Annotated in this window: 216 protein-coding genes and 2 pseudogenes (2 of these 218 only partly in view); 82 read left to right on the top strand and 136 right to left on the bottom strand. The window is 45.1% G+C overall.

The annotated features are described in order from the left end of the window. The 25 genes from MY523_RS03330 to MY523_RS03210 all read right to left on the bottom strand — a co-directional run. On the bottom strand, window positions 1–1,489 hold the 5' portion of the coding sequence (locus MY523_RS03330) for a hypothetical protein (protein ID WP_250657388.1). Its footprint begins 176 nt before the window's first position; only the first 1,489 of its 1,665 coding nucleotides appear in the window; it begins with the start codon at window positions 1,487–1,489; its stop codon lies beyond the left edge, outside the window. Window positions 1,490–1,773: 284 nt separating this feature from the next. Beyond that, entirely contained in the window at window positions 1,774–3,984 is a 2,211-nt protein-coding gene (locus tag MY523_RS03325; protein WP_250657387.1) for a secretin GspD/PilQ domain-containing protein, read from the bottom strand. A 115-nt stretch (window positions 3,985–4,099) separates the two neighbouring features. Further along, window positions 4,100–4,603, bottom strand: coding sequence for a hypothetical protein (locus tag MY523_RS03320; RefSeq protein WP_250657386.1), 504 nt, complete (start codon window positions 4,601–4,603; stop codon window positions 4,100–4,102). 12 nt (window positions 4,604–4,615) lie between these two features. After that, window positions 4,616–5,197 carry a hypothetical protein gene (locus MY523_RS03315; RefSeq protein ID WP_250657385.1) on the bottom strand — a complete coding sequence of 194 codons (582 nt, stop codon included), beginning with the start codon at window positions 5,195–5,197 and terminating at the stop codon, window positions 4,616–4,618. Then, the gene (locus tag MY523_RS03310; protein WP_250657384.1) at window positions 5,197–6,303 is read right to left on the bottom strand and encodes a hypothetical protein; all 1,107 of its coding nucleotides are present in this window, start codon (window positions 6,301–6,303) and stop codon (window positions 5,197–5,199) included. Before MY523_RS03310 ends, MY523_RS03315 begins: the two co-directional genes overlap by 1 nt. Continuing rightward, the gene (locus tag MY523_RS03305) at window positions 6,251–7,321 is read right to left on the bottom strand and encodes a hypothetical protein (RefSeq protein ID WP_250657383.1); all 1,071 of its coding nucleotides are present in this window, start codon (window positions 7,319–7,321) and stop codon (window positions 6,251–6,253) included. The genes MY523_RS03310 and MY523_RS03305 overlap by 53 nt, the downstream gene beginning before the upstream one ends. After that, on the bottom strand, window positions 7,311–8,015 hold the full coding sequence (locus MY523_RS03300; protein WP_250657382.1) for a prepilin-type N-terminal cleavage/methylation domain-containing protein: 705 nt from the start codon (window positions 8,013–8,015) through the stop codon (window positions 7,311–7,313). The genes MY523_RS03305 and MY523_RS03300 overlap by 11 nt, the downstream gene beginning before the upstream one ends. Next, complete coding sequence (locus MY523_RS03295; RefSeq protein WP_250657381.1) at window positions 7,996–8,424, bottom strand: PulJ/GspJ family protein; 429 nt, start codon at window positions 8,422–8,424, stop codon at window positions 7,996–7,998. Before MY523_RS03295 ends, MY523_RS03300 begins: the two co-directional genes overlap by 20 nt. Continuing rightward, window positions 8,421–8,825, bottom strand: a complete 405-nt coding sequence (locus MY523_RS03290; protein ID WP_250657380.1) for a type II secretion system protein — start codon at window positions 8,823–8,825, stop codon at window positions 8,421–8,423. The genes MY523_RS03295 and MY523_RS03290 overlap by 4 nt, the downstream gene beginning before the upstream one ends. Before the next feature lies 1 nt (window position 8,826). Further along, window positions 8,827–9,300, bottom strand: coding sequence for a type II secretion system major pseudopilin GspG (gspG, locus tag MY523_RS03285; RefSeq protein WP_250657379.1), 474 nt, complete (start codon window positions 9,298–9,300; stop codon window positions 8,827–8,829). A 47-nt stretch (window positions 9,301–9,347) separates the two neighbouring features. After that, window positions 9,348–10,553, bottom strand: coding sequence for a type II secretion system F family protein (locus MY523_RS03280; RefSeq protein ID WP_250657378.1), 1,206 nt, complete (start codon window positions 10,551–10,553; stop codon window positions 9,348–9,350). After that, a complete protein-coding gene (locus MY523_RS03275) occupies window positions 10,550–12,268 on the bottom strand; it encodes a GspE/PulE family protein (protein ID WP_250657377.1) in 1,719 nt (572 codons plus the stop codon). Before MY523_RS03275 ends, MY523_RS03280 begins: the two co-directional genes overlap by 4 nt. A gap of 3 nt (window positions 12,269–12,271) precedes the next feature. Continuing rightward, window positions 12,272–12,883 carry an adenylyl-sulfate kinase gene (gene cysC, locus MY523_RS03270; protein WP_250657376.1) on the bottom strand — a complete coding sequence of 204 codons (612 nt, stop codon included), beginning with the start codon at window positions 12,881–12,883 and terminating at the stop codon, window positions 12,272–12,274. Beyond that, a complete protein-coding gene (gene rfbD / locus MY523_RS03265) occupies window positions 12,883–13,803 on the bottom strand; it encodes a dTDP-4-dehydrorhamnose reductase (RefSeq protein ID WP_250657375.1) in 921 nt (306 codons plus the stop codon). Before rfbD ends, cysC begins: the two co-directional genes overlap by 1 nt. Before the next feature lie 5 nt (window positions 13,804–13,808). Then, a complete protein-coding gene (locus tag MY523_RS03260; RefSeq protein WP_250657374.1) occupies window positions 13,809–14,117 on the bottom strand; it encodes a nucleotidyltransferase domain-containing protein in 309 nt (102 codons plus the stop codon). Continuing rightward, a complete protein-coding gene (locus MY523_RS03255; protein WP_250657373.1) occupies window positions 14,102–14,518 on the bottom strand; it encodes a nucleotidyltransferase substrate binding protein in 417 nt (138 codons plus the stop codon). The genes MY523_RS03260 and MY523_RS03255 overlap by 16 nt, the downstream gene beginning before the upstream one ends. A gap of 30 nt (window positions 14,519–14,548) precedes the next feature. Further along, complete coding sequence (rfbC, locus tag MY523_RS03250) at window positions 14,549–15,088, bottom strand: dTDP-4-dehydrorhamnose 3,5-epimerase (RefSeq protein WP_250657372.1); 540 nt, start codon at window positions 15,086–15,088, stop codon at window positions 14,549–14,551. Between the two features lies 1 nt (window position 15,089). Then, window positions 15,090–15,962: a glucose-1-phosphate thymidylyltransferase RfbA gene (gene rfbA, locus MY523_RS03245; RefSeq protein ID WP_250657371.1), complete on the bottom strand. Its 873-nt coding sequence runs from the start codon at window positions 15,960–15,962 to the stop codon at window positions 15,090–15,092. 20 nt (window positions 15,963–15,982) lie between these two features. Next, window positions 15,983–16,264, bottom strand: coding sequence for a type II toxin-antitoxin system RelE/ParE family toxin (locus tag MY523_RS03240; protein WP_250657370.1), 282 nt, complete (start codon window positions 16,262–16,264; stop codon window positions 15,983–15,985). Beyond that, window positions 16,261–16,488, bottom strand: a complete 228-nt coding sequence (locus tag MY523_RS03235; protein WP_250657369.1) for an addiction module protein — start codon at window positions 16,486–16,488, stop codon at window positions 16,261–16,263. Before MY523_RS03235 ends, MY523_RS03240 begins: the two co-directional genes overlap by 4 nt. Before the next feature lie 66 nt (window positions 16,489–16,554). Beyond that, window positions 16,555–17,631: a dTDP-glucose 4,6-dehydratase gene (gene rfbB, locus MY523_RS03230; protein ID WP_250657368.1), complete on the bottom strand. Its 1,077-nt coding sequence runs from the start codon at window positions 17,629–17,631 to the stop codon at window positions 16,555–16,557. A 268-nt stretch (window positions 17,632–17,899) separates the two neighbouring features. Beyond that, entirely contained in the window at window positions 17,900–18,925 is a 1,026-nt protein-coding gene (locus MY523_RS03225) for an NAD-dependent epimerase/dehydratase family protein (protein WP_250657367.1), read from the bottom strand. Between the two features lie 55 nt (window positions 18,926–18,980). After that, entirely contained in the window at window positions 18,981–19,391 is a 411-nt protein-coding gene (hepT, locus tag MY523_RS03220) for a type VII toxin-antitoxin system HepT family RNase toxin (RefSeq protein ID WP_250657366.1), read from the bottom strand. Next, window positions 19,384–19,821 carry a type VII toxin-antitoxin system MntA family adenylyltransferase antitoxin gene (gene mntA, locus MY523_RS03215; RefSeq protein WP_250657365.1) on the bottom strand — a complete coding sequence of 146 codons (438 nt, stop codon included), beginning with the start codon at window positions 19,819–19,821 and terminating at the stop codon, window positions 19,384–19,386. The genes hepT and mntA overlap by 8 nt, the downstream gene beginning before the upstream one ends. 73 nt (window positions 19,822–19,894) lie before the next feature. Then, window positions 19,895–21,295 carry an MBL fold metallo-hydrolase RNA specificity domain-containing protein gene (locus tag MY523_RS03210; RefSeq protein ID WP_250657364.1) on the bottom strand — a complete coding sequence of 467 codons (1,401 nt, stop codon included), beginning with the start codon at window positions 21,293–21,295 and terminating at the stop codon, window positions 19,895–19,897. A 415-nt stretch (window positions 21,296–21,710) separates the two neighbouring features. On the opposite strand from MY523_RS03210, the gene MY523_RS21905 reads away from it, so the two are divergent. Continuing rightward, the gene (locus tag MY523_RS21905; protein ID WP_338021718.1) at window positions 21,711–22,031 is read left to right on the top strand and encodes a ComEA family DNA-binding protein; all 321 of its coding nucleotides are present in this window, start codon (window positions 21,711–21,713) and stop codon (window positions 22,029–22,031) included. Between the two features lie 101 nt (window positions 22,032–22,132). Here the strand turns inward: MY523_RS21905 and MY523_RS03200 are convergent, their stop codons facing one another. Beyond that, window positions 22,133–23,488, bottom strand: coding sequence for an MBL fold metallo-hydrolase RNA specificity domain-containing protein (locus tag MY523_RS03200; RefSeq protein ID WP_250657363.1), 1,356 nt, complete (start codon window positions 23,486–23,488; stop codon window positions 22,133–22,135). A gap of 148 nt (window positions 23,489–23,636) precedes the next feature. Between MY523_RS03200 and MY523_RS03195 the strand changes: the two genes are divergently transcribed. Together MY523_RS03195 and MY523_RS03190 are read left to right on the top strand one after the other, a co-directional pair. After that, on the top strand, window positions 23,637–25,166 hold the full coding sequence (locus tag MY523_RS03195; RefSeq protein ID WP_250657362.1) for a thymidine phosphorylase family protein: 1,530 nt from the start codon (window positions 23,637–23,639) through the stop codon (window positions 25,164–25,166). Next, window positions 25,163–26,053 carry a ribose-phosphate pyrophosphokinase gene (locus MY523_RS03190; RefSeq protein WP_250657361.1) on the top strand — a complete coding sequence of 297 codons (891 nt, stop codon included), beginning with the start codon at window positions 25,163–25,165 and terminating at the stop codon, window positions 26,051–26,053. The genes MY523_RS03195 and MY523_RS03190 overlap by 4 nt, the downstream gene beginning before the upstream one ends. 39 nt (window positions 26,054–26,092) lie before the next feature. Here the strand turns inward: MY523_RS03190 and MY523_RS03185 are convergent, their stop codons facing one another. Next, window positions 26,093–26,263, bottom strand: a complete 171-nt coding sequence (locus tag MY523_RS03185) for a hypothetical protein (RefSeq protein WP_250657360.1) — start codon at window positions 26,261–26,263, stop codon at window positions 26,093–26,095. Between the two features lie 308 nt (window positions 26,264–26,571). On the opposite strand from MY523_RS03185, the gene MY523_RS03180 reads away from it, so the two are divergent. Then, a protein-coding gene (locus tag MY523_RS03180; protein ID WP_250655574.1) for an IS3 family transposase occupies window positions 26,572–27,740 on the top strand; the annotation gives its coding sequence in 2 pieces (ribosomal slippage) (window positions 26,572–26,833 and window positions 26,833–27,740; 1,170 coding nt in all). 149 nt (window positions 27,741–27,889) lie between these two features. Here the strand turns inward: MY523_RS03180 and MY523_RS03175 are convergent. From MY523_RS03175 to MY523_RS03095, 17 genes are all read right to left on the bottom strand, one after another. Continuing rightward, on the bottom strand, window positions 27,890–28,636 hold the full coding sequence (locus MY523_RS03175) for a class I SAM-dependent methyltransferase (RefSeq protein WP_250657359.1): 747 nt from the start codon (window positions 28,634–28,636) through the stop codon (window positions 27,890–27,892). Window positions 28,637–28,677: 41 nt separating this feature from the next. Beyond that, window positions 28,678–29,802: a glycosyltransferase gene (locus MY523_RS03170; RefSeq protein ID WP_250657358.1), complete on the bottom strand. Its 1,125-nt coding sequence runs from the start codon at window positions 29,800–29,802 to the stop codon at window positions 28,678–28,680. An 81-nt stretch (window positions 29,803–29,883) separates the two neighbouring features. Beyond that, on the bottom strand, window positions 29,884–30,582 hold the full coding sequence (locus MY523_RS03165) for a hypothetical protein (RefSeq protein WP_250657357.1): 699 nt from the start codon (window positions 30,580–30,582) through the stop codon (window positions 29,884–29,886). Window positions 30,583–30,588: 6 nt separating this feature from the next. Further along, a complete protein-coding gene (locus tag MY523_RS03160) occupies window positions 30,589–32,100 on the bottom strand; it encodes a capsular polysaccharide export protein, LipB/KpsS family (RefSeq protein WP_250657356.1) in 1,512 nt (503 codons plus the stop codon). A 37-nt stretch (window positions 32,101–32,137) separates the two neighbouring features. Next, window positions 32,138–33,676: a lipopolysaccharide biosynthesis protein gene (locus MY523_RS03155; protein WP_250657355.1), complete on the bottom strand. Its 1,539-nt coding sequence runs from the start codon at window positions 33,674–33,676 to the stop codon at window positions 32,138–32,140. Between the two features lie 8 nt (window positions 33,677–33,684). Beyond that, window positions 33,685–35,013 (bottom strand): hypothetical protein, encoded by a 1,329-nt coding sequence (locus tag MY523_RS03150; RefSeq protein WP_250657354.1) that lies wholly within the window; start codon window positions 35,011–35,013, stop codon window positions 33,685–33,687. 41 nt (window positions 35,014–35,054) lie between these two features. Further along, on the bottom strand, window positions 35,055–35,954 hold the full coding sequence (locus MY523_RS03145; RefSeq protein WP_250657353.1) for a class I SAM-dependent methyltransferase: 900 nt from the start codon (window positions 35,952–35,954) through the stop codon (window positions 35,055–35,057). An 11-nt stretch (window positions 35,955–35,965) separates the two neighbouring features. Continuing rightward, window positions 35,966–36,919: an NAD(P)-dependent oxidoreductase gene (locus MY523_RS03140; RefSeq protein WP_250657352.1), complete on the bottom strand. Its 954-nt coding sequence runs from the start codon at window positions 36,917–36,919 to the stop codon at window positions 35,966–35,968. Beyond that, a complete protein-coding gene (locus tag MY523_RS03135; RefSeq protein WP_250657351.1) occupies window positions 36,916–37,599 on the bottom strand; it encodes an acylneuraminate cytidylyltransferase family protein in 684 nt (227 codons plus the stop codon). Before MY523_RS03135 ends, MY523_RS03140 begins: the two co-directional genes overlap by 4 nt. 16 nt (window positions 37,600–37,615) lie before the next feature. After that, window positions 37,616–38,770, bottom strand: coding sequence for a UDP-N-acetylglucosamine 2-epimerase (neuC, locus tag MY523_RS03130; RefSeq protein ID WP_250657350.1), 1,155 nt, complete (start codon window positions 38,768–38,770; stop codon window positions 37,616–37,618). Next, window positions 38,763–39,761 carry an N-acetylneuraminate synthase family protein gene (locus tag MY523_RS03125; RefSeq protein WP_250657349.1) on the bottom strand — a complete coding sequence of 333 codons (999 nt, stop codon included), beginning with the start codon at window positions 39,759–39,761 and terminating at the stop codon, window positions 38,763–38,765. The genes neuC and MY523_RS03125 overlap by 8 nt, the downstream gene beginning before the upstream one ends. A 49-nt stretch (window positions 39,762–39,810) precedes the next feature. Beyond that, window positions 39,811–40,920 carry a glycosyltransferase gene (locus MY523_RS03120; RefSeq protein WP_250657348.1) on the bottom strand — a complete coding sequence of 370 codons (1,110 nt, stop codon included), beginning with the start codon at window positions 40,918–40,920 and terminating at the stop codon, window positions 39,811–39,813. A 122-nt stretch (window positions 40,921–41,042) separates the two neighbouring features. Beyond that, the gene (gene asnB, locus MY523_RS03115; protein ID WP_250657347.1) at window positions 41,043–42,893 is read right to left on the bottom strand and encodes an asparagine synthase (glutamine-hydrolyzing); all 1,851 of its coding nucleotides are present in this window, start codon (window positions 42,891–42,893) and stop codon (window positions 41,043–41,045) included. Window positions 42,894–42,957: 64 nt separating this feature from the next. Next, on the bottom strand, window positions 42,958–44,139 hold the full coding sequence (locus MY523_RS03110; protein WP_250657346.1) for a glycosyltransferase family 4 protein: 1,182 nt from the start codon (window positions 44,137–44,139) through the stop codon (window positions 42,958–42,960). Continuing rightward, entirely contained in the window at window positions 44,136–45,038 is a 903-nt protein-coding gene (locus tag MY523_RS03105) for a glycosyltransferase family 2 protein (RefSeq protein WP_250657345.1), read from the bottom strand. The genes MY523_RS03110 and MY523_RS03105 overlap by 4 nt, the downstream gene beginning before the upstream one ends. Before the next feature lies 1 nt (window position 45,039). Next, on the bottom strand, window positions 45,040–46,965 hold the full coding sequence (locus MY523_RS03100; RefSeq protein ID WP_250657344.1) for a hypothetical protein: 1,926 nt from the start codon (window positions 46,963–46,965) through the stop codon (window positions 45,040–45,042). Between the two features lie 88 nt (window positions 46,966–47,053). Next, window positions 47,054–47,509, bottom strand: a complete 456-nt coding sequence (locus MY523_RS03095; RefSeq protein WP_275975288.1) for a pilin — start codon at window positions 47,507–47,509, stop codon at window positions 47,054–47,056. Between the two features lie 335 nt (window positions 47,510–47,844). On the opposite strand from MY523_RS03095, the gene pilB reads away from it, so the two are divergent. The 9 genes from pilB to tsaA all read left to right on the top strand — a co-directional run bounded on the left by pilB (window position 47,845) and on the right by tsaA (window position 54,837). Continuing rightward, entirely contained in the window at window positions 47,845–49,554 is a 1,710-nt protein-coding gene (gene pilB / locus MY523_RS03085) for a type IV-A pilus assembly ATPase PilB (protein ID WP_250657343.1), read from the top strand. Between the two features lie 2 nt (window positions 49,555–49,556). After that, window positions 49,557–50,777: a type II secretion system F family protein gene (locus tag MY523_RS03080; protein ID WP_250657342.1), complete on the top strand. Its 1,221-nt coding sequence runs from the start codon at window positions 49,557–49,559 to the stop codon at window positions 50,775–50,777. 75 nt (window positions 50,778–50,852) lie between these two features. Then, on the top strand, window positions 50,853–51,722 hold the full coding sequence (locus MY523_RS03075; protein ID WP_250657341.1) for a prepilin peptidase: 870 nt from the start codon (window positions 50,853–50,855) through the stop codon (window positions 51,720–51,722). A gap of 8 nt (window positions 51,723–51,730) precedes the next feature. After that, window positions 51,731–52,345, top strand: coding sequence for a dephospho-CoA kinase (coaE, locus tag MY523_RS03070; protein ID WP_250657340.1), 615 nt, complete (start codon window positions 51,731–51,733; stop codon window positions 52,343–52,345). Then, on the top strand, window positions 52,320–52,535 hold the full coding sequence (gene yacG, locus MY523_RS03065; protein ID WP_250657339.1) for a DNA gyrase inhibitor YacG: 216 nt from the start codon (window positions 52,320–52,322) through the stop codon (window positions 52,533–52,535). The genes coaE and yacG overlap by 26 nt, the downstream gene beginning before the upstream one ends. Window positions 52,536–52,586: 51 nt before the next feature. After that, entirely contained in the window at window positions 52,587–53,027 is a 441-nt protein-coding gene (locus tag MY523_RS03060; RefSeq protein WP_250657338.1) for an HIT family protein, read from the top strand. A gap of 25 nt (window positions 53,028–53,052) precedes the next feature. Further along, entirely contained in the window at window positions 53,053–53,415 is a 363-nt protein-coding gene (locus MY523_RS03055) for a CidA/LrgA family protein (protein WP_250657337.1), read from the top strand. Beyond that, window positions 53,408–54,127, top strand: coding sequence for an LrgB family protein (locus MY523_RS03050; protein ID WP_250657336.1), 720 nt, complete (start codon window positions 53,408–53,410; stop codon window positions 54,125–54,127). The genes MY523_RS03055 and MY523_RS03050 overlap by 8 nt, the downstream gene beginning before the upstream one ends. Further along, on the top strand, window positions 54,124–54,837 hold the full coding sequence (gene tsaA, locus MY523_RS03045) for a tRNA (N6-threonylcarbamoyladenosine(37)-N6)-methyltransferase TrmO (RefSeq protein ID WP_250657335.1): 714 nt from the start codon (window positions 54,124–54,126) through the stop codon (window positions 54,835–54,837). Before MY523_RS03050 ends, tsaA begins: the two co-directional genes overlap by 4 nt. 28 nt (window positions 54,838–54,865) lie before the next feature. On the opposite strand, the gene MY523_RS03040 is transcribed toward tsaA, so the two are convergent. Beyond that, on the bottom strand, window positions 54,866–55,324 hold the full coding sequence (locus MY523_RS03040; protein ID WP_250657334.1) for a PilZ domain-containing protein: 459 nt from the start codon (window positions 55,322–55,324) through the stop codon (window positions 54,866–54,868). Between the two features lie 277 nt (window positions 55,325–55,601). On the opposite strand from MY523_RS03040, the gene MY523_RS03035 reads away from it, so the two are divergent. Then, entirely contained in the window at window positions 55,602–55,853 is a 252-nt protein-coding gene (locus MY523_RS03035; protein WP_250657333.1) for a YkgJ family cysteine cluster protein, read from the top strand. Here the strand turns inward: MY523_RS03035 and MY523_RS03030 are convergent, their stop codons facing one another. Beyond that, window positions 55,854–58,199: a response regulator gene (locus tag MY523_RS03030; RefSeq protein ID WP_250657332.1), complete on the bottom strand. Its 2,346-nt coding sequence runs from the start codon at window positions 58,197–58,199 to the stop codon at window positions 55,854–55,856. It lies immediately after the preceding gene. A 97-nt stretch (window positions 58,200–58,296) separates the two neighbouring features. Continuing rightward, entirely contained in the window at window positions 58,297–58,488 is a 192-nt protein-coding gene (locus tag MY523_RS03025; protein ID WP_250657331.1) for a YgaP family membrane protein, read from the bottom strand. 168 nt (window positions 58,489–58,656) lie between these two features. On the opposite strand from MY523_RS03025, the gene MY523_RS03020 reads away from it, so the two are divergent. The 4 genes from MY523_RS03020 to MY523_RS03005 all read left to right on the top strand — a co-directional run bounded on the left by MY523_RS03020 (window position 58,657) and on the right by MY523_RS03005 (window position 63,451). Further along, window positions 58,657–58,998 carry an ArsR/SmtB family transcription factor gene (locus tag MY523_RS03020; protein ID WP_250657330.1) on the top strand — a complete coding sequence of 114 codons (342 nt, stop codon included), beginning with the start codon at window positions 58,657–58,659 and terminating at the stop codon, window positions 58,996–58,998. A gap of 13 nt (window positions 58,999–59,011) precedes the next feature. Further along, a complete protein-coding gene (locus tag MY523_RS03015; protein WP_250657329.1) occupies window positions 59,012–60,040 on the top strand; it encodes a DUF3187 family protein in 1,029 nt (342 codons plus the stop codon). Between the two features lie 125 nt (window positions 60,041–60,165). Next, window positions 60,166–60,735 (top strand): YfaZ family outer membrane protein, encoded by a 570-nt coding sequence (locus MY523_RS03010; RefSeq protein WP_250657328.1) that lies wholly within the window; start codon window positions 60,166–60,168, stop codon window positions 60,733–60,735. Between the two features lie 220 nt (window positions 60,736–60,955). Beyond that, window positions 60,956–63,451, top strand: a complete 2,496-nt coding sequence (locus tag MY523_RS03005; protein WP_250657327.1) for a hypothetical protein — start codon at window positions 60,956–60,958, stop codon at window positions 63,449–63,451. Between the two features lie 57 nt (window positions 63,452–63,508). Here the strand turns inward: MY523_RS03005 and MY523_RS03000 are convergent, their stop codons facing one another. Next, window positions 63,509–63,799, bottom strand: a complete 291-nt coding sequence (locus tag MY523_RS03000; RefSeq protein WP_250657326.1) for a DUF1145 domain-containing protein — start codon at window positions 63,797–63,799, stop codon at window positions 63,509–63,511. Between the two features lie 104 nt (window positions 63,800–63,903). On the opposite strand from MY523_RS03000, the gene MY523_RS02995 reads away from it, so the two are divergent. Together MY523_RS02995 and MY523_RS02990 are read left to right on the top strand one after the other, a co-directional pair. Beyond that, the gene (locus MY523_RS02995; protein WP_250657325.1) at window positions 63,904–64,722 is read left to right on the top strand and encodes a glucosaminidase domain-containing protein; all 819 of its coding nucleotides are present in this window, start codon (window positions 63,904–63,906) and stop codon (window positions 64,720–64,722) included. A gap of 38 nt (window positions 64,723–64,760) precedes the next feature. Beyond that, window positions 64,761–65,162: a YkvA family protein gene (locus MY523_RS02990; RefSeq protein WP_250657324.1), complete on the top strand. Its 402-nt coding sequence runs from the start codon at window positions 64,761–64,763 to the stop codon at window positions 65,160–65,162. Window positions 65,163–65,212: 50 nt separating this feature from the next. Here the strand turns inward: MY523_RS02990 and MY523_RS02985 are convergent, their stop codons facing one another. The 3 genes from MY523_RS02985 to MY523_RS02975 all read right to left on the bottom strand — a co-directional run bounded on the left by MY523_RS02985 (window position 65,213) and on the right by MY523_RS02975 (window position 71,412). After that, complete coding sequence (locus MY523_RS02985) at window positions 65,213–67,999, bottom strand: LuxR C-terminal-related transcriptional regulator (RefSeq protein WP_250657323.1); 2,787 nt, start codon at window positions 67,997–67,999, stop codon at window positions 65,213–65,215. 147 nt (window positions 68,000–68,146) lie between these two features. Next, entirely contained in the window at window positions 68,147–69,511 is a 1,365-nt protein-coding gene (locus tag MY523_RS02980; protein ID WP_250657322.1) for a DUF1329 domain-containing protein, read from the bottom strand. Window positions 69,512–69,549: 38 nt separating this feature from the next. Then, window positions 69,550–71,412 carry a DUF1302 domain-containing protein gene (locus MY523_RS02975; RefSeq protein ID WP_250657321.1) on the bottom strand — a complete coding sequence of 621 codons (1,863 nt, stop codon included), beginning with the start codon at window positions 71,410–71,412 and terminating at the stop codon, window positions 69,550–69,552. Window positions 71,413–71,782: 370 nt separating this feature from the next. Here MY523_RS02975 and MY523_RS02970 point away from each other — a divergent pair, with 370 nt between their 5' ends. Further along, on the top strand, window positions 71,783–72,967 hold the full coding sequence (locus MY523_RS02970) for a thiolase family protein (RefSeq protein WP_250657320.1): 1,185 nt from the start codon (window positions 71,783–71,785) through the stop codon (window positions 72,965–72,967). Window positions 72,968–73,488: 521 nt separating this feature from the next. Here the strand turns inward: MY523_RS02970 and MY523_RS02965 are convergent. Both MY523_RS02965 and zapE read right to left on the bottom strand, forming a co-directional pair. Continuing rightward, complete coding sequence (locus MY523_RS02965; RefSeq protein WP_250657319.1) at window positions 73,489–74,514, bottom strand: IS110 family RNA-guided transposase; 1,026 nt, start codon at window positions 74,512–74,514, stop codon at window positions 73,489–73,491. Between the two features lie 140 nt (window positions 74,515–74,654). Beyond that, on the bottom strand, window positions 74,655–75,764 hold the full coding sequence (gene zapE, locus MY523_RS02960) for a cell division protein ZapE (RefSeq protein WP_250658764.1): 1,110 nt from the start codon (window positions 75,762–75,764) through the stop codon (window positions 74,655–74,657). Window positions 75,765–76,028: 264 nt separating this feature from the next. Between zapE and MY523_RS02955 the strand changes: the two genes are divergently transcribed. After that, window positions 76,029–76,505 (top strand): Z-ring associated ZapG family protein, encoded by a 477-nt coding sequence (locus tag MY523_RS02955; RefSeq protein ID WP_250657318.1) that lies wholly within the window; start codon window positions 76,029–76,031, stop codon window positions 76,503–76,505. Window positions 76,506–76,660: 155 nt separating this feature from the next. Here MY523_RS02955 and MY523_RS02950 read toward each other — a convergent pair whose 3' ends face one another. Continuing rightward, complete coding sequence (locus MY523_RS02950) at window positions 76,661–77,422, bottom strand: Nif3-like dinuclear metal center hexameric protein (protein ID WP_256470516.1); 762 nt, start codon at window positions 77,420–77,422, stop codon at window positions 76,661–76,663. A gap of 217 nt (window positions 77,423–77,639) precedes the next feature. On the opposite strand from MY523_RS02950, the gene MY523_RS02945 reads away from it, so the two are divergent. Then, window positions 77,640–78,704, top strand: a complete 1,065-nt coding sequence (locus tag MY523_RS02945; RefSeq protein WP_250657317.1) for a S1C family serine protease — start codon at window positions 77,640–77,642, stop codon at window positions 78,702–78,704. A 7-nt stretch (window positions 78,705–78,711) separates the two neighbouring features. Here MY523_RS02945 and hisD read toward each other — a convergent pair whose 3' ends face one another. The 9 genes from hisD to MY523_RS02900 all read right to left on the bottom strand — a co-directional run bounded on the left by hisD (window position 78,712) and on the right by MY523_RS02900 (window position 85,774). Continuing rightward, window positions 78,712–80,037 carry a histidinol dehydrogenase gene (gene hisD / locus MY523_RS02940; RefSeq protein WP_250657316.1) on the bottom strand — a complete coding sequence of 442 codons (1,326 nt, stop codon included), beginning with the start codon at window positions 80,035–80,037 and terminating at the stop codon, window positions 78,712–78,714. Between the two features lie 110 nt (window positions 80,038–80,147). Next, window positions 80,148–80,777 (bottom strand): ATP phosphoribosyltransferase, encoded by a 630-nt coding sequence (hisG, locus tag MY523_RS02935; protein ID WP_250657315.1) that lies wholly within the window; start codon window positions 80,775–80,777, stop codon window positions 80,148–80,150. A gap of 36 nt (window positions 80,778–80,813) precedes the next feature. After that, on the bottom strand, window positions 80,814–82,076 hold the full coding sequence (murA, locus tag MY523_RS02930; protein ID WP_250657314.1) for a UDP-N-acetylglucosamine 1-carboxyvinyltransferase: 1,263 nt from the start codon (window positions 82,074–82,076) through the stop codon (window positions 80,814–80,816). A gap of 61 nt (window positions 82,077–82,137) precedes the next feature. Further along, window positions 82,138–82,377 carry a BolA family protein gene (locus MY523_RS02925; protein WP_250657313.1) on the bottom strand — a complete coding sequence of 80 codons (240 nt, stop codon included), beginning with the start codon at window positions 82,375–82,377 and terminating at the stop codon, window positions 82,138–82,140. 173 nt (window positions 82,378–82,550) lie between these two features. Next, the gene (locus MY523_RS02920) at window positions 82,551–82,862 is read right to left on the bottom strand and encodes an STAS domain-containing protein (RefSeq protein WP_250657312.1); all 312 of its coding nucleotides are present in this window, start codon (window positions 82,860–82,862) and stop codon (window positions 82,551–82,553) included. Window positions 82,863–82,960: 98 nt separating this feature from the next. After that, the gene (locus MY523_RS02915) at window positions 82,961–83,617 is read right to left on the bottom strand and encodes an MlaC/ttg2D family ABC transporter substrate-binding protein (RefSeq protein ID WP_250657311.1); all 657 of its coding nucleotides are present in this window, start codon (window positions 83,615–83,617) and stop codon (window positions 82,961–82,963) included. A 65-nt stretch (window positions 83,618–83,682) separates the two neighbouring features. After that, entirely contained in the window at window positions 83,683–84,132 is a 450-nt protein-coding gene (gene mlaD / locus MY523_RS02910; RefSeq protein ID WP_250657310.1) for an outer membrane lipid asymmetry maintenance protein MlaD, read from the bottom strand. 87 nt (window positions 84,133–84,219) lie between these two features. After that, the gene (gene mlaE, locus MY523_RS02905; RefSeq protein WP_250657309.1) at window positions 84,220–85,002 is read right to left on the bottom strand and encodes a lipid asymmetry maintenance ABC transporter permease subunit MlaE; all 783 of its coding nucleotides are present in this window, start codon (window positions 85,000–85,002) and stop codon (window positions 84,220–84,222) included. Further along, window positions 84,983–85,774 (bottom strand): ATP-binding cassette domain-containing protein, encoded by a 792-nt coding sequence (locus MY523_RS02900; protein WP_250658762.1) that lies wholly within the window; start codon window positions 85,772–85,774, stop codon window positions 84,983–84,985. The genes mlaE and MY523_RS02900 overlap by 20 nt, the downstream gene beginning before the upstream one ends. A 317-nt stretch (window positions 85,775–86,091) precedes the next feature. Between MY523_RS02900 and MY523_RS02895 the strand changes: the two genes are divergently transcribed. From MY523_RS02895 to yjgA, 12 genes are all read left to right on the top strand, one after another. Beyond that, window positions 86,092–87,045 (top strand): calcium/sodium antiporter, encoded by a 954-nt coding sequence (locus MY523_RS02895; protein ID WP_250657308.1) that lies wholly within the window; start codon window positions 86,092–86,094, stop codon window positions 87,043–87,045. 125 nt (window positions 87,046–87,170) lie between these two features. Then, entirely contained in the window at window positions 87,171–88,145 is a 975-nt protein-coding gene (locus tag MY523_RS02890; RefSeq protein WP_250657307.1) for a KpsF/GutQ family sugar-phosphate isomerase, read from the top strand. Window positions 88,146–88,208: 63 nt separating this feature from the next. Further along, window positions 88,209–88,772, top strand: coding sequence for an LPS export ABC transporter periplasmic protein LptC (gene lptC, locus MY523_RS02885; protein WP_250657306.1), 564 nt, complete (start codon window positions 88,209–88,211; stop codon window positions 88,770–88,772). After that, window positions 88,762–89,316, top strand: coding sequence for a lipopolysaccharide transport periplasmic protein LptA (lptA, locus tag MY523_RS02880; RefSeq protein ID WP_250657305.1), 555 nt, complete (start codon window positions 88,762–88,764; stop codon window positions 89,314–89,316). Before lptC ends, lptA begins: the two co-directional genes overlap by 11 nt. Next, a complete protein-coding gene (gene lptB / locus MY523_RS02875; RefSeq protein ID WP_250657304.1) occupies window positions 89,316–90,041 on the top strand; it encodes an LPS export ABC transporter ATP-binding protein in 726 nt (241 codons plus the stop codon). Before lptA ends, lptB begins: the two co-directional genes overlap by 1 nt. Window positions 90,042–90,261: 220 nt before the next feature. After that, the gene (locus MY523_RS02870; RefSeq protein ID WP_250657303.1) at window positions 90,262–91,791 is read left to right on the top strand and encodes an RNA polymerase factor sigma-54; all 1,530 of its coding nucleotides are present in this window, start codon (window positions 90,262–90,264) and stop codon (window positions 91,789–91,791) included. Window positions 91,792–92,100: 309 nt separating this feature from the next. Beyond that, complete coding sequence (hpf, locus tag MY523_RS02865) at window positions 92,101–92,409, top strand: ribosome hibernation promoting factor (protein ID WP_250657302.1); 309 nt, start codon at window positions 92,101–92,103, stop codon at window positions 92,407–92,409. Window positions 92,410–92,442: 33 nt separating this feature from the next. Continuing rightward, a complete protein-coding gene (gene ptsN / locus MY523_RS02860; protein ID WP_250657301.1) occupies window positions 92,443–92,907 on the top strand; it encodes a PTS IIA-like nitrogen regulatory protein PtsN in 465 nt (154 codons plus the stop codon). 86 nt (window positions 92,908–92,993) lie between these two features. Next, on the top strand, window positions 92,994–93,872 hold the full coding sequence (rapZ, locus tag MY523_RS02855; RefSeq protein ID WP_250657300.1) for an RNase adapter RapZ: 879 nt from the start codon (window positions 92,994–92,996) through the stop codon (window positions 93,870–93,872). 124 nt (window positions 93,873–93,996) lie between these two features. Further along, window positions 93,997–94,266: an HPr family phosphocarrier protein gene (locus MY523_RS02850; protein WP_250657299.1), complete on the top strand. Its 270-nt coding sequence runs from the start codon at window positions 93,997–93,999 to the stop codon at window positions 94,264–94,266. A 184-nt stretch (window positions 94,267–94,450) separates the two neighbouring features. Then, complete coding sequence (gene mgtE / locus MY523_RS02845; protein WP_250657298.1) at window positions 94,451–95,812, top strand: magnesium transporter; 1,362 nt, start codon at window positions 94,451–94,453, stop codon at window positions 95,810–95,812. A gap of 36 nt (window positions 95,813–95,848) precedes the next feature. Next, the gene (yjgA, locus tag MY523_RS02840; RefSeq protein ID WP_250657297.1) at window positions 95,849–96,382 is read left to right on the top strand and encodes a ribosome biogenesis factor YjgA; all 534 of its coding nucleotides are present in this window, start codon (window positions 95,849–95,851) and stop codon (window positions 96,380–96,382) included. A gap of 66 nt (window positions 96,383–96,448) precedes the next feature. Here yjgA and MY523_RS02835 read toward each other — a convergent pair whose 3' ends face one another. From MY523_RS02835 to MY523_RS02805, 7 genes are all read right to left on the bottom strand, one after another. Then, window positions 96,449–97,315, bottom strand: coding sequence for a carbon-nitrogen hydrolase family protein (locus MY523_RS02835; RefSeq protein ID WP_250657296.1), 867 nt, complete (start codon window positions 97,313–97,315; stop codon window positions 96,449–96,451). A 4-nt stretch (window positions 97,316–97,319) separates the two neighbouring features. Beyond that, complete coding sequence (locus MY523_RS02830) at window positions 97,320–101,189, bottom strand: YhdP family protein (protein ID WP_250657295.1); 3,870 nt, start codon at window positions 101,187–101,189, stop codon at window positions 97,320–97,322. 105 nt (window positions 101,190–101,294) lie between these two features. After that, the gene (rng, locus tag MY523_RS02825; RefSeq protein ID WP_250657294.1) at window positions 101,295–102,779 is read right to left on the bottom strand and encodes a ribonuclease G; all 1,485 of its coding nucleotides are present in this window, start codon (window positions 102,777–102,779) and stop codon (window positions 101,295–101,297) included. 43 nt (window positions 102,780–102,822) lie between these two features. Next, the gene (locus MY523_RS02820) at window positions 102,823–103,452 is read right to left on the bottom strand and encodes a Maf family protein (protein WP_250657293.1); all 630 of its coding nucleotides are present in this window, start codon (window positions 103,450–103,452) and stop codon (window positions 102,823–102,825) included. A gap of 12 nt (window positions 103,453–103,464) precedes the next feature. Next, the gene (mreD, locus tag MY523_RS02815) at window positions 103,465–103,944 is read right to left on the bottom strand and encodes a rod shape-determining protein MreD (protein WP_250657292.1); all 480 of its coding nucleotides are present in this window, start codon (window positions 103,942–103,944) and stop codon (window positions 103,465–103,467) included. Continuing rightward, entirely contained in the window at window positions 103,944–104,828 is an 885-nt protein-coding gene (gene mreC / locus MY523_RS02810) for a rod shape-determining protein MreC (RefSeq protein ID WP_256470549.1), read from the bottom strand. The genes mreD and mreC overlap by 1 nt, the downstream gene beginning before the upstream one ends. Before the next feature lie 145 nt (window positions 104,829–104,973). Further along, window positions 104,974–106,011 (bottom strand): rod shape-determining protein, encoded by a 1,038-nt coding sequence (locus tag MY523_RS02805; RefSeq protein WP_250657290.1) that lies wholly within the window; start codon window positions 106,009–106,011, stop codon window positions 104,974–104,976. Window positions 106,012–106,395: 384 nt separating this feature from the next. On the opposite strand from MY523_RS02805, the gene gatC reads away from it, so the two are divergent. From gatC to gatB, 3 genes are all read left to right on the top strand, one after another. Next, a complete protein-coding gene (gatC, locus tag MY523_RS02800) occupies window positions 106,396–106,683 on the top strand; it encodes an Asp-tRNA(Asn)/Glu-tRNA(Gln) amidotransferase subunit GatC (RefSeq protein WP_250657289.1) in 288 nt (95 codons plus the stop codon). Window positions 106,684–106,797: 114 nt separating this feature from the next. After that, window positions 106,798–108,252 carry an Asp-tRNA(Asn)/Glu-tRNA(Gln) amidotransferase subunit GatA gene (gene gatA / locus MY523_RS02795; RefSeq protein WP_250657288.1) on the top strand — a complete coding sequence of 485 codons (1,455 nt, stop codon included), beginning with the start codon at window positions 106,798–106,800 and terminating at the stop codon, window positions 108,250–108,252. A gap of 114 nt (window positions 108,253–108,366) precedes the next feature. Next, window positions 108,367–109,815, top strand: a complete 1,449-nt coding sequence (gatB, locus tag MY523_RS02790) for an Asp-tRNA(Asn)/Glu-tRNA(Gln) amidotransferase subunit GatB (protein WP_250657287.1) — start codon at window positions 108,367–108,369, stop codon at window positions 109,813–109,815. 176 nt (window positions 109,816–109,991) lie between these two features. Here the strand turns inward: gatB and pdxJ are convergent, their stop codons facing one another. The 13 genes from pdxJ to rpoE form a co-directional block, all read right to left on the bottom strand. After that, window positions 109,992–110,741 (bottom strand): pyridoxine 5'-phosphate synthase, encoded by a 750-nt coding sequence (gene pdxJ, locus MY523_RS02785; RefSeq protein ID WP_250657286.1) that lies wholly within the window; start codon window positions 110,739–110,741, stop codon window positions 109,992–109,994. Next, window positions 110,722–111,510 carry a DNA repair protein RecO gene (recO, locus tag MY523_RS02780; RefSeq protein WP_250657285.1) on the bottom strand — a complete coding sequence of 263 codons (789 nt, stop codon included), beginning with the start codon at window positions 111,508–111,510 and terminating at the stop codon, window positions 110,722–110,724. Before recO ends, pdxJ begins: the two co-directional genes overlap by 20 nt. A gap of 86 nt (window positions 111,511–111,596) precedes the next feature. After that, the gene (gene era / locus MY523_RS02775; protein WP_250657284.1) at window positions 111,597–112,523 is read right to left on the bottom strand and encodes a GTPase Era; all 927 of its coding nucleotides are present in this window, start codon (window positions 112,521–112,523) and stop codon (window positions 111,597–111,599) included. 39 nt (window positions 112,524–112,562) lie between these two features. Then, complete coding sequence (rnc, locus tag MY523_RS02770; protein WP_250657283.1) at window positions 112,563–113,243, bottom strand: ribonuclease III; 681 nt, start codon at window positions 113,241–113,243, stop codon at window positions 112,563–112,565. Next, complete coding sequence (locus MY523_RS02765; protein ID WP_250657282.1) at window positions 113,240–113,764, bottom strand: DUF4845 domain-containing protein; 525 nt, start codon at window positions 113,762–113,764, stop codon at window positions 113,240–113,242. Before MY523_RS02765 ends, rnc begins: the two co-directional genes overlap by 4 nt. Window positions 113,765–113,813: 49 nt before the next feature. Beyond that, window positions 113,814–114,623 carry a signal peptidase I gene (gene lepB, locus MY523_RS02760; RefSeq protein WP_250657281.1) on the bottom strand — a complete coding sequence of 270 codons (810 nt, stop codon included), beginning with the start codon at window positions 114,621–114,623 and terminating at the stop codon, window positions 113,814–113,816. A 94-nt stretch (window positions 114,624–114,717) separates the two neighbouring features. Further along, entirely contained in the window at window positions 114,718–116,517 is a 1,800-nt protein-coding gene (gene lepA, locus MY523_RS02755) for a translation elongation factor 4 (protein WP_250657280.1), read from the bottom strand. A gap of 288 nt (window positions 116,518–116,805) precedes the next feature. Then, window positions 116,806–119,553 carry a bifunctional diguanylate cyclase/phosphodiesterase gene (locus MY523_RS21835; RefSeq protein ID WP_275975286.1) on the bottom strand — a complete coding sequence of 916 codons (2,748 nt, stop codon included), beginning with the start codon at window positions 119,551–119,553 and terminating at the stop codon, window positions 116,806–116,808. A 172-nt stretch (window positions 119,554–119,725) separates the two neighbouring features. Continuing rightward, window positions 119,726–121,129 carry a DegQ family serine endoprotease gene (locus MY523_RS02735; protein ID WP_250657279.1) on the bottom strand — a complete coding sequence of 468 codons (1,404 nt, stop codon included), beginning with the start codon at window positions 121,127–121,129 and terminating at the stop codon, window positions 119,726–119,728. Window positions 121,130–121,336: 207 nt separating this feature from the next. After that, window positions 121,337–121,810: a SoxR reducing system RseC family protein gene (locus tag MY523_RS02730; protein WP_250657278.1), complete on the bottom strand. Its 474-nt coding sequence runs from the start codon at window positions 121,808–121,810 to the stop codon at window positions 121,337–121,339. Between the two features lie 126 nt (window positions 121,811–121,936). Further along, entirely contained in the window at window positions 121,937–122,992 is a 1,056-nt protein-coding gene (locus MY523_RS02725) for a MucB/RseB C-terminal domain-containing protein (RefSeq protein WP_250657277.1), read from the bottom strand. Window positions 122,993–123,012: 20 nt separating this feature from the next. Next, window positions 123,013–123,702, bottom strand: coding sequence for a sigma-E factor negative regulatory protein (locus MY523_RS22020; protein WP_250657276.1), 690 nt, complete (start codon window positions 123,700–123,702; stop codon window positions 123,013–123,015). 165 nt (window positions 123,703–123,867) lie between these two features. Next, window positions 123,868–124,518, bottom strand: coding sequence for an RNA polymerase sigma factor RpoE (gene rpoE, locus MY523_RS02715; RefSeq protein ID WP_370301512.1), 651 nt, complete (start codon window positions 124,516–124,518; stop codon window positions 123,868–123,870). 349 nt (window positions 124,519–124,867) lie between these two features. On the opposite strand from rpoE, the gene nadB reads away from it, so the two are divergent. The 5 genes from nadB (at window position 124,868) to MY523_RS02690 (ending at window position 129,552) form a co-directional block, all read left to right on the top strand. Beyond that, window positions 124,868–126,499, top strand: a complete 1,632-nt coding sequence (gene nadB, locus MY523_RS02710; protein ID WP_250657275.1) for an L-aspartate oxidase — start codon at window positions 124,868–124,870, stop codon at window positions 126,497–126,499. Between the two features lie 182 nt (window positions 126,500–126,681). After that, window positions 126,682–126,936: an FAD assembly factor SdhE gene (locus tag MY523_RS02705; RefSeq protein ID WP_250657274.1), complete on the top strand. Its 255-nt coding sequence runs from the start codon at window positions 126,682–126,684 to the stop codon at window positions 126,934–126,936. 67 nt (window positions 126,937–127,003) lie between these two features. Continuing rightward, window positions 127,004–127,405 (top strand): hypothetical protein, encoded by a 402-nt coding sequence (locus MY523_RS02700; RefSeq protein ID WP_250657273.1) that lies wholly within the window; start codon window positions 127,004–127,006, stop codon window positions 127,403–127,405. An 84-nt stretch (window positions 127,406–127,489) separates the two neighbouring features. Beyond that, window positions 127,490–128,524: a CAF17-like 4Fe-4S cluster assembly/insertion protein YgfZ gene (ygfZ, locus tag MY523_RS02695; RefSeq protein WP_250657272.1), complete on the top strand. Its 1,035-nt coding sequence runs from the start codon at window positions 127,490–127,492 to the stop codon at window positions 128,522–128,524. A gap of 191 nt (window positions 128,525–128,715) precedes the next feature. After that, a complete protein-coding gene (locus MY523_RS02690) occupies window positions 128,716–129,552 on the top strand; it encodes an HDOD domain-containing protein (protein WP_250657271.1) in 837 nt (278 codons plus the stop codon). A 76-nt stretch (window positions 129,553–129,628) separates the two neighbouring features. On the opposite strand, the gene ung is transcribed toward MY523_RS02690, so the two are convergent. The 3 genes from ung to prfB form a co-directional block, all read right to left on the bottom strand. After that, window positions 129,629–130,342: a uracil-DNA glycosylase gene (ung, locus tag MY523_RS02685; RefSeq protein ID WP_256470515.1), complete on the bottom strand. Its 714-nt coding sequence runs from the start codon at window positions 130,340–130,342 to the stop codon at window positions 129,629–129,631. A gap of 39 nt (window positions 130,343–130,381) precedes the next feature. Beyond that, on the bottom strand, window positions 130,382–131,899 hold the full coding sequence (gene lysS / locus MY523_RS02680; RefSeq protein ID WP_370301320.1) for a lysine--tRNA ligase: 1,518 nt from the start codon (window positions 131,897–131,899) through the stop codon (window positions 130,382–130,384). A gap of 4 nt (window positions 131,900–131,903) precedes the next feature. Then, window positions 131,904–133,002, bottom strand: a protein-coding gene (gene prfB, locus MY523_RS02675; RefSeq protein ID WP_250657270.1) for a peptide chain release factor 2 whose coding sequence is annotated in 2 segments (ribosomal slippage) — window positions 131,904–132,926 and window positions 132,928–133,002 — 1,098 coding nt in all. Because the reading frame shifts where the segments join, the coding sequence is not laid out codon by codon here. 236 nt (window positions 133,003–133,238) lie between these two features. On the opposite strand from prfB, the gene MY523_RS02670 reads away from it, so the two are divergent. Next, window positions 133,239–133,643: an acyl-CoA thioesterase gene (locus tag MY523_RS02670; RefSeq protein ID WP_250657269.1), complete on the top strand. Its 405-nt coding sequence runs from the start codon at window positions 133,239–133,241 to the stop codon at window positions 133,641–133,643. A 165-nt stretch (window positions 133,644–133,808) separates the two neighbouring features. Here MY523_RS02670 and recJ read toward each other — a convergent pair whose 3' ends face one another. The 10 genes from recJ to ffh all read right to left on the bottom strand — a co-directional run bounded on the left by recJ (window position 133,809) and on the right by ffh (window position 144,767). Beyond that, window positions 133,809–135,560 carry a single-stranded-DNA-specific exonuclease RecJ gene (recJ, locus tag MY523_RS02665; RefSeq protein WP_250657268.1) on the bottom strand — a complete coding sequence of 584 codons (1,752 nt, stop codon included), beginning with the start codon at window positions 135,558–135,560 and terminating at the stop codon, window positions 133,809–133,811. Between the two features lie 109 nt (window positions 135,561–135,669). Continuing rightward, window positions 135,670–137,085 (bottom strand): threonine synthase, encoded by a 1,416-nt coding sequence (thrC, locus tag MY523_RS02660; protein WP_250657267.1) that lies wholly within the window; start codon window positions 137,083–137,085, stop codon window positions 135,670–135,672. Between the two features lie 68 nt (window positions 137,086–137,153). Beyond that, the gene (locus MY523_RS02655; RefSeq protein ID WP_250657266.1) at window positions 137,154–138,452 is read right to left on the bottom strand and encodes a homoserine dehydrogenase; all 1,299 of its coding nucleotides are present in this window, start codon (window positions 138,450–138,452) and stop codon (window positions 137,154–137,156) included. 117 nt (window positions 138,453–138,569) lie between these two features. Then, window positions 138,570–139,757, bottom strand: coding sequence for an alanine transaminase (gene alaC / locus MY523_RS02650; protein WP_250657265.1), 1,188 nt, complete (start codon window positions 139,755–139,757; stop codon window positions 138,570–138,572). Window positions 139,758–140,248: 491 nt separating this feature from the next. After that, on the bottom strand, window positions 140,249–140,980 hold the full coding sequence (locus MY523_RS02645) for a DsbC family protein (RefSeq protein WP_250657264.1): 732 nt from the start codon (window positions 140,978–140,980) through the stop codon (window positions 140,249–140,251). 266 nt (window positions 140,981–141,246) lie between these two features. Next, entirely contained in the window at window positions 141,247–141,603 is a 357-nt protein-coding gene (gene rplS, locus MY523_RS02640) for a 50S ribosomal protein L19 (RefSeq protein ID WP_250657263.1), read from the bottom strand. Between the two features lie 38 nt (window positions 141,604–141,641). Beyond that, on the bottom strand, window positions 141,642–142,388 hold the full coding sequence (gene trmD, locus MY523_RS02635) for a tRNA (guanosine(37)-N1)-methyltransferase TrmD (protein ID WP_256470514.1): 747 nt from the start codon (window positions 142,386–142,388) through the stop codon (window positions 141,642–141,644). A gap of 3 nt (window positions 142,389–142,391) precedes the next feature. Continuing rightward, entirely contained in the window at window positions 142,392–142,919 is a 528-nt protein-coding gene (gene rimM / locus MY523_RS02630) for a ribosome maturation factor RimM (RefSeq protein WP_250657262.1), read from the bottom strand. Window positions 142,920–142,981: 62 nt separating this feature from the next. Next, window positions 142,982–143,230 carry a 30S ribosomal protein S16 gene (gene rpsP / locus MY523_RS02625; protein WP_250657261.1) on the bottom strand — a complete coding sequence of 83 codons (249 nt, stop codon included), beginning with the start codon at window positions 143,228–143,230 and terminating at the stop codon, window positions 142,982–142,984. 157 nt (window positions 143,231–143,387) lie between these two features. Further along, window positions 143,388–144,767: a signal recognition particle protein gene (gene ffh, locus MY523_RS02620; RefSeq protein WP_250657260.1), complete on the bottom strand. Its 1,380-nt coding sequence runs from the start codon at window positions 144,765–144,767 to the stop codon at window positions 143,388–143,390. Window positions 144,768–144,958: 191 nt separating this feature from the next. On the opposite strand from ffh, the gene MY523_RS02615 reads away from it, so the two are divergent. The 4 genes from MY523_RS02615 to MY523_RS02600 all read left to right on the top strand — a co-directional run bounded on the left by MY523_RS02615 (window position 144,959) and on the right by MY523_RS02600 (window position 150,520). Continuing rightward, entirely contained in the window at window positions 144,959–145,753 is a 795-nt protein-coding gene (locus MY523_RS02615) for a cytochrome C assembly family protein (RefSeq protein WP_250657259.1), read from the top strand. A gap of 72 nt (window positions 145,754–145,825) precedes the next feature. Beyond that, window positions 145,826–147,085 carry an HlyC/CorC family transporter gene (locus MY523_RS02610; RefSeq protein ID WP_250657258.1) on the top strand — a complete coding sequence of 420 codons (1,260 nt, stop codon included), beginning with the start codon at window positions 145,826–145,828 and terminating at the stop codon, window positions 147,083–147,085. 271 nt (window positions 147,086–147,356) lie between these two features. After that, entirely contained in the window at window positions 147,357–149,591 is a 2,235-nt protein-coding gene (locus MY523_RS02605) for a DUF1631 domain-containing protein (RefSeq protein WP_250657257.1), read from the top strand. A gap of 68 nt (window positions 149,592–149,659) precedes the next feature. After that, window positions 149,660–150,520: a TonB family protein gene (locus MY523_RS02600; protein ID WP_250657256.1), complete on the top strand. Its 861-nt coding sequence runs from the start codon at window positions 149,660–149,662 to the stop codon at window positions 150,518–150,520. An 82-nt stretch (window positions 150,521–150,602) separates the two neighbouring features. Here MY523_RS02600 and grxD read toward each other — a convergent pair whose 3' ends face one another. Both grxD and MY523_RS02590 read right to left on the bottom strand, forming a co-directional pair. Next, window positions 150,603–150,932, bottom strand: coding sequence for a Grx4 family monothiol glutaredoxin (gene grxD, locus MY523_RS02595; RefSeq protein WP_250657255.1), 330 nt, complete (start codon window positions 150,930–150,932; stop codon window positions 150,603–150,605). Window positions 150,933–151,054: 122 nt separating this feature from the next. Next, on the bottom strand, window positions 151,055–152,602 hold the full coding sequence (locus MY523_RS02590; protein WP_250657254.1) for a hydantoinase B/oxoprolinase family protein: 1,548 nt from the start codon (window positions 152,600–152,602) through the stop codon (window positions 151,055–151,057). 264 nt (window positions 152,603–152,866) lie between these two features. On the opposite strand from MY523_RS02590, the gene MY523_RS02585 reads away from it, so the two are divergent. From MY523_RS02585 to MY523_RS02575, 3 genes are read left to right on the top strand one after another with little or no spacing between them, the layout of a single operon-like run. Next, complete coding sequence (locus MY523_RS02585; protein WP_250657253.1) at window positions 152,867–154,063, top strand: aspartate aminotransferase family protein; 1,197 nt, start codon at window positions 152,867–152,869, stop codon at window positions 154,061–154,063. 27 nt (window positions 154,064–154,090) lie between these two features. After that, on the top strand, window positions 154,091–154,999 hold the full coding sequence (gene argF, locus MY523_RS02580; protein ID WP_250657252.1) for an ornithine carbamoyltransferase: 909 nt from the start codon (window positions 154,091–154,093) through the stop codon (window positions 154,997–154,999). A 59-nt stretch (window positions 155,000–155,058) separates the two neighbouring features. Next, window positions 155,059–156,129 (top strand): ABC transporter ATP-binding protein, encoded by a 1,071-nt coding sequence (locus MY523_RS02575; protein ID WP_250657251.1) that lies wholly within the window; start codon window positions 155,059–155,061, stop codon window positions 156,127–156,129. A 46-nt stretch (window positions 156,130–156,175) separates the two neighbouring features. Here the strand turns inward: MY523_RS02575 and glpK are convergent, their stop codons facing one another. Continuing rightward, on the bottom strand, window positions 156,176–157,651 hold the full coding sequence (gene glpK, locus MY523_RS02570; protein WP_250657250.1) for a glycerol kinase GlpK: 1,476 nt from the start codon (window positions 157,649–157,651) through the stop codon (window positions 156,176–156,178). Window positions 157,652–157,820: 169 nt separating this feature from the next. On the opposite strand from glpK, the gene MY523_RS02565 reads away from it, so the two are divergent. Together MY523_RS02565 and glpD are read left to right on the top strand one after the other, a co-directional pair. Further along, a complete protein-coding gene (locus MY523_RS02565; protein ID WP_250657249.1) occupies window positions 157,821–158,582 on the top strand; it encodes a DeoR/GlpR family transcriptional regulator in 762 nt (253 codons plus the stop codon). Window positions 158,583–158,789: 207 nt separating this feature from the next. Beyond that, on the top strand, window positions 158,790–160,319 hold the full coding sequence (glpD, locus tag MY523_RS02560) for a glycerol-3-phosphate dehydrogenase (protein WP_250657248.1): 1,530 nt from the start codon (window positions 158,790–158,792) through the stop codon (window positions 160,317–160,319). Window positions 160,320–160,388: 69 nt separating this feature from the next. On the opposite strand, the gene MY523_RS02555 is transcribed toward glpD, so the two are convergent. The 4 genes from MY523_RS02555 to MY523_RS02540 form a co-directional block, all read right to left on the bottom strand. Further along, window positions 160,389–161,987, bottom strand: coding sequence for an ATP-binding protein (locus MY523_RS02555; RefSeq protein ID WP_250657247.1), 1,599 nt, complete (start codon window positions 161,985–161,987; stop codon window positions 160,389–160,391). A gap of 165 nt (window positions 161,988–162,152) precedes the next feature. Continuing rightward, window positions 162,153–162,902, bottom strand: coding sequence for a response regulator (locus tag MY523_RS02550; protein ID WP_250657246.1), 750 nt, complete (start codon window positions 162,900–162,902; stop codon window positions 162,153–162,155). A gap of 280 nt (window positions 162,903–163,182) precedes the next feature. Then, the gene (locus tag MY523_RS02545; RefSeq protein WP_250657245.1) at window positions 163,183–163,650 is read right to left on the bottom strand and encodes an FKBP-type peptidyl-prolyl cis-trans isomerase; all 468 of its coding nucleotides are present in this window, start codon (window positions 163,648–163,650) and stop codon (window positions 163,183–163,185) included. 157 nt (window positions 163,651–163,807) lie between these two features. Next, window positions 163,808–165,985, bottom strand: coding sequence for an acetyl-CoA hydrolase/transferase C-terminal domain-containing protein (locus tag MY523_RS02540; protein WP_250657244.1), 2,178 nt, complete (start codon window positions 165,983–165,985; stop codon window positions 163,808–163,810). A gap of 104 nt (window positions 165,986–166,089) precedes the next feature. Here MY523_RS02540 and MY523_RS02535 point away from each other — a divergent pair, with 104 nt between their 5' ends. Next, window positions 166,090–166,257 (top strand): hypothetical protein, encoded by a 168-nt coding sequence (locus tag MY523_RS02535; RefSeq protein ID WP_250657243.1) that lies wholly within the window; start codon window positions 166,090–166,092, stop codon window positions 166,255–166,257. A 28-nt stretch (window positions 166,258–166,285) separates the two neighbouring features. On the opposite strand, the gene MY523_RS02530 is transcribed toward MY523_RS02535, so the two are convergent. After that, window positions 166,286–166,645, bottom strand: a complete 360-nt coding sequence (locus MY523_RS02530) for a hypothetical protein (RefSeq protein WP_250657242.1) — start codon at window positions 166,643–166,645, stop codon at window positions 166,286–166,288. Window positions 166,646–166,844: 199 nt separating this feature from the next. Continuing rightward, on the bottom strand, window positions 166,845–167,981 hold the full coding sequence (locus MY523_RS02525; protein WP_250657241.1) for an alpha/beta fold hydrolase: 1,137 nt from the start codon (window positions 167,979–167,981) through the stop codon (window positions 166,845–166,847). A gap of 267 nt (window positions 167,982–168,248) precedes the next feature. Here MY523_RS02525 and MY523_RS02520 point away from each other — a divergent pair, with 267 nt between their 5' ends. Together MY523_RS02520 and MY523_RS02515 are read left to right on the top strand one after the other, a co-directional pair. Further along, the gene (locus MY523_RS02520) at window positions 168,249–168,452 is read left to right on the top strand and encodes a hypothetical protein (protein ID WP_250657240.1); all 204 of its coding nucleotides are present in this window, start codon (window positions 168,249–168,251) and stop codon (window positions 168,450–168,452) included. Window positions 168,453–168,616: 164 nt separating this feature from the next. Next, window positions 168,617–169,849, top strand: coding sequence for a GGDEF domain-containing protein (locus tag MY523_RS02515; protein WP_250657239.1), 1,233 nt, complete (start codon window positions 168,617–168,619; stop codon window positions 169,847–169,849). A gap of 135 nt (window positions 169,850–169,984) precedes the next feature. On the opposite strand, the gene MY523_RS02510 is transcribed toward MY523_RS02515, so the two are convergent. Both MY523_RS02510 and MY523_RS02505 read right to left on the bottom strand, forming a co-directional pair. Continuing rightward, window positions 169,985–170,569, bottom strand: a complete 585-nt coding sequence (locus tag MY523_RS02510) for a YceI family protein (protein WP_250657238.1) — start codon at window positions 170,567–170,569, stop codon at window positions 169,985–169,987. 66 nt (window positions 170,570–170,635) lie between these two features. Further along, the gene (locus tag MY523_RS02505; RefSeq protein ID WP_250657237.1) at window positions 170,636–171,208 is read right to left on the bottom strand and encodes a cytochrome b; all 573 of its coding nucleotides are present in this window, start codon (window positions 171,206–171,208) and stop codon (window positions 170,636–170,638) included. Between the two features lie 522 nt (window positions 171,209–171,730). On the opposite strand from MY523_RS02505, the gene MY523_RS02500 reads away from it, so the two are divergent. Continuing rightward, on the top strand, window positions 171,731–172,996 hold the full coding sequence (locus tag MY523_RS02500; protein ID WP_250657236.1) for an EAL domain-containing protein: 1,266 nt from the start codon (window positions 171,731–171,733) through the stop codon (window positions 172,994–172,996). An 82-nt stretch (window positions 172,997–173,078) separates the two neighbouring features. On the opposite strand, the gene MY523_RS02495 is transcribed toward MY523_RS02500, so the two are convergent. Further along, window positions 173,079–175,130, bottom strand: coding sequence for an immunoglobulin domain-containing protein (locus tag MY523_RS02495; RefSeq protein WP_250657235.1), 2,052 nt, complete (start codon window positions 175,128–175,130; stop codon window positions 173,079–173,081). Window positions 175,131–175,411: 281 nt separating this feature from the next. Here MY523_RS02495 and MY523_RS02490 point away from each other — a divergent pair, with 281 nt between their 5' ends. Beyond that, window positions 175,412–176,530 carry a DUF547 domain-containing protein gene (locus MY523_RS02490; RefSeq protein ID WP_250657234.1) on the top strand — a complete coding sequence of 373 codons (1,119 nt, stop codon included), beginning with the start codon at window positions 175,412–175,414 and terminating at the stop codon, window positions 176,528–176,530. 356 nt (window positions 176,531–176,886) lie between these two features. Continuing rightward, complete coding sequence (locus tag MY523_RS02485; protein WP_250657233.1) at window positions 176,887–178,017, top strand: DUF2156 domain-containing protein; 1,131 nt, start codon at window positions 176,887–176,889, stop codon at window positions 178,015–178,017. On the opposite strand, the gene MY523_RS02480 is transcribed toward MY523_RS02485, so the two are convergent. The 3 genes from MY523_RS02480 to MY523_RS02470 form a co-directional block, all read right to left on the bottom strand. Then, window positions 178,014–178,556, bottom strand: coding sequence for a SprT-like domain-containing protein (locus tag MY523_RS02480; protein ID WP_250657232.1), 543 nt, complete (start codon window positions 178,554–178,556; stop codon window positions 178,014–178,016). The genes MY523_RS02485 and MY523_RS02480 overlap by 4 nt on opposite strands. Before the next feature lies 1 nt (window position 178,557). Beyond that, a complete protein-coding gene (locus MY523_RS02475) occupies window positions 178,558–179,742 on the bottom strand; it encodes an aminotransferase-like domain-containing protein (protein WP_250657231.1) in 1,185 nt (394 codons plus the stop codon). 325 nt (window positions 179,743–180,067) lie between these two features. Then, complete coding sequence (locus tag MY523_RS02470; RefSeq protein ID WP_250657230.1) at window positions 180,068–181,765, bottom strand: AMP-binding protein; 1,698 nt, start codon at window positions 181,763–181,765, stop codon at window positions 180,068–180,070. A gap of 288 nt (window positions 181,766–182,053) precedes the next feature. Between MY523_RS02470 and MY523_RS02465 the strand changes: the two genes are divergently transcribed. Next, complete coding sequence (locus tag MY523_RS02465) at window positions 182,054–183,079, top strand: class I fructose-bisphosphate aldolase (protein ID WP_250657229.1); 1,026 nt, start codon at window positions 182,054–182,056, stop codon at window positions 183,077–183,079. Window positions 183,080–183,177: 98 nt separating this feature from the next. Then, on the top strand, window positions 183,178–183,699 hold the full coding sequence (locus MY523_RS02460; RefSeq protein ID WP_250657228.1) for an NUDIX hydrolase: 522 nt from the start codon (window positions 183,178–183,180) through the stop codon (window positions 183,697–183,699). Here the strand turns inward: MY523_RS02460 and MY523_RS02455 are convergent. Beyond that, window positions 183,680–184,090 carry a 3-phosphoshikimate 1-carboxyvinyltransferase gene (locus tag MY523_RS02455; RefSeq protein ID WP_250657227.1) on the bottom strand — a complete coding sequence of 137 codons (411 nt, stop codon included), beginning with the start codon at window positions 184,088–184,090 and terminating at the stop codon, window positions 183,680–183,682. The two genes, MY523_RS02460 and MY523_RS02455, sit on opposite strands and share 20 nt — an antisense overlap. Window positions 184,091–184,506: 416 nt before the next feature. Here MY523_RS02455 and MY523_RS02450 point away from each other — a divergent pair, with 416 nt between their 5' ends. The 6 genes from MY523_RS02450 to MY523_RS02425 all read left to right on the top strand — a co-directional run bounded on the left by MY523_RS02450 (window position 184,507) and on the right by MY523_RS02425 (window position 190,959). Continuing rightward, window positions 184,507–184,716, top strand: coding sequence for a hypothetical protein (locus MY523_RS02450; protein WP_250657226.1), 210 nt, complete (start codon window positions 184,507–184,509; stop codon window positions 184,714–184,716). Between the two features lie 216 nt (window positions 184,717–184,932). Further along, window positions 184,933–185,595, top strand: coding sequence for a TetR/AcrR family transcriptional regulator (locus tag MY523_RS02445; RefSeq protein WP_250657225.1), 663 nt, complete (start codon window positions 184,933–184,935; stop codon window positions 185,593–185,595). Between the two features lie 246 nt (window positions 185,596–185,841). After that, entirely contained in the window at window positions 185,842–186,099 is a 258-nt protein-coding gene (locus MY523_RS02440) for a hypothetical protein (RefSeq protein ID WP_250657224.1), read from the top strand. A 39-nt stretch (window positions 186,100–186,138) separates the two neighbouring features. Continuing rightward, window positions 186,139–186,993: an MBL fold metallo-hydrolase gene (locus tag MY523_RS02435; protein ID WP_250657223.1), complete on the top strand. Its 855-nt coding sequence runs from the start codon at window positions 186,139–186,141 to the stop codon at window positions 186,991–186,993. 58 nt (window positions 186,994–187,051) lie between these two features. Further along, entirely contained in the window at window positions 187,052–187,879 is an 828-nt protein-coding gene (locus tag MY523_RS02430; RefSeq protein ID WP_250657222.1) for an SDR family oxidoreductase, read from the top strand. A gap of 287 nt (window positions 187,880–188,166) precedes the next feature. Next, window positions 188,167–190,959, top strand: coding sequence for a CHASE domain-containing protein (locus tag MY523_RS02425; protein ID WP_250657221.1), 2,793 nt, complete (start codon window positions 188,167–188,169; stop codon window positions 190,957–190,959). Between the two features lie 17 nt (window positions 190,960–190,976). Here MY523_RS02425 and MY523_RS02420 read toward each other — a convergent pair whose 3' ends face one another. From MY523_RS02420 to MY523_RS02410, 3 genes are all read right to left on the bottom strand, one after another. Then, a complete protein-coding gene (locus MY523_RS02420; RefSeq protein ID WP_250657220.1) occupies window positions 190,977–191,429 on the bottom strand; it encodes an SRPBCC family protein in 453 nt (150 codons plus the stop codon). Between the two features lie 104 nt (window positions 191,430–191,533). Next, a complete protein-coding gene (locus MY523_RS02415) occupies window positions 191,534–192,436 on the bottom strand; it encodes an alpha/beta hydrolase (RefSeq protein ID WP_250657219.1) in 903 nt (300 codons plus the stop codon). Window positions 192,437–192,651: 215 nt separating this feature from the next. Then, window positions 192,652–193,482: a M90 family metallopeptidase gene (locus tag MY523_RS02410; protein WP_256470513.1), complete on the bottom strand. Its 831-nt coding sequence runs from the start codon at window positions 193,480–193,482 to the stop codon at window positions 192,652–192,654. 145 nt (window positions 193,483–193,627) lie between these two features. Here MY523_RS02410 and MY523_RS02405 point away from each other — a divergent pair, with 145 nt between their 5' ends. From MY523_RS02405 to MY523_RS02390, 4 genes are all read left to right on the top strand, one after another. After that, window positions 193,628–194,137 carry a sn-glycerol-3-phosphate transporter gene (locus tag MY523_RS02405; protein WP_250657217.1) on the top strand — a complete coding sequence of 170 codons (510 nt, stop codon included), beginning with the start codon at window positions 193,628–193,630 and terminating at the stop codon, window positions 194,135–194,137. Window positions 194,138–194,187: 50 nt separating this feature from the next. Beyond that, on the top strand, window positions 194,188–196,620 hold the full coding sequence (locus tag MY523_RS02400; RefSeq protein WP_250657216.1) for a DNA polymerase II: 2,433 nt from the start codon (window positions 194,188–194,190) through the stop codon (window positions 196,618–196,620). Between the two features lie 153 nt (window positions 196,621–196,773). Continuing rightward, window positions 196,774–199,071: a LemA family protein gene (locus MY523_RS02395; RefSeq protein WP_250657215.1), complete on the top strand. Its 2,298-nt coding sequence runs from the start codon at window positions 196,774–196,776 to the stop codon at window positions 199,069–199,071. Window positions 199,072–199,291: 220 nt separating this feature from the next. Further along, a complete protein-coding gene (locus tag MY523_RS02390; protein ID WP_250657214.1) occupies window positions 199,292–201,874 on the top strand; it encodes an EAL domain-containing protein in 2,583 nt (860 codons plus the stop codon). Between the two features lie 85 nt (window positions 201,875–201,959). Here the strand turns inward: MY523_RS02390 and MY523_RS02385 are convergent. Further along, a pseudogene (locus MY523_RS02385) lies at window positions 201,960–202,148 on the bottom strand (VF530 family protein); the annotation flags it as partial. Window positions 202,149–202,198: 50 nt separating this feature from the next. Next, window positions 202,199–202,960: an enoyl-CoA hydratase/isomerase family protein gene (locus MY523_RS02380; protein WP_250657213.1), complete on the bottom strand. Its 762-nt coding sequence runs from the start codon at window positions 202,958–202,960 to the stop codon at window positions 202,199–202,201. A 233-nt stretch (window positions 202,961–203,193) separates the two neighbouring features. Between MY523_RS02380 and MY523_RS02375 the strand changes: the two genes are divergently transcribed. After that, window positions 203,194–203,610, top strand: coding sequence for a hypothetical protein (locus MY523_RS02375; RefSeq protein WP_250657212.1), 417 nt, complete (start codon window positions 203,194–203,196; stop codon window positions 203,608–203,610). 144 nt (window positions 203,611–203,754) lie between these two features. Here MY523_RS02375 and MY523_RS02370 read toward each other — a convergent pair whose 3' ends face one another. The 7 genes from MY523_RS02370 to MY523_RS02340 form a co-directional block, all read right to left on the bottom strand. Then, window positions 203,755–203,946, bottom strand: a complete 192-nt coding sequence (locus MY523_RS02370) for a CPXCG motif-containing cysteine-rich protein (RefSeq protein ID WP_250657211.1) — start codon at window positions 203,944–203,946, stop codon at window positions 203,755–203,757. Window positions 203,947–203,992: 46 nt separating this feature from the next. Beyond that, entirely contained in the window at window positions 203,993–205,585 is a 1,593-nt protein-coding gene (locus tag MY523_RS02365) for an ABC-F family ATPase (RefSeq protein ID WP_250657210.1), read from the bottom strand. 232 nt (window positions 205,586–205,817) lie between these two features. Further along, the gene (locus MY523_RS02360) at window positions 205,818–206,363 is read right to left on the bottom strand and encodes a GreA/GreB family elongation factor (RefSeq protein ID WP_250657209.1); all 546 of its coding nucleotides are present in this window, start codon (window positions 206,361–206,363) and stop codon (window positions 205,818–205,820) included. 5 nt (window positions 206,364–206,368) lie between these two features. After that, window positions 206,369–206,638, bottom strand: a complete 270-nt coding sequence (locus MY523_RS02355) for a Kazal-type serine protease inhibitor family protein (RefSeq protein WP_250657208.1) — start codon at window positions 206,636–206,638, stop codon at window positions 206,369–206,371. Window positions 206,639–206,726: 88 nt separating this feature from the next. Then, entirely contained in the window at window positions 206,727–207,521 is a 795-nt protein-coding gene (locus MY523_RS02350; protein WP_250657207.1) for a bacteriohemerythrin, read from the bottom strand. Between the two features lie 184 nt (window positions 207,522–207,705). Further along, entirely contained in the window at window positions 207,706–208,224 is a 519-nt protein-coding gene (locus MY523_RS02345; RefSeq protein ID WP_250657206.1) for a DUF4136 domain-containing protein, read from the bottom strand. Between the two features lie 152 nt (window positions 208,225–208,376). Continuing rightward, the gene (locus MY523_RS02340; RefSeq protein WP_250657205.1) at window positions 208,377–209,312 is read right to left on the bottom strand and encodes an esterase/lipase family protein; all 936 of its coding nucleotides are present in this window, start codon (window positions 209,310–209,312) and stop codon (window positions 208,377–208,379) included. 347 nt (window positions 209,313–209,659) lie between these two features. Between MY523_RS02340 and MY523_RS02335 the strand changes: the two genes are divergently transcribed. The 3 genes from MY523_RS02335 (at window position 209,660) to MY523_RS02325 (ending at window position 213,865) form a co-directional block, all read left to right on the top strand. Beyond that, on the top strand, window positions 209,660–210,724 hold the full coding sequence (locus MY523_RS02335; protein WP_250657204.1) for a hypothetical protein: 1,065 nt from the start codon (window positions 209,660–209,662) through the stop codon (window positions 210,722–210,724). Between the two features lie 90 nt (window positions 210,725–210,814). Beyond that, window positions 210,815–211,921, top strand: a complete 1,107-nt coding sequence (locus MY523_RS02330) for a putative solute-binding protein (protein WP_250657203.1) — start codon at window positions 210,815–210,817, stop codon at window positions 211,919–211,921. Between the two features lie 306 nt (window positions 211,922–212,227). Beyond that, window positions 212,228–213,865, top strand: coding sequence for a methyl-accepting chemotaxis protein (locus tag MY523_RS02325; protein ID WP_250657202.1), 1,638 nt, complete (start codon window positions 212,228–212,230; stop codon window positions 213,863–213,865). A 91-nt stretch (window positions 213,866–213,956) separates the two neighbouring features. On the opposite strand, the gene MY523_RS02320 is transcribed toward MY523_RS02325, so the two are convergent. Next, window positions 213,957–214,850 carry a hypothetical protein gene (locus tag MY523_RS02320; protein ID WP_250657201.1) on the bottom strand — a complete coding sequence of 298 codons (894 nt, stop codon included), beginning with the start codon at window positions 214,848–214,850 and terminating at the stop codon, window positions 213,957–213,959. A gap of 217 nt (window positions 214,851–215,067) precedes the next feature. Here MY523_RS02320 and MY523_RS02315 point away from each other — a divergent pair, with 217 nt between their 5' ends. Together MY523_RS02315 and aroG are read left to right on the top strand one after the other, a co-directional pair. Then, entirely contained in the window at window positions 215,068–215,937 is an 870-nt protein-coding gene (locus MY523_RS02315; protein WP_250657200.1) for a DMT family transporter, read from the top strand. 68 nt (window positions 215,938–216,005) lie between these two features. After that, entirely contained in the window at window positions 216,006–217,061 is a 1,056-nt protein-coding gene (gene aroG, locus MY523_RS02310) for a 3-deoxy-7-phosphoheptulonate synthase AroG (protein ID WP_250657199.1), read from the top strand. Between the two features lie 79 nt (window positions 217,062–217,140). On the opposite strand, the gene MY523_RS02305 is transcribed toward aroG, so the two are convergent. Further along, on the bottom strand, window positions 217,141–217,542 hold the full coding sequence (locus tag MY523_RS02305; RefSeq protein WP_250657198.1) for a DoxX family protein: 402 nt from the start codon (window positions 217,540–217,542) through the stop codon (window positions 217,141–217,143). A gap of 165 nt (window positions 217,543–217,707) precedes the next feature. On the opposite strand from MY523_RS02305, the gene MY523_RS02300 reads away from it, so the two are divergent. Next, window positions 217,708–218,199, top strand: coding sequence for a LabA-like NYN domain-containing protein (locus MY523_RS02300; protein ID WP_250657197.1), 492 nt, complete (start codon window positions 217,708–217,710; stop codon window positions 218,197–218,199). 127 nt (window positions 218,200–218,326) lie between these two features. On the opposite strand, the gene MY523_RS02295 is transcribed toward MY523_RS02300, so the two are convergent. The 4 genes from MY523_RS02295 to MY523_RS02280 all read right to left on the bottom strand — a co-directional run bounded on the left by MY523_RS02295 (window position 218,327) and on the right by MY523_RS02280 (window position 222,617). Then, window positions 218,327–218,677, bottom strand: coding sequence for an FHA domain-containing protein (locus MY523_RS02295; RefSeq protein ID WP_250657196.1), 351 nt, complete (start codon window positions 218,675–218,677; stop codon window positions 218,327–218,329). Between the two features lie 24 nt (window positions 218,678–218,701). Next, window positions 218,702–219,448 carry a PP2C family protein-serine/threonine phosphatase gene (locus tag MY523_RS02290; RefSeq protein WP_250657195.1) on the bottom strand — a complete coding sequence of 249 codons (747 nt, stop codon included), beginning with the start codon at window positions 219,446–219,448 and terminating at the stop codon, window positions 218,702–218,704. Further along, complete coding sequence (locus MY523_RS02285) at window positions 219,445–221,124, bottom strand: serine/threonine-protein kinase (RefSeq protein WP_250657194.1); 1,680 nt, start codon at window positions 221,122–221,124, stop codon at window positions 219,445–219,447. Before MY523_RS02285 ends, MY523_RS02290 begins: the two co-directional genes overlap by 4 nt. A 338-nt stretch (window positions 221,125–221,462) precedes the next feature. After that, on the bottom strand, window positions 221,463–222,617 hold the full coding sequence (locus tag MY523_RS02280) for an alpha/beta fold hydrolase (RefSeq protein WP_250657193.1): 1,155 nt from the start codon (window positions 222,615–222,617) through the stop codon (window positions 221,463–221,465). 240 nt (window positions 222,618–222,857) lie between these two features. On the opposite strand from MY523_RS02280, the gene MY523_RS02275 reads away from it, so the two are divergent. Together MY523_RS02275 and MY523_RS02270 are read left to right on the top strand one after the other, a co-directional pair. Next, the gene (locus tag MY523_RS02275; RefSeq protein ID WP_250657192.1) at window positions 222,858–223,256 is read left to right on the top strand and encodes a hypothetical protein; all 399 of its coding nucleotides are present in this window, start codon (window positions 222,858–222,860) and stop codon (window positions 223,254–223,256) included. Window positions 223,257–223,307: 51 nt separating this feature from the next. After that, complete coding sequence (locus MY523_RS02270; protein WP_250657191.1) at window positions 223,308–223,901, top strand: cupredoxin domain-containing protein; 594 nt, start codon at window positions 223,308–223,310, stop codon at window positions 223,899–223,901. A 596-nt stretch (window positions 223,902–224,497) separates the two neighbouring features. On the opposite strand, the gene istB is transcribed toward MY523_RS02270, so the two are convergent. The 4 genes from istB to MY523_RS02250 form a co-directional block, all read right to left on the bottom strand. Continuing rightward, window positions 224,498–225,283 carry an IS21-like element helper ATPase IstB gene (istB, locus tag MY523_RS02265; protein ID WP_250654787.1) on the bottom strand — a complete coding sequence of 262 codons (786 nt, stop codon included), beginning with the start codon at window positions 225,281–225,283 and terminating at the stop codon, window positions 224,498–224,500. Continuing rightward, window positions 225,280–226,302: an IS21 family transposase gene (gene istA / locus MY523_RS02260; RefSeq protein ID WP_250654786.1), complete on the bottom strand. Its 1,023-nt coding sequence runs from the start codon at window positions 226,300–226,302 to the stop codon at window positions 225,280–225,282. The genes istB and istA overlap by 4 nt, the downstream gene beginning before the upstream one ends. Before the next feature lie 173 nt (window positions 226,303–226,475). Beyond that, complete coding sequence (locus MY523_RS02255) at window positions 226,476–226,988, bottom strand: hypothetical protein (RefSeq protein WP_250657190.1); 513 nt, start codon at window positions 226,986–226,988, stop codon at window positions 226,476–226,478. Between the two features lie 108 nt (window positions 226,989–227,096). Continuing rightward, window positions 227,097–227,423, bottom strand: coding sequence for a hypothetical protein (locus tag MY523_RS02250; protein ID WP_250657189.1), 327 nt, complete (start codon window positions 227,421–227,423; stop codon window positions 227,097–227,099). 686 nt (window positions 227,424–228,109) lie between these two features. On the opposite strand from MY523_RS02250, the pseudogene MY523_RS21900 reads away from it, so the two are divergent. Then, window positions 228,110–228,205 (top strand): annotated as a pseudogene (locus MY523_RS21900) (transposase); the annotation flags it as partial. 170 nt (window positions 228,206–228,375) lie between these two features. Here the strand turns inward: MY523_RS21900 and MY523_RS02245 are convergent. Continuing rightward, entirely contained in the window at window positions 228,376–229,011 is a 636-nt protein-coding gene (locus MY523_RS02245; protein ID WP_250657188.1) for a DUF4276 family protein, read from the bottom strand. Window positions 229,012–229,019: 8 nt separating this feature from the next. Further along, on the bottom strand, window positions 229,020–230,249 hold the full coding sequence (locus MY523_RS02240; protein ID WP_250657187.1) for an AAA family ATPase: 1,230 nt from the start codon (window positions 230,247–230,249) through the stop codon (window positions 229,020–229,022). 340 nt (window positions 230,250–230,589) lie between these two features. On the opposite strand from MY523_RS02240, the gene MY523_RS02235 reads away from it, so the two are divergent. Further along, window positions 230,590–230,686, top strand: the start of a protein-coding gene (locus tag MY523_RS02235) for a cupredoxin domain-containing protein (protein WP_250657186.1). The gene runs 437 nt beyond the window's last position; only the first 97 of its 534 coding nucleotides appear in the window; its start codon is at window positions 230,590–230,592; its stop codon lies off the right edge, out of view.

Raw genomic sequence — 230,686 nt, 5'->3', positions numbered from 1 at the left:
CTGCGTAAGTAGGCATGTTATCACCTAAGTAGCCAGCTTGACCTGGGTTAGTGTTAAGGGCAACAGTTGCGTGTGCAGCCAAAGAACCAACCAACTCAGAATTCAAGTCAATTTGAGTACCGTTCTGATCCCACATGTATGCGCGAACCGCTCCAGGCTTCTCAGAAACGTTAGTCAATCGGATAAATGCCTTATCACCAGCGGTTGGGTTTGGAACGTTAAACAACGTTACCTGACAACCGTTACGCAGGATCTGACCGTAGTCTAGGGTATCCTGAGAGTTAGTGTATCTTGGGTTAAAGTAGTTAACGTCAAGATTTGCTGTTACAGTTGATTCTGGAATAGCCGCAGTACCAGCTGCGATACCACAAACAGTATAACCAGCACTTAATGCAGCAGTCGTTTCACCAGTTAGACTAACGTTAACAGAGTTTGGATCACCTACAACAGCTGTTCCAACAAAATCACCCGCCCCAGTAGTTGCAGAACACGCACCAGGTGCAGTTCTCAAATATACTGAACTGTAACTTGCCAAAGATGCAGATGAAGTCACTACTAGATCAATAGTATCCGATCCGTTAAAGTCGAAGTCGTTAGCATCTTCTTTCTTAACATTTACAGTGTTCGTTAATGCATCAGTATACTGACTACGAACCACTTGCAAGTCACCCAGAGTAACAAACGCAACGTTATCGGTCTCGTCAAAGTCCTGCGCAGCATTTGCACCAGTATTACCAGCAAGATTACCAGTAAAGCTTAGCTCGGTATCGGCAACATCAATACGTGCACGACCACCTGGGGCAGCAGTGTAGTCAGTTAAAGTACCCGTTAACTCAACACCATCTTGAGATGAGAAAATAACCAGAGCAGTATCAGTATCAGTAACATTACCTTTGGTTACGTTACGGTACTCTGCGCCCAACCTAACAGCAGGGTTAGCAACACCACGTTCTAGAGCAGCAGTTAAGTTTTTAACTTTAAAGCCATCAACTCGTGCACTAGTTAGGTCAGTTGCATCTTGAACAGTCAACTGGAATGTAACCGTGTTATCACCAATAGCACCACCCTGAGTTACGGAAACCGCACTCATACCAGAGGCAGCAGCAGCGGCACCAAGGCCTGCAGTTTGACCAGCGCCAACACCACCTACAACCAAGTCATTAAGACCGTCAGTTGCAAAAACTAGCGTCACACCCGCATCTTCCCACTTATCCAAAGATGAAAGATCTTCACCAAAAACTGCACCACTATCGAGTGTAAATTTCACAGTAACCAATTCATTTAGAGCTAAAGCGTCAACCACATCAACAGTAAAAGTCACATCTGGCACAGCAACCAACGTTTCCTCTGAGCCAGCACCAAATACTTCGTTTGCCATTACAACAGCACCACTAGTCGCCGCAGTATAAGCCAAATCTCCTGCCATAGCGCCAGTGGAAGCAGCAGCCACTGCTAAAGCAAGCGTTGTTTTCTGCAGAATTTTTTTCATATTCTCATATATCCTTTATTTAATAACTTACGTAAGGTATTTATCTTAACTTATTAAAAATAATCGCAGACGAAGCGCTCCGCCTGCTAACAACGAGAATTGTAGAGGAGACATTCGCAAACATGCAAGTTTTTTTTTGCAACGCAATGTATCCTTTTCTATATATTCCCATCACTGTATCGGCCCACGTTTGCATCCCATTTATAAAGAACACCAAACGTGAGCCAAATCCATCAATTTCACGGTTAACTTACGCCAAAACCAGCTGCAAGCCAAGCAAAAATTTAAATATTCTCCGGATGCAACTGCAATTGCTCGCGAAAGGAACGCGTCAACGCCTCTGCTTGACCTGGTTCCTCTATAAGGTAAGGCACAATGAGTATCATTAACTCTGTTGAACCTGCCTGCGTGCTATCAGTTCTAAATAATTGCCCTATCCATGGGATATCTCCCAGTATAGGCACGCGAGAGTTTCCCTTTGACTGATTTTTAGTAATCAACCCCCCCAGCAAAACGGAACCGCCATCATGCAGACTTAAATTGGTCTCTATGTTACGCGTTGTGATAATCGGTGTAAGAGAAGGCGTACTTGCATCCCCTGTTGAGGCGCTCACATCTTGAGATACCTCCATATCTATTCTACCACCCGAAAAAACGGTAGGCGTTACCGTTAACTTAATACCCACATCGCGATATTCAATTTGCTGTGAAACAGCACTATCTCCGTCGATAATTTCATCTTCAGCAGTTCTAGACGTTAATACCGGGATTTTCTCACCCACATTTACACTAGCAGTCTCCCCACTTCTAACTAGCACCTTAGGCGTTTGCAATATCGACACATTATTGTCACTCGCAAAGGCGTTTAAAGCAATTCGAGTAGCCCCAGAACTACTTAAATAAGCCCACTTTAGCCCTGTCCCGCCAATACCTGCACCGGCTCCACCATCACCAAACAAGCTACTCACACTACCTAAAGCCCCGTCAACAGACCACTCCACGCCAAATTTGAATGTTTCAGAAAGTGTTACATCAGCCACAACCACCTCAACCATTACTTGCGCTGGCGCTTTGTCTAAGTCATGAATTAAAGGCAGTATTTCTTGCCACTGAGCAGCTTCACCCCGGAAAAGCAACATATTCCTTGCCTGATCCACCACAAAACTTCCACTCTTGCGAGAAGAAGCCGCAACCGCTATTGAAGACGTTGTTGTTTTTTTTGAGCTAGCCTCACCTTTACCCTGACTCGCACGTTCCCCCGTACGACCTGAACTATTCCCCATTATTGCATTAAGCGTTTCGGATAACTGTATAGCACCAGTATTCTTTACCTTATACCAATAAAAACCATCTTTTTGATTTGGCTTTTGAACAACTCTGTCCAATTGTTCGACCCATTGGCGAACAATCGATAAGATCTCTTCATTGGGCGCAAATACAAACAACGCATTAAGTTCATTGATTGGCACTAATGTCGTGTTTTTTGAGGTATTACCAATATCATACCCTTGGGGCTCCATGGCGGACACAAGCCCTTTTGATAGTGTTTCTGCATCCGTATACATCGGCTCTATTCGCAAACTATGCCGACCTTTCATTTTTGGTTTGTCTATCAGATCAAGCACTGCAGCCGCTCTTTTTACAATATCTGGCGCCCCCTGCAAGGTAACCGCATTGCGCGAGTTATCCCGAGCCACTTTCAACGATTGTTTTTCAAAGACTGTCTTTAGCATGCTATACGCATCACTATTACTGATAACTTTTAAACTTCTAATTAAAAATATTGGCCGATGGGTTGATGGCACACTGGGTAACGCCGTACCCGTAACAATAAGAGGCGGCTCTGATGAAATGCCTGGTGCGGTACCTAATACAAAACGCAAAACATCTCCCTGACGAACAATTAACACTCCGTAATTAGCCAGGATTTGTCGACTTAGATTAAAAATGTCCTGCCTGTTTCTAGGCTCTGTAATGCGCAATGTTACTAAGTCTTGCTTATTGGCAACATCCTGCGCCATTTCAAAGTCTAGCGATAACTGATTGGCAAATACTTCATTAATAAATACGGGTAAAGGTAGATCACCAAAGCTCATATTTATATTTGCCGGCTCATCAACCGGGAAAAGCGGGTCATCTTCAAGTAGCTGAGTTCGCACTTGCCGATCAGCGGATACTGGAGGCCGCTCAAACCGATGCTTAACTTTACGTTTTTCATCTTTCTCTTGATCTGTGGGTTCGACACTTTCATGCTGGGTCGTTTTTTGCGCTGCCACACCAATGGGCTCCGCCCTTAGTGGCGGAGGCGGGAGAAATTCTTCTTGTGGAATCAACGTGCAAGACGCCGCCAGCACCGACAATAAAATAATAGCAGCACCTCTTAACAGTGCTACACTGCAATTACCCTGCTTAGCCGCAAGCCCCATTAACACTCGCCCCTTAAACCGGTCACTTTCTGGTGACTCGCCGCTAGAGACAGCACTCTTACTTTGCATGGCCATGCTGTTTAAATTTACGTTTGTAATCATTGTCTTTACGGTTATCACTTACACTGTCATTTACGTTAATTAATTGCTTCAGATTGAGCGTTTAATACGCCTCTTCGAAACCTTAGTTAGATTCAGTCATTCCCTGATCTATTTCTACCAATGAGTCCTCACTGTAAATATTGAGCTGACGAGGGTTCTGCCCTTCTTGCACTAGCACTAGCCTATCTGCATATACCTCTAATAGCCTCCATTTTGTTCCGGGTAGTGTGTCACCATTTTTGAAGCGCTGGTATTCTTTACCAACCTCAAATAACACCTCCAACCCTTTTGCCCCCCCTATTATTGCGCTTATTCTTTGACGCAGCACTTGAGCTTCACCCTGTACCTCTCCCGCTACTGTCTGAGACGCCCCCTTTTTAGTGGCTTTCTCCCCCCAAAAACCTGCAGTTATAAGCTGCGATATATCCGGGGCAGACACCGGTTGATTATCAACCAGCAACCAGCGATCTGTTTTTTCACTCTGTTCTACACTCAACATATCTGGATAAAACAACAAATAAAACATTGTGTTAACCAATATAAGCACTGATATCGCTACTATTATGCCTACGGGCTGTTTTGCCATTGTCTCGCCACCTTAACCCAATTCGAACCAAGCGGTTACATTCACTTTGTATTTTAGCTTTCTGGGGTTGTTAAAGTTAATCTCTTCATACTCGACAATGATCGAGGGTTTATGAGTGCTTATCCTTTGCATAAAACGCTGCCAAACACCCACTTCGTATACGCCTTGAAATTCTGCTTGCACAGGCCTTACTGATACATTTTGAGGCGAGTCTCCTAATTCAACAGTTATCCGGTCTATAACCAGCCTTTCATTCCGGGCTTGCAATTCCAGCCAGTCCCTTAATGTGGCTTGCGCTTCCCCTTCACTTCCTGCATGCCATAGCTTTTGACGAACCACCGTAAGCGCCTCAGCACTCTCTACCGCTCTTTCAGGCCACCTCTTTTCTTTTGCTGTCTGACGCATATCTTGCAGTTTAGTAAACGCTGCCCGGGCACTGTTTTCACTTTTTTGCCGGAACGACTCCAACTGAACAAAGCACCACAAACAAAAAAGTATGACTGAAAGCACGGTAATGTACTGTAAACGTTTATTTGATTGCCACTCCTGATTAGCCTGAGCCAAAGCTGCCTTCCACTGATCCGATAAGCTCATCACTCTCTACCCTCGACAATACTTCCTAACGGCTCTGTTACTTTAAGCTTGATATTGTACTGCCCTTTGATTCGCGAGCGAGTGACATTTACATCTGTAAAACCTTCTCCGTCTAGCGCCCGAACTAAACTCAGTGTATCGACAATTTCACCTTCAACTGTCATTTCAATCTGCTCAATATTACGCTCCCATTTTTTTAGTCTTAGGTTAAGACTCTCCGGGATTCGTCGATATACTTGCAGCTGTGTTGTCAACGTATCAGGCATTACAAATAGCTTCTTTATGTCTGATATCTTCAACAAGGCTTTACGCGCCTGACTGCGAGCTTCAAGCAGATTATTCGCAGAACCTTCAAGGTTAGCTATCTCTTGCTGGATATCTCGCTCAATTATCGACCACCTAGCAATTGAGGTAATTTGCAGACTTGTCACTAACAAAAATATAGCTGCAACCACAAATGCAACCTTTCTCTTTTTCTCAAACCACTGGTTCCACACAGGCCTTGCAACACCAGCCCACAGAGCCTCAGACTCCAAAGGGGCTATTGCTTCTAGCGGAGATTGCCGACAAGCCAACCCCTGAGACCGAATAAACCTATTTACCTGCTGTAGACTAGGTAAGTGCGCATACCATTGACTTGACAATAAAATACCGTCCTGCCAATTTTGCAGATCATATCCCGACGCACATTTAAACAAAGTGACACATGAACTAACGGGTTTTTCCCAAAGAACGACTTCAGAAAAGAAGGATGGCGATTGAATTCTCGCAAATGCAAACCCCTTTCGCTGCTGTTGCAATACATCTTCTATAGCGTCAGCATCCCAAAACCAAACCTGTGCAAACCCGGATTCCCAAGCGACACAGTAGTCCGTTCGATTCCACATACTCTGTGCAGCAACCTGATGCTTTAGTGCCTGTTCGCGCTTATTTTTGGGAACATGACGAAGATTAAGGCCAATATAACGACAGCAATCGCGCCCAACAATAACTTGTAAGTACAAGCTATAAGACTCAAGTTCTAAAAATTGATCTGAAGAAATAATTTTGCGTTTAGTGGAAAAACGGGTGATCAATCTCAACCGCAGGGCTTTTAGCCAATTCATCGGGAAGTGCTACTCTTGTGGTCCAATTAATAATCCTTGTGTTTCGGCCTGACTCTAATGAATCAAATTGTACATCATATACATGTGCAACGGGATCATTAATATGCCACCACCAAAAACGAAAACCTCCAGTCATCGTTATGCTAAACGGAATATCGTCACCGCCACTCTTATCACCAGGCAGATCAAAAATGCTTTTATAAGGTGCTTTTGCGCTAACTGCGGCGATTTCTTCAGCCATGGACTGGTTACTAGAAACCAGTCTTAACGCATCAATTGATGCAGTATTTGCGTTAACGGATGCCCCCCCATCCACCTTAAACGTTTTCAGCAGACTCGCATCAGAAAACCCCGCTAGCGCATCCGTCCAATTCATTACCGCCCTTAGTTGAAGTGGAAAACGAAGATAACCATTCATAGGCAAAGGTAGCCCTGCCTTTTCATAGTGATGCGCTTCCGCTCCACTTTCACGCCTATAGCTATTGTGATCCTGATAGTCATAAAGTGTTTGCTGAAGCCTTTCAGTCATTTTTTTGTTACCGCCCTGCTTAGCCAGTGCGGTAAAAACAGCCCGCTGGCTTAATGAAGATAGCCCTATTAAACCACCTCTGTCTTGCACAATAACTCTGACACCTTCACCTGCATCCCAAACACGACCATCCATTCTCATATAACCTGCCGCCGTTCGAGCTTTCGCCTCGGGCGCTGCACCACTAACAAAATCTTCTAAGCTATCAAACCCCAGCACTTGTAATGCTCTATCTTTTGCTTCAGTAGCAGGCCAAGGCACCCCGGATACTCCTCTTTCACCCGTCATATACGTATACAAAACCTTTGCAAAAATATCACTTCCTTTTATTTGAGCTCGTACTTGCTGTTGGCGCTCGGAAGCCTGACTCCTCGACTGATCGACCCAAACAGAAAAAGCGCTGGCAGCCAACGCCATTATAACCAACAACCAAAGCACTGAAACCAATACAAAGCCGGCATTTTTTTTTATTTCTGCTCTACATATCATCGCTAGCAACCGGTGAACGGTATTTTTTTGGATTACTGTTTAATGCAATAAACACACTGAAATTTGTTCGAACCCCTCTAACCGTCAAAACAACACCAGAAGGCAACAGCATGCCACCATCAGTCCCCGAGTGGCTCTTTTCAGGAAAATTTGTTATTAAACGCCCGTTATACCAATAACTCAAACTTGCCTCGGCAGCTTTCCACTCACGAACGTTATACCATTGCCACCGCTCACCGGTTACTATCGACTCGCCGTATCTTAGCTTTACGGCGTCAACCGTTTGCTCTAATCTCCATTCAATTTTATGAGGTACCCTGACATGAGGCAGAGATATACCATCGGTAGCCCCCCCCTGACCTTCTAATCCGACCAGAGGTTCAAGAGATATCCCTTTGAATGACGTTTCATCACCCTCAAAGCGCACACCTTTGCCCACTGGCCCATCAACACCATTCACCATTCCTTGAATTGAGTCTCGTAGCCACCCTTCGAGCAAATATTGAGATCGGGCGAGATCCTGGCGACGCTCAACAGCTCCATATATGCCGGCCATGTATACAAAACCTTGCATTAACACGCTAGATAGCAAAGCAACCAAAAGAACCACCACCAGCATTTCTAACAACGTGAAACCGGAATTCCTGACCGGGAAAGCCTTTACTTCAATACGCTTAATTGAAAAAAACATCATTAAGCTCTCTTACTTTTTTTACCCCCAACAATGAAAGACTAAACTCACCAATAGGATTATCATGGCGATAAACACTAACATCCGCGTTGATAAGACTTGCATGATTTATTGTTTTCGAATTCTGCTCATCTAATACATTGTTTTTATACGCAGTAGGGGTTGTAGACCAGTCTATTCTCAACTCTCCCAGTTGCACGCTACCTTGCGGCATAGCCAGCGGATCTATTGTATTGATAAAAGCCAGGGCGCTTTCTATTGCAGAGGAGCGAGTATTAATATGATCGATACGCTCCAATGTGATCAGATTTGAATTAACCCACCCATAAAGAGCGGCTGCCCCCATAGAAAATATAGCAATAGCAATTACCGCCTCAAGCAATGTAAACCCTTTCTGATTTTTCGAAATCATGGCTCACTTACTCTACAGTCTGGGCTTCTGAGTGATATCGAGTATTTATACTCCCCCTGAGTGATCAACACCCTCCCCCCTTCAGGGCAGAAGCCTGTTGCCGTAATCAAAATAGGTGTGGTAGCCGACAATCGAACTCCTAACAAACCTAGCCGGTCAGAAAAAGCCTGAGGTAGCACGTTTGGCTGTTGAGGATGGCTTGTAAGCACAAATGGCCGCCCGGTTCTACGAACAGCCAATGCCAAACTATTCAGCGCAGCATGTAATTCATTACGAACCAGCGCTCGGTTCATACTGTCGTACATCTGCTGCAGCCCTGGCATTGCGAGCGAGGTTATAAAACCCATCATGACGAGCACTACAACCATTTCCAGAATGGTAAAACCTTTCTCGTAACGCATCTTATTGTTGAGGCAAATAGCCTATATCTTTATTATCTCCCTCCCCTCCCTGCTGCCCGTCCGCCCCAAATGAATAGAGTGTAAAGGGTTCAAATTGACTAGGTGTGAACGAGTAGTTGTATTCTCTATTCCAAGGGTCTAGAGGCACTCCGCCGTCAATATAAGGACCTTCCCAAAATTGAGCTACTCTCTCATCTCCGGGCGGCGAGATAAGTAATGCAAGCCCCTCTTGAGTTGTGGGAAGTCGCCCTATATCTAACCTTAACGTGTGAAGAGCCCCTCTTATCATCTTCACTTGCGTGCCTGCAGTCTGAACCTTTGCCCGATCCGCCTGCTTAAACAAGCTGGGTCCCACCAACCCTGCAATTAAACCTATAATCACTAACACCACTATCATTTCGAGCAGCGTAAAACCTTGCTGTCTATTTAAACGGCTATATTTATATGCGCTATACTGTGAAGTTTTTTTCATCATGAGTTATATACTATTTACATCCTTAAACATTACGTGCGTTTATCTAATTAAAGTGGAATATCATTGGCACTGGTAATCGCTAACATAATACCAATAATTATCGTACCCATACCAATGCCAATCACTAAAATGGCGACCGGTTCAATGAGTATTAGCACCTTTTTCATTCGTTGTTGCCCCTGCTCTGTATAGAGTGAGGCCAATGCATTAAGCATTGCTTCGAGCTTTCCCGACCTTTCCCCGACCCGTACTAAATTATACCCCGTTGCAGTAAGGCAGTTATTACTCTCCAGTGCAGCAGATAATGTTCCTCCTGCTTTTACGGAGCCTTTAGCCTTCAGCATGCTCCGCTTTCTCGATGGCATGCGTACAGACTCGGCGGCCAACTCCATAGCCATAATTAATTCTACTCGATTACGAACTAATGATGACAGCACCTTTGACCACGCAGCGACGTCAGCATGAGATATCCACTCACCTACAATCGGTGCCTTTTCAATTAACGCCAGCATTTGAATCTTCATACGGGGCTGCATCCAAGCACCTACTAGCAGCACCGGAGGCAACAATAATGCTAGCGTTAGCAATATAAAGTTTTCATTAGCCCACTTACCAGAGCTTAGCACCGCCCAAGCCAGCCAAGGTAGTCGCTCAGATTCTTCAAGTAAATTAGTAAAACTCGGCACTACATAAACAAACATCATTAGCACGGCCAAAACACCTGAGACAACCAGTATCGCAGGATATATCAACGCATTTCGAGTGTCATTTTGAACGGTCATGTCATACTGCATCTGGTCACAAGCATCACTTAATGCAGCTCCTAGTGTTCCCGAAACCTCTCCCGCTCTGATTAAATAGTAAACATAATCAGGCAGCGCTAGCTTTGAGGCCTCCATTGCCTGCTCAAAACTACCGCCATGTCGCAATGTCTTAGAGGCCTGTTTATACGCCCAACGTAATCTCTGATGGGCAGATGCCTGCGCCTGAGAGGCTACCGCTTCTGCTGCACTAACCCCGGCATTTAACATTGAAGATAACTCAAATAAAGAGGTGATTAGATCTTGCTGCTTTAAACGCTTTCGACCTGGGCCCTCTTCAGCCCCCTCGCCATTCTTTTCTTTTATATCCAGCACTGTTAATGATTGCTTCCATAGCACCGATACCGCTTCCCGCTCAGAGCTCGCTGACACATCTCCGGTCACCTCAGAACCACGCTCGTCAACAGCAACATACTGAAAACTAACATTCATACATGGAGACTCGCAACACGGTGCACTTCTTCAACACTTGTTAAACCTTTCCAAGCCTTTATCAAACCATCAGTGTATAGGTCTCGATAACCGTCTTGTCTCGCCTTTTTTTGTAACTCCGCCAACGGTGCTCGCTGCATCACCAACTCTCTCATTGACTCATTGATATCAACCAACTCATAAATCCCAAGCCGTCCTTTGTAACCGGTATATTGACAAAATTCACAACCAACAGGGTGATGCCAACGAGGTTTTTTTGATGGGTATAATTTCTCAACATATGGCCTTATACAATTAGTTATTTCATCTGACACCTCTACCGGCTCACAACAGTGATCACACAACCTTCTGACCAACCGCTGAGCCTGAACAGCGATAACAGGTGTCGCAGCAAGAAAAGGTTCCACCCCCATATCCATCAACCGGCTAAACGCACTCATCGCATCATTAGTGTGAAGAGTCGATAAAACCAAGTGGCCAGTTAGTGCCGACTGCACAGCTATTTCGGCAGTTTCAAGATCCCGTATTTCTCCGATCATTATTACATCTGGGTCTTGCCTAAGAATAGAGCGCAATGCCGCTGAAAACGTAAGCCCAATATCACTATGAACCTGAACCTGCGTTATGTGAGGCAGTCGAAACTCGACTGGATCCTCTACGGTAATCATCTTTTTTACGCCGTCATTTGACTCATCGAGCGCCGAGTAAAGTGTTGTTGACTTTCCTGACCCTGTAGGCCCAGTCACCAAGACTATTCCGTGCGGTTGCGCCACCCACTGCCTCAAAAGACTGAGATGATCCGGGAGAAACCCCAGTCTATCCAGCACCATGTCTTGGCGCTCCTTCGGCAGCAAACGCATTACTATCGACTCCCCGTGAACACCCGGCAACGAAGAGACGCGAACATCCAACTCCAAGCCATTTATTCGAGTACCTATCCGTCCATCCTGAGGCAGTCTGCGCTCAGCTATATCTATACCTGAGATTAGTTTCAAACGCGATGCGATCGCATAATACCGCTGCTTCGGCAGGGTACGGTTAGTAAACATAACGCCATCGATACGATATCGCACATCAAAGGTATCCTCTTCAGGCTCAATGTGAATATCCGACGCCCTCTCTTCAAGTGCCTGCGATATAATATTGTTGACCAGTTCGATCACTGGAGCCTCTTCTGCAAGCTCGCGTAATTGCTGAATATCAGTATCATATGCAACATCGAGCTCTCGCTCAGACTGTTTAACCTTGATGCTCGCCAGTAAACTATCAATCACCTGTGATCGTGAAAGGCAGTATTCTACTGGTAACTTGCTGCTATTTGTCAGCGTCTCATCCAATAGTGGAGATAATGGGTCTTTTGCCAAGCAAAATAAAATGTCATTACGAACCCAGACAATCACTTCTTGCTGAAGCAGCCAGTTAGCACTTAACTTCGTTGCCTCAAGTGCCGCTTCAATCTCAGCGTCTTTTGGGGCTATTATATCCAATCCGACCAACTTTAAATCCAGCTGCACTTTAAGCGCCTTCAATAAATTACTTTCAGAGACACTACCCGAGCGCACTAATATACCTCCCAAACGCCCACCTAGCTGCTTCTGAACAACCAAAGCCTTCTCTAGATCTCGAGGCTGTATAGATCCTTGCTTAATAAGGATCTGCCCCAACGGGAGGGAAACCAAATCACTGCCTAAATCATCCAAAGCGCTATCCGCCATATATCACTTCAACCTTGCATCTCGAAATACACATTCTTCCAAGTATAAAACCAGCCCCTCAACACACGTTTTGATCGAAGCAACCTCAGTACTAATCAAAAAATCTGGACAATCAGGCTCTTCATAGGCCGAATCAATACCTGTAAAGTTTTTGATATGGCCCGCACGAGCTTTTTGGTACAACCCCTTTGGGTCTCTCCGCTCACACACGTCTAGCGGTGTACTCATATAAACTTCTATGAACTCTCCCTCGCCCAGCAACTCCCTAGCAATCTGCCGATCACTTTTAAAAGGCGAAATGAATGCGGATATGACAATTAATCCTGCATCAACAAATAGTTTTGCAACTTCTCCAATCCGCCGGATATTTTCCACGCGATCACCGTCAGAAAAACCCAGGTCTTTATTTAACCCGTGACGAACATTATCTCCATCCAACAGATAAGTGTGATAACCTCTCCTAAACAGCTCCTGCTCAAGCTCATTAGCAATAGTCGATTTTCCGGATCCGCTCAGTCCCGTAAACCAAATTAAGCAAGGCTTCTGCCTCTTCTGCTGCGCCCTTTGCTTCTTGGATACCTGATGGACAGACCAAGTGATATTTTTAATACTCATTAATTAGACTTCAAGTAACGGAAATCGTGCGAGTGAAAACAATAGATATTGTCGAGCATGACTGACAACTGGCTTTTCCAGTCTGCCGCCTGAACACCCAACACTCGCTGTATCTTTTCCCCATCCAGTTTCGAGTTACCAGGGCGTTTAACTGGAGTCGGAAACTGACCGGACGAAATAGCTTTCAGTTTCACCCTCCTCCCTCTCCATTTTTTTTCACTGGCTTGAGAAAAAATTTCTTCTGCAAAGCCATACCAAGTTACGCATGGATCACTTTGATAGTGGTAAACTCCCCAAGGAAAACCCGTTACACCAAACTTGCTCTTTTCTATAATATTCAAAAGGCAACCCGCGATTGATTTAGCGGCTGTAGGCGCGCCGTATTGATCATTTACAACGCTTAGCTCGTCTCGACTTTCGCTCAAGCGCAACATCGTCTTTACAAAATTATTGCCATGCTCACCAAACACCCAACTTACACGTAAAATAATGTGTTTATTCCAAATCTGCTGAAGCGCTACTTCCCCTGCTAGCTTAGATGCACCATATACACTTGTAGGGTTGGGGGTATCAGTTTCTACATAGGGTTCTTTTTTCTCCCCATCAAACACATAATCTGTTGAGATATGAAACAATGGAATATCTAACGTTTTACAGATCTCTGCAAGATTCTTTACGCCAGCTTCATTTACAGCGTAAGCTTTTTCTTGCTCGGCTTCAGCTTTGTCTACCGCCGTATAGGCTGCAGCATTGATGACTACGTCTGGCTTTATTTTGGTCAACTGGCCATCAACTATATCTTTATTGGTTATATCCAACTCTGACGAGGCAAAACCATAGACTTCGTGGCCACGTTTTTCTGCTTCTATCACGATATCAGTGCCGACCTGGCCCTTGGCACCTGTAATGAGTATTTTCATAAGTTTCAACATGCTTTATTAATAATAGGTATGCCCACTCTTTCTATATGACCTAACAGATCCACATTTTCTATCTGGCTATGTAATGACAGGTCTATTTTATAAGGAAGTAACAGGTCATCTAAAGCAATCTCAATGCTCAACAATATATCATGAGTTAAACCATCACCTATTAACGTAATATCAATATCTGACGCAGGTCGATAGGTGCCTTTGGCGCGAGAGCCATAAATAACAGCCGTCGAGATTTCGGGGTATCTAGCCAGAACCGAGGTGATTTTGTTGACGGTCTCTTCGCTTAATCCATAAGGCATTTTTGATTCATCACCGTTTGAAAATCGACAAATAGTTCATAATATACAGTAAGAATATTATGCTCCACCTCTTTTGCGATATCTTCGTTATAAGTGTGGGCTGTTTTATTTCTATCAGCCACCATTTTCATCCAAGACTCGCCATCCACTATAAGCTCTCTAAGAAAAGCTTCTCTTATTGCATCCCTGGAACCCGTAATACTTACCGTCCCTTGGTAGAGAAAGTAATCTTTCATTACATTCCAGGCCAGCTCATAAGTAAACTCATAAGATTTAATTAGCCCCTGCCTTTCAATATCGGTTAACGGCCGCTGGTTATTTAACTCGACAACATTAGTTAATTGCGCGAGCGCTTTGTTAAAATTAGAAAAGCGTTGCTTCCAACGAACATCTTCACTCATCGCTGATATCCCTTTAAACAAATAATGAGTCTATTGATTTATATCATTCAGCCTTGGAAGCTTCATATCTTTCTCAGATAACGCTGGCTCAATATCACCTAAAGGCCATTTGATGCCAACATCCGGGTCATTCCAAATAATCCCCCCTTCATCACTCGGGTCGTAGTAGTCGGTGCATTTGTATTGGAAGTCTGCCGTATCACTTAGCACCACAAAACCATGCGCGAACCCTGGCGGGACATAAAACTGTTGATGATTATCACCTGTTAAAATGATTCCCTCCCACTGCCCGTAGGTTGGTGAATTTGGTCTCAAGTCCACCGCCACATCAAACACCTCACCTTGAGAACAGCTTACCAGCTTGCCTTGAGGTTTCGTTTTCTGGAAATGAAGTCCCCGCAGCACACCCTGTGAAGAGCGAGAATGGTTATCCTGTACAAAAGGAAGTGTTAAGCCTGCCTCTCTATAACGCTCCACCTGAAAGGTTTCTTTGAAGAAACCACGAGCATCACCAAATACATTTGGCTCAATAATGACACAGCCATCCAGTTTAGTTTTTGTTACCTTCACTTCAAGCCCCTCCTTTTACCAAGCCAAGTAAATATTGACCATACCCGGTTTTAGCCAGCAACTCTCCCTGCTCCTGTAACTGAGCCTTTGTGAGCCAGCCATTATGAAAGCCTATTTCTTCCAGGCAAGCCACTTTTAGCCCTTGACGTGCTTCGATAGTCTGAACAAAATGAGCGGCTTCTAAAAGGCTGTCGTGAGTACCGGTATCCAGCCAGGCGAAGCCTCGCCCCAGTTGAGCAACACTTAAATCACCTCGGTCAAGGTAGGCATTATTAACAGAAGTAATTTCTAACTCTCCTCGCTCAGACGGTTTAACATTTTTGGCGATTTCAACAACATCATTGTCGTAAAAATATAATCCAGTGACAGCATGATGCGACTTAGGGTGTTCGGGCTTTTCTTCAATAGAAATAGCCTTTCCAGTTTCATCAAACTCTACAACCCCAAAGCGTTCAGGGTCGCTGACCCTGTAACCAAACACAGTAGCCCCCGCACCTTTATTAACGGCAGCTTTTAGCTTTTGCGAGAAGTTTTCACCATAAAATATATTATCGCCAAGCACCAGGCAGACGCTTTCACTGCCGATAAACTCTTCACCGATAATAAACGCTTGTGCGAGTCCATCGGGTGATGGTTGCTCCGCATAACTAAATTCAACACCAAAGTTACTACCATCGCCTAGCATCTTTTCAAAAAACGGCAAATCATCGGGCGTAGAGATGATTAATATTTCTCGAATACCTGCCAGCATTAGCACGGAGATCGGATAATAGATCATCGGTTTATCATAAATGGGTAAAAGCTGCTTGGATACACCACGAGTGATTGGGTGGAGACGGGTGCCTGACCCTCCTGCTAGTATTATTCCTTTCATGTTTATTCCAGTTTTATAATCTAGGGGTTCTTGCCAGGTGCTTGCCTACTATGAAACACCGCATGAATTACAATATTTTTTGCTTCTACAGTATAAAACGCTGAGTACGGAAACCTTCTTAATAAAGCGCCTCGTGTTTTCTTGTACTTAACAGGGTAAAGCTCCGGGTTATCCAAAATACTGTTGATTGTAAGTTCTAGAGAGTCAAGAAAATCACCACTCAAGCCTTTTTGCTGCCGTTCATACCACTCTAACGCTATTTCGATGTCCGCAAGTGCTCGTTTAGTATATACAAGCCTCACCTATATTTGTCCCTGAACCCTTTATGAGCTTCGCCCCACTCGACAGTGTCAACTTGCCCTTTGTTATAAGCCTTTATTCGAGCATCTAACTCCTCGGCTTGCCACTCGGGGAGTGTAATTTGTGCGTTAGACTTTCCGATATCATCCCACACATCTTCGACAAGCATTAGTTTATCTGACAAAGAAAGCTTGTATATTTCTTCTTTAATCTCATCTATTCTCATCAACAATCCTCCCGTGCCACTCTCATCTTACGCATTATTACTTAGCCTACTCATATGAAGCCTCGGCTATTCCCCCAACCCTAAACGCTCACCCTGATAAGAACCATCTAATACGTGCTCCCACCACCCTTTATTATCTAAGTACCATTGCACTGTTTTACGCATGCCGGTCTCAAATGTTTCTTCTGGCTTCCACCCTAGCTCTCTCTCGATTTTTGAAGCGTCAATGGCGTAGCGTACGTCGTGGCCTGGGCGGTCTGCGACATAGGTAATTAGACTTTCAAAACCTTGTGGATTCCCACCCGCGCGTGAATGAGGGTTGGTTGGGGCTAATTCTTCAAGCAGAGCACAAAGGGTTTTAACCACTTCGATGTTCTGTTTTTCGTTATGGCCACCGATATTGTAGGTTTCACCCAGCTTTCCTTCAGTAACCACTTTAACCAATGCCTGTGCATGATCTTCTACATATAACCAATCACGAATTTGATCCCCCTTGCCATAAATAGGCAGCGGCTTACCTGCCAGCGCATTCAGTATGACCAGTGGGATTAACTTCTCTGGAAAGTGGTAAGGGCCATAATTATTTGAACAATTAGTGATAACGGTCGGAAGGCCATAGGTTTCACGCCACGCTCTTACCAAGTGGTCTGATGACGCTTTAGATGCAGAGTAAGGTGAGTTAGGTTCGTAGCGGTTTTCTTCGGTAAATAGCCCTTCCGGGCCTAATGTGCCATACACTTCATCAGTGGAGATATGGTGAAATTTGAACCGGCCCTTCTTTTCACCTTTAAGCTTGTTCCAATAAGCGCGAGCCACCTCCAACAATACATAAGTGCCAACGATATTGGTTTCGATAAACGCAGCTGGGCCATCAATCGAGCGATCGACATGAGACTCAGCAGCCAAATGCATGATGTAGTCAGGCTGATGCTTTTCAAAAATAGCCGCCATTGATTGACTATTGCAGATATCAGCTTGCTCGAACGCATACCGATCTGACTGATCAACCTCTTTCAAGCTTTCAAGATTACCCGCATACGTGAGCTTATCTATATTAACGACTTCGTGATCTGTTCTATTGATTAGATATCTAACAACCGCTGAACCAATAAAACCTGCACCACCTGTCACCAAAAACTTCATTCTTACACTCACCTTTTTACAATTATGTAACAACCGATCACTAAGAATGCGCATTCTATTGAAGCAATGTACACAGGGCAAACTGTTTAGGACTATTTAACAAATAGTCGCTTTATCAAGCTAGAATATTTGTTAAAGTACTGCCGTCATGCATCAACCTGAAATAAGCATGCTGCACCCATCTAGCAGCACAATAATGACAACAAATAACCTTTTCTAGCTAACTCCAGATAAAAATAAACACCTGACTTCAGCCAAAAAGCGCCCTTTACAACCCAATATACCCAATATACCAAGGCATCACTTTTTGTATCCCCTCCAAAATTCGGTATTCCGGCGCGTACCCCAATAGCTTAACCGATCTACTGATATCCGCTTGAGAGTGGCGTACATCGCCTGCACGAAAATCTCGATAAGTCGGCTCCAGCTCTACCGATACGCCGTTTTCATTCAGCGCTGTTTTAATCGCCCCAAACAGTGTATTTAATGTCGTTCGGTCCCCCACTGCCACATTGTACACTTCATTCTTGGCTTCATCTGATGCAGTAGCCGCCAAAATATTCATTTGAACCGTATTTTCGATAAAGCAGAAATCACGACTGGTTTCGCCATCACCATTAATAAAGATCTCTTCACCCTTGATCGCCGATGCGGTCCATTTTGGGATCACTGCGGCATAGGCCCCATCGGGATCTTGCCGTTTGCCAAACACATTAAAATATCGCAAGCCGATAGACTTAAATCCATAGGTACGCGCAAATACATCGGCATACAGTTCATTGACGTATTTGGTCACCGCGTAGGGTGACAGTGGATTGCCGATATTTTCTTCTACTTTGGGTAGCGCGGGGTGGTCTCCGTAAGTAGAGCTTGATGCAGCATAAGTAAAACTGGTCACCCCTTCATCACGCGCAGCCACGAGCATATTTAAGTAACCACTAATATTGGTGGCATTGGTGGTGGCAGGGTCATTAATAGAGCGTGGCACTGAGCCCAAAGCGGCTTGATGAAGAACATAGTCAACACCGGTTACCGCCACTTTACAGTCCTCTGACTCTCTAATATCACCTTCGATAAAACTAAAGTTGCTCCACTGCTCATCAGACACAGCCCCCTGCACTTCATCCAGATTATGCTGATGCCCGGTGGCGAAGTTATCTAAACCGACTACTTTTTGGTTTAATTGCAGTAGTGTTTCTAACAGGTTTGACCCAATAAACCCTGCCACCCCGGTAATCAACCATGTTTTCGGGGTTTCCAATAACTCTTTTTTAATCTGTTCGTATTTTGCCACGTTGTTTCTGCCGTTGTTTAAGGTGATCTAAAAGGTACAATCGTTACAGGCGGGGTTACATCAGTTCTGCCTTAGCAATTTGCCTGGCAAAATCTTTAAAGTCATTTAAATGATAAGCAATAACATGAATGACGATATCCAGATTAAGGGCTTGATAATCATGAACCGCCACATTACGTAAGCCAACCATGGACTGCATTGACTTCGCTACACGCTGATCAATGATATTATCACGTTCAAGCAGCGAGAAGCTGTCTCGACTGCTTTGAGGAACACCTAATTTTCTGATCCTAATCACCATATTCGCCATATCGATAGAAGCTTCACAGGCTCGCTGGAGGTTTAAGATAACAGAGTCCTGCTTGGTGTAGTTCGCTTTAAAGTCAGCCTCGCTATCAAACTCTTGATGGATTCGCTCAATACACCGATTAATGGTCGCTACTTTATTAATGAATAGATCATTCACAAAAATTATCCCGATTAAATGCGTGCAGTATTTCTTTTCTTTCTTGTTGGAGATGCTGATACATCGTCATGGTATTGACCGCAAATTTTTCGTAAATGCTCTCCCTTCCCCAAATCAATTGGCCTTTATCCGCGATCTGCATTTTTAAGACGGTTGAAGCACCCCTTAAGTCAACCAGGTCAACATCCATCCCGGCTAGCTGAGCAAGCTCATTTTGGAGGTTCCAACGAGTCACGGAGTCAATAGGTTCGCCAGTCAGGATCGCGATATCCAAGTCGCTTGATTCGTTGGCACTACCATCACCATAAGAGCCAAACAGGATAACAATTTCAAGTGTACTCAACCTGGACGCCAGTAGTTCACTGGCCTCAGTCAATGGTACATGGTCATCAGTATATTCTTCCGTCTGCATATTAACCAATGTCGCCACAGCACGCCCTCAGAGTAATGCTTTCTATTCGTGGTATTATAATCAAGTTAACCGTTCACGGCTAACTTCCTGACTATTTACCGGCTAAGCACGGAATAGTCAGCTTTGTTCTCTCCCCTAATAGTTGCCGGTACTGCCTGGCCAGCTCATTTTTGGCACGTTCATCTCCGTGTACAATTCGTATCTCTTTAGGTTTCCTTTTCATCCGCTTCACAAAATCAATTAAATTCTTTTGATCCGCATGTGCTGAGTACCCTGAAATAGTGTGAACTTGAGCGTTGATTTGATATTTAACGCCATCCAGCACCACAAACCCATCTCTCGATCCGTATTTTTGGATTTCATGCCCTGGTGTACCTGTAGCCTGATACCCCACGAACAAAACGTCCGTTCGCCTATCCCCTAATAACGCCTTAAGATAGTTAACAATCCGCCCGCCTGCACACATACCGCTTGCAGCAATCACGACAGTAGGCCGTGCCGTTTTCTTAAGATAGCTAACAGTGTCGAGATGGCTTTGGTGGTCATCAATGGTAGTAAGCTGGTCGAATGATAGTGGATGTCGCCCTGACGCTACTCGCTTGCGAGCCTCTTTATCCCAATAGGGTTCGAGTGTTCGATAAACCTCTGTAAATTTTGATGCGAGCGGCGAATCAATAACGATTTCAATATCATCCCACTTTAAGTGATCAGTCAGCGGCTTATTGCGGCACAAGTGAATAGTGCTTTCTAACTCATAGATCAGCTCTTGGGTTCGGCCTATGCTAAATGCTGGAATAAGCACTACGCCTTTATCATCAACCGCTTTTTCTATCACCCTCTGCAACTGCCGCCGACGCTCTTTTCGGCTTGCATGCTCTTTATCACCATAGGTGCTTTCTATCACCAGTACATCACAACCATAAGGCGCTTTAGGCGCAGCCAGTAATGGTGAATAAGGTGCCCCTAGATCGCCTGAAAATATGGCCTTTTTTGACCGTGACTCTTGCTTAACCTTACATTCAACATAGGCTGACCCCAGGATATGTCCGGCAGGTTTGAGTTTTACGTCTAACGCAGGTGAAATAGAATGCCACTCGCCATATCCCAGTGGTTGAATCTGTTGTTTGAGCGTTTTAAGAAAGCGGCTGATCAGTTGGCGATTTCGGGTGAAGCCGACTTTAATCGCGTCTTCCAATACCAGAGGCAATAACACCGAGGAGGGTTCAGTGCAGATAATAGGGCCTTTAAAGCCAGCAGCCAATAGATACGGGATTCGCCCTACATGATCAATGTGTACATGGGTAACAACCAGTGCTTTGATATGCGTAATTGGAAAGTCTATCTCGAGACGACTTTCACCGGCCCCGCTCCCTGACGTTTCAGCACCCTGAAACAAGCCACAATCAATTAAAATACCAAAGTTCTCGCTTACTTTGAGTTCATGGCAAGAGCCGGTAACGCCATTCACCGCTCCATGGTGAAGTATTTCCATAATAATCCCTGCAGTCTACAATATTCACACCTGCATATACTAACATCATAAAAACAGGTATTCCTAAATCTCCAGAAAACCCGGGCATCCTCAAACACATCTTGTGCGATATATCTCACAACTAAAAGCGCCAATATCCTACAGCATCTCATTTTATCTTGAGTATAATGTTGCCCTGCAAGGATGCAAAAACTGTTCGTAAGGATACGGAACATGGAAGTTAAACACTGAAAGGATTCGGTGATGCGTTAAGCCAAGGATGGAGCATAAGGATAGTGCACCTGACTTAGCGCGCCTTTACCCTTCTACCATTCCCATAATACCCCTTCACAGCCATGCATCCCGACCGACTGCCCAAGTACAGAAGATACTTTGTACTCGGCATATCTTTCAATCGCTTTAAATGGAATTTAATATGCGTATCAATAAACTACTTTCGCTGTTTGCCTTAATCGCAACGTTTAGTCTTTCTTTTTTACCAGTTCAACACGCCGTTGCGGCTTCGGACAGTCAACCTCACGCCGTCTCAATCGAGACAGGAAAAATTAACATTAATAGTGCCGATGCTCATACGCTTGCATCATCTATCAAAGGTATTGGTTTAAAGAAAGCACAGGCTATTGTGGATTACCGCGAAGCCTATGGCCCCTTCTCAAACATTCAGGATCTGACAAGCGTTTCTGGCATTGGAGACAAAACGGTAGCCAAAAACGCCAGCTTACTTACAGTCAAATAATCATAAATAGAGCAAATGCATAACGGCATGCCCAATAGCGATTCACCAACTATTGGGCCTCCTAATCACTGAGTTTCCGTGCAACCAAACATGCAATGCATCTAAAGTTCAAACTCGTCACCCGCATCTGGTACTTCAACCCTCCAACCAAACTGCTCTTCCAGCTTTAAGCGCATGCTATCTGAGGCAGCAGGCTCACCATGGGTCACAAACACCTGCCTTGGGGCGATTTTAGAGTGCTCCAACCACTCAAGTATTTCCCCATAATCTCCGTGGGCCGACAAGCTATCCAAATGACTCACTTCAGCACGCACAGGGTGGTAGGCCCCGTGAATTTTAACCTGCTGTGCACCATTAACCATAGCATCCCCCCGTGTGCCAGGCGCTTGAAAGCCGACAAAGACAACGCTATTTCGATGATTGGGGAGCAGTGTTTTCAGATGGTGAAGAACACGACCTCCACTCGCCATTCCGCTTGCCGATATAATAATTGAAGGGTATTTGCGCTTATTGAGCTCAATCGACTCTTCGGGCGTTCTAACAAAGTGAGTGCCTTTATCTATCTTTGTGCACTCATCCGCCGACAATCGATGCTCTTTATGATGATTACAGTAGATCTCCGTCGCAGTGATTGCCATGGGACTATTTAGAAAAACCGGCACATCAGGTATCTCATTTCGCTCTTTCAGAACCTGAAGAATATAGAGGATGGTCTGTGTTCGACCAACCGCAAAAGAGGGAAACAAGACGATCCCTCCCCTCTCCATTGTTTTATTGACCACATTTTTTAAGAACTCGAATGGGTCTGTTTCATCGTGTTTTCGGTTTCCATAAGTCGACTCAACAACAAGGTAATCCGTTTCATTTAGTGGCTCCGGAGAGCGCATTACCAAGTCCTCAGATCGCCCTACATCGCCACTAAAGGTAATGGTTTTACCGCCAGCCGTTATTTGAATCGCAGAAGACCCAAGAATATGCCCCACCGGTGTAAACCTGGCCTTAATGCCATTCGCTACCTCAATCGATTCATGGTAATGAATCGGCTTAAAAAGCTTTAATGACTCTATGGCTTCTTTCTCTGTGTAGAGCGGCATGGCCGGGCTATGACGAGAAAACTTTTTCTTGTTGGCATAACGCGCATCCTCTTCCTGCAGAAACCCGGAATCAGGCAACAGAATACGACACAGATCATAGGTTCCACGTGTACAGTAAACAGGCCCCTTAAACCCTGTTTTACGTAACGCTGGAATATAGCCGCTATGGTCAATATGGGCATGAGTCAACACCACGGCATTAATGGTTTTTGGGTCAATGGGAAATGACTTCCAGTTTTGCAACCGTAATTTTTTGACCCCTTGAAACAAGCCGCAATCGACAAGAACTCGCTGTTGATTGTGCGAAATTAAGTATTTGGAACCCGTTACCGTTCCCGCGCCACCCAGAAATTTTAATTTCATTTGTTCGCTACCTCGTTATCGCTCCATCCACCTAAAAGATTAGTACAGAAAATAGCCCTAAGGTAGCGCTTCATTTTTGACCTGACGCAAGACAGCCCACAAAAATTGGCATAGCATTAACGCAATCAGAGCAACTAAACTTCCTGCCATGACCAACCACAAAGACCAGCAGAACATTAACTTTTTACACCTGCATAGAATGGGGATAGACACTCATCAAGAACCCATCATTTATATGCGTCAAGATTGCTATGTCTGCCGTGCAGAAGGGTTTGACGCGCAATCAAGAATTAATGTATCCACCGACACTAACAGCATTATTGCGACGGTCAATATGGTAACAACAGACATTCTCTCCCACCAAGAAGTCGGATTATCAGAGTCCGCCTGGCGCCTTCTCAATGCGAAAGAAGGAGAGAAAGCCCGATTTAGCCACGCCAAACCGGCAGATTCGATGAGCAACGTGCGTGGCAAAATATATGGCACTCCATTTACTCACCGAACAGCTTCCGACATTGTCAACGATATTGCTCACGGCGCCTATTCAGACATTCAACTCGCCTCGTTTGTCACCTCATGCGCAGGCAGTCGCCTAACGACCCCGGAAATTATTGCACTGACAGAGGCGATGGTCGCCTGTGGAAGCAAGCTTGACTGGGGTAGTCAGCAAGTGATGGACAAGCATTGTGTCGGTGGTTTACCCGGCAATAGAACAACACCTATTGTGGTTGCCATTGTTGCGGCATCCGGACTGGTAATGCCTAAAACCTCTTCGAGAGCCATCACGTCTCCGGCCGGGACCGCCGACACAATGGAGACATTAACGCCAGTGAATTTAAGCCTGGAAACAATGAGATCTGTTGTTGAAAAAGAGGGAGGGTGTATAGCATGGGGCGGCTCTGTCAGCCTTAGCCCTGCCGATGACATTTTAATACGGGTTGAAAAAGCGCTGGACTTAGATAGCGAGGGGCAGCTTGTTGCATCGGTTATTTCCAAAAAAATTGCCGCTGGATCAACCGATGTATTAATAGATATCCCCATTGGAGTAACAGCCAAAGTCAGAAGCATGAACTATGGACGTAAGCTATCAAAGCAACTGGTAAAAACCGGGGATGCACTGGGAATCAGGGTTAAAACGATGTTTTCGGACGGACAGCAACCCGTTGGCCATGGGGTAGGCCCTTCGTTAGAAGCACGAGACATACTTCAGGTGCTTAACAACCACCATCATGGGCCACAAGATCTAAGGGATAGAGCAACCACTATCGCCGGTGAAATATTGGAGATGGGTAAAGTAGCCCCTGCCGGAGAAGGCAAACGACTGGCCGAGCACAAGATTAAAACCGGTGAGGCGTGGCGGAAGTTTCAGGCAATCTGTGAAGCGCAGGGCGGTTTAAAAGAGCCCCCTAAAGCAGAGCACCAACATAGCGTAACAGCCAGCAAAGCTGGCATTGTCTCTTATATCAACAACCGGGTTATCGCAAAACTGGCAAAGCTGGCAGGCGCGCCTGCCGCACCTGCCGCAGGGCTAGATTTCCACATAAAATTGGGCGACAAAGTAGAGCCTGGCACACCTTTATTCACTATTCATTCAGAAGCGCCAGGAGAACTACAGTATGCTATTGATTTCTTAACAGATCACCCAGGCGCGATTAGCATAGAAGAGGAAAGCATTTGAAACCTATACTATTCACACTATTTAATGGCGAAACCTCTCTAAACAATAAACTAGTGAGCAGTGGTCAATTTGAGTCGGGCGAGGCCGATACTCGCCGATTTCCTGATGGAGAGAGCTACGTAAGAACGATCACCCCATGCCAAGGCCGGAATATTGTTATTCTGGCTAACCTTCACCACCCAGACAATAAGCTATTACCATTGCTATTTCTATGTCAGTCATTAAGAGACCGACAAGCAAAGCATATTACACTCATTGCCCCTTACCTGCCCTATATGAGACAGGATAAGCGTTTTCGTGACGGAGAGTGCATCACCTCTACCGTATTCGCTTCCATAGTAAGCACCGCCATAGACGAACTCATCACCATAGACCCACACCTCCATCGCTATCAGTCGCTTTCAGAAATATACAACATCAACACTCAAGCCTTAAAAGCTGACAACACTATCGCAAACTGGATCAAGCAAAATATCAGCAACCCACTGATTATAGGGCCTGACAGTGAAAGCGAACAGTGGGCCGCAGCAACAGCAGAGATGATTGGCTGCCCTCACCTGGTATTGTTAAAAGAACGCTTTGGTGATCGCGACGTCAAAGTTTCAACGCCTAATGCGGAGGATCTGACAGACCACACCCCAGTACTGGTTGACGATATTATTTCCACCGGAAGGACAATGATTGAAACCGCAGACAAATTAAAAGCAGAAGGATTCAAAGCCCCTGTTTGCATCGGCGTGCATGCAGTATTTTCTGAACAAGACTATCAAGCGTTGGCCAATAGCGGGGTTGAAAAAGTTGTTACCTGCAATACCATTCAACACCAAAGTAATGGTATTGACCTGTCGAAGCTTATAATCAACGCGCTAAAGCCTCAGTTAACCTAAACCAAGGCCTTAAGACTGCAAATAAAAGCTACAAACAGATTACGCAACCTCTTGCTTAGACTCATTTCTGAAAACCGCTATCGGGTCGTCATATAATGCATGAGGGTCTTGGTCGTGAGCCACCGACCAGATTAAGTAGTCTATAAACGCCTGCTCATTGTCTTGATTCTCTTTAACGCCTTCTGCTTGGCTTTGAGTCTGTGTATTCATAAATCCCCCTATAAATTGTTGTTATGTTTATTTTGGATTAAATCTGTCAAAAATCCGTAAGTAAATGTGCTTACAGCATGGCAAGCAAACAGTATGCCAGCCTTCAAAAGACATGTAAGACATATCTCACACGTATTTAGAATATGTCCTACAGACCCAAACAATGTCCTTCCGTACTATTCATCTCGTCAGGACGACATGCAGTTTCTTTAACGAGAAGTAGCAGTTAACGTAAGGATGCGGACTGACGTGGTCTAATAGATTTGTACACACCAGTTAAGAGATAATCCTAAAAACTGGAGTGAAAAATGGCAGCAAGAAAGAAGTACTCAAAAGAGTTTAAATTAGACGCGATTAGTCTGGTAATTGACCAGGGCTATTCGAAGGCTGAAGCGGCAAGAAATCTTGGTATTAATCCTAACGTTTTAGGGCGCTGGATCAAAGAGCACGAAAATGATGATGGTCACGCATTCCGCGGCAATGGAAAGCTGACACCGGAACAAGAAGAGCTTCGCCGCTTAAGGGAAGAAAACAAACGGCTCAAGATGGAGCGCGACATCCTAAAAAAAGCAGCCACCTTTTTTGCCACGGAAGCAAAGTAAAATACGCTTTCATCGCCCAGCATAAAAAGGTGTGGCCTATTGGCATTATGTGCCAACAATTGGGTGTTACACGTTCAGGTTATTATAGTTTTTTAAAACGCCAAGCTACTATGTCTGACGATCCAACTCATACCGAAATGATTGAATGGATACAAGATATCGCAGAGTCAAGTGAGCATACATACGGCTACCGAAGAATGAAAAAAGCGCTGAATATTCTTGGCTATCGGGTAGGCAGGAACAAAACTAGAAAGTTAATGAAAGAAGCTGGTGTTAAGGTCAAGCACAAGAAAAAGTATAAGGTCACGACAAACAGTAATCATAAGCAACCTGTATTCGATAATCTGTTAGAGCGGGAGTTTGCAGTTGAAAAGCCTGATCAGGTTTATGCCTCAGATATCACGTATATCTGGACACAAGAAGGTTGGCTGTATTTAGCTGTTGTGATTGACCTTTACTCAAGAAAGGTTGTTGGCTGGAGCATGAGTTCGCGAATGAAGGCTCAGATGGTTTGTGATGCACTCAAGATGGCAATTTGGCAAAGACGCCCGCAGGCCGGGTTAATACATCATTCTGATCGGGGGAGCCAGTACGCCAGCAAGGAGTTTAGAAAACTTCTAACGCTGCATAATTTTAATGGAAGTATGAGCAAGAAAGGTGACTGTTGGGATAATGCGGTTGTTGAAAGTTTCTTTGGAACTTTGAAGCAAGAACGTGTTCAATGGAAAAGCTATCAAACACGACATGAAGCTCAGCAAGACATCCTGGAGTACATCTCAGTGTTTTATAACAATCAGCGGATGCATTCCTATCTGGGCTATCGAAGCCCGGCGGAATTTGAAAAAGAAATGACTGAACTAAGAAAAGTAGCTTAACTGGGTTGTACAACTTTGGTTGACCACGTCAGACAAGGAAGTAAACATGGACGGCCGGTTACCTAGGGAATGGTAAGGGAAGCATCAAACTGACAAGGCGCTGCAAGGAATGCAGCGCCTTTTTTGTGTCTAGACTGCCAGCAATTAGGTTATACTCTCCTTCCCTTTTTCATAAAAAGAGCCCTACTAACAAAAGTACTACACAACCACTGCAATATTGGAATAGCCTTATGTATGGACGTTAAAGCCTTAGTCCTAGCACTATAATGCTTGAGCATCTCTAATTCACAAAAAGAATATTGAAAAGAGTATTGCTTTAAAATGCGTTCAATTTCTTTCTTGGGTATATAGTTAGTTTTATTTTCTAGATATCTAAAATTTGCCTTCGCCACTTCTTTATAGGTAAACCCTTTTTGCAAACTCGTTCTAATTCCAGTTAAGGCCCAAAAATACAGCCAAGCTCGGCTCTGGAAAATAGCGCCAAAAGGCACAAAAACATGAGGCTCAATTAATATCAAGGGGGGGGGGAAAATATGCAAAGAAATGCCGCCAGGCTTTAGTACTCGTTTAATTTCTGATACTGCAAAATCATGATCCTGAATATGCTCAAATACCTGATCACTGGTAACAAAATCAAATGATTCATCATCAAAAGGCAAGCGTAAATCCTCTTGCGACATTTTCCTCAAATAGCCCAAATCGACGAGTTCATCAGTGAAATCGCCCTCTTTGAAAGATAAGTCACAACCATAACCGTTGTAACCCTGATCTCGCATAGCTTTAACTAGGCCACCAGCTCCGCAACCAAGATCCAAAATATAAGCCCCCTGGCCGAGAGTATTGTTCAGAGAGTCTAATAAATGTAGCTTAAACTGAAATCGTTCAACTTTATTCATATGCTATTACATTAGCCTATGTGATCTAACAGCTTTAATTTTCAAGTATCACCAAAGTTCGACAATATTGTTGACGCTCTTTTGTCCCAGGTATAGTTTCCACAAAAATCCTCATATGCTCGATTAGCCAAGTTTTCACGCAACTCTTCACTATTGCTTAGTTTAACAATCGCGCGCTCCCACATTTCGATTTTCTCCGGGTCACAAAGTAGCGCGTTTACACCGTCCACTAAGACTTCCTGTAATACTCTGTGATCTGAACTAATAATGGGTTTCCGACTAGCCATATACTCAAACAGTTTGAGTGGAGACATATACCTTGAAGTTTCACTAGCGTTATTTATAGTCATGACGCTCTTTTGATATGGCATTAACAACACATCAGCACTATTACGGCACTTATATGTTTCTTTAGGTGATATATATCCGTAAAAAAAGACATTTTCTAATTGCAACCTTTGTGTGTTGTGCTGCTCGCGTAACACCTCTTCTCGGCTGCCTCCAAATAGGTGAAATGCTACGTTAGGTAGTCGCTCTGCTAACTTATAAATAAGGTCTACCCCTCTGCCAGCATAGAGCGCACCAACATACACAACGTTAAATTTGAATGCTCCTTTTAGCCGTATTCTATCATCCAAACTTTCCGGCGGATCTGCAGAATCATGCAACACAATGTTTCTTGTTTCATTTTCAGAGATAGAATAAAGATCTTTTAAAGACTGAGATATGAACACCATGCCTTTGAGATAACGGCTTTTAAGAAGAAATTTTTCCATCAAGACCAGTGCTTTTTTATGCGGGATACCATGGGTTTCATAAACAAAATGCTTCCTCAATAGAGCACATAACAACAAAGAAGGCAGGTCTCGCCCATAAAAAATCGTTTCTTCGTTGGAAGATTGAGCAATATTAAAGAAATACAATAGTGAGGTGAGAAAACTGACGCCAGGGAGCTCTATAGTGGGATAAGCTCTAATCTTAAAATTGGAAGTTGTACCGTAAAATTCGCGGCTATCTTTTGCTACGCTTTGTGCCCCTTTACGAGATAACAACATAGTATCCACGCCCTGCCTATGAATAGCATCACACATCTTCATCACGTGGACACTATTGGCAGATTTAGATGGTATGCAGGAAGCAGACAGATAGAGTAGTTTCGGTTTCATTTTAACGTCATTATTTTCTACGCTTTTAAAAAAGCAGTGAAACATATACTAAGCCTGTTAGGTTAAGAAACTGAATCATTCCTACTTAGGCACAATTTTTTTAACCCACCTTCCAGCCCCGACCTTAAGCCGATACGCTGCATTAGACAAGGCTAAGGAACCAATGTAAGGCTCTGCCCTATTTGCTTCAGGATCCAAACAGGTAAATTCATAATCGAACACCCCTTTCCATTTTTCTGTGTTTTTTACACCAATAGCAAAGATATAAACAGAGCAGCCTTTATGATTGTTAAAACTCAAGTAAGCTAACTCCATCCCATTTTCTTCAAATAGCCGTTTCACCAATAGAGGGGTAAACCGCCAATAATCACCATATTCTCCATGGTACTGTTGCAGAAAAGGTACACAAGCAATGACCACATCCTTAGACATATCACACAAGTTTGAAAATGCTTTATTTACATTAAAAATGTGTTCTAATGTTGTATGGTTGAACACTACGTCAAACCTGCCACGTAAAGAATCGACAAGATCACTTTCCAGATCAAGATATATTTCTTCTTCTCCTCCCTGATAACCTCTAGCCTCCGACTTCCAATTCGTTATTGTGTAACTGTCAGCCTGGGAAAAATACTCCTTGTAGGTGCCCCCTTCCTTGTCAGCGTCCTGCCAAGCGCTCACATTCACTACGTCACCTTTAAATAGTCCAGCAAACTTGCGGAGCTCTTGATTTGACCAGATTCTGGGCAGGCGGTGAATTTTGTCAATAAATAAGCTCATATATCTTCATCTACCCTTCATAAAACTGTGATCGCCATTCAGGTCATGGAGCATCCAATCGGAAAGGCGGCTAATCTGCGTTGCGATATCACCTGTATCCATCGTAATTCTGCCGGATTTGGCGAGAAGGTCACTATACAGATTGACATCTACCCCCACCTGCATATTGGCCATTATATAGGCAAGAAGATGGCTTTCGCTATGAGAGTGGTTTCGTAGTAAGCACTTTAATTCACTAGCAAAAGTTTCCATATTTTTGACAGTACGAATCATCGTTTTGGGTAAAAGCGAAAATGAGGCATCCCCCAATACAATAACAGGTACTCCCGCCATGGCAGCCTCAAAACCAGCAAAACCACTAACAGTGGCAACAGCCCTTGATTTTTGATTCCAGAAAAATGGCTTGGTGTCAGGGTCTGCAAATACAACATTAGGAATGTCCAGCAGCTTCTCGTAGTATTTTCTTGTCCGGTAACTTATAGAACGAGGGTGCTCCTTGATGACAACCTTCCAAGACAACGGAATACTCTGGGCTATCCGCCGTATTGTTTCAATCTGATTTTGGTGTTCACGGCCGTAGACAGACAGCGCCACTTCTGGCTCACTATGCAGGGGATAGAAAACATAAGACAGATCACCAATATCATCAAGAGACAACTGTCGTTTGCTCATGAGCCTTCTATTGTTTTTTTCTATATGTTCCCGCAATAGGTTCCCATAGACATAAGCACCGAACAATGGCGGTAGATGATTGTCTCCTGAAACCCCCAAACGAATCCGCCGGACTTTCTGAACCATTCCTCCAACAGCACCAACAAAATAGCGCTTGATATGGCCCAGCGCAGTGTTATTTTTACCAGCAATAGAGCCCTCATATTCAACTGGAGCACCAGTACCCTGCTCAAGAAACGCTAATGCTTGCGAGTAAAATGGTTTATCCACCTGATTTAATAAATTGTCTTCATATAATGATTCAAGCCAAGTCGAAGAAGAGCCTAACTTGTCAGAAAAGGCCACGTAGTTTTTTATTTTTGTTGACCTTAACACTCGGCACTCAATACCGTGTACTTCCGCTGCGTGGATAAGCAGGATGTCACCAAATGTGGCAGGAACGAATGTTACAATGCGATCTGGCTTCAGCTCAGTAATCAGCGTATCGATATCATTTAGCGCATTGTAAATAATTATCTTCAGTTGTTCGTGGCTAAAGTGTCCCTTGTACTCCTGCTTAGTCTTGCATAAGCGCCCATGCATTAGGCGCCTATCCGCCACTATTGCATTCCATACGGTATCAAGCGCTTCGTACTTTTCTTCCAGCAACTGCCAATTTTCAGGCAAAGAAGCACCTTTAAAATCAGTGTACATCCACTCCTTCAACACCGTTGTTGAAGGGGCGTTTAGTACATCCAACTGGTTAAGATTGAATCTAAAGTATTCTGCGTCAGCCACCCAATAGGCACTTTTCGATACCAACCCTTTACTCCGAAGCTCCACATCTATCGCATGAAATACTTTCAAAATGCTTCCTTGGGCCGCAAAAATCACATTCATTTTTTTAATGTCTCGAAACGAATTTATTCAAAAAATAACGCTTAACCTGTTTTTTGTGTGATGCAGTAATGATCAGTAAAGAGAATATAATGCACCAAAACAGTGTAATTATTATTGAGTTGTAGACGACTTGATAGAAAATATTGTCGAAGGTAGCAGTTACGCCCCAGCTTAAAAATGTCACCATGAGGAACAGAGCTAAAGGCTTCTTGTAAACACAAAGAATCAATTTCACATATTGCATACCAAATATATGAGAAAGTAACGAAGGAAAAAAAAGTAGTCCTTTAATAAAATAGACTGCAACAATACCCACGACCATACCGTTAGCACCATAACCCATAAGGCATAAGGCAGAACCAAATGAAATACCAATTATGACAGAGCCAACTTCAAATAAAGATGCAAGCCAGTGGCGGTTTACAGCGATTAATACTGATCGACCAAGAACAGAGGGTAAAGAAATGACCGTTGCGCAAAAAATGGAAATAGTATAAGTACTCATGTCCTTTAGTTCTTCACGACCCAGTTCATTGTCACTTAACCAAATAAAAAGTAGATCCTCAAGGCTGTAAAGAAAAATGATCACTATGCCCGCGCCTAAAGCAAGTGAATACCGAGCACTATCAAAAAAAACGTTCTTAAGTGCAATTTCATCAGATTTTTCTTTAAGCTCCACAGCAACAGGCATAATAAGACGGCTACCGATACTAAGAAACGGCAAAATACTTCGTGTTATCAACATGGCGTAGGAAAAAACTACTAGTTTTTCAAGATTAACACTGGATGCAACAATTAGAGGGCTGCCAAGAAAAACGATCGAGGCCCCTGCCGATATTAGGAAGCTGGCTCCACCTACCGATAAAACCTCTTTAATTCTATTAGGATTTAGTTGAAAAAAACTAAAGCTAAGGCCAGGGAAGTGTCTCCAACCATCAAGAAATTGAAGAACGCTAACAAATAGATAGGTGCCAAACGTAATTAGCGCTAAATAATAAAGCGAAAATAACCCCATTCCCCAAAGTGCCAAAACCGCCAGCAATTGAATAACTACAGGGCAAGCTTGCCAAAAAGCAACCCTATAAAATAAATTCTTAGCGCCTAATAAACCAAACCCTATACGAAAGGGAAAAGAAATTGAATAACAAACACCACCAAGAAGTAAAAGACTACGAAATTGTTCATGACTATGAGGCTGTAAGTTGAACAGTTCTGCACCATAAGCCGCAAACAAACTGGTTACAATCATAAACAGAATTGCTAATGTAGAAAGTAAGGCAAATACAGTAGTAACGGCAATTGAAAGTTGATTATCTACATCTGGTGAATGCAGCCCCTTGGCAATTAGTTTCGTGGATGCCGTTACCAGGCCTAGTTCCATTAATGTCATAAAACCAAGAACTTGTGAGATCAACACCCAAATTGCTGCAGATTCTACTCCCAGTACATTTAGAATTAAAGGTGTCAGAACAATAGTAGCAAGTACTTTACCAAAGCGACTAAACCATAATGAAAAAATATTAATCAGATGTTTTTTTAACACGATATATCTCATTCACCAGAGTTTTCATTCATATCACAGGTAAGCCCATCTAAACTCAGAACGTTAATCGTTCGACGACCGCTAAATGCCGAATCGAAAACAACCTGATTGAAGGCAGGCGCTGATCTAGGATGCAGGTCACAACGAACCTCTCCCAAGGCCAGTGGCGAAGCGTAAAAACTACCAATAGTGGTGATTCGATTGTCCACCGAATCACATAAAAGAAGATGTTGCTGGCCATACTTATCTGGGTAAGTATCTGTAATTATGTATCGATCAGACAAGACTGAAGGATGACCATCCTCCGGAGGCATCCACAACTCCAGCGAGTAATGCTCCCCATTGCTAATATCAAATTTTTTATAGGAAAGTTTGCCATCCACCGTTGTCACAACCATAACATCTGTATCAGACAGCCAGCAATAGTGAGATGCGCTACCCGCGATTAATACGGTCAAGCGACTACCAGCAGCATCACAAGTTAACACACGGGTATAGCGTTTGCCATTATTGCACCATATGTGAAAAAACAGAAAATGATCACCCGATAAATTCCAAGACAAGTGATTAATATAATGCTCTGCCCCGATCATAGAGGAGTCAGGGTCAAACTTGGCAAGATACTCCAGACTAAAGAGTAACCTACTCTCTTCACTTTCAATATCATAGAGCCATACACCATCATTGGCTGGGCACCGTTGAGATAGCGTAGTGTCCGAAAGTACACTGTAACCATATCCGGGGCGTAAGCGTTGTAATCGGGAGAAGTTCAACGATAGAGCCTTATCGCCCGCATTATTCAAGTCATAAACAGGGCGTTTCAACCGTTTAACAACTCTCCCGTCAAGATCCTGAATTACGGCACCATAGCTCTCCCCTACAACGCAATTGTAGATAACCTGATTGCTATATTCAGGAAACCATCTAAGTCTAGCGCCTTGCTGCCAACACCATGTATGAGTGTCACCAAGCTTATGAAAGCCTGATGCCAAGTCTTGCAAATCAAAATAACCAATAGCGGCTTTTTCCCCAACTAGTTTATCCTTATTAAACATATTCACCTTGTTAGGCGAATCAATTTTCATGGCTAGACAGAGGTTACCGTTAACAGAAACTGGGGAGTGATCATAATAACCAAAAAAAACTTCCGCGTTATCTACTTGAAGCTGAATGTAGCGTCTATTCAAACGTTTAATAGAAGGATGCAAATTGATGATTTTTTTTGCCGAAAGAAGTCGATTCCAGTAGACACGCAGAATTTTCAGCCAAAGGTCCAGCTTTCCATAGGCTTGATTACCTAATAATCTTATCAGCCCTTTTTTAATTCTATGTTTCATCGCCACTATTTATTAAAATGGTTGGTGGAGTTGAAAGAACACTACCTGTTCGCAAGAAACAAGCGGTGTATCACTATTTTTAATAGGTTTTTTAGGTCGATAGCAGTCGCTTTTCTTCTTGCCCGTTTCACCACCCGTTTCATTTCTGAATGGTAATTATGCCTCTCCTCCTTTTGCACGCCACCCGCTCTCTTCTCCATAATTGCAACTATTTCTCTACCTGCTTCTAGGCTATTGGTTTGCAGACCTACTCCGTCTCCTAAACGTTGAACATTGCCTTTGTGAAAATAGGAGACGTGAACAGGCCGAAAGAAACTGGTCAGCACGCCTTTGCGAATCTCTGGGTTTTGGCCATTGGGTAGAGCAAGATAGAGCATTCCTTTCGGAGAAAGCAGTTGTTCAATCTGCCTTAGAGCAACTTTAGGCTCGATTAGATGTTCCAAAATATGACGAAAGATAATTAGATCAAAAGTACCATGATATTCGCTGATATCGTCATAAACCGAACTACCAATAACCTCCGCACCCCTCTCTTCCAAGGAAAGGCGAAGTTCATTGATAGCTTCTATTGCAAAATAATCGCATTGTTGTGCTTGAAAGTAATCCATAGTCCAGCCCTCTCCGGCACCTATATCAAGTACTTTCATTCCAGGTTTTACCAAGCAACCGATTCTTTCTTTAAGTAACTTAAGTTTCAGTTCATGGTTTTTATTCGCAGCTTTATTCGGCGTATACTTCCTTCCCAAAAAAATATCATTAAAAAAACTGACTTCTTTTGGCGTGGGCAATGGAGATAGTTGTATATGCCCACACTGACGGCATATCCCCACATACATAATCTTTTTTATCTGATACCTAGAAAAAACGGGAGATAGCTTCTCTATATTAGCTCTACCGCACACCAAACAGATTTCACCCTGTGAAGGTTTATCCAAATTCATTCAGTTTTGCCTCACTCATATTGCAAATACTGCTTTACTTTCTCGGCAATAAACAATTCCGTTTTTTCCCAAGATTGCAAAGTCACTCCTCCTATGTGTGGGGTGATCAGCAAGTTGTCATTGTCGCTTGCATAATGAATCAAGCTGTTTTCTTGCACAAAGTCTTTAACACCTTCTCCCTCAAGCACATCCATAGCGGCCCCCGCAATGCGGTTTGTTATTAAGGCATCTAACAACGCCTCACCATCGACAATTGCGCCGCGTGAGGTATTGACCAAAAAGCTTTTTTGCTTCATTAATGATATTTCATTTCTGCCAATTAATTTGTTTGTTGCATCATCAAGCGGTACATGGATAGATAGGATATCGCTATTTTCAATACACTCTGAAAGAGAACTGCACATGGTTACGAAAGGGTACTTTAGGGCTTTCTCCGGCACAATGTCATGAGCTATTACTTCCATGCCGAAAGCCTGCCCATAATTAGCGACTTTCTCTCCAATACGGCCTAAACCAACAATTCCCAATCGTTGACCGAAGAGCTCATTTCCGAGAAACCGATTGCGATCCCACTCCCTGTGTTTAACTGAATCGAAAGCTGTAGGTATTTTTCGGATACCTGCCAGAATCAAACCCCATGTAAGCTCAGCTGTTGCATGGATATTCCTGAGAAACTCATACTCGCCTTTTAAGGAAATGACCTTAATCCCCTTCTTATTAGCGTACTCTAGATCAATATGGTCAGTACCCGTAGCGTTGGTCGCAATCACCTTAAGCATTGGAGCACAGTCCATTACTTCCCGGTCAATCCGATGGGAAAAGCGTAAAATAAGCACCTCAACACTATGTAGTCTTTCCATCAATTGCGGCCTGCTATAGACTATTTCCTCCACATTACCGAATGATGCAAGCGCTTGTCGAGCTTTCTCTGAGTAGCAATACGGGTCCAAATTAAGAATATTCATTGGAAATTTTTCACCAGCAACTCAGCAATTGTGAAATCAAGTGCCTCGTCGATATTAATAGCCCTCTCTTTTGGAATCACCAGAGGCTTGCTATTGTTAATAAAGAAGGTTTGTTTCTCTTCAAACAAAGCACGTTTAAGGGCATATATCACACCGTTTCGATGATACAGATTGGGCAGATTCTGTCGGTTTTCCTTTTCCCATTCAGGCATAAACGCCTTTAGGCCTCCTTCGTTAATTTGATACATTCTGGCAGGATGACTATCTCCTACTTCGCAGACGCTAATGACTGAGTCCACATTACCTTTTTCAAGCATATCCAGGGCCACATCAATATCCTCTGTAAGCCTGAATGGGCATGTTGGCTGAAGTAGAATAATGGTGTCATATTCAACAGATTGCTTACGCATAGTCTCAATAACGTGGGAGACTACCGGGGGCATTTTTGTCTCATCCATAGCTAATTCTACAGGACGTTTTATGATCATGGAGCCATAAGACTCTGCAACCTGCAAAATTTCATCATCATCCGACGTCGTTATCAAGTCGGTAACAGCTTTACAGTTGAGTGCGGTCTCAATGGTGTAAGCAATCAACGGTTTATTGCCCAAAAGCTTTAAGTTTTTTCTGGGTACTCCTTTAGAGCCACCTCGTGCAGGAATAATAGCAAGTACTCTCATTAATATTCTCTCATCTTCAAAACGTGAGTCGCTTAAGTCGTTTTAAGTCAATTCTTGCCAATTCATCCGCAATTTTATTTCCAGTATTTCCACTACCAAATAATGGGTCGTGCTCATAATTGCCGTGTTGGAGTTGCTCACTCACCTTAGTAAAAATATCATCTGCATCGTAGTTCGCATGAACCACATTCTTACCGCGCTCTCTCCCCTCCTGTCGATCACCAATAATTACAGACGGAACCCCTAGAAAACAGCCTTCCCTAATAAACGACGATGAGTTCCCAACACAACATTTAGCGTTCGCCACAACCCGACCATAATCCTCAGCAGAAAAATTCTTAAAAAATCTAAAGTTTTTGTCGTGCCCCTTTTCTCTGAAAACCCTGAGCCCTTTCGATACATCATCGCTTCCTGCATCAACATTAGGCCATAGCACTATTTTTTGTATTTCGGGTAACCTGCTCAAGGCCTCAAGCGTCTGGTTAACTTGAAAAAAACCCTCACCATAACTCGTTGTCACAGGGTGTTGCACCATTAATATATAATCTTTTTTCCAGTCGATTGGGCTTCCCACTCCAGTATAACGTTCCATAACATCGTTATTGATTGCCAAAGAATCATAAACTAGTACGTCCATAGAAGGGCAGCCATAATTAAAAACGGTCTCTGGCTCTTCTCCCATTCGGATAACCCGTTTACGTGACTCTTCTGTAGCAACAAAATGAAAGTCTGCCAACTTTGTAATGGCGTGCCGCACACGGTCATCGATATTCCCACTAACCTCGCCACCCTGTAAATGGATAAGAGGGATATTCAAATAAGTGGCGGCTACCGCTGTTGCCTTGGTCTCAAATCGATCTGCAACCGTAACAACGGCATCAGGTTTTAGGTCATCAAACGCAGTGGACAATTCGACAATACCGATGCCGGTTGATTTGGCTTGCGTTAGCAACGTTTCCCCTTCTACTACATAGTGAATTGAGCGGTCTGGTGTGAAGCCATCTTCTTTGATTACATCTATAGCCTTACCAAATCTGGACAGTAGTGTGGACGCACCTACGATTAACTGAAGCTCCAGCTCATCATGAGCTTGAATCGCCTTCATTAGATATTTTACGCGCCCGTAGTTCGCTCGACTGGCAACCACTACGCAGATCTTTTTCTTATTCATAGTCAGCTTCTTGAATAAATTCCCACTGTTGAATTCCACGGGTTAGCTTTTTGCCTACAACCTTCTCAAACTCAGTTACAGTCACGCCTTGCCCAGCTGGTTTTTTACCATCCAAATCGTCAACACTGATTATTGAACCAGCATTTTTATTTTTGTTAATACACAACGTTTTACCGAATAGTGTTTTAAGGTTTGGATCCAGCTGCGGCTTTGATTTATCAATAGTAGCCGACAACATTTTACCTATCGCCCTAATCCCTTTCACCAATTCTCTAAGTTCGTCCAGTGTCAACGAAGAAGATGAGTCTGGCCCAAACATTCTGCGGTCAAATACAGTATGAACTTCAATGACATCCGCCCCCAGTGAGGCTGCAGCCAACGCTGGAAATATCGACCCGGAATGGTCGGAAAGACCGGTTTTGACACTGAAGCGTTTGCGGATATCAGTCATCACGTTTAGGCCGACATCCTCAAACGCTGTAGGGTATTTTGTCGTACATTGAAGCACTGCTACTTCGTTACCATAACGGGAGAGGAAGTTTAAGGAACCTTCAATATCCTCCAAACTGCTGAGACCACTGGACAAAATGATCGGTTTACCCGTTTTCCCGATTTTATCTAACATCAAATAATTGGATACATCTCCAGACCCCACTTTGAACATTTTCATATCCAATGACGCAAGCCAATCAACGGCCTGATTAGAAAATGGTGTACTTAGAAAGTCTATTCCAACGCTATCACAATGTGCTTTTATTTCTTGCCACTGAGCAAAGTTAAATGACATTCTTTTCCAGTAGTCGAAACGCGTTTTATCTTCGTAAGAGAAGTTAATACGAAATCCTTCCAATGGACTACTTTCTGCTTCTGCAATGTGAGTTTGAAATTTTATGGCATCAACACCAGTGTCAGCTACTGCATCAATGTAAGAGTGTAGTATCCCTAAACTGCCATCATGTGCTTGACCTATTTCCGCGATAATATATGTCATCGTACCTTCACCACTCCTATTACACTTAGAAGGCTGTAATCCTTACGACCTAAATGCTGTCCATCAACTCAGAGTATTTCTGCGACACTGCTTTTATGGAGTATTCCTTTAATCTTATATCAGCTTCTCGCACATCAAGTTCACCATTCAGTTTTTCTGAAATAGCACTAGCCATTTTCTCCGAATCACCTACCGGCACCAAAGTACAGCCCCCAATACCAGAAAGAATCTCTGCAGGCCCAGCATGACAATCCGTAGAAACCACATTGCGACCAAGGGCCAGAGCCTCAAGGATAACATTTGGAAACCCTTCCCACCGAGAAGACAAAACAAATACATTGGCACTGCTTACAAACGGATGAGGGTTCTCCCGAAAACCAAGAAAATCCACATCGTTCATCAATCCCAGCACAGAAACTTTCTCTTCCAACTCTGCCCTACACTCACCTTCGCCAATAATAATCAGTTTAGATGCTCTTTCATCCCTTACTAGTTTGAATGCTTTTATCAAAGTGACGAAATCTTTTGCCGTAGTTAACCGTCCAACACTAACTATCAAAGGAAAGTCATTGTTCAATAACCATGGATGCACCACTTTTTCGCTGGCCTGACTTTTAATAGAAGTCAGATCGACCGGGTTACGAATAAGGTGTGCTTTGTCTCTATCCACTCGATAATAGCTGACCATGTCATCAATTACGCCTTTAGAGCCTGCTAGAACAGCATCAGACTGCGGGTATAGCATGCGGCTAAGCCAACGATAGACTAACCCACTATTGTGAACTGAACTGGCCTCGCGCAATATAAATTTTGTGCTCTGATTTGGTAGGAACACCCTAACTAAGGCTGCAACCAGATTCGCACCAGTGATGGTAGAAAAGATCACATCCGGCTTATTGTTCGTTGTGTAAAAGTAGAGCCCTTTAAGGGAAGAGAGCAATAACGATAACTGAGATTTCCTGCCTTGACAAAATGCCAAAATAGGAACTTTGCTATTTACTAACGGAAACAAATTCCCTGCCTTCTGCGCAAGTAGCAAATCCACATTATATCCTTGCTCACTTAAACTATTTGCTAACTGGACAAAGACTTTTTCTGCCCCGCCGATGCGTAGGTCGGGAAGAAAGAATGCTATTTTTTTATTATTTTGTATTGCCATTTAATTTATTAACTCAAATAAATTTCGCCCTGACTTTCCGTTAACGGCCTTATCTAATAGCGCCTTACTGGGCGCTAAAATCTTAATTCCCATAAAAACTAAGCGATCTACACACTCTAATGCTAAGTTTGCCGTCGCCAAACCAAATATATATATACAGCCCAAAGCACCGAAGAGTAATCTGCTTTTTTGGCACGATGCGTAGAAAGAGCTTTAATAACAAACGACTTATCCAGAATAAGCCCCTCTGTAATATTTAGCATCTCTAGCAACCTGTCTCCTAAATCCCCCATAAACCAATCGGAAATCGGCACTGAAAATCCCTGTTTTCTGCGCTGCCAAACATCCTTAGGTAGGTAACTGGAAAACGTCGAACGTAACATTCTTTTACCTAGTAAGCCTGACCGATGCCAATGCCTGGGAAGCGAAAAAGCAAACTGCACAATTTCATGATCAAGAAAAGGCGACCTAACCTCCAGTGACGATGCCATACTTGCTCTATCAACTTTAACCAGTATATCTTGAGGCATATAAACGCTGAGATCATTTAGCATCATCTGATAAACATCGTCATCATTTAATGCGTTTGATAGATGGGGTAACGAGTGCCCTCTTAATGAGAGATCCGGTGCCAGTTTCGAAAAAATAGACTCCGATGCCAAGCGAGGGGGGCCAAACTCCGGGCTCTCTTGCTGGCGTTGGGCCAATTCCACAAATAACTGGGCTTTCTTAAGAATACTTCGGCTATGATGTGACGTAGAACTTGGGAGAGCGTTGACAAACCTTGATACAACCCCTCGCAGTTTTTTAGGCACGGAAAAGTACCACTGAAATAACAGCATCGCCTGGTAACGCTGGTAGCCACAAAATATTTCATCAGCCCCATCACCACTGATAGCTACTTTCACTTGCTTAGCAGCAACCTCTGATACTAACGCTGTAGGCAGCAAAGAGGGGTCTGCAAATGGCTGCCCTATATTCTTGATAACCAGATCTTCTAATATAGAAATATCTAATGAGGTGATCGTTTCAACATAATGGCCAGTACCTAGCCACTTTGCTACTTGCTCTGCGTAGCGACTTTCGTCATAACGTGAATCTGTAAACCCAATAGTGAAGGTTTTAAGCTTCACTCCATAATCTTTTACAAGAATCGAAGCCAGCAAAGAGGAGTCAACCCCTCCGGAAAGAAAAGCCCCCACTTCGACATCTGCTACCAACCTGGATGAGACAGCGTCTTTCAAAAGACCTTTAAGTTGTTCACCAGCATCTTCAATAGTTCCCGTATATGGTTCAAACTGCATCTGCCAATAAGGCTCTTGCTTAACATCTTGTCCCTGTTTCCAGCGAGCAAGATGTCCTGGTAAAATTTCTTTAACCTGCTGATATATAGTATTACCTGGTAAACACAATCCACTACGAAAATAATCAGCGGCACTATCAAGGTCTTCTGTAAGTCTGTTTTGGCCGACTAACGCCCTAAGCGCAGCAATCTCTGATGCTACAGTTAGCTCTTTTCCGAAGTCCGCAAAGAAAAGCGGTTTTTTTCCAAACCGATCTCGTGAAAGGAGTAGTTCCTTTAATTGACTATCCCATAGGGCAAACGCCCACATGCCTTTAAGTTTCTTTAGAAAATCACTCCCCTCGAGGAGCAGCCCGGCCATCAAAACTTCCGTGTCGCCACCGGTTTTAAAATTCCAGCGCTGTGACAATGACAACCTTAAATCTTGATAATTGTAAATCTCGCCATTAAAGGCCAAAACAAACCGGGAGTTTGGGCACTTCATCGGTTGATGACTATCTGAAAGGTCAATAATTGACAGACGACGATGGCCAATGACAGATTGTCCAGATTGCCATATTGCACCCTCATCAGGGCCTCGGTGTTCAATTTTTCCAAGTGCACACTCCATGCGAGAACGCAGATCACCCTGCGTTGCATGCTCAGAATACAACATCGCTAACCCACACATAGCAGGATCCCTGTAGGCCAGTTAGCGTGAGCCAATATTTGATCTACTGTTTGACACATATGGCTTAAATTCTCTTTTTTAATAGCATTCCAAATAACTTGAAATACCCGCCTGCACAGCCGTCCCATGACAAACGGTTATCAACAACGTACTGTCGTGCAGACTGTCCTAACCGAACTCTTAATTGAGGGTCAGAAATCACTCTTTCGATACTTTTTGCCAGCTTTTTATAATCCCCCCCGGTAAAAAGCAGCCCATTCTTATTATTACTGATTAGTTCCCTGCAGCCATCTATATCACTAACAACAACACTACATCCGGCCGCCATTGCCTCGACCACAACATTAGGCCGCCCTTCATAAAGGCTTGGTAAAACAAATATCTGAGACTCTGAATATGAAGCCCCAACTTTATCTGGACTGAGCATGCCGTGAAATTTCACAATACCATCTATGCCTTCGGAATAAGACAGGGCCTCCAAACTAGCCCGCAACTCACCATCACCAACAATATCCAGCTTGATATCACTTTTTGTTTCAGCTGTGTTGTTGATGCAGGCTACCGCCTTTAGCAATGTGGCTATATCTTTGCGAGGTATCAAGCTAGCAACGGAGAGTATATTAATAACACTGTTTGCAGGCGCTCTAGCGGCAATATCTGAATCTAACAATAAATCCTCTACACCATTGGGTATTACAAACAGCTTACGTTTAAAACGTGGAAAACGTTGTTCAAGTTGCGCTTTCATATCTTTACTCACCAACACAACCGCATCACTGACCCTTAGCGCCATCCACACTATAAAAGTCTGAACCCCCTTATCCAGATTCCGCACATCTTCACCTCTGAAAGTGGTGATCACAGGCTTACGAAACATTATTGATGGCAACCAAGCTATAACCGCATTAATCGCCCAATTTGCAAAAATCAAATCAGTGGCGCGTAAACGGCGGGAGATCGATATCATCATTGATATCAGTAAGAATGGAACAAATAAAAAAAAACGAGGGTCTCGCCTAACTGCTGCTGGAATACCTCCTGGCTGATGTGCAAGTATCTGCCATTTTTTTAATGAATAACGGCTACAGTGCACTCCTGGCTCGCGCTTAAGAGTATCTGAGTCATCAGGGCAAACTACCTCTACATTACATAACTTATCAAGAGATTTTTTCAGCCGTTTAACAAAAATTCCACTTGAAGACTCTGGATTCAGCGGATAAGACGTTGTAACCAGCAGTATATTCATTGCTCCTTCTTATCTTCCTGAGCTGAAAGCCTATCTGATTGTCTTTCCCCTGCCGCCCTTTGGTACATTAAAACAGTAATTTGCTCAGAGACTATCCCAATCAAAAAAACCAATACTGATGTAACAAATAACAGCGCCGACATATTGGTAAAAGTTGAGCTATCGATATAGGTATATACATAACGAATAAGTCCCAGCAGAAAAAAAATCATACTGATAGGTGTAAACAATTTTAAAGGTGAATAAAGGCTAGCCACCTTGAAAATAATTAAAAGGAACCTCACACCATCTTTAAGGTAATTAATATGACTCAGCCCTTCTCTTTTCAGCGCTGTAATAGGCATATAGCCAACACTCAGGCCTGCTCTAAAAAATGCCATTGTTGAGGTAGTAGGATACGAAAATCCATTGGGTAATAAGTATAGAAATTGTCTGAACTTTACAGCTCTAACGGCCCTGAATCCAGAAGTTAAATCAGGGATTTTTTGATCCACAACCCAGCTAGCTAATTTGTTATACAATGTATTCGCAGCTAACCGCCCTAAGCTTGCTTGAGACTTGGCATCTCTAGCACCGACCACCATGTCATATCCAGTTTCTAGTTTTTCCAATAACCGATGAACATCGCTGGGTTTGTGTTGACCATCAGCATCCATAAAAACCAGGATATCTCCTGACGCCACCCTTGCTCCTGCCTTAACGGCAGCTCCATTCCCTTTACTGTATGGGTGTTTAACTTCTAGCACCCCGTAGCTTTGGCATATCGAACTTGTTTCATCTGTTGAACCATCATTAACGATAATAATTTCATATATGTTTTCTAACTTATTAAGATCTTTCAACAAGAGTGGGAGAGCTGCAGCTTCATTTTTAGCTGGAATTACAATGGACACCTTCATTTTAATCTATGCCTATTCCTAATAAGTGAAATTTGGTTCTTAGTTCTTCAATTTCAGCCTTTAATGCAATATTTTTTAGCTCGTTATTCTTAACATCATTTTCTGCTTTTTTAAAAAATTGAAATGACTCACCTATTAAACCCGCACTAAGTAGTAATTTAGATTGAAGTAGCGGCAATGCAGGCTTGGGATAATAGCGATATGCCTCATCCAAAGTAAGCATAGCTCCATTTAAGTCTTTTTGTTCAATATACAGCTTTGCCTTTAGAAGCAAGATATTTGCACGAGTTTGCCCAGACATCCTTGGACGCGGCACTAATTGATCTATAATATCGGATAATACCTCGGGAGAAACATAGTCGCACTTAGATTCTATAACTACATTAAACATTCTATCAACATAATAAGACAACCCATCACTGTACCTTGAAATCGCAATTCTTTCTTTTAAGAATGAAGGAGAAAAAGGTTGCTCAAGCCCATTTCTACAGGCTATATTGAGGGCATCAATTAGCACTCCCGCATCCGCAGGAAAATCACGATTAGTTTTTATTAATTGCTCAATTGCTTTCTTGTATTCGCCCTCCGCACCTAGAAGTTGGCCATAGATTCGCTGAGCCCTGGAAGAGCGTGGGTGCTCATCTGCCCATACACGAAACAAAATAGAAGGTTCCCCCCAAATAGTCGAAGACTGGAAAGTAGTTAAGCTGCTAATGACGAAAAACATAACCAAAAGTGAAGAAATAAATAACCGGCCTTTGATCATCGACCTTTCAAAGAACACAGCGACATAATACGATGAGGCTAGAATCGGACCAACCATAGGAAGGTAATTTCTGTGTTCAAAGTAAAGCTCTAAAGCTATGAACGTCGACTCCAGAAGGTGTCCTGCATAAAACCATAAAATACCAAATGCTAACATAGAGTGCTTTTTTCGCGCCCACAGCGCCAACGCAATCAAGCATCCGTTAAAGAGCAAAGATAAGATTGTAGTAAAAGGTGAAAACAAACCAACAGAGATAACTATGTCATCGTGAACTAAACCACCTCCTCCTGATCTAGGAACAATGATTCTATACAGGTAGTCAATTAAAATTCTTGACTCTGTGAGCAACCTTTCTAAAAGAGAAAAGTCTCTATTCAGGTACCCCTTCAGTATACCGCCCCAGTTATATGTAAAATAACAAAATAATAAAATAAGGGGGCCAAAAATCAGAAGCTTATATAAATAGCTAAAGACCTTAGTTTTAGGCCGCCCCCTCAAAAGAGTAAGCTCTAAGACAATGATATAAGCGAAGACCAGAACGCCATTTTCCTTACTCGCTACCGATAAAACAGCACATATACCTCCTAAAAAAAAGTACTGATAAGCTCTAATAGTATTTTTAGTAAGCTCCAGCCTTCCTAGCAAATAAAAAAATATGGCGAAAAGTGAAAACAAGCTCATGAGCAATGTCATTCTTTGAACAACATACAGCACTGTCGATGTATGCATGGGGTGCACAAGCCAAATCAATGTAGCGATTAGCGCAATATAGTTATTATTGATATTGGGGCGACGTAAAGTCAGTAAAAGCCGACTAACCAGAAAAACAAGGAAGCCTGTAAGCAAGTGAATATATAGGTTATTCCTCTTATATAGAGCGGGATCTCCTGGCCAATATTGATCCTCTATAAGAAAGGAAAGCATTGCTATCGGCCTTCCTAACACCCCAGAATTGTTACCAAATACAAACTGCAAAAAGTGAGTAACAGAGGTGACTCCACCTCCTATATTTAGCGCAGAAAGATTTGGCTCATCATCCATCATAAATATGCCGCTAAAACCAGGCTGAAACACCAAATAGGTGATCCCAATTCCAACAACCAATAAAACAGCAACAATTAACGTATGAAGATTTAGCTGGAGCGACCTATTCTTGTTCACTAAACATCCTAAGACCAATTGTTTTACACACTAAATAGTAGCAGACAAAAAAAGCCCTCATATGAGGGCTTTTATATCAAACGCGAATTTATCTACAATTTGCAGGTAAATACTTTGACTCAATAGCTGTTGCGGCTCCAACAGTAGCAGGAGCGCAAGACCACTGAACGCCGTTTGAATTACCTCTACCTGTAAACACAACACCACCAACAGTGGCACCACGACCATCAACATCTATCGCATACCCCAGCTGTGCATCATTACCACCATTGGACGTAACAAAGGTGATATTTGATAAATGAGCACTTTGCCCAGCGTTTGTATTGATGCCAGCCTCATTTGTGTTGGCCGGCATACGACCGGTACTCAAGTAATACTCCGACGCTGCAGTTTTCGCTGCCGATGCAATAACAATAACCTCAGAAATTTTAGCGCGCGACGTATAATCCTGATATGCAGGAATCGCTACCGCTGCCAAAATACCAATAATCGCAACAACGATCATTAATTCAATTAGAGTAAAACCTTGTTGTACTTTTTTCATAATTTATCTCTCCAGTGTTTAAAGTCGACCACTTCTTTTGTTCTCAAAATATTGAGAAGAGGTCAGAAGTCAGCCATAACAAAGTAAAAGCACACACCATGCCACCTTAAATAATTATTTATTTTAACCATACAAATCAAACATATAATAAATATAAATCAGATTACAAAATAGATCAGCCGTATATTTCAATACCATTGCACGTCAGCATGTGACCATTTGCGTCACAATCAGCAGACACTTAAAACAAAAACATTGGAAAACTTTAAAAATCCTCCCCATCGAACTACACTCATAAGTTAGACAATAATCTTAAAGCATTTTATACGGTTTTTATGGCATCTAATAGTTCAATCACACTAACTGGTTTGGCTCGCAAATTTGTTTTGGACAATATTCTCGAAGAAGAGATAGCTAAAGACGCATTTGCTCAAGCAAACAATAACAATATCCCTTTTATTACTTACTTGGTGCAAAACAATCTAGCTGGCGCTAAAGCACTTGCATATTCTGCAGCGCAGGAATTCGGGATGCCGGTTCTCGACCTATCGACTTTTATGGCAGAATTGATTCCTGAAAAAGTAGTAGAAGAGAAGTTAATAAGAAAACATCATGCACTCCCTCTGTTCAAGCGTGGCAATCGGCTATTTATAGCAACTTCAGACCCTACCAACATTCAAGCCCTCGATGAACTTAAGTTCCACACTGGGTTAAGCACCGACGCAGTACTGGTTGAAGACGACAAACTAGGTGATGCAATAGAAAAATATCTGGAATCTCAAGATACGTCAATGGGCGATCTTGAAGATGCAGATATTGATGGTCTTGATATTGAAAACCCAGAAGAAGAAAAAGAGGAACAAGCTGGATCAGAAGCTGATGACGCCCCTATCGTAAAATACGTAAATAAGATGCTTCTTGACGCAATAAAAGGCGGAGCATCAGACCTACATTTTGAGCCCTATGAAAAAACTTACCGAGTCAGATACAGGACTGACGGCATTCTTCATGAGGTATCAAAACCTTCAATTAAATTAGCGTCTAAGATAGCTGCGCGCTTAAAAGTCATGTCACAACTTGATATTTCTGAACGAAGAATCCCTCAAGATGGCCGAATCAAGCTAAAGCTATCCAAAACGAAAGCCATCGACTTCCGGGTAAATACACTCCCTACACTCTGGGGAGAAAAAATCGTACTGCGTATACTTGACCCAAGCAGTGCTAAAATGGGGATAGATGCACTCGGCTATGAGGAAGATCAAAAGCAACTCTACCTGGATGCGCTTGCCCAGCCGCAAGGTATGATTTTGGTGACAGGGCCTACAGGTAGCGGAAAAACAGTATCGCTCTATACCGGTCTTAATATACTTAACACGCCTGAAACCAATATATCCACAGCAGAAGACCCTGTCGAAATCAACCTTGAAGGTATTAATCAGGTCAACGTCAACCCCAAGGTGGGGTTAGGCTTCCCTGAGGCTCTAAGATCATTTCTACGGCAAGATCCGGATATCGTCATGGTGGGGGAGATTCGAGATTTAGATACCGCTTCAATAGCGATCAAAGCCGCTCAAACGGGGCACCTGGTGCTCTCTACACTACACACAAACAGTGCGCCTGAAACACTCACCCGAATGATGAATATGGGCGTTCCTGCTTTTAACATTGCAACATCTGTCAGTCTGATTATTGCACAGCGTTTAGGCAGAAGACTGTGTAGTGCATGCAAAGAAAAAGCTAACGTCCCCAAAGAAACCCTTTTAAAGGAGGGGTTCACAGAAGAACAAATTGAAACAGGCTTTACATTGTACCAACCGAAAGGCTGTGATAAATGTTCAGGTGGATATAAAGGGCGAGTCGGTATTTACGAAGTCGTTAAAGTGACACCAGCAATATCTCAGCTAATTATGGAAGAAGCTACCTCCCTTGATATAGCCGCCGCAGCACAAAAAGAAGGCTTTAACAATTTGAGACAGTCTGCAATTCTAAAAGCAATTGAAGGCGTAACTAGCTTGGAAGAAGTTAACCGAGTGACGAAGGATTAATTATGGCAGAAAAGGCACAGAAATTAGGCTCTTTCGTTTGGGAAGGAACCGACCGAAAGGGTAATAAAACCAAAGGCAAAACATCAGGTCAAAATGCTGCATTAGTAAAAGCTCAATTACGACAGCAAGGCATAACCCCTACAAAAGTGAAAAAAGAGGCTATTTCACTTGGCGGCCCAAAGAAAAAGAAAATAACGCCGTTTGATATAGCCATTTTTACTCGACAGCTGGCAACCATGATGAAGGCAGGGGTGCCGCTAATTCAGTCATTTGATATCGTAGCAGAGGGGCTAGAAAACCCTAGTCTTAGGGATATTGTATTGGAGATAAAGAACGATGTTGCCGCAGGGAATAACTTCGCAGAAGCTCTTCGTAAACACCCTAAATATTTTGATGATCTTTTTTGCAACCTAGTTAATTCCGGTGAACAGTCAGGCGCACTCGAAACCATGCTTGACCGTGTCGCAACTTACATGGAAAAAACAGAGACACTGAAGAAAAAAGTCAAAAAAGCAATGAGCTACCCTATCGCAGTTGTCGTTGTCGCCGTGATTGTAACTGCAATACTTTTAATTAAAGTAGTCCCCCAATTTGAAGAGCTCTTTTCTGGCTTTGGCGCAGAACTGCCTGCGTTTACTCAATTCGTCATAGGTATTTCCGAGTGGATGCAAGAGTGGTGGTTTATTGCTCTAGGTATTATTATCGCAACTATTTTCACATTCAAAGAGGCCAAAAGAAGGTCTCCCACGTTCGCAGATAAGGTTGATCACTTTATTTTAAAAATACCTGTTATGGGGGTCATTATTGACAAATCTGCAATTGCTCGATTTGGCAGGGTTCTTTCTACAACCTTTGCGGCTGGCGTGCCCCTGGTAGATGCCCTAGACTCCGTTGCAGGCGCCGCAGGCAATGCTAAGTACCGTGATGCCATTTATAGAATAAGAGACGATGTTTCCACAGGTACTCAACTTCAGTTTTCAATGAAGCAAACAAGTGTTTTTCCCGCGATGGCAGTCCAGCTAGTCTCCATTGGCGAAGAGTCCGGTGCCCTAGACTCTATGCTTGAAAAAGTGGCAGATTACTATGAAGAAGAGGTTGACGCATTAGTAGATAGCCTTACAAGCTTAATGGAACCCATGATAATGGCCGTATTGGGCGTTCTTGTGGGTGGCTTAATCGTCGCGATGTATTTACCAATATTCCAGATGGGGCAGGTAGTATAACCCCAGTTATTGTTAAACCTGCTCATTCGGGGCCTGCTCAAGCAGGCCTTTTGTTTTTAAGAGAACCAATACTCAATGCAAACTTTCGAACTGTTTTTAAACTCTCCAGAGTACTTATACCCTGCTATTTTTATTCTCGGATTAATTATCGGCAGCTTCTTAAATGTCGTCATCTATCGTATACCCAAAATACTTGAGAAAGAGTGGAAGTCTCAGTGCTGTGAACTACTGGAGATTGAGGGTAAAGAAGAACCTAAAATAACATTATCGACTCCCAATTCGACCTGCCCGAAATGTGGTCATGAGATCAAGCCCTGGGAAAACATACCGATCATTAGCTATCTATTTCTGCGTGGAAAGTGCTCCTCTTGCAAAACCCACATATCCGTTAGATATCCAATAATAGAGCTTGTAACAGGCCTTCTTTCACTCGCTGTTATTTGCGTGCTTGGCGCTAATTGGGCTGGCTTTTCTGCACTGCTGCTTACATGGGTACTGATCGCATTAACGATGATCGACTTTGACACTCAACTGCTTCCTGACAATATGACATTGCCACTGGTGTGGCTCGGACTTATTGTTAACGCTTACGGCCTGTTTGCCCCTTTAGAAACCGCTTTATGGGGCGCGGTGGCTGGCTACCTGAGCTTATGGTCCGTTTATCATGCTTTCAAACTACTCACCGGTAAGGAAGGTATGGGCTTTGGCGACTTCAAACTACTGGCCGCATTAGGGGCCTGGATGGGGTGGCAGATGCTGCCAGTTATCATTCTGCTCTCTTCATTAGTCGGTGCTATTGTTGGTATTTTACTTATTGCCATTAAAGGAAGGGATAAGAACATTCCCATACCGTTTGGCCCTTACCTTGCTGCGGCTGGCTGGTTGGCCCTGCTTTGGGGGCATGACATCACTCAGGCATATCTCCAGTTTTCAGGTATGAAATAGTAGAAAATATGATTATTGGATTAACAGGCGGAATTGGCAGCGGAAAATCCGCAGTATCCAAGTGCTTTGAGAAACTAGGCGTACAGGTTGTAGATGCAGACATTGTCGCCCGTGAAGTCGTTGAAACGGGTCGCCCAGCACTAAAGGCTATTGCAGGTCATTTCGGTCACGATATCCTGACGCCAGAAGGGCAACTAAATCGAGCAGCTCTACGATCTATAATATTTGCAGACGAAAACCAACGAAAGTGGTTGGAGTCTCTTCTTCACCCCTTAATTCGTGAGGAGATTATCAGCCAATTAAAAGAAGGCAACGCCCCCTACTCAATTCTATCTTCTCCCCTGCTTTTAGAAACAGACCAGCATACCATGGTGGAACGTATATTGGTTGTTGATGTTCCTATTGAAACTCAAATAGAGCGAACCTGCCAACGCGACAACAACTCAAAAGAACAAGTTGAGTCAATCATCAAGGCCCAGTCATCGCGTGAGTTTAAACAACAAAAAGCGGATGACATTATTCTCAATACAGGTACTATTGAGGCCTTACAGAAAGAAGTGAGTACTCTGCATCAACGCTATTTGGAATTGTCACAAAATGAGCAAAAAAATCATCACCGTTAATTGCCCTACCTGCCAAGATCAAGTTGAATGGTCTGAAAAAAACGAACACCGCCCGTTCTGCTCTGACCGCTGTCGTTTGATTGACCTTGGCGCATGGGCCGCTGAAGATTACAAGATCGCAGGTAAGCCAGCTTCAGAGTGGGATATGGCAGAAGTCACCATGGGCAATGAACCCAACACCCTCCAGTAGTGCCTTATAAAGACCTTCTAACAGCAATTCAATAAGTAATAGGAACCACTCATGTCTAGCTGCCTTTTCTGTCGCATTACCCAAAAGAAAGAAACATCATCGATCGTCTATGAAGACGAGCTATGTATGGCAATCATGGATATATTCCCTCTGGGTGAAGGGCACGTATTGGTACTGCCGAAGCAACATGGTGTGCTAATCAATGAGCTTGAACCGCCCATTCAAGAGCACCTGTTTTCTGTCGGAACCCGAATTGTAGAAGCGCAACGAAAAGCTGGCTTTGGTATTAAAGGAACTAATTTTCTGCTGAATGATGGAAAAGCTGCAAACCAAACAGTCCCTCACATACATCTACACCTTATCCCAAGAAAAAGGGGTGACTTTGTAACGGCAATTCCGAAGTTAGCCCTACATGTAACAGGGTTATTTGGTTTGAGTACCAAAAGGGCCAAGCTAGACCTCCAGGCCAAGGCGATTAGGCAACACCTATAACCCCGCCCATACTACCGAACTGACTATGCTTCCATCACTCACACTCATCATACTGTTTCAGCTTGCTGGAACCTTCGTACAGCAGCACTTCAATTCCCCTATCCCCGGCGCAGTGATAGGCATGATCTTGTTCTTTCTTTATCTATGCCTAGCGGGTGGTTCTAATGAAAAATTACAGGAGACAGGAAGTCGACTACTTAAACACCTCCCTCTTCTCTTCATTCCCGCCGGGGTCGGCATTCTTGTATATACCGAAGAACTGAGAACGCAGGGCATTGCCATTGTTGCATCGCTGACACTTGGATCTCTGATAGCATTTGTCATAACACTGCTAATCTTCAAAAAACTAACCGCCATCCAAAATACGACCCGCGCGCACAATGACTGAGTTAATACCTACAGCCTACTCAGAACTACTGACTAGCCCGGTATTCTGTATTCCGCTCACCCTTGCTGCCTATTTGATCGGTGTTAAAGTTTATTCGTTGAGTGGTAAAAACACATTTCTACAACCCGTGGTGAGTGGCATTATTTTGGTAATGCTGGCCATTTCCATTCTTGATATCCCATATGAACGCTATTTTAAAGGCGCAGAGATAATTCACTTTTTACTGAGCACAGCGACTGTTGCGCTGGCCATCCCCCTATATCAAAATCTTCACTATATTCGTGCTACCTTCCGGCCATTACTTTTGACACTTCTAATGAGTGGCATCATTGCCTGTTTTTCAGCCGTTGCTATTGCCTGGTTACTAGGCGCATCAGCAGAAATTATGCTATCGCTTGCACCAAAATCTATCACCACACCATTCGCTATGGGGGTCGCAGAGAGTATTGGAGGTTACCCACCTCTTACTGCGGGTTTTGTCATCTTTACAGGCATTGTTATAGCCGTCTGTGCAACACCTATATTTAAGTGGTTAAAAATCGACGACCCCATCATACAAGGTGCCTCTATGGGCATGATTGGCCATGGCATTGCAACAGCAAGAGCGTTAGAGCTAAGCAGCAAAACAGGTGCATTTTCAGCCCTCTCGATGGGGCTAATGGGCGTCTACACCTCCATTTTTTTACCCTATATTGTTAGGCTGCTAAAATGACAAATGATCAATTTTCCATCGATACGATAGGTATTATCTCTTCACCCTTCAAGGAAAAATTTGGTATTCCACGTCAACCGGCGCTTGCCAGACACATTACTAGCGAGATAATAATTACCCCGCCCTACAGTCGCATTGAAGCCTTTCACGAGATAGATCAGTTTTCTCACATATGGCTCACATTTATCTTTCACCAAAACCAGCGAAATCAATGGAAACCCTGTATCCGCCCCCCAAGACTAGGTGGCAATAAAAAACTTGGTGTATTTGCCAGCCGCTCGTCATTCAGACCCAATAGCTTAGGTCTTTCAGCGGTCGAGCTAATCGGCGTAAAGCTGAATAACAGCGAAATACGGATAACGATCAAAGGAGCAGACTTGGTCGATGGAACTCCCATTGTCGATATTAAGCCATACATTCCATACAGCGACTCAATCCCCAACGCTGTGGCCGGCTACGCAACGGAAACACCCGGCAAACCATTGAATGTAACATTCTCCGATTTAGCTCTTATCCAGCTTAACGAGATGAGTTCAGAAAAATATCCAGACATACGACTCATTATTGATGACGTGCTGTCAGCAGACCCTAGGCCTGCCTATAAAAAACATGAAGACACCAGGGTTTACGGCATCAAGCTGTTCGATGTTGATATCAAGTGGAAGGTTCATGAAGAACGTGTTGAGGTTTTGTCAATTGATCAGGCATAAAGCCCAATTTACCGCGAACGATTGAAGGCTAGTTAATAGTCTTACTGCTTGATGAGTCAAATGACGGAAAGTCTCTAGCGAACTTGTCGATCCACTCCTGGGCAGCTTCCTCTATGGTCAGATCACGGCCATCACTTTCCTTCACTTTTATTCGGTAATGCTCTATGTGGCAAATCTGCTCAACCATTCTGGCGGCATAGGCATCTTGCTCATCAATAAATTGGACGCCTATTTCATACGCCCGCGTGGTTTTTTTGCACCATACAACTTCCCCATGAGTCTCGAACGGAGGCTCTACCAGCGGGATCCTAATTTTTATCAGTGTTTTGATCTCAAGTGCTGTATCGCTTTTTAAACTCAACCCCCCAACACTCACATCTTTTATACGAGAATGCTCTTCACACAACCGGCCAGCAGGTGACAACTCAATTGGAACATCAGTAGGGTGACGAATGTACGAGCGCATATTATTTTTTGTCCATGACATGCTTTCCCAAAGTATAGACCAATAAAAATACAACAGACTAATTACATATTTTTGGGTAAACTGCCGCCATACTTTTACGGCAAGTATTACTTTTTGCCTTTAATAGAGATCTTTGCACGACTACTGCGCTTACAAATACAGCGTTAAAAAATGACTCAAAATGCTCATTTATTACATATAAACTGCGCTTTTTCGTCATTTTTTGCCTTGTCTTTGCTTCGCACATAACGTCGTGCAAAGATCTCTAATAGTTACTATTTTGTATTTAAGATCATCTATGAATTGTCGACTTGGATGCGGCGCTTGCTGTATCGCACCATCAATTTCAACTCCCATTCCGGGTATGCCAGACGGCAAACCAGCAGGTGTAAGATGTATACAGCTAGACAACATGAATTTGTGCAGACTATTTGAAAGCCCTGACAGGCCTAAGGTGTGTGGTGGTTTTAAGGCAGAGAAAGCCATATGCGGAGATACAAATGCTGAGGCCCTTATAAATATACAAGCGTTAGAACAAGCGACAAATTAATTAAGCATCGACATAAAGTTCAACAACTGATTTTAACTGCTCAGCTTTCACCGGTTTGGTGATAAACTCATCCATCCCTGCACTTTCACAGCGCTCCCGTTCCCCATCCATCGCATTTGCTGTTAAAGCAATAATAGGCGTTCGGCTTAACCCAGACTCTTCTTCCTGGCGCCTAATTTCCCGGGTAGCTTCATAGCCATCCATCACTGGCATCATACAATCCATAAAGACCATATGATAACTTTCTTCTAGCCAGCGTTTGATGGCAACTCTTCCGTTGTCCGCTACATCGACTTTGCAACCCGCTTTTTCAAGCATTCGAGCGGCTAACTTCTGGTTGACGATATTGTCCTCAACCAACAAAACGCTTACCTCTCCCTTATTGGGATTATCTTCCAATCTGGGTGAATCTTGCCCCTGAATAGTAAAGCGAGTAACCAATCGGTCTATGTTGTTATCCTTGTCACTAAACACTTGCTGAATTGTGGCACGCAAGAACTGATCTCGCAGCTGCTTACTAAGAAAGCCGTCAACGCCTGCGGAACCAAAGCGACTCGCATCACCTCGCTGAGGATTAGAAGAGAGAACAACAAGGCTAATATCCTGCCAATGAGGCGCGGAGCGAACAATTTCACAAAAATCCATACCATCCATATCTGGCATGAAATCATCCATCAAAATCATATCAAACGGCTGACCTGTATCCGCAGCCAGCTCCAATAAAAGCAACGCCTCACCCGCAGTATTGGCAGACTCAAACTGAACACCCCATTGATTAAGAGATTCCAAGGTGATTTTTCGGCTAAGTTCGTAGGAGTCCAGCACCAGTATTCTCACGCCCTCCAGCGCTTTCATATCTTCTTGAACATTGGTCAAAGGCTCCCTCACCTTTGGCAGAGAGAGCGTCACCCAAAAGGTCGCACCTTTATTCTCCTCGCTTTCGAGCCCAATCTGCCCTCCCATGAGCTCAACCAATTGCTTACATATTGCCAAGCCCAGTCCAGAACCACCGTACCGCCTGGTTGTCGACGCATCTGCCTGCTTAAATTCTTCAAAAATAGTCCTTTGATGGTCTTCACTAATACCAATCCCCGTATCTTCAACGGCCATGCGAAGCTCAACATCATCATGGGACTGTTTAATATACTCGATACTTATTAAAACGTGTCCCCGGCTGGTAAATTTGATCGCATTCGATGTCAGATTAATCAGAATCTGTCTTAAGCGAACAGGGTCACCCTCCAGCATCATCGGTAACTCAGGATCTATTCTGGTTTCAAGCGCGATCCCCTTAGCTTCCGCTTTTTTGCCTAACAACCCGATAACATCAACAACGGTACTTCGAAGGCTAAACGCTATAGGCTCTATGGCCAGTTTGCCAGACTCTATTTTCGAAATATCCAGAATATCATTCACAATTCCCAGCAATGATTCAGCCGAGCCCTGTATAGTTTGCACATACTCACGCTGTTCATTGTCAAGCGTTGTATCTAGCAATAGCGAAGAGAAACCTAATACGCCATTCATAGGCGTCCGAAGCTCATGACTCATGTTGGCTAAAAACAAGCTCTTTGTTTTACTCGCTTTGATCGCCTGATCGCGCTCACTAATTGACTGACTTTCAGACTTCTTTAAACGGGATGTTTCGCGAAACAAACGAAGTCGCATTTGGTTAAGTCCATGAACAACATCACTTAACTCGTCCCCTTTTTTTGACGCTTTTCGCTTTAGTTTCAGAGGGGCAGACAAGTTCTCCATATCCAGGTTTCTGGCATAGTTAGACATTGCCTCAAGGTGGCGGGTTACGAGAACACGGACAATTAGCAGTATAAAAAGAGATACCACAAACGTTTTAATACTTTGGCTGACCAAAATAACAAGCGCCTTCCCCCAAAGATGCTCATACACAGGCTGAAGACTGGAAACGATGGTCAACTCTCCCAGCCAGTGAGCCTCTACATCGTCATGGGGGCGCTTATACACCAGAGGATAAGCTCTCGAAATCCGCCGCTTGTCTGTAGGCATCTCACCTATTGAGATAACCTCGCCATAGCCCGTTGATACGGAGACAAAATAAATGTTTTGCAGCTTACTAATGCCATTCAGGTGCAAACGCAACTCTTCCTGATCAACATGCCACAAGCTATTACTCAAACTATCTGAGAATGTATCAGACACCTGATCCAGGCTACGCTCAATGGACTCGACTTCACTCCGGAAATCAAAATAGAGTTGCACTCCAGTCGAGAATATAGCAATAAAGGTACTGAATAGAAGAATATAGGCAAGCACTCGGGTCGCTAACGGCCTTAACTTGAAATACTGCAAGAGATCCTTTAATAACAACAGCTTGCCCTAACCATATTAATATAGACATTAAAAGTACGCCTATTCTAACAGACTTGACAAGCTTTCCCATAAAACCGGTTAACAAACCAACTGTTCAGCCATCATTAACACCGAGTTTTCTCAAAAACCACATTGCGGGACACCAATTTGTAAACGCCGATTGGATTAAGTTTAAGCTTGTAAACAACGTCAGCAAGAGCCACTCTTGGGCAACATAGTAGCCCAGCATTAAACTGATTAGTACAACGCTACCCGCCAGCAACCTCAACGCTTGATTAATCGTCATAACTGTCTCTCCTATAGAACAACAAATAATTACTATATTCCCATATAGATATATTATCAATAGAAAATTTTATGTTATATTCAGCAGCGTTGATGGAAGCTATATAGTTAATAGAAAAAGTAAACTTGATAACAACTAAACTTAATAACAACTAAAGAGCGAGAAGCCGTGAAGGAATCTGACCAAAACCAAAAGCAACTTAGCAGTGAAGCGCTAGAGCAAATTGCTCTCAGGTTCAAATTACTTAGCGACCCAATGAGGCTTAAAATTCTCCATGCACTGCAAGATGGAGAAAGGTCAGTAAACCAGTTAGTCGAAATTACGGGGAGCTCTCAACCCAACATTTCAAAACACCTGAATATCCTTCGTACAACAGGTATGGTTAAACGCCGCCAGGAGAGTAATCAGGCATTCTTCTCCATATCAGCCCCGTTTATCTTTGATCTGTGTGAAATTGTATGCAATGGAATAGCGGAAGAGCTGGAACACCTTAAAAGTAACTTTACTTAGCAAAATTGCCAAGATGACTGACCAAGAGCGCTTCCCCCGTATAAATATTCAGACACAGGCGTTAGTTGCCTTATCCCTCTTCATGGCAATAGCACTCCCCTGCCAAGCACAATATAAGCCGAGTGCAGCATTCAACACCGTCAACCTGAACCCGATGATACAGATATTTGGGCTTCCGACACTGGCAAACCGGACACTGGATATCAAAGGAACCTATAGAGTCGAGCTTGAGCAACAGGTAGCCAACTACCACAGTCAGTCAGCAATTAATTCAGAGTCAATAACATTAGATGGCGAAACCTGGCGAACAAACATCAGTTTGGCAGCAGCAGTCACTAACAAGACCGAATTATCAGTTTCAATTCCTTATATCAGGCACTCTGCGGGCTATTTGGATGACCTGATCTATGATTGGCATGACCTTTTTGGCATGCCACAAGGAGAGCGAACCGAAGATTCCAATGACAATTTTGATATTCAATACACTGACGCAGGAAAATCGCAAGCACGGCTAGCTTCACCGGCTTCAGGCATTGGAGATATACGATTAAAATACTTGTACAAACTGCCTGCAATTGACCGGGAAATCATACTGCAGAGTGAACTAAAACTTCCGACGGGCAGCTCCGAAAAACTTACAGGAAGCGGCGGTACAGATTTATCGATAGGTTTTATGCTTAATGACCCGGTATCCCTTCAGAACCATGACATTAACCTCTGGGCCGGAAGCAGTGCAACCTACCTAGGTGATGCAGATGGTTCTTTATCTGATAGACAAAAAAACCTTGTGTGGTCTGCAAGAGCAGGCATGGGTTGGTCGCTCAATGAATCAGTTACACTAAAGACGCAACTCGACACTCACTCCGCCGTTTATCAAAGCGAAACTGACGAGCTAGGCAAGGCGGCACTAATGCTAACAGTAGGCGGAGATATACACTTTTCCTCCCTCTACCGGTTAGAGCTTTCAGCAATAGAAGATCTCATTACAGAGAGCTCACCCGACATAGTATTTACTGCAAAATTTACTGCGTTAATTGAGTGAAGAGGTCACACACAACCCGCTTAAACTATTTTTTGACCAGAATGTCTTATGTAACTTTACCTTTTACGCCTAACCTTTTACCCTTTGCGTCAACAGATAATATGGTTTACCAGAAAGGATCCCACATGAATGTTTCTAAACTGTTCCTTGCTGCATCAACAGCACTCCCTTTAATTGCAGGAAGCACCATTGCGCTAGCCAGCGACGTGAGCCTTCGGATTAGTGACGACTCCGTCCACTCTCAAGTAAATGTAACGCCTAATGGCTCAAATATCGACCTAGGTGCCGGCTACATGTATCACGAAGGCAGTCGACATATTGTCAACCTGGATCTTCATGCAAAAGGGCAAACAGCGGTAGGAAACTTACCCACCACTGCGGGTGTTGGCATTCAGGCTACGGGGTTCGATGACGATAGTGTTGACGGAGGAGCGGTTGGAGTTGGCGGATTTGCAAGGCTCAATATTCCGAGCGTGCCTGGCCTATCATTTGAAGGCGCTTTGCACTACGCCCCATCTATATTGTCATTCGGTGATGCTGATGACTTAACACGAGTAAGAGCTCAAGCAAATTATCGGGTCATTCAAAATGCCGATGTATTTGTAGGCTACCATTACTTGAATGCTGATCTTGAAGGCCACAGCGACGTCACATTGGATAAAGGCCTTTTTGCAGGAATGAAACTCATCTTTTAACCGCAGATATATTATACCCACGTGCTTTAAAAAAGATTTGATATCTGTTTTTGAGGCAAGTCACAATCAGCTCCGCAGCCACTTTATAACGATTCCATCTTGGAATATAGTTAGTCTTTCCAGCACGCATGTATAGAAACCTTGATACATGCGTGCTCGTCATTTAGCCAACTAATGGCTGAGTCGTTACCCACAGCCCCAGTACAGAACGGTTTATCATATGCAAAAACTCAGCTATACCCGGTCATATAAAGCCATTTTCCCAGCCCTGACAATGATATTCATACTACTTCTTTCAGGGTGCGGGGGGGGTAATGAAGCGGTTAAAGCGGCCGGAGCCAAAGAGAATGCGTTTGCCAGAAACGCAGCTGAAGAGAATGAACAAATCACTGAAGGAGGCACGTCAGATGCGAACTCATGCTCTAGCTCAACGCCCTCAGGCGTAACCTTCTGCCTGACAGTAGAAGCAACCGAAGCCATGGTCGCCAGCTGGCAAAAGGACCTTTTTAACCTGATCACACCTGGCAGTGCATATGCATTTCGGGGACTAACGACCGTTCCTGCTAAATCAATTGAAATTATTCAAGTCGAAGAAAACCTGAACGAAGTTGCAACCTCTTTGATACCCTCATATAGCGTTAAAGAAAATGCAGCGCTAGGTAACTACTCCATTACATTTGATGAATCGCCCCCTGCACGTATTGATATCATCGCTAAAGTAACACTGGAAAACGATCAAGTGCTCCTGGCTCCTTTCATTGACTCCAGCATAGAAGGAAACTTCGAGCCAATCGTGGTCGTTAATGTAGTGTCTGACTATCTGGTTAAAGCACTTTACAGCAAGTTGAATACACCAGAAGCACTCACTGAAATACTACCCTGTAGTGGTGATGGCAGTGAGTGGGGGAAAAACGTTGGCTGCAAAAGCCAACCTTTTGCCAAGTTTAGCCTTTGGGCCGCCCTGAACAATTTAACACAAGCGTATGAGATAGACATCCCGTCATCCTTTACCATTACACAAGCCTCTGAATTATTGGGCAGTACCGCAGAGTTTAAAGCACACATAGAAACGGTGTTGAACGAGATCATACGCACACCAGAAGCCTTTGTTGGAGGCACTGAGCGTGAATTGGCCCCTGTCAGCGAAAACCCTGAGAATACAATTGAGAATCTGTCTTCAATTGAAAGTTATAACAGCACCCTATTCTCATTAAGCTTCAGCCAAACCACTCCTGCCTCGGCATCTAAGGGAGCCTCCATCAGCACAACGATATCAACATTGTTTGAGGAGAGCGCTGAGACTGTCAGTTACCCGGAGCTCACTCGAAATACCTCTAACCTAAACGTATCATTTACCAACATTAACGAAGACTTCCCTATCCTGAGAACATCACTGAACCTCACTTCAGCGAATGATGCGTCATTAACCCCGGCACTGCGAAACTCGCTTTCTTCCTCCCCGGGAAATACCTTTTTAACCAGCCAAGGGTTCTATATTGCAGGCAAGATTCCATTTCAAACGATTACTGATAAAACGGCAACCTCTGGCATAGGTTGGCAGTCAGACCCGTATATTCAACTCATGTACGCATCCGATGCAGACGGTACTGGCCCGCAGAGCATGTTCTCTTCGTTTGTCAGAAATGGCAGCAGCTATGCAATTACCGCCAATGAAGACTCAAGCTGGGCGCGTAATGATAAGCTAGAGGAGCAGATGATTTTTGCATGGAGCTCACACAATCAAGTTCCCGAGAATGATGGCAAACCCATAGTCAATGAAGGAGAAGGCTTTGTAGATACATCAAAAATTCAGGGGAAAGAGTACGGCGTTGTAAATCTTTCAGTAAAACTAAATAACTCTGGCAACATTCTATCGACAGTAGCAAAGCTCTCGAAATGGAACGCATCATCTCCATCACAGCTTGACCAAACCCAACCGGGGGATATCCCTCCCTCTGGCGAGCTTCACTATCAAACCTATTCATTTACAAGGGATGACTCTCAGACCCTGACAGTCACTCCGGAAAGCAGTGAAGGGTTAGTCGTCAGAAATTATGATGTTGCCACATCCAAAAAATCGTCAAATAGTGGAATAAAAGAGCTTCATTTGGGCCGTCTCACGGTATCTGCGCCAGGCAATGCAGATGAACGCAATCAAGCATCCTCAACTCCCGATGGAAACATGATTACTGTCACTCAAAACGAGACAGCAAACGGTCAAGGTCTGCTGCATGCAATGAAGTTAAGGGCTGTCGCCCCAGTCAACCGGATCGGAGCAGAATACCGATTAGCCGGTAATAGTTTTGGTGCCAACGCAGCAAGCAATGTATTACGAAACTATAACAACTCCATACTTTCACTTACCGGAGCATCATCCGCAACGCTAACATTCAATACGCTTGAGACCACCCACAATGTAAGCACGCAGGTCGTTACACCTATTACGGGGGTTAACATTCCACAGGCCACCGGCAGCTACACAATTGACAACGACGGCGTAGTTCAATTTACCTTCCCGAACGTACAGGGCGAGCCTCTTAAACTCAAAGGTTTTATGTCACAAGCCTTTGATGAATCAGGAACAGAAACTAATGAAGCCGGGAATCTCATGACCTTATTAATGGTTCACGGCTATGATGATGCAAGCAACACTAAAGCAACACTAGGGTTGGTATATGCGCTAAAAGAACAGAGTTTAAGCATAGAGATAGAGTAAAGATCCATTTCAGCCTTGGTTTCGAAGACAGAAATCAAGGCTTAGTCCTTAGCCTACTTACCGCGATGATGCATTTGCCTCTTCTTTTAACTGATTTACAAGGAATGGCAATACATGAAAAATACCAAAAACAAGCACCATCAACTTGTCGAATTTTGGTTCAATTAACTTATCACCAAATCGTTTGGTAAACAGCGCTACCTCGATAAAATGAACGATTAGAACAGCCGCCCCCGCCCAACCTAGCATTGCAGACGCCGTTTCTGAGAACACCTCAAACAAACTCGCAATCACGGCTACCCAGAATATCAGAGTAATAATTTTTCCCAACGCGATAATAGCTTTCATGTTAAATTAATAACCCTATAAATTTCAGTTAAAACTATGATTTAAACTACACTAGCTAGTTAGCTGATTAATATGCATTCTAAACTATAAGGTTTTCAAAAAATATGCTGACAAGCAATCAACGCATCCTCTGTTTTTCCTTATCAATAACGCTTATTTTATCTTTTTTCCTTGGCGCGTATACCGCCACTCTACATAGCCAATCTCGGTCAATCGATACTGTTGCGGGAATACTCCCAAATAAACCAAAAACACTCCCTAGTGAGCCACTTCCTAAGTTTACTCAGATTTTTAATACCCAAGAAAAAAAACAACTTTTTTTCAGCTACTTAACACCGATTATTGAAGCAGTAAATCACAACGTTATTATTGAGCGGAAAACAATCCATTCACTACAACAGAAGTCAGCCTTAACAGCGCAAGACAAAAAATACCTGGCGAACGTCGCAAAAAAATATCGCGTAACAAGCAAGTTAAGTGACCGAAATAAGTTTTTCAGGCAACTACTCACTAAAGTCGACCGCATTCCGCTTTCTCTTGTATTAGCTCAAGCTGCAAATGAATCTGCCTGGGGTACATCCCGATTTGCAGTCAAGGGGAACAACCTCTTCGGTCAATGGTGTTTCTCGAGAGGGTGCGGTTTAGTACCCGAGCGCAGGAGTAAAGATGCCACCCATGAGGTAGCTAAATTTGACACTGTCTCCAAGTCTGTCGAAAGCTACATTCTTAACTTAAACAGACATGCAGAGTATGCAGAACTGCGAGAAATTCGACGCCAATTGAGGCAGAAGAACACGCCAGTCAATGGCATCCAATTAGCGAACGGCCTCGCGGGCTACTCCGAGAGAGGGCAGGATTACGTAGATGAAATCAAGTCAATGATACGCTTTAATAACTTGTCATCACTCGACCAAAAAAGCTAGCATGATCAAATGTAGCTTCTGAGATTGAGGGTAAGCTTATGATTCATACGAGCAGAAAAAGCGGGAAAAAGACAAATAGCGATAAGGCAAAGCCAGCTGTAATGGACAATACCCATTCAGATAAAGTAACTGAGGCGTCTTTTTGGGAAAAAGTTAAATCCAGTGCATCAGCAGCAGGCCATGAGGCTATATATAACGCACTGATCCTTTACTACACGGCCCGTGCGAAAGACACGCCGATATGGTGTAAAACCGTAATTGCCGGAGCGCTAGGCTACTTTATTAGTTTAATTGACACGATCCCTGACCTAACCCCCGTTTTGGGATATACCGATGATGTAGCCGTCATGATTGCCGCTATAGGTGCGCTGGCAGCCCACATCACCCCAGAAATAAAGCAAAAAGCCAAGCAGCGCTCAGACAAGCTCTTCCAAAAATAGCACTAACAGCGCTAAATAAGGCGTTGCATTCTGGACATCTCACCTGATCCCTACAATAGGCCGTATTGCCTTGCTTTTACAATCGCTTGAGTTCGGCTCTTGACCCCCAACTTATTGTTAATTTTTCTGGCATGAGTTTTAACCGTATGAAGGGATATAAACAGCTTATCTGCAATATCCTGATTAGAAAAGCCTTGAGCAATGAGTTCCAGCACGCCCTTTTCACGTTCGCTAATAGGATCCTCAAGTATTTCCTCAGAGTTGCTTTGACCTGGCAGTGGAGTCACACCACATAAGTTCCCCAAAGCGCAAACAAAAGACTCTCCGTCCGAACTGGATACAGATAGAATTTCAGATAATATAGGCTTTATATCTGCCGCCAGATCCCAAAATGGGCTAGACCAATTTTCTATTTCAGCCTTTTTTATTGCCGTTCGCATAGCCATTAGCGCTCGGTCAGGCTTATGTCCTTTACTATATAAAATCGACTGATAAATCAAAATATAAATAGAGGTAACACTATTGGGTGCCCGGTTTTTTTCTATGCGCTGAAGTGAGGTTAACTGTTCAAGAGCTCTCACCGTCTCACCTGTTTTGATTAGCAGTCGAATTTCCAGCAAATCACGAGAACCAGGCAGAAGTGGAAACATATCTGCAACCAAACCCGCTTGATGATATTCGTTGAGTTCAGCCAGAGCAACCGAAGCGCGATCAAAGTTACCCTGCTCTATCCATAACATAGCCTTTGCAACGTTTAACGCACAGGTATAACTCACATCATCAATTTGCCAAACGCGGATAAACCGCTCAGCACGGCCAATCATGCCAAATGCTAAATCAATATCCCCAGCCCCTTTGTGTAAAACTGCTTTCACTATATAAGAGTAAAATGCGCCAATATCATTGCTTCTTTCTGCTTCTCGAGCGGCTACATTTACAATCCGCTCAGCCTCAAGGAGTTTACCTTGGTGCATTTTAACAAGCGCCCAATATACCTTTAGCCTTCCTTCAGCAATATTGTGCAGATCATTAATAGACACACCGTTTAATTCAAGGCCCTGCTTAACCAGGGTTGACACTCGATTAAGATAACCTCTGGCTAACTCAATTCTTGCAGAGTCATACATGCCCAGCATTTCAAGCTTGACATCATTATGCTCACGAGCCACAACAACGGCCTTGCGGTTGGCTTTTTTGGCATCATCAAACCGCCCCATCAAACTATGGCTATTCGAAATAATCAGCTGGCAAATCACTTTTACAGCCACTCTATCATCACTTAACCGTGCCAGGGCCTCTCGGGCCAGGTTAAACGACCGCTCAACATCACCACGGGCTTTAGCAATATAGGCGTTTACGGCTAGCAGTTCCGCTCCCATATCCGGGTTTTGCACTGCAAAATCATCCGGCAAGAGCTCAATATAATTGAGGGCTTCATCAATTCTGGAGCAAGCCATCAGTGTCCAAAGGTAAACGATAGTTCTTCGGTTGGTTACGTCATGACCACTTTCCAGAACCTTTTTACGAATACCGAGAAGTGTCGCCATGTTTTGATCCAGCAGCGAGGCATTCGACAACTTAACTAACAGGGACATAACACGGTTACTATTTTCTGATTTGATTGCATACTCAATGGCATCAGACACCATGCCGCGAGACTCAAACCAGATCGAAATATCTTCATAAATGGCACAACGATCAGCCTTCAGTTTCTCGACATCAAACAAAACCCCTTTAAGAAGAGGATGAGGTCGGTACCAAACGCCCTTATCATTGAGCTGCTCAATAAACCCCAGTTTCTGGGCCATATTTCTAAGCCACTCCCCCCCTGCCGAGGGGCCCAATAAATGAGAGCACAAATCAGAACACCAGTAGTCAACAACGCTTAGTCGGCAAAGACCGTTTAATTCATGCCCCGTCAGACTGGAGAGAACGTCATTGAAGAAATACTCTTTTACATACTCCACAGAGTCAGGCAATACGACCTCTGACGCCAAATCTTTATTTTGCAAATCGATAGATAATAAGTGGAGACCTGCACCCCAGCCTTCACAACGTTGAGACAGCTCCTGAATGACTTCTGTCTCTACCGACTCAGGCAGCAGAGCATTTAAGAGTCGTATGGCTTCTGATTCTGTAAGTTGAAGTTCTTTCACTCCAATTTCAGTAATATTCCGCTCTAAGCGAAACTTGGTGATAGCTAAACCAGTCGGCTGGCTTGAAATAACAACAATAGACAAGTTTGCAGGGGCATGAGCCAGCAACGCATCAACAAACCCCTTAACTTGTCCACCTTGAATATGTTGAAAATTGTCAAAAATAATTTTTACCGGAGCGTCAGACAGCTCAATTTTCTCTACTAATTGAACAACAACTTTTTCAGAAGCGGCTTCACTCCAACGCCCCCCATATGCATCCAATTGCAAATACAACCCTTCTTTAACTACTTCGGATAAAACATCAGAAAGACTTTCTAACAGGTAGCTACATAGCCTTACAATATCATTATCACGAACATCAAGGGTCAACCACGCTATTTGAGGGAGGTTGGCTTTGTCTTTTTGAATCCAATGACTAAGGAGAGATGTTTTACCATAACCTGCTGGCGCACATAAAATGCTCAATCGCGAGTTTCTGATACCCTCTAGATATCCATCCAGCCTGTCGAGGTGCGTATAATGCGGACTTAAAGCAGGTGCAATAATTTTTTTACGCAGGAAAGACCGCCCGATCACAGACGGGGAATTGCCACCTTTAATGATTTGATCTATCGATTTCGAAGTGTATCCGCTAGCTTCATCATTCGCAGCAGATGTTTTACCGAAACTTGCTTTCACCCAAACCCCATTGATGAGTAATCTGAACCGGCGTTAGACCGGAAGGGAGTCTAATTTAATACAAATAGAGGACGAAAAGCAAAAAAAGAGGGTGGATATTCTCCACCCTCTGTAATGGTACAAATAGATTATTTTAGCTAGCTATGACTATCGCTTACCCGCTCGCCTTAACGCTGCAGGCGTATAGTCCTTTGATGACCTCTTTAAGTTAAATACATAACTCTTGTCTTGTTCGTTATTCAGGCCATTGACCAAATAGCGGCCTGACAATAAGTCATACAGAGTCTCTACCGTATACCAGGGCACCAGCTCACCATAGAAGCTCATATTATGTGCTTCCGCGACTCGCCACAATTCGCCGCGACCATCATAATGATCTATAACCGTCGCCTGCCATGTATCCTCATCAATATAGAACGTACGTTTTGCGTATATGTGTCTCTGCCCTTCTTTCAATGTTGCTTCGACCACCCATACACGGTGTAACTCATAACGCGTTAGATCCTGATTGATATGCCCTGGCTTAATTATTTGATCATATTTCAGATCAGTCGAATCAAGCTTATAGGAGTTGTAAGGAATATAAGCCTCTTTTTTGCCCACCAAATTCCAGTTATAACGATCCGGGGAACCATTATACATATCAAAATTATCAGAAGTACGAAGACCATCTGACGCGGTTCCCGGTCCATCATAGGCAACCTGAGGTGCGCGTCTAACCCGGCGTTGACCGGCGTTATATACCCAGGCACGACGTGGCTCTTTTACTTGGTCAATCGTTTCATGGGCTAGCAACACGTTACCTGCTAAACGGGTTGGTGCCTGAATAACCTGCTTAAAGTAGAAAAGCACGTTAGGGTCTGTATTTGGGTCGTAGTCTTGTAACGAAGTACGCCAGGTAATCTCGTCCAAAAACTGGACAATACTGTAGTTACCGTTTGCCAGCGGCGTTGCCTGACCGATAGTACGACGAACCGACCCGCCACGATACCGGGTTATGTGGTTCCATATCACCTCAAGCCCGTTCTGAGGAATTGGAAAGGGTACTGACACCTGAAATGGCGTTAAGCCATTCCCTCCCTCTACCATCTCGACCGTCGTGGCGTTTGCTTTTGCTCCATCATAAATCGCCTGAGGATAAGCGGCTGTTCTGCGCGTTTTGTAAACAGGAAGAACATAGTCGGGATATTTTGTCATCATGGCAATCTGCCCGGGAGACATATTATCCTTGTACTTATCCATATTATCCTTAGTGATGGTAAACAAGGGTTGATCATCAGGGAATGGATTCGGAAGACGGTCACCGGACACATAACCCGCTGGCACGTTTGTATATCCGCCAGTCCATTCAGGGATAGTGCCGTCCGCATTACCCGCTTTCTCAGCACCAATAGGGGTTAGTTCAGCCCCTAGTTTAGCCGCTTCAGACTCTGATACCTTCGCTGACACCGCAGATGCCAGCAAAGATAGCGTAATAACCCCACCTGCTAAAATTCTTTTTCTTAGTTTCATTTATAAACCTCTTTAAACCGAAACAGTTACCTTGTTTATTAGAATGAGTAGGCAACACTTAGCGCGATGTTGTCCCGGTCGTTTAATAAGTTATAAGGCTTGCCACCAAAGTAGTTTGTGTAACTGATATTGGCTGAGTACTGATTCAGATAAACCGCCTTAAGAGATAGCCCAACAGATTTGCGGCCTTGAATAAAGTTGCCACCTGGCTCAGGCGCATAACCGCTCACGTCATGAGACCACGATAACGTTGGTGTCAGGTTTACGCCGGCAAATACATCATTGTAATCAAGGGATGTACGTAATCTATAACCCCATGAAAATGAAGTAGTATAACCACTGTTATTACAATTGAGCCGGTTTAAGTTTTGAACCCCGCCAGACTCACAACTGCCTAATGCAGCCCAAGGCGTCCCGGACAAATCAAATGCACCAATACCGTAGGTACCCGCTCTTCCATAGCGTGCATCTTTAGAGCCTTTTAGGCCGTGAACATAGGTTCCCCCCACTTCACCGACAAACGTCAATCGGCTAGCGCCAGCAACCTGGTCAAAGAATTTAATTACGGTCATCTGCGCCTGTGAAACCCCATACAGGTCATACCCGGGTAAGGTTTCTCCCCATAGCTTACTTACATCGCCACCTGCTTCCGCAAACTCTCTTTGATACAGCAAACTGCTTGGTGAACCAAGGCCACCGTGAATCAATTCAAATGAGTTCCATTGCAATGGGAGATCTTTTTTATAACTTATTTCACCTCCAATTGAATAGCCACTCTCTGTACTGGTATTAAAACTAACACCATACATCTGAATCCCTTCAGGATAATCCATAAAGTACTCTGGGAATGGATCCGTGCCACCACCACCAAGACCGCTACTTGGATCGTTAGCAACAACCCCCGTAATCAGAGGTACTCGGCTATGGTACTGTACAAAGTAAAAACCAAACTCAGTATCATTCAACTCTGGCACATACCAGCGCACTGCCAATCCAAACTGATCGGTGTCGTCTGCTTCATTATCAGCTAAACGGTCAGCATATAACCCCTGATCATACGCTACGCCATCAGGTAACTGGCCTGCAAGTAATACAGGGCCACAACCATCTGACGCAAAGTCTGCCGTCGAAAAAAACGTCCCGCAGTCTTCAATTTCTGTTTTTTCCCACTCCAGCTGCACAAACCCTTCAACCGTTACATTCTCAGTCACGCCAAGAGAGGAATAAAACATGTTTACCGGTAATAAGGCTTCTTTAACCTCGGCACCCGGCGCTCTTATTGCTCCTACATCAACAGGGTTAATGATATTGATACCATTAAAAATAAATGTGCTCTCACCCCAGCTGATCACCTGCCGGCCTAAACGCATGTTGAGAGGCATTTCGCCCAACTCAAAATCCCCCCAAACATAGGCATCCAGTAGCTCACCACCAGAGGCATTTTTATCCCCCTCAGCGGTTAAGGAGCGCCGTTGACCTGCCCCGTCCAATGCCATCTCTTCGTCTTTAAGCTGGAAGTCATACCAGTAGCGGCCACGTACAAAGCCGCCGTAGTTTTCATAGCTCAACAATAATTCACTGGTTCCCTTAACACGCTTCGAGTACGTATCGCCTTTATCAAAGTTCCAATTCCCGTCATCATAATTGTTGGTTGATGCACCGGTGGTTGTTCCAATAAAAGGGTTTGACCCTAATGGCGCCAGGTTACCCTGGGATAACTGCCTGCTATCACGATCCTGAACCCGCCAGCTCACACCTGCAGATAGCGTAGTATCGAAACTCGCCTCTACATCCCCCATATAAAATTGAAATGCACTAGCTGGAGTCGACACAGAAGCCGCCACAGCTACCGCTAATGGCAGCCTGGCCAGTTTGTGCCATCGTTGTGTGTTTTTTGTCATCGAACGCTACTCCGTCAATATTTTTATTTGATACGCTGCAATACTTGTTTTAGTAATCTAACTTTTATATCAGTTGTCGCACTATAGCTAAGCAAAATACAGATTTTTATCAGTCAAAAGTATGATTTAGGTATGATTACCTATTTAACAAACTCAAAATCAGTGTTTGGAACCTAAGGCAACTATAGACGCTAATTTAAGATTCAACCAATTTTAAATCTGATTTTTTTCAGCCTGTTAGCTGGGAAACCTAAGAATTATGTTGCGTTTATGCATTATGCATTTCAGCTATTGCATCAAAAAAGGTAAAATACACTTTTTTAGAATGACTCGATAACAGTTCAATATATAGACAGGACGAGGCCTTGATATGTCGGTAGAAAACGTTGTAATTGTAAGTGGTGCCAGAACGCCAATGGGAGGGTTTCAGGGAAGCCTAAGCAGTATTAGCGCGACAGAGCTAGGTTCAACCGCTATTAGAGAAGCTGTTCTTAGAGCAGGTATTAAACCTGAAGATGTTCAAGAAGTCATAATGGGTAACGTATTGCCTGCAGGCCTGAAACAAGGCCCTGCCCGCCAGGCTTCAAGACAAGCCGGGCTGCCCGACGCGACGGGCTGCACCACCATCAACAAGCTTTGCGGGTCAGGCATGAAAGCTGCGATGCTTGCACACGACCTTATAAAAGCAGGGAGCAACAACGTCATGGTCGCAGGCGGAATGGAAAGTATGTCTAACGCGCCCTACATACTCCTTAACGCTAGAAAAGGATACCGTATGGGGCACGGCGATCAAGCGATGGATCACATGTTTCTGGACGGGCTGGAAGATGCCGAAACGGGTCGACTCATGGGCTCATTTGCCCAAGATGTAGCCAGCCAGAAGGGATATACCCGCGAAGAAATGGATGACTATGCTATCAACTCTCTGAAACGTGCTCAAAAGGCAATTGAAGATGGCTCGTTAGAGCAAGAGATCATCCCAATCACCGTTAAAAGCCGCAAAGGTGAAACCGTAGTTAAGGATGATGAACAACCGCATAACGCTAATATTGAGAAGATTCCGTCACTCCGTCCTGCTTTCGCAAAAGACGGCACGATTACTGCCGCAAACGCCTCTTCTATTTCTGATGGCGCCTCTGCACTGGTGCTAATGAGCGAGTCTGAAGCTAACGCCAAGGGGCTAAAACCCCTAGCGCGCATTGTTGCTCATAGCACGCAATCCCAACACCCGTCAGAGTTTACTATCGCCCCCGTTGGTGCAATCGAAAAAGTTCTGGAAAAAGCAAACTGGAGCAAAGACGACGTTGACCTGTTTGAAATCAACGAAGCATTCGCAATGGTCGCAATGATGCCTATCAAAGAGCTTGGACTAGACCCGCAAAAGGTTAATGTGCACGGCGGAGCATGCGCACAAGGGCACCCGGTAGGATCAACAGGTTCCCGTCTTCTCGTTACACTGATGTACGCACTTAAGCAGTACGGTAAAAAACGCGGCGTTGCAGCATTGTGTATTGGCGGTGGCGAGGCGACAGCTATGGCGATTGAATTGATCTAACCATTATAGAGCCTTTCCTTGATTCCGCTTCGCTTCATCACGGCTACCGTCTTAGTTAGCACTGGCAGCCTTAGTGCAGCAAAGCGGAATCAGGGTTTATCCAAGTCAGCAAGCAGTGCCTCTTAACTGACACATGTGGAATTAAATTATAGGGTGCGCTTGCGCACCGGTTGCCGCAACGATTACGAAATATCCCAGATATACAATGGTGCGCAAGCGCATATATGGACCCGCTGTTTATTGCAACCAGATTCGGTGAGTGATCTTCTAGGTATTGACTGCTCGCATATATCCGGCCTACAGGTGAAGAACGTTTATTTTCTTCGGCCGCAATGGAATTCCGCTCTTCCAGTGTACTCATCACCCTATCGGCTTCTAAGAGCCCGTGCGCTTCTCAGGTGACACAGAAGACGGTCTTATCTGTCTTACCATTCGATGAATCTGTTTTGCAATTTAGTGGCAAGATAACCTGCCGTTTACTCTTCTTACTCCTTGCCTCTTAACCGTGTATTGACATGCAGCTATGCTGCTTGTTTAACCTCGTACTGTGTTTCGTTTGATAAAAGAGCCCAAATACGTCGAGCCGTTTTGTTAGCTTGTCCTACTGCGGCTTTATTGTAACCACGTCGAGCATGCAAGTTCATTAACCAAAGACTATCTTTATCTTTCTTCTCTGAGGCTGCTTTCAGTACAGACCTCGCGCCATGAATTAGAAGGGTTCGAAGGTAACTGTCTCCCCGTTTACTAATTCCAAGCAGAAGCTCTCTTCCTCCAGTTGAATGCTGTCTAGGCACTAAGCCTAGGTAGGCCGCCAACTCCCTGCCATTATTGAAATTGCTGACATCGCCTAAATATCCTACTAATGCCGTTGCTGTAATGACACTAACCCCCGGCAAGCTTGCTAACCGCTGACAGTCCTTACTGGTGTTGAAATAGGTTTTCAATGCTACATCTATTTCTTTTACCAACCCGTCAATATGAAGCAACTCCTCATATAAACTATTGAAATGTGGCCGTACAAATTCACTTAGCCTTTTTTCATCAGCATCAGTCAGAATATCAATAAGATGCTTCCGAACATTGCTGATACCTATCGGTATAACAATCCCATATTCACTTAAGAGACCTCTCGTCTGGTTTGCGAGTGCTGTCCGCTGCTTGATCCTCTGTGTTCGCACCCTGTGTAGCATTAATATATCTTGCTGTGCGCTGCTTTTTACCGCCACAAACCTCATATTGGGTCGTGTTACCGCTTCGCATATCCCTTCTGCGTCATTAGCGTCATTTTTATTTCCTTTAATATAGGGCTTAACAAACTGTGGACTCATTAATCGGGCGGTATAACCCAACCTTGTTAGCTCACGCGCCCAGTAATGAGAGCCGCCACACGCTTCCATGCCTATCAACCCTGGCTCTCGCTTGGCGAAAAAAGCTAACACCTCTTTCCTGCGAAGCTTTTTCTTGATCTCAATCTCACCCTTGCTTGTGACTGCATGTACGTGAAAGATATTTTTGGCCAAATCCAAACCATAGGTGATAGTATTCATTTTGTGGACCCCTTACCTGTTGATGTTATATGCAAATCTCATCATGGCTCATTTGAAGCCGTTTGGTAAGCGGGTCCATACCATTACCCTATATTGCTTATGTGCAGTTGTAGCCGTGATGGAAGGAGATACGACTGTACTCAAGGCTTATGTGGCGCTTCCAGATATTCATGAGATTGCATCTCAAGTAAGCGGCTTTCAGTTCGCTCAAACTCGAAATTGAGCTTTCCACCACTGTAGAGCTTGTGAATAGGCGCTTCTGCCGAAATAATAACTTTCACATTTCGATCATAAAACTCATCAATCATATTGATAAAACGTCTTGCCTGATCATCGGTATCTCCCCCCATCACAGGCACATTGCTTACTAAAACCGCATGAAACTCTCGAGCAAGCTCAATGTAGTCGTTTTGACTCCTAGGCCCATCACACAGCTCTTTAAACTCAAACCAGACAACGTCATCAGAGTGCTTTCTGGCAGTAAGTTGGCGACCATTAACGTCTAACGCCAAACCATGAACACCTGCTTCCAGGGCTAGGCTGCCATAACTCTCTTCCAAGCTTTTATCTGCCCCATCATCCAATGGAAAATGATATAACTCCGCTTGCTCAAGTGAGCGCAAACGGTAATCTGTCCCGCCATCAACATTTACAACATCTGTGTGCTCATTGACTAATGCAATAGCTGGCAAGAATCGGGCTCGCTGCAAACCATCCTTGTAAAGACCGTCGGGCACTATATTCGATGTACAAACCAGTGAAACACCATTAGCAAACAACTCTTTCATTAACCCACCCAGAATCATTGCATCACCAATATCTGTAACAAAAAACTCATCAAAGCAGATAACTCTAGCCTCATCACTAAAACGTTTTGCAACATCGACCAATGGGTTAGCCTGCCCTTCTAGTTCAGCGAGTTCATGGTGAACTCTCTGCATAAAACGGTGAAAGTGCACTCTCATTTTTCGATCAAAAGGCAAACTCTCAAAAAATATATCCATTAAGTAGGTTTTTCCTCGACCTACCCCTCCCCAGAAATATAATCCTTTAATAGGTGCAGCCTTTTTACGCTGAACCTTTGCCGCCAGCTTGGCAAACCGCCCCTTCTTTTGGTTTTTTTCCGCATCAACCAGCTTTTCATAAAGCGCCTGAAGATGATTAATAGCATTTTCTTGCGCAGAGTCGCGCATAAATCCACTATTTTTCAAATCGTGTTGATATTGTTCAATTGGGGATAAATGAGGCATTCCAGTAATTCTCTTTCTTGAAAAAAGGCTAATCAGAGTTTCGCGGCGCATATTTTGCCTTTTATCACCGTTAAAGGCCAATCTTAAAACCTTTCACCAGCGCGCATTTATGCAAGTTATACTATTGATATTCACATTTAAGCACACGCACTTGAAATAAGGGCTTAAATATTAAAGCTAACAATCGGCCAAACGTTTGAGCTAAAATAATCCCCAGGCGACACAACTTATTTAGCCAACATCAAACACTCAGGTAAAATAACGATGAACGAAATGGAAACTTTTCTCTCTATTGGCATTATTGCATTCCTGTCTGGTGCACTCGTTGGCGCATTGATTTATCGCCTGGTAGTGAACGACGGTGGCCGCAGCAAAAGGGTAGAAAGACAAATGGATGAACTGCAACAAAAACACACGCGCTACCAAGCTCAAGTTAGCGACCATTTTGTGCAAACTGCGCAACTAATCAATCGGTTAAATGAAGATTACCGTGAAATACATAATCACTTAGCACGGGGCGCAACGGAACTTTGCAGCGAAGACAATGCAAACAATCTATTACAACTTTCAACTGAAAACACGAAAGATTCTTCAGAAGAAAATGGCAAGCTTGAAGAAATTGAAGAGATATACGCTGAGCCACCGAGGGATTACGCCCCCAAAACCAACGAAGAACAAGGAACGCTGTCCGAAGAGTTTGGCCTAAAAGGCAAACCAAAAGAAAAAGGTGCCTCTGACTAATTCCGGGTTATTACACCTGTATTAGATGAGAACAGCATCAAAGATAAGAACAGCACCAAAGAAAAGAACAGTGCCATGCAGGACATCAAATGCTTGTACATTGTCCCTTGCCCTAAATGCGATGCCCACCCCTGTTCTTTCGATAACAAATACAGTTAAACCGGGTTATCTATATCGACAAATTCATGCTCAATGTTAAACGCCTCAGCTAATTTATCACCTAACGCAATCACCCCATAACGTTCAGTGGCATGATGCCCCGCTGCAAAATAGTGTACTCCGCTCTCCCTCGCCACATGAACGGTAGGCTCTGAGATCTCCCCGCTGATATATGCATCTACCTGAGCAGCTATCGCTTTCTCAATATAACCTTGCGCGGCCCCCGTACACCAACCGACTCGTCTTATAAGGCTTTTGTCATCATTTGAAATAACTTGAGGAGCACGATTTAGTTTTTCATTCAACAAGTTAGTAAACTCGCTAACCGTCAACGGAGCTTGTAACTGCCCAACTAAACCAATGCTTGGGCGAGCACCTTCATCCAGCGGACCACTCACAGTGAGCCCTAGCAGCTTAGCCAATTGAACATTGTTACCTAACTCCGGATGTACATCTAATGGAAGATGGTATGCCAGCATGCTGATATCATTTTGAAGAAGCGCCTTTAGTCGTGCCTTTTTTATGCCGACGATATTTGGAGCTTCACCTTTCCAGAAATACCCATGGTGCACTAGCAGCAAATCAGCCCCCCGTGCAATAGCCTCGTCAACCAATGCTTGGCACGCCGTCACGCCAGTTACTATTTTTTTGACCTCTGCTCTTCCTTCTACCTGTAACCCATTGGGGCAATAGTCAGATATGGGGCGCTCTAACATCCACTGATTTGCCTGCTTAACAACCGATTCTAACGTCGCCACACTTCACTCCACTGTTATTCCAATTATAACGGGCAATATCTCAGCATACTGCTCAACAGTTACACTATAGCCAAATCCCGAGAATGAGCATTGCCTGCTAAAGGGTGCCAGCAATACTGAATCAATTTTATGTTATCGTAACAATATTATCGACGGCTGCCCATTCATAATGCGGAAGCCTATTTGCGCATAACCCCATCAGCAGGATATTCACTCAGTGCGGAACTTATTACCTGAAAGACAGCCTTCGACAACTGTAGCAAAGCTGGCTCGCTGGATACTGCCTATTGTCATTGGCGGGTTACTCGTCGTAATGCTCTATTTCCTGGAAGAGATATACTCCAGGTTATCCCCCTCCTCTGATTACAGTACCACATCATACGCGCCTGTAATAAGCAGGATATCTCCCGCAGTCGTTAACATATCAACTGAGAACAAAAGCTTAGGTTCAGGAGTCATTGTCGACAAGCAGGGGCATATAGTCACTAATCATCATGTTATTCACAATGCCAATTTAATCACCATTACACTGACGGATGGAAGGAAAGGCATTGCAACTTTACTAGGCAGTGACAGAGAAAGCGATATAGCAATTCTTAAAATATCCATGGATCATTTACCCGCGATACCTAAGCAGCCAGTAACATTAGCAGAGGTCGGCGATATAGTGCTCGCGATTGGAAACCCATACGGTGTTGGACAATCAGTCACCCAAGGAATAGTCAGTGCGATCGGCCGCTCAAATTTAGGCTTAGCGACTTTTGAGCAATACATTCAAACTGATGCAGCGATAAACCCAGGAAACTCTGGGGGCGCACTAATAACGGCAAAAGGCCAATTGATCGGCATAAATTCAGCGTTCTTGAGTCTAGCAGACGGCGCTCAAGGTATTAGCTTTGCCATTCCGATCAATCAGATCAATAAGGTAAAAAAAGACATACTGGAAAATGGGGAAGTTCTCAGAGGGTATTTGGGTGTTCGGCTTCACCAACTGAACAAGGAAGCGGCCTCCTTTTTTAACCTTCAACATACAAACGGGTTGGTTGTCATTGATGTAGAGGCCGATAGCCCAGCTCACAGGGCAGGTCTGAAACAAGGCGACATAATCTTGAGAATTAACGGGAAGTCACTCAATCACTATCAAGATTCACTTTTTACCATCGCAGATATGCGTCCTGGCCAACAAGTTTCCCTGGACTTATATCGCTCAGGAAAACTGATAGAGTTAACAGCAGAGCTTACAACAAGGTCGCCCGCCAAAGGCGTAGCGACCTTTCACTGACCTTGAGTTATGGCTTGATTCTATACTCTGCAGACCGGGCATGCGCAGTCAGCCCCTCACCTCTTGCAAGCACAGAAGCGACCTTCCCCATCTCACTCGCACCGTCAGCCGAGAATTTAATAATAGAAGAACGTTTTTGAAAATCATAAACACCTAAAGGTGAAGAAAAACGTGCTGTGCCAGAGGTCGGCAGAACATGATTAGGCCCAGCACAGTAGTCTCCTAACGCTTCAGCTGTGTAGCGCCCCATAAAGATTGCCCCTGCATGACGTATAGCGGGCAGCAAAGCATCAGGGTCTTCAACTGAAAGTTCCAAGTGCTCAGGTGCAATACGGTTGCTCACATCGACGGCGTCCGCTAAATCACTGACCTCGATAAAAGCAGCCCTTGATTCTATTGAGACCTTTATAATATCCTGCCGCTCCATAGTTGGAAGCAACTTATTAACACTGCGTTCGACTTGATCAAGGTAGTCTTTGTCATCAGAAATCAAGATCGACTGAGCGTTTTCATCGTGCTCTGCCTGAGAGAAAAGATCCATTGCGATCCAGTCCGGGTCTGTCTGCCCATCACAAATAACCAGAATCTCAGAAGGGCCTGCGATCATATCAATCCCAACAACCCCAAACACTTCGCGCTTTGCCGTTGCAACATATATGTTACCAGGGCCAACAATCTTATCTACCGCAGGAATGCTTTCTGTGCCGTAAGCCAACGCAGCGACAGCCTGGGCTCCACCAATAGTAAACACCCTATCAACACCACTAATAGCTGCGGCAGCTAAAACCAACTCATTGACTTCGCCTTTTGGCGTAGGAACCACCATGATTAGCTCTTCAACACCCGCAACTTTTGCAGGAATTGCATTCATTAAGACAGATGAGGGGTAGGCTGCCTTCCCTCCCGGGACATATAACCCAACTCGATCCATAGCAACAACCTGCTGACCAAGAACCGTGCCGTCAGATTCTGTATAACTCCATGACGCTTGCTGCTGCTTTTCATGGTAACTGCGGACACGATCAGCGGCCGTTTCCAGCGCAGATTTCTGCTCAGCTGAAATCTTACCCAAAGCCTCTTCTAACCTGTCTCGAGAAACTTCTAGTTCATCCATAGCAGCAGCTAAGACGCCATCAAATCGACGGGTATAATCAAGCACGGCTGAGTCACCATGGCTCTTCACCTGGGATAGTATCTCTTTTACAACATCATGAACTTTATGATCAGCAGCTTCATCCCAAGCTAACAGGTTACTTAACTGTTCACCGAAACATTTATCCGATGAAGTTAGACGAGTAATTGATACTTCAGCAGTCATATTTGTGTCATTCACGGGCGTAACACCTACAAGAAGGTTTATAACAATAGAGCAGTTAGCTCATCTGGCCATCAAAATTAAGGCATGATGTAAAGTTAGAGTAGAGGTATGCTAAGGCAGTTAGATTAACTAACCGCCTCAGACAATTGGTCAATAATAGATTGAATATGATGATGCTTCATTTTCATGGACGCTCGATTCACCACTAATCGCGAACTGATATTATGGATGAGTTCTCTTGGCTCCAGTCCGTTAGCTTTTAGTGTATTGCCAGTATCGACAATATCTACAATTTCATCAGCCAACCCTAGTATCGGTGCGAGTTCCATGGCACCGTAAAGTTTAATAATATCAGCCTGAATACCCTGTCGAGCGTAATACTGTTTGGCCAAATTCACAAATTTGGTAGCAACCTTTAATCTACCTTTAACTGGCTTGGCTTCTTTTTTGGCCGCCGTCATCAAGCGACACTCAGAAATTTTCAGATCAAGTGGCTCGTATAGGCCTTCTGCCCCATGCTCCATGAGTACATCTTTACCAGTAACCCCCATATCTGCGCCGCCATATTGTACATAGGTGGGAACATCGGTGGCTCTAATAATAATGAGTTTAACCCGGCTATCGGTGGTATCAAAAATCAGTTTTCTACTTTTTGATATATCTTCCAATGGTTCTATACCGGCTGCGGCTATAAGCGGCAGTGTCTCTTTCAATATCCGGCCTTTAGACAAAGCAATTGTAAGCGTATCGCTCATGTAACTCTCTCAATTCCTGTATTTGTGTATCTATAGCTAACCTGGCAGGCGTCGTATTTTGGCACCCAGTAACTGCAGTTTCTCTTCTATACACTCATAACCACGATCAATATGATAAATTCGCTCAACATATGTTTGACCTTTGGCAACCAGGCCTGCGATAACCAAGCTCGCTGATGCCCTCAGGTCTGTCGCCATAATAGGTGCACCATTTAGCCGTTCAACGCCATTAATAATGGCCGTGTTGCCTTCAAGGCGAATTTGAGCGCCCATACGGCTAAGCTCATGGCAATGCATAAAACGATTTTCAAATATGGTTTCTGTAACGGAGCCAACCCCTTCTGCTACAGCATTTAGTGATACAAATTGAGCCTGCATATCGGTAGGAAATGCCGGATAAGGTGCGGTTCTGATATTGACAGCCTTCGGTCGATTCCCTTTCATATCCAGCTCAATCCAGTCTTTACCCGTTGAGATATGAGCTCCCGCCTCTTCTAACTTAAGAAGCACCGATTCCAGCAAGTCCTCTCTGGTATCTTTTAGTTTAACCCTTCCCCGAGCAGCCGCGGCTGCAACCAGATATGTACCTGTTTCAACCCGGTCAGGCAATACATCGTAATGGCAACCGTGTAATCGCGGAACACCATTAACCACGATAGTATCAGTGCCATGGCCTGAAATATCAGCGCCCATGGCTATCAGACATTCTGCCAGATCAACGACTTCCGGCTCCCTCGCTGAATTTTCAAGCACTGTTTTTCCGTCAGCCAAAGTAGCTGCCATCAACAGGTTTTCAGTTCCAGTTACCGTTACCGTATCCATAAATATATGGGCGCCCTTCAAGCGCCCATTGGAAGATGCTTTTATATAACCATCTTCTACAACAATAGTTGCACCCATCGCCTCAAGGCCACGAATATGCAAATCAACAGGCCTGCTACCTATGGCACAGCCCCCTGGCAGGGACACTTCTGCCTGGCCAAAATGAGCCAGCATTGGCCCCAGTACCAGAATAGATGCCCGCATCGTCTTAACGAGTTCATAAGGTGCAGTAAAATGCTTGATTGTATTGGCATTTATCTCCACGCTCATTTTTTCGTCGATAAGCAATTCAATCCCCATGCGACCTAATAACTCGATCATTGTGGTGATATCATGTAAATGGGGCAGGTTACCGACACTTACAGGCTCATCGGCTAACAGAGTAGCGGCCAAAATAGGCAGAGCGGCATTTTTAGCACCTGAAATACGTATTTCGCCATCAAGTTGCTGACCACCGGTAATGACAAGCTTATCCACGAGAAATCCTGCGTTTATATAGTGAGTAAAATAATAAGGTACAACGATCCAAAAGTAGCATCTAACTGTTTTTCTGCCATTCAGATGGCGTATAGGTCTTCATAGTTATCGCGTGAATTGTCCCGTCGGCGATATAAGAGTTAAGACAGGCATACACTTTCTGCTGTCTTTTTACCGACGAAAGACCTTCAAAGACTTCACCGACAACAGTCAACTGAAAGTGATTTCCCTCACCCGCAACGGAAACCTCGCAGTCAGGAAGAGAGTCGGTCAGGATTTTTGCTACGTCTTCTGCTTGCATTTCTTAGCCTTTATCTACTGTCATTAATCTCAAAGGTTCGGAGGCATAACTCAAGTTCAGCGGCTAGCTGACCGAGCTAATCAAACCTGTTGCCCGCGCACCTGCGCGAGGCAAATAGGCTATGATACCCAAAAGCAGTCCGCTAAAGAAGCCAAAAAGAAAGAATCTGCGACTCAACTGCCGGAGGGTTCAAATGGAAGCACCAACTCCAAGCCGCTCACTCTGGCCATATCAAAGAGCTTGCCGGGACTTTCGGCGATGGTTAGTTCCATATTTTGCTGCCTGGCACACCTCACCCAAGCCAATAGCAGCGAAAGGGTAAGCGTGTTCGCCGCCCCCAAACCGGCCAGGTTAACAATCGCGCTTGACGGCATTTTAGCGATAGCATCCTCTCCCTTGCGCCGAATGGAAACAACATTGTCCGATGTCACATCCCCTGAGAGAGCAAGTATGCCTGCATCTTGTACACTCACTTCAGCAACCATTTATAGCTCCCCACTATTCAAAACCGTCTTCCAACTTACCACCATCCAGAACCAGCTAAACAAGGAACTGCTTTGTTTGTAACCTTGCTCAACACACCTTACTGAGTTGCAACAGAATCGTCGCTAATATCAATTTTAGCTGTCCAGTTTTCTATAACCTTGTCAATATTCCCCTGATGGTTACGCATCTCAAAGCTAAATCGGTCTCTAAAGGCAAGCCCGACATTAACCCCATTAACAATGACATTCTCAAGCATCCATTTTTTATTTTTGCCGTAGTTCATTGAATAAACCACAGGGTACTGATTACCACTCTCAGATGTAACAACAAGGTTAACGGAGGCCTTTTTGTCGCTTCTGGGGTTAACTTTAACGCCTTCGACGGTTATTTCAAACGCACCACTCTCTACAAGTGCTTTGGAATACGCGACATACAAACTCTTTTTAAATGAAGCGAGGAAACTGGATCTTTGCTCTTTGGTCGCTTTTCGAGCTGTTTTACCCATTACTCTCGCAGCTATGCGTTTAAAGTCGACCAACTCACTCAAGGCGGCGTCCATTTCGCTGTAGAACTTTTCAGGGTCAACCTCATAAGTCGATTTTTCACGGTTCAGCTTATCAACTAACTGGTTTGTACTTTCTTCAACAATTCGCTTCACCTCTCCTTCTACGCCACCCGCCAACGCGAAAGGACTTATAAACATCGCCAATATAACTAACCAGCTATGGAAAAAACCACCGACCTTCAATTTCATTCTATCTGCACCTATTAATTGCAAGGAGTCTCTCCCTTAAATTCCTTTATATCCAGCGCTCACTGCTACCTGCCAGAGGCAAACGTACCAATTAGTTTTTCGATATTCAATGCTGATTGTGTATCAAATATCGTGTCGCCATCTTTAAGGTACTCTTCATCCGCTCCAACACTAATGGAAATGTACTTTTCACCCAACAAACCAGCTGTCTGGATAGCGGCATTGCTGTCTGTCGTCAAATTATCAACAGAACCATAAAGTTCCATCTCAACCAGCGCCATATATGACTCTTTATCCAGTTCAATATTGCTGACTTTACCAATGGTTACACCAGCCATCGAAACACGCCCCCTGACCGACAACCCGCCCAAATCATCAAACTGCGCATAGACCTTGTAGGTTTCTGAATCCATTTTTGCAGAAAGACCGCTAACCTGGAAAGCCAGCACAGCCAAAGCACCAATGCCTAGCATGATGAATAGCCCGACCACTATCTCTATTGTCCGATTGTACATATTCACTCCGATATTATAACTTTCAAACACCCCCTTCACAGCGGGGTTCGTTTAATCTCTCGCCTTCGGCTACCTTACTGCGACGCGCTATAACGCCGTAAACATCATGGCAGTCAACACAAAATCCAGCCCCAGCACAGCCAGAGACGAATAAACCACCGTTTTGGTTGTTGCCGCGCTAATTCCCTCAGATGTAGGGACTGAATCATAGCCTTGAAAAACGGCAATCCATGTACACACAAAACCAAAAACAATACTCTTTATCACGCCATTTAACACGTCATCCTGAAAGCTAACAGATGCTTGCATATTAGCCCAAAACGAGCCCTCATAAACACCTAACCAGTCCACTCCAACCAGCATTCCGCCCCATATACCGACCACACTGAAAATCATGGCCAAAAGAGGCATCGAAATAAAACCGGCCCACAACCGAGGTGCGATCACCCTTCGTAACGGATCAACCCCCATCATTTCCATACTGGTTAACTGCTCGGTGGCCTTCATAAGCCCTATCTCAGCTGTCAGCGCCGACCCTGCGCGCCCCGCAAACAAGAGCCCCGTAACGACAGGCCCTAGCTCCCTAACCAACGTTAAGGCGACCATCTGCCCTATAGCCTGTTCGGAGCCATAATCAACCAATATGTTATACCCTTGCAGCCCAAGCACCATGCCAATAAAGAGCCCTGATACAACAATAATGACCAGCGATAAAACACCCACAGAGTAGAGTTGCTTGATCAGCAAAGGAAAGCCACTGCTGAAATTTGGAACCCCCACAAGCGACTGCATCAGAAATACACCTGAGCGTCCCAGAACAGAAACCGTATGGATAGCCTGCCTACCAAGCCTACGTAAATAATTGAGCACGTTCACTCCCTGGCAATAAATCTGAACGATAGTCGGATGCGGGATAGTGAAATGGTACCGGCCCGTCAGGCAGTCCTTGTAAAAACTGCTTCACTAATGGGGAACCGTGCTCTTTCAAGTGGCCGGGTGCCCCCTGCCCGATCACTTTGCCATCGGAAATAATGCAAACATGATCACTAATGCTAAGCGCTTCAGCCACGTCATGCGAAACGAGCACACTCGTCATCCCTAGCGCATCATTTAAAAGCCTTATTAACTGCACCAGAACCCCCATTGCGATGGGGTCCTGACCTGCAAACGGCTCATCATACATCACTAAGGACGGATCAAGAGCGATGGTTCGAGCTAACGCTATGCGACGAGTCATGCCACCCGAAAGCTCGGCTGGCATCAAGTCTCTAGCCCCCCTCAGCCCGACCGCTTGCAATTTCATCAGCACAATGTCCCTAATCATATCTTCAGGCAACTTAGTGTGCACCCTTAGCGGAAAAGCGACATTTTCGAAAACCGTTAAATCTGAGAATAGCGCACCACTTTGAAACAACATGCCTATTTTTTCACGGGCGAGGTAGAGATCCTTTCTTTTTAGCTTAAGAAGATTTTGACCGTCTACGGTAATCGTTCCTTTTTGTGGTTTCAGCTGGGCTCCGATGAGACGCAGCAACGTTGTTTTACCCGTACCACTCGGCCCCATAATAGATGTCACTTTCCCCTTGGGGATATCAACATCTATATCATTAAATATAAGCCGTTCGCCTCTAGAAAAGGACATTCCCCTAATTTCGATCAAGTTGCTCACAACAATTAATCCTGGCCTGCGACATGCGATAGTTAACTGATATAGATTGCGCTACTCCCCTCCATAAGGCCTTCCCTATAAGAGAGATTTGTGCGCGAGATGAAGTCTACATCAACTAACGTATGATTTAATCAAATATTTCAATCTATTAAAGCAAAGGATCTTACGCCCATCAGGATTTTTTTAAAATTTGCCATTGCAAGGGCGCACCAAGTTCAGCACAATTCACGCCACAACTGAAGATTCAGTCTTTGCATGAGCTATTCATACACCTAGTTAGAGTGAAATTCATGATTCTATTTTTTGCCGGCATCATTGCAGGGTTAGTCGTACTGGTATGGAGTGCAGACCGCTTTGTTAATGGCTCCGTAGCAACGGCGCGCAACCTTGGAATGTCCCCCATGCTAATAGGCCTCACAATAGTGGCCTTTGGCACATCTGCTCCAGAAATGATCGTTTCCGGTACTGCGGCACTGTCGGACGCTAGCAACCTCGCAGTCGGCAACGCCATTGGCTCAAACATAGCCAACATCGCACTTGTATTAGGTATTACTGCGTTAGTCTCCCCCATCCCGCTCAAACCGCTAGTGCTTAAGCGAGAGTTTCCCGTGCTGGTCACTGCGACACTGCTTGTTACCTTGCTGTTTCTTGATAATCATTTAGGCATATGGGATGGCATCATCATGATTGTTATTCTTGCCATATCGATGTACTTCTTAACGAGAAACAACCTGGATGCTCCTGAAATTCTTGAAGAGATTAATGAAATCCCTTCCACCAGCACCGCCAAAGCAATACTTCAGCTCGTCATTAGTCTTGGCTTACTGTTAGCCAGTTCGAAACTACTGGTATGGGGGGCAAGCGGAGTGGCCAGGGAGCTGGGAGTCAGTGAGCTGATTATCGGTTTAACCATTGTCGCCATCGGAACAAGCCTGCCAGAGTTAGCGGCATCAGTCGCCAGCGCATTAAAGGGGCACCACGATATTGCATTGGGTAATATTATTGGTTCCAACCTCTTTAACTTGCTCGCCGTACTCCCCATACCAGCACTGTTAAACCCCGTTATGCTAGATAGCGAAGTACTATTGCGTGATTACAGCATTATGTTAGCCCTTACGTTACTACTCGCTGCGGCTGCTTACATTATGCAGAAAAAAGGACGACTGGGACGCTCCTTTGGCAGTGGAATGCTAGCCATTTATGTCGCTTACCTAATACTGCTATATCGATCACTCGGTGCCTAGCAACAAGCAGGCACCAAGATCAACCATTAAATATTATTAACAAAAAGTCAGCACTAAACGTTTACACTAAAAGTGCGTTACACTTTGACTAATACATCATATTCATACATCTATCGGATAACAGAATGGTAGACTCTGCTAAATTTATCAGCTCAGCAAAACGCGCCGTCGAAATTGAAAGAGACGCAATATCACTACTAATTGGACGCATCGACAACTCGTTCGCCAAAGCCTGCCAAATCCTTCTTGATTGCAAGGGGCGCGTCGTTGTAACCGGCATGGGCAAGTCAGGTCATATTGGAAAAAAAATAGCCGCGACTCTCGCGAGCACGGGCACCCCCTCCTTTTTTGTTCACCCTGGCGAAGCCAGCCATGGCGACCTGGGCATGATAACAGCAAACGATGTGGTCATAGCCATTTCGAATTCTGGCAACACATCAGAGGTGGTCACCATACTGCCCCTGATAAAAAGAATGGAAGCCCCGCTTATCAGCATGACCGGGTCAAACACCTCAGCGCTTGCTCTTGAAGCGGATGCAAACCTTGATGTAAGCGTCGAATTAGAGGCATGCCCCCTTGGCCTTGCCCCAACATCCAGTACTACAGCCACCCTGGTAATGGGCGATGCACTTGCAATTGCACTGCTTGAGGCGCGAGGCTTTAGTGCAGAAGACTTCGCGTTCTCACACCCTGGCGGAAGCTTGGGCAGACGACTGCTTCTGAAAGTATCTGACATTATGCACACGGGCAGTAGAATTCCATCCGTCAACCACAACGTATTACTTAGCGACGCCCTACTTGAGATTTCGGAAAAAGGACTCGGAATGACAGCCATTACCGATGACAACGGCAAGCTCTGCGGCCTGTTTACTGATGGCGACCTTCGAAGAACAATCGACAAAGCAATCGATATCCATAAAACCCGTATAGATGAAGTTATGACGGCAAACTGCCGGACTATTTCAGCAGATATTCTTGCAGCAGAAGCGCTTGCGATTATGGAAGACAGCAAAATAAACGGGCTTATCGTGGTAGACAAGTCGCAGAAAGTTGTTGGCGCACTCAATATGCACGATTTACTCAAAGCCGGTGTTATTTAAGCCTGCCAGCATTATTGGCTCGTATGGAAACAGTATTTACACAATAGTGAGGTCGGGGATAACGTGAAAAGCGAAAAAATCAAAAAGCACTCCCTGCTAATCATCTCAATTCTCGCCATGATCTTAATAGTCTGGCAGAACAGCGACAATAAAATTGTGCCTGTAGCAAGCAATGCAGAACAGGAAGAGCCTGACTTTTTTATCGTTAATGGAAAATACACGGTATATGATGCTGACGGCTACGTTTCGTCCATAATGAAGAGCAGTGAAGCCAAGCATTACCCCGACCAAAATATCGCACTACTAAAGAGTCCCAATTTACTGGTTTACCGGGAAGATAATACAACATTGAGACTCACAGCGGACAATGGAAGATATAAAATGACCGAGGAGAATCTGGAACTCATCAATAATGTAACGATGATCAGAGACGAGCAGTTGAAAGCCCCCTGGACACTAAAAACAGAATCCCTGACTGTGCTCAATAAATCACGCTTTATTACCACAAAACAACCCGTTACCATTAGCGATAATGTTAGCATCCTTGAAGGCGAAGGCATGAACGCCTGGGTCGACGATAAAAAGATTGAAATTACCTCCAACGTACGAGGCAACTATGCCCAATAACAGTAAGCCCTACCATCATAGCAAACCTTTTAAAAAACAGCTGATTGCTTTAATAGTGGCACTTTCAACTCTGATCTCGACTCAGGCAAGTGCATTCACAGCAAACAGCAACCAACCTATAAAAATTCAATCTGACCGAGCTGAGCTGGACGAAAAAAAGGGCCGTTCAATTTACAGTGGAGACGTTGTTATCACCCAGGGAAAGTCAATCCTGAAGTCCGACAAGGTAATTATTTATAGTGATAAAAGCGGTTTGATAAAGCTTGAAGCCTTTGGGTCTCCAGCTGAATTCTCCGACCAGCAAGAGGGAGAAGAGCTACCCACCCATGCTTACGGCAACACCATTATCTATACCCGTAATAATGAAAAGCTGACTTTAATAGACGACGCAAAACTTGAGCAGGGAAAGAACACGTTTCGAGGCAAAAAAATCGAGTACAACACGGTTAGTCGCGTAGTCACTGCTCAGGGTGGAGAAGAGAAGTCTCAGCGCGTTGAAATTATTGTCCACCCAGTTGAAAAAGATTCCGACGAAGAAAAATAATGAAAACGTTAAGCGCCGACAACCTGGCAAAAAGCTATAAAAAACGATCAGTCGTCAAAGACGTCTCACTCTCAATACAAAGCGGTGAAATTGTTGGCTTACTCGGCCCCAACGGTGCAGGGAAAACCACATGTTTTTACATGATCGTCGGTTTGGTCGAAGCCGACAAAGGGAAAATATCAATCGATGGGGAGAATTTGACCCATTTACCCATGCATGGCCGAGCAAGAAAAGGGATTGGTTACCTCCCTCAGGAAGCGTCTGTTTTTAGAAAGCTAAGCGTTAAAGATAATTTAATGGCAATACTTGAGACACGGAAAGATCTTTCTAAAGCCGAACGCAAAGAGAAGATGGAAACCCTTCTTCAAGAGTTTCACATTACACATATAAAAGATAGCTTAGGTATGAGCCTGTCAGGTGGCGAACGCCGCCGTGTAGAAATCGCTCGCGCATTAGCCACTGAGCCGGATTTTATACTACTTGACGAGCCATTTGCCGGGGTTGACCCAATTTCTGTAAGCGACATCAAGCAGATCGTCACCCATTTGAAAGAGAAAGGGATAGGCGTACTAATAACAGACCATAATGTTCGGGAAACCCTTGATATTTGTGAGAAAGCGTATATCGTGAGCGACGGACACATTATAGCGTCGGGCACTGCGGAAGATGTTCTGTCAAACCAACAAGTTAAAGATGTATATCTAGGAGAACAATTTAGGCTTTAATAGTCTCCCCAAGCGTTACAGTGCTCAAATATTAATAATAGCGCTTGCCATGACTACTATTTTTTCAATCTCCTAACTAAAATATGATTAACCGGAAATAATAAAACAACTGACTCGGAAGTGGTTTACACTAAACCTGGTAGAGACAATAAAATAACTAAACAATGAGGAGACCTTGTTCATTGATGGTTTTGCATAAGGCGGTAGGTAATCAATGGTCATGAAAGCATCACTTCAGCTCAAACTAGGTCAGCAGCTGACAATGACCCCTCAACTGCAGCAGGCAATACGCTTACTGCAGCTTTCTACTCTTGATTTGCAGCAGGAAATCCAAGAGGCCCTTGAGTCCAATCCAATGCTGGAAATATCTGACGATGATCGTAATCGATCCGAGAACCCGGATACAGAGACCTCCTCCCAAGAGCAAAACACAGCCGATGATTCTGCATCGCAAGCTAAAGAGTCCATGGCAGAAGCCAGCTCAGAAGGCTCTGATGAAATTATGAACGCAGAAGACTGGTCTGACAGCATTCCAAATGACTTGCCAGTAGATACCGCATGGGATGACATTTACCCCAACAACGCACCGTCTGGTCCTGCCCCAGAAGAAGATAGCGACTTTGAGTCACGTAACAGCGTGGGCGAATCCCTTCAGGATCATCTGCTTTGGCAACTCAACCTGACCCCCATGTCAGACATTGATAAACTGATCGCCATGTCTATCATTGACTCAGTTAATACCGATGGCTATTTATCCAGCACCGTTGAGGAGATCTTATCCGGTTTTGCTGAAACCAATCAGGAAGAAGCGAGCGAGCACGAAGTTGAGCTAGACGAAGTACAAGCGGTTCTAAAACGAATTCAACATTTTGATCCGCCAGGGGTAGCCAGTCGAGACCTGCAAGAGTGCCTGCTAATCCAACTCAATCAGCTTCCAGATAGCACACCATGGTTACCTCAGGCAAAACTGGTCATCAACCATTACCTCAATCTTTTAGGCAACCGGGACTACGCCCAACTGATAAGACGCAGCCGCATAAAAGAGACCGACCTTAAACAGGTTATCAAACTCATTCAATCACTTAACCCTCGACCAGGCGAGCAGATCAGCGGTAATACACCCGAGTATGTTGTTCCAGATGTGGTTGTCAAAAAGGTTAATGAGCGTTGGAAAGTGGAGCTCAACCCGGAAATTGCCCCTAAGATAAGGGTTAATTCAAGCTACGCATCACTCGTTAAACGAGCTGACAGTAGTGCTGACAACACTTATATGAAGGATCAGTTACAAGAGGCCAAGTGGTTTATTAAAAGCTTACAAAGTCGTAATGAGACACTGCTGAAGGTTTCCAGTAAGATCGTGGAACATCAACAAGGTTTTCTTGATCATGGTGAAGAGGCAATGAAGCCTCTTATTCTGCATGATATAGCGGAGGCCGTAGATATGCATGAGTCAACCATATCAAGGGTCACCACCCAAAAATTCATGCATACTCCCAGAGGCATATTTGAACTTAAATATTTCTTCTCCAGCCATGTAAGCACAGCATCTGGAGGCGAGTGTTCATCAACCGCAATTCGCGCCATCATTAAAAAACTGGTAGCGGCTGAATCTGCCAAAAAACCGCTAAGCGATAGCAAAATAGCAACGATACTCGACGAACAAGGTATCAAAGTAGCAAGACGAACCATCGCAAAATATCGCGAAGCGATGTCAATACCCCCATCAAATGAACGAAAACGTTTAGTATAATTTTAGTTATGAGGGGTATTCAGAATTAAACGGTTTTGAGTCAATAAATGGATTAGCTAATATGCTAAGATTGTTGGCATCAAAAGATAGGCTTGGCGGGGCTTAACACAAGCCCAGGCAAAGCGTCATCAAGAAAGTAAAGTGAAAAACAAAGGCAATGAAGTTCTGTTCCCTTGCTGATCACTGCCAGGAATTGAGTTAACGCTATTCGGATGTTTCACTAGTAGACTCATTGCTAGTCGCACATTCAAACGCGCCTCAATATGTAGAAGATTTCAGGGAACACAAAAACGATACTAGGAGCGAAATATGCAATTGAATATTACGGGACACCACGTTGATCTGACAGACTCTTTGAAAGACTATGTTAGCAGCAAGCTCGAAAAGCTTGAACGACACTTTGACCATATCAGCAACGTTCAGGTTACATTATCAGTTCAAAAACTTCGTCAAATTGCAGAAGCGACCCTTCATATCAGTGGCGCCGATATTCATGCTACAGCAGAGCAGGAAGACATGTACGCAGCAATAGATATGCTGGTAGACAAGCTCGACCGTCAAATTCTTAAGCATAAAGAGAAGAATGTCGACAGACTTCACGGTGCATCCGCACGATAAGTTACTTGCCATAGAATAGAATAAGCATTAATAATGACCGATACGTCAGTTTCAATTCAATCTATACTGTCTCCCGAGCTGGCTCTTTGCAGCCTGCCCGGGAGCAGCAAAAAGAAAGTTCTGGAAGAAATTGCGCAGCGAATAGCGCAACAATATCCAGATATTAATGAAAACACGATCTTTAACAGCCTGATCGGTAGAGAACGATTAGGCAGTACTGGCATTGGTCAAGGAATCGCAATTCCTCACTGCAGGCTGGAAAACTGCCACAAAGTAATCGGAGCCTTGCTAACGCTTAATCAGAAAGTGCCCTTTGATTCGATCGATAATGAGCCTGTTGACCTGCTGTTTGTACTTATCGTCCCACAAGAAGCAACCAGTGAACACTTGGAGTTACTCAGCCAGCTGGCAGAGAAATTCAATAATACCGAACTGTGCCGAAAGCTTAGAGGTTGCGAGGACAGTGAGTCACTATACAACACAATCATTCAATCATAACTGATTGATCATTTTGCCGTTCAATATACTAGCTGAGCACTTTGGTTCTAAACGAACATCATTAACTCAATCAACCAGGTAGGATAATGAAACTTGTTATAGTAAGCGGTCGCTCAGGGTCAGGAAAAAGCACCGCACTCCATGTTCTCGAAGATCTGGGCTATTATTGCATCGACAACCTGCCAATCGGCCTCCTATTACCACTCGCCGATGAGGCTCTCATCACAGAAGAAACACGCCTGGAAAAAATCGCCGTCAGTATTGATGCGAGAAACCTTTCAACAGGCATCGACCAGTTTTCAGATATAACCAATCAATTTAAGCATCGCAATTTTGATATGGATGTCATCTATCTTGATGCTCTCGATCAAACACTGTTAAAACGATTTAGCGCCACGAGGCGAAAGCACCCTCTGACGAACGATTCAATATCCCTAAAAGAAGCAATCGATGCAGAAAAGGCATTACTCTCACCCATATCGTCTGCTGCTGACCTGATCGTTGATACCAGCGACATGACCATGTACCAACTCAGGGACTTAATAAAAGACCGGGTTGCCGGAAAATCAGGCCAGGATATGGCACTGCTTTTTCAGTCCTTTGGTTTTAAACATGGCGTTCCGATTGATGCGGACTTTGTATTTGATGTGCGGTGTTTACCGAACCCATACTGGGATCAAAGCCTAAGAGCATTCACTGGAAAAGATAAGCCTGTGCAAGATTTTTTAGAGCAGCAGCCTGAAACCGGTGAAATGCTGGGAGACATAGTCAGTTACCTCAATAAGTGGCTTCCACAGTTTGCCAATTCAAACAGAAGCTATCTGACCATTGGGATCGGCTGTACTGGCGGGCAGCACCGCTCGGTCTACATCTCTGAGCGGCTAGGAGAGATCTTTAAGTCACTGCAGCCGAATGTTCAAGTTCGGCACAAAGAGCTGCCAGCCCAACCCGATAGTGATCACTAAAAACTTACAGGGCTGCGTCAGTTGACAACCAAGTAGTCTTTAATTGCATAAACAACAAAGACAACAAAGACAACAAAGACAAACTTATTAAATACGAAAACAAAACACGAAATACGAAGTCGTTATGATTAAAGAAACTGTCCCGATTATTAATAAACTAGGCCTGCATGCCAGGGCCGCAGCGAAACTGGTAAGTACTGCCACTCGCTTCTCCAGCAGTATTAAAATAGCTCGGAACGGCAAAGAGGTTGATGGTAAAAGCATTATGTCTGTCATGATGCTGGCTGCCAGCTGTGGGACAGAGGTTGACCTGATTGTCGAAGGTTCTGATGAGAATGATGCGATTGAAGCGCTTAAAGCACTTATTGCTGACCGCTTTGGCGAAGGAGAGTAACCCTTCTCTACCACTACTTTTTTATCCGAATATTCTATCTCCTTATTTTAAACGGTTGTTTTTGTTATTACTTTAAGCATTCTCCTTTTTACAATTTAGACCTTACGTTATACTGATCAAGTAGCCTTTTTAGGTATAATCCGGCACGTCTCAAATATCATCACCTTAGACCCCAGGCTTATTAATGGTTAAGACATTAGAGCAAGCGAAGCGTCATAAAAAAATTCGTAGCTTAAACGAAGCACTTGAAAGTGGTTCGCTTGACCAAGTTGCTCGTATATTAAATCGGGGCCTGAGTCCAAGTGATATTGCACACCTTCTCGAATCCACACCGCCAAAAGAGCGCTCAGTTCTGTGGCAGCTCGTTGATAAAGAGCTTGAAGGGGAAATTCTACAATACCTAAGTGATGAGGTGCGTACTGATTTTCTGAGTAAATTGAATCCTCAGGAACTGATTAGTATAACCGAAGACTTCGAGACAGATGATCTCGCCGACGTCCTGCAACAACTTCCTGAAAAAGTCATACAGGAAGTACTGGATGCAATGGATCTGCAGGATCGGCAACGTATAGAGGAAGTTCTTTCCTACGCTGAAGATACGGCCGGTGGTTTGATGAACACCGATGCCATAACGATCAGACCCGACATCAGCATTGATGTGGTTCTGCGCTATTTAAGGCGCCACCGTTCACTGCCAGAAATGACAGATAAGTTATTAGTCGTCAATCGGAAAGACGAGTTTATCGGCGTCCTCTCGATTAACAAAATGCTGGTTTCGAGTCCTTCCTCCACAGTTCGGGAAGTGATGGATACAGAAGCTGTTACGATTGCTGTAAGCACCCCTGAAACCGAAGTCGCAAACCTGTTCGAACGAAGAGATCTGGTGTCCGCCCCTGTACTTAGTTCTGACGGAAGACTATTAGGCCGAATAACAATTGATGACGTTGTCGATGTTATTCGAGATGATGCAGACCACTCTCTAATGAGCATGGCCGGCCTTGATGAAGATGATGACACCTTCACACCCATCATTAAAACAGCCAAAAGACGCGCTGTATGGCTTGGTATAAACCTGATTACAGCGTTTATAGCCTCAGCAGTTATTGGCCTTTTTGAGGCCACCATAGAGAAAGTGGTTGCACTCGCGGTACTGATGCCAATCGTTGCCAGTATGGGAGGGATAGCAGGAAGTCAGGCGCTTACTCTGGTTATCAGAAGTATGGCTGTAGGGCAAATTAGTCGAAATAACCTCGGCTGGCTGCTCAACAGGGAATTTATTGTAGGCATTTTAAATGGCTGCCTCTGGGCATTAATTGTCGCAGGGGCCGCTATTGCTTGGTTTAACGACCTTACGATTGGTGTTATTATTGCCGTCGCGCTGCTGATTAACTTAATTGTTGCTGCGGTAGCAGGAACAATGCTTCCCGTTTTATTACGTGCTCGAAATATTGATCCGGCACTGGCTGGAGGCGTAATTCTCACCACCATCACAGATGTCGTAGGATTTTTGTCATTTTTAGGGTTAGCTACGATTGTCTACGCTTGATAACCCCCTTTAAGCGCATCCGCAGGAAATAGCCAGATGACCGATTTTGATCTACCTGAAGAGTTTGATGAAGAAAATATTGTAAGTAAAACCTCCATCAAACGAGACATGCATAAGCTTCAGGCTCTAGGGAAACGTCTAACCGAACTCAAGCCCAATCAACTTGAAAAAGTCCCCATGAGCGAAACGCTTAGAAAGGCGATAGATGAGTCTCAACGAATTACTCAACGAGAAGCTACCAGAAGGCATATGCAATACATCGGCAAATTAATGCGCGCTGAAGATGCAGAAGCCATTCAGAATGCAGTGGATCTTTTTGATGCTAGCAGCAAAGCTTTTGCCCAAGCACTTCACTCGCTAGAGCGGTGGAGAGACCGGCTTATTGAGGGTGGTAACGAGACCCTGTCTGAATATATCCATGACAACCCTAACGCCGATATACAACACTTACGACAACTGGTTCGTAATGCGAAGAAAGACTTAAAAAATGAGAAAAATACCGGCGCATCAAAGAAGTTGTTCAGATACTTAAGAACAATTGATGATATGGATAATGAAACAACCCCTTAAAGTCTGAGTACTAGCCTCTTAAGCCACTAAAGTGTAACACACCAAGATAAGAGGCTAATCGCCTGATCAATCGGTCAGTGACTGAACCCTTTTGTGGGAGAAGACCGGCATCGCAGACCTTAATTCTGCTACGTACGCCAAATCAATATCAGCACTAATCACCCCCTCACCCTTATCAGCACAGGCGATAACGTTCCCCCAAGGGTCAATGATCATCGAATGCCCCCAGGTTTCACGTCCTTTAGAGTGCTCCCCACTCTGGTTTGCTGCGATAACATAACACTGGTTCTCGATAGCCCGCGCTCTTAATAGCACTTCCCAATGAGCTTGCCCTGTCTTATAGGTAAATGCAGCAGGCACTGTCAAAATCTGGGCACCTTCTTTGGCCAGTCGATCATAGAGTTCAGGAAACCTTAGATCATAACAGATCGATAAACCAATCATTCCGGCTGGGCTCTTAACGACAACAGAAGCCGTGCCTGGCTCAAACTGCTCAGATTCTCGATAAGAGCCGTAACTATCTCCAACATCAACATCAAACAGGTGAATTTTGTCATAGCGACTAATTTCCTGCCCATTTTCATCGTACACCCAGCACGCTGACCGAACCCTGCTCTCAACCTCGGAGCCATCACGCCTTTGAGAACATGGTGTCGAACCTGCAATAATCCATACCTTTAACGATGCCGCCAATGATGAAATAAACGCTCTTACCTCGCCCAAGGCAGTTGCCTCATCTCGCCCAAACGCCTGCGCAACCGCACCATCAAAAAGCGCAAAATTTTCAGGCAGCAGGACTAATTTCGCGTGGTGGTTCGCAACAGCGTCAGTAACCAGCTTTTCTACCATGCTCAAATTGTGCTGCTTACTGTCGCTACTATTCATTTGAATTGCGGCAACACGACAGAGCGAAGACACTTTATTACTACCCATTATGTTACTCCTCCCTCCTCTTTTGACTAGGGGGAACTCCCTTAAAGCTTTCTGTGCGATCAAACACATTTTTTAGCTTAATATCAGGATTATCCCAACTGCCAGTCATTTCATACGTTGCGCTGGTCAGCTTACTCAATGGCTCCCCGAGTAGTTTATCAATCACCCAAACGGCACCGCCAATTTGAGGAGCCCCCAGGAAGAGCGCCGCCAGAGGCAAATTCTTGGTTAAAGGCAGTACAACCACCATATCCATATCCAGCGTTTCGTCTTTCAGGTTAGCTGACCCTGTAAACTTGTAAGCACTGGATGGCCCCTGCATTGCCAAAGGCTGTTCCAGTGTCAAAGTACCTTTATCCATTCGGGCAACGCCTTCAATCCGGTCATAACCCAGGCCTTTTTGGTACAGGTCGGAAAAGTCTAAGCTTAGCCTCCGCTTAATCGCTTCAGCATTGAGTATACCAAATACTTTGAATGCTTCTGTTGCGCTCTGTGTATCCAGTAATGTCCCATCTTCAAGCATCACAACAATTCGCCCGGACAGGTCATCCAGCTTAAAATCTGTTGGCCCTCCCGTCCATACAATAGACACTTCGGAAGAGAATTGTTTACTGGTTAACGACTCTTGCTTGCTTAGCGCTTTTGATAAAGCAGCAATATCTGCTCCATTCACTGTTGCCGTGACAATGGTAGTATCAATATCATACTGATCTCGCAACCAGCTAAGGCGACCTTGGAACTGAGTGCCTGCTACTGCCCCTCTGACATTTTTTGCGACCAAACCATTTTCTTGATGGAATAAATCTGTAGACCACTGTCCATAGCCTACACCATCAACAACCAGGTCATCGACGTGCAAGATCATTTCAGGAATATCAAAAGGAGAGAGCCTGCTCTCACCCTCATCTCCTTTAGCAGTAGACAGCTGTATGCTTTTGAGTTTGATCGTCGGTTTTTTTGCTTCCGGCAGTTTAATGATACCTTCGACATCATCCCCTTCTAGCAGGACACTCCAGGCATCACCCTCTCGCTGTATATTGACATCAACAGAGTTAAAAAGTTGCTCATAGAAGTTAACGCTATCAACCTTGAGATTGACGTTTCGGAGAATATCATTAGAGTTCTGATCCGCCTCACCTTGCAGGTAGTCCAACCATGGCTCTACAACAAGCTGCTTCAAAACCCCGGTTATTACAAAACCATCTACGGTTAACTCATCAGGCAGAGCATCAGGCAGGGCATCACCAATAAACGCGTGCCCTTTTTTAAACGTCCCATCTTTAAATTCCGCTTTTAAACTAGCCATTCTGCTTAAGGTTGCATCCAGCTCAAGCAGGTCATCTGCGACCTCCATTTGAACCGTAAGAGGTGCCGTTGCATTGGCATTCTTATTCAACGGCGATGGCAGCGCTATATCGATTCCTGACAACGAACTGCTTAGCGTAAATAAAGGGTTCTTTTTATCATCGCTCGATAGCGCTAGGGAGGCGGTATAAGACGAACGGCCCGACACCGGCAGTGATTGCTCCAGATCAAACGCCTCAACAAGCGCCTCTACGCTCATATCCCCCGTTAGAAACAGATGGGTATCCATTTCACCGGGCGAGACATTCGAGGATATGTCTAAAAGCGCAGGAAACCCCATTACATCCAACGAGAGCGAGCTGCCGTTAAGTCCGTCTTCGTTTGACAGAGACACCAAGCCGTTTATATTTCTGAAAAGCAAGTTAGACGGCCGATGTGTAATTTCACTGTTCTTTGCGCTAATCGCAAGATCATAATTCACGCCTAATTCGAAGTCGTGTAGTGGAATACCTAACATGACCTCCACATCAAACTCGCCTGTGAGCCGCAGCTGGCTGGACACACCCTGTGTGTATTCGCTAACAGGTGAATCATTAAGCCAATAGCTAAGTTCATTTTCAGCAGCCTTTAGTCTTGTCGTAACATTCAACCATGAACCTTGAGTGGAATCTCCTTCCCCTCCTCTGTCTGGCCGCATTTCGACCTGCGTTCCTGCTAACGGGGTTCCTCTGAAGCTGACTTTAGGCGCATCAATATTTAAATATCCGTTTTGCAAGAAAATTTTGCTGTCCAACCCTTCCAGCCATGGCCAATTGGGGTCAAATAGCAGCCGTGCATCCTGGGTGTTAAAAACCATAGAAGAAGTAAAACTATTCTCTGGAGCATCATCCTCAATAGAGCCATACCCAACATAGAGCCCGCTTTCAACAACGCCGCCTTTAATGGATGATTTAAGCCAATCATAAACACCTTTTCCAACCGCATGGTAGGGCACCAATTGATACGTCCTTGGTGCATCAAGGTCATTTAGACCAACCTTTAGAGATAAGATATCTTCCTCGGTGTCAGACAGTAATAACGAGAACTCGCCGAAGACCAGACTATCTTTAGTCAGATATAGGTTGATCCCCTGAGAGTAAACATAAACATCACTCTGTTCGGTTATATCCCAATTGACAATCACCTGACTCTTTTCAAATGACCATCCATCTAAAAATAAGTTCGGAAACGACATATTAAAACTGTCGCTATCAACTATAACCGTGCCTTGTCGATCATTAACTGACACATACCCCGTTACTCCTGATACTGCCGGCGCTCCCCCGACCGCTAAAGCTGAAAGCTCCTTAGCTTCGGCAGCCAACTGAAACAGAGGCTGGGGCTCACTATCGGCTGTCGGCTCATCCTGACTCAGCGGTATCATAAGCTCTGCATTAATCAGATGCCCTGCCGGGTGATAAGCAGCCAACTCTTGCTGCCCTGCTTGCGGCAGAACTTCTGAAGCCAGCAACAACTCAGTTAGCATCGACACATTGATAGATTGGGCGCTAATGTTAATCTGTCCATCGGAAAGATAAACGGAATAATCCGCTGGCGACCAATGATGGTCTAACCACTCCATCGAAAGGTCATAAACAGATAAAACGCTATTTCCACCCAGCTTGCTCCAAAACAGATCCGCTTTTATATTTTTTATCGGCGGTACAACCCCATTACTCCCCTCCCACTGCAGCGAGCTAACATCAACTTCACCTTGGAATGAAATAACCTCGCCTTTGAGGATATCAAGCCATAACCTGCCGGCCGCATCAATTTTATCGAGGTGAATACCTTGCCACTGGTAAGCCCCCAAATATTCATTAACAAGAGGGCCGGACGACCAATCCAGATATAACTTCCCAGTAAAGTCATTCGAAAGAACCCAGCCAGCACCTTTTGCAGAGAAACGAGCAAATGGCACTTCTGCGTTGGTATCCAATATCTCGCCGCTGGCGCTAAATGCAGTTCCATCATAGGCCATGATTGCGCGAGGGATATTCCAGGTGCTCTTAACTCCTATAGAGTTCAATAGCCTCACATCAATATTTGAAACCAGCAAACTAGGTTGCTCAAGCACCGAAAGAACTGAGTTGAAATCAGTCCCTGCACCACTGCTATTGCCTGGCAGGCCAGGGATCTGCCACCCACCATTTTCATTCTGAAATAACGGAAGCGTAATACCATCAGCCTCTATCGCCTGAAATTGCAATTTACGTTTTAATATACTTTGAACGACTGAGAGGTGAATATAAAAAGAATTTACCTGGAGAGGAGGAGCATCAACCAGCCGATGACTGCCTGTCAGCTCTATATCGGAGACAACCAGCACAGGGTCAAGCCATCGCCAGCTACCTTCGATAGAGCCAATATTGACAGGAACACCCAGTTGCTCGGAAAGAACCGCTTCCAGCTCCCCCTTATACGAATTAACAAACGGAAAGAACTGCCTTCCAACAGCCATATAAACAGCGACAAGCACCAACAGAAGCAGCGCTAGAAACCGAACCAGACGAAAAGACCTAACTATCAACGGATACAAACTTACCTACAACCAGCCAAGTAACTGGTCTCCCTTGCAATAATGCCTGCTTTAAGAATCAACCCCGTATCAGTTGCAATATGCCACCACACCGAGCTAGATTAACACCACATCATACTGAATTTGGCTATACATCACTTCAACCTGAAACTTTATGCTCTTCCCGATAAACGTCTCAAGGTCTGCCACATTATCAGACTCTTCATCGAGCAGACGGTCGATGACGCCTTGAGAGGCCATGACTAAATAGCCCGTCGCATCATACGCCCGATTAATGCGCAAAATTTCCCGCAATATTTCATAGCATACTGTTTCAGAGGTTTTTATATACCCACTACCATCACAAACATTACATGGCTCACAAAGTGCCTGTCCCAAGCTTTCGGTTGTTCGCTTACGAGTCATTTCTACCAACCCAAGCTCGGAGACGCAGCTCAGTTTAGTCTTGGCGTGATCCCTCTCCAACATCTTTTCCAGCATTCGAAGCACCGAGCGCTGATGTTCGGGGTCTTCCATATCTATAAAATCAAGGATTATAATTCCGCCAAGGTTCCTGAGCCTCAACTGCCTGCTAATCGCTCTGGCAGCTTCAAGATTGGTTTTAAATATCGTCTCTTCAAGGTTTCTGTGACCAACAAACCCGCCGGTATTTACATCTATGGTCGTCATGGCTTCGGTCTGATCGATAATCAGGTAGCCGCCAGATTTTAACTGTACTTTGCGTCCAAGCGCCTTTTGAATTTCATCTTCGACCCCATAAAGATCGAAAACAGGCCGCTCACCCGGGTAATACTCCAACCGATCCGTCACATCAATCAGGAACTCTTCTGAAAACGATTTGACTCGCTGAAAGCTCTCTTTTGAGTCAATTCTAATTTTCTCCGTTGCAGGCCTTACCAGATCTCTGATCGTCCTGATACACAGTGGGAGGTCTTGATAGATAACCGCAGGAACTTTGGCCTTTTTGATTTTGTCTTCAACCGAAACCCAGAGCCGCTCTAGAAACTTAATATCAGACTTGAGCTCATCTTCACCTGCGCCATCCGTAACAGTTCTAATAATATATCCGGCCAGCGGAGCATCGCTTTCCTCGCGATAACTCTCGACCAGATTTTTTAACCGCTCTCGCTCTTCTTCATCCTCTATTCGTTGAGAGATACCAACATGATCAGTGCCGGGCATGTAAACCAAATATCGAGAAGGGATTGATAGCTGGGTTGTTAATCGAGCGCCCTTCGTCCCAATGGGGTCTTTGGTCACCTGCACAACCAGCGACTGCCCCTCCCTTAACAGTGAGCTTATATCAGGAACGGGTCTCCCCTGACTACCTCCATTGCTATCGTCTTTGTTATCGGAGCGAACAATATCAGACGCATGTATAAACGCTGCGCGCTCCAGGCCAATTTCAACGAAAGCGGCCTCCATTCCGGGCAAGACCCTTACGACTTTACCCTTATATATATTTCCTACAATACCTCTTCTTCCGGTACGCTCAATATAGACTTCTTGCAGCATACCATTTTCAACCAGCGCTACCCGGGTCTCTACCGGAGTGACATTAATAAGAATCTCTTCCGTCATATTTAATTATCCACCCTATTCTTATCATACGCGCCAGACAAACTCATCCAGCCAGCTCGGTAGTCTGCCAAACAGCGATACCCGCCGAACCAAGCATTTCTGAAACCTCGGCTAGTGGGAGCCCTACAACCGCGCTATAGCTGCCCTGAATAGCCTCAACAAATACCGCACCAAACCCTTGAATTGCATAAGCACCAGCCTTATCGCAGGGTTCGCCCGATTGCCAATATGCAAGAATTTGCTCTTCGCTTAGCTCTTTAAACTTAACACTCGTCGTTACCAGTTGGGTACAGATCTCTGGCTCACGACCTTTTGCCTCAGACAGGGATGCATCAGGTACCACCAAACAAACCGATGTCATCACCTGATGCTCTCGACCAGATAACCTCATCAGCATATCTCTCGCCTCATAAAAGTCGGCTGGTTTACCCAAAATATCACCATCAACGATGACACTTGTATCAGAGCCAAGTATTGCCACCGCCTGGTTTGCATTTTCTATCTCGTAGCAGGCAAGTGCTTTCTCTTTTGCCATTCTAACCACGTAATCTGATGCATGTTCTTCCAGCAAAGGCGTTTCATCAATATTAACCGGTTTAACTAAGAACTTAACGCCAATCTGAGTTAATAACTCACTACGCCGAGGAGATGCAGAGGCCAGTATCAATTTCATTGCGACTCCAGACTAATGTAATTTCATCGCCAGCTTATCAATAAATAGATAAACTACGGGCCATACAAGTGCACTTGATAGCGCCGGAATAAGATACGCCATACCGGAAACGGGGTCGCCAATGACATTACGAATCAGGTGGCCGATCATCAAATGAATACCCACCACCAGAAACACGGTAAATGACTGCTGAACCAAAGGGAAAAGTTTGATGCGCTGGTGCATGGTTAGCACCAAATAGGCGACAACAGCCAACGACAGCGCGTTAACGCCGAGCAGGTTCCCTTCCAGAATATCCAGCACCAGGCCCGACATCCAGGCTACCACAACACCAACCTTGGCCGGGGCTTTAATAACCCAGTAGATAACAACCATTGCGACCCACTCTGGCCGTAAATAAGAGACGGCGTTGGGCAGTGCTAGAATACTAAACAGAAATGCAACGCTAAAGCATAAAAATATGAAAAAAGCGCTTGCCCTGGCAGTAACCATCAACCCTCACCTCCCTGTTCTGGCTCAGAAGAGATTCCTTGCTCTTGCGTTTCACCGTTATGATTTTTCTCGTCCGGCTGTTTGGCGACAATAAGCACCAATCGGCTGCGATTGAGTTGCGCCTTGGGTTGAGCGGTCACTTGAGCAAAAGGCCTGCCAGGATCGTGCTGGACAGATATCACTTCTGCAACCGGATAGCCTGGCGGAAACCGCCCTCCTAAGCCAGAGCTTACCAGTAAGTCGCCCTCTTTTATGTCCGCTGTATCAGGCACATTGGCCAATTCCAAAAAGTCGAAACTACCATTCCCCAATGCGATAGCTCTTACCCCATTTCGGTTGACCTGAACAGGAACAGCATGGCTATTGTCAGAGATCAGCAGTACGCGGCACGCCAGCTCACTCACTTCAACCACCTGCCCGATTAAGCCGCTAGAGTCCAGCACCGCCTGGCCAACGGTAATACCATCTGCTCGCCCCTTGTTGACCATAACGTAGTGTTTGAAAGGGTCGGGGCTCACGCCTATGAGTTCGGCAACAATCACTGTTTCATCGACAACCCCAGAGGCATTCAACAGTTCTCGTAAACGCCCGTTTTCAGCCATGATGAAAGCAAACTTCTGAGCTTTACGCTCCAGCACCAACGTTCGAGCCCTCATGGCATCAACATCTTCTCTCATCTGCTCTCTGGAAGTTGTCACTTCATCCACCCAGTCAACAACACCTCTTGGCAGATTACTCAACCATTGCATAGGCGTTAACGCGGAGCTCAAAGCATGGCGAACCTTATCCAGGTAATCAAAACGACTATCTACAAATATCAGGACACACGAAAGAATAGCCACCAACAATAGCCTGTAGCCTAAATATGGTCCCTGGACAAAAATTGTCTTAATTGAAGACTCCTTTACAACGCTTTAATCAGATTGAGGTTGAGATATTAAATTCGCTTACATTATAGCCAAAACAGAGGCTATAGAACGGCAAAAGCCAGACTCACTGTGCCTGGCTTTTAATGTACCTGTATTCTTACTAATCTAACGGAAACATGCCTGCATCGCTTTTATCAATTAACTCCAGCGCTTTTCCACCGCCTCTAGCAACGCACGTGAGCGGGTCTTCTGCAACTATAACTGGAAGCCCCGTCTCCTCACTCAGCAAACGATCCAGTCCCCTTAAAAGAGCCCCGCCTCCAGTCAGCACGATGCCACGCTCGGCAATATCAGACGCTAGTTCAGGTGGAGATTGCTCAAGCGCACTCTTTACCGATTGAACGATTGCCGCCAACGACTCCTGAAGTGCTTCAAGTATTTCTTCACTATTCAGTGTAAAACCTCTTGGAACCCCTTCTGCCAGATTGCGTCCTCGTACATCAATCTCAAGAAGTTCCATACCCTCATACGCACAACCAATTTCATGCTTGATACGTTCGGCTGTAGTATCGCCTATCAGACTTCCGTAATTGCGACGAACATAGGCCACAATTGCCTCATCAAAGCGGTCTCCACCAATTCTGACTGAGTCAGCATACACAATACCGTTCAACGAGATGATAGCGATTTCTGTGGTTCCGCCACCAATATCTACCACCATCGAACCATGAGCCTCTTCTACCGGCAACCCTGCACCAATAGCTGCGGCCATAGGCTCTTCAATAAGATACACTTCGCGGGCACCGGCCCCCAGAGCAGACTCACGAATCGCTTTTTTCTCTACTTGGGTTGACCTGCTGGGAACACAAATCAGCACACGGGGGCTAGGTGTAATAAAGCTGTTTTCGTGCACTTTATGAATAAAGTGCTGCAGCATTTTTTCAGTAACAACAAAGTCCGCGATAACGCCATCTTTTAAAGGTCGAATGGCGGTAATATTGCCCGGAGTTCGACCCAGCATCCGTTTTGCTTCGGCACCTACGGCCGCAACGCTCTTCTGAGCGGCATGATTTCGAATGGCCACTACTGAAGGTTCATCAAGGACAATGCCTCGTTCGCGAACATAAATAAGTGTATTTGCAGTACCTAAATCGATTGAGAGGTCACTCGAAAAAAGGCCTCGGATTTTTTTAAACATTCGTTGAATTCGCCCTAGGGTATTTTAATCCTTTCAGAAGTCGACTCATCTGCCTGCGTCGTGCTTATAATACATCACACACTTGCTGTGTATTGGCACACGTAAAGTTTGCAGCAAAACACCTGACTTCAAAAAACTGTACAACCAAACTAAAAATAGAGGTTCCGGATACTGCCGCAACTTTAACAATGGCGAGTATTTTGAGCAAGGTAGAATTACGAAAAGCCTCACGAAATCATCAATTTCGCGATAAATTATCGTATTTTACCGCCTATTATCCTTATCTCTTTCTCAAAATGGCACCATATCTATTGGAATCCTGTTAGTATAGCCGATTGTTTCAATTTTTTGCGTAAATTATACAACCTTAGAGGGAGAGCAGCCGTGTCGATAAAGCGCGAAGACGCAGAAAACATTGCCCGACTGGCAAAACTGCAAATAAGTGATGATCAGATTGAAAAAATCACTGGCGATCTATCCAATATTCTAGACTTGGTTGACCAACTTCAAGCTGTCAATACCGACAACATTGAACCTATGGCGCACCCCACTGATGCAGTTCAACGCCTTCGCTCAGATCAGGTGACAGAAGCCAACCACCGGGAAGCGTATCAAAAAATCGCACCGGCAACAGAAGAAGGTCTATACCTCGTACCCAAAGTTATTGAATAACGGCATATTCAAGGCCACGATCTGTGGATATTTTAATATGCCAAGTCATGCGTATTAATGAATACTGCAAACGCTTAATTCTGAACCGCTTAACTTTAAAGACAATGAATCGCCATGCACAATAAAACTGTAGCCGAACTCTCAAAAGGGCTAGCCACTGGAGAGTTTTCCAGCGTAGAACTGACCCAACATTTTTTAAACCGAATTGCTAAACAAGACCCAGGCCTAAATAGCTTCATTACGGTATGCGAGGACGAAGCACTTGCCGAGGCCAAGGCCGCTGATGAAAAAATAGCAGCCGGTGAATCTTCTGAATGGACAGGCGTCCCTTTTGCCCACAAAGATATCTTTTGCACTCAGGGCATTAAAACCAGCTGTGCCTCGAAAATGCTGGACAACTTCATCCCCCCTTATGATGCAACCGTCACCAGCAACTTTAAGCAGCAAGGCGCAGTATGCCTGGGCAAAACCAACATGGACGAGTTTGCAATGGGTTCCTCCAATGAGTCCAGCTACTACGGCCGAGTCGTTAACCCATGGGGCGAAAACCTTGTACCAGGGGGGTCTTCTGGTGGGTCAGCAGCGGCCGTTGCAGCCCGACTGACACCCGCTGCTACCGCTACAGATACAGGCGGGTCAATACGTCAACCTGCGGCACTTTGTGGCGTGACAGGCTTAAAGCCAACATACGGCCGAGTATCTCGGTATGGCATGATTGCGTTTGCGTCCAGTCTTGATCAGGGCGGCCCAATCGCAAGAACGGCCGAAGACGCAGCAATGATGCTCAACGTCATGGCAAGCTATGACAGTAAAGACTCAACCTGCATTGAAAAGGATGTGCCGAATTACACAGCCACATTAAACAACAGCATTGAAGGGTTAAATATTGGGCTGCCAAAAGAGTTTTTCTCAGATCAGCTTGATGCTCAGATGCAACAACAGGTGATGAATGCGGTAGAAGAGCTTAGAAAACTCGGCGCAAACATCAAAGAAATAAGCCTTCCTCACACTGAGCTTTCCGTACCCGCATATTATGTTATCGCTCCTGCCGAATGCTCAGCCAATTTGTCGCGCTTTGACGGTGTTCGCTATGGCTACCGCTGCGAAGACCCAAAAGACCTCGAAGACCTGTACTGTAGAAGCAGAACAGAAGGCTTCGGCGATGAAGTCAAGCGACGCATTATGGTGGGCGCTTACGCACTGTCTGCGGGCTATTACGATGCCTATTACAGAAAAGCACAGCAAGTTCGAAGACTCATTAAAAATGACTTTACAAATGCCTTTAATGACGTCGACCTTATCGTTGGCCCTACCTCACCAACGCCAGCTTTTGGATTTAACTCCAAAGGCGATGACCCGGTTAAGATGTACCTTGAAGACATATTTACCATATCAACTAACCTGGCAGGCCTGCCTGGCATGTCTATTCCCGCAGGAATGGTTAATAACCTGCCAATAGGCCTGCAACTGATTGGCAACTACTTCGATGAAGCACGCCTGCTTAACGTGTCGCATCAGTTCCAACAGGCCACTGATTGGCATACAAAGGCTCCAAATGGCTACGAATAATTTACCCCATTTAGCCCGGGTGAAAATAAGTTTGCGCTACACACAGTACAAATAATTAGCGACTCACCTGCCCATGATTACCGGGCAGGAAATATGAGCAAAGAGGTTTATAGTATGCAATGGGAAACAGTGATCGGGTTAGAGATCCACGCTCAGCTCACCACTCAATCAAAAATATTTTCAGGCTCAAGCACCACGTTTGGCGCAGAGCCTAATACACAAGCATCTGCAGTTGATCTGGCAATGCCGGGTACGTTACCGGTTCCCAATGAACAAGCATTCCGTAATGCAATTAAGTTCGGCCTAGCCATTGATGCAGAGATTAATAAGCGCTCTGTTTTCGAACGCAAGAACTACTTTTACCCTGACCTGCCTAAAGGGTATCAAACAACACAACTTGAAAAACCGATTGTGGGCGCGGGGCATGTTGAGATCCAGTTGAAGGATGGGTCGAAAAAAACAATTAGAATTCATCACGCTCATCTTGAAGAAGACGCAGGAAAATCCCTCCACGAGGATTTTCATGGCATGTCAGGCATCGATCTAAACCGGGCAGGCACACCGCTCATTGAAATTGTCACCGAACCAGACATGAGAAGCGCAGAAGAAGCTGTAGCTTTTGCTCGCAAGCTTCACAGCCTGGTAACGTCTATCGGCATTTGCGATGGCGAAATGTCACAAGGCTCGTTACGGTTTGACGTTAATATATCAGTACGCCCCGAAGGCGAAGATAAACTTGGAACCAGAACCGAAACGAAAAACCTCAACTCATTTCGTTTTATGGAAAAAGCGATAAAGCTGGAAGTTGAGCGTCAAATAGAGCTAATCGAAGATGGTGGTGAAGTTAAGCAAGAGACCCGCCTCTATGACGGGGATAAAGATATATCACGCTCTATGAGAAGCAAGGAAGAAGCAAATGACTATCGCTATTTCCCTTGCCCTGACCTTCTTCCTGTCGTTCTTGACGACGACTATATAGAAAAGATCAAAGAGTCGTTACCTGAACTACCCGACGCGAGACAAGCGCGTTTTATCTCACAGTTTGGGTTATCCGAATACGATGCGGCGATCCTTAGCGCAGATACTGCCACCGCCAACTTTTTTGAAGCAACCGTTAGTACCTGCAACGATGCCAAGCTGGCAGCAAACTGGGTGTCAGGCGAACTGTCCGCCCGCCTAAACAGCGAAGAAAAGCGCATATCCGACATTGAGTTACAAGCCGGGCAGCTCGGAACACTCATTACACGAATCAAAGATGGCACCATATCATCGTCAGGCGCCAAAAAGGTATTTGACGCACTTTGGTCTGGTGAAGAGAGCGATGTCGACAAACTCATCGAAGCGAAGGGTTTGAAGCAAGTATCTGATACAGCAGCGCTTGAAAAAATTGTAGATGACGTTCTGGCAAACATGTCAGATCAGATTGCTCAATACAAAGCGGCTGACGACAAAAAACGGAAAAAACTGATGGGTGGCTTCATGGGGCCATTGATGAAAGCGTCTAAAGGGCAAGGCAACCCTAAGTTGTTTAATCAGATTTTGGCCAAGAAGCTAGCTGATTAGCTGTCGTTACACAGGAAAAAAATCAGCGGCCTGCTTCTAGAAGCCTAGTAGCCGTGACAAAGCGGAATCAAGGGGTGCTCACCCGTGGCGCCTCCCTTGATTTATGTGATTCCTGCCGTATATCCCTTCATCACGGGTGCAAAGATCTATCCCACTTAACAAACTATCCAGAATACCTATCTAGACGCCCGATCAATTATCGCCTTCATCTCCTTAACCGCCTCTTTTAGCCCCACAAACACAGCATGAGCAATAATGGCATGGCCAATATTTAGCTCATTGATCCCTCTAATCGCTGCAACTGCATCGGTATTATGATAATGCAGCCCATGGCCGGCATTTACGATTAACCCCTGACCGATGGCATAGTCGACTCCCGCGCTTACCTTTTCAAACTCATCCGCCACCTGCTCAGGCGTTGAAGCATCAGCATAATGCCCGGTATGAATTTCAATCGCTGGCGCCCCACACCTGACAGCAGCATCTATCTGAGCAAAGTCGGCATCTATAAAGAGTGATACTTCACTTCCTAACTCCGCAAGTCTAGTGCAAGCTTCCTTAATTTTTGCCTCCTGAGAGATAACATCTAGCCCCCCCTCAGTCGTAAGTTCCTCTCTCTTCTCTGGCACCAGGCAACAATGTTCAGGCTTCACACGCTCAGCAAAGGCGAGCATATTTTCTGTCACCGCCATTTCCAAGTTCATTCGTGTGTTGAGTGTCTCTTTTAGAATTAACACATCTCGCTCTTGAATATGCCTGCGGTCTTCACGAGGGTGAATCGTAATACCATCAGCCCCCGCCTCTTCTGCCAGCAGCGCTGCCATAACAGGGTCAGGGTATCGGGTACCTCGCGCCTGACGCAGTGTAGCAACATGATCCACGTTAACACCTAATAACACTCGTCGCTTACTTTCTACTTGCCCCATACTTCTTTAACTCCCTCGTTTTTGCAATCAACTCTCTACTCTTCAGTGCTTTTCCACCCAACAGGTGATCAATCATTAAGCGTGATAAACGCTTGGCCGCCAACCGGGTTTCTTTGCAGCTCAAGTCTAACCTAGATAACTCAATTAGCTGAGAGCCCTTGATAATATGCCGGTTAGCAGCCCCACTAACATTCTGGTTAAACTCGGCATAACCGCTGGGCGGGTTGGACAGGTTATCAATTCGGATAAAGCCTTTCTCTGGCAGCCAGAAATAGGATGCAAAGGCATCAATATCCCGCTCAACACCGCCTTCCTGGGTAAAACTGGGAAAGGCTCCTAACTCCTTCAAGACATTAAATTCAAACACTCTTAGCAGTGGTTCCAGGCTGTCCTTGTTCGCCATTCCCCCTAAGGCATCAGCATAAGCAGAGAATAACGTTGGAGCAGGTTGACAGGTATGAAGAAGCTTTGACAGCAGCTCATTGAGATACAGTCCACTATACAGGTAGTCCCCCCTGAGAGGAGCCAACCTGGAACCTAGCTCAATATCGGTAAGATTCTTTAATTCAGAGCGCCCTTGCCAAGCCAATAACAAGGGCTGAAAAGGTTGTAGCAAACCTTTTAGAGGACTAGACGAACGATGTGCACCTTTGGCTACAAGCCTTAGCACACCATAATTAAGGCTGAATATATCAACCAGCAGGCTGGTTTCGCGATAGTGGCGACTGTGTAACAGGTAAGCTGGTTCTCGTGAAACAGGGGTCGCCATAGCGTCTAATCTCGTGAATAGTACCTAATCTCATGAATAGTACCTAATCTCATGAGCAGTGCTTGGTCTCATGGATAGCCTGGCAGTTAGCGATCATCGTATCCCAGGCTTTTCAGTGCGCGCTCACTATCCGCCCACCCACTCTTCACTTTAACCCACAGGTTAAGCATCACCTTACTATCAAACAAGCGCTCCATATCAAGCCGGGCATCTCGTCCAATTATCTTAATCTGACCACCTTTATCGCCGATAACGATTTTTTTCTGCCCTTCACGCTCAACCAGAATTTTGGCGCTAATTCTTAATATTCTCTCTTCCTGTTTGAATTCTTCGATTTCTACGGTAACCGAATAGGGCAACTCTTCTCCAAGCTGCCTCATAACTTTTTCTCGCACCAGTTCTGCGGCCAGAAATCGAGAACTTCTGTCCGTCACCTGATCTTCGGGGTAGTAGTGAACACTTTCAGGAACAAAGCTTGCCACAACCTCCTCTAGCCTATCTACGTTATGCCCCTTTTCTGCCGAAATAGGCACAATGTGCGCAAATTCCATTTTCGTTGAAACATCACTTAGATACGGTAATAAAGAGGCTTTGTCTTGAATTCTGTCAGTTTTGTTAACGGCCAGCACCACGGGGCAGCGAGCACGCTTCACCTTCTCAAGCACCAACTCATCATCGTCAGTCCACTTTTGGCGATCAACAACAAAAACAACCAGATCAACATCTTTCAATGCATCAGCTGCGGCCTTATTCATATAACGATTAATTGCTTTCACTTCTTTTAGGTGAAGCCCAGGGGTATCAACATACACCACCTGAACATCATCTACGGTTTTTATGCCAAGAATCTGGTGACGTGTTGTTTGTGGTTTACGGGAAGTAATACTCAGTTTTTGCCCCAGAATATGGTTAAGCAGGGTCGACTTACCAACATTGGGTCGGCCAACTATTGCGACAAAACCACAACGCATTTCATTACCTTCACCTTGTGAATTTTGGTCAATATTACTCATTTTTTCCGATACCACTGATTATAAACAACATGATGTAGATTACTCTTCCAACCCCAGGGCGGTGAGCGCTTGTTTGGCAGCTTTTTGCTCGGCGATCCGGCGGCTACTGCCACTACCCTGGGATTTCTGTTTCAGCATTTCAACCTGGCACTCTACATAAAACGTTTGCGCATGAGCTTCGCCTTCAACTGTCACGACCTCATAGTTAGGCAAAGCTTGCTGGCGAGACTGCAAGAATTCCTGCAGTCGAGTTTTAGGGTCTTTCTGAGTATCCTGAAGGGTCAGACTTTCCAAACGGCTGCTATACCAGTAGAGAACACGCTCTTTTGCGGCTTCAAATCCACTGTCATTAAAAATGGCACCAATAATCGACTCGACGGCATCGGCCAATATAGATTCCCGGCGAAAGCCACCGCTTTTTAGCTCTCCAGAGCCCAGCAGCAGGTAATCCCCAAGCCCGAATTCTTTAGCAATTTCCGCCAGTGTTACACCTTTTACCAACTGAGCCCTAAGGCGGCTTAACTGCCCCTCTCTTGCTTTAGGAAATCGTCTGTATAGATCTTCTGCTATTACGAAGTTAAGAATCGAGTCACCCAGAAACTCGAGGCGCTCATTGTTATTAGCCCCCACACTGCGATGTGTTAACGCCAGGGTTAACAATGACTCGTCATTAAAACTGTATCCAATCCGCCTTTCTAAGGCTTTATTTGATCTATTCACTGGGCTTTAGTTTCAAAGTGGTTTTCAAAAGAGACGATCGCATCAATATTTTTAAAGATGTTTTCTCTTTTTTCATAATTAATATCAATCGTAAGCAAACCATCATCTCGTTTGATAACAATGCTCTTGAGATCAAAGTTTCGTATATTGTTAATACTAAAGCGCTTGCTGAAGGCACTTATGATTTCGTCGTCTGACAATTCAGCAATATCTGGTTGTGCCCCGATGTCTTTAAGCACTTTCTCAATCGTCATATTATCGAAGAACATCGGCGCAATTTTCATCACAATCGTCAAGATTGATGCGGCCAAAAACAAAATCACCATTATCGATAACGCCGACGCGCCTTTCTGATTTCTCATACTTAACCCTTTAATATTAATTCCAGCTAAAGCCTTCAACCCGGTAAACACAGTCAATTTATTCTGAGGCCTTTGCACGACTACTGCGCTTACAAATACAGCGTTAGAAAATGACTCAAAATGCTCATTTATAGACCATAAACTGCGCTTTTTCGTCATGTTTTGCCTTGTCTATGATTCGCTCATAACGTCGTGCAAAGGTCTCATTCTAGTTAATTGAGCCTACTCTGGAAAAGCTCGGTAATGAGGTCAGCGACTTCCAGTGCATCCAAATCGCAAACGCCTTTCCCACCACCATTTCGTCAGGTACTAAGCCCCAATATCGACTATCGTTACTGTTATCGCGATTATCACCCATCATAAAGTAATGCCCTTCAGGGACGACCCACTCTCCTTCACCTTGTCCTGGCCGGGTTCTGGACGCTTTATAGATCTGGTGCGAAACCTCACCGAGCTTTTCTTCAAACAATTGCATTGGTGGCAAGTTTGCCAAGTGAACTTCTTCCACCTGCTTATTATTAATATAGAGGGTTTTATTACGATAGCTAATGGTATCGCCCGGCACCCCCACTACACGCTTTATATAGTTGGTTTTACCATCAACAGGATAACGAAATACCATCACATCACCACGCTGAGGGTCCCCCATCTCTAGCACCTTGGTTCCTGCAACGGGTAAACGGACCCCATAGCTAAATTTGTTAACCAAAATAAAGTCGCCTACCAGAAGCGTTGGCAACATAGAGCCTGAAGGTATCTGGAATGGCTCAACCAAAAAAGAGCGCAAAACCAGCACTATCGCCAAGACAGGGAAAAATGATCGGGACATTTCAACCAGCCAAGGCTCGTTAGCATCGCCCTCGCTCTCCCCCGCTAGCGCAGCAACATTGCCAAGGTCACCTTCATGACCTTCAGCCGCTTCTCTGCGCCTGGGATACCAAATTAGGCGATCAGCCCCCCAGATAGCACCAGTAGCAAAGGTTAATACAACAAGTATCAACGGAAAATCTAAATCCATAACAGTTCCTGAAACCTATCTGAATATTATTATGCGAAATTAACACTCTACGTGAACAGGCAAGCTATCTACTCGGGCTAACCACCTGCGCAGGCTAACTATCAATCTTTAAGACGGCCAAAAATGCTTCTTGTGGTATCTCGACGTTACCTACCTGCTTCATTCGTTTCTTACCTTCTTTCTGCTTTTGCAGTAGCTTTTTCTTACGACTTACATCCCCGCCGTAACATTTTGCTGTAACATTTTTACGCAAGGCTTTAACGGTAGTCCGGGCAACTATCTGACCGCCAATCGCTGCCTGAATAGCAACGTCAAACATCTGCCTTGGAATCAACTCTTTCATTTTCTCAGTTAGCAGGCGACCTTTTGAAGCAGCATTATCTTTATGCACAATGATCGCCAGGGCATCAACTTTATCGCCGTTGATCAGCACATCCAAACGAACCAGATTCGCAGGCTCAAAACGATCAAACTGGTAGTCAAGAGAGGCGTAACCACGGCTGGCAGACTTAATTCGGTCAAAGAAATCAAGCACCACCTCGTTCATTGGCAGCTCATACTTTAACGATACCTGCCCACCAACAAATTGCATATCTTTCTGAACACCCCGTTTTTCAACGCAGAGGCTGATAACGTTCCCCAAGTGCTCTTGAGGCACGAGTATATTCGCCTCAACGATGGGCTCCCTCATCTCTTCAATTGAGCCAAAGTCAGGCAATTTAGACGGGTTATCAACTTTCAGGATTTCTCCTGAGCGGGTGACAACTTCAAATATAACCGTGGGTGCGGTCGTAAGAAGATCCAGGTTATACTCGCGCTCCAGACGCTCCTGAATAATTTCCATATGGAGCATGCCAAGAAAGCCGCACCTAAACCCAAAGCCCAGAGCATCTGACGTTTCTGGCTGATATTGCAATGAGGCATCATTTAACGTTAGCTTCTGCAAAGCATCCCGAAAATTCTCATAATCATCGGTACTGACAGGAAACAGCGCAGCAAACACCTGTGGTTGAACCTTTTTAAACCCCGCCAATGACTCAACGTCAGGCGTTTTGGCTTCAGTGATGGTGTCACCAACTGGCGCGCCATGAATATCTTTAATCCCAGCGACCACAAACCCTACTTCACCAGCATAAAGAACCCCTGTTTCGTGCCGTTTAGGGGTGAAAATACCCACGGAGTCAACTTGCTCAACCTTGCCGGTCGACTTTATGAGAATTTTACTGCCTTTTCTCAGGGTTCCCTCTACAACGCGAACCAAAGAGACAATTCCGAGGTAGTTATCAAACCATGAGTCAATGATCAGCGCTTGCAGGTCACCATCAACATCACCTTCAGGAGGCGGTATTCTAAAGATAAGGTCTTCGAGCACATCCTCAACGCCCATTCCACTCTTGGCACTACAAGGCACTGCATCTTGCGCATCAATACCAATAATATCTTCAATTTCAGTTTTAACTCGCTCCGGTTCGGCCTGCGGAAGATCCATTTTGTTAAGAACCGGCACCACTTCAAGCCCCATTTCTATAGCGGTGTAGCAGTTAGCAACCGATTGGGCCTCAACCCCCTGTGCGGCATCGACAATCAACAAGGCCCCTTCACAGGCTGCCAGTGAGCGGGATACTTCATATGAAAAGTCAACGTGGCCAGGTGTATCGATGAAGTTTAACTGGTAGGTCTCACCATCTTTTGCGGTGTAATGCAGCGTCACACTTTGGGCTTTAATGGTAATCCCTCGCTCACGCTCAATATCCATTGAGTCAAGCACCTGAACGTCCATCTCTCTTGCGCTTAGACCACCACAAGTCTGAATAAACCGATCCGCAAGCGTAGACTTGCCATGATCAATATGAGCAATAATTGAGAAATTACGGATATTTTTAAGACTTTTCACTATAGAATTATCACTGAATTAGGCTGTTATCATGTTCTTATGAATCAGAATTGGTCGTTATCACGAACCATGCTCTGTTGCACTGAAGAACCATTTTATTGCTCAGCAAGAGCAATTAAGTCTCCTTTGCTTCTATCTTTTAAAACAACCCGCAAAAAGACAGAAGCAAAAGAACGAAGCATTTTAGTTCATTTAAACTCTCAACGAAAGGAAGGGGTGTTTTCTTTATGTATACAATGGTTAAAAAGTATAAAAGTTAAAACCTAATGTTAGCCGGACGAGCACGTATCACTCTGTGCCCGAATCATAGATAAACCGCTCTTTCTGCCCTTGTTCAAGGTTCGAAAGATAGCCAGCCAATTGCTCATCATCCAATGCATGACTAAATAAATTCCCTTGCGCCATTTCACAATGAGCACCTTGCAAAAACTGCAGTTGCTCACGGGTTTCTACACCTTCGGCAATGACCGCTAAGTTGAGCTTGTGAGCCAATGCAATCACCGCATTCGTCACTTCCCCGCTCTTCTGGTCGTATGGAATCCCCTTGATAAACAAACGATCGATCTTAACGCTGTCTATTGGTACCTGGCTCAAGCACCCTAATGAGCAGTAGCCTGTACCAAAGTCGTCCAGCGACACCAAGACCCCTAAACGTTTTAATGATTGCACAAGCTCCATCATTGCCTGAATATCAAGCATCAGCATGCTGGCCGGTAGTTCAAGCTCGAGCTTGCTAACATCGACGCCTGTTTCCTCAACGACCCGACTGAATAGCTCGACAAAACCCGGATCTGAGATTTGTTTGGATGATAAGTTCATCGACATGACATATTTGGAAAAACCAGCCTTGCCGAGAGCAACCGTTTGTAAGCACGCCTGGCGAAGCACCCACTCCCCCAATTTGTGAATCAGTCCACTGTCTTCTGCCAATTGAATAAACTGATCAGGTGCAACAAGCCCACGGTCTGGGTGATTCCAGCGAACTAAAGCCTCCATTCCCACGACTTCTTGAGTATCTAGCTTCACTTTGGGCTGGTAATGAAGAACAAACTGAGACAGTTCGATAGCATTTCTCAACTCTTCCTGCATCAGCATTCTTCGTGCTGCTCGAATATTCATCGAATTAAGGAAAAATTGATAGTTGTTGCGTCCCACTTCTTTTGCCCGATACATTGCCAAATCTGCAAATTTCATGAGTGAAGCGGGGTCATCGCTATCATCGGGTATCATAGCAATACCAATACTGACGGTTACTCCTACATCGTGGTCTTTCAGTCGGATGCGCTGGCTCAATTTATCCAGGATATTGCTTGCCACACGGCCAGCAGCCTCTGCACTTCCGACCTCAGAAAGCAATACCGTAAATTCATCGCCGCCCAGGCGAGCCACCGAGTCTTCATCTCTTACACAACCTTTGAGCCAGTCAGCAACCTGTTGCAATAACGTATCGCCTGCATCATGACCCAATGTATCATTGATTCGCTTGAATCCATCAAGATCCAGGAACAATAAAGCTGCCTGATTGCCTCTCCTCTTGCAGGTTTTTACCGTATGCTCAAGCCGGTCTTTAAATAGTTGACGATTAGCAAGCCCGGTCAGCTGATCATAAAATGCCAGACGGTGTAGCTCTGTTTGCGCAAGCTTCAACGCAGTTAAGTCGCGGAAGTTAACAACAACGCCATAAACACCGGGAACATCTTGCATCGCAGTATAACCGCCTTCCATATTCATCCAGTGCCCATCTTTATGCTTTATTCGGGCATGATTGACGGCAACAGAGGTTCCTGGTTTTTGCAATGCGTCTTCGTAGCAAGCCTGAACCACGGGCAAATCATCAGGGTGGACAACACTTTCGGTACCCTGTTTTTTAAGTTCGGTTAAGCTATACCCCAAAATCCGTTCACATGACGGGCTGGAGTAACTCACATCACCATTATTATCGATGATAACGGTGATGTTTGTGGTGTCTTCAGTTATCGCGCGATACTTACCCGCATTAGCCAAGGCAATTAATTTGGATCGAACCAGCACTAATGTGACAAAAAACAGCAGTAAGCTAACTAATATACCGGACACTAATACGATACCCGGCCGTGGGTCAGAGGCCAGATAGTCAAAAGCGGGGGTTGTCCTCGTCAATAACAACCACGTTTTGCCGCCGTGCTCTATCGTCTGGGAGTTCTCAAATGAATAAACTTCATCAAGGTTTCCCAAATTCGAGGCGTACATCAAGCGCTCATCGATAATGACGTCGCTATCGTAAATTCGGATATCCAAAAAGGGGGCGATTAACCCGACAATGCCGTCCATTAAGTTATTCATACGAAAGGCACTAAAAACAAATCCGTTCAGCGCCGCTCGTCTATCGTCAGTAGTGATGAGTGTTTTTTCACTTTCATAGACAGGAAAATACATCACAAAGCCGGGCTGAGACTCATCAACTTGCTCTTGAACCAATACCACTTTGCCAGTCATCGCTGCCTGACCGCTATCCCGGGCCATTTCCATTGCTTTTCTGTGAGCCGGATCGCCAAATGCATCGTAACCAAATGCTCTCCGGTTGCGTTGGGTGGCGGGCTCCAGAAACACCACAGGGTGGTATTCATGACGACTACCTGTAGGGCTAAGAAGGTAATTCGGCAACCCTTCAGAACGGATTTTTTCAATATGCTCTGCAACCCCCTCTTGCGTCACCTTCTCTGTAAACCCAATACCTTGAATACCAGGATAATAGCGCTCAATATCGAGTTTATTAACGTAGGTTCGCCAGTCATTCCGGCCTATTAAATCGGCAACGGCAAACAGCCCCGCACTGCCCGCCAAGACTTGTTCATAATTTAGAAGCCGCTCTTCGATTGCTGTTTTAAGTTGCTGAGACTGATTTTCAAAGTGCGCTTTGGTGCGGTCTTGGACAAGAAGAATAGAGAGCTGCCACAAGGATGCCGTCATTATCAGTGCGACAACTAGCACGACCCATGCAAGCTTGGAGTTTCGATACTGAAACAGAAATGCTAATGACTCTTCCTTGTTATTCATCGTAGGCTCTTTTGAAATTGTGGGCGCTTATGAAGTAATAGTGCATGCAGCTTAGCCCTGATAGCATGGTTTTAACAAACAGGAGTATAAAACAAAAAAGAGCAGGGTCACAGTCAAGCAGAACGCAATGACGCAACCGTGCTCTTTTTTTTCAGATATAAAACGCCTCGCGCTAGTTCTCCAGTTTAATCACCACAAACGACGGGTTGCCTTGCCGAATAATGAGCACCGGAATCGCACGCCCGGTGGGGAGCGATTTTACAATCGAATTAAAGTCCTCAAGGGTTTTGACTTCCTGGTTATTAATACTGCTAATCACATCATTGGGTCTAATACCCGCCACACGTGCAGCGCCTTGGTCAACCCGGGTCACCACCAACCCGGCTGATACCTGCAACTGCTGGCGCGCACCTTCATCAAGCTCTGCTACTTCAATATTAAACCTGTTGGAGGCGGCCTTAGGTGTCTTTGCGGGCATTACACTTCCCTTCTCAGTCGGAAGCTCTCCAATTTCCACCACCAATGTTTTGCGTTTACCCGCGCGAATAACTTCTAGTTTAGCTTTCTTGCCAACAACGGAGCGCCCGACTAAGTGGGGAAGATCCGAAGATCGTTTAATTGTCTGCCCTTCATACTTAGTGATGATATCCCCCTGCATTAGGCCTGCGTCCTCTGCTGGTGAGTTCGGCACTACTTGAGCAACCAGCGCCCCATGAGGTTTTCTTAAATCGAATGACTCAGCCAGATCCTTGCTAACTTCTTGAATAAGCACACCTAACCAACCCCGCGCCACATAACCTTTTTGTTGCAGCTGGTCTACAACCTCCATGGCAACATCGACTGGAATCGCAAACGAAACGCCCATAAAACCGCCAGACCGGGTATATATTTGCGAGTTTATGCCAACAACTTCTCCATCCAGATTGAACAACGGCCCCCCTGAGTTACCTGGGTTGATAGCCACATCAGTTTGAATAAAAGGCACATAGTTCTCGCTTGGCAAGGTACGGCCAATCGCACTCACGATTCCCGCCGTAACCGTATAGTCAAAACCAAAAGGAGAACCGATTGCGAATACCCACTCACCTACTTTGAGGTCTTTTGATTTGCCAATTTTTACAACAGGCAAATCCTCTGCTTCAATTTTCAGCACTGCTAAGTCTGAGCGAGCATCAGCACCGATCAATTTGGCAGGCAATTCTCGCCGGTCATTTAGTCTGACAATTATTTCATCAGCCCCATCGATCACGTGGTTGTTTGTCAGTACCAAGCCATCTTCGGAGACAATAAACCCGGACCCCATAGATTGGCTTTGCCTTGGCTGCTGACCAGGGCCATAGGGCGCACCGAAAAAGTGCCTGAAGAACTCAGGGATTTGCTCAAGCTCATCCGGCCTCAACCCTCGATGCAACGTACTCTTAGAGCGGCTCACGGTACTGATATTAACAACAGCAGGCGAGTGGTCTTCAACCAGCTCGGTAAAGTCCGGTAGGTCAGCAGCCTGTAAACCCACAGAGATCACTCCCAATAGCGTTAACAGTAATACCCTGACGGGGCTCAGTATTGCTTTTGTCATAGCCACTCCTTTCGATACGCTTCAAATCAATAGTGAATATTTAAAGCAGCGCGTATAGTCGCTTCTGCAACCTTTATTCTGGTGACAAAAAGTTTTTTTTCAAATTAAACATTATTTAGAAAGCGAACGCTCAGAATGAGCAAAGATAAATAGCCGGCAGGATACTCCCTACGAGCTGCGGCACAGGACCACATCAACATTAAAACGTTAAGGTGCTGTTATAACGTCTACCGTGGGAATAGGTTTATGCGTAGTGGAGCGAATCATCTTTGGGCAAAATCGAGGATCGCTTGAATGGAAATAGGAGTATAGCTTAACGAGTAAAAAGCCAAGTGCCAGCCCCAAGAGACCAGAAGCAGCAACCCAGCCATCGCCAGGGGCAATCCACTTTTCGGTTATCGACGCGGCGATAATCATTACTAATAGAGGGAGCAAATAAACCATCACTGAGGCTTTGATCAGCATATCCTCTGGTATACCTAAAAGCACTTCATCCCCCACCTCGAGATTAAGCGTATTAGCCACCAAAACCTGATTGGCCTTGCCATCAGAAATACGCGCTAACACCCCCTGCCCACACCCATTTTTGGCTTCACAGCTTGAACAGGCGCTTTTACGGATGGTTTGTACCCATGCCTGGTTACCATCAATGGCAACCACAACACCAGACTCTTCTAACATACCCCACCCTTGTCAAACAAACTCATTAGAAACTGCAACCCGGTCACTCCAACGAACGACCATTTTGACGAATGACCATTTCAAAGAACGATTATGATAAGTGTTTTAGCCCTCCTTAAAAAGAGATCAATTCATATCAGGCACAACTTTTTCCGCGACCTTCATTGCCGCAGCAACAGGAACTTCACCGACAACCGTTACCATGTAATCATGGTTTTTCCATTTAAGCCGGTGTGCATATGCAACGGTTGCCCCAATCACAGACACACCTTCGGGCATATTTTCTTTCCCCGGCTTTTCAATAAAAACACTAAAAGAAGCCAAGCCATCAGTAAACACCTGCACATTACCTGAGCTCACCACACCTTTGCCACTCAGCCCCTTATTTACAGGTATAAAACCGTCCGGAAGCCAATCTATTCGCCACGCCATTTTGGAAGGCCACTCCCCGCTTTTTTGAATAGAGGGCAGGCTTTCGTGGGAGTACACAGCCCCCGGATTATTGGGGGCTAACTCTGCATCGCTAATATCATCAGCTAATTCGAGTGATGTATAGTGAAAGCGCTCTAACACTTCACCACTGGAGCTAACCAGCATTGATTTTAATAACAGTCCACTACTTTTCTCCAACCACAACAAGTAGTTGTATCGGTAACTATCCTTTGCCATCACTGCAATTTTCACGGCCAGGTGGCCCGCCACGCGGTCTTCTCCCTCAAGAGTAATCATATAGTGCTCTTTTTTGGGCATTAAGGTGCGAGCAAACGCCCCTGCAAAAGGCCCTGAAGGGATGCTCTGCTCCAGGCTTATGATTCGGTTACCGGGTAGCACACAAACGACTTCATCCCCCGTGCGCAAGATTTCCCCCATTTCACCATCCAACTGAACCAGTTTCTCTCTGTCTTCCCCGTCTTTATATCGATGGATAACCTTCATGGAAGACGATATATCCCCCCGGCTATAAACAAATACACCACGATAGCTTTGAGTTTGCATGGCCACAACCATTCGCTCAAACCAAGCGTCACCACTCAAAGAGGAGCCAGAAACTTGCTCGCTGTTTTTTGCTGCTGACGCAGCAGATTGAGCATAAAACGCCGTTGCAAAAACAATCAGACAGGTGTTAAAAAGTTTATGTAATAACGGCCTACGCGGCACAACTCGATCTTTTATTGGTCTCAAAGACACTCTCACCTACCCAGTTAGTTCTCAGTAATTGTTAAGCTAGCCACTCTGGCAAGTGGCATCAGTCCGGAACGCCCTCCTGTCACCGAGTTCTCTGCATGACGCAGCAAGTATTGGTTAAGCCTTCGAGCATGCTCAGGAGTAAAGGGTCTCTCAACGACCTGAACACCCTCAACACTCTCTCCATCGCTAGCCGCTGGCAAACTGTTTTGTAACACATCAATAGCTGTATTCTTTTCTACAGTGAAACCACTGCTGCCCGCATCAACCGAAGCTGTCTGCAGCGCATCATCAACACCAGCGCTGCCGCCAAAGCCGCCATCAAAAGGTTTAAACACCAAAGAGATCGACAAAATCACCGCCGCCGCTATCGCCACTCTGGAGAAAAAGCCTGCATCCATCTTATTGGCTGATGGCGTTGTATGCTCGGTTGCCGCCATTGCTACGGGCTCATAGACGCGCTCATTGTGATCTATATTTTCAATAGATTTGGAGATATCTGCACTAATATCAATATCTAAAAAGCTGTTCGTTGAGTCTACAGCGTGTTGGTTATAAGTACTCTGGCCAGACGATAGCAAATCACTCACCTTGCTGTAACGCGCCCATACACTTCTCATGGCTGAATCATCAGAGTGATTCAGTACGCGTCTCAATTCAAGTTCATCTGCCTCATTATCCAGCAATGCAGATATGGATTCTTTCATTCTCTCATCCATCACATACCCTCTCTCATGCTAAAAACACTCGTAGCCACAAGCGCTTTCAATCTACTCTCTATCCATCGCACTGACAGATCTTTTTTATTACACTCGTTCAAGCCAATACGCTCATTCAAACCAATACGCTCATTCAAACCAAAAACTTGGCCGTTATCTTTGATTTTCATCCAAATAAGGCCCTATTTTTGAGTCAACTGCATCCCGGGCTCTGAATATTCTCGAACGCACCGTTCCGACAGGGCAATCCATTACCTCAGCTATTTCGTCATAACTCAAGCCATCAAACTCTCTTAGCGTCAAAGCAACCCTCAAGTCCTCTGGCAGCTGACCAATTGCCCTGTTCAGGGCAAGCTCAAGCTCCGAACGATATAGATTTCTCTCGGGGCTTTGAATATCCTTGAGGCTGCTATCAGCCGTAAAGTGCTCAGCATCCTGAATATCAATATCAACACCCGGAGGTCTGCGACCTTTAGCAACAAGATAGTTTTTTGCAGTGTTAATCGAGATCCGGTACAACCAGGTATAAAAGGCGCTTTCACCTCTAAAATTCTTCAAGGCTCGATAGGCCTTAATAAAAGACTCTTGAGTCACATCGAGCACTTCATGTTTATCGCTTACATATCGAGAAACCAGAGACGCAACCTTGCCCTGGTATTTAAGCACCAGAAGGTCAAACGCCTTTTTTTCGCCATGCTGAACCCGTTCAACCAATTGCCAGTCAGTTGACTTAATAGTTTGCTTCTGAGCTGCCGCGGCCTCGCTCAAATCAGCCTCCTGGCAGCCACCAGCAGGACGCCCCATCGTCTTAGCAGAGTTGTTAATACCTTTTTGTTCAACCTCTATCCCCCGGTGTTTGTGGCCTGGTTTGGCCGACCTCAGCGATGCTACGTTTGTTGCCGTGATATTATCGTAGCTCCGACGATCTGAAAGATCTTTTGTAGCCGTTGCTAAAGTATAGCCTGTTGAAGAACTCATCATAGTATTCCAGTTTTAATACCGATCAGCGCCCCGCGCTAACCCACGTAAAGACATTCTCCAGCCCTCAAACAGGCCTCACCTACAAGAATGTGTCACAAAAATAGACACTGACTCCGTTTTTTAGTTCAATAACCGTGACCGCAACCCCTAACACTCTGGTAAAGAAGTGACTATGCAATCCTCTTTTCAACATGATGTCCTTATTATTGGCAGTGGCGCAGCAGGCTTATCCGTTGCGCTAAACCTGGCCAGCCACGTCAAAGTAGCCGTTATATCAAAGGGCGATCTGCCTAGTGGTTCTACGCTGTATGCCCAGGGTGGTATTGCTGCCGTGATGGATACGAGCGACACGATAGAGTCACACATTCAGGATACCTTGATCGCAGGTGCCGGGCTTTGCCATGAAGACGCGGTTCAGTTCACAGTTGAGAATGGTCGGGAAAGCATTGAGTGGTTAATTTCTCAAGGGGTTGATTTTACAAAAGAAAATGTCAAGCATAATAACGAGTCCAATGACTCAAACAGTTATCACCTGACTAAAGAAGGGGGGCATAGCCACCGAAGAATTATGCATGCCGCCGATGCAACAGGGCACGCGGTATCTTCATCGCTCTGCGATAGAGCGGTTGAAGCGGATAATATTGATATTTTTGAAAACCGGGTTGCCATCGACCTCATTACTCATAAAAAACTGTTTCTACCGGGCAACCGCTGCGTAGGCGCATACGTTCTAAACGATAAAACAAGCCATGTAGAGTTATTTCGCGCTCGGTTTGTTGTGATTGCTACAGGAGGCGCAAGCAAGGCCTATCTTTATACCAGCAACCCGGACGGCGCCAGTGGAGACGGAATCGCGATGGCCTGGCGAAGTGGCTGTCGCGTCGCAAACATGGAGTTTAACCAGTTTCACCCTACCTGTTTATATCACCCTCAAGCCAAGTCATTCCTTATCACTGAAGCAGTCCGAGGCGAAGGGGGTCGGCTATTACTTCCCGATGGGCAGCGATTTATGCACCGCTTCGACAAACGGGAAGAGCTCGCGCCAAGGGATATTGTCGCAAGAGCCATCGACCATGAAATGAAACGGTTAGGGGCTGACAACCTGTTTCTCGATATTAGCCACAAATCCGACAAGTTTGTTAAAGAGCACTTCCCAACCATATATGAGCGTTGCCTTGAGTTTGGCATCAACATCACTCAAGAGCCGATCCCGGTTGTACCTGCAGCCCACTACACCTGCGGTGGAGTCATCACAGATCAGCGAGGCCGAAGCGATGTTAACCAGCTTTATGTGGTTGGTGAAGCGGGCTTCACCGGCTTGCACGGTGCCAACCGGATGGCGAGTAATTCGCTGCTTGAGTGTCTGGTCTATGGCCGCTCAGCCGCACAGGATATTATGAAGAAGTTTGCGGAGATCCCGCCACCACCTGAAGCACCGCTATGGGACGAATCCCAGGTTACTGACTCTGACGAAGATGTCGTTCTATCTCACAACTGGGATGAGCTAAGGCGTTTTATGTGGGATTACGTAGGTATTGTTCGCACTAACAAACGCCTGCAAAGAGCAAAACACAGGATTGACGTGCTACATCAGGAGATCGTCGATTTTTACAGTAATTATAAAGTCACCAATGACCTCCTGGAGCTGCGTAATTTGATGACTATTGCCGATTTAATCATCTGCTCCGCTATTCAAAGAAAAGAGAGCCGAGGCCTGCACTACACATTGGATTACCCAGAGCAGCTCCCGGTTGCTCGTGACACCATTCTCACACCAACCAATTTTTCAGCCAGAGACTGGTAGCCGAACTAATGGCTTTTGCACTCTTAGCCTCTCTGGTAGCCGTCCGGGGTTAACCCCGTCGTTTAGCATAAAATGATACACGTAAATTTGAGCGTGTATCTTCTCCCTTCAAGCGATCAACGCTATAATGCCCATTCACTGTTACGCGTAACCTCTCTTTTACCAATCTCCAGGGCTGTAGTATGGTTTCTGATATCGAATTTAACCGGCTTTTCTGGCATAGCCGTCGGGGAATGCTTGAACTAGATGTTCTTCTTGTTCCTTTTCTTAAAGAAGCGTTCCGGGATCTGCCAGAGGACGACCAAGCACGTTACGTCAAACTGCTTGAGTGTGAAGATCAGGATATGTTCAGCTGGTTTATGCAAAAAGGCGTGCCTGAAGACCCTGATCTCGCGAGAATAGTTAAGATAATCCTGGATCGTGTTCAACCTGAATAACTTAAAGCTAGCGCCCTCACCGCTGCTAATCACGGTTGTTTCTATCGTGTTTTGTAGCGGTATAAGTGTGCTATATCAAACCGCATTGCCGCAGCACGTATTTCTGCTCATGTTCATTGCAGGCTTAGCGGTACACCTTCACTTCATCGCAAAATATGGCCTGCTTGCACTCCCAACCAGTATCGTTCGACTTGATGCGACGGAAAGTGCACTCTATATTACCCAGAAAAACGGCGTTCGTATTAAAGCCGTTCCACAATCTAGCACTTACTTATCAGCTAAAGTGGTTATGCTTGCCTGGAAACCTGCCGATAGTCGGCTGGCAGGGTCGCTCATCAACAGGATAAAAAAGCTAACCCCCGCTAATTTAACCATTGTTATGCGTGACAATACCTCATCGCAGGAGGACTTTCGACGACTAAGAGTTCTGTTAAAGTTTGGCAAGCTATACAACTCGAACACAGCATAGCTTGAAAACGCTGACTTAGTAACCATAAAGCCATTATCAATTGTTAAAGCATATCGCTATTAATCATCACGGATTATCGACAACATGAGTACACACTTTATTAACTGGCTTAATGAGTCGGGCTACCCTGTAGAGAACCAGCACGCTAACAATACCAAGGATATTGAGTCAGCCCACTTTATAGCGCCACTCACTGACTATTCTATTATCAGGGTTTCAGGTGCCGATGCCGAAAAATTTATGCAAGGGCAGTTTTCGTGTGACGTGCGAGAAGTAAAGAGCGACCAAAGCAGAATGGGTTCTGCCAACACACCGAAAGGCCGGGCGTATGCCACATTCAGAATAGCGAAACAGGGGGATGACTATTTACTCCGCCTACCCACGCAGATCAGTCAGGATGTTTGTGAACGTCTAAACAAATATATTGTGTTTTCCAAGGCGACGTTGGCACTTGATGAAAATCTCTGTGTTTTAGGCCTGTCAGGATCACCTCAAAGCTTGAGTAACCTGTTAGATGACACGACTCAACTCCCGGCTGAAGTGGATAACAGTATCTCTATCGGTAGAAGCACCATCATAAGGGTACCGTCTCACCACACACCTCGTTATGAAATATGGTGCGAACCGGATACGGCCAAGTCACTGCTTACAGATCATGCCGAAGGCCGGCAAAACACACAGTACACTCAGGCTGACTGGGCCTGGACAGAAATAGCTGAGGGCATTGCGGAAATCTATTCCGAAACTCAAGAAAGCTACATCCCGCAAATGCTTAATTTACAACACTTAAATGCGATTAGCTTTAAGAAAGGCTGTTATACAGGGCAAGAGATTATTGCTCGAATGAAGTATTTGGGTAAGCTAAAAAAAGGAATGTTTTTGCTTTCTGCATCACGTCAACCAGAAGCACTTCCGAATGCAGATATTTTTGAGCAAAGCACAGGAAAAAAAGTCGGAAGTGTTGTTCGTTCAATTAGCGCTAATGATCAAGATACACAACGGTTACTTGCGGTACTTGATATTGAGACCGGGAAATCAAAGTCCCCATTGACGCTGACAAAAGCTACCACACAAGACGTTAACTATCTCAACCTGCCCTATACCAGTGACAACGTATAACAAGCGATAGCACAAAACCACTCACCCCTATGATCACATTTAAAGGATAAAAATATAACGTATCCCTTTTCAAAAAACGTTAAAAATCAAATACAAAAAAGAACCTTATTTCACAGGGCAATATCCGAAAGTTCTGCTATAAATGATAGTAGAAGATCAATCGCTTCTACTATCATACCAATGAGGGATATATGGCAGAGTTAGCCGATAAAATTAAGAATGATTTACTTGGTGCAATCGAGAACGATTCACTTGTACTCCCGACGCTGCCGGAAGTTGCATTAAAAGTGCGAGAAATCGCAGAAGATCCGGATTCATCGATCAACCAGCTCGTCGCGGTTATTGGCGATGATGCAGCACTAACAACACGCATTATCCGCGTTTGCAACAGCCCCCTGCTGAGAGGTGCGAGAGAGATCGAGAACCTCAATATGGCCGTAGGCCGCCTAGGGATGACCTACACCAGCAACCTTGCAACAGGGCTTGCAATGGAGCAAATGTTCCAGGCCACCTCTGAAATGGTTGATAAACGAATGCGGGAGGTATGGCAGAAAAGTACAGAGATAGCAGGAATAAGCCACGTACTAGCAACACACTACACAAAGCTAAAGCCCGATCAGGCAACCCTGGCTGGCCTTGTCCACCAGATTGGTGCCCTGCCCATTCTAAAGTACGTAGAAGATAACGACATCCAAATCAGCAGTGTTATGCTGGACAATATTATAGATGAGCTACACCCTCTGATTGGTTGTAAAATTCTTGAAAAATGGGATTTCCCTGAAGAGCTCAAGAAAGTACCGGAAGAGTACAGAAACTTTGACCGCAATGTTTCACAGCCGGACTATGCAGACGTGGTAATGATTGCCAACCTCCAGGCTATCGCGGGTAGCAGTCACCCTCATGCAGAAATGGACTGGACAAATATATCAGCATTCAATCGCCTCGGCTTAGACCCGGAAATAGATATGAGTGAAGCGGAAGACCTAACCGATGAAATGGAAGCCGCTATGGCGCTGTTGAACAGCTAGCACTGGGCAAAAAATCAGCTTTGTCACCTCAATAGAACGGAGGTGACAAACTAACTTATTAATAAAAATCATACCGCTAGGCTATGACATTCGACTTTTCAACGCGCCAGTCTATTGCAGGTTTTCCAACAGATTTCAAATATTCGTTTGTTTTTGAAAAGTGCCCACAGCCAAGAAAACCTCGGTGAGCAGATAGCGGAGATGGGTGAGGTGCAGATAAAACACAGTGCCGATCCCGGTCAATCAAAGCACCTTTCTTCTGCGCGTAGCTCCCCCAGAGCAAGAACACCAAATGCTCTCTTTCCTGATTCAACACCTCGATGACCTTGTCGGTAAATGTCTCCCATCCGCGCTTTTGGTGAGCACCGGCATTGGCTTGCTCAACCGTCAAAACTGCATTAAGCAACAAAACCCCTTGATTACTCCAACGAGTTAAACAACCATGAGACGGGATTGGGATACCAAGATCTCGCTCTATCTCTTTATAGATATTAACGAGCGATGGGGGAATCTTGACCCCCGGCTGTACAGAAAAACTAAGCCCATGGGCCTGCCCTATACCGTGGTAAGGGTCCTGCCCAATAATCACTACCTTAACGTCATCAAAGTGCGTGTGATTAAAGGCATTAAATATCTCTGGGCCAGGCGGGTATATCACCTTTCCAGCTTTTTTTTCATCGGCTAAAAAGGCTTTCAGTGATTGCATATATGGCTGATCAAACTCAGCAGCCAAGGTGCCCTGCCAAGACTCATGCAAGGAGCCCGGCTTTTGAGTTGAGTCAACCATCATTCGCTTCCGATCAATTATTCAGCTTCGTCAAAGGTTCAATTATCCACGAGGTTTCATATGTGGGAACAAGATAACATCTTTGATCGTGTGGCTATTGGTAAATAGCATCACCAGACGATCAATACCTATGCCCTCACCTGCTGTTGGCGGAAGACCATGCTCCAATGCCCGAATATAATCGTCATCAAAGTGCATTGCCTCGTCATCACCTGCATCTTTCTCTTCAACCTGCTGGCGAAAACGTTCTGCCTGATCTTCTGCATCATTAAGCTCGGAAAATCCGTTAGCAATCTCTCGACCGCCCACGAAGAACTCAAATCGGTCTGTTACAAATGCATCATCATCATTTCGGCGGGCTAGCGGTGACACCTCAGTCGGATAACGTGTAATAAACGTCGGCTGATCCAGACGATGCTCCACAGTCTTCTCGAATATTTCTATTTGAACTTTGCCAAGCCCCCAGCCAGGCTTAACCTCTATACCCAAGTTTTCAGCAACTTTCGCCGCACTTTCCAGGTTGTCGATGTCAGCAGCAGACAGCTCCGGGTTAAAGTGTAGAATCGAATCAAATACAGAGATGCGCCAAAATGGTTTGCCAAGATCATATTCAGCTTCGCCATACGGCAATATGGTAGTATCCAATACTTCTTGTGCGATGCTACGCAACATATCTTCAGTCAGATCCATCAAGTCATTGTAGTCTGCATACGCCTGATAAAACTCAATCATTGTAAATTCAGGGTTATGACGTGTAGATAACCCTTCATTTCGGAAGTTACGGTTAATTTCAAACACCTTCTCAAAACCACCGACGACCAACCGCTTCAAATAAAGCTCTGGTGCTATACGCAGATACATGTCCATATCCATCGCATTGTGCTTAGTCACGAAAGGCTTCGCAGTAGCACCACCTGGAATCACCTGCAACATTGGCGTTTCAGCTTCCATAAAGCCCTTATCTTCTAAATAACGACGCATGCAATTGATGATCTTAGAACGAACCCAAAAGGTGTTTCGCGTCTCTTCATTGATAATCAAATCAACATAACGCTGACGGTATTTAGCCTCTTGATCCGCTAGGCCATGGTGTTTATCTGGCAAAGGGCGAAGCGCTTTTGTTAGTATCCGAAGATTTTTAATATCTTCAACCTCAACATAAAGGTCGCCCATCCTTGATTTTTGCAACACCCCTGACGCACCGACAATATCTCCCAAGTCCAAATGAATCCATGCATCAGACTTTTTTTGTAACCCTTTTCCTAGGTAAATCTGAATAGTCCCACTCATATCTTGAATGCGAGCAAATGGACCTCGACGCAGCATAACACGCCCGGCAACGCTCACAGGCTTACCCAACTCGGCTAATACCTCTTTATCCAGGCAGCCAAACTCAGACTGCAGCTCACCTGCCATGTCTTCACGACGAAAGTCATTTGGGTGACCATTCGATTTACAGCCTTCACGGAGTTTGGATAATTTCCCTCGACGCTCGGCAACTAACTTGTTTTCATCTTGTTGTTGAATTTGGTTTTCTTCACTCATGATGTCTTTGCTCATCGAATTAAAGCCCTTGCTTCAAACTTGCTTCTATAAACTGATCCAAACTGCCATCCAGAACCGCGTTGCAGTTGCTAGTCTCGACATTGGTGCGTAAATCTTTGATACGTGAGGAATCAAGAACATAAGAACGAATCTGGCTTCCCCAGCCAATATCTGATTTGGTGTCTTCTGTCGCCTGCGCGGCTTCCGTGCGCTTTAACATCTCCATTTCATAAAGCTTTGCCCTTAATTGCTGCATTGCCTTATCTTTATTCTGGTGCTGAGAGCGTTGATTTTGACATTGCACCACAATGCCGCTGGGTTCGTGGGTAATTCGTACCGCCGAGTCTGTGGTGTTAACGTGCTGGCCACCTGCTCCACTCGAGCGATAAGTATCAATTCTTAGGTCTGACGGATCGATATCGATTTCTACGTTGTCGTCTATTTCAGGTGAAATAAAGACCGACGCAAAGGAGGTATGCCTACGATTACCCGAATCAAAGGGCGACTTACGAACCAAACGGTGCACCCCTGTTTCGGTCCTCAACCAGCCGAACGCATACTCTCCAGTAACCTGTATCGTGGCACCTTTGATACCTGCGACATCGCCAGCCGACAGTTCAATAATTTCCGCCTTGAACCCCTTTTGTTCAGCCCAGCGAAGATACATCCGCAGGATCATATTGGCCCAGTCTTGAGCTTCTGTTCCACCTGAACCTGCCTGTATATCCAGGTACGCATTATTAGCGTCCATGTCGCCTGAAAACATACGGCGAAACTCCAGCTTATCCAGCTGTTCCTGCAATGCCGCTAACTCTTCTTCTACATCAGCGACGATACCCTCGTCCTGCTCTTCTACTGCAATATCCAGCAGCTCCTGGGCGTCATCCAGACCACTCGCTAAATCTTCAATGGTTTTTACAACGCCTTCCAAGGCTGCACGCTCTTTACCAAGCGCCTGAGCATTGCTTGGGTCATCCCAAACACTGGGTTGCTCTAGCTCACGTTCAACTTCAACCAAGCGTTCTTTCTTGGCATCAAAGTCAAAGGTACCCCCTAAGAGTCTCGTTTCGACTCCTGTAGTCTTTGATCGCCTGAACGATAGGATTAACTTCCAGCATATAGAATTGACTCACTTAACCATGACAAATATAAAGGCCGAGTATTCTAAACGATTTGGCCGCAATGGGAAAACCAACTCAGCCTGATCTGCTTGTATTTATCAAAAATTATCAAACTATCTTTTTTCGTAGCGCTCTTTTAGAATCTTCGCCACTTTTCGCTCTACTGCTGGTCTTTTTATTGTGGTCAACAGGCACCTGGAATGAACAACTTCAAATGAAAAAAGAGGATATACATGTCAGACAGCATTGATATTAAGGTCAGGGGTTATCATTTAGATATATACGGGCATGTAAACAACGCCCGATACCTTGAGTTTCTGGAAGAAGCAAGATGGTCTTTTTTCGAGCATCATAATACGGTCGAAGTATTTGCAGAACTTAAGCTGGCGTTTGTTCTTGTCAATATCAACATCAACTACAGACGCCCCGGCTTTCCTGATGACGTGCTACATATCACAACTCGCGTAGAGTCCATAGGCAACAAAAGCTGTAAGGTCAGTCAGAAAATAACGCTAAGTGGAACTGATGAAATAATTTGTGATGCGATTATCACATTTGCTCTTATGGATATGAAAACAAACAAGGCGATGGTTATTGAAGGCGATGTAAGAGAGAAGCTCAGTAACATGCTTAGCTAAACGACAAACATTACCGGTCTTGCCTGTTACTCCATATGACCGCGATGCAGCAAAACGAAATCAAAAAGCACTCTAAACGACTACAATGAAGTCAAATATACCCCTTGAATTCGGTTTCCTGCATCATGTCTACTGCTTATTACTCCATAACTAAAAGCTTTGCGATTAAGCCGCTTCCACATATTGAATCATTAACTGCAGGCTTTTTCGCCCTCTAAACTCATTGACATCCGGGCGATAAACCACGCGAACTTTTTTAAGCTCTGCCTCTCGTCCCACCCAGTCACTATTGAACTCAATGCCATCAACCAGTTGTTCAGTTCCTTCAACCTGTAAAAGCAATTTCAGATGCTTGGTGCCCACCACCCGTGCCTGAACCACATCAAACAGACCGTCATAAACAGGCTCTAGAAAATTCTGCCCCCAAGGCCCTGCCTTTCGAAGCAACTCAGCAGTATCAATATTGAGCTCATGAGCAGCCAGCTCACCATCACTGACGATGACCGCCTCTAAATGACTTTCATCTAACTCTTCACGCACAACCTCATCAAAAGCCTTGGCGAAAGCATCGTAATTTTTACTTTCTATCGTCATACCTGCAGCCATCGAGTGGCCACCAAATTTACTCAGCAGTGATGGGTAACGCGTCGCAACACGATCCAGTGCATCCCTGATATGCAAGCCGCTAATGGATCGAGCAGACCCTTTCAATTCGACGCAATCATCGTCTGCCGGGGCAAAGGCGATGACAGGTCGATGAAACTGCTCTTTCATTCTTGAAGCTAGTATTCCGATGACCCCCTGGTGCCACGTTTCATCATACAGACACATCCCCCACGGGAGACTATTTTTATCTGACGACGTTTCAGCCTGGTTAAACTCATCAACCAATACAGATGCATGAGCTTTCATCTCACGTTCAATCTGTTTTCGCTCCTGGTTTAGCTCATCCAACCGCAGTGCAAGCTGTCGGGCTCGTAAGGGGTCATTACACAATAGACACTCTATCCCGATAGACATATCATCAAGACGCCCCGCTGCATTCAAGCGAGGGCCGACAACAAATCCCAGGTCTGATGCCGCAAGATTGCGATAGTCTCGACCCGCCACATCAATCAGCGCGAGAATGCCTGGACGGGCTTTTCCTGCTCGAATACGGCGAATTCCCTGCTCAACTAAAATACGGTTATTGCCATCAAGAGGAACCACATCGGCTATCGTACCCAAAGCAACCAGGTCTAATAAGCTGGCAAGATTAGGCTCAACAATCCCCGTTTGCTCAAACCAGGCTCGCTCCCTCAATACTCGACGCAAATCACTCATGACATAAAAAATAACGCCAACACCTGCGGTTGCTTTACTAATAAATTCGCACCCTGGCTGGTTTGGATTCACAATCGCATCGGCGTCAGGCAGTTCACTCCCCGGCAGGTGGTGATCGGTTACAATCACAGAAATGCCGAGTTCATTGGCGGCCGCGACCCCTTCACAACTAGCAATGCCGTTATCGACGGTGACAATAACATCAGGGCTAAACTGTTGTGCAACGCCTACAATCTCGGGTGTTAGGCCGTATCCATATTCAAAGCGGTTTGGAACAAGATAATCAACCGATTCAGCCCCCATCATCTTCAATGCCAGTATCGCAACCGACGTACTGGTAGCGCCATCACAATCAAAGTCACCTACCACCAGTATGCGACGGCGATGCTGAATTGCTTCGGCCAAAATCTGAGATGCCGCTGCAACCCCCTTCATATGCTGGGCTGTAGCAAGCTTTGATAGCGTGTATTCCAACTCATCTAATGAGTTAACGCCTCTCGCCCGGTAAGCTCTGCGTAAAAAATCAGGAATATGAGCCCATGACTCTGCATAACCATCTGGGACAATACGTCTTCGTACTATTTTCTTTTGCATATAGGATGGCGAATCTTTGTATATAGATACAAAAAGAGGGCTCAAAGCCCTCTTCTCAATTTAACCGCTTTGATAAACAGTATTTACCAAAGCGCTGTAGCGACTCAGTTTAAAGCGCTTTATTATGGTTGCCGTGAGCCTTTACATAGCCCTGCACAGCGCTCAGGCTATTTTCAATAACGGTATACGACTCTTCACGCTCGAATAAGTCTGCTAAGTGATGCGGCAGCTCAGGCGTTACACCTGCCCCCGATTTCTCTACAGCTTCTGGGAACTTCACAGGGTGAGCCGTTGCCAATGTAACCATCGGCACAGATGAATCTCTTCGGCATTGGCGAGCAGCCTCCACACCAATGGCAGTATGTGGGTCAAGCAGCTCTTCAGACTCATCAAATACAACCTTAATGGTTCGGCATGTTTGCTCGTCATCCACTGTAAAGCTGTCAAACAGCTTTCTGGCGGCCTTCCAGCGATAATCATCAATAGAGACCGATGCATCTGTCTTAAAGCTTTCCATTAGCTCAGAAAGCGCCTTGCCGTCCCGGCCATATAAATCAAACAGGAGGCGCTCAAAATTACTGGAAACCATGATGTCCATACTGGGCGATAGCGTATGGTGAAGTACTTCAGGACTATACTTATTCTCGCTAATAAAGCGGTGCAAAATATCATTCTTATTCGTCGCAACAACCAATTGGTTAATAGGCAGCCCCATATTTCTGGCTAAATAACCTGCGAAAATATCACCAAAGTTTCCAGTCGGTACAGAGAATGAAACACTTCGATGCGGCCCACCCAACGCCAGAGAGGCGTGGAAGTAGTAAACAATTTGAGCCATGATTCGAGCCCAGTTAATTGAGTTTACCGCCACTAACCGGCTTTTTCCCTCGAGAAACGACTGGTCACCAAAACTCTCTTTAACCATTTGCTGGCAATCATCAAAATTGCCTTCCACAGCGAGGTTGTGAATATTGTCGCCCGTAATCGTCGTCATCTGCTTGCGCTGGACGTCAGATACCCGGTTATGAGGATGAAGAATAAAGATATCGACATTTTTACAGCGACGGCATCCTTCTATTGCAGCAGAACCGGTATCACCCGATGTTGCGCCAAGAATCACAACATGCTCTTTGCGCTTCTCCAACACATAGTCCAGCAAGCGACCTAATAACTGAAGGGCAAAATCCTTGAACGCAAGGGTTGGCCCGTGGAAAAGCTCCATTACCCACTCATTTCTATCTAACTGAGTGAGAGGTGCAACAGCCTTGTGAGCAAACGCTTCTTCATAAGTATCACGAAGCATCTCCCGAAAGTCTGACTCTGGAATAGAACCCTCAACAAATGGAAACATGACATTGAAAGCGAGGTCGGTATAAGAAAGTCCTGCCCAAGAAGCAATTTCTTCATGAGTAAAACGGGGCAGAACTTCTGGTACATACAATCCACCGTCTGATGCTAGCCCTGTTAGTAGAACCTCTTCAAAGTTCAAGGCAGGAGCACTACCTCGAGTACTAATATATTTCACAATCTGTTCCCGTTAACCCATTGGTTTATCATTTAAAATAGTTACGCTACGATCATCAGCACTGCGATCTAGCTGGAAAAATGCTCGGCACGAATACGTACCACCTTGCCTTCTATATCTGAAAGCGCTTCAATATCTGCAATAGCGGCATTGATCGCGGACTCTTTTACTTCGTGAGTCAGCATAATCATCGGAATATTCCCTTCGTTCAATTCAGATTCCTTCTGCATAACTGACTCAATATTGATGCCTTTATCGCTTAATATGGAGGCAACTTTGGCCAATACGCCAGGATGATCATTGGCAAGAATTCGCAAGTAGTAAGCGGAGACAACATCATCCATTGGTAACACAGGCAAATCTGTTAATTTTTCCGGGCCAAAACCAAGATATGGAACCATCACACCAGCATCCACATTTAGCGCTCTGGCAATATCAACGACATCTGCAATAACGGCGGATGCGGTCGCTTCAGAACCTGCCCCCGCACCGTAATAAAGAGTCTGGCCCACGGCATCACCATCCACCAACACCGAGTTCATGACACCATCAACCTTGGCCAACAACTGCTGTTCAGGAACTAACGTTGGGTGAACGCGAAGCTCTATACCGTTGTCATGCAGTCGGGTAATCCCTAAGTGCTTAATTCTGTACCCCAGCTCTTCGGCATATGCCACATCATCAGTTGAAAGTTGGCTAATCCCCTCGGTATAAGCAGCATCGAACTGGAGAGGTACGCCAAATGCTGCGGACGCCATAATAGTCAACTTGTGTGCAGCATCAATACCCTCAACATCAAATGTTGGATCTGCCTCTGCATACCCAAGCGCTTGTGCTTCTTTGAGCACATCCGCAAAGTCGCGCCCCTTATCTTTCATCTCGGTCAGAATAAAGTTGCCGGTTCCATTGATAATACCTGCCAGCCAGTTAATCTTGTTAGCAGCCATACCTTCACGGAGCGCTTTTATAATAGGTATTCCACCGGCCACGGCGGCTTCATAAGCAACCGTAACATTCTTTTCAGCGGCGGCTGCAAAAATCTCATTCCCGTGAACTGCAATTAACGCTTTATTTGCAGTAACAACATGCTTGCCATTTTCTATTGCTTTAAGAACCAGCTCCTTAGCCGCCTCATACCCACCAATCAATTCAATTACAACATCAACCTCTGGGTTTGAGACAACGTCAAATAGGTCTGTCGTGAATTCAATACCAGTCAAGTCGCAGTTCTCTTTAAGACGGCGCGAACCGACCTGAATAACTTCAATAGGGCAACCTGCGCGTCCAGTAATTGAATCGGCATTGCGCTTTAACACATTAATCGCGCCACTAGCCACTGTACCCAGACCACATATACCTAACTTCACCGGTTTCAAACCTATTACCTCACCCGAATTAATATTTTAGGAGCAACACTCGATGTATTGCTCAACAACGCTATCTGCTAAATTTTTGTGCTTTCAATAATAAAAGCTGCAAGCAACCTACAAGGATCCGTCTTTAGAAAACATCGCTTTTATTCCTCGAACGGCCTGCTTAATGCGATGCTCGTTCTCAATAAGTGCAAACCTGACGTATTGATCTCCATAATGGCCAAACCCGACACCCGGAGAAACAGCCACTCCCGCCTCTTTCAGCAGTTTTTTACTAAACTCCAGAGATCCCATATCGAGGTACGCGTCTGGTATTTTGGCCCACACGAACATTGTCGCTTTAGGAGGGGTAACCTGCCAACCTATACTATTTAGGCCGCGACATAACGCATCTCTGCGAACACGATATAGCTCGCAGATATCTTCAACACATTGCTGATCACCTTCCAAGGCTGCAATGGCAGCCACTTGGATCGGGGTAAACGTCCCATAATCCAAATATGACTTTATTCTAGCCAAAGCGGCAATCAAGGTTGGGTTGCCGCAACAGAACCCCACACGCCAGCCGGGCATATTATAACTTTTCGATAAAGAAAAAAACTCGACCGCTATCTCTTTAGCACCAGGAACTTGAAGAATGGATGGCGCCTTATAGCCATCAAATACAATATCAGCATAAGCCAAGTCCTGAACGACCCAGATTTTGTGCTCTTTTGCTATTGCCACAACCTTCTCGAAAAAAGCCAAGTCTACACATTGCGTGGTCGGATTTCCGGGAAAGTTCAATACGAGCATTTTGGGTTTTGGCCACGAATCGAGAATTGACTTTTCCAACTCGGAAAAGAAGTCAACCTCATCTGTTAAAGGTACGTGACGAATGTCCGCGCCCGCGATGACAAAGCCATATGGATGTATTGGGTAAGAGGGGTTAGGAACCAAAACAGCATCCCCAGGCACCATGGTGGCCAGCGCCAAATGAGCCAACCCTTCTTTTGAGCCGATAGTAACAATGGCCTCTGTTTCAGGATCAAGAGCTACGTCATAGTTTCGCTGATACCAATCTGCAATTGCTTTACGCAAGCGCGGAATACCTTTCGACTGCGAGTAGCGGTGAGTATCCCCTCTTTGCGCCGTCTCGGTTAATTTATCGACGATATGAGCCGGCGTTGGTTGGTCAGGATTCCCCATGCCAAAATCAATAATATCCACCCCTTTTGCTCGAGCCTCTCTCTTAAGCTCACCAACAATATTAAATACATAAGGGGGCAACCGCTCTATTCTAGGGAATTCATCTTTCACAAAAATATCCTATCTACATGAAGCATCAAGAAGGTGGAATCACAATCATAAGAAATGCAGTTGGAACGATAACGCGCTAAATATCGAGTGTCAACGAGACTATCCTGCTGGCTTGTTGCAAGATCAACAGGCGAAGCTAAACTAATATCAATACAGCCACTTAACAGACAAATCTATAAAATATGACCAACACATTGAACTTCAAATCCAACGCTAAACGATCATTATTGCTTGCCACGCTTATTTCTTGCTATGGCTGCGACCAAACAAGCACATTTAGTAATTACAGTAATTACGAACTAAAAAGTGCATACAGCGAATGCCAATCAGACAACCTGTCCCCTTCAGCAGCCCAGAGGTGCAATAATATCTTGAAGGAGTGCAAAAAGAGAAAAACCGAAAAAGGTTTTAGATGTTAAACATAAACCACTGCACTCCCTCTAAGTGAGTGCAGCCTTTAGGCGGAGCATAAGTTTAAGTATACCCCCTGTTTATAGCACTCCAAGCTGCTTGGCAAGCGCATCTGCAGGCGCGTAGCCCGGCAATAACTTACCCGAGTCCAGTACAATCGCCGGAGTACCGCTAACTCCAACCCTCTGACCAAGCTCTAAATGACGCGCAATGGGGTTTTCGCAGCTCTTTGCCGGGATTACACTTCCATTTTTAGCTTTGGTCATCGCAGCCATAGGGTCATCAGCACACCATGCCGAAACCAATTTACTGTATGAATTAGAGCCTACGCCAGCACGGGGGTAGCCTAAATAATCAACACGAATCCCCAGCGCATTCAACCTTGGAACTTCTTTGTGAAGCTTTCGGCAGTAGCCACAATCTATATCCGTAAACACTGTTATCGTTGCCTTTGTCTCACCTTTGGGCTTAAACGATAGCTTTTCTGCATCGGGAATAGCCGCCATAATCTCTGCACGCCCTATTTCTCGCTTCTGCTCTGTCAGATTAGTGATTTTGTGTCCATCTAACTGATAAACTTCCCCTGCGATAATATACTTTCCGTCAGCAGACACTAACAGTGGCTGGTCACTTGTTGAGGACACTTCAAACAACCCGTCAACGGGGGCTTTCTCGATTGAGGTGATATTGAGCGCTGGCAAGGAAGCACCCAGCTGAGCCCTGATATTTTTCTCTACTTGATCACTTACATCACCTGCAGCGACATAAGCTGAACCACAAAGCATCATTACACCCAATAACTTAAAATACATTCCATCACCTAACAGATTTTTATACCCATATACGAGGCCGAGTTTAATAAAAAAGACAGCTTCACTTTTTCACCACACGCGCGTTTGACCGCATTATAACCACGAAAGTTCCAGTGATTTCCATTACTATTGTGTAATAGTGCCTACAGACTGGCCGCCATTAATGGTATTCCCAAAATAAAAACGCTGCAAAACTATCGAAAGCTCAAATTTCACGCATAAAAAAAGGCAGCATATAGCTACCTTTTTTGAGCCTGATAGTAAACTTAGCCCAGCTTCTCTTTGATACGAGCAGCCTTACCACTAAGGTCACGAAGATAGTAAAGCTTCGCTTGACGAACATCACCACGACGCTTAACAGTAACACTATCGATCAACTTACTAAATGCCTGGAATGTTCTTTCCACACCCACACCGTAAGAGATCTTGCGGACTGTGAAAGAAGAGTTTAAACCGCGGTTACGCTTAGCGATAACAACACCTTCGTATGCCTGAAGACGCTCACGATCACCTTCTTTAACTTTAACCTGAACGACTACTGTGTCGCCTGGTCCAAATTCTGCTATCTCTTTGCTCATCTGCTCAGATTCGATCTGAGAAATGATATTGTTCTTGCTGCTCATTGTTTGCTCCTAAGAAAAAGCTGTTAAATCCGATCGAGCTAGCCGGAAGCACTCTGCTCGCGGACAAACTCTTCTAACAACCCCTTCTCCTCCTCTGAAAGCATTCTATCTTCCAGCAGATCCGGGCGTCGTTGCCATGTTCTACCCAGTGACTGTTTTAGTCGCCACCGCCTAATCTGTTCATGATGCCCCCCCATCAACACATCCGGCACTTTCTGACCTTGAAAAATCTCAGGCCTGGTATAGTGCGGACAATCAAGCAAGCCATCGAAAAACGAGTCCTGCTCTGCTGATTGGTCATGCCCCAATACCCCGGGGATTAAACGGGCTATAGCATCGATCACTGTTATGGCAGCAATTTCACCGCCACTCAACACAAAGTCGCCTAAAGACCACTCTTCATCGATTTCTGCTTTTATCAGACGCTCATCTACACCTTCATAACGCCCAGCGACCAAAATCAACTTTTCCGCGTTCGCCAGGTGCTGAACTCCAGCCTGATCAAGCCTTTTGCCTTGGGGTGATAAATATATCACCTTGACACCTTCGCCAGCTGCCTGCTTAGCTGCTGCGATTGCATCCTGCAAAGGCTGTACTTTCATTAACATCCCAGGACCGCCGCCGTATGGCCTGTCATCGACAGTCCGATGACGATCATGAGTGAAATCTCTCGGGTTCCATGCCTGGAACTCCATGATCCGGTTCTTAAATGCCCTGCCTGTTACACCATAATCAGTAACAGCCTGAAACATCTCTGGAAACAGTGTTACTGCCCCAATCCACACGGCTTAAAACTCCGGATCCCAATCCACCGTAATGGTTTTGTCCTCGAGATCAATATCCGTTACTACTTGTCCAGGAAGATAAGGAATCAGGCGCTCTTTCTTAGCATCACCGCGATTACTCTTAACAACCATTACATCATTGGACCCGGTTTCAATAAGATGACTTACCCTTCCCAGATCAACCTCATCAATCGTTTTTACTGAGAGGCCTTCTAATTGATGCCAGTAGAACTCACCATCTTCGAGTTCAGGCAACTCCTCAGCTGAGACCACAATAAGTGATCCACAAAACTGTTGAGCTAACTCTCTATCATTACAACCTTCAAGACAAGCAATCAAACCTTTACCATGTTTTTTGCCTGATGATAGATTAACGACCTTTTCAACACCGTCCTTCTTTAACGTCCAACGGCGATACTGAAGTACATTCTCTATCGGATCGGTAAAAGAGTAAATCTTTACCCAACCCTTAACACCATAAACTGAAGTAATTTTGCCAAGAACCGCTTCATTGCTCTTACTACGACTCATGACAACCCTCTAGCTTATAATACTGTCTTGATGCTGAGACTGACACTTATTGCTTAACGCAATTAAGCAGCAGCTTGAACTTCTTTCAATAATTTAGCAACGCGCTCTGAAGTTGTAGCACCTTGCTCCAACCAGAATTTAACACGTTCGCTATCAACACGCAGACGCTCTTCCTGGCCACGAGCAATAGGGTTAAAAAAACCTACGCGTTCGATATAACGACCATCGCGAGCATTGCGACTATCTGTAACTGACAAATGATAAAACGGGCGTTTTTTAGAGCCGCCACGAGCTAAACGGATTGTAACCATTTCGCTAGGTATCCTGTTAATGCTGTTAACAACCACACAACAAACGTATGGCATTCGAAAGGGCGCATATTCTATTCAAAAAAAAACCTTTTTAAAACCTATATTTTGATTTTTTTACTAAAAACACGCCATATTTTTTATAGACTATGATAAAGCGCTACATTCGCCCCATTGGAGGGAAGCCCCCACCCGGCGGCATCATCCCTTTCATGCCTCTCATCATATTTGCCATACCGCCTTTTTTGGTAAATTTTTTCATCATTTTCTGCATTTGTTTATGCTGCTTTAAAAGACGGTTAACATCCTGAATCTGCGTACCGGAACCGGCGGCAATACGGCGTTTTCTTGGGTTATTAATAATATCAGGGAAACGCCTTTCGTGCGGCGTCATCGAGCATATCATCGCCTCCATCTGCCCAAGCGACTTATCATTAACATGCTGTTGCGCAGCCTGTGCCATCTGCCCCATGCCAGGCAACTTGTCGAGAAGATTCCCCATCCCCCCCATATTTTTCATCTGTAATAGCTGATCACGGAAATCTTCCAGATCAAAACCTTTACCTTTCTTAATCTTTTTGGTGAGTTTTTCTGCCTTCTTCTTGTCCAGATTTCGCTCTGCCTCTTCAATAAGAGTCAGAACATCCCCCATCCCCAATATACGAGAAGCAACTCGATCAGGATAGAACGGTTCTAACGCATCCGTCTTTTCGCCCACCCCCATAAATTTAATAGGCTTACCTGTGATAGAGCGAACAGAAAGCGCAGCACCACCACGCGCGTCACCGTCAGTTTTAGTTAACACAACCCCCGTCAGCGGCAACGCGTCATTAAATGCTTTAGCGGTATTAGCCGCATCCTGCCCTGTCATTGAGTCGACCACAAACAGGGTTTCAACCGGATTAACAGCCTCATGGAGCTGTTTAATCTCACCCATCATCTGTTCATCAACATGCAAGCGGCCTGCAGTATCGACAATCACCACATCCATAAACTTTTTCTTTGCAGAATCGATTGCAGAGGAAGCAATGTCTACTGGATTCTGGTCAGCGCTGCTGGGGAAAAACTCGACACCCACTTCAGAGGCCAAGGTTTCCAGCTGCTTGATCGCGGCAGGCCTATATACATCGGCACTGACAACCATAACCTTTTTCTTTTCTCGCTCAGTCAAAAAGCGAGCCAACTTGGCCACGGTGGTTGTTTTACCAGCCCCCTGCAAACCAGCCATCATGATGACTGCAGGCGGCTGAGCTGACAAATCCAACGATTCACAGGTATCCCCCATAACTCGCTGAAGCTCAGCATCTACGACTCGGACAAACTCTTGACCAGGCGTAAGGCTTCTCATTACCTCCTGCCCAACTGACCGCAACTTAACCTGCTCAACAAATTCTTTAACAACAGGCAGCGCCACATCTGCTTCCAGCAGTGCCATTCTCACTTCCCTGAGGGTCTCTTTTATATTATCTTCGGTGAGCTTAGCCTGACCTGTAATTTTTTTCAGGCTACCAGAAAGTCGGTCCGTTAAGTTCTCAAACATGATGCGTCTCGTCGATTCCAAAATGTTACAATCGGGCCATTATAACCGAGAGTTTCCAACAAAACGAGACAACACTTAACAGAGATCGGAAGAAGAAGTTTAAACGCTTTGATATTAAACAGTACACAGACACGCAGATGACTGGTAATCTATAGCTTGTTTTGTACCAGACCACATCCTTACGGACGACCATGAACATACTTTTTTTCGGGCTGACATCAATAGCTCTTTATACGCTTGGCACAACTTACCAAGCGCTAATTTATTTTCGCAAGGTACCCTCAAAGCCGTTTTTCGCACTGTTAATCGGACTGGTCGCCGCAGCCGCTCATAGCACAATGACCTACGGCCTCGTTTCCGTAAATGGGGGACTGGATCTCAGCTTCTTTAATGCATCATCGCTTTTCGCAAGCTTAATCGTCGCCGTACTTCTTATCATTAGCGTGCAGAGACCCACCCAAAACCTGTTTTTGGTCACTTACCCAATCGCCATTGCCACCATCATTTGCGCACTACTATTTGACGCCAGCCCTGAAGAACTTACATACCAAAACAGCGGCATACTATCTCACATTATTCTTTCGGTTCTTGCTTACAGCGTTTTCACACTGGCCGCCGGTCAGGCATTTTTGCTATATCTCCAAAACAAGCAACTAAAAACAAACTATACAAGCCTCCTGATCCGCAATCTCCCCCCCCTGCAAACTATGGAAACACTCCTGTTTGAAATGATATGGACCGGGCTGATTCTTTTAACCCTGGGAATTGTCAGCGGAGCAATATTTATAGACAACCTCTTCGCCCAGCATCTGGCGCACAAAACCATACTATCGATCATTGCCTGGTCTATTTTTGCAGCTCTACTGATTGGCAGACAGGTAAAAGGCTGGAGAGGCATCACCGCAAGCAAGTGGACTTTGTGGGGCTGCCTATTTCTTATGCTCGGATATTTTGGAAGCAAACTGGTCATTGAGATCATACTCTAAAGGCAACTATTGACAGGCCAATTAATGCAATTTAGTCTTCGAACTTAACCTTCCGCAAGAGCACCTACCACATTGAACGAAAGCTCAACCGAGTTATTATTTTTTATACTGATACTGCTAATTATCCTGTCAGGTTTTTTTTCCAGCTCAGAAACAGGAATGATGTCGCTCAACCGGTATCGTCTGAAGCACCTGACCAGAAATGGACACAAGGGCGCCCAGAGAGCCAGCAAACTCCTTGACCGTACCGACCAGCTGATTGGCGTCATACTGATCGGTAACAATTTTGTAAATATTTTCGCCTCTTCAATTGCAACAATAATTGCTCTCAGGCTCTGGGGTGACGCCGGCATTGCCATCGCGACCGCACTCCTCACCCTCGTAATACTTATTTTTGCAGAAGTCACCCCCAAAACACTGGCAGCACTCTACCCAGAAAAAATCGCCTTTCCAGCATCATACATCCTTACTCCACTGCTTAAGCTGCTTTATCCACTGGTCTGGAGCGTTAACCTGATTACCAACAATCTCTTAAGGCTACTAGGCATCAGTCAAGATAACAGCAATTCTGACAACCTAAGCCGAGAAGAACTTAGAACACTTGTCAACGAAGCCGGGGCATTAATCCCTCGCAAACACCAAGATATGCTGGTCGGCATACTGGACTTGGAGAAAGTAACCGTTAACGACATCATGGTGCCCAGAAACGAGATCGTAGGCATAGATATTGAGGACGATTTTTCGGATATCATCACCCAAATTCAGTCCAGTCAACACACCAGACTCCCCATTTACAAGAATGACATTAACAACATCATCGGCATACTGCATCTGCGAAATCTAACCCGGGTACTCTCACAGGAAACGCCCAACAAAGCATCATTGCTACAAGAGTGCCGGGAACCATATTTCATACCCGAAAGCACCCCCCTCCATACGCAGCTCATGAATTTTCAGAAAGAGAAGAGACGCATAGGCATTGTTGTAGATGAGTATGGAGATATTATGGGGATCGCAACAATGGAAGACATTCTCGAAGAAATTGTGGGTGAATTTACCACCAATTTTTCCTCCAGTAGTGCCGACATTACACCACTGGAAGATGGAAGCTATATCATAGACGGCTCCGCAACCATTCGCTCTATAAACAAAACACTCTCCTGGAATCTCCCAACATCTGGCCCCAAAACCCTCAACGGCCTAATAACTGAAGCCCTGGAATCCATCCCCGACACAAGCGTATGCCTTAAGCTCCACAAACACAAAATGGAAATACGACAAATAAAAGACAACGTTGTCAAAACAGTAAGGATTTCACCCCCCTCTAAATGACAGAGCCCTGCCCTGCCGCACATAAATGCAATAAAGTGAAAAAACCCCAAAGAAATAGCGATTTTCTGTGTTTTTTTGTTATATTTTATTGCTATACTAGCCTTAAGTTTGATTTTTGAAATACACTCTGCTAAGTGATTAAGTAGGCATGCATACTTAAAAAGGTAAATGTATCATGACAGAGGCAGACTAATAATAAGCACATATAAAGTGGTGCATTCGGTGAGCTCGGCAAGATCATCAGGTTGAGAGTCGTCCATGGGAGTATTTAATGAACAACCAATCTGGCATTAGCTATATTAAAGATCATAAAATGTCGGGGTTAGCACACAACATTCATAAGGATATGAAGACCATTCAAACAGATGCTATCTCTTCCCTAATGGAACTGCTACAAAGCATGTTCGACGGTATTGATGACTCGTTTTTTGAGCTTGCAAACGGTGCCAGAAGCAATAATGAGCAAAACCGCTTCTTTGAAGCCATGAGAGAGATTCGAATTCAACGAAAAGGCATTGAAAACCACTTTCAACTTGCACTCTCCAACTTATTCAAAACACCTCCCAGGCTGAAGCACTCAGGTGCAAAAGACGCTCTTGACGACGTAAATGTAGACAGCCTCTCGCTGGTACAAGAAGATGCGCTCGAAGAAGATGTTGCAACCAATACGATGATAACGAAAGCCCGAGCAAACTTTCAGGGCCAACTTCTTCAAATTCAAACCCGCATGTCATCAATTTACAGCCCGGAAAACAGAGATGATATAGCCAACCCTCTCGACCCAGAACATATCTGCAACGCATTTACACAGGCATGCATAAATCTGGAAATTGATATCCGGGAGAAGCTAATTGTCTACAAGCAGTTTGACCGTTTTGTTATGTCAAACCTTGGCGATGTTTATGAACGCGCCAACAAAAAACTGATTGAAGCGGGCATACTTCCTGATCTCAAGCATCAGCACAAGAAAAGCAGAGCCACAGCAAAAAGCAGCAACTCTTCAGTTTCACCTATCGACACTGCATATTCGGATAGCACAGATAAGGCAGCCAGCGGGATCGAGATATTTTCCCAGCTACAATCACTGCTTGCCAATGTTCGTCAACAAACAGGCACCGGGTTTTCAGCGCCAACCAACGGAAGTGTAGAGTTTGTTGCAGATAGTGAGCTGATGTCCATGCTCTCAACACTGCAAGAGCAAATGCCACAGCAGATCCTCGATGACAAGACTCCAACCGTTATCAATATTCGAGACGCATTAGGTGCACTGCTGGAGCAGAAAAACAAGGCATCCGGAGAGAGCTCCAGCTTAAACCAGATGGATGAAGACCTGATCAATCTGGTATCCATGCTATTTGAGTTCATTCTTGAAGATTACAATTTATCCGCACCAATACAGGTGCTGATTAGCCGACTCCAAATTCCAATCCTGAAGGTTGTCATTAAAGACAAGACGTTCTTTTCCAAGAACAGTCACCCCGCACGCAAGCTACTGAACGCACTTGCGAAGGCAGGTATTGGCTGGAATGATGCGTCAGAGAAGCAACGGGATAAGCTTTATGAGCAAATTCACAGTGTAGTGCACACCGTACTGGATGAATTTAGCGGCGACATTCAGCTTTTTGACACGCTTTACCAGCAGTTCTCATCATTTATCGAGAAAGAGGAGCGCAAAGCAAAGATCGTTGAACAGAGAACAAAGGAATCAGAAGAAGGACGGATCAAATCCAATAAAGCCCAGCAGACAGTTGAAGATATTATCAAGTCGAAACTAGCGTCAGTGAATATCCCGGCAACAGCCAAAGAGACAATACAAAATGGCTGGAGCCGAGTAATGTTTCTTGCTTATCTCAAAGACGACAAAGAGCACCGCTGGCAACAAACGACCGACACTCTTGAGCAGTTGATCTGGTGCTTAATGCCCCACTCAGATGACAAAGCAAGGCAACGATGGGTCAGAACAGTACCAGGTTTGCTCAAAGAGATTAAGTCAGGCTTGCAGGAAGTATCCTATAACTCCGCTCGTCTGGATCAGACCATGGCGGATATGAAAAAGGCCTTGACCGATGCATTCAAACAGCAATCGCTATCGGCGGCTACGAAAAGTGAACCGGAGAACATAAGCAAGCTTGCGGATGAGGCACCTTCTGCACACACCTCAATAATCGAAAAAACAGCCATCCAGAAGCAAAAAGAGATTGAGGATGCTGCAATTACAGAACATCTACTCAAAGTGGATGCGATTGAGTCCGGCAGCTGGATAGAGTTTTCACTGGTTAATGGCAGCAAATTCCGCTGCAAACTATCAACAAAAATAGACGAAGCCGACTGTCTGATATTTGTTAATAGAATGGGGCTCAAGGTGGTTGAGAAAAGCAGGCGCGAGCTTGCCCATGAGATGAGGAAAGGTCGAGTAAAAGTGCTTGAACAAGGGCTACTGGTTGACCGGGCAATGAACTCCGTAATGGGTAATCTTCGCAAAATGTCTGGCGCAGCAGCCCAATAACCCTAACCGAGAGTCTAGCTGGGAGGAGTTAACCCATCAGATGGCTGGACTCCTTCTGCATGCTGTATATGCAAAAAACTAACACCACATCCTCTTATAGAATCGCACTCGCAATATCCGTTGCGATCTTATTTCACACATTGCTTGGTATTGCACTCTTTCATATACTCCCCGAAATAGAAACCAAAAAGACCATCCCGGTACAGATTGTTATTTCATCAAAGCCCACAAGCTCAGCAATCCAAACGCAAGCAAACAACCCTTCGAATAAACCCGAGGAAACAGCTGAAGAGATATTAAACAAAGAGAAGCTGCTGAATGCTTCAAAAGAGCTAATCACAACAGCATCAACGAGCAATAACCAGGTAAGCTCTGCCAAAGAAAACACACAAGGCACGGACACTAAAACAACGCCGAACGAGTCTTCAGAATCAGTCAAACAAGAAAATATATTTATTCCAAAAATTAAAACAGACCTTCCTGATGTTAGAAGAGATATTGCCGTATCGAGTAAAAGTCAGGCGGCATCAAAATCATTCGCGGAGATTGCATCCCTGTTTCGACAACAAGAGGAGATGAAAGCCTCCGTAACCCAACTATCCAGCGACCCTGAGCTACCAGAGCTCTCGGAATATGAAACAAAATTGTTTGAGAAACTTACAAACCCAGAGTTTCATGACCGCCTATACCCAATCATCAGCAAGCTTAAAGAGAGTAAAACATTGACACTGGAACTGATGCTTTTCTCAAATGGCTCACTTAAAAACGCATTAGTCAAAAAATCCAGCGGTCATAGAATATTAGATCAGGCTGTCAGGAGGATAGCTTTGGACGCAAGCCCCTACCCTGCGCCGCCAAAGAAAGACAAGTCATTCGGTTTCAAATACCGGGTATCTATTAGGTATAACCCTATTTCAAATAATCAATAAAGCAGGGTCTACAAACATAAATATCAACAAATAAAAAAGCCACGCTATACAACGTGGCTTTGATATCAAACAAGACGGAGCACTAACTTTCAGATGCAGACTCAGCCGCTTTTTTAACCAACTCTTTCAGCTCACCACTTTCATACATTTCAAGAACAATGTCACAACCCCCAACCAGTTCGCCTTTAACGTAAAGCTGAGGGAACGTAGGCCAGTTGGAGTAAACTTTCAAATTCTCTCTAATATCTGAATTTTCCAGAATATTAACATAGGCAAATCTTTCGCCACAGGCCATTAGTGACTGAACAGTTTTAGCGGAAAAACCACATTGAGGCGCCTGCGGAGTACCTTTCATGTACAGCAATATATCATTGCTTTCTATCTGCTCTTTAATCGTATCCATTATATCCATAGGTACACCTCCAAATCAGGAAAATAAAACATTAGCGAATACTGATAACTTATTGGTCGACATTCTACTCTTTTTTTCTATATCCGACTATATTAGTCGACTACTATCTTGATTCATGACAGCTATATCGAATGAATATCCCCCCAACCACCGCCGCCAGGCGTATTTATCTCCACGGTATCTCCAGGCACGATCTTAAAACTGACTTTACCCCCAACAGGTTTCTCATTGTAGAGATTTACACCAACGGCAGCAGTACCCCCACCATTATTACCCCAGGGGCCGGATACTCTTCTTTCGGTTAGTAATGTAACAGTCGCCGGCTCTTTGAAACGATAGCGCTTTGTGACTCCATCTCCCCCTCTCCATAGGCCCAGGCCACCACTTTCTCTTCGAACACTGTACTGAGTCACAAGTAAAGGGTAATGCATTTCCAGGCTCTCAATGGGTGTGTTTAGCGTGTTTGTCATATGCGTTTGTACCACTGACAGTCCGCAGCGACCTTTTGATGCACCTCCACCACCTGCAATCGTCTCATAATAATCCCATTTACCGCCGCTATTGCTCGCCCCCATTGCAATATTATTCATCGTTCCCTGGCTTGCTGCTGGCAGGCCCTCAGGCGAAGCCTTGGCTAAAGCCCCGATAATAACGTCAACCAGCCGCGTACTCGTTTCAACATTGCCTGCAGCAACCGCAGCAGGGAACTCTGCATTCACCAGAGAGCCTTTTGGTGCAATCAACGCTATTGAATCAAAAGCACCGGCACAAGCAGGCATCTGTTCCGGCATCAGGCACCGAAACACGTAATACGCAGCCGCTGCAGTAACACTTAATGGGCAGTTGATATTGCCCCGAACTTGCGGGGAAGTATTGCTAAAGTCAAGAGAAATGCTGCCTTCAGAAATCGTCATAGACAAGCAAATTGCAATCTCGCTTTGACCAAAACCATCTGAATCCATTATATCTTCAAACACGTATCGTCCGTCAGGCAGAGCAGAAAGAGCCGAGCGGGACAAACGGCGCGCATAGCTATTTAACTCTACGACATGACTCAAAAAAGTGTCCGCCCCCAGCTCCCGTATTAGTAGCGACAAACGCTTGACACCGCCTTGATTGGCGCTGACCTGAGCCTGAAAGTCGCCGAGAAAGTCATCTTCCCCCTGCCCCGTGTTAAAAGCCAGCTGATTCCACACTTGCTTATTGTTGACCCCAGCTTTAATCAATAGCTGGGGTTTAATAAGAACCCCCTCTTCTTCCAGTGTGCTAGAGACGGGCATAGAACCCGGTGTTGATGCTCCAATATTGGCATGATGGGCTCGATTAGCAACAAAGGCCGTCAATTCACCACCAATAAATACCGGCGCAATAACCGTCACATCAGGCAAGTGGGTTCCACCCAAAAAAGGGTCATTCATTACCAGCATATCGCCTTCAGCCCACTCTTGGCGCTCGATAACACCTTCCATTGCATAAGCCATGCTCCCCAGATGAACAGGCACATGAGCGGCCTGAGCACACAGTTTTCCTTTGCCATCAAATATTGCGCACGAAAAATCCAGCCGGTCTTTTATGTTAGGGGAAAATGCAGAGCGCTTGAGGGTCACTCCCATCTCATCGCAGATAGCCTCTAGTCGACTGTTAAAAATATTTAGTTCTATTGCATTCATGGCTTACTCAACATTTCCAATAACCCCTAATCATAACCATTCTAATGAGCAGTGATAAAACACTCACCCATAGAGACAGTAGGCACTTAAAGTACATTTTAACCCTATCTACAGTAAACCTCAGCCTCTTTAAGCCTTGTTGAACACTTCCTTTGCGAATTATTGCCAATCAATGAAAATACCGATATGATTAATTGTCGTTCAGGCAGCTATCGCTGCCTTTTTGCGTTTATATGGGTCTGTCTGGAGTCTGGAAAAAGCGTTATGGCCGAACAACCACTGATGAATACCTATGGTCGACTGCCTATTGCCTTTGAGAGAGGTGAAGGCTGCTGGCTGTACGATACTAATGGGAACAAGTATTTTGACACCTTTACAGGCATCGCTGTCTGCGGGCTGGGGCATACCAACCCGGCAGTCACTCGCGCAATAAAAGATCAATCAGGTCGTCTAGTCCACTGCTCAAACCTATACCACTCTCCAATACAGTCCAAACTGGCTCAGGAGCTATGCGCAATTTCAGGTATGGAGAACGTGTTTTTCTCTAACTCTGGAGCAGAGGCCAATGAAGCCGCCATTAAGATAGCTCGACTTTACGGCCACCAGAATGACATCGCAACACCTTCAATAATCGTCATGGATAACGCGTTCCACGGCCGAACAATGGCGACCTTAACAGCAACAGGCAATCGAAAAGTTCAAGCAGGCTTTGAACCTTTGCTCAGCGGTTTTATACGCGTGCCATTTAACGATATACAAGCCATTGAGAATGTTGCCAAGTCAAACCCGAACGTTGTCGCCATCATGCTTGAACCTATTCAGGGCGAAGGCGGGCTATCAATAGCCGAAGAACAGTACATGAGGTCACTTCGCGAGATTTGCGATACACGTAACTGGCTATTAATGCTTGATGAAGTACAAACAGGCAACGGCAGAACAGGCACCTATTTTGCCTATGAAGGTTACGGCATACATCCTGATGTTGTCACAACAGCCAAGGGGCTAGGTAATGGGTTTCCAATCGGCGCCTGCCTTGCAAGAGGCGCTGCTGCGGAGGTATTTACACCCGGAACTCACGGCTCTACTTTCGGGGGAAACCCGCTTGGATGCGCCGCTGCACTCGCTGTTGTAAATCAGATAAAGCAAGAAAATCTAACGAGCCGAGCCAAAGAACTTGGCGATAAAATACTAAACATATTATCCGAGAATCTGGGCAGTACTAACTACGTGTCCTCAATCCGTGGCAAAGGCCTCATGATCGGCATCGAAATGAATGCCCCCTGCCCCGAGTTACTGCCTCTCGCTAAAGCAGCAGGGATATTACTCAATATAACGTCAGAGAAGGTGATTCGACTGCTGCCAGCTCTAACAATGACCGATGAAGAAGCCGACTTTCTAGCCCACTCTATTGTTAAAATAGTTAAGCTCTACGCGGCAGATGATAGGCAGGCACCACGTTAAGCGCACTCCAACCTGAGAACTAAATCCATGGCACTGAGACATTTTTTAACATTGCTTGATTTCACCCCTGATGAGCTCAAAAAACTCACACTGCGTGCAATTGAGATAAAAAATGAGCACAAGCAGGGTAAGATCTACGAACCGCTTAAAAATCGCGTATTAGGTATGATTTTTGAGAAGTCTTCGACCAGAACCCGCGTATCATTTGAGTCCGGAATGGCGCAGTTTGGAGGCAGCTCAATTTTCCTGTCACCAAGAGACACCCAGCTTGGCAGAGGTGAACCCATCGAAGACAGCGCCAGAGTGCTTTCCAGAATGGTGGACGCAATCATGATCAGAACATTTGAACATGACAAAATTGAGCGATTTGCTCAATATTCGAAAGTCCCGGTTATTAATGCGCTGACTGATGACTTCCACCCTTGCCAGCTATTAGCTGATATGCAAACGTATCAGGAGCATCGAGGATCAATTGAAGGCAAGCGAGTGACATGGGTCGGTGATGGCAATAACATGTGCAACTCGTACATCAACGCTGCACGACAATACAACTTTGAACTGGTCGTTGCCTCACCTGAAGGCTATGACCCTAGCCAGCCACTGATGGAAGATAATGCGGACAGAGTCAGCATAGTTCGTGACCCAAAATCAGCTGTAATTGATTCAGACCTTGTCGTGACAGATGTTTGGGCATCAATGGGACAGGAGGAGGAGCAGAGCGCAAGAGCCGCGGTCTTTAAGGACTATCAAGTGACGCCTGAGTTGATGAGCTATGCGAACTCTGATGCGCTATTTATGCACTGCTTACCCGCACACCGCGGAGAAGAGGTCAGTGCCAGCATGATGGATCATGAGCGTTCAGTGGTATGGGATGAGGCTGAAAACAGGCTTCATGCTCAGAAAGCGCTGCTAGAGTTTCTTCTTTGCAATAGCTGATGACGATCCTTAAATTACTAACCGGCACTACCGCCCATTCATGAAGACTGTGCTTTCTCATGTCTCAACTGCTTAAAATTGAAAACCTGACGTGCCGCTATGATGACGAAGATATCATAGCGGGCCTTTCACTAAACCTGAATGAAGGCGATATTGGATGCCTTTTGGGGCCGAGCGGCTGCGGCAAAAGCACAATCCTCAGGGCAATAGCGGGCTTCCACCCGGTAAGCAAAGGCTCCATTTCACTTCAGAACAAAGTAATTTCTTCTTCAAGTGTCAGTATTGCTCCTGAAAAACGCCCTGTTGGGATGGTATTTCAAGATTACGCCCTATTCCCTCACATGACCATTGCTCAGAACATCGGATACGGCCTTCACAAACTTGCCAAGCACAAGCGGAAAACCAAGGTTGCCGAGATGCTTGAGCTGGTCAACCTTTCAGACTTGTCTGACCGCTACCCCCACGAACTTTCCGGGGGCCAACAGCAGCGCGTATCGTTAGCAAGAGCAATGGCACCAGAACCATCACTTATATTATTAGACGAACCTTTTTCAAATTTGGATGTAGAGCTCAGAAAAAGGCTTAGCCTGGATATCCGCGATATTCTTAAGTCTCTTAATATGACTGCCATATTAGTGACCCATGATCAACAAGAAGCATTTGCAATGTGTGATCAAATAGGTGTCATTAAAGACGGGATAATTCAGCAGTGGGACAGCCCATATAACCTTTATCACGAACCTGTTAACCGCTTTGTCGCCAGCTTCGTCGGTCAGGGATGCTTTATAAAAGGTACACTCATATCTCATGAAACCTTTGAGACCGAGCTTGGCATAATAGAAGGAAACCGGGCATACGGCTGGGAAAGTGGCAGCCATGTAGACATTCTGGTGAGACCTGATGATATTGTGTTTGACCCTGACTCATCACTTAGCTGTCAAATTATCAGCAAAACATTTGCCGGTACATCAACACTGTATCGAATTCAGCTAAAATCAGGCGCTGTGGTTGAAGGGCTTTTCCCCAGTCATCAGGATTTATATATTGGTGATCAAATCAATATCAGCCTGGCTGCTGACCACCTTATCGCCTTCCAGTGGTCTGAGCGCTCATCGAAAACACCGCAATAGAGCCGTTACCAATCACAGTAACAAGCTCTACCATTAACGTTTTCACCTATCGAACACGCTCTACAGCATCCAGCCAGCCAGAGTACAGTCTTTCACGCTTATCTGGTTGCATATTCGGCTCAAAGCGCTGCTCACACGCCCACAGTGCGGAGATCTCTTCGAGATCTTTATAGAGCCCCGCTTTTAGCCCTGCCAGGTAGGCAGCCCCCAACGCCGTAGTTTCAGTTATCTTTGGCCTATCTACGGTCACATTTAAGATATCAGCCAAAAACTGCACCAGCCAGTTGTTTACCACCATACCCCCATCAACCCTTAGCGCTTTGTAACTGGCACCATCATTCTGCATCGCCCTTACCAGGTCTTTAGTTTGATAACAGACCGACTGTAGCCCCGCAGTAACAATATCGGCAATACCCGTGTCCCGGGTTAACCCATGAATAGCGCCGCGCGCATGAGGGTCCCAGTATGGCGCGCCGAGCCCAGTAAATGCGGGCACCAGGTAAACAGGGTTGTCCGAGCCCGCTTCAAACGCCAATGCTTCTGCTTCAGATGCACAGCCAATCAGCTTTAGACCGTCACGCAACCATTGAATCGCAGCACCCGCTATAAATATACTGCCCTCAACTGCATAAGTTGCCTTGCCATCGAGGCGATAGGCAACGGTAGTCAATAAACGATTTTCTGACCGGACCGGTTTATCGCCCGTATTAAGCATTAGAAAACAACCGGTGCCATAAGTACTTTTTGCCATGCCGGGTTGAAAACAAGCTTGCCCAATCAAGGCCGCCTGCTGATCCCCTGCGATACCGTATATTGGCACCTCTGCTCCCAACAAATCAGCCTCACAGCAACCGAAGTCATCACTGCTATCGAGCACTTCAGGCAAAATTTCACGGGGAACATTGAACGCCTTTAATAGCGCTTCATCCCACTGTTGAGTATGAATATTAAACAGTGAGGTGCGAGACGCATTGGTCGCATCGGTCTTATGACTTTTGCCGCCCGTTAACTTCCATAAGAGAAATGAATCAACAGTGCCAAACGCTAATTGGCCCTGTTCAGCTTTAGCACGAGCACCGTCCACATGGTCTAGAATCCAGCTGATTTTTGTAGCAGAAAAGTACGGGTCAATCAGCAGACCTGTTTTCTGCACGACCTCTTCCTCAAAGCCTTGCTGCCTAAGGCTCTTGCATACGTCTGCAGTTCTGCGATCTTGCCAGACAACCGCATTGTAGATCGGGTCGCCCGTCTCTCGATCCCAGATAATCGTTGTCTCTCTCTGGTTGGTTATACCAATCCCGGCAATATCGAGCACATCTACATTTGCACGTTCAATTGCCTCTCGGCAAACACTTAACGTAGAAGACCATATCTCATCAGGGTCGTGCTCTACCCAGCCATCTTGGGGAAAATGCTGAGGGAATTCCTTTTGCGCCGAAGCAACTGCATGCCCATCCTGACTAAAAACAATCGCTCGTGAGCTAGTAGTCCCCTGATCTATCGCGAGTAGATAGCGAGTCATAATCTGCCTATTCCATATTCGTTAATTATCATTAAATCTACATTTTACGATTAGAGATTCGATTGCGAACATATTATCGATATATTTCTCTTTATGAAACCATCACTGAAAAAAGATTTGAATTGGTTCATAATACAGGCCAGTTTGAGAAACAATCAGAGCATATTCAATGGCACAGGAAACGCGACACAAACAGATAATCGAACTTGTGGCGGAGCGTGGGTTTGTAACGATCGACGACATGGCTCAGCATTTTCAAGTCACCCCCCAAACAATAAGAAGGGATATCAATTATCTAGACCAGGAAAAGCAGCTACAACGTTATCATGGCGGAGCCGGGATCCCTTCAAGTACGCTCAATACAGCCTATAGTGACCGAAAGATCCAGAACCTGGAAGAAAAAAAGCGCATAGGCGAAGCCATTGCCAGCAAAATTCCGGATCACTCCTCCATGTTCATTAATATTGGCACCACCACCGAGACTATAGCCAAGGCACTGCTAAAACATCGCGGCCTCACGGTTATCACAAACAATCTTCACGTTGCCAGCATTATGAGTTCAAAAGAGGATTTCAATGTCATTATCGCCGGGGGCGCTGTTAGAAACAGGGATGGCGGCATCATCGGCGAAGCCACGGTGGATTTCGTAAAACAGTTTAAAGTCGACTTCGCATTAATTGGCATTAGCGGGATCGATGATGATGGTGAACTCCTTGATTTTGATTACCAGGAAGTCAGAGTTGCACAAGCGATAATTGAAAACGCCAGACAGGTTTTCCTTGCTGCAGATCACTCCAAATTTGGCCGAAACGCCATGATCCGGCTTGGGAATATCAGCCAGGCATCACATTTGTTTACCAGCCAGACACCTCCTTCAAACATTTCAGAAATTCTCTCTGAGCACGGCGTAGAGCTTACTGTAACTCACTAATTTGCATACTAAAAGCTAAAGGCAATCTCTTTTATTCAGAGGCGGCCTTTGGTATCCCCCTATTGTTCTTAGATTTTAAACCGTCTAGCCAGTCACACTTTTTGCTAATTGTCACCTTAATATATTTGTAATGCTGAAGATCTATCCTTATAATTTCGAAAATAAATGTTCGTTTTCGAATATTATTGATCATAAAGGAATTCAAAAGTGATAAGTCTAACCTCAAGCACAGTAGATATCTTAATCGTCGGTGGCGGCATTAATGGAACAGGGATCGCTGCAGACGCGGCAGGCCGTGGGCTATCAGTAACTCTCTGCGAGCAGTCTGACCTGGCCTCTGCCACCTCATCAGCCAGCAGCAAGCTGATTCACGGGGGCCTTAGATACCTCGAACACTATGAGTTTAGACTGGTTAAAGAGGCGCTGGCAGAACGAGAGGTACTGCTTCATAACGCGCCACACTTGGTACAACCCCTTCGCTTTACCCTTCCTCACCGGCCACACTTGCGCCCTGGATGGATGATTCGATCAGGCCTGTTTATGTATGACCACCTGACGAAAAGGAATACACTGCCCAGCACCAAGTCTTGTAAGTTTAAGCATCAAAGCCCTCTCAAATCGAACATCAAGAAGGGTTATCAATACTACGATTGCTCTGTAGATGATGCGCGACTTGTTGTTACCAATGCCATATCCGCACATCGCAATGGTGCGAACATTCTAACAAGAACTAAATTTGTTAATGCTGTTAGAGTCGAGAGCGAAGAGGTCTGGAAGGTCACTCTGCTTGATATTGAAAAAAATCAGGAACATACCCTGTTTGCTAAAGCAATTGTGAATGCAGGCGGGCCATGGGTAAGTCAACTGGTGTCTGATCATATAAACCAGAAGCCAGCCAGGAATATAAAGCTTATAAAGGGCAGCCACATTATTGTGCCTAAAATTCACAACTATGAAGGCGCTTTCATTCTTCAGAATACCGACAAACGCATTGTCTTTGTAATCCCCTTCCATGATAAGTTTTCACTCATCGGAACAACGGATAAAGAGTACAAGGGAGACCCTTCAACGGTATCTATTGATGATGACGAAACACAGTACCTGCTAGACGTTGTTAATGAGCACTTTATTGCCCAAATAGAAACCAGCGATATTATTAGCAGCTACTCAGGGGTCAGGCCTTTGTGTGATGATGAATCATCTGACCCATCTGCGATGACAAGAGACTACACACTTGAACTGGAAGAGAGCGATAGCAAGACCCCACTACTATCCATCTATGGCGGGAAGATAACCACTTATAGAAAGTTGGCTGAGGCCGCTATGAACAAACTCGCGCCTTACTTTAGCGAAATGAAAGAGCCATGGACCGCCAAATCCCCACTGCCAGGAGCCACCTCTGCTACAAGGCACCAGGCAGATATAAAAGAGATCATTCAAGAGGCCCACCCATGGCTCCCGGAACCACTCCTTTCGCGCTACAGCCGAAGCTACGGACTCTTGAGCCTGACTTTTCTTGGCGGGCTGAACTCAGAACAAGACATGGGACTTCACTTTGGCGCAGATCTCTATCAGTGCGAGGTTGATTACCTAGTGAAGCATGAGTGGTCTAAGACAGCTGAAGACATTGCATGGCGACGAACCAAGCTGGGTCTGGTTTTGAGCAATGAAGAACTAGAAGCGCTGGATCAGTACTTAACAACCAACACCCCTTCAACAGAAAAGAAAATTGCCTAGCTTAAGAGAGTGCGGAGAGACATTCTCTCCGCAAATCCATCTCGCCTAACCTCCACCAAACTAAACACATTAATCCGTCGCCTGGCGACGAGGCCATACCAGGCTAAATTTGGCCCCTCCCATCTCACTTCTTCCGAGAAATGCCTGACCTCCGTGCCAAAACAAAATGCGCCTGACAATAGATAACCCAAGCCCGTAGCCACCCGAAGAGCGGGTGCGGCTATCATCTAAACGAGCAAATGGTGTAAATACTTTTTCCCAGTCACTTTCAGGTATTCCTGCTCCATCATCCTCAACATCCACCCGACAAGCATCCTGATCAAATGAGCAATGCACTTTCACGGTAGAAGCGGCATACCGGGTCGCATTCCCCACCAGGTTCTGTATCGCCCGATGGATGTAGCGGTACTCTACATCTGATTGCTTCCACTCTTCGCAACCTTCGTCAAATACAGCCTTGATCGTCATATCCGGCTTAACGCCACCCTGCTCAGATACCACCTGCTCAACAATTCCTTTTATGTCTACATCCTGAAACGTCAGGATAGGACCGCCCTGCTCAAGCCTCGCGTAGGTCAAAATTTCATCAATTAACTCATCCAACTCTTGTATATCAGAGTCAATACCGGTTAATTGCTTATTTAAAGCAGCCTCACTCGTGCAGTCCTCAATCATCTGAACACCAAACCGAATTCGCGCCACCGGCGTTCTCAATTCGTGCGATACGGCATGTATCATTTCCCGCTGAACAGCAACAAGGCGTTGAATATGCTCTGCCATACTATTAAACGCATCACCCAACCGGCCTATTGCGTCCCTTCGGCCCACCCCTATTCGGGCATCCAGCTCACCCCGCGCTATGCGGGTAGCAACGGTTTCCAGACTTCTTAAACGTTTATCAATTGAAAAAACCAATAAGTACACAGCCACACCAATCCCTGCAACAGCCAGGAGCACTAATGTCAACAAAAGTGGCCAGGAGAGAATATCGAATGCCTCTGGAAAATAAAGCCGGTAAACACTGCCGTCGGCAAACTCATAATAGCCTACTGCTTGAGAGTTCTGGTCAGCAGGATAGAAGTAATAGCCCTTGACTGACTCAACCTGAAAGTCATCAGATAACATCTCAACATCGCTACCTGCTACCTTTTCAACCCCGATATCAAATGTTTTCGCCAGCCCAGACAGGCCATCTTGAAGTATATCAACAGACACACCAGCCAGAGCCTGCCGTTCAATATCCTTGGCGATTAGATACCCTGAAAGGTGGTTGACACCACTGTAAAGATCCGGGAAGTAACCCGCGATAATATCGCCCTCCCCATTTTCCCTATCTAGCTTTCTAAACACTCTATACCCGTGGGCTTGCTTAACGACGAGTGTTTGCGTGTAGCCCAAACGCTCAAGTTGCACAGCGGACAGTGGGTATGTAGCTATCTGGTCAACTGACAGATGCCCCGATTTAGACCCGGAAAAGCCTGACAGTAAGGTGTTCAACAATAGGGAGTCTTGGCTTGCCAGCCAATCGAACGCAGGAGACGACACCTTGACCTGATGGTGCTCATACCTGACCACATTAATGGAGCTATAGAGAAACGCACAAAAAAGGCCTACCACCATTAGCGCAAGCAGTAAGCCTCCGAATACTCGTATAAAAAGCCTGTTCACAATTGTTCAATCCCGCCGTAAGTATTCCTTTTAAGCAACCATTGCAGCCGCCTAAGCTTACAGCTGGGCTAATGGCTTATGCATTTAGCCCAGGCTATAACAGTAAGGTCACAGCAACAATATCACTCAATTTAGAAACAGTTAAACCTATCCTAAAACTTGCTGTTATGCCTCTTTTACGAAGAGATACCCTTTACTGCGAACGGTTTTAATCCGCTTGGGATGAACAGGGTCATCCCCTATTTTAGGCCGAATCCTTGATACTCGAACATCGATTGAGCGATCCTGCCCATCATATTCAATACCTCTGAGCGCTGTAAATATCTCTTCTCGGCTAAGAACAGTACCAGCGCTACTGGACAGCAGCCAAAGCAGATCAAATTCAGCACTCGTCAATTCAATACTTTCATCATTCAACCAGGCTTCACGCATTGATCTATCGACGACAAGATTATTGAACACCAGTCTTACCGGCTCTTCATCATTGGACGAACCTGAGTCAGTGCTTGGCGCATCAGCGGCCCCCTGATCAGTAACACGTCTTAGCAACGCTCGAATGCGTGCCAGCAGCACTCGTGGCCTGACAGGCTTTGACATGTAGTCATCAGCGCCCATTTCCAAACCAAGAACCTGATCCAAGTCGTCAGTCCGCGCGGTCAACATAAGGATTGGGCCGTTATAATAAGGTCGAACCTTGCGACAAATAGAAAGACCATCTTCGCCAGGTAACATCAAATCAAGCACGACTAAATCAGGCTTTTCATTTTTGATGCGATCCACTGCATGGGCCCCATTAGCTTCAACTGACACAACCAGCCCATTGCTTTCAAGATATTCTTTCGTAAGATCTGCTAGACGCTCATCATCTTCTACAATGAGGATACGCCATGATTCATTCTGCTCTATGACATCCATTCTCTTTTTTCTTATATCGTTAGGTCAATAACATTAGCTAAAACATCTAACTATCTGAATAGCGCTCTAATCATCCCTAAAATTTGCTTCAAGCTCATAACTGTGCCTGATTAACCAATAAGGCAAATAGCCAATAAGGCCAATCACTACACAGGTTACGAAAAAGAATACAATTTTTCCTTATATTAGTATTAATTATACATGCTGTTTGAAAATTTACATGAAAATATCACAAGAAACAATTTTCTACACTTTTCAGCTATTGTTTGCCTGCTTACCACTAAACTTTTAACACAGGGTAACCCAGCTTTACCTCTTCCTCAGTGGCATCACGAACGGCCAAAACCTCTATATCAAAATACAACGTGAAACCAGCCAAGGGGTGGTTAGCATCCACCGTCACCGAGTCTCCACTCACACTGACAACTTTAATCACCTGCGTTTGCTCGCCTGTATTTGTTTGAAACTTCATACCGGCAACAATATCGTCAACACCATCAAATAATGACTTTGGCACCACCTGAATATGGTCTGGGTTGTGTTCGCCATATGCCAGCTCTGGAGGTACCGTTACGTCAAGAACATCACCAGGGCTACGCCCTTCAAGCGCCTTTTCTATCCCCTTTACAACCTGCCCCGCCCCTTCCAGAAAGGTCAATGGTTCACCGCCGCTAGAGGTGTCAACCACCACGCCTTCTGCATTTCTTAAGTTGTAATTTATTGAGTAAACTTTAGGTAAATCTGACATTTAATCTCCCGGAAGGATAAAAAGCTGAACGATAAACGATAACTTATCCTAACATCAACCTTAACCCTTAATGAAATGTCACCCAAAGAAAAAGGTTGTCACTCGCTAAAGCAACAACCTTTGTCACAAATACTCAGAGTAACAGCCAAGCTGCCATTTATGCTTGTTGAGCTAGCAACTCTGATACCAATAGTTTCTGCTCAAGCTTCTCTTTTAGATTGCCGGGGGAGTTCATATCCATCCGGTCAATCAAGGGCGAAAACTCTTCCGGCACATATTTAACCTTCAAAGCTTCCCACATGCATTTCAGCAACCCGCTACGAGTCGCTGTTTTGGCTTTTAATCCTTTCAAAGCCTTACCAATCTTGAGCTCTTCGGCGGTAAAGTCACAACCGAATGGGAAGGGGTCGAAAAAGCCTTTAGCTTTGTACTTATTAAACGTTTTTAGCAGGTTTTCAGGGGTGTTGTGTCGATAAATATCCGGTAGCTGATAATCCTTCGCAACCTTTCCTGCCGCTTTTGCCTGGTTTAATAACTCATCTTGGAAACGCGAATCTGCAATCTTGATCAGTTCAATATACACTTCCTGATCATTCTTGCTCAGCAAGTCAGCCACTCCGTACTCTGTAATAACAATGTCGCGGAGATGACGCGGAATGGTGCAGTGACCATAGCTCATCATGATATTTGACTTGGGGCCATCCGGAGTCTGGCGATAACTCTTGAGCTTCAGAATAGAGCGGGCATCATCAATTTCATGCGCCATCGCAACAAAGTTATACTGCCCACCAACCCCACTAACCACTTTGCCATTTTCCAGGCCATCAGATACCGCAGCCCCACCCAAGGTATACATCATGGTCGAATTGATAAAGCGGGCATCCTGACGCTGGGCGACCTTCAACTGCTGATTACCAAACTCATGATCAAACAAGTGATTGATAAACCTGACGCTCGTCATACAGAATTTGTCGTTCTCTTCCGGAGTCAGATCGCGCAAGTCTTGGTAAAAACTGTTTGGCCCAATGAAGAAGCCGCCATGCATAACAATACCGCCCTTTAGTTTTTCCCCCAGGCAGTAGCTTTCAATTAACTTTCGGTTCTCTCCCTCTTTGAGCTTGGGCTCTATTGTCTGCCCCTCGACTAACAAACTCCCCCCTTTAAACTCAACAGTTTCTTTAAATATTCCATACTGTTTCAGGAACTCAACGTCTTTTGCTCTAAGGGTTGTAGATAAAACATCCTGCTCAATTAGCGCATCCAGAGTGGCCATCGAAACGTCATGCGTTATTTTTTCTTTATTAAGAAGGGTCTGAAGGTCAACATTATCGAAGACCTCTCGTTTCAGTATTCCGGCTTTATATAGGTGCATAAAACCATCAACCATCATTTCACTGCACCCGTATAAGCCTTTAGTAAAGGTATCTCTCCCTCCAATTTCAGATATCACTGGAAAACGCTCTTCCAGCTTCAACTCATCCATCAGTTCATTGTAGACATCATTGTTCTTGTGTCTGAGTATCGCGCTATAAACCAAAGCACTACCGAGCGAACCAATACCAACCTGTAATGTTCCGTTATCTCTCAGTAACGTACTGGCATTAAAACCAATCATATGGTCGGCAGGCATAATAGCCATATTAGGTGCGCCGAACAGAGGGTATTCATAAGAAGGGTTCTCTAGAATGAGGTCGAACTCATCCTCACCTACCTCTGCATGGTTTACCATGAAAGGGAGGTTATTGTTAACTTCTGCGATTACGGCTACTTTTCGTCCCTTTTTCTCTTGTTCTCTAAGAATAGGCACAAGATCAAGCGACGTGTCAGGGTTGCTGCTCAAGCTATACCTTGGCTCCCCATTTATTTCCTTCTTGGCCACAATTTGAGACACCGCATTTACGCCAAGTGCAGTTAACTCTCTAACCGCATGAGTGTAATTAGTGCATATATAGTTTTCCTGCTGCTTATCGTCCTTTAAGAAACTTCCTGCTTTAAAGAAAAACTCTGTAACTTCTACGTTCGAAGGCAACGCCTTCTTCCGCAGATCTATCATATACTCAAGATCAGGAATATCCCCATACAGCCGCTCAACAAAAGGCCCCATGAACTTCGACTCCAGGCCTGCGCTTGCACTTGGCTTTTCCAGTGACAGTGCAGTAGCGATCACCAGCTTAATGCTAGGATCTACCTTAGCTCGTTTATACAGCGCATTAACAAGATGTACGGGCTTACCAAGCCCTAGCGGCATACCAAACTTAATATCCTTGCCTACTTTTTCAATAATCGCGTCAACGCATTTTTCCACATCATTGTGGATTACTGGTGCCATGGTCATCTTATTCCCCTTGCCTGTTTTATTTTTGTATTCACAACAAAATTAATTAAAACTGCACAAATTACATACTATTGAGAGCTAGTATGACTGATGAGTAGCTGCATATGATTGACGATAATCAAATCAGTACAAAGGAAATAGAGGGCGGGAAAGTAAAGGAAAAAGATGCAGGTTTATTGGTAAAACGAGCTGATACCAAAAAGCAGTTGAACGCCATGGAGTTACCCCGTTTGAGAGTAACTCTTCCAGCTATTAAAACGTCCAGGAAGTAGGACTGAAGAGATAAACGAGGGTTAACCCTTAAAACTTTATCTTCATGGATAGGGATACTTGGTCGCTGCCTACATCCATACCATAACGCGCCTGGGCCAGGCTCTCTTTAAAACTATAAGGGTATCGAGAAACAGGTGCTTTTGAGTTTTCTGAGCCTAAGCGCTGCAGCTCTATAGCATCGTTGAACCACTGGCTTCCAAGCATGCTAGCCACTCTCAGCAAGCAATTGGTTTTACTCAACTCCTTTTCGATCAAAATTTCATCGTCACCGATAACACTGTTATAACCATCAACCTCACCATAGTCTCCGTACTCTGCGGCCTCCGCTGTTGCAATAACAGAAAATAAATTTACGGCTAAAAGCAAAGCAAATATCTTAACAACCATGACCACTACCTCGCACTATCTCTAACACAATCTATTGTTATCTTTTTTATTGTTTCTATGGTTGAGAATATTAATATAAGGCGAGATTAATTACTGTGATCAAAACCAGCAGGAGACGGGATTTTGATCACATTTTGAAGGTTGTGCGCCAATTTATTGTAACGCCTTGTAATATTAGCGGCTTATTTTGTTGCTCGCGCTAATTTGAGCGCGATTCCAACCAATCAGCACTAATAGCCCACGTATTGCCCGGCGCTTTTGCTCCGGCAAACACGCCTGCATGCCCTCCGGGAACAACGCAGAACTCTTTGTCTTCAGACGATACAATATCGAGGGCTTTTCGGGCCGCACTCGTACTGACTAATTTGTCACTATCGCCTGCGAATGCCAAAATAGAACACTCGATTTTTTTAAACTCCGCCTGCTCTGTTCCGATCTTCATCTTCCCTTTTGCCATGCGGTTATTAATCATCATATGAACAGCCATTCCCTTTATCGTTTCGCCTGGGTAGTCCACCATTTCATTGAACCATTGGCTCATTGTTAAGTGCTCTTTCAGATACTCCCTATCCCACATATTCATAAGCATCTCAAAATAATTAACCACATTCCCGACCGGGCTGGTCAACTTAAACGCTAGCGAATTTACCCAACCAGGCACGTGCAGATAGCGAGCAGGCAAATCAAGCAGAGAGATATTCATTAGCTGGGAGATAATCTGAGCGGGTCTATAGATCGTCGAGAGCACTTGCCCCGCGACGCCACTTGAGTGCATATCAACAGGACTCGCAACCGTTATCATATTTTTTATATGCTTATCCCCGGATACTGCTGCATACATCAGAGACAAAAGCCCCCCCATGCAATAAGAAAAGATAGATACATCTTCCTGCCCACTCACCTTTCGGATCTGCTGCATGGCGGCAGGCATCCACTCAAGCACATAGGTCTCAAGTGATAAGTCACTATGATCTTCTGTTACATCTCCCCAATCAATGAGATACACATCAAAGCCCTTGGCCAGAAAGTATCTCACAACACTTCGATAGGGCATTAAATCAAAAATCATAGACGTTGCAGCCAGCGGCGGAACCAGAACGAGCGGCACACGATAAGTATTCTGATTAACCTCGAGGGGGTCATCGCCGACACTGATTTGAGATTCTTCGAGAGGGAGGTAGTGCCTGACTGACATGATTCTGTCACGGTATATTACATCGTAGGGGGTTGAGTTTGATATGATAAAATTCTCACCAAACAGCTTTCTTTCAGCGGTATTAATAACACTCCACAGCGCTTTTTCAGCAACATTGGCAACAATATTTCCACGCTTCATCTCGACTCCTTTTAGTTCCTACGGTGATGCAAAATAACAGCCCGTTTCGAGGTAACTCACTCACCAGACAAGTGGCACATTATAGATTGACTGCCGGTCACTTCATAGCAATTAGTGATGCATTGCCCTACCGACGCCCCAAACACCAATGAGTTAATTCATAGGCGAACCTTACCAATAAGTAATATTACGCATTCTTTGCCAACACTCAGAACGGTACCATGACAAACCTAGATTGACACTCGTTCTACTTCACACGGAGCATTCATGCAAAGAAACCACCGACTACTCAATACTGCATTTACCTCTCTGGGCATTGCATCCAGCCTTCTTGTTGCAATGCTATGTATTGAGTTTATGGTCGTTGGAAACTTTGAAAATGTTCTCGCATACACCTGTATATCGGCCTTCGTAGCTTCTATTTACCTGATATCAATGACCATCAATCAAAAGCGGCAAAAAAATAAATAGTTAACATCCATACAATTTTGATCGGCAAAATCTGTATTATTAACGCCTTCCCTGAGACCTGGCCAAGAATACGTCAACCTTAGCAAGATTACTTTTTGGCAACTTACGCTAAGTCCAAATAATCGCTATTATTGCCAGACTTTTTGCCATTTCAGATAATGACTGTGACTATTTTAAAATTTCTGTGGAAACTTATTCCTTTTTTGATTGTTGTCTGCACCTACTCTCTATTGCAGTTTGAGCATAGCCAGAGATGGGCAGAACTAATACACACCTCACTTCCTTACCTGATGAGCGCGCTATTGTTGCTTGTTTCATTAATCTTCAACAGAAGCAGACTGGCTCTCGGTGCAATTAATGCCTGCCTCGCATACGCCTTTATTCAAAATGGTATGCAACAGCCCTACACGGAAAGCGCAACGCAACTACTGTTCATTGGCAATGCCATTCTTTTTTCATGGCACCTTTGTTTAACCGCTTTTTATAGAGAAAAAGGGAGTATTTCAAGCTGGGGAGTCAGTCGCCTCGTATTCGTAATCGGCAGCTATGTTGTGCTTTGGCTGGCAGTAAGGGATGGTTATGCAGACACTTTATACCCAGTTATTCAGAGTTATATTACCAGCCCGGAAAATAACCGGGCCTGGTTAAGCCTTACGTTACTAATATCACAGTTAGCCAGCGGCATCCTTCTCCTGGCCATTACGTTATGGAAAAGAACATCCACCGAAACAGCCCTTTTAGCAGCCTGGCTAACCGGCAACGCCATTTTTTATGACTTTTCCATTTCAGGTATATCAACAACGCTTTTCACCGCCCTTCTCCTGGCGATGTTTATTTCATTAATACAGAGTGCTTACGACCTCGCTTTTGTTGATGCTTTAACGCTCTTGCCAGGGCGCAGAGCCCTGGACGAAAAAATGGGGACACTTACCAGGCAGTACTCCATCGCAATGATAGATGTAGATCATTTCAAGAAGTTTAACGACACATATGGTCACTCTACAGGTGATCAAGTGCTAAGACTGGTTGCCAGTAAAGTACGGAAAGTGGGAGCTGGAGGGCTCGCTTATCGCTATGGAGGCGAAGAGTTTGCGATACTGTTTCCCAAGAAAAAAGCAGAGACTGTGGAGCCTTACCTAAACAAGCTCAGAGAAAGCATATCCGGCTACCAGATGACACTTAGAAACAACAACAGAGCACAAAGCAAAAAGCTGGGAGAGAAGTTGCGCGGCGCGATCGCAGCACGACAAAAGAACGTTAATATTACCGTCAGCATTGGTGTGGCAGAAAAGCTAGAGAGTCATCATTCTGCAGAAGATGTCATAAAAGATGCCGACGAAGCACTCTATAAAGCCAAAAATACAGGCCGAAACAAAGTCATTGCGGCAAACAGTTAACCCGCAAATCGCCCACTTATACCAAGGCGAATGAAAATAAGTTGCTTGGTACCCCAAACCGCTGACCACGTTACAGTTTAGGGTACCAGGCAAGACTGTTTACAAATCTGCTTCAAAGCCAGATAGCAGCTTAAGCTATTTGCGAATACCTTCGATTGAAAGGAATATTTCTATTTCTTCCGATGCGGGTCCCAAGTTCTTAGGCACGCCAAAGTCTTTGAGTTTGAAAGACGTTTTTCCCGAGAAGCCGTTTCTATACCCACCCCATGGATCATCGCCTCCGCCAACATGAGTGGCCTCAATAACGATCGGCTTAGTAATGCCTCGAAGGGTAAAGTCCCCATGAACCAGTGCCTTACCATCCCCTTTATCTTCAACTCGGGTACTGACAAAAGTGGCCTTTGGGTACTTGCCTACTTCAAGAAAATCCTTGCTTCTTAAATGCTTGTCTCGCTCAGCATGATTCGAGTCAACACTGGACGTATCAATTGAAACTGAAATTTTTGAGGCAGAGGGCTTTGCTTCATCAAAACTAAACTCACCTTCAAATGTATTAAATCGACCATACAGCCAGCTATAACCTAAGTGACTAATCTTGAACTGAACAAAGGCATGCGCGCCCTCAGTATCAATAACATAATCCGCCGCATTTACATTGACAGACCCTGCTGTGAGCAATGCCGCTGATACGGCACCAGCAAACCACTTTTTAACGTTCATACCTTCTCCTTTTTGACTTACTATTTAAAACCCTTACGGTCACCCAACTGTCTACCGCTTAAGCTATCACTTATTATTTGTCGCCTTTCCTTTACCAACCCCGATCATTCTCAACAACGTTTGATCGTTGTCGATAAAATGGTGCTTTAAAGCCCCTGCGGCATGGAGTGCGACAATAGATAACAGAACATATGCGAGGATCTCATGAACCTCTCCGGCAATATCTTCCTGATTATCAATACCACTTATCAGTGACGGCACATCAAACCACCCGAAAACGGAAACAGCTCGCCCATCTGCGGTCGATATAAGATAGCCACTTAGCATCAACACTAACAATAGACCGTATAGAGCAATATGCACCCAATGTGCGAGCTTTTTTTCCCAGGCTTTGTGAGAACTCAACGGCTGCGGTGGGGCACTGACCAACCGCCAGCATACTCTAAAAATCATCAGTAGAAACAGTAAAACCCCGACGCTCTTATGCACGAACGGTGCGGTCTTATACATTGAGTCGTAATAATCAAGCTCAACCATATAAAGCCCCAGGCCAAACAAACCAAACACTGTTATTGCTACAACCCAGTGTATGGCAATTGAAATACTACCCCACTCATTGTGGCTATTCTTTATCTTCATCACACGCTCGCTTATCGGTTTTGCATAGATTACCGTAACTTTATTGATGTAAAGTGCAATTTAACTGCACTAAACAATCTAATTTATCGATACTTAAATATCTATACTTTAATCGTAGGTATATCCACCTACAGAAATCCTAGCGCCTGTCTCGTAAAATGCATACCAGATTTCAAGCAGAGGAGTTTACCCTCTTCGCTTAAAGCAATGGATATCGACTCAGCAGAGTGAGTTTCAAAATGAATGAATTTGACGAAGATGTTGTAATCCCAAGCAACAACTAATAAGTAATTTTCCAGGCTATTTGAATTACGTTTATTTGTCCCAGACTCGCACTTTAGCGGCACCCTGTGCCGCTTTTTTTTATTCCCCCTTGTTGCTCATCGCAGCTTTTACACATATTTAACAAAAACACCTAGCACTAACGCCTCCTTTTTGGCAACCTCTTATACCTTGAACAGTTAACAAAATAGTTGTTATAACGTAATTCTATAAAGGGGCATTATCAGCTTGCTTTCGGTAATGAACAGAGGCTCGAAAAGTGTTTCGCTGGATATTCATAGCATTGACCAAACAACCCGCGCTATAGCGCCCGGCGAGTGGTCAGCAAGCTTTATGAATATGAGGCTGCGAACCGCATTTCAACCGATATTCAGTCTATCCCACAAACGTATTGTCGGGTATGAAGCGCTTGTTCGCCCGTTTACCACTGAAGGCCAATCACTTAGCCCTGGGCTGCTATTTCAACAACCACGCAACGAACAAGAAAATGTTCAGCTTGATCGAGCCTGTCGTTTTTTGCATATGAAAAACTTCCAAGGGCTACCGGACGATATCAACTGGCTATTTATCAATGTATCACCGGAAACCATCGCTATTGGCCACCGCTACGACTCTTTTTTTGGCAAGCTATTAGAGCATTTTAACTTCCCATCGCACCGTGTTGTCATAGAGATAGTTGAGCAGCCTACCTGCGATGGCGATAGCCTTGCTCAAGCGGTTGAATACTATAAACAACTTGGATGTTTAACAGCCCTGGATGACTTTGGCGCTGGCCACTCTAACTTTGAACGAGTCTGGGCCCTTAAACCCGACATCGTTAAGCTTGACCGATCAATGATTCTCAGAGCATCGGAAGAAAGCAGAATACGTCAAATGCTTAACGGTATTGTATCGCTATTGCACCAGGCAGGCTGCTTAGTTCTAATGGAGGGCGTCGAAACGGAAGAGCAAGCAATGATCGCTATTGATTGCGGTGTAGACTTTGTACAAGGTTTTTATTTTGCCCTGCCACAAATAGGGAAAACCCCCACCCCTGTTCCTGCTTCTGATTTAGGTAAATTGCTCAACGATTATAAGCAAGAAGTGAAAGACAAAGCGGATCCTACTATCGCTGTTCGTGATCATTACTTTCCATTCTTTAACAACGCAGTGGATAAGATAAGAGAAGGATACCCGCTCAGTATTGCCGCAAAATCACTGACCGAGCATCACACCGTAACCCGGTGCTACATGATGGATAAAGACGGTATTCAGATCGGAGAAACAGCCGCCTCAAACAACAGCGCTTCAGCCCAAAACCCAAAATTCAAACCCCTGGAAAACACCCAAAGTGCAGATTGGTTTCGCCAACATTATTTACGCAGAGCATTAAGCAATCCAAATGAGTTGCAGATTACACGCCCCTACCTGTCTGCAACCGGCGCCTACATGTGTGTAACCCTTTCATTACTGTTCAAGTCTGGCGACAAGGACATTATCATCTGCTGCGATATACTGGCAGACTAACATACACAGATTTACATTCACCCATTAAAAAGCCCCTGAAAGCTAATTTGCTTTCAGGGGCTTTTTTGTTCGGGTAGTAATATTACAGAAAGTTCTTCGCGACCACTGATGAGTACTCGCCTTGCACATTATTGGTGTCAACCGTAGCAATCTTAAAATAGTATGTTTTAGACGGATCCAAATCTTCAAATGGATAACTTGTTGATTGAGCACCATCTACGAGCAATTGAGATGACAAGTTCTCTGGCTCTGTACCGTACGCAACAACATATCCAGCGATATCACCCAACGCCAATGGCGAGCCATCCTGGCGCTTAACAGGGATACTCCAGTTTAGCAAAGCGGTATAGGCAACATCTTCAACTGTCAAAGTGGCAGCCAAAGACGGGATTTGGCCTGAGTCATTTGAGACCAATACATCATAAACGCCCGCATCAGCTTTCAAAACGCTGTCGAATTTAAGCGTTGAACCATTCTGCCCTTCAATCTCGATACCATCCTTTCTCCACTGGTAGCGAATATCTCCTGAACCATCCGCAATAACGCTCAGCTCTGCAGCGCCATTAACGTTAACCACCACAGAGCCAGGGTGAGACGAAATAGCCAGCGATGGCGAAGCACTTCCTCCGCCAGCACTGCCTCCATTAACGTCACTGTCTGACTGTTCAGATCCAGACACATCGGCAACATCCCCTGATTGGCCAGCTTCAGCACCAGACGTATTGGCAACATTTCCTGATTGGTTTGTTTCAACACCTGACGTATTATTACCCCCCCCTGTTTGGCTAGCTTCAGCATCAGATGTATTGGCAACATTTCCTGATTGGTTAGTTTCAACACCTGACGTATTATTACCCCCCCCTGTTTGGCTAGCTTCAGCATCAGACGTATTGGCAACATTTCCTGATTGGTTAGTTTCAACACCTGACGTATTATTAACACCCCCTGATTGGCTAGCTTCAGCATCAGACGTATTGGCAACATTTCCTGATTGGTTAGTTTCAACACCTGACGTATTATTAACACCCCCTGATTGGCTAGCTTCAGCACCAGACGTATTGGCAATATTCCCTGGCTGATTTTCAGTATCAATGGTATTCGTTTCGTCAACATACAGGCTAGAAACTTCCTGATAGTACATTTCTGTAGAGCTTTCTACTGATACCAGTTCAACAATAATCTGCTCATTATCAACCTTCATTTGTAAATCACTGGCTATATCACTTGCCTGGTAAAACAAGTCATCCAATGTAACTTCAGAAATGACACCTCCATTTTCTTCCGGTAAAGCCCCCCACTTCGCGAATCGCTCCGCCGCACTGTTCACAACTTCATCAACTGAACCCCAGTCAGGCATATTAACCATTGCGAGAAATGATGCAGACATAATTGCATACTGAAGCTCATCACCAGAAAGTGATTCATAGGCATCAAGTTTGGTTAAGTCAGGAGGAGGAAGCTGTAATGAGCCAGGAGACAGGTTGAGCGTTGACTCAACCAAAGAGTACGCCGCACCAATACTGTCTTCACTCAAACCATCAATATTCTCTTTGGCATACGTGACAGCCAGGTGAGTTAAAGGCGTGACGTACAAGGTCAGTGCTTCCTGATTTTGCAGACCGGAGTGTGCAGCTTCTAATATAAAGTCGCTATTTAGCGAAAACTTCTCGCCGAACGCAATGGGGTTGCCAAATTCGTTCACTCCACAGCCATTAACAACATCACATGTCATTCTGGTATCTGAATCAGCGGTAATTTCGACTACAATCGCATCAATAGTGTCTGCTGCAATGGATACATTAAACTGTCCGTTAGCATCAGTTCGCTCTGCGTCACCTAACGGTATTGGTGCCTTACGAAACAGCCCTGCTTCGCTCTCTATTGAGAAGATGCGAACAATGCCATTTTCAATAACACCTTTAATGGCGCCACCTTGTATGGATATCTGCTTACCTGTCTGTGCAGGGCTAGATAGTTCAGAAACAGAACCTTGAGCGGTCGCTCCCGAGCCTGACTCACCTCCCCCGGAACCACATGCTGCCAACATACTACTCAGCGCGAAAATGCTTATGCTGCGCATACCAAGCTGGCGAGAGATACCACTCCAGTTGCTAACGGCTAAATTCAAAAACATGACTTCACCTGTTCATCTATTCCAATGTGGTAATCATAAACGTTAAATTACCAAAATGACGTATCCACGCCACATTTCCATATTTAATTCCGTCATATTTTTGACACTTAAAAGAATTGTAAAATTTCTAACGATTCGATTGACGCATGATACCAGAATTACTACCAAATATAATGAGAACACAGGCCATGTTTTCTAATTTATTGCTATACTTAACGCCATAGTCCGCCCGCTAGACGACAATGTAGTTGTTTCCTCATTATGGTGAGAGGAGGTGCACAATGCTTTCTTACCAACAACAAAAAAAACGCTCTCGCATTGGTTCAATGCTGGTCAAGAAAGGACTCATCAATCCAAATCAGCTCGACTACGCTGTAAGGCTGCAATCAGAAACCAACGCTCCGCTGGGCCAAATTTTGATCGATAAGCACTTTATCACAGATTCTGAGTTGCACGCGGCGCTTAGCCAGCAGTCCTTCATTAGAGTCGCAGCGATGGTCATTGCTTTCACGCTTGCCCCCTTTCAGTTATCCAGTGCTTCTCCTCCTTCCTCATCCAAACCTGCGACAGAACAGGGGGATACACTACAATTAGCAATGGCAGAAGATATGGAGGGTATCGAATCGGTCTATAGGGAGGAGCAACTATCAGACGTGATAAAACAGCACTCCAACTTGGATCATCAGCTTAATAGACTGTGGGATCGCTATGACGAATTGCTTGTTAACTACGTTAGTGCAAGCAAGAAACAACGACTTGACGCAAACATGGTTAACTACAACAAACTTCGCCACGAGCCTGAGTTTAAGTCTCTCGTTGCTGACCTGTCACGATTTCCCATTAGCGAAATTGACTCAAACGAACAACGTATCGCATTCTACCTTAACGCTTATAATATTCTGGCCATCAATATGGTCACAGAACACTGGCCACTAAAAAAAATCAGCTCTCTGGGTGGGCTTTTCGAACCCGTCTGGGACAAGCCAGCGGGTGCAATTGATGGGAAAAGCGTCACGCTAGGAGAGATAGAACACGAAATTCTCCGGAAATTTGGTGAGCCACGCGTGCATTTTGCTATGAACTGCGCATCAATGAGTTGCCCTAACCTGAGGACAGAAGCCTACAGAGCAGGTCACCTTGACCAACAACTCGATGACCAAGTCGTAACATTTTTAAAGCAGGACTATAAAGGAAGCCATTTAAAAGGTGACACCTTGTACGTTTCAAAAATCTTCAAGTGGTTTGCCGCTGACTTTCAACCACACGGGGGAGTTGAAGAGTTTGTTCGACGCTATAAGCAAGACATTCCGGAAGGCACCAGCATAGAGCCAACCCTGAGCTATAACTGGAACATCAACTGTCACGTCACTGGCTTAAGCAGACTCAGGGCGGAGAGATAGGCCTACGTAGCACACACTAAACCCAAGACCGCCCCTTATGCTCAAATAACATAAGTCAACACCGTCATTTTTTGCCAGTACGGAAAGGCCATCATTAAGCTCTATTAAGCAGCCCTCCCAAGCCACCTTTATTGTCTATCGCCTATTGATAGGCGAAATTTCCAGTATGGGCCAGGAAAAAGTCGCAACATGCTGTTTTGCACTCAGCATTAAATTTTATGACCTATGTCTCAATTTAATTTTAAGGAGTAGTCCTTTTAGAGGGTTATTACGCCCCCTTACTCCATTAACCTTATTCAAGAGAAATACAGGGATAACAAGAATAAAAATCAAACGGATAGAACGAGGATATACGCATGATCTCCGCCACCGCCGAACTCAATACAACACAGATAAACACGCCGCAAGAAAAACCAGCACTTCAGTTAGTGAACGATGCGCCCAGTATATTTGAGCATCTATCTATAAAAGAAAAACAACAGTTTCTATCAAACTATGGTAACCAATCAAGCGCTTACTTCACTCTGCAACCCGGTGTGAGCACCTTCGGCGACAAGGCGCGCGGCTACATCGCTTTTCGCAAGCAGAGCACGGTGTTAGGTCGAGTCAATATCGTGTTCTGTAACCCAATATGCAGTAGCTCGCAACTGTCAGAACTGACAGCTTCGTTTCTGTTAAACACACCAGGCAAAACCATATTTATGGGTGTCGACAAAGAGGTTGCATCCTGCTTACAGCAACATGGGTATCGGTTAAACCAAATGGGCACAGAGTTTTCTATCAATCTGAGTCATTTTGAAGTGAAGGGAAAGGAGAAGAAGCACTTGCGGCATGCAGCAAATCTTGGCAAGCGCCACGGTTTGAGTGTGAGAGAGTTAGACTGGGAAGACATTGACCAAAATGCTGTACATCAAATTTCCGAGCAGTGGAGAGCACAGAAAGCGGTCAATAGTCGAGAACTAAAGCTGCTGACTCGGCCACCTGCATTCAGAAATGAATGGAAAGTCAGAAAGTTTTACTGCTTTCAGGGTGAGAAACTGCTTGGCTATGTTTTTTTTGATCCCTATTTTAAAAATGGAAAGATCATCGGATATTGCGCCAATATCATTCGTAAAGACCCAACTGCGAAACCATCAGACCTGCTTGACTACATTATACTCGAAGCGATCAACACTTTTAGAAGTGAGGGCATTCAACAATTATCACTAGGCATATCGCCGCTCTACAATATCGAAAAAGAGGATAATGATCGACCAGCACTAAGGGTTATACAGAAGTTTCTATTTGAAAATGGTAACACCCTCTATGCATTCAAGCCGCTGGCCTATCATAAAACCCGCTATCGCGGAGACGAAACAAAATGGTATGTTTGTACGAGAAATATTTCGATTACCAAAACGGTTTTAGCTATTTTGCAAGGGACTCAGTTGGTGCCTAAAACCAAAGCAGCCAAAAATGATGCACTGCAGCCAATCCCTGTAAGCTAAGCCGTCTGACCAGTATAGTCGAGCCTGCTGCTGCATTTGCGGCAAAGGTACGAAGACTTTTGCCGCTGCACCCTGTTGTGCCTTATAGCTGATAATGAGTGAGTTAACCCCGGGCATTTACACTGGTATACATAAGGCTTTGGCGAGGCTCTTGATATATCGAATTGATGAGTCACAGAGGGCTCAACATTCAGGACAGAACGCATAATCATCTGCCACTCCGGGCCATGAGGTTTAATATTCCGACCATAAAGCTGATTGGCAATAACGTGTGCAGCTTCATGAGGCGCGACCTCATTTACAAATGCAAGAGGGTTTTCTTCCATTAGCAAACGGTTAAAGCGAATCACCGGCTTAGCTTTTTTTACTAGGCCATAAGCTCGCCCGTATTCAAATCGAGCCTGCCCTGCACTCTTTCCTCTCAGGTCAAAACGAACATCTGGCACCACTAACGACTGATTAAAATAATCATTAGCAGCATCAATGCTAATCCTAACTGACTCTATCATGCGCGCTTGAAGTTCAGTTAGCGCCGTCATTTTAAGCAGATAGTAACGCTTTGATCGCTTTGCCCAATCTGGCCATACCCGTTTCTATGGTTGCTTCATCAACGCTTGAGAAGTTCAGACGGAATGTATTAACTTCTTCGCGGCTAACATAGAAAGGCTGCCCTGGTACAAATGCGACCTTATCCTTGATTGCCATATCAAATAGCGCCATCGACGAGTACCCCTCAGGCAGTTCGCCCCACAAGAACATGCCCCCTTCAGGATGTGTAATCACAACCTCTTTAGGAAAATGCTCATCAATTGCTTTAATCATTGCTGCACGTTGGCGACCATAAACATTGGTAATTTCTGCGATATGAGCATCTATATCATTATCCAGCAAAAACTGGTGAATAATGCGCTGCGAAAAATAGTTTGTATGCAGGTCAGCGGCTTGTTTAGCAATAACCAGTTTTTCCATAAGCGCATCGGGAGCCACCATCCAGCCCAACCGGAACGAAGGCACCACTGTTTTCGAAAACGAGCCCAATACAACCGTATTATCAGGAATCAGTTTTTTAAACGAGGTTTTCTCAACTCCCGCAAAACGCAAATCCCCGTATGGATCATCCTGAACCAGGAATGTCGATGTTCCTCTCAAAACGTCGGCCACATCAAGACGGTTTTGTTCGCTATACGATATACCCGATGGGTTCTGAAAATTAGGCACCGTATATAACAGTTTTGGCTTTCGGCATAGCATAACGCCTTTTAGGCGCTCTACGTTTAACCCTTCCTCTGAAACGGGCACCGGGTTAAAGCGTGCACGATACACTGAAAACGCCTGAATCGCCCCCAGATAACCTGGTTCTTCGATAACCACGTCATCCCCTTCATTAAGCAGTGTTTTGCCTAACAGATCCAAACCTTGTTGAGAGCCATTGGTGATCAGTATGTTCTTTATTGGGACATCGATCCCCTGCTTGTCACGGTAACGATCAGAAATATACTGCCTTAACTCTGGATAACCCTCAGTATTACTATACTGAAGCGCATCAGCACCGTGTTCGTCTAACACCTTATTGGTCGCTTGTTTGATTTCTTCAATAGGGAACAAGTCTCTGTTAGGCAAACCACCCGCAAAAGAAATAACCGTCGGGTCCATAGCGACCTTAAGTATTTCGCGGATAAAAGACTGGGGAACATCGGTTATACGGTCTGAAAAAGGGGTATCCATTTAAGCTAACTTCTCTATTAAATTTTTCTACTATTCTGAGACCTTTGCACGACGTTATGAGCGAAGCAAAGACAAGTCAAAAAATGACGAAAAAGCGCAGTATATATGTAATATAGTCCCGGTCGCCCCAGGAGAGCGCACCATTTTGAGTCATTTTTTAACGCTGTATTTGTAAGCGCAGTGGTCGCGCAAAAATATCATTCTATATTTATCCGCTTAAGGTAGCTAGCAGCGCCTGACAAAAATCAGGCACTGTTTTTGGCATATTGAAGAGGGAGCCGTTTATGCCTCCCTCTCAACGGTCAGAGTATGGTTGCTTTGTGCCCTATACCAGCGCTTCAGCTTCCCATACGAAACGAGTTTTAGTATCACGATACTTTTCATTTAGCGCCGAGTACCTTTTTTCAACCTCGTTCCGCTTTATTTTCATCGTCGGCGTTAACATGCCGTTTTCGGGCGTCCACACGTCATCAATGACAAATATACGCTCGACAATCTCGTGATGCTCAAGCTCTTTATTTACGTCAGCCAAGGTGCTCATGATTCGATCTTCGATCTCTTTTGCACCTTCAGGGGTCGACGCTTTGGCTTTGGCATCTTCTGACAGTTCAATAAGGCCGAAAGGTTGTGACTCACCAGAGCCTGCTACGCAAATCTGTTCAATACAGGTTTCACGTTGCAAAAGACCTTCAATCTTATTGGGTTGAACGAACTTGCCCTTACTGGTTTTGAAGACATCTTTTACTCGTCCGGTTATTGTCAGATAGCCATCACTATCGATTTCGCCACGGTCACCTGTATGCAACCAACCATCGCGGATAGTTTCAGCTGTCTTTTCCGGCTCCAGATAGTAGCCCGTCATCAGTGAAGGTGAGCGAACAATAATTTCGCCTTCGTCGGTGATTTTAACTTCGCTGTGGGGCAGCGCTTTGATTGATCCAACACTACCAATCTTAACTGCATTAGGCATATTAATAGCCGGACCATACGCAAGGTTTTCGGTCATCCCGTAGCCTTCGTTAATATCAATTCCGATCTTGGCGTACCATTCCAACAGGCTCAGCGCAATTGGAGAAGCACCTGACACAACCATCCGCGCTTCACTGAGTCCCAGTGCTTTTTTGATTTTCTTGCGAACAATTCCATTCAGCAGAGGAACGCGCAATAGCTTGTTAAGTTTCTTCTCTGGCATTTTTGCACTGATTTGCTGCTGGAATTTTTTCCACAAGCGAGGAACAGCGAAGAACACGGTTGGGCGGGTTGCTTGTAAGTTTTCTGCAAACGTATCAAGCGACTCTACAAATGAAACCTGTGCACCACCATATGTAGAGCAGCCCAAAACCATAAAACGCTCCGCTATATGAGATAGCGGCAAGAACGACAGAAAGCGGTCAGACGGGTTTATATTGAGTGTTTCTGCTGCGTTTTGAGCCCCAAAGCTAAAGCTGCCATAGGTGTGCATAACACCTTTAGGGTTACCCGTTGTTCCAGAGGTGTAGATCAACGTCATCAAGTCATCCATGCCATGCACCGGTGACTCATCAATCGGCGGGTACTGAGCAAGAAGGTCATTCCACTTATGCTCGATTTTCATATCAATCGCATAGGGCATACCAATGCGGGTTACACCATCTGGTATGCCCGGCTCCATGCTTTTTGCATCATCAAGTTTGCCGATAATGATGGCTTTAGAGCCACTATGTTTAATCACATACTCTATCGAGTCAGCGGTTTGTAGTGGATAAAGTGGCACACTGACCAGGCTGGCCAGTTGAATCGCGTAGTCAGTGATAAACCACTCTGCTGAGTTCTTTGCTAAAACTGCAACACGATCTCCCTTCTCCAGACCTAAGCCAAGCAATGCTGACGCAATCCTGCGTGCCTGGTTATTCACTTCGCCCCACGTGAAGTTCTTATATTCACCATTGATAGGCTGTTTCAAGAACACTCTATCAGGTGATGTGTTTGTCCATTGATAGAGTTTTTCTAAAGGGGTTGTATAGATGGTCTGAGCTGCGTTCATTGGATTTCCTTTGCCTTATTGTTGTTTAGTTCATGTTTTTATTTACTCGCGCGCCTACTTTAATTGATTCTTGTCATATTTAAAATTGAATGCATCACGGGAATATAATTTTATTTTGCTATATCAATAGAACAAAACGCCCCTGAGGTCGGGTTGTAGCTGCACTGAGGTACTATTTTAGTGTTCCGGTCAACACTGCATAATCGAGTGTTCTAGCCTATTATTAAACGTGACTTAACCTGTATTTAAAGTGGGTAGAAACCGCAATCCTGTCACGGAGGAAATACCATGAGCGTCACCAAAGAGCTTCAGAGCACCATTGAAGATATGGTAGATGAAACAAGGGGCATACTGGCTGCGGATGAAAGCGCTCCTACTATTGCGAAACGATTTGCCTCAATTGAAACGGAGTCCACCGAAGAAAACCGACGCGAATACCGCTCACTGTTGGTATCGACCCCCGGTTTAGGGGAGTATATTAGCGGCGTAATCTTATTTGAAGAAACACTCACCCAAAGCAATGAAAAGGGCACCCCATTGGCAGAGGTGGCGTGGAATCAGAATATTGTTCCTGGTATCAAGGTCGATAAAGGTAAAGGGCCATTAGCCGGTGCGCCTGGAGATATGATTACCTATGGCCTGGATGGTTTGGAAGATCGGTTAACGCGTTATAAAGAGCTAGGCGCGCGTTTTGCCAAATGGCGTGAGGTATATCCGATAACAGCCCATAACCCCACGCAATTGGGGCTCACGGCGAATGCTGAAATGTTGGCGCGATACGCTGCAACCTGCCAAGCCTCGGGTATCGTTCCGATTGTGGAACCAGAAGTATTAATGGATGGAGACCATGATATCCGCCGCTGCAAAGAGGTTATACAACAGGTACTGCACGCCGTATTTCATGCTCTTCATCAACACAACGTGGTACTCGAACATATAATCCTCAAACCTAGCATGGTCACACCGGGAGCGTCTTTATCAAGCAAGGCACCACCTCACGAAGTGGCCGAAGCAACACTCAATGTACTTAGAAGAACCGTGCCTGCTGCGGTGCCCAGTATTAATTTTCTGTCCGGCGGCCAAACGCCAGTGGAAGCGACAGAAAATCTTAATGCACTCAACCAGCTAAAAGATCAGGCGCCGTGGCAACTTAGCATATCTTATGGCCGCGCCTTGCAGCAGCCTTGCTTAAAAGCCTGGCAAGGCAAACATGAAAACACTGCCGCCGCTCAAGATGCACTGCTAAAACGAGCCAGGCTGAATAGCATTGCCCGTAAAGGCGAGTATAATCTGGAACTTGAAAAACGGTCTTGACCGCCCATTGAGTTCCCCTGGCTATTAATGCCAAGGTAGATACACACAAGTGTCTGGGCGCAAACAACATCACCTATTTTGGCAATAAGGAAAATCTAATGCTTCACTGCCCTAACTGTGGGTTGCAGAGTTTTGAGTTCGATGGCAACAAAGTGTATCGCTGTAAGGCATGCCACTACGAATTCTTTTTTAATGCAGCAACGGCAGTGGGCGCGCTTATTGAGAAAGACGGTGACCTATTAACCGGCGTTCGCGCCAGAGCGCCGGGTCAAGGGCTACTGGATTTACCCGGCGGCTTTGTTGACCCGGATGAGTCTTTAGAGCAAGCCCTAAAGCGAGAGCTTGATGAGGAGCTATCTATCAGCCCGTCATCGATGAGGTACTTTTCGTCAGGCTCAAACCGCTATCTCTACAATAATGTCGAGTACACAACCTGCGATGTATTTTTTATGTGTGAAATTGACAGTTTTGAGGGTATGCAAGCAAATGATGATATAAGTGAGTATCGCTGGGTGCCACTCGATGAGATTACGTTGCATGCGTTCGCTTTCAAATCAGTGCAAAATGTCATCGCGAAACTGAAGGAAACATACAAGCCTTTCAGCGGAAAAGCCCCTTGAACCAATCCCAGATACCTAACGAGAATCCTTTAAACAGATTAATACCCAGTGCCGATTTAATGAGGTAAAGCACTAATAGCCCGAACAACACCGAGAACAAAATAAACGTACTGAATATAAGCATGGTAATAAACCCGGATAACTGTTTCTGCCATCGGCTTGCGTCGCGATTGTTCCTGCCCAGCAAGAAAACATAATAATACCGGGTGCGCCATGGTTTGAAGGTACCGCGAAGATCAACAGAGTGTGAATCCCAATGGCGAGAACCGACTGCAAGTTTCAAGTGCGCCAGTTGCTCTTCGGTGAAACTATCTTTTACATGATTAGGCATTGAAGACAATAATCGTATGATAATACTATCTTGCCGCAACGCAGATTCCGGATCACTCATACCACCCTCACCCTTTTTGTTCTTTATAAAGCAACCTATGCACAATGTAATGTGCACATAGATTCCCCTTGGCTAAGTTATCTCTTTAATAATGGCACAAGAATTCATTATCGGTAGATTAAAGCCGCTCATATGGGGTCATGCGAAACGGATGAAAAAAGAGAAAGACAACACCCGTTAACTACGGTAATATCCGCGCCCTTTTCAAAAACGCCTCAAAATGAGACCTTTACACGGCATTACGAGCGCAGCATAGACAAGGCAAAAAATGACGAAAAAGCGGAGTTTATACTTAATAAGTCTCGGTCGACCTAGGAGAGCGCACCATTTTGAGTCATTTATTAACGCAGTATTCGCAAGCACAGTAGCTGTGAAAAGGTCTCAAAATAAAAGATCACAAAAGAGAGAAAGTTAAAATGACCGGCAACGAGCAAGCGGTTATTGGCCATATGCGGCCAGGCAAGACTTACACATCTGAAGCTTTATCCAGTTCTCTAAAGCTCTCAAGACAAGTCGTTAATAAAATTTTGCGCTCAGCCTACCGTGGCGGCGTTATTGATCGATTTTCAGAACAAGGAACCAAAGGCTTTATTTATTCAACAAAACAGTTTGGTTTTAGTTTTTAGTCCCTGACAGGCAAGCGCATAAGGGTCATGAGTATCGGCTATACCCTGGCAGCATCCTGATCGTGTATTTTGCAGAGGTGGTACACCTCGATAACAGAACTCTAATAACCCTTAATACTCACATCAATAATCGGCAAATCAATAGTTTTAAAAGTGGCGAAGTCGGGCTACTATGGCACCCACTGTCGGCACCCAATCACTCGTTCAGACAAAATTATGGCACGCCCAAAACCTAACCCTGAGCTAATCCGCGAACAGATTCTGACCAAAGCGCAGCAGATCATTCAAAAAAAAGGCTTTGACGCCTTAACAATGAAAGCGCTTGCCACTGAGCTCAATATGTCAGTGGGTAAAATCTACACCGTCTATGCCGGGAAGGACGCCATATTTCTCGAACTGGAGATTCAGTTTTTTAAAGAAGTCATGGCTTCAATCGAGTCAGGCTTAGCACAAAACCTCTCTGCAACAGAACAACTTCGAGTTTCATTACAGAGCTATTATCTCTATGCCAGCAGCCACTTTGATCTCTATACACTGGTAACGCGCCCACCAAAGGTGTTTAGCCATTACATAGGGTCTGAATTTGAACCGCTCGCCAAACAGGAGCTGGATATTGCGCTAACCTCTCTTAGCTTGCTAAAAGAGATACTCATTCACGCGCTCCCCTCCCACCTCAAAGATAACACCGAAGCCGCGCTACAGCGCTACCTTTTTTTAATCAATTCGATGCATGGGCTTATCATGAATAGCAATTCATCGATATTCCCTTACATTACGAATGACGATATTAGCTTAATAGACAATCGTTATCAGCAACCTGACAAGCAACAAATAGTCGAGCAACAGCTCTCGCTGATTATCAAGGCGGTATTGCAGTAGCACTGGCTGCAATGCCACACAACACAAGCCCCCCACTCAGGGCTATGGCTTAGTTTTATTTTCTCCTCCCTGTAACCGGAGTGTTCCTATTAAAGTATTTGACTCGAACTGGAAGATTACTCTACAGTAACAAAATTAAATGAACATTAATTCATTTATATTAGACAACATATTCAGTATCTCCATAAAAATAATATTAACCGTGATAATTCGCAGATAGCGGCTTCATCAGGAAAGGGGTATCAAATGAGCTCTAAAGTCCGTACAGGTAGCGCTTCAAACATAGTAACCGCGACCAAGACCGCAACTGAAAGTCAGCTTGCCGCACTTGGTATTAAAAAAGTTAAACACTTCGATAACACCCGGACAGATAGTCACCCCCAAAGCCGCCTGGATTCCGTTCGCGCAGCAGCTCATGCATTTAGAGACTATATGCTGAGCCTGGACAAAAAGGTGACCTGTTATCGAAGCATAAACCTGATTAGGACTCCTTACCCTACCTGATATGGTCTATACAATGCTGCCAAAGTGGCCTCCCCGTTTATGCATATCATGAACCGGCTATTCATTATTCAATACCAAACAACTGAAGGATTAAAAACACTGCTTTTTTCGCCGTCTGATATCGATGGAAACAAAGAAACACCTTTTTTCAAAAGGCTAGGGAATTCCTGGGGTCCGTTAGCAGGGCCGATGGAGAAATTTATGGCCCCTGTTTACAACCATGTAGAAGACGCCCTTAGGCAAACCGGCATCAAGCCCGAGCAAATCGACTTCATTTCTTACGACCACCTACACACGCAAGATATTCGAAAGTGGCTGGGCAGCGGTGATACACCAGGACTGTTTCCAAACGCAAAGCTGCTGGTTATGAAGCAAGAGTGGGACTCGACACTATCTTTACTCCCCCCGCAAAAAGAGTGGTACTGCCCTCACGGCATTGAAGGGGTGAACCCGAATAAACTGGTGTTGTTAGACTCAAGTGTCATGCTTGGCGATAGCGTTGCCTTAATACAGACCCCAGGTCATACAGAGGGGAATCATTCACTGGTAGCCCATACGCCTGACGGGCTTTTAGTCACCAGTGAAAACGGTGTTTCTGCCGATAGCTACAGCCCTTTGCAGTCTGCTATTCCGGGTGTAAGAAAGTATGCGCTTGAAAGTGGAATGGAAGTCATTCTAAATGGTAATACTCAGGAGGGCGGGCTTGACCAGTACATATCGATGATTCTGGAGAAAACGGTAGCAGGCCCCTCAATCAGAAACCCCGACTTCTGTAATTTCGTGCCGTCATCAGAACTCACTGCCTATTGGGGATTCCCTGGCCTGAAACCAACCTTTTCATTTGGTGAATTAAGCTATGGCCAAATTGATATCCAAAGTACAACAAAAAAATAACGCCGCATTGAATACGCGTTAATAAACGTATTGGCACAAAGCATGAGAGAGCTGGGCAATGAGTAATGACGTAATCTGGTTAACAGGCAGTGCCAGCGGCATTGGCCTTCACTTGACTGGCGAGTTTTTAAAACTAGGCTATCGTGTCATCGCCACAGATATCAATATTGAAGAGCTTGAGCGCCTTGCAAGTCAGCATAAGTGGAACCGCAGCAACGCGCTGATAGCCAAGCTTGACGTCACATCCGATAAAGACTGGCAGGCGACCTACAATATAGCAATTAAGCAGTGGGGCCGTATTGACCGACTGCTTAATATCGCGGGATATCTTAAACCTGGCTATATACATGAAACCAACAGCAATGAAGTAGACCGCCATATTGATATTAATGTCAAAGGGCTAATATTGGGCAGCCAACTTGCAGCCAAACATATGGTGAAAGCAGGCTGCGGACATATTATCAATATCGCATCACTGGCTGGCATTGCACCTATCCCAGGCATTGCGCTGTATAGCACATCTAAATTTGCAGTTAGGGGGTTCTCGCTTGCACTAGCCCAAGAACTCAAGCCCCATGGCGTTCAGGTAACAGTGATCTGCCCAGATGCGATCCAAACACCGATGCTGGATCTTCAAGAAGATTATGATGAAGCCGCACTAACGTTCTCAGGCCCAGAACCTCTGACCGTGGAGAATATTTCAAAAGCACTATTTTCAGAAGTTATTCCCAATGCGCCAATTGAAATAACCCTCCCCTGGCACCGGGGCGCTTTAGCTAAACTCGGAAGTGCATTTCCTAAGGCATCATTTCTACTGGGTGGAGTGCTGGCAAAACAGGGCAAAAAAGCACAGCGAGATAGGAAAATAAGACGAGGCCAGCGATAAATAAGGCATGAGCAAAGTTAAGAAACATCTGATTAAATCAAATTTTACGAAGAATCCCAGGTCATTACGTATAATATTGTTCGCTAACTCGCTATCGGTGCGCAAGCACACTCTATAAAAGAGGCAACCAGTGCAGCACGACTATAGGGCCAGCTCTAGTTGGTTGCGAATACTTACGCTTTAAATAAAATCAGTGGAAACTTTATTACAGACCGAGCTCTGCTACCCTTAAGGAAACGAATAAAAACACAGCCACCTAAAGTGGGCATTCCTTCCATAAGGGTACGATGGAAACACACCAACCAATTAAAAACGTTCCGCCACTGTTTAAAACACTGATCGTTGCCTTAGCTTACTGGGTAGCCGGTGTCGCTGGTTCATTTTTTTCTATCCCGCCAGGGTTTGCATCCGCCGTATGGCCTGCGGCTGGCATCGCTCTGGCCAGCGCATTTCTGCTGGGTGTCACGCCAGCTGTTACAGGAACCTATATCGGCTCATTTTGCGTCAATACACTGAATATAATATTCAGCGGACAAGAGCTGAGCCTTAATAGTCTCATACTGCCATTAATCATGGCATCAGGCGCTGCAATACAGTTACTGGTGGGTTACCTTATCCTCAACAGGTTTATTTCATTTCCACTGCGCTTCATCAATCAACAAGAGACGCTGACGTTTCTCATTATCGCCGGCCCTGTTACCTGCCTGATATCGGCAACGTTAGCCGTTGTGGCATTTATAACCACTGACACAGTGCCTATTTCAAAAATACCATTTACCTGGTTTACATGGTGGGTGGGTGATACCATTGGCACACTATTCTTTGCCCCTCTAACCATCATCGCCTTTTCCTCCCAAAAATTATTCAACAATAGCCGACGTTTTCAGGTGGTTTTGCCGTCACTCATTATATTTATTATCGTGTCCGCATTCTTTGAAGGTTCCCGTGACGACCAGCATAAACGTCAGCAGCAAGAGTTGGAGGACAAAGCCTCTCAGTTCACCCAAACAATCGATAAACAAGCATTGCTGATCAGAAACAAACTACTCGCCCTTACTGCTATTTATCGAGGCAGCAAATTTGTTGATCGACAGGAGTTCACCACATTCTCAAAGATATTGCTCGAAAATGATGACTCGATTCAAGCATTGGAGTGGGTGCCGATCATTCACGCAGACGAGAGAGTTAACTATGAGTATCTGGCCAGAAGTGAGGGATACCCTCACTTTGAGTTCACAGAGTTGTCACCGAGTGGCGAGTTAACTAAGGCCGCCTCAAGAGAATATTACTGTCCCGTGTATTATGTGGAGCCATACGAAGGAAACGAGAAGGCACTAGGGTTCGACGTATGTTCAAACAGTGGTCGAAAAAGCGTGCTGAATCAAGCCAGAGATACGGGTAAGCAGGTTGCCTCCCCTCCTATCAATTTAGTACAAGAGGTAATGCACCATCCAGGCTTTATTGTCGTTTCGCCGTTGTATGAACACTCCGGGTTTGGTGTTCCAGCCACCTTAAAAGACCGAAGAGACAGAGTTTCCGGCTACGTTCTCGGCGTCTATAGCACTGAAAAAGTAGTCAAACAGGCGCTGGAGTTCGCTCAGTCAAACCATATCGAGCTGACTATCATAGACATCACAGAAACAGACAACCCTATCAATATACTTACCACGATCAGCGATTCCTCAAATCACCTCAGCAACGTGTTTGATGTAAAGGTCGCCGACAGGGTTTGGCAAGTATCTTTTTATCCCAACAAGTTATATTACTTGTTAGCTAAAGACTGGACCAGCTGGAGTGTGCTAACAGGCGGGATTGTACTGGCAATATTGCTACAGGCCTTTATCTTATTGATCACCGGCTTTAATGAAGCAAAGCAGGATGAAATCGAACGCAAAACCAGAGCACTCGACAAGGCACGAAAAGAAGCAGAAGATGCCAACCAGGCAAAGAGTGACTTCCTGGCCAACATGAGTCATGAGTTTAGAACCCCGTTAAATGCCATCATCGGCCTCAATGACATCATACTCAAAACAGAACTGACCTCAAGACAGCGAGACTACTTGAGCAAAGCCAAGAGTGCCTCCCACACACTGCTTAATCTGATCAACGACACGCTGGACTACTCAAAAATTGAAGCAGGCCAGATGGAGCTGGAAAATACCATTTTTGACCTCAATGAGCTGCTAACCAAAATCGAGACGCTATTTCAGCACACTGCTCACGATAAAAATATCAGATTTAAGGTAAGTGGGCCGCAAGACTTTTCTACCCGCTTGATAGGAGACCCATTGCGACTTGAACAGGTGCTGCTAAACCTGTGCAGTAACGCACTCAAGTTCACAGAACGTGGCAGCGTCTCAGTAACCGTATCAACCAGGCAAATTACAGAGACGTCCGTTTCGCTGTTATTCAGTATTTCAGATACAGGTATCGGCATTAGCGCGGAACACCAAAAGCATCTGTTTTCATCCTTTAAACAGGCTGACACCTCGACGACTCGAAAATATGGCGGCACAGGCCTGGGATTGACCATCAGTAAACGGTTGATCGAACTGATGGGCGGGTCAATAACACTGCAAAGCAAGGAAGGAGAAGGCAGCACATTCTCGTTTGCCGTCTCCTTTCGCCCCTCTACAGATGTTATCGACAGGCAACCTGAACACAGTCTTGCGCCTGAAAATGACGATGCCCCCATGGCTGGGCTCAGGATTTTGGTTGTCGAAGACAATCTCGTTAACCAGCTAATCGCAGAAGAGGTATTAAAGAGTTATGGCGCGGAGGTCGTTCTTGCAGACAATGGTCGGATCGGATTAGAAAAACTCCAAAGCGATGGAGATTTTTCAGCCATATTAATGGACATCCAAATGCCCGAAATGGATGGCTACGAAGCAACAGAAAGGATAAGAGCAAACCCGAGTTTCGAGCATATCCCCATCATTGCCATGACAGCCAATGCTCTCAATAGTGACCGGGTGCGATGCATAGAAGCTGGAATGAATGACCACCTCCCCAAGCCTTTTGAACCTGAGGATGTTGCCAACGCCATAATTAAGTGGACAAGAAAACCTCCAGTAACCTGAAACAGGCCATGAGGCTGTTACTGATAACTGGCCGCTAACGTTGAAAAGCCTTGCTTCACAGGCATCTCGATGGCTTTTCTTAAAATACTGCCCAAAAATGGGATCGGAAGCCTAGGCTCGAATTCAATCGTATAACGTACACGAGTGTTTTCTCTGCCGTCTGGCGAGTCAACGGCACTAAACTCCATGCGACCGATATGGTTTTTAATCGGACTACCTTTGCTCACTACGTATTCCATTAGCTTGTTGGGTTCAAACGTGACGACAGTCTCTTCAAAGTCAGCCAGCGGCACTGGTGTAATTTTTCTTACAGACCCTAACCCGTTGAGATGGCCATCCTGCCCGTCGACTACCCTCGTTATCTTTGCCTTAAGCAACGTTCCAAACTTTTCATGATCGGTCAGGTCTGCAAACACCGCATTAACGGGCGCCTTAAACTCTTGCATAAGGTCAATATATTGTTTGGTCATTGGTGAAAGTCCCTCTGGGTCGTTGCTCTTTGTTGGCCGTTGTAATTTATTGAGAGTATGCCTTTATTGATAATTGACAGTTCTCAGGCGTTCGCCTGGCATACTCACTCAGCGTTGGCATGCCGCTGTATAAAATGCCCCATCTTTTCCATTGCCTGCTTTGATTCAGGCATAACTCCGGCATGGGCATGCCAGATATGCCAAACATGACGGTATACCTCCAACGAAGCATCAACACCTGCATCCTTTGCCTTATCAGTGACTCTAACCGCATCACTCAGCAGAATTTCATCGTCCGCAGCATGGGTAAGCATGGGTGGAAGACCTTTGAACTGACCAAACAGTGGCGAGGCTAAAGGGTTTGCCAAACCATCCGGCCCCGCATAGTTGTGAGCAAGCTGTCTTGTCCATTGCGCATTCAGCATAATATCCGTTTTCGCGTTATCACGAACACTATCTCCACTCATTGTCAAATCCGTCCAGGGTGACATTAGGCAGAGACAAGCAGGTAATTCAACGCCTTCGTCTCGCAGTCTCATTGCCGTTGACAGTGCAAGCCCTCCGCCTGCGGAGTCTCCCGAAATCGTTATATTTTCGCCTCGATAACCTTGAATCAACAACCATTGATAGGCCGCTTCGGCATCCTCCAGGCCTGCGGGAAAGGGATGCTCTGGCGCTAACCGATAATCGATTAAAAGAACATTGGCATTGGCTGATCTCCCCAAACGAGCCGCATACTCCTTATGCGTATCGATAGAGCCTATGTTATACGCACCGCCATGGAGAAATAAGATTACTCGATGATTCTTGGCGTTAACATCAATCCATAAAGCGGGAATATCCCTTATCTGCAAGGGCCTGGATTTAACGCCTAAAGGCATTGGCACCACCCCTAACAACCGATTGAGTCTTTTTCTTTGGGTTGTCACCGGTATGTCTGCATTAAGAATAGGTGCGACGAGTTTCTTGACCACCCACCGAGTTGCTTTGTTTTGAGGACTAGGCATACAGCTTTACTATCTCTAATTTATTACACGTTATTGCTGGTTTTATATCACCACACTTAGAGCAAAAACTCTACCCCTTTGTGCTGGAGCAGGAAAGTAGAAAATAGCCCAATAGTTGATAAAACCGGCCATACATCCCGGTTACACTGGTTGACGATCTACCGAACACCGCCACCCCCCAACAAAAACAGTGCGTAAGCCTTCACAGCCTTGCGTTAATCAACCCATTCGGTGGGGTCAACCGCATAAAACAGCTTCATTTCCTCAAATAACTCTGGGTGGCGATGGCGAAGTTGAACCGGTCGCTCAAAGAACGTTTCCGTCACCACCGCAAAAAATTCAGCAGGGTTAGTTGCCCCATATTGGTCAATCAAACTACCGTAGCCGGAATTTGTTTGACGTTGCAGTGTCTCAAACTCTTTAGAAAGCACTTTCGCCCAGCTCTGGTAACTAGACTGAGTCCCCAATAGCGGTGCGCCATTGGTTGACCCTGACTCCTGATCTAACTGATGCGCAAACTCATGCAACACGACATTTTGGCCATCACTAAAGTTATTAGCGCCTTTGATCACATCATCCCATGAAAGAATCACTTTTCCTTGGCTCCACGACTCTCCCAGCATTCCTGTCCGCTTGTGGGAAACAACGCCAGACTCATTTTGCTCACTTCTTGAGGCAACAAAAGAAGAGGGGTAAACCAATATATGGTGCAGTTTATAGTAGTGGTTAGTTGGCCGGTTCAGCAGCAACAGGCAAGCCTGACCAGCAATAGTGACTCGAATCTCATCGGTGACAACCAAACCATCGCAGCCATAGAACGTTTTATCCCGTATAAAATATTTGACCTTATGGTCAAGTTGCTGCCTTAATGGCTGCGGTAGCTTTGAGTAGATAGGAAGATTGGTATTCAATATCTCGTTCCACTCAGTTGGAAAAGGCTGATTTTTAAACTGCCATTTTTTAAATTGCTTCCAAATAAGCCAAATAGCGGCACAAGAGCAAAGAAATATCAAAAAATGAACAGCTGTCAAAATAAAAAACCTCACGTAATAGAAAGGGAACCCACTGATAAATATAGTTAAAACAATATATGGGGGTGTTTGTTGACTATTTCAGCTTAAATTCATATTGATTGCCATAAAAATCGTCTATAATCCACGATTTTTAGACTTGCCATTAACAGCCGGAACAATGATCCAAAATATAGCAGCCCTCTCTCTACTTTTTGTACTCAGTGTCACCTCAATTAACGTTTATGGAGACTGGTTGGAAGAAGGAGATCAGTTCTATTTTCAAACCAGCTTGTATACGGTGCACTTTGACCCTCAAGATGATCATAACAACAAACAGGACCTGATCAATTTAGAACTTCAAAAAGCATCAAACTGGCTTGGCGGGTTGGCATTTTTCAAGAACTCTTTTGGCCAAAACTCCCAGTTTGCTTACCTGGGTTACAACTGGACAATCCCACATACGCAAGATTTTATGTATATCAAGCTTGTAGGCGGGCTGATGCATGGTTACGATGGGAAGTATAAAGATAAGATCCCGTTAAATCAGGCTGGCGTAGCCCCCGCCATATTGCCATCTATTGGGGTTAGATATAAGCGGGTTCAGTCTGAAATCGCACTTTTTGGCGCCGCTGGAGCCATGTGGACAATAGGCGTTAATTTCCCGATAGCAGGTGAAACAGACGAGTAAATCAAAGCTAGAGCACACAAAAGGCTAGCCACCACCAACAAGCGATAATAATGACAGTCTTCAACGGTTTCGTACTGACCCGCCAATGGAAAGATCACTATTATAATGGCAAGCCAACATTAGAGCTCAGATTCTGGATTCATACGCCATCAGGCCCCCAACTCGTTATACACCATCAGCAAGACGCTATTTTTTTTATCGAATCACGGCACGACTCTCGAGCCAGTCAGCTATGCCAGAACATCTCTTATAGACGTCGCGCGTTACCGCTAAAAACATTCGATCAACAGCCGGTTTCGGCATTCTACTTTCCCTCATTAAAAAATATGCGGGACGCCCAAAAGCGGCTGGAAAAGGCAGGTATAACCGCTCTCGAAGCGGATATAAAAGCGCCCGACCGCTACTTGATGGAAAGGTTTATCACTGGCCCTGTTACCTTTGAGGCAGAAGCCGGCGAGAACCTGCTCAACACCAAGCTAAAGCCCTGCCAGTTCACCCCACGCTTCAATGTCGTATCATTTGATATTGAAACATCGTTTACCGGTGATCACCTCTACTCTATTGCGTTATATAGTGCAACGAGGAAAACCGTGCTGATGCGAGGCAACGGCCCAACAACAGATCACTGTACATATTTCGCGACTGAATCAGATTTAATCCATGGCTTCCTTAACTGGATCGAACAGTACGACCCAGACATTCTGATTGGCTGGAACTGTATTAACTTCGACCTCAGGTTTCTTGCCCGAAAGTGCGAAGCACTCGGTATTCCATTTAGCCTCGGTAGAAATCGTGAGCCTGTTGAGTGGAGAACATCGGGTAACCGAGACAACGAGAATGAGGAAGACAAACACTATTTTGTGCTGGTTCCTGGTAGAGCTGTTCTGGATGGCATCGACACTTTACGTTCAGCCACCTACCACTTCGAGAGCTTTTCATTGGAGTATGTAGGCCAGCACCTGCTAGGTAGAGGCAAGCTGATTCACGACCCTGATGACCGGGGTGAAGAGATCATCAGATTATTTAACGAAGACAAGCCCGCACTGGCAGCCTATAACCTTGAAGACTGTAAACTGGTCTGGGATATCTTTGCAAAAACCGATCTGGTCAATTTCGCCATAGAGCGCGCTCGGCTGACAGGCCTCGCACTTGACAGAGTTGGCGGCTCCGTCGCCGCATTTGAAAACCTCTATTTACCCCGCCTTCACCGGCAGGGCTATGTTGCCCCCAATCTGCCAAAGAACCCACAAGGCGTAGGCAGCCCTGGCGGGTACGTCATGAACTCGATGCCCGGGCTTTACGAAAACGTGATTGTGTTAGATTTTAAAAGCCTGTACCCAAGCATCATTCGCTCATTCAAAATTGACCCTTACGGGCTAGCTGAGGCAGACGCACTTTGGCGTGACGACGATGAACACACCCCGGAGCCGCTAAAAGATATATCACGATACTCTCCAGGCTATCGCAGCGCGTACTTCAAAAAAGAACAGAGCATTCTGCCAACACTTATCGAAAAACTTTGGCATGCCAGGGATAACGCCAAGCAACACAATAATAGTGCACTATCACAAGCGATAAAAATCATCATGAACTCATTCTATGGTGTGATGGGCACACCCGGTTGTCGATTCTTTGACCCTCGCCTTCCAAGCTCGATCACCCTTAGAGGGCATGCCATCATGAATCAGACGCGAACGTTGATCGAAAACCAGGGGTTCCACGTTATTTACGGTGATACCGACTCCATATTTGTCTGGATTGAGCACCCGGTTTCAAACGCTGAGGCAGATGAGATCGGCCACAAGCTAGTGAAACAGGTTAACCAGTGGTGGAGCAACCATTTAGCACAGCAATACAAACTCGATAGCGCGCTTGAACTGGAGTATGAAAATCACTATTCAAAATTCTTAATGCCTACCATGAGAGGCTCAAACCAGGGTACCAAAAAGCGTTATGCAGGCCTGATAAAAACGCCACCAACTCAGCCCGGTAACACAGACGAGCCCCCCTATAAACTGGTGTTTAAAGGCCTTGAAAATGTTCGCACTGACTGGACGCCACTGGCAAGGGAGTTCCAGCGGTTACTTTATGAACGTATTTTTACAGGCCAGCCATATAAAGAGTTCGTATTACAAACCGTCAAAGAGATCAGAGAAGGCCGACATGACCAGAAGCTCTTGTTCCGCAAACGTCTTCGCCGCAAATTGGCGGACTATCAAAAGAATATCCCTCCACATGTACAAGCCGCCAGAAAAGCGGATGACTGGCTACAACAACAAGGTAGACGGCCTCGCTACCAAAACCGGGGCTGGGTTGAATATGCCTATACTGTTCGAGGCCCTGAGCCAACGGAGTGCCTGGTTTCTCCACTGGATTATGACCTCTATCTAGAACGCCAGATTGCGCCCATTGTCGATGGTATTGTAATGTTTCTGGGAGAGTCATTTTCTGAATTAACCAGTAATCAAATGAACCTTCTATAGGTTTAAGTTCATAGATTTAAATTCATAGATTTAAATTGATAGGTAAAATTCACCGCTTGGGCGCACAAATCTTAGCGTTAGCGTATAAATGACAAATAGCCCCCCCAAACCCTAACCCTTTGAATAGCCATTTTGAGGCCTTGAAGTCAACGTATGAAAAAAGCACTCACCTCTCCTCTTCTATTTCTTTGCATTGCGGCAGCGCTCTGTTTTGTCGCCTTCATGCTGCTGCCAAAAGGGTTCGATGAAATAGAACGTATCAGACAACTTGAACGTATTCCGGAAATTTCAATCAACACGGTTTTACAGGGCGAAGTCAGTGTTAAAGGTAAAGTCACACCTCAGGCGTCCCTTCTCCAAAGCAGATATAGCGACACGCCCTCTGTCTACTACCGCTATTTGCACGAAGAAGAGAGGGTCGATTCGGATGGGGATCGCCACTGGGTCACTGTAACAGATGAGCATAGGGCCGTGGACTTTACCATTACTGACGCTACTGGCTCGATTAACGTGTCAACTAACGAAAGTCGTACCCAGCCTATTCTTTGGTCAATGCCTTCATCAATGCGTACAACCGTAGGCAAGTACCGTCACACCGAGTGGCGAATCGAGCCCGGACAAGAGGTCAGTGTAACCGCCTACGCGCTAGGAAACAGCGGTTCGGCCAGATTGGCTTTTACACCCGAAGGAGTTTATACCCCTATCGTTTCAAAATACGGTCTTGACTATGAACGGGGAGAGAAAGGCAAAAGCGGTATATTTTTTATTTGGCTCGGCTTGGTAGCGCTAGCATTTGCAGTACTTTTTGTTATCTGGGCGATCAAGATTCACCGGATCATCACCTACCTATCAATACTCACCTTCACTCTCACACTGGTTTTGCTGCACTTGGGTATAACCATGTTAAGCGGTGACCTCAACGCAAGTATGACACGCCTATCCTCACAATATGAGGTCGTTCAACAAGCAATTAGTGCTGCCAATGTGCCACAACTTGAGTCAGAGCTGTCACTAGAGACGCCCACCAATTACAACGAGTATGCCGATGCTGGCGTTGATGTCTCAGCGTTACAACGGCTATCAGATTTAAAAGTCAATCTTGCACTCTATCAAGCCCAATTAAAACGACAGCTGGCACAGTTTCCCGACAGCCTGATTGGCTGGTCAATGGGTATAGATATTCAACAAAAAACGATAGGCCTAACTAAAGAAGAAAAAGACAAAGTAGAGCAGCAGCTTAACCAACTCAAAGCGACCAGTATTTCAGATAGCTGGGTTCGCTGGGTCGCCTTAGCCGCTTTGGCAGGTATGCTGATCGCCAGTTACGTGGGGTTTCGTAAAATACGCTTTAAGCGTTTTATTGAAAGCATACCGACCTCTAAAGTTTCTGGTGTTGTTTACGGTCTGGCAGAGATAAAAGGCAAAATAGAGTGCGCAGACAGTGAAGCTTATTTAACGACACCTGTCACCGGCAAAAAGTCCGTATGGTATTACTACAAGAAGGAAGAGAAACGAAAAAGCGGAAAGAACGAGAAATGGGTAACGCTGGTTGAAGAGAGAAAACAGCTGCCATTTTTCGTCTCCGATTACACCGGCAAGATGAAAATTATCGCCGACAATGCCGACGTTATTTCAAGCAACAAAAAGGTAACCCGAGAAGGTCGCTACCGCTACACGGAGGAGTATCTGAAGCCCAATGAAACACTTTACGCGATTGGTTCTGCCCAGGTAGATGAAAATGACCCTGCTCGCTTACAGATAGCCGATGGCGATAAGTCAGTACCGTTTATTTTGAGCAACCTGTCAGAACAACAAGTCATGCTGCGAAAAGCCCGAAACGGCATGATTTTTCTCAACATGGCATTTAGTGCTCTATTATTGGGTGCTCTGCTTCTGTTTGCCAGTAGCGGTGGTCTCAGCCCAGACAACTTTCTACTGTCAGCGCTAACGGCCCCGATATTTATGATCGGGTTTATGGTTATTCTTCACTACAACGATATTATATTTTTACGCCAGCGGGTTGAACGAAACATCGCCAACATCAAGGTGGTACTTCAAAAGAGATTTGATTTAATCCCCAATCTCGAGAAAAGCGTTAAGCACTATTTAGCGCATGAAAAATCATTACTCGAACAGATAACAGCATTAAGGCGTCGGTATCAACCAGATAATATGAGTCACCAAGATAAGGCGGGGCAAACGCCAAATGCGCACCCACTATCAACAAGCATGAAAGCTATCATAGAGCAATATCCTGAACTTTTGAGCCATCAGGTAATCAAGCAACTGATGGATTCTATCACCGATATTGAGGACGAGTTATCGATGATGAGGGAGGGCTACCTGGATGCAGTCGAGATCTATAACGCCCGCATACAGACCTTTCCGGATGTACTACTGACCAAATTATTTGGATTCAAACAGCACGATCTCTTGTCATGGAATGGATAATCGTATGCCTGAAGGCGGTACAATGTTGACGCAATGTAACACTAATAACGTTGAGCGCGCGTCAACACACACTGCTTAGTTATTTTTTCTCTCAACTAGTCTACACTGAGATAATTGCGGAGAATTCAGTGATGGGAGCGCTCACCTTAAACAGTCATCGTTCAGTACAATCAGCTGTTTTTTTCATTGAGAATTCATTGACCAAATTGGTAAACTGTTAGTGGCCCTATTCCCCCACCTACGACTCGTTTTAGCTGTTTTGTTGGTTTGCGCCTGGAATTTAACCCTAGCCGATACACCAACCATCACGATTACTGATTCTTCCCCCATTCAATCTCAATTCCAGTATGTAGAAGACGCTTCCGGGCAGGCTGACGTCAGCGACGTTATGGCGCTTCCAGACAGTCAATGGCAACTGATCCCCGACGGTAGTGCAAACTTTGGCATAACCAAATCCCCCTATTGGCTCAGGCTTTCTATCAACAATCAAACGCCTATGAACCTTAACCTAATTGCAGCGCTTGATTACTCTCAATTAGACGATGTTGTTTTTTATGTCTTCATGGGGAAAAAGCAAATTCATACATTCGCAACAGGCGACACTCGCCCTTTTTACCCGAGAGAGGTCGATCACCCTAATATGCAGTTGCGTTTTAACCTTGAAGCAGAGCAGACAAAGACACTCTATATTCGAATACAGACCAATGGTTCAATGATTTTGCCGTTTCAAATATGGCGTGAGAATAATTATTTTGCGGCTACAGCCAAAGAACAAAAACTTCATTTTTTCTACTACGGCTGCCTAACCGTTATTATTTTAATCAACCTGGCGGTATTTTTAACATTAAGAGAAAAGCTATATCTCTATTATGCACTTGCCATTGCTGGATACCTTTTGTTTTTCACATCCATACTTGGATACAGTTTTCAACACCTGTACCCTCAATCCCCAACCATCCATGGTCGTGCACTATTAGTATCAATGCCAATTCTGGCATTCTTTTCAGTGCTTTTCTGCCGAGAGTTTCTGAAAACAAAATCCCACAGCCCAAAACTAGACCTAACCCTCAGGGCGTTGCTGTACTTTGAAATTTTCAATTTTTTCTCCGCATTACTCTTCGGCTATAACACCGCCATCATGATTTCTGCTATTTCAGCCTTTTTCTTCTTCTCCATCTTATTCGCCGCAGGTCCGATTACATGGATGACAGGCTCACGTGCCGGGGCTTTCTTTACGATCGCATGGTCACCACTCACAATCGGCGTATTAGCAACTGCAGGCCGGTCAGTTGGTTTTTTTCCTGAAAACTTTGTGACCCAGTACGCCATGCAAATCGGCTCAGGGCTAGAAGCGTTTATTCTCACTTTAGCCCTTGCAGACCGACTATATCGTGAAAGAGAAGAAAAAATTCAAGCGCAATCCGATAGTTTACGAAAAGAAAAAGCGAGGCATGAAGCTCATAACAAACTTACCGATGCAATGTTGCATGACCCTATTACACAACTTCCCAATCGAAACCAGTTTGAGTGGGTGGTTAACCAACAACTGGAACGCGATCCCAATGGTCACTACATAGTGGGAGTCGCACGGGTAACTCGCATCGATGAAGTAAACAGAACACTCGGACTAACTCGAAGCGAACGCCTTCTCGATCGTATAGCTAAGAAAATGACTGAGTTAGCGACCCAATTGCCCGGTATTCATAGTGTATACGATAGTGTTGGACGTGAAGAGTGGGTCTATCAACTGTCAGGAGATTGTTTTGGTATTCTCATCAACGCCAATGATATAGGTGATCAATTTTCGCACCTTGACAAGTTGCTTAAACGCCTGTCAGAGCCTGTATTAATGGATAGTTTAGCGATAGAGCTACACCCTAAATTTGGTGCAGCAAGTTACCCTGTGCACGGTGATAATGCAGCCCTTCTAATCCGCAACGCTCATGTCGGGATGGAGATTGCGCCACACGGTAGACAAGAAGCAGGCGTCTATTCTCCAGATTATGATATATACAGTGAGAGCCGGCTGACACTGATGTCCGACTTGCGAGAGGCGTTACTTCAGAATCAAACACAGCTCTACTATCAACCTAAAGCCTGCCTGATTGATGGTGATATTATCGGCCTGGAAGCACTCATTCGCTGGCACCACCCTGAACGAGGCTGGGTTTACCCGAACGATTTTATCCCGCTTGCGGAAGAAACAGGCGTAATCACCCAGTTAACGCGTTGGGCATTTGAGCGCGCTATTAGTGACCTGGCATCGCTACTTGGCGACTACCCTAAACTAAACGTATCGATCAACATTTCCGCTCGCGACCTCGATTCAGGTGGGCTCAATGAGCTAATCAAATCAAGTTTAAACCGTCATAATGTTAAAGCTGAGCGACTCATAGTAGAGCTGACTGAAACAGCCGTTATGGAAAACCCGAAAAACGGTTTGGTCGTTCTAAAAGAGCTGACAGATTCCGGGCTTCGTGTCTCAATTGATGACTTTGGCAGCGGTTATTCATCCCTCTCTTATCTAAAAGAATTGCCTGCTACGGAAATCAAATTAGACAGATCTCTCGTCATGGACATATGTACTAGCGATAGCGCCAGGATTATTGTAGAGACAACGATTAATATGGCCCACAGTCTTGGCTACAAACTCGTTGCAGAAGGCGTTGAGGATGAAGACACAGCGCGTTTACTCAAGCATATGGGGTGCGACTATTTACAAGGATACTGGCTCTGTCGCCCTATTCCGTTAACAGAACTGACTCAGTGGCTAACCAGCCAACAAGCAATCTTAAAGTCATAAACGAACGAAAATATCGCCTATGAATTATGCCTTCCTTGTCTGGGTCAGATAATCAAGTATCACTCCCCTTCCACAAAGACATATTTTTGTGCTTTGAAATATAGAGTTCTTCTACTTTCTTGCGTGCCCAAGGCGTTTTTCGCAAGAATTTAAGGCTTGATTTAACCGAAGGGTCGGAGTTAAAACAGCGAATATTAATTCGCTGCCCCAACTCTTCCCAACCAAAATAGTCAACCAATCTATTAACGATCTGCTCTAGTGTGACGCCGTGCAACGGGTCATTTGGCTATTCATTCATCGTGCTTATTACCTGTTCGACCCGCGTTACCGGCTAACCATGGCATTGATACGTGCTTGCGTCTCTTCTGACTCAAGCAACCTCACAAACGTCTTCAACTCTGCCGCTACGACATCGCTCACATTGTATGGCAAATATTTTCGTAGCTCCGCCTTGGTTGCAATCAGCGATGGCAGTGGCTGCTTAAGCAATTGCTTGGCAACGCCTTGTGCAACTTCCATAGCCTGCCCCTTATCACTCACCTGATTCACCAAACCCCACATTGATGCTTCTTCGGCACTAAAAAAGCGGCCAGTCAGCAACAATTCACTCGCCGCTTTTGACCCAATGGTAGAGGATAGCAAAGCACTTGATGCCCCCTCGGGAGACACACCTAAATTCGCAAACGGCATTCTGAATTTTGTGCCCGTAGACGCAATAACCATATCGCAGTGCAATAACAGAGTGGTACCAATTCCCACTGCAACACTTTCCACTGCGGCGATTAGTGGTTTGTTTAAGCTACTCAGGGCATCAAAAATGCCTTGAACCCCCGCCATCACCTGATCAGCCTGACCACTTACCAAATCTGCCAAGTCATTGCCTGCTGTGAACTTGCCCTCAGCACCACTGACAATCAGCACATTGCACTGGTCATTTTGGTCCGCCTCTTTTAATGCAGCAATAATATCCTGATAGGTCTGAATGCGAATGGCATTAAGCTTTTCAGGGCGGTTGATGGTAATGTAAGCCACTCCCGCATCAATGTTCAGCACCACATCTTCAAATTGTTTTGTATCTCCGGACATTAGAGTGTTCTCTATTTTTGCTCAAGATGAGCTGAATACTAGTCAGTATTCATAAAGATTTCACCCATTAACTTATCTCATACCGAAAAATCCATTAATAACAAGGCCATATGCGTAGTTAACGATTGTTTACAATTTTTCAAACGACTGTTTGAAACAATTGTTTTAATATAGCGTCATTATTTTATTAGAGACCTATATTTTTAACTAGCTAACCTGATAGGAACGTGACTATGAGAAAAGCAATTAACTACATCGCGACCGGGCTCATTTCAGCATTGGTGTCTGTAGGTGCATTTGCGGGTGATTCGTTGAGTATCGCGAATAGCTCGGTGAATGGTTTTTCAGGAACCTTTCAGGCTGATGCTCATACCATCAAGTTTAGCAGCACGCTGGAAAGCCAGACTCAAGTGAGTTTTACAGTAAGTATTGATGGAGAGGTAAGAGAGGCCAGCTTTGACCTTAAAAACAGTCGTCTGGAGTTGACCGGCGGCAACCAGACCCTTACTCCTGATGAGCAGGATCTGATGTACGATACAGCCCAGGCAGTCGCGGCTTATGTACTTAGAAGTCAGGAAGATTTAGGCGAGCACCTGGTTGTATTGGTAGGTGCCATGGACTACTGGTCAGCGCTTAGCTCTATCCACTAAACAGTAAACATCTAGACCATTTAACGAGAGACATCGAGAGGTGGCAAAAGGCTATCTCTCGATGCAACACACCACACGAGCACTTTGCACACGTATTGAATACGCGACTATTGCTTAACCATTTAGTGCTTAACCATTTAGTGCTTAACCATTTTCTGGTTTTAGCGCGACGGTAGGTATTCCCTGCTCATCAACCATGACAGAGATGAGCATCGGGGCACAGCAAACCTGACAATCTTCCTGGTATTGTTGTTCCACAACGCTACAATCAATCACCAGTTCTATCGGTTCACCGCACAAAGGGCAAAGCTCCGAAACCGTTTCCAGCATGTTCATAGCTTCCTCCCTTTGCTTTCAAGCGTATTTATAACACAGTAACAGGCTACTCGACGCCTTGGCTCTTCAAGTAGTCTTCATAACTACCATTAAAGTCTACAATTCCTTCAGGTGTCAATTCGATAATACGTGTTGCCAGGGATGAAACGAATTCACGGTCATGACTGACAAACAGTAACGTGCCTGGATACTCTTCCAGCGCAGCGTTAAGCGACTCGATTGACTCCATATCCAAGTGGTTGGTCGGCTCATCCATCAGCAGTATATTCGGACGTTGCAGCATCATTTTACCGAACAGCATGCGCCCCTGCTCTCCACCAGAAATTATTTTGACTGATTTTTTAATATCATCCTGAGAGAATAACAAACGGCCAAGAGTGCCGCGGATAACCTGTTCGTCATCACCTTCCTGCCCCCACTGCCCCATCCAGTCGAACAGCGTTTTATCTTCTTCAAAGTCTGCTGCATGGTCTTGTGCATAGCTTCCGATAACGGCATTTTCTGACCACTTAACTTCACCTGAATCAAGCGTTATATCACCTAGCAGTGATCTAAGCAGTGTTGTCTTACCAATGCCGTTCGGGCCAATAATGGCAATTTTTTCACCAACCTCAACCATTAGCTTGAGACCCTGAAATAGGGTTTCACCGTCATAACTCTTCTTCAGGTCATTAGCCTCAAGCGCCAGTCTATGAAGCTTTTTCTCTTGCTCAAAACGAATAAACGGGTTAACACGGCTAGATGGTTTAACTTCTTCGAGCTTGATTTTATCTATCTGTTTTGCCCTTGAGGTCGCCTGTTTTGCTTTCGACGCATTGGCAGAAAAACGGCTCACAAACCCTTTCAGTTCAGCAATCTGGGCTTTCTTCTTGGCATTGTCTGAAAGCAGTCGTTCACGCGCCTGGGTGGATGCGGTCATATACTCATCATAGTTCCCAGGGTACAGGCGCAGCTCGCCATAATCGAGGTCTGCCATGTGCGTGCAGACACTGTTAAGGAAGTGTCGATCGTGCGATATAATAATCATCGTGCAGTTGCGCTCGTTAAGCACTCCTTCAAGCCAGCGAATGGTATTAATATCAAGGTTGTTGGTCGGCTCATCGAGCAACATGATGTCAGGTGCAGAGAATAGCGCCTGAGCCAGCAGAACCCTTAGCTTCCAACCTGGTGCCACTTCACTCATTGGCCCATTGTGCTGCTCCAAAGGAATACCCACACCCAGAAGAAGTTCTCCTGCTCTGGACTCTGCGGTATAACCATCCATTTCGGCAAATTCTACTTCCAGCTCTGCGACCTTAATGCCATCGTCTTCGCTCATTTCAGCCAATGAGTATATTCGGTCACGCTCCTGCTTGACTTCCCACAGCTCGTTGTGTCCCATAATCACCGTATCAAGCACAGTAAACTCTTCAAACGCAAACTGATCCTGACGTAGCTTACCGATGCGTTCATTCGGGTCTGTTACAACGGTTCCGGAAGTCGGCTCCAGATCTCCGCCCAGAATCTTCATAAAGGTCGATTTTCCGCACCCATTGGCGCCAATCAGACCATATCGGTTACCTTCGCCAAATTTAACAGATACGTTTTCAAAAAGAGGTTTAACCCCAAATTGCATGGTGATGTTAGCTGTAGATATCAAGTTCTTAGTCCAGAATTAGCCGGCTGCCGTTTCAGGCAAAGCCAAGATGATGGTAATAAACCGGGATAGAGACCTTACCTATTAACAAATCGATATAACCTGCTAATAAGACAATGAAAGTTTAAGGCCACAAAATTGCGGCGCGTATTATCGCATAAATAGGCTATTTAGACGAGGGGTTGGTATAAATTCAAGCGAGTAGTTTTTACAGGGTGAGACCAGGAGGGGGGGGTCAACAGATATCAATAATTTCATAGTGAGTCCTACACCCACCGGCATCCAAAGCAATATCATCTCCTACTCGTTTGCCTATTAAGGCCGATCCGAGCGGCGCTTTAGGTGTAACCACAATGCAGCCCCCTGAAATACGATTGCACGACATACGGTCGCCCGGCATTCGTTCACCCTCAGAATGAGCGTTGTCTTCCAAAACAATCTTCATGCCGCCAGAAGTTGGGCCGATAAACACTGTTCGTTGGTTTTCATCCTCATCCTCCAGCACAACCGTGGCGGTGAGTCGTATTTTTGAGTCTTGGGAAAGCGATACCAGTACCAGGTTCTCATAAGCCGTTATGTCCTGTTCCAACTCTGCGGCCCTGCGGGATTGTCCCTCTGCCAGATAGGAGGCCTCCAGGCCTCTCGTATCGTACTTGTTCTCTGCTTTACTTTCTTCGTTTGTAGCGGCCTCGTGTGCAGCACAGGCAGAGCTGATTGCATTTTTATAATCGGCCTTCAGTTGCTGCAGTATCAGTTTGCGGATAACTTCTTTATCAATCAACGATCTTACTGCCCTTTCTTGACTTCGGGAACGTTGCAGGCGTCCTGATTATACCCAACTACCTCTGGGTGAGAGCACGCATTGCAGCCACTGGAGTAGGTTTGCCACTGCCCTCCCTCATCCAGGCCACAAACAGGTTGATAGATCATCGTGCACATTTGTGGGCGCGGATCTTTGCATCGCGTTTCTGCCGACGGTTTCTCTGGCGAAGCATTACACGCAGATATAAGCGCCCCCGTTATCACCATGGTAAAAATTCGGTTAATACGGTTCATGCGATGATCCTCTGTTTATGGCTCATATAACGGTCAAATTTAACAAAAACTGAATTTAAGAACGACAGTTAAGAACTAAATTTAAGAACTAGGCTTCAAAGTCACCCAGCTCAATATCATTTAACAGCTCTCGCAGCTTGGTTTGTTTATTTTGCAGAGATTTCACTAAATAGATACCTTGAACACAATGTGTATAGGCTTCATCGGATACTTGGGACTGACTCTCATTCGGGACTGATTTTACCAGCGAGTCGCAGTGCCCCCTCAATTCACCAATGCAGACTTCTAGCTCACACAGCATTTTGTCCGTGCCTTCTATATGTTCTCTCACTACAGTCAGTTGACTATGAATTTGCTCTTCATCATCGGCGGATAAGCCCCAAAAATTACGTTTGGGAAGCGAACTGTCAGACAGCGACAAACTGTCATCCGGCAGGTTAACATCATCGTCAGGCAATGGATACTGAGAGGCGGCCTGTTTTTTGGCAAGAATAAAGGCCGCAAGCCTCTGGTCAACCTTGCAGATATGCTTGATCAGCCAGTTAGTCAAGTAAGAAAGAATGACATTGCAGTCTTCCCTGCTTACTTGGCTGAAGTCATGCTGAACGGAGCCTATTTCCTCTTCAAACTGTCGGTGCTGCAACAGATGGGCATGAAGGTCACGTTCAACATAGTGGTACTCGGCCATCAAACTTTCCTCAGTGGCAAAGTGAAACACCGTATAGCTCTTTAACTTATTGAAAACCTCTTCAGCCGCTCCTCGGTCAAACCGCTCCCCCACCAAACTATCCAGTTCGTTAATCAGGCTCACGAGCACTTTATGCTGGTTATCTATTTCTTCGACACCAGTATCATATTCGCTCTTCCATTCAAATATTGTCACTATACGCCCTGCAAAGGTCTCTTGTTTACGTTAGTCATACCTCAAGCATAGCAGCTGAATAACAAATACGTTGGAGTTGTAAAATTGAAAAAAATTCCCCCCATATCGCCATGGGAGTTTCATATGCCGGAAAATCACTATCAGGCCATACGTTTGCCTAAAAAGAGGTCAAAAGACAAGGTTGTTATCGTTGTGGCGGGTAGTTCTGAAACATTTCTTTCACTAGTTCATTCACCAGCTCGGTTCTTTTTTCAGGGCGCATCTGTTCAGTCAGGCGTTTTTGAGATACCGCTCGCCAGATCACACGGCTGTTATCGGTTTCGACCACTTCTACCACCAGTTTGCCCTCTTTAATTTCACGCGCTCGAACCGGTGTATGCATTGCAACCCCCAAATGACTTCGCGACATCCCCACGCCATAAGAAACACCTGTAGACTCAATGCGCACATCTTCCTCAATTCTATAGCGAACGGTTAAACCAGCGCCGCTGTCGACCTGACTAAACCCTTTTAAACTTAACTGTTTCGCTATCGCCTTGTGAATGCGCGCTCGATCCAGGCTCTGAACATCGCCATTTTCCGTCTGTTCAAACTGGTATTGCTTACCTTGCTGAAAATTTGCCGTTTCATCAAAGTCATACACCACTGTCGCAGCACACCCCGCCAGCACCCAATGAACCATTATCAACAACAATAAACGCATCAACCACCTCATTAACAACAATTAAGTACTCTATGATTTCATTAAACGCTTAAGACTATATTACGAAAACTGTCAGCAGACCGCCACAGACAGTGCCAACAATTGCCATTAAGGCTTCGGCCTGCATACCCTGTACAGGCCGAAGCCTTATTCTAGAGGCCGCTATTCTTTAAACGGTTCGCATGGGTTCTGTAGGTGACCACAGGTGAAGTCGAAAACAAACCATAAAAGCCAAATAAATGGTTGATCTCATCCAGGTGGTTCATGCTGTAGTTATCGCGAATAACGAGCCCTAAATGGCTGCCACAGCGCGTAACCAAACCATCACTATCCGTTCCGGTAACCCCTGATGCAATGGCCAGTGCATAGTCTGAAAGGTCAAACAAATTAGTGACGACTTTCGCGCCACTCCAAGAGTAATAACGTATTCCACCCACAGAGTGATCACCTTGCTGACAATAGCTCGCAGGCAGTGCCTGTGGGTGATCAGCATTAAACCGGTTTAGAGATGCCACACTCATTGAACTTAAGAATGCAGCATAGTCTTGTGGCTGATAGGGCATTCCAGAATAACTGTCGACCAGCTGGGCCAAAGCCGTTACTACGGCGGCAATCAAGTTACCTTGCGCGCTGCCTGGCGGGTGCGCTTGCCCAACCCACTCTCCCAATGGGAAGCCTGTGGCCTCATTTGGCGTTCCAATGGTTGTCACCGAAGCGATGCTGCCAGGGGTCACAGACGATGCATACCGGGCCGCCAATCCACCTTGGCTATGTGCAATCAAGTTAACCTTACTGGCACCAGATAATGCAATGATCTCCTCAACCTGGTTAACCAGCTGCTCACCCCGTTCTTCGTTGCTATTCAACGCTGAAAGCTTAACAACATACACCGATGCCCCACCGACTTTTAGGTTGTCAGGAATACGGTAAAAGTAATCGACCCCCGAAATCTCATTAAACCCCATAAAGCCATGTACTAATACAATCGGATATTTTGTAGAAGTATAACCACCGGCAAATGCAGCCGGTGCAGAAATCATCGACATCGCAACGATGACAATAGCTGATAACTGAACGCTTATTCTCATACCTCTCTCCCTGAATTATCTGAGCGAGCCTCACGAATACAGCATTGAAGACCTTTAAACTAGTTGGCCCTCAGCGGAAGCAGGCCACTTATTATTGATCAATAAACAACCACCGAATTAAAGATAGCTGATATTGGCAGTTTGGGTATGTGAATAGGAATAGATACATATAACCGAATCGAACAGTGATAGAGAGAATAACGCTACAGCGATTTTTATAATTGTGCGCTTGACCCCATTATAAGCAGGCGCAACCCGCTACGATTACAGGGTTAACAGCAATAGGCTTAATAGATCAACAGCGCCAACCCAACAATAAATGACCAACAGTTACTCGCGAGAAAAATATGCCTGAACGAACCATGACTCACATCGCCCGCCAAAGTAATGCTCCAGCATCAACCAAGCCCGCTATTAGCAAGGGTTTAGGTGCATCACTGCTATGCTTATCGATGCTTGTCGGCTGTGCGAGTACCACCGAACGAGAGCAACCCAGTGAGTCAGTTGATGTGACTCCGTCAGACGCCCCCCAGGTTCAGGCGGCAGAGCCTGAAGCAGCCAAGCCGGCTGCGACTCAGGGTCAAGCAACTCAGCAACAAACAACTCAGGATCAAATCGAGCAGAATGAGGCGTCAACCATCGAAGGCGCTACTGTAACCGCTGAGGACACCATTCAGCCAGAACCATCTGCCGAAACGCCTGCCGAAACGTCTGCCGAAGCAGGAGTTAACCCGGAGAGCGATGCAGAAACAGCTTCCGTTGAGCCTCCTAGCACTGAACCTGAGGCTCAAATAACAACAGCAGCTACCGCGAACCAGGCAGAGGTATCCCCAGCAACAGCCGACGAAGGCGTAACCACTGACGCTGAGTCTCCATTACCAGACTCGACCCAACCAGCCAATACCGTGGCAGCAGAGGCACTAACAGGCAGCAACACACACGACGCAGGCAACCTTCAAGATGCCAACAGCGAGAACCCAGCTGACCAGCCTGTCGTGCGCTCCAGCAACAATTTGGGGAAATCTTATGGAATCTGGACCCTGAGAAGTGCTGACAACGGTTTTTGCAAACTCAAAACCCCTACACTTCAGATCAGCAATACCGAATACTCATCACAGATCTGGATGGATATCGAAGAGCAGCAGGTTATTGTTAACGCCTACATGCCCCTTAATATCAACCACCCGAAAACAGGCATACAAATAGATAATCAAGCACTACTGCCATTTGCCGAAAAAGTTAACTCAACACGGGCCATTGTTAAAGGTGATATCACATCCCAGCTTTCAGCGGGTAAAGAGCTTCATATATTTATTAATGGCAAGGAAGTGGGTAAACAGGTACTACAGCGCAACGTCAAGCTCACCAATATGAATACGGCTATTTCTGCTCTTAAAAGCTGTAGCCACTAATCTTTGTTTTGATAAGCAGCGATAGAAGTCCGCTGCTTATCATTTCCTATCTTAACAACATAGCCGTAAATGGACGCATAAGAGGTCTTTATGAACGTCGGGACAACAAAAATAAACCACCTGATCAAACCACGTCGGAACACTGTATTCTCAGCGCTACTCCTGCATAGCTTAGTCTTTGCATTAGTCAGCTCATTGACGGCTCAGGCTATCGCACAACCATCAGCGAACACACACTCAACGCGTACAAATAAAGTTGAAGTACAAGAGAGAAGCTTTTGTGTCTGGGATCCGGTAGGAACAGGCGGCCCAGTGGTCAGCATGGTGAAAGAGCTGATTCCAAAATCTATGAGCTGGGGAGTAAAGCTTAACATTGAAGCCTACACCGACGAGAAAGTGGCAGCCAATGACTTTAAAGGTAAAGCCTGTGATGCAGTGCTGCTAACCGATGCATCAATAAGAGACTTTAACCATTTTACCTCTACCGTTAACGCCGTTGGTGCCATTCCTGGAGAGCCGGAGCTACGTACACTGCTAACCACCTTGTCCAGCCCCAAAGCAGCAAAACTGATGAGGCAGGATCACTACGAAATCGCGGGAATTCTGCCTATTGGTCCCGTGTTTGTTTTTGTGCGAGATAAAGCCATCGACAATGTTGAGCAGTTTCAAGGTCAAAAAATGGCGGTATTAAATGGCGACCCTGTTGGCACAAAAATGGTTCGTCGTGTGGGCGGTTCTCCTGTCCCCTCAAGCCTCGCCAACTTCGCAGGCATGTTCAACAATGGCAGTGTCGATATCGTGTTCGCGCCTGCGGTTGCGTTTAATACCATGGAGTTATACAAAGGGCTTGAAGCAGGTGGCGGAATTTTGGAGTACCCCTTGCTCCACACATCGCTGCAAATCGTCATACACCACGCACTGTTTCCAGATGACTACGGGCAAAAGTTAAGAGACTACTCATTATCGAGGCTGGACAGCATGTTGGCGATTGTAAAAGCCGCTGAAAGCGAGATACCTGACGAGTATTGGATCAAAATCGCAGAAACAGACAAAAGCAAATATAACGAATATATGAGAGACTCCCGGCTGTCTCTACGCGATGAAGGCCTTTACGAACCCAAAGCGCTGAGACTGATGCGTAAAGTACGTTGTAAACATACCCCAAGTGATGGTGAATGCGCGTCAAAAATTGAGTAGTCAAACACTGTAAAACCGTTAGTGGTACAGCTGTTTTTGCAATAGCAAAGTCAAACCAAAATCATCCGCTATACTTTTAAAACAACAATAATATATTGAGATCTTTGCATGACGTTACGAGCGAATCAAAGACAAGGCAAAAAATGAAGAAAAAGCGCAGTTTATAAGTAATAAGTCCCGGTCGACCCAGGAGAGCGCACCATTTTGAGTCATTTTTTAACGCTGTATTTGTAAGCGCAGTAGTCGTGCAAAGGTCTCATATTGACGTTTTAAGGGTGAGTGCAGTAGCACAAGGTGGATGACTGAATGATTTCATGGTTACGCAATATTCGTATCGGCTACCGATTAGCTATAGTCATTGCAATAGCAGCATTTGGAACTCTCATACTGAGCGTTATAACACTCAACGAATTCTTTAATACCAGCTACAACGAACGGCAGACAACCACCAAGCATTTGGTCGGAACCTCTTACAGCATACTGAAGCACTATCACAAGCTGGCAAAATCCGGCGAACTTTCAGAACAAGAGGCTAAAAACCTGGCAATATCAGACGTTCGAGATCTACGATACGGAGACAACGACTACTTCTTTATCCTCGACCATCAACCTGCCCTTATCATGCACCCGATGAAACCAGAGCTTCAGGGCAAGAACCTCGATAAGTCAGAAGATCCTAATGGAAAACGGTTGTTTAGAGAAATGGTCGATATCGTTGAGAGCGATGGTGAAGGTTATGTTGATTATTTATGGCCAAAGCCCGGCCATGATGACCCGGTAGAAAAGGTCTCATTTGTAAAAGGCTTTGCCCCGTGGGATATGATCATCGGCACAGGCGTTTATATCGATGACCTGCGAGCACAACAGTATACTTTTCTGTGGCGTTATATCCTGATAGTACTGGTATTGTCCGTGCCACTGGTCGCCATCTTGTTTCTTATCATCATTAGTATTCGACAACCTCTGACCAATACCCTCACAGCCATGGAAAACATCGCTCACGGAGAGGGAGACCTCACGCTTCGACTTGATGAAAAAGGTAAAGACGAGCTTAGTTCCGTAGCCTCTCTATTTAACCGTTTTGTAGCTCGTACCCAATCAACCATTCAGGAGTTTAAAGAGGCAAGCTTGCAGCTCAATACGCTTGCGACTGAAATGAAGGACATTGTCGAAAGCAATATGCAAGGAACAGAGCGGCAGAAAAGCGAAACCCACAGTGCCGCGTCAGCCATCACTGAAATGGCCGCATCAACCGAAGAAATTGCAAAAAATGCACAACAGGCAGCCGATGCAACAGAGTCAGGGTTAGAAAAGTCCTCTAAGAGCAGCCAGGATATCAGTACCTCAATGTCGGGCCTAACCCGGCTGTCTGACGAGCTGGACAACAGTAAAAAAGTGGTAGGCGAACTGACTGAAAATTCTGCCAAAATAGGCTCTATCCTCGATGTTATCAGGGGCATTGCAGAGCAAACCAACCTGTTAGCGTTAAATGCGGCCATAGAGGCGGCGAGAGCGGGTGAAGCGGGCCGAGGGTTTGCCGTGGTGGCTGATGAAGTAAGGGGGCTTGCGACACGAACGCAAGAGTCTACAGATGAAATTCAAACCATGATTGAGCAGATTCAAAATGGGGTTCAGGGTGTCACCCACTCCGTTGACCTGGCACACACTCACTCTCTTGATACCAAGTCATCGGCAGAAACAGCAGAGGAGATGCTGACAGACGTAAATGAGGCAATGCAAGAGATCACATCGATCACCATTCAAATCGCAACGGCCACCGAACAGCAAGCCTCAGTTGCCAATGAGATCAGCAATAACACCCATAATATTGCGGAACTGGTTGATGAGAGTTCAGATAATTTTGCCAGAGTCAGCGATTCAACCGAAGAGATACATTTATTAAGCCAGCTATTAACAGAGAAGGTTGGTCAATTTAAGGTCTGATCGTAAGCAGACCTGATCGTAAGCAGACCTGATCGTAAGCAGACCTGATCACAAGCAGGTCTGGTCACAAGTAGACATGGTAGCCAGTCACTCAGTTGATATAGACCCAGTTAACCGAGTCACTATCACATACAATAATTCGCTCAGAGACATCATCACACTGTTTGATATGTCTCGGTCGTTTATCGCTCAGCACCGGTTGAACTGTCATATATTTTTTGTCTGTTTTAAGAAAGCGGTACATCGTTTCAAATCGTTCACTGAAATCAATACCCTTTGCCTGAAGGTCTTTGAAGGTATGGTAAAAGCGGGCATAGTTCATCGTTGAGCCTCCTAACCCAATATCAATCATTCTTTCAATATAGAGACTATAGATCTCCGAGAGATAAAACTGTATCTCCTGATCATCGCTTGCAGGGCCACGATAACGCGGCAGCCCCATCAAGAACTGATCATCCAGAACACCTTTTGCCAGCCGGTTATTCGGCTTATTAACAACCAATTCAAAGCGACGGCTACCACACTGTATATAACTTTCAGCTAACCGGCATTGCGCCAGTGCTAGGCTCCCTTGCGCCAAAGAGTTATCAGGCAGACTCTGAGCACGCCTGGAAGGTGCAGGCACAGCCTTTAGAGGCTTGGGAGTATCAGTTCTAGCCTTAGTAGCAACTGTTTGAGGCTTTGAAGCTAGCGTGCGCGGTTGAGTTTCAGCCGAATGAGGCTTAGACGCATAGCCTGCGCTGCCCTGGCTGGACGCGGGAAGAATTATTTTGAGCTTCTGCGCTGGCCGTTTTAATAGCAGCCTCTGAACCGTTGCGTCATTTCGTTTGAAATCCTCAAATGCAGGTAGTGTTTTGCCCTCCCCGCGTTTGACAATTTCGCAGTAGATCCGCTCAAAATCCGTTTTTGCCTTTACTGAGCAGTTGGCAGCAACATTGACTGAAAAAAAGAACGCGACCAATACTAAAGTTGTCTTGATGTACATAATAAAATTCACTACTGTCAGAGGGCTTGGTCTGAAAGAACCCCAGCGCCTGTATAGCGTTCAAGGTTTCTAAAAGGCGACAAAGAGCCCATAAAGCAACAATTTACAGTGTAACGAAAAGCCTTATAGAGAAGAACAACACAGCACTTTTTTTGAGAATGCATTCTCCAAACAGCCATTCCCAAATAGATCACCCATTAACACGAGCATAACCATCTTGATAAAAAACCTACCCTATTTTGCCTTGATTATCGCAACCTTCTTGTGGGGAAGCTCTTTTATTGCACTCAAGATTGCGTTTATTGAGTTTCACCCTGTGCATGTGCTGTTCTTTCGCATGTTTATTGCGACGATCTGTTTTATGCTGGCCTTTCGTCGCCTCGGCAAAAGACATTATGAAAAAGGTGACTGGAAGTACCTGGCAGGCATGTGCCTGTTCGAGCCCTGCCTCTACTTTATTTTTGAGTCGATTGCCTTAAAAAATACCAGTGCATCACAGGCCGGAGTCATAACATCATTACTGCCATTGCTGGTCGCCGTTGGTGCTTACTTTTTCCTAAAGGAGCAGCTGAGCAGAAAGACCGTAGCAGGTTTTGTGGTAGCGGTAGCCGGGGCGATAGCACTTAGCCTGTTAAGCGACGAAACAGAGCTGGCTCCGAACCCCATTTTGGGCAACTTTTTTGAATTTTTAGCCATGCTGTGCGCATGTGGCTATACGTTATTGCTAAAACACCTCACCCTGCGCTACTCGGCGCTTTTTCTTACCGCACTACAGTCAGCCAGTGGCGCACTGTTCTTCTTGCCCGCTGCATTATGGTTCCCACTGCCAGAGGTGTACTCTGTCGATGCGGCGATCGCCATTGTCTACCTGGGTATTATCGTTTCAATCGGCGCATACGGTCTCTACAATTTCGCAGTCAGTAAGGTGCCCGCCTCACAAGCCACAGCCTATATTAACTTTATCCCGGTATTCACCATTATCATTGCTTACTTTGTACTTGATGAGACGCTTTCTATTTGGCAAATAGCTGCATGCGGAGCCATTGTTGCTGGTATACTTGTGTCAAAACCAACTAATAGAAATTAATACCTAATTTTAAGGCTCGCTATATGAGCCATCACAGGACAACCAGAACGAGAGCATTTGAGATAAGTATGCATTACCAAACAGACGATATACGTATTAAAGAAATTAAAGAGCTTCTTCCACCGGTCGCACTGCTTGAGCGATTCCCTGCAACGGAAAAGGCAGCAAAAACCGTATTCCAAGGCAGAGAAGCCATACACCGTATATTAAACGACGAAGATAATCGTCTGCTGGTTATCATTGGCCCCTGCTCGATCCACGATCCCAAAGCCGCTATTGAATACGGGCAAAGGCTGGTCAAACTCAGAGAAAAATACAAAGATAGCCTCGATATTGTTATGCGCGTCTACTTTGAAAAACCACGAACCACCGTGGGCTGGAAAGGTCTGATTAATGACCCGTTTATGGATAACAGCTTTAAGATCAATGACGGACTACGCATGGGCCGCAAGCTGTTGTTGGATCTTAACGATATGGGGTTGCCTACTGCGACTGAATACCTCGACATGATCACCCCTCAATATATGGCAGACCTGTTAAGCTGGGGCGCCATTGGTGCACGTACGACCGAGTCACAAGTGCATCGCGAACTTGCATCCGGCCTGTCATGCCCTGTCGGTTTTAAAAATGGCACCGACGGCACCACCAAAGTGGCGATTGATGCGATTGGTGCAGCGGCGGCTTCACACCACTTTTTATCTGTTACGAAATTCGGCCACTCAGCGATTGTAGAAACCGCCGGTAATGGCGATTGCCATATTATTCTACGTGGCGGAAAGGCCCCAAATTATGACGCTGAAAGTGTGGCCAAGGTCGTCAGTGAACTTGAAACAGCCAAGCTGCCCAAAAAGGTCATGATTGATTTCAGCCACGCCAATAGCAGCAAGCAGTTTAAAAAGCAGATGGATGTGTGCAGCAATGTATGTGAGCAAATTAAAGCAGGTGACAACACTATTTTTGGTGTGATGGTTGAAAGCCATTTGGTTGAGGGTCGGCAAAACCTGGTCGGCAACAAAGCAGAAACCTATGGCCAGAGCATTACCGATGCCTGCATCGGCTGGGATGATACCGAGCGACTGCTTGCCGAGTTGGCAGATGCATCAGCTCAGCGAGCTAAAAATTAAATCGGCATATAACCATTGGTACTCTATAGTCATCCTTGCGAAGGCAGGGATGACTCATATTTAACATATGGTATTCAAGTTATTTAACAGCCACCATTTCAGGCTCTCTAGCCGCAACGTCTCGACTACTCCACCATATGCACATCAACAACAGCACCTGCACCACCAGCCTGACAGACAACGCCCACTCAGGCACTTCAGGATACATTTGCGGGTTTAGCCACATATGGATATTGGCGGGCGTCACGCACAATGTTAGCAATATCAAGCCATTGCCAGCCCAGCGACGGGTGGCAGGCAAAAGCAAACCCAGCGCACCTAATATCTCAAACACGCCGCTGATATAAACCGCTTCATAGTGCATGGGAAAAGAGGGCGGCATTATCCGCACAAAGAATTCAGTATTAGTGAAGTGGCCTATTCCTCCGGCCATAAACCAAAGAAAGACAAATGCCAATCCAGCGATTTTCCATTTATTCATCTGTTTTATCTCAAAAAAGGGCAATATTTAAGGTGTAGAGATGCTCTATACTAACAGCCTTTGCTTCGTTTTTTCTTGCTAGCTCGCTGAAATAGTAACGAAGTACCAGTAACTGGGTAATATTATCAGTTATTGAGTACCATTAAACCAATAGATGAGCCTTTCATGACTGCCAAGATCGCTTTGTTCGTTGATGTTCAGAATATTTACTATACCGTTCGGCAAGCCTATCAGGCTCAATTTAACTACACGGCATTTTGGAATGAAGTCAGCCAGAAGGGAGAGATTGTAACGGCCTACGCCTACGCTATCGACCGTGGAGACCCTAAGCAACGAAGCTTTCAGAATTTTCTCAAGCAACTGGGGTTTGAAGTAAAGCTTAAACCTTATATACAGAGAAGTGACGGGTCTGCAAAAGGTGACTGGGACGTCGGCATCGCACTGGATGCCTTCGAAGCAGCAAGCGACGTTGATACGGTCGTGCTTGCCTCCGGCGACGGTGACTTTGACCTGCTCGCGCTCCGGGTTAAGAAACGCTTTAATACCCGCTTCGAGGTATATGGCGTGCCCTCGCTGACCGCGACCTCAATTATTGATGCGGCCAGCCAGTTTAACCCTATTTATGAGCCTCTACTGATGAACAGGCAAAGCTCTTAAACAAGCAAGATTCATAAACAGACATAGCCGATAAAAGAGCCGATCAAAGCCATATGTTTCGGCTAAACCATAGATTCCGGCTAAACCATCTGTTCCCGCGAAAACAGTGTCGGAGTGACAGTATGCACTACTCTAATAAATAAGCCGTTTTTTCTAGTTCATTTTCAGTTTCATCAATAAACTTGAAGGAATTCCAGGCGATGCGAACGACATCGTTATTATTGAGTCGCTGCCTCGCCTTCACAGGCAGTTCGTTTACAAACGTACCGTTGGTGCTGCCTTTGTCTTCAATATAACAGTCAATGACGCCATCGAGATATTGATTCTTCTCCACATCAATCTTCGCATGCTCGCCGCTCACTGAGATTTCATTTATTTGAATATCATTCTTGGGGTGACGCCCCACACTGATACTCCCAGTGTTCAATTCAAAGGTATTGGTCACCACATCGTCTACTAACTGTGCTAATGCTGCCATACTGCACCTCATAATCTAACTACATTACTGCCGGCGAACCATAATCACCGACACATTATCGTTTGCTCTATTGCTCAGACTCGCTTCAATCAAGCACTTAACTTGCTGCTGAACGGAGTGTTCAGACGTAACTATTGATGGCCACTCCTTAGAATTCACCGCCCCCGTTAAGCCATCAGAGCACAAAACCAATGCGTCATCACTGTTGAAAAAAATCTGTTGTACATCGGCTATGACGTCAGACTCAGTGCCAACCGCCTTCGTTAGTACATTCTTGAACGGAACCCGATGAATATCATTGGCGGAAATTGAGCCATCATCAACCATCGCCTGGGCAACGGTGTCATCTTTGGTAATTTGTTTCGCTTCGCTTTTAGATAAGCGATAACAACGGGAGTCACCGATATTTGCAACAAATGCCTGATCCCCCAACACCCATAACACCAGCAGTGTCGTGCCCATACGAGCATATATTTGCTCTTTTTCCCTGACGGCTCTGATGGCGCTATTCGCATCCGCCACCACGCGATTCAATATTTCAATAATATCGGTAATGCTGACATGATCCTGCTCGACAAATGGAAGCAGCTGAGTCATGCAGATATCTACCGCAGTTTTGCTGGCAACATCACCGCCTGGGCGGCCTCCCATGCCATCCGCTAAAACCGCCACCACATTATTTCCATTACTGGAGCAGTGCCATGCAATCGCATCTTCGTTCTGCTTTCGCGAAAGCCCAATATTAGTTTCACCGTAAACACGCAGGCTCATGATGCCACCTCCCCGGAAAACGCTTTGGAGATGGCCTTTTGTATGGCCTGGGCCATGGAGCCCGCTGACTCAAAGCGTTTTTCAGGGTCTTTCTGTAGTGCCTTGTTAACAATTCGGATGGTTGCCGAGGGGATATCGGCGCGTATGGACTTTATCGGGCGGTGTTTCTGATGAATAATTTGATAGGTCAGGTTTGCCAGCGAGTCCCCTTCAAATGGCGTAACCCCGGTCAGAAGCTGGTAGAAGGTCACCCCCAGACTATAGACATCAGACTGCCCCGCAACCTTTTTGCCCATTAACTGCTCAGGCGACATGTATAACGGGCTGCCCATCACATTTCCGGTTTTGGTTTTTGAATCATCAACTATTTTGGCAATGCCAAAGTCAGTGACTTTTACACACTGATTTGACGGGTTGTAGATGATATTTCCCGGTTTAATATCCCGGTGTACAATGTTTTGCCGGTGGGCATACTCAAGGGCTTCCGCAACCTTTTGAATAATCAGGTGCACTCGCTCTACCGAAAGCAGTGAGCCCGGTTTGCAAAAACGACTGAGTGGCTCGCCTTCGGCATAATCCATCGCAATAAACGCCAGGTCAGGCTCTTCACCCACGTCATACACCGTAACAATGCTTGGGTGGCTCAAGCGCCCTGCGGCTTCAGCTTCCCTGAAGAAACGCTGCTTCAACTCTGCCAGCATATGCTCATCAAACTGGCTGTAACTTAACGTTTTGATTGCTACAGTGCGCGCAATTTTGGGGTCTCTACCCAAATAGACAACACCCATTGCTCCGCGCCCTAACTCTCGCTCAATCTCATAACGACCTAAAACGGGTTTGCCGACGGCCTTATCTGGCAGCACCAAGGTACTGGCGATATCGTTTGAACCCAGCGCTTGATGGCTGGACTGATCAAACTTTTTCAGTTCACCCAGTCGGTGAGTCACATCTTTATAGTTACGTTTTGCTGCCGCAATTCGCTCATACGCGGCAATGGCCAGATCATATTGGCGCTTTCGCTCATGTTGCAGCGCAATGTCATAGGTTGCATCCAATACGTCACCATTCATTGGGCACGCCACCAGCACTTCATTGGCTTCGTGAAACTGCCCTTGCTGTGATAACAGACGGCTTAACCTGACTTTTGTGCCCCGCAACTCATCTGACAGCGACTGTATTCGTTTATGGGGAAGCAACCAAAACAGCATGAGCCAATAGCCAGCGACCAAAAATTGAACAGTTACTCCCAGCGGATACCACTGCTGCCTAAACACCTGCTGAAACAGTTGAGTCACGACCAGTGATGCCGCAGCACACAACACCAACAACATGCCGGTAAAAAGGTTTAGGTGGGGCAGAATAATGATCAGGAATGAAGCGCAGCATGAAATAAGCAGTATTTCGAGCCATTGGAAATGCTCAGGCAAATAGAGCCGATATTCCATGAGCTGCTGGCTGAACCAGGCACCATCACGGATCTCCGGTGGCCATATAGACACACTCATTTCCGGGTATAAAATTTCCTGGCCGATGAGAAAAAGTGATTGATCAACCCACGCCAAAACAGCGTGCTGGTGCTGCAGCAGTAGCGTCAACACGGCAAACATCGCGACGACAGACCGAAGACTAAAAAATGCAGATACGCATCGTTTTAAACTGCTTTTTAAACTATGCACTCACAATGGCCTATCCAGTAAACATGACGGCCGTTTATTACTTCCGTGCCATGCAACAATGACGGCAAGGTAAAACTATGAAATCCAGATGCGGAACCCCAGAAGCGTAATGCTAAAAATCCATAGCTTATAAAACGGCGGTTGCTCTTAACCTAAATAGCGAGCAGCGCAAATAACAGTGCAAAAGAATTACATCGTGTAAGTGTTTGTTGGAATGAGAATCCGTCGACGGGTCAATTGTTGAGTGTGCCACAAAAGCACAGCCCAAACTGATACCGGCACCTGCCCTATTCTGATAATGGTCAGGTGCCGATAGGTACAATCAATAAATGGAACGGTTAATTTGAACGTTCAGCCAGCCACTCAGCAACCTGGGGCCAAATCGTTTTAGGGGCTTTGCTGCCCGACAATATACCCATGTGCCCGCCATTAACCTCCAATACAGACTGGTCTTTGCTGGCTACATGATCAAGCATGGCGACACTGCACTCCGGTGTGACAACCGGGTCTTGTTTGCCGACCACCAAGAGTAAATTAGACGTTATATTACTAAGATGGCCATTAGGATTTTTCATTGGAAGCTCGCCTCGGGCAACAATATTGTCGGCCCAAAGGTACTGGATGACATCTTGAATCACCGCACCGGGGTAAGCCACCATGTTGTCCAGAAACGCACCATTGGTCGCATGGGAGATAACGTATTCTTCATCATGCAGATTCTTAAGCAGGTCAAGATAACCTTGCAGGCTCCCTACCGGATTGGTTAATTTAAATGCCAATGAGTTAGCCCAGCCTGGCGACCGCCACCAGCGACGACGTGTGTTATGCACCCGCCAGCCGGTTTTTTTCTCCAGCCAGTTTAACCTCTTGGATATGCGCTGGTACTGCTTACCCAACTCACCGTTCGCATGGTAATCACTCGGCGCTCCGATCAACGCCAGATTAACAATATCCGAATCACCCAACGAGGCATAACAAGCACTGAATAGCCCGCCAAAGCTCCAGCCGTGTAACGATAGCTTTTTAGACCCGCTGTGCGCCCTTACTTCTGCCAGCACCTTCGGCATCCACTCGGCAAAATAGCTGGAGATAGTGTAATGGTTGTGATCCCAGCCGGGCTGTCCCCAGTCCACCAAATAAAGCTCAAAGCCTTTGGCCCGTAAATATTTAACCAAGCTGCGTTCTGGAAACAGGTCATAGATATACATATTGACCGCCAGAGGGGCCACCATCACTAGTGGAATTTTATGAGTGTTTTTTTCAACCTTGACCGTCTCGCCATCGACAATAATACTGGACTCACTAAGCGGCGGATAATAACGAAGGCGAACAATATCTTTCTGATAAATAACCTCAAAAGGGGTCTTCTCAGCTTGCAACAGTTTATCTGTTTCGAAAAATCGTTGCTTTGCATTGCTTGTCGAACGCTCTAAAACCCTGCGAACGTCTTTGTATTTGGTCTTCAATTCTTTTGCTGTGCTTACAACAGGCATAACACGTCTCAACAGAAAGTTTGATAAGGTCTAATGAGCCACTTATTGGCAGTGGCTTCAATAGTCATGGCGCAATTTTACGAAATCCGCCAGCAAACGTCATTGGCTAAAATGCGGCTGAACCCGCAACAAAAAGTCAGATATTGCTATTGGAGACCTCTCCATTGATTATTACTCAGTCAATTCAAGCTGTTAGTCTATACTCATAAAGGTGTAAGCTGAATTTCAAGGAGATCAACTGTGCAAGAGTATAGTGGCCACTATTGGGTGCTCAACCTTCCCGACCAGTGGAATGGGCATCGCGGAAGTGAAAGTGACTCAATTTTTTATCAGGACGGGGTCGGTGTCGTTGATATCACATCAATAATGAATGATGTCGTAGCCCAAGACAAAGACCTCAGGTTTTATGCCTCTGAGTATTTGGACAAAGCAGCAGAAACAACACCGATTCAACTGGGGGACTTTTCTGGTTTTTGCCTTGAGTATGATGAAGATGGCGACTTCTGGTGGAGAGCATTTGTTAAGTCAGGGCACGTATTGGTGTTCATATCTTATAACTGCAAGAACAACGAAAAGCGCCTGGAACTGGAAGCAGTTCAAGAAATCTTGCAATCTCTCTCGGTTAAATGGGATATTTAGCTCTACAATGCCTTGAACCATTTTCAACCGTAACGTTTTGACAAAAAACACATGAAGCGAATTAGCCCATCCAGCCTGATTTTGGCCGGACTGTTAACCTGGCCTCTATTTCAAATAGCACCCGCTGCTGGGCTCACAGCAGAGGAAGTATTGGGTGACTATACGTCAGATCCACTATTCGGAGAAGCCGCCGCAGAAGAAAGCGTTGTTGTAGAAGTCAGCACTTTAACCTTCGCGCCCAAGCACCTCAATGTTCCATCAGACACCAACATCAGGTTCCTATTTACCAACAGCAGTAACCTGCCCCACCTGATGGTCATGGCATTCGATATTAATGAGGTATTGGCAGACCAGCCATTTATTGATGCTTTTCTCGAACACGGAAGTGAAGATGTTACGGTGCCTGGAGGGCACAGCCATGGCAGCAGTAGTTCAACCGCAGATGATGCCTCTCCGATGGTTAAAGTGATTGATGAGCACCCCGCCGTGTTTTTAAAACCTGGAGACACCAAGGAGATTCTGGTTAGATTTTCTGACACTCAACCCGTTCAATTAGCCTGTGTTTTGGATGAACACCATACCCAAGGAATGGCCGGGTCAATCAATCCTCACAGTAAAAGCCCAGCAGTACAAAACTCGCTCTGAGGCCTCGCGGTATTAATAAGACACATGATTGACCGCCCCCGCTTGGTCAGCACACCATCAGCATCAAGCAAAATGAGCCATATCAAAGCATCAACACGAAACGGCTATTCCCGGCAGGTGAAGGTCACGCTCTAAAAGCCAAACTATTTGCCTGATAAACGTGTAGGTTGTGTCGATAGGAAAAAAAGATCTTTTATTGCTGTTATTCGTAAGGAGCCCTGTTTCAAGAAATGGATGTTTTTTTTATTCGGTTGCATTTGGGAGCAATCGAAATCTCTATCAAACGGCTACTGAGTTATAACAATACGCGGGAGTAGCCCTGTACTTGAAAGGATCGGCCAAAAAGAGCTGGATACATTGGCTCTATAGTTGTCCCCAGTTTCTTCGATAAACCTTTGTAGAGTGGGCAGGACAATCGGTTCGTTTTTCTTATTGGGCTAAAGCCTATTACGAGCATCAAATTGAGAAGGGAAAGCCAAAACACCTTACGACGAGTCGCCTTACTTGGAAGCATGTCAACGGCAATCTAATTTTGACCCACTTTGCCTGTAAAACGGCAATTTAAAATTGACCCACCCTTAGCGTTTTCTTTTCGTTTATTTTCTCACTTGCTGGTCAGTAACTGGCACTATGCCTGCCGCTTTCTTGCCTTTTAGTCGATAGCTGTTTCCCGATATCTGAGCGATGTGCGCATGATGCAGTAGCCTATCAAGCAAGGCTGCAGTTAAAGTCTGATCATCAGCGAAGGCCGTTGACCACTGTGAGAACGGTAGATTGCTCGTCACAATGACACTTCCTTGTTCATAGCGTTTGGCAATCACATTAAAGAACAAGTTGGCCTCTTCTCGGCCAAATGGCAAATAGCCGATTTCGTCAATGATGAGAAGTTTAGGTGCCAGTATGCTGCGTTTGAGATATGCCTCTAATCGATCTTGCTTTTTGGCTGTCGCTAACTGCAACATGAGATCGGCAGCAGTAATGAAGCGGATTTTTATGCCGTTCATAACGGCCTTGTATGCCAGGCTAATTGCTAAGTGGCTTTTGCCAACTCCACTTGGTCCTAGTAGAACGATATTCTCGGCACGTTCGATAAAGGCTAAGCTGGTTAATTCCTGTAGCTGCTTACGGGGAGCGCCGGTAGCAAACTTGAAGTCATAGTCTTCAAAGCGCTTAATGCTCGGGAGTCCGGCGAACTTCAGTAAGGTTTCTCGGGTCCGTTGCATTCTAGCGTCCAACTCAACTTGTAACAGTCGCTCAAGGAAGTCTGCCAGTGATGATTCATCCCCAGAAGCTTTATCTGCGATGGCCGACCACTCCAGGGCGACAGCATTCAGTTTAAGGGTTTCACAAGCCTGCTGTATTCTGTCCATCTGTAGGTTCATAAAGCCACTCCCAACAACTGGTCATAGGTGCTGAGTGGATGCTGAAGGCTTTCGACTGGGATGGCCTGCACATTATCATGCGGTTTGATTTCACTCGCAGACTCGGGAAGTGACGGCAGTGGCATTAGACTAAGTCGCTCTGTATCAAGTAATACTTGAGGCTTTTCTCCCGTAGTACCATGAATGCGCTGATGCGCAATGTCAGCCAGCCATGGACCCACTTGCGCATTAGCAATATCGATATCCAGTGTTAGTCCTGCTTGTTTCAATGACGCCGCAAGTGGCGTGATAAAACTGTTTTTCAGGTAGCCGTTAAAACGCTCCACTTTACCTTTGGTTTTGGCTCGATACGGACGACAGGCACGAAGTCTAAATCCATAGTCTCGCGCCATAACCAACAGACTGGCATTCCACCGATGTTGGCCCTCCCCGAAGGCATCCCGTTCGATCATGATGCATTTGGCATTATCGAACAGCATTTCCTGTGGTACACCACCGAAGTAATGCAGTGCACCTTCGATCCCTGCTAACCAGTCTTCTTGTCGCTCGTATTCGCTGAACCGTACATAACTGGCACGACTATAACCGAGTGTTGCCACGAAGGCCTTAAGCTTGGTTCGCCCTCGACATATCGTGGTGAAGTCCACCTGCATCTGTTGACCAGATGCGGTTTCAAAGCGGACAACCGGGTCGTCGACTTTGGGCTTAAATTGTCGAATATAGTTTTTCAGAATACCTTCTTTGCCCTGATAACCCATGGCCTGGATTTCTCTGCACAGAACCGTCGCCGGAATCCAGTTCGGTTTTGCCGCGTCGATACGTTCTTTTAAATACGGCTTGAAGGCATCCAATTTCGAGGGGCTAGGTTCGCGCTGGTTATACGTAGGTGTTCGAGCAACATCGCGTAAATACTTTCGTACCGTATTTCGGGATACATTGAGTTCTTTAGCGATTTTGCGAATGCTCATGCCTTGTCGGTGTAAAACGTGTATTTCCACTAATTTCTCCTGAGTCAACATTTCATCGACACCGCCTTTTCGCTAACAAAAAGCGGTAATTGTGCCTCAGGTGGGTCAATTTTAAATTGTCGTTAGTGGGTCAGTTTTACATTGTCGGTGACAGCATTAAAGAGGAGAGGATCACCACGTCTAAAGAAGCTAAAAAGACTAGCTGTCCATCTCAGTGCGTGTTGTTAAATGTATAGTAACAATCCCCCTATTATTGCAGGTAGGAGTGTTTTGTGGGCCTTCAAAGTAACGGAAACAAATAAAGAAGTCAGCCTTGCGACTAATGCCACTAAAATCGGAACGGTTATAATCACCACCTCTCTACCGAACTTGTATGATGACCACGCACCAGTATTTACACTTGGATCCCCCCACCCCACCAAGTTTGAGCTATTAACCTTATCACGCTCTTTTCCAGTTATATTTTGTAAAGAGGAAGAGACGTACTCATTCAATTTCTTATTAGTAGATAAAGCTTGTCGGTATTCATTACCAATTTCCTTATAATTTATAACGACACATAACAACCCTAAAGATGAAACCATGTAACGAAGGATCAAGTTGAAATTAGAGACTTCAATACTATTTAACGTAATTACACCTAGGTTGAGAGTTACTGATTCAGGTTTAACTCCCAGTTCCACAAAAATATATATAGTCAAAACAGCATAGAAATAGGTTTCTATTTTTTGTAACAATGTATGCACCCTCGTTAGGTATATTTTAGCATTTAACACCTTTAGCTGCGGCGAGCGATAGCAAGTCCAGGTCCGCGTCTTTTGGCGGGCCGATCATTACTCAGTTTGTTAGCTGATTTGATCGCAGGCCAACTCTTCAGTGTTAATAAATGGTGTAACTTCGCCATTCAAAGCCCTTTCCTGAGAAAAGTTAGAACCTATACCATCAGTTAATTGCTCTATTGTGTATTCTTCGAGGGCTTCGACTTCATCATCGGAGAGCGTTCGAGACAGCTGGTATTCAATAGAGCCGATCAATGAGCTAGAAGAAGCGTCATATTCAAATGACAAGACGCCGCCAGATACTTGTTCCGCAAAACTCTCTGTTTCCTCACCATCAAATAGATAGTCGGAGAATTCTTCATCTACATACCTTAACCCATTTAAAGATTCCAAGATTACCTTGTCAGTTATTAGATCAAGTGACCCATCATCATTTTCTTCAGCACTTGCTACAAGAGCCGGACCTTTAATTTTTTATAGTTGGCATTTGACCTCCTTCTTGCTCAACTCTTAAGACAGCTAACCGGGATAGGGAGGCACCTCACGATGCATCTCCCCCCCCACACCAGCGGGCATACCAATGCCATTAACTTAAGCATTTGTATATTAAATTGGCAGTTAATGTTACTCTTTACGCCTAAATTTACTAGCTGGGCCGATAAATGACTGATCAAATAACCACCCAAAATTGTACAAAATACACTCAACCTTCTAGATGATAGTGAATTTGTCTCGCGCCATAAAAAATCAGCTAAGCCTTTTACCAGAAACCGCATACTAACATTCAAAACCCTGTCTTTATTCTTGATGAATTTGCTAAAAAACTCACTTCAGGATGAGTTAGATTCCTTTTTTAAACATCACCAAAATTTAGAATACGATCAGCGGGTTGTAAGCAAAGCAGCCTTTTGTAAAGCGCGAACAAACTTATCGTATTCAACCTTTGTTGAACTTCATCAAAACATGGTCGATGGTTTTTATCGTGATGCAGCTTACAAAAAATGGAAAGGTTGTAGTGGTCTAATAGCACCGGACACTTAATTGAGAGACAATAATCGTCAATGAATTAAAGTATCAGCATGAGTCAGAAACGCAGTCACAAGCAATATACGAAAGAGTTTAAAGAAGAAGCTGTAGCTTTGGTATTGGAACAAGGCTACTCCATTTCAGAAGCCTTTTTATTGCTATTATTATTTATTCGTAAGGAGCTTCTGTTTCAAGACGTGGATGTCTTTTTTATTTTTTCTTTAATTAATTCAATCGATTACCTATTAAGCAAGTGCCATTCCAATACGTCCCCTTTAATTCGATGCCTGACTGTCTGTATTCAGATACTTGTTAGCACTCATGCGGCGAGACCCAAAAGGCTATCTTTAAAGCTTTGAAAGCTTGGGGAAAGGTTTGCATCAATATCCATGAATGGCGGAATCCTTTTTGCCCATTCACACTTTTCCATCAATACTCTCCGATCACGTTTAGGTAAAGATGTCACATTGCTCAAAACGGCCCTAGCGAGGGTTTCCCATGTTCCACAAATTGAATCTTGGACATATGCTCGAACAACAGTATTGTCTGTATTTGGATATGCTAATTGTATTGCATTTTGATCACCTAAGAACCAAGCTTCGAGCTCTTCAATAGCAAAGCAAAACTCAATCTTCAAATTACTATCTTCAGGTATTAGGCCTTCGAGAGATGACATCACCTCATCCTTATCGTTTCCATCAAGATCCAAGAGAACTACAACAGCCCTGCTCTCATCATCAATACTATTGTAAGCCCTTATTTTCGCAGGAAGCTGTCCAAGCAGAGACCTGTCATTTGGGTTTACATTGCTAACATCATCTGGGATTTTTCCGACACCTTGGTGTTTGTGTATTTTCCATGTATTCTCTGCTGCATACTCCCCAAGTATTCTCGACATTATTATTGATAGCGCAGTTAACTCACATTGCCCTTCTACTAAAATCTCGTAATGCATAATTCCCTCTAGATTCGCATATCAATATGATCGCTGTACCACAAACTACCTAAAGTTAGGCCTTGTTCAACCATAGCAACAATCTCTGGGATCTCAGATGCTCTAGTTAGCTTAGAGAAACCATCAGATTCTTTTTCAAGAATCCAAACCTCTGAAGGGTTCAACTCATCAACAAGGTATGGCTGATGTGTTGTGACAAAAAGTTGTATTCCTCCTTTTTTTCCAGAAGCTGCTTCACGGAACTCGAACACTAGAGTTTGCAAGAGCTTATGATAAAGTCCGTTTTCTGGTTCCTCTATACATAAAAGCGGTGCTGGATCCGGGTCTTCCAGCAGGAGTAAATAAGCAAACATTTTTAACGTTCCATCAGAAACATTTTGAGCATAGAAAGGCTTATCGAATCCTTCGGCATGAAACTGGATTAGCAAACGCCCATCGTTTGAGACTTCTGTTTCAATACGCAAAACTCCAGGGATTTTGTCCGCTATTTCTTCAAGCACTCGAGAAAATCTTCTTGGGTGCTCTTTTTCCATGAACTGAACTACATTACCTAAGTTGCTTCCGTCTCTATTTAAGTGCTTCTGAGGTCCAACTCTAGGTAAATCTCTAGCCGAGTCGGGAGTAAAATATGAAAGATACCATCCTTCTATAAAGCGGCGAAACATAGAGATTCTTGGGTGCTCTTTCAAGTGACCAAGGGTCGCTATCCCTAGAAACCTTGAATCATCAAGCTCTATATATTCTTTCTCACTATCTTCTTCTTCAGTCGTTCCTAAAGAGTCACCAGACCACACTGATCCTTTTCCATTTTTTAAATCAAGAAAAGAATATGGCCAACCTCTACTTTGCCCTTTTCTTCTCTGTCGTAGTCTTTCTGCCGCAACAAATGGCCGTTTATATTTATCTGAATCAATGACTAATGAGTAAGAAATAGGCCTGTCATTTTTAGATTCTCGATAATAAATCTCGAATTCAATTGGCCCATCTTGGCCGTAAGACCTTAATCTTTCAAATCCTCCCCTTTCACTGCGGTAGCATGCTTCTTCAACCCCGAAAGTAAGGCAATCTGCTAGAAATCCAAAAGCATCGAATAACGAGCTTTTGCCAGTACCATTACGACCAATGACTACAGTTAATGGGTCCAAGGGACTCGCACCCCGATCATTAATTGTTCGGCCTAAAAGAACATCTTTTAAAGCGCGATAGTTTTTAACTCTAAGCCCTTCTATTAATGCCATATTTAATTTCTCTATTTAGCGATCTTTAATTTCTTTTGTGCCTAACGAGGCTGTAGAAAAACTCATTTAAAATAAGCCTTCCCGCTGCCCTTATTAATTATTAAATTTCCGACTACCATGCCTGAACTTTCTCATTTCAGCAACGCAAACCCTTCAATATTACTATTGATTTCAAATCGTCGCTATCTACCCAATAATCAGCATCAAAATTCTAAACTCATAGCCCTGTTACGCCGCTAACTGTCCGTAGTTCGTTAACTCAATTTTGTGAATCATACAATACATCTGCCATTGCCCTTGGACTTTCTTTTTACTTCTAAGACTAAAACGATTCAGCTTTTTGTTGGTACCGATATTACAAGAAACTCAGAATATCCATTTTATTTATCCATTTCAAACAACGTCCACTGCCGGGCTGACCGCAGAAGAAAGCGTCG

Source organism: Alkalimarinus coralli, from assembly GCF_023650515.1.
Classification (GTDB): Bacteria; Pseudomonadota; Gammaproteobacteria; order Pseudomonadales; family Oleiphilaceae; genus Alkalimarinus; species Alkalimarinus coralli.
This window is presented reverse-complemented; position numbering and strand designations above follow the sequence as displayed.

What these genes read in the sequence shown, in the direction of transcription:
- MY523_RS03325 (WP_250657387.1), bottom strand. Translation starts at nt 3,984, where the DNA reads ATGCAAAGTAAGAGTGCTGTCTCTAGCGGCGAGTCACCAGAAAGTGAC.
- MY523_RS03320 (WP_250657386.1), bottom strand. Translation starts at nt 4,603, where the DNA reads ATGGCAAAACAGCCCGTAGGCATAATAGTAGCGATATCAGTGCTTATA.
- MY523_RS03315 (WP_250657385.1), bottom strand. Translation starts at nt 5,197, where the DNA reads ATGAGCTTATCGGATCAGTGGAAGGCAGCTTTGGCTCAGGCTAATCAG.
- MY523_RS03310 (WP_250657384.1), bottom strand. Translation starts at nt 6,303, where the DNA reads ATGAATTGGCTAAAAGCCCTGCGGTTGAGATTGATCACCCGTTTTTCC.
- MY523_RS03305 (WP_250657383.1), bottom strand. Translation starts at nt 7,321, where the DNA reads ATGATATGTAGAGCAGAAATAAAAAAAAATGCCGGCTTTGTATTGGTT.
- MY523_RS03300 (WP_250657382.1), bottom strand. Translation starts at nt 8,015, where the DNA reads ATGATGTTTTTTTCAATTAAGCGTATTGAAGTAAAGGCTTTCCCGGTC.
- MY523_RS03295 (WP_250657381.1), bottom strand. Translation starts at nt 8,424, where the DNA reads ATGATTTCGAAAAATCAGAAAGGGTTTACATTGCTTGAGGCGGTAATT.
- MY523_RS03290 (WP_250657380.1), bottom strand. Translation starts at nt 8,825, where the DNA reads ATGCGTTACGAGAAAGGTTTTACCATTCTGGAAATGGTTGTAGTGCTC.
- gspG (WP_250657379.1), bottom strand. Translation starts at nt 9,300, where the DNA reads ATGATGAAAAAAACTTCACAGTATAGCGCATATAAATATAGCCGTTTA.
- MY523_RS03280 (WP_250657378.1), bottom strand. Translation starts at nt 10,553, where the DNA reads ATGAATGTTAGTTTTCAGTATGTTGCTGTTGACGAGCGTGGTTCTGAG.
- MY523_RS03275 (WP_250657377.1), bottom strand. Translation starts at nt 12,268, where the DNA reads ATGGCGGATAGCGCTTTGGATGATTTAGGCAGTGATTTGGTTTCCCTC.
- cysC (WP_250657376.1), bottom strand. Translation starts at nt 12,883, where the DNA reads ATGAGTATTAAAAATATCACTTGGTCTGTCCATCAGGTATCCAAGAAG.
- rfbD (WP_250657375.1), bottom strand. Translation starts at nt 13,803, where the DNA reads ATGAAAATACTCATTACAGGTGCCAAGGGCCAGGTCGGCACTGATATC.
- MY523_RS03260 (WP_250657374.1), bottom strand. Translation starts at nt 14,117, where the DNA reads ATGCCTTATGGATTAAGCGAAGAGACCGTCAACAAAATCACCTCGGTT.
- MY523_RS03255 (WP_250657373.1), bottom strand. Translation starts at nt 14,518, where the DNA reads ATGAGTGAAGATGTTCGTTGGAAGCAACGCTTTTCTAATTTTAACAAA.
- rfbA (WP_250657371.1), bottom strand. Translation starts at nt 15,962, where the DNA reads ATGAAAGGAATAATACTAGCAGGAGGGTCAGGCACCCGTCTCCACCCA.
- MY523_RS03235 (WP_250657369.1), bottom strand. Translation starts at nt 16,488, where the DNA reads ATGAGAATAGATGAGATTAAAGAAGAAATATACAAGCTTTCTTTGTCA.
- rfbB (WP_250657368.1), bottom strand. Translation starts at nt 17,631, where the DNA reads ATGAAGTTTTTGGTGACAGGTGGTGCAGGTTTTATTGGTTCAGCGGTT.
- MY523_RS03210 (WP_250657364.1), bottom strand. Translation starts at nt 21,295, where the DNA reads ATGGAAATACTTCACCATGGAGCGGTGAATGGCGTTACCGGCTCTTGC.
- MY523_RS21905 (WP_338021718.1), top strand. Translation starts at nt 21,711, where the DNA reads ATGCGTATCAATAAACTACTTTCGCTGTTTGCCTTAATCGCAACGTTT.
- MY523_RS03200 (WP_250657363.1), bottom strand. Translation starts at nt 23,488, where the DNA reads ATGAAATTAAAATTTCTGGGTGGCGCGGGAACGGTAACGGGTTCCAAA.
- MY523_RS03195 (WP_250657362.1), top strand. Translation starts at nt 23,637, where the DNA reads ATGACCAACCACAAAGACCAGCAGAACATTAACTTTTTACACCTGCAT.
- MY523_RS03185 (WP_250657360.1), bottom strand. Translation starts at nt 26,263, where the DNA reads ATGAATACACAGACTCAAAGCCAAGCAGAAGGCGTTAAAGAGAATCAA.
- MY523_RS03175 (WP_250657359.1), bottom strand. Translation starts at nt 28,636, where the DNA reads ATGAATAAAGTTGAACGATTTCAGTTTAAGCTACATTTATTAGACTCT.
- MY523_RS03170 (WP_250657358.1), bottom strand. Translation starts at nt 29,802, where the DNA reads ATGAAACCGAAACTACTCTATCTGTCTGCTTCCTGCATACCATCTAAA.
- MY523_RS03165 (WP_250657357.1), bottom strand. Translation starts at nt 30,582, where the DNA reads ATGAGCTTATTTATTGACAAAATTCACCGCCTGCCCAGAATCTGGTCA.
- MY523_RS03150 (WP_250657354.1), bottom strand. Translation starts at nt 35,013, where the DNA reads ATGAAACATAGAATTAAAAAAGGGCTGATAAGATTATTAGGTAATCAA.
- MY523_RS03145 (WP_250657353.1), bottom strand. Translation starts at nt 35,954, where the DNA reads ATGAATTTGGATAAACCTTCACAGGGTGAAATCTGTTTGGTGTGCGGT.
- MY523_RS03140 (WP_250657352.1), bottom strand. Translation starts at nt 36,919, where the DNA reads ATGAATATTCTTAATTTGGACCCGTATTGCTACTCAGAGAAAGCTCGA.
- MY523_RS03135 (WP_250657351.1), bottom strand. Translation starts at nt 37,599, where the DNA reads ATGAGAGTACTTGCTATTATTCCTGCACGAGGTGGCTCTAAAGGAGTA.
- neuC (WP_250657350.1), bottom strand. Translation starts at nt 38,770, where the DNA reads ATGAATAAGAAAAAGATCTGCGTAGTGGTTGCCAGTCGAGCGAACTAC.
- MY523_RS03125 (WP_250657349.1), bottom strand. Translation starts at nt 39,761, where the DNA reads ATGACATATATTATCGCGGAAATAGGTCAAGCACATGATGGCAGTTTA.
- MY523_RS03120 (WP_250657348.1), bottom strand. Translation starts at nt 40,920, where the DNA reads ATGGCAATACAAAATAATAAAAAAATAGCATTCTTTCTTCCCGACCTA.
- asnB (WP_250657347.1), bottom strand. Translation starts at nt 42,893, where the DNA reads ATGTGTGGGTTAGCGATGTTGTATTCTGAGCATGCAACGCAGGGTGAT.
- MY523_RS03110 (WP_250657346.1), bottom strand. Translation starts at nt 44,139, where the DNA reads ATGAATATACTGCTGGTTACAACGTCTTATCCGCTGAATCCAGAGTCT.
- MY523_RS03105 (WP_250657345.1), bottom strand. Translation starts at nt 45,038, where the DNA reads ATGAAGGTGTCCATTGTAATTCCAGCTAAAAATGAAGCTGCAGCTCTC.
- MY523_RS03095 (WP_275975288.1), bottom strand. Translation starts at nt 47,509, where the DNA reads ATGAAAAAAGTACAACAAGGTTTTACTCTAATTGAATTAATGATCGTT.
- pilB (WP_250657343.1), top strand. Translation starts at nt 47,845, where the DNA reads ATGGCATCTAATAGTTCAATCACACTAACTGGTTTGGCTCGCAAATTT.
- MY523_RS03080 (WP_250657342.1), top strand. Translation starts at nt 49,557, where the DNA reads ATGGCAGAAAAGGCACAGAAATTAGGCTCTTTCGTTTGGGAAGGAACC.
- MY523_RS03075 (WP_250657341.1), top strand. Translation starts at nt 50,853, where the DNA reads ATGCAAACTTTCGAACTGTTTTTAAACTCTCCAGAGTACTTATACCCT.
- coaE (WP_250657340.1), top strand. Translation starts at nt 51,731, where the DNA reads ATGATTATTGGATTAACAGGCGGAATTGGCAGCGGAAAATCCGCAGTA.
- yacG (WP_250657339.1), top strand. Translation starts at nt 52,320, where the DNA reads ATGAGCAAAAAAATCATCACCGTTAATTGCCCTACCTGCCAAGATCAA.
- MY523_RS03060 (WP_250657338.1), top strand. Translation starts at nt 52,587, where the DNA reads ATGTCTAGCTGCCTTTTCTGTCGCATTACCCAAAAGAAAGAAACATCA.
- MY523_RS03055 (WP_250657337.1), top strand. Translation starts at nt 53,053, where the DNA reads ATGCTTCCATCACTCACACTCATCATACTGTTTCAGCTTGCTGGAACC.
- MY523_RS03050 (WP_250657336.1), top strand. Translation starts at nt 53,408, where the DNA reads ATGACTGAGTTAATACCTACAGCCTACTCAGAACTACTGACTAGCCCG.
- tsaA (WP_250657335.1), top strand. Translation starts at nt 54,124, where the DNA reads ATGACAAATGATCAATTTTCCATCGATACGATAGGTATTATCTCTTCA.
- MY523_RS03040 (WP_250657334.1), bottom strand. Translation starts at nt 55,324, where the DNA reads ATGTCATGGACAAAAAATAATATGCGCTCGTACATTCGTCACCCTACT.
- MY523_RS03035 (WP_250657333.1), top strand. Translation starts at nt 55,602, where the DNA reads ATGAATTGTCGACTTGGATGCGGCGCTTGCTGTATCGCACCATCAATT.
- MY523_RS03025 (WP_250657331.1), bottom strand. Translation starts at nt 58,488, where the DNA reads ATGACGATTAATCAAGCGTTGAGGTTGCTGGCGGGTAGCGTTGTACTA.
- MY523_RS03015 (WP_250657329.1), top strand. Translation starts at nt 59,012, where the DNA reads ATGACTGACCAAGAGCGCTTCCCCCGTATAAATATTCAGACACAGGCG.
- MY523_RS03010 (WP_250657328.1), top strand. Translation starts at nt 60,166, where the DNA reads ATGAATGTTTCTAAACTGTTCCTTGCTGCATCAACAGCACTCCCTTTA.
- MY523_RS03005 (WP_250657327.1), top strand. Translation starts at nt 60,956, where the DNA reads ATGCAAAAACTCAGCTATACCCGGTCATATAAAGCCATTTTCCCAGCC.
- MY523_RS03000 (WP_250657326.1), bottom strand. Translation starts at nt 63,799, where the DNA reads ATGAAAGCTATTATCGCGTTGGGAAAAATTATTACTCTGATATTCTGG.
- MY523_RS02995 (WP_250657325.1), top strand. Translation starts at nt 63,904, where the DNA reads ATGCTGACAAGCAATCAACGCATCCTCTGTTTTTCCTTATCAATAACG.
- MY523_RS02990 (WP_250657324.1), top strand. Translation starts at nt 64,761, where the DNA reads ATGATTCATACGAGCAGAAAAAGCGGGAAAAAGACAAATAGCGATAAG.
- MY523_RS02980 (WP_250657322.1), bottom strand. Translation starts at nt 69,511, where the DNA reads ATGAAACTAAGAAAAAGAATTTTAGCAGGTGGGGTTATTACGCTATCT.
- MY523_RS02975 (WP_250657321.1), bottom strand. Translation starts at nt 71,412, where the DNA reads ATGACAAAAAACACACAACGATGGCACAAACTGGCCAGGCTGCCATTA.
- MY523_RS02970 (WP_250657320.1), top strand. Translation starts at nt 71,783, where the DNA reads ATGTCGGTAGAAAACGTTGTAATTGTAAGTGGTGCCAGAACGCCAATG.
- MY523_RS02965 (WP_250657319.1), bottom strand. Translation starts at nt 74,514, where the DNA reads ATGAATACTATCACCTATGGTTTGGATTTGGCCAAAAATATCTTTCAC.
- zapE (WP_250658764.1), bottom strand. Translation starts at nt 75,764, where the DNA reads ATGCCTCATTTATCCCCAATTGAACAATATCAACACGATTTGAAAAAT.
- MY523_RS02955 (WP_250657318.1), top strand. Translation starts at nt 76,029, where the DNA reads ATGAACGAAATGGAAACTTTTCTCTCTATTGGCATTATTGCATTCCTG.
- hisG (WP_250657315.1), bottom strand. Translation starts at nt 80,777, where the DNA reads ATGAGCGATACGCTTACAATTGCTTTGTCTAAAGGCCGGATATTGAAA.
- MY523_RS02925 (WP_250657313.1), bottom strand. Translation starts at nt 82,377, where the DNA reads ATGCAAGCAGAAGACGTAGCAAAAATCCTGACCGACTCTCTTCCTGAC.
- MY523_RS02920 (WP_250657312.1), bottom strand. Translation starts at nt 82,862, where the DNA reads ATGGTTGCTGAAGTGAGTGTACAAGATGCAGGCATACTTGCTCTCTCA.
- MY523_RS02915 (WP_250657311.1), bottom strand. Translation starts at nt 83,617, where the DNA reads ATGAAATTGAAGGTCGGTGGTTTTTTCCATAGCTGGTTAGTTATATTG.
- mlaD (WP_250657310.1), bottom strand. Translation starts at nt 84,132, where the DNA reads ATGTACAATCGGACAATAGAGATAGTGGTCGGGCTATTCATCATGCTA.
- MY523_RS02900 (WP_250658762.1), bottom strand. Translation starts at nt 85,774, where the DNA reads ATGTCCTTTTCTAGAGGCGAACGGCTTATATTTAATGATATAGATGTT.
- MY523_RS02895 (WP_250657308.1), top strand. Translation starts at nt 86,092, where the DNA reads ATGATTCTATTTTTTGCCGGCATCATTGCAGGGTTAGTCGTACTGGTA.
- MY523_RS02890 (WP_250657307.1), top strand. Translation starts at nt 87,171, where the DNA reads ATGGTAGACTCTGCTAAATTTATCAGCTCAGCAAAACGCGCCGTCGAA.
- lptA (WP_250657305.1), top strand. Translation starts at nt 88,762, where the DNA reads ATGCCCAATAACAGTAAGCCCTACCATCATAGCAAACCTTTTAAAAAA.
- lptB (WP_250657304.1), top strand. Translation starts at nt 89,316, where the DNA reads ATGAAAACGTTAAGCGCCGACAACCTGGCAAAAAGCTATAAAAAACGA.
- MY523_RS02870 (WP_250657303.1), top strand. Translation starts at nt 90,262, where the DNA reads ATGAAAGCATCACTTCAGCTCAAACTAGGTCAGCAGCTGACAATGACC.
- hpf (WP_250657302.1), top strand. Translation starts at nt 92,101, where the DNA reads ATGCAATTGAATATTACGGGACACCACGTTGATCTGACAGACTCTTTG.
- ptsN (WP_250657301.1), top strand. Translation starts at nt 92,443, where the DNA reads ATGACCGATACGTCAGTTTCAATTCAATCTATACTGTCTCCCGAGCTG.
- rapZ (WP_250657300.1), top strand. Translation starts at nt 92,994, where the DNA reads ATGAAACTTGTTATAGTAAGCGGTCGCTCAGGGTCAGGAAAAAGCACC.
- MY523_RS02850 (WP_250657299.1), top strand. Translation starts at nt 93,997, where the DNA reads ATGATTAAAGAAACTGTCCCGATTATTAATAAACTAGGCCTGCATGCC.
- mgtE (WP_250657298.1), top strand. Translation starts at nt 94,451, where the DNA reads ATGGTTAAGACATTAGAGCAAGCGAAGCGTCATAAAAAAATTCGTAGC.
- yjgA (WP_250657297.1), top strand. Translation starts at nt 95,849, where the DNA reads ATGACCGATTTTGATCTACCTGAAGAGTTTGATGAAGAAAATATTGTA.
- MY523_RS02835 (WP_250657296.1), bottom strand. Translation starts at nt 97,315, where the DNA reads ATGGGTAGTAATAAAGTGTCTTCGCTCTGTCGTGTTGCCGCAATTCAA.
- rng (WP_250657294.1), bottom strand. Translation starts at nt 102,779, where the DNA reads ATGACGGAAGAGATTCTTATTAATGTCACTCCGGTAGAGACCCGGGTA.
- MY523_RS02820 (WP_250657293.1), bottom strand. Translation starts at nt 103,452, where the DNA reads ATGAAATTGATACTGGCCTCTGCATCTCCTCGGCGTAGTGAGTTATTA.
- mreD (WP_250657292.1), bottom strand. Translation starts at nt 103,944, where the DNA reads ATGGTTACTGCCAGGGCAAGCGCTTTTTTCATATTTTTATGCTTTAGC.
- MY523_RS02805 (WP_250657290.1), bottom strand. Translation starts at nt 106,011, where the DNA reads ATGTTTAAAAAAATCCGAGGCCTTTTTTCGAGTGACCTCTCAATCGAT.
- gatA (WP_250657288.1), top strand. Translation starts at nt 106,798, where the DNA reads ATGCACAATAAAACTGTAGCCGAACTCTCAAAAGGGCTAGCCACTGGA.
- gatB (WP_250657287.1), top strand. Translation starts at nt 108,367, where the DNA reads ATGCAATGGGAAACAGTGATCGGGTTAGAGATCCACGCTCAGCTCACC.
- pdxJ (WP_250657286.1), bottom strand. Translation starts at nt 110,741, where the DNA reads ATGGGGCAAGTAGAAAGTAAGCGACGAGTGTTATTAGGTGTTAACGTG.
- recO (WP_250657285.1), bottom strand. Translation starts at nt 111,510, where the DNA reads ATGGCGACCCCTGTTTCACGAGAACCAGCTTACCTGTTACACAGTCGC.
- era (WP_250657284.1), bottom strand. Translation starts at nt 112,523, where the DNA reads ATGAGTAATATTGACCAAAATTCACAAGGTGAAGGTAATGAAATGCGT.
- MY523_RS02765 (WP_250657282.1), bottom strand. Translation starts at nt 113,764, where the DNA reads ATGACGAAAAAGCGCAGTTTATGGTCTATAAATGAGCATTTTGAGTCA.
- lepB (WP_250657281.1), bottom strand. Translation starts at nt 114,623, where the DNA reads ATGGATTTAGATTTTCCGTTGATACTTGTTGTATTAACCTTTGCTACT.
- MY523_RS21835 (WP_275975286.1), bottom strand. Translation starts at nt 119,553, where the DNA reads ATGAATAACAAGGAAGAGTCATTAGCATTTCTGTTTCAGTATCGAAAC.
- MY523_RS02735 (WP_250657279.1), bottom strand. Translation starts at nt 121,129, where the DNA reads ATGACAAAAGCAATACTGAGCCCCGTCAGGGTATTACTGTTAACGCTA.
- MY523_RS02730 (WP_250657278.1), bottom strand. Translation starts at nt 121,810, where the DNA reads ATGTTAGAAGAGTCTGGTGTTGTGGTTGCCATTGATGGTAACCAGGCA.
- MY523_RS22020 (WP_250657276.1), bottom strand. Translation starts at nt 123,702, where the DNA reads ATGAAAGAATCCATATCTGCATTGCTGGATAATGAGGCAGATGAACTT.
- rpoE (WP_370301512.1), bottom strand. Translation starts at nt 124,518, where the DNA reads ATGGGGCGTCCTGCTGGTGGCTGCCAGGAGGCTGATTTGAGCGAGGCC.
- nadB (WP_250657275.1), top strand. Translation starts at nt 124,868, where the DNA reads ATGCAATCCTCTTTTCAACATGATGTCCTTATTATTGGCAGTGGCGCA.
- MY523_RS02705 (WP_250657274.1), top strand. Translation starts at nt 126,682, where the DNA reads ATGGTTTCTGATATCGAATTTAACCGGCTTTTCTGGCATAGCCGTCGG.
- ygfZ (WP_250657272.1), top strand. Translation starts at nt 127,490, where the DNA reads ATGAGTACACACTTTATTAACTGGCTTAATGAGTCGGGCTACCCTGTA.
- MY523_RS02690 (WP_250657271.1), top strand. Translation starts at nt 128,716, where the DNA reads ATGGCAGAGTTAGCCGATAAAATTAAGAATGATTTACTTGGTGCAATC.
- ung (WP_256470515.1), bottom strand. Translation starts at nt 130,342, where the DNA reads ATGATGGTTGACTCAACTCAAAAGCCGGGCTCCTTGCATGAGTCTTGG.
- lysS (WP_370301320.1), bottom strand. Translation starts at nt 131,899, where the DNA reads ATGAGCAAAGACATCATGAGTGAAGAAAACCAAATTCAACAACAAGAT.
- MY523_RS02670 (WP_250657269.1), top strand. Translation starts at nt 133,239, where the DNA reads ATGTCAGACAGCATTGATATTAAGGTCAGGGGTTATCATTTAGATATA.
- recJ (WP_250657268.1), bottom strand. Translation starts at nt 135,560, where the DNA reads ATGCAAAAGAAAATAGTACGAAGACGTATTGTCCCAGATGGTTATGCA.
- MY523_RS02645 (WP_250657264.1), bottom strand. Translation starts at nt 140,980, where the DNA reads ATGTATTTTAAGTTATTGGGTGTAATGATGCTTTGTGGTTCAGCTTAT.
- rplS (WP_250657263.1), bottom strand. Translation starts at nt 141,603, where the DNA reads ATGAGCAGCAAGAACAATATCATTTCTCAGATCGAATCTGAGCAGATG.
- rimM (WP_250657262.1), bottom strand. Translation starts at nt 142,919, where the DNA reads ATGAGTCGTAGTAAGAGCAATGAAGCGGTTCTTGGCAAAATTACTTCA.
- rpsP (WP_250657261.1), bottom strand. Translation starts at nt 143,230, where the DNA reads ATGGTTACAATCCGTTTAGCTCGTGGCGGCTCTAAAAAACGCCCGTTT.
- ffh (WP_250657260.1), bottom strand. Translation starts at nt 144,767, where the DNA reads ATGTTTGAGAACTTAACGGACCGACTTTCTGGTAGCCTGAAAAAAATT.
- MY523_RS02615 (WP_250657259.1), top strand. Translation starts at nt 144,959, where the DNA reads ATGAACATACTTTTTTTCGGGCTGACATCAATAGCTCTTTATACGCTT.
- MY523_RS02605 (WP_250657257.1), top strand. Translation starts at nt 147,357, where the DNA reads ATGAACAACCAATCTGGCATTAGCTATATTAAAGATCATAAAATGTCG.
- MY523_RS02600 (WP_250657256.1), top strand. Translation starts at nt 149,660, where the DNA reads ATGCAAAAAACTAACACCACATCCTCTTATAGAATCGCACTCGCAATA.
- grxD (WP_250657255.1), bottom strand. Translation starts at nt 150,932, where the DNA reads ATGGATATAATGGATACGATTAAAGAGCAGATAGAAAGCAATGATATA.
- MY523_RS02590 (WP_250657254.1), bottom strand. Translation starts at nt 152,602, where the DNA reads ATGAATGCAATAGAACTAAATATTTTTAACAGTCGACTAGAGGCTATC.
- MY523_RS02585 (WP_250657253.1), top strand. Translation starts at nt 152,867, where the DNA reads ATGGCCGAACAACCACTGATGAATACCTATGGTCGACTGCCTATTGCC.
- argF (WP_250657252.1), top strand. Translation starts at nt 154,091, where the DNA reads ATGGCACTGAGACATTTTTTAACATTGCTTGATTTCACCCCTGATGAG.
- MY523_RS02575 (WP_250657251.1), top strand. Translation starts at nt 155,059, where the DNA reads ATGTCTCAACTGCTTAAAATTGAAAACCTGACGTGCCGCTATGATGAC.
- glpK (WP_250657250.1), bottom strand. Translation starts at nt 157,651, where the DNA reads ATGACTCGCTATCTACTCGCGATAGATCAGGGGACTACTAGCTCACGA.
- MY523_RS02565 (WP_250657249.1), top strand. Translation starts at nt 157,821, where the DNA reads ATGGCACAGGAAACGCGACACAAACAGATAATCGAACTTGTGGCGGAG.
- MY523_RS02550 (WP_250657246.1), bottom strand. Translation starts at nt 162,902, where the DNA reads ATGGATGTCATAGAGCAGAATGAATCATGGCGTATCCTCATTGTAGAA.
- MY523_RS02545 (WP_250657245.1), bottom strand. Translation starts at nt 163,650, where the DNA reads ATGTCAGATTTACCTAAAGTTTACTCAATAAATTACAACTTAAGAAAT.
- MY523_RS02540 (WP_250657244.1), bottom strand. Translation starts at nt 165,985, where the DNA reads ATGACCATGGCACCAGTAATCCACAATGATGTGGAAAAATGCGTTGAC.
- MY523_RS02535 (WP_250657243.1), top strand. Translation starts at nt 166,090, where the DNA reads ATGATTGACGATAATCAAATCAGTACAAAGGAAATAGAGGGCGGGAAA.
- MY523_RS02530 (WP_250657242.1), bottom strand. Translation starts at nt 166,645, where the DNA reads ATGGTTGTTAAGATATTTGCTTTGCTTTTAGCCGTAAATTTATTTTCT.
- MY523_RS02525 (WP_250657241.1), bottom strand. Translation starts at nt 167,981, where the DNA reads ATGAAGCGTGGAAATATTGTTGCCAATGTTGCTGAAAAAGCGCTGTGG.
- MY523_RS02520 (WP_250657240.1), top strand. Translation starts at nt 168,249, where the DNA reads ATGCAAAGAAACCACCGACTACTCAATACTGCATTTACCTCTCTGGGC.
- MY523_RS02510 (WP_250657238.1), bottom strand. Translation starts at nt 170,569, where the DNA reads ATGAACGTTAAAAAGTGGTTTGCTGGTGCCGTATCAGCGGCATTGCTC.
- MY523_RS02505 (WP_250657237.1), bottom strand. Translation starts at nt 171,208, where the DNA reads ATGAAGATAAAGAATAGCCACAATGAGTGGGGTAGTATTTCAATTGCC.
- MY523_RS02500 (WP_250657236.1), top strand. Translation starts at nt 171,731, where the DNA reads ATGAACAGAGGCTCGAAAAGTGTTTCGCTGGATATTCATAGCATTGAC.
- MY523_RS02495 (WP_250657235.1), bottom strand. Translation starts at nt 175,130, where the DNA reads ATGTTTTTGAATTTAGCCGTTAGCAACTGGAGTGGTATCTCTCGCCAG.
- MY523_RS02490 (WP_250657234.1), top strand. Translation starts at nt 175,412, where the DNA reads ATGCTTTCTTACCAACAACAAAAAAAACGCTCTCGCATTGGTTCAATG.
- MY523_RS02485 (WP_250657233.1), top strand. Translation starts at nt 176,887, where the DNA reads ATGATCTCCGCCACCGCCGAACTCAATACAACACAGATAAACACGCCG.
- MY523_RS02480 (WP_250657232.1), bottom strand. Translation starts at nt 178,556, where the DNA reads ATGACGGCGCTAACTGAACTTCAAGCGCGCATGATAGAGTCAGTTAGG.
- MY523_RS02475 (WP_250657231.1), bottom strand. Translation starts at nt 179,742, where the DNA reads ATGGATACCCCTTTTTCAGACCGTATAACCGATGTTCCCCAGTCTTTT.
- MY523_RS02470 (WP_250657230.1), bottom strand. Translation starts at nt 181,765, where the DNA reads ATGAACGCAGCTCAGACCATCTATACAACCCCTTTAGAAAAACTCTAT.
- MY523_RS02465 (WP_250657229.1), top strand. Translation starts at nt 182,054, where the DNA reads ATGAGCGTCACCAAAGAGCTTCAGAGCACCATTGAAGATATGGTAGAT.
- MY523_RS02460 (WP_250657228.1), top strand. Translation starts at nt 183,178, where the DNA reads ATGCTTCACTGCCCTAACTGTGGGTTGCAGAGTTTTGAGTTCGATGGC.
- MY523_RS02455 (WP_250657227.1), bottom strand. Translation starts at nt 184,090, where the DNA reads ATGAGTGATCCGGAATCTGCGTTGCGGCAAGATAGTATTATCATACGA.
- MY523_RS02450 (WP_250657226.1), top strand. Translation starts at nt 184,507, where the DNA reads ATGACCGGCAACGAGCAAGCGGTTATTGGCCATATGCGGCCAGGCAAG.
- MY523_RS02445 (WP_250657225.1), top strand. Translation starts at nt 184,933, where the DNA reads ATGGCACGCCCAAAACCTAACCCTGAGCTAATCCGCGAACAGATTCTG.
- MY523_RS02440 (WP_250657224.1), top strand. Translation starts at nt 185,842, where the DNA reads ATGAGCTCTAAAGTCCGTACAGGTAGCGCTTCAAACATAGTAACCGCG.
- MY523_RS02435 (WP_250657223.1), top strand. Translation starts at nt 186,139, where the DNA reads ATGCATATCATGAACCGGCTATTCATTATTCAATACCAAACAACTGAA.
- MY523_RS02430 (WP_250657222.1), top strand. Translation starts at nt 187,052, where the DNA reads ATGAGTAATGACGTAATCTGGTTAACAGGCAGTGCCAGCGGCATTGGC.
- MY523_RS02425 (WP_250657221.1), top strand. Translation starts at nt 188,167, where the DNA reads ATGGAAACACACCAACCAATTAAAAACGTTCCGCCACTGTTTAAAACA.
- MY523_RS02420 (WP_250657220.1), bottom strand. Translation starts at nt 191,429, where the DNA reads ATGACCAAACAATATATTGACCTTATGCAAGAGTTTAAGGCGCCCGTT.
- MY523_RS02415 (WP_250657219.1), bottom strand. Translation starts at nt 192,436, where the DNA reads ATGCCTAGTCCTCAAAACAAAGCAACTCGGTGGGTGGTCAAGAAACTC.
- MY523_RS02405 (WP_250657217.1), top strand. Translation starts at nt 193,628, where the DNA reads ATGATCCAAAATATAGCAGCCCTCTCTCTACTTTTTGTACTCAGTGTC.
- MY523_RS02400 (WP_250657216.1), top strand. Translation starts at nt 194,188, where the DNA reads ATGACAGTCTTCAACGGTTTCGTACTGACCCGCCAATGGAAAGATCAC.
- MY523_RS02395 (WP_250657215.1), top strand. Translation starts at nt 196,774, where the DNA reads ATGAAAAAAGCACTCACCTCTCCTCTTCTATTTCTTTGCATTGCGGCA.
- MY523_RS02380 (WP_250657213.1), bottom strand. Translation starts at nt 202,960, where the DNA reads ATGTCCGGAGATACAAAACAATTTGAAGATGTGGTGCTGAACATTGAT.
- MY523_RS02375 (WP_250657212.1), top strand. Translation starts at nt 203,194, where the DNA reads ATGAGAAAAGCAATTAACTACATCGCGACCGGGCTCATTTCAGCATTG.
- MY523_RS02370 (WP_250657211.1), bottom strand. Translation starts at nt 203,946, where the DNA reads ATGAACATGCTGGAAACGGTTTCGGAGCTTTGCCCTTTGTGCGGTGAA.
- MY523_RS02355 (WP_250657208.1), bottom strand. Translation starts at nt 206,638, where the DNA reads ATGAACCGTATTAACCGAATTTTTACCATGGTGATAACGGGGGCGCTT.
- MY523_RS02345 (WP_250657206.1), bottom strand. Translation starts at nt 208,224, where the DNA reads ATGCGTTTATTGTTGTTGATAATGGTTCATTGGGTGCTGGCGGGGTGT.
- MY523_RS02340 (WP_250657205.1), bottom strand. Translation starts at nt 209,312, where the DNA reads ATGAGAATAAGCGTTCAGTTATCAGCTATTGTCATCGTTGCGATGTCG.
- MY523_RS02335 (WP_250657204.1), top strand. Translation starts at nt 209,660, where the DNA reads ATGCCTGAACGAACCATGACTCACATCGCCCGCCAAAGTAATGCTCCA.
- MY523_RS02330 (WP_250657203.1), top strand. Translation starts at nt 210,815, where the DNA reads ATGAACGTCGGGACAACAAAAATAAACCACCTGATCAAACCACGTCGG.
- MY523_RS02325 (WP_250657202.1), top strand. Translation starts at nt 212,228, where the DNA reads ATGATTTCATGGTTACGCAATATTCGTATCGGCTACCGATTAGCTATA.
- MY523_RS02320 (WP_250657201.1), bottom strand. Translation starts at nt 214,850, where the DNA reads ATGTACATCAAGACAACTTTAGTATTGGTCGCGTTCTTTTTTTCAGTC.
- aroG (WP_250657199.1), top strand. Translation starts at nt 216,006, where the DNA reads ATGCATTACCAAACAGACGATATACGTATTAAAGAAATTAAAGAGCTT.
- MY523_RS02305 (WP_250657198.1), bottom strand. Translation starts at nt 217,542, where the DNA reads ATGAATAAATGGAAAATCGCTGGATTGGCATTTGTCTTTCTTTGGTTT.
- MY523_RS02300 (WP_250657197.1), top strand. Translation starts at nt 217,708, where the DNA reads ATGACTGCCAAGATCGCTTTGTTCGTTGATGTTCAGAATATTTACTAT.
- MY523_RS02295 (WP_250657196.1), bottom strand. Translation starts at nt 218,677, where the DNA reads ATGGCAGCATTAGCACAGTTAGTAGACGATGTGGTGACCAATACCTTT.
- MY523_RS02290 (WP_250657195.1), bottom strand. Translation starts at nt 219,448, where the DNA reads ATGAGCCTGCGTGTTTACGGTGAAACTAATATTGGGCTTTCGCGAAAG.
- MY523_RS02280 (WP_250657193.1), bottom strand. Translation starts at nt 222,617, where the DNA reads ATGCCTGTTGTAAGCACAGCAAAAGAATTGAAGACCAAATACAAAGAC.
- MY523_RS02270 (WP_250657191.1), top strand. Translation starts at nt 223,308, where the DNA reads ATGAAGCGAATTAGCCCATCCAGCCTGATTTTGGCCGGACTGTTAACC.
- istB (WP_250654787.1), bottom strand. Translation starts at nt 225,283, where the DNA reads ATGAACCTACAGATGGACAGAATACAGCAGGCTTGTGAAACCCTTAAA.
- istA (WP_250654786.1), bottom strand. Translation starts at nt 226,302, where the DNA reads ATGTTGACTCAGGAGAAATTAGTGGAAATACACGTTTTACACCGACAA.
- MY523_RS02245 (WP_250657188.1), bottom strand. Translation starts at nt 229,011, where the DNA reads ATGCATTACGAGATTTTAGTAGAAGGGCAATGTGAGTTAACTGCGCTA.
- MY523_RS02240 (WP_250657187.1), bottom strand. Translation starts at nt 230,249, where the DNA reads ATGGCATTAATAGAAGGGCTTAGAGTTAAAAACTATCGCGCTTTAAAA.